208 protein-coding genes, 3 tRNA genes and 1 riboswitch (1 of these 212 running past the window's edge) are annotated in these 229,143 nt (G+C 65.1%); of the genes, 87 read left to right on the top strand and 124 right to left on the bottom strand.

The genetic code is table 11. From position 1 onward, the window contains the following. The 4 genes from ING15_RS01665 to ING15_RS01680 form a co-directional block, all read right to left on the bottom strand. A protein-coding gene (locus ING15_RS01665; RefSeq protein WP_206453024.1) for a hypothetical protein crosses the window boundary here: on the bottom strand, positions 1-373 show its 5' portion. It extends 47 nt beyond the left edge of the window; only the first 373 of its 420 coding nucleotides appear in the window; its start codon is at positions 371-373; its stop codon lies off the left edge, out of view. Between the two features lie 22 nt (positions 374-395). Then, on the bottom strand, positions 396-710 hold the full coding sequence (locus ING15_RS01670; RefSeq protein ID WP_206453025.1) for an HU family DNA-binding protein: 315 nt from the start codon (positions 708-710) through the stop codon (positions 396-398). A gap of 1,179 nt (positions 711-1,889) precedes the next feature. Then, the gene (locus ING15_RS01675; protein WP_206453026.1) at positions 1,890-2,078 is read right to left on the bottom strand and encodes a twin transmembrane helix small protein; all 189 of its coding nucleotides are present in this window, start codon (positions 2,076-2,078) and stop codon (positions 1,890-1,892) included. 106 nt (positions 2,079-2,184) lie between these two features. Further along, positions 2,185-3,030, bottom strand: coding sequence for a DMT family transporter (locus ING15_RS01680; RefSeq protein WP_206453235.1), 846 nt, complete (start codon positions 3,028-3,030; stop codon positions 2,185-2,187). Positions 3,031-3,257: 227 nt separating this feature from the next. On the opposite strand from ING15_RS01680, the gene ING15_RS01685 reads away from it, so the two are divergent. Beyond that, positions 3,258-4,217 (top strand): AEC family transporter, encoded by a 960-nt coding sequence (locus tag ING15_RS01685; protein WP_206453027.1) that lies wholly within the window; start codon positions 3,258-3,260, stop codon positions 4,215-4,217. On the opposite strand, the gene gluQRS is transcribed toward ING15_RS01685, so the two are convergent. Further along, positions 4,189-5,121: a tRNA glutamyl-Q(34) synthetase GluQRS gene (gene gluQRS, locus ING15_RS01690; protein WP_206453028.1), complete on the bottom strand. Its 933-nt coding sequence runs from the start codon at positions 5,119-5,121 to the stop codon at positions 4,189-4,191. The genes ING15_RS01685 and gluQRS overlap by 29 nt on opposite strands. Positions 5,122-5,210: 89 nt before the next feature. Here gluQRS and ING15_RS01695 point away from each other — a divergent pair, with 89 nt between their 5' ends. From ING15_RS01695 to ING15_RS01705, 3 genes are all read left to right on the top strand, one after another. Further along, a complete protein-coding gene (locus ING15_RS01695) occupies positions 5,211-5,858 on the top strand; it encodes a DNA-3-methyladenine glycosylase family protein (RefSeq protein ID WP_206453029.1) in 648 nt (215 codons plus the stop codon). A gap of 171 nt (positions 5,859-6,029) precedes the next feature. Continuing rightward, positions 6,030-6,590 (top strand): HNH endonuclease, encoded by a 561-nt coding sequence (locus ING15_RS01700; protein ID WP_206453030.1) that lies wholly within the window; start codon positions 6,030-6,032, stop codon positions 6,588-6,590. 158 nt (positions 6,591-6,748) lie between these two features. Beyond that, positions 6,749-7,954, top strand: coding sequence for a DUF3095 domain-containing protein (locus ING15_RS01705; protein ID WP_206453031.1), 1,206 nt, complete (start codon positions 6,749-6,751; stop codon positions 7,952-7,954). Here ING15_RS01705 and ING15_RS01710 read toward each other — a convergent pair whose 3' ends face one another. Genes ING15_RS01710 through ING15_RS01720 form a run of 3 tightly spaced genes read right to left on the bottom strand, consistent with a single transcriptional unit; the run spans position 7,955 to position 10,031 of the window. Then, positions 7,955-8,860 (bottom strand): AEC family transporter, encoded by a 906-nt coding sequence (locus tag ING15_RS01710; RefSeq protein WP_206453032.1) that lies wholly within the window; start codon positions 8,858-8,860, stop codon positions 7,955-7,957. Positions 8,861-8,903: 43 nt separating this feature from the next. Beyond that, positions 8,904-9,437: a disulfide bond formation protein B gene (locus ING15_RS01715; RefSeq protein ID WP_206453033.1), complete on the bottom strand. Its 534-nt coding sequence runs from the start codon at positions 9,435-9,437 to the stop codon at positions 8,904-8,906. A 12-nt stretch (positions 9,438-9,449) separates the two neighbouring features. Then, complete coding sequence (locus ING15_RS01720; protein WP_206453034.1) at positions 9,450-10,031, bottom strand: YqaA family protein; 582 nt, start codon at positions 10,029-10,031, stop codon at positions 9,450-9,452. Between the two features lie 171 nt (positions 10,032-10,202). Between ING15_RS01720 and ING15_RS01725 the strand changes: the two genes are divergently transcribed. Next, positions 10,203-10,287 (top strand) — tRNA-Leu (locus ING15_RS01725). Positions 10,288-10,312: 25 nt separating this feature from the next. Further along, complete coding sequence (locus tag ING15_RS01730) at positions 10,313-11,977, top strand: AMP-binding protein (RefSeq protein WP_206453035.1); 1,665 nt, start codon at positions 10,313-10,315, stop codon at positions 11,975-11,977. 16 nt (positions 11,978-11,993) lie between these two features. Here ING15_RS01730 and ING15_RS01735 read toward each other — a convergent pair whose 3' ends face one another. The 4 genes from ING15_RS01735 to ING15_RS01750 all read right to left on the bottom strand — a co-directional run bounded on the left by ING15_RS01735 (position 11,994) and on the right by ING15_RS01750 (position 16,580). Continuing rightward, positions 11,994-13,277 carry a GNAT family N-acetyltransferase gene (locus tag ING15_RS01735; RefSeq protein ID WP_206453036.1) on the bottom strand — a complete coding sequence of 428 codons (1,284 nt, stop codon included), beginning with the start codon at positions 13,275-13,277 and terminating at the stop codon, positions 11,994-11,996. A gap of 127 nt (positions 13,278-13,404) precedes the next feature. Then, positions 13,405-13,956: a DUF924 family protein gene (locus tag ING15_RS01740; RefSeq protein ID WP_206453037.1), complete on the bottom strand. Its 552-nt coding sequence runs from the start codon at positions 13,954-13,956 to the stop codon at positions 13,405-13,407. A gap of 55 nt (positions 13,957-14,011) precedes the next feature. Beyond that, positions 14,012-15,169 carry a CobW family GTP-binding protein gene (locus ING15_RS01745; RefSeq protein ID WP_206453236.1) on the bottom strand — a complete coding sequence of 386 codons (1,158 nt, stop codon included), beginning with the start codon at positions 15,167-15,169 and terminating at the stop codon, positions 14,012-14,014. A 10-nt stretch (positions 15,170-15,179) separates the two neighbouring features. Continuing rightward, the gene (locus ING15_RS01750; RefSeq protein WP_332873745.1) at positions 15,180-16,580 is read right to left on the bottom strand and encodes a D-alanyl-D-alanine carboxypeptidase family protein; all 1,401 of its coding nucleotides are present in this window, start codon (positions 16,578-16,580) and stop codon (positions 15,180-15,182) included. A gap of 164 nt (positions 16,581-16,744) precedes the next feature. Between ING15_RS01750 and ING15_RS01755 the strand changes: the two genes are divergently transcribed. From ING15_RS01755 to edd, 9 genes are all read left to right on the top strand, one after another. After that, entirely contained in the window at positions 16,745-17,914 is a 1,170-nt protein-coding gene (locus ING15_RS01755) for a M20 aminoacylase family protein (RefSeq protein ID WP_206453038.1), read from the top strand. Between the two features lie 140 nt (positions 17,915-18,054). Continuing rightward, positions 18,055-18,813, top strand: coding sequence for a Crp/Fnr family transcriptional regulator (locus tag ING15_RS01760; RefSeq protein ID WP_232845486.1), 759 nt, complete (start codon positions 18,055-18,057; stop codon positions 18,811-18,813). Between the two features lie 477 nt (positions 18,814-19,290). Continuing rightward, positions 19,291-19,914, top strand: a complete 624-nt coding sequence (locus ING15_RS01765) for a CarD family transcriptional regulator (protein ID WP_206453040.1) — start codon at positions 19,291-19,293, stop codon at positions 19,912-19,914. Between the two features lie 421 nt (positions 19,915-20,335). After that, positions 20,336-21,202, top strand: a complete 867-nt coding sequence (locus ING15_RS01770; RefSeq protein ID WP_206453041.1) for an RNA polymerase factor sigma-32 — start codon at positions 20,336-20,338, stop codon at positions 21,200-21,202. A gap of 21 nt (positions 21,203-21,223) precedes the next feature. Next, the gene (locus tag ING15_RS19350; RefSeq protein WP_232845487.1) at positions 21,224-22,135 is read left to right on the top strand and encodes a biliverdin-producing heme oxygenase; all 912 of its coding nucleotides are present in this window, start codon (positions 21,224-21,226) and stop codon (positions 22,133-22,135) included. After that, complete coding sequence (locus tag ING15_RS01775) at positions 22,132-24,735, top strand: HWE histidine kinase domain-containing protein (protein ID WP_332873746.1); 2,604 nt, start codon at positions 22,132-22,134, stop codon at positions 24,733-24,735. The genes ING15_RS19350 and ING15_RS01775 overlap by 4 nt, the downstream gene beginning before the upstream one ends. A gap of 117 nt (positions 24,736-24,852) precedes the next feature. Beyond that, positions 24,853-26,331 (top strand): glucose-6-phosphate dehydrogenase, encoded by a 1,479-nt coding sequence (gene zwf, locus ING15_RS01780; protein WP_206453043.1) that lies wholly within the window; start codon positions 24,853-24,855, stop codon positions 26,329-26,331. Next, complete coding sequence (gene pgl / locus ING15_RS01785) at positions 26,331-27,047, top strand: 6-phosphogluconolactonase (RefSeq protein ID WP_206453044.1); 717 nt, start codon at positions 26,331-26,333, stop codon at positions 27,045-27,047. The genes zwf and pgl overlap by 1 nt, the downstream gene beginning before the upstream one ends. 27 nt (positions 27,048-27,074) lie before the next feature. Continuing rightward, entirely contained in the window at positions 27,075-28,889 is a 1,815-nt protein-coding gene (edd, locus tag ING15_RS01790; protein ID WP_206453045.1) for a phosphogluconate dehydratase, read from the top strand. Between the two features lie 33 nt (positions 28,890-28,922). On the opposite strand, the gene ING15_RS01795 is transcribed toward edd, so the two are convergent. The 7 genes from ING15_RS01795 to ING15_RS01825 all read right to left on the bottom strand — a co-directional run bounded on the left by ING15_RS01795 (position 28,923) and on the right by ING15_RS01825 (position 38,361). Continuing rightward, positions 28,923-30,035, bottom strand: coding sequence for an ABC transporter ATP-binding protein (locus tag ING15_RS01795; RefSeq protein WP_206453046.1), 1,113 nt, complete (start codon positions 30,033-30,035; stop codon positions 28,923-28,925). Between the two features lie 34 nt (positions 30,036-30,069). Continuing rightward, positions 30,070-31,734 carry a beta-galactosidase BglA gene (bglA, locus tag ING15_RS01800; RefSeq protein ID WP_206453047.1) on the bottom strand — a complete coding sequence of 555 codons (1,665 nt, stop codon included), beginning with the start codon at positions 31,732-31,734 and terminating at the stop codon, positions 30,070-30,072. A gap of 34 nt (positions 31,735-31,768) precedes the next feature. Further along, positions 31,769-32,596, bottom strand: a complete 828-nt coding sequence (locus ING15_RS01805; RefSeq protein WP_206453048.1) for a carbohydrate ABC transporter permease — start codon at positions 32,594-32,596, stop codon at positions 31,769-31,771. A gap of 1 nt (position 32,597) precedes the next feature. Continuing rightward, complete coding sequence (locus ING15_RS01810) at positions 32,598-33,596, bottom strand: carbohydrate ABC transporter permease (RefSeq protein WP_408628660.1); 999 nt, start codon at positions 33,594-33,596, stop codon at positions 32,598-32,600. A 125-nt stretch (positions 33,597-33,721) separates the two neighbouring features. Continuing rightward, positions 33,722-34,984, bottom strand: coding sequence for an ABC transporter substrate-binding protein (locus tag ING15_RS01815; protein WP_206453049.1), 1,263 nt, complete (start codon positions 34,982-34,984; stop codon positions 33,722-33,724). A gap of 236 nt (positions 34,985-35,220) precedes the next feature. Continuing rightward, positions 35,221-37,281: a GumC family protein gene (locus tag ING15_RS01820; RefSeq protein WP_206453050.1), complete on the bottom strand. Its 2,061-nt coding sequence runs from the start codon at positions 37,279-37,281 to the stop codon at positions 35,221-35,223. A gap of 117 nt (positions 37,282-37,398) precedes the next feature. After that, positions 37,399-38,361 (bottom strand): endo-1,4-beta-xylanase, encoded by a 963-nt coding sequence (locus tag ING15_RS01825; RefSeq protein WP_332873747.1) that lies wholly within the window; start codon positions 38,359-38,361, stop codon positions 37,399-37,401. A 239-nt stretch (positions 38,362-38,600) separates the two neighbouring features. On the opposite strand from ING15_RS01825, the gene ING15_RS01830 reads away from it, so the two are divergent. Then, entirely contained in the window at positions 38,601-39,914 is a 1,314-nt protein-coding gene (locus ING15_RS01830) for a lipopolysaccharide biosynthesis protein (RefSeq protein ID WP_206453052.1), read from the top strand. Here the strand turns inward: ING15_RS01830 and ING15_RS01835 are convergent. From ING15_RS01835 to ING15_RS01845, 3 genes are read right to left on the bottom strand one after another with little or no spacing between them, the layout of a single operon-like run. Beyond that, entirely contained in the window at positions 39,886-40,809 is a 924-nt protein-coding gene (locus tag ING15_RS01835) for a DUF6492 family protein (protein WP_332873748.1), read from the bottom strand. The genes ING15_RS01830 and ING15_RS01835 overlap by 29 nt on opposite strands. Then, positions 40,802-41,599 carry a WecB/TagA/CpsF family glycosyltransferase gene (locus tag ING15_RS01840; RefSeq protein ID WP_232845489.1) on the bottom strand — a complete coding sequence of 266 codons (798 nt, stop codon included), beginning with the start codon at positions 41,597-41,599 and terminating at the stop codon, positions 40,802-40,804. The genes ING15_RS01835 and ING15_RS01840 overlap by 8 nt, the downstream gene beginning before the upstream one ends. Then, on the bottom strand, positions 41,596-42,837 hold the full coding sequence (locus ING15_RS01845) for a glycosyltransferase family 4 protein (protein WP_206453054.1): 1,242 nt from the start codon (positions 42,835-42,837) through the stop codon (positions 41,596-41,598). Before ING15_RS01845 ends, ING15_RS01840 begins: the two co-directional genes overlap by 4 nt. A gap of 313 nt (positions 42,838-43,150) precedes the next feature. On the opposite strand from ING15_RS01845, the gene ING15_RS01850 reads away from it, so the two are divergent. From ING15_RS01850 to ING15_RS01875, 6 genes are all read left to right on the top strand, one after another. Beyond that, positions 43,151-44,131, top strand: a complete 981-nt coding sequence (locus tag ING15_RS01850) for a glycosyltransferase family 2 protein (RefSeq protein WP_206453055.1) — start codon at positions 43,151-43,153, stop codon at positions 44,129-44,131. Continuing rightward, the gene (locus tag ING15_RS01855; RefSeq protein ID WP_206453056.1) at positions 44,100-45,392 is read left to right on the top strand and encodes an O-antigen ligase family protein; all 1,293 of its coding nucleotides are present in this window, start codon (positions 44,100-44,102) and stop codon (positions 45,390-45,392) included. Before ING15_RS01850 ends, ING15_RS01855 begins: the two co-directional genes overlap by 32 nt. A 139-nt stretch (positions 45,393-45,531) precedes the next feature. Further along, positions 45,532-45,999 (top strand): DUF2948 family protein, encoded by a 468-nt coding sequence (locus ING15_RS01860; protein WP_206453057.1) that lies wholly within the window; start codon positions 45,532-45,534, stop codon positions 45,997-45,999. A gap of 63 nt (positions 46,000-46,062) precedes the next feature. Further along, positions 46,063-47,355 (top strand): histidinol dehydrogenase, encoded by a 1,293-nt coding sequence (hisD, locus tag ING15_RS01865; protein WP_206453058.1) that lies wholly within the window; start codon positions 46,063-46,065, stop codon positions 47,353-47,355. Between the two features lie 7 nt (positions 47,356-47,362). Then, positions 47,363-47,851 (top strand): UPF0262 family protein, encoded by a 489-nt coding sequence (locus ING15_RS01870; RefSeq protein ID WP_206453059.1) that lies wholly within the window; start codon positions 47,363-47,365, stop codon positions 47,849-47,851. 108 nt (positions 47,852-47,959) lie between these two features. Beyond that, positions 47,960-48,415, top strand: a complete 456-nt coding sequence (locus ING15_RS01875) for an arsenate-mycothiol transferase ArsC (protein WP_206453060.1) — start codon at positions 47,960-47,962, stop codon at positions 48,413-48,415. Between the two features lie 13 nt (positions 48,416-48,428). Here ING15_RS01875 and yihA read toward each other — a convergent pair whose 3' ends face one another. From yihA to thiB, 9 genes are all read right to left on the bottom strand, one after another. Beyond that, positions 48,429-49,100, bottom strand: a complete 672-nt coding sequence (yihA, locus tag ING15_RS01880) for a ribosome biogenesis GTP-binding protein YihA/YsxC (RefSeq protein ID WP_408628661.1) — start codon at positions 49,098-49,100, stop codon at positions 48,429-48,431. A gap of 2 nt (positions 49,101-49,102) precedes the next feature. Continuing rightward, positions 49,103-49,741, bottom strand: a complete 639-nt coding sequence (locus ING15_RS01885) for a CatB-related O-acetyltransferase (RefSeq protein ID WP_206453062.1) — start codon at positions 49,739-49,741, stop codon at positions 49,103-49,105. 34 nt (positions 49,742-49,775) lie between these two features. After that, positions 49,776-51,590, bottom strand: coding sequence for a membrane protein insertase YidC (yidC, locus tag ING15_RS01890; RefSeq protein WP_206453063.1), 1,815 nt, complete (start codon positions 51,588-51,590; stop codon positions 49,776-49,778). Next, a complete protein-coding gene (gene rnpA / locus ING15_RS01895) occupies positions 51,590-51,964 on the bottom strand; it encodes a ribonuclease P protein component (protein WP_408628662.1) in 375 nt (124 codons plus the stop codon). Before rnpA ends, yidC begins: the two co-directional genes overlap by 1 nt. 145 nt (positions 51,965-52,109) lie before the next feature. Continuing rightward, positions 52,110-52,244 (bottom strand): 50S ribosomal protein L34, encoded by a 135-nt coding sequence (gene rpmH / locus ING15_RS01900; RefSeq protein ID WP_206453065.1) that lies wholly within the window; start codon positions 52,242-52,244, stop codon positions 52,110-52,112. A 334-nt stretch (positions 52,245-52,578) separates the two neighbouring features. Then, a complete protein-coding gene (locus ING15_RS01905; protein ID WP_206453066.1) occupies positions 52,579-54,102 on the bottom strand; it encodes a M48 family metalloprotease in 1,524 nt (507 codons plus the stop codon). 194 nt (positions 54,103-54,296) lie between these two features. Beyond that, the gene (locus ING15_RS01910) at positions 54,297-55,034 is read right to left on the bottom strand and encodes a thiamine ABC transporter ATP-binding protein (RefSeq protein WP_206453067.1); all 738 of its coding nucleotides are present in this window, start codon (positions 55,032-55,034) and stop codon (positions 54,297-54,299) included. Beyond that, positions 55,031-56,656 carry a thiamine/thiamine pyrophosphate ABC transporter permease gene (gene thiP / locus ING15_RS01915; protein WP_206453068.1) on the bottom strand — a complete coding sequence of 542 codons (1,626 nt, stop codon included), beginning with the start codon at positions 56,654-56,656 and terminating at the stop codon, positions 55,031-55,033. The genes ING15_RS01910 and thiP overlap by 4 nt, the downstream gene beginning before the upstream one ends. A gap of 55 nt (positions 56,657-56,711) precedes the next feature. Continuing rightward, a complete protein-coding gene (thiB, locus tag ING15_RS01920) occupies positions 56,712-57,734 on the bottom strand; it encodes a thiamine ABC transporter substrate binding subunit (RefSeq protein ID WP_206453069.1) in 1,023 nt (340 codons plus the stop codon). A gap of 48 nt (positions 57,735-57,782) precedes the next feature. Continuing rightward, positions 57,783-57,881: riboswitch (TPP riboswitch) on the bottom strand. 126 nt (positions 57,882-58,007) lie between these two features. On the opposite strand from thiB, the gene ING15_RS01925 reads away from it, so the two are divergent. After that, positions 58,008-58,646 (top strand): thiamine diphosphokinase, encoded by a 639-nt coding sequence (locus tag ING15_RS01925; RefSeq protein ID WP_206453070.1) that lies wholly within the window; start codon positions 58,008-58,010, stop codon positions 58,644-58,646. Positions 58,647-58,662: 16 nt separating this feature from the next. Here the strand turns inward: ING15_RS01925 and ING15_RS01930 are convergent, their stop codons facing one another. Both ING15_RS01930 and ING15_RS01935 read right to left on the bottom strand, forming a co-directional pair. After that, positions 58,663-59,982: an HlyD family type I secretion periplasmic adaptor subunit gene (locus ING15_RS01930; RefSeq protein WP_206453071.1), complete on the bottom strand. Its 1,320-nt coding sequence runs from the start codon at positions 59,980-59,982 to the stop codon at positions 58,663-58,665. 44 nt (positions 59,983-60,026) lie between these two features. Beyond that, positions 60,027-61,829: a type I secretion system permease/ATPase gene (locus tag ING15_RS01935; protein ID WP_232845490.1), complete on the bottom strand. Its 1,803-nt coding sequence runs from the start codon at positions 61,827-61,829 to the stop codon at positions 60,027-60,029. A 292-nt stretch (positions 61,830-62,121) separates the two neighbouring features. On the opposite strand from ING15_RS01935, the gene ING15_RS01940 reads away from it, so the two are divergent. Together ING15_RS01940 and ING15_RS01945 are read left to right on the top strand one after the other, a co-directional pair. Next, positions 62,122-62,198, top strand: a tRNA-Arg gene (locus ING15_RS01940). Between the two features lie 386 nt (positions 62,199-62,584). Then, positions 62,585-62,956, top strand: a complete 372-nt coding sequence (locus ING15_RS01945; RefSeq protein WP_206453072.1) for a hypothetical protein — start codon at positions 62,585-62,587, stop codon at positions 62,954-62,956. A 236-nt stretch (positions 62,957-63,192) separates the two neighbouring features. Here ING15_RS01945 and ING15_RS01950 read toward each other — a convergent pair whose 3' ends face one another. Continuing rightward, positions 63,193-64,590 carry a TrkH family potassium uptake protein gene (locus tag ING15_RS01950; RefSeq protein WP_206453241.1) on the bottom strand — a complete coding sequence of 466 codons (1,398 nt, stop codon included), beginning with the start codon at positions 64,588-64,590 and terminating at the stop codon, positions 63,193-63,195. Between the two features lie 363 nt (positions 64,591-64,953). Between ING15_RS01950 and fdxA the strand changes: the two genes are divergently transcribed. Then, positions 64,954-65,292, top strand: a complete 339-nt coding sequence (gene fdxA, locus ING15_RS01955; RefSeq protein ID WP_206453073.1) for a ferredoxin FdxA — start codon at positions 64,954-64,956, stop codon at positions 65,290-65,292. A 42-nt stretch (positions 65,293-65,334) separates the two neighbouring features. Here the strand turns inward: fdxA and ING15_RS01960 are convergent, their stop codons facing one another. Then, positions 65,335-65,721 carry an RNA-binding S4 domain-containing protein gene (locus ING15_RS01960; RefSeq protein ID WP_206453074.1) on the bottom strand — a complete coding sequence of 129 codons (387 nt, stop codon included), beginning with the start codon at positions 65,719-65,721 and terminating at the stop codon, positions 65,335-65,337. 17 nt (positions 65,722-65,738) lie between these two features. Then, positions 65,739-69,017, bottom strand: a complete 3,279-nt coding sequence (locus ING15_RS01965; protein ID WP_206453075.1) for a helicase-related protein — start codon at positions 69,015-69,017, stop codon at positions 65,739-65,741. A gap of 370 nt (positions 69,018-69,387) precedes the next feature. Between ING15_RS01965 and ING15_RS01970 the strand changes: the two genes are divergently transcribed. Both ING15_RS01970 and pyc read left to right on the top strand, forming a co-directional pair. Continuing rightward, positions 69,388-70,272: a DMT family transporter gene (locus ING15_RS01970; RefSeq protein ID WP_206453076.1), complete on the top strand. Its 885-nt coding sequence runs from the start codon at positions 69,388-69,390 to the stop codon at positions 70,270-70,272. Between the two features lie 111 nt (positions 70,273-70,383). Beyond that, positions 70,384-73,845, top strand: coding sequence for a pyruvate carboxylase (gene pyc, locus ING15_RS01975; RefSeq protein ID WP_206453077.1), 3,462 nt, complete (start codon positions 70,384-70,386; stop codon positions 73,843-73,845). 2 nt (positions 73,846-73,847) lie between these two features. On the opposite strand, the gene ING15_RS01980 is transcribed toward pyc, so the two are convergent. Then, positions 73,848-74,720: an SDR family oxidoreductase gene (locus tag ING15_RS01980; RefSeq protein WP_206453078.1), complete on the bottom strand. Its 873-nt coding sequence runs from the start codon at positions 74,718-74,720 to the stop codon at positions 73,848-73,850. A 436-nt stretch (positions 74,721-75,156) separates the two neighbouring features. On the opposite strand from ING15_RS01980, the gene ING15_RS01985 reads away from it, so the two are divergent. Then, positions 75,157-76,029 (top strand): formate/nitrite transporter family protein, encoded by an 873-nt coding sequence (locus ING15_RS01985; protein WP_206453079.1) that lies wholly within the window; start codon positions 75,157-75,159, stop codon positions 76,027-76,029. Positions 76,030-76,060: 31 nt separating this feature from the next. Continuing rightward, complete coding sequence (locus ING15_RS01990) at positions 76,061-77,296, top strand: MFS transporter (RefSeq protein ID WP_332873749.1); 1,236 nt, start codon at positions 76,061-76,063, stop codon at positions 77,294-77,296. Between the two features lie 52 nt (positions 77,297-77,348). Here ING15_RS01990 and ING15_RS01995 read toward each other — a convergent pair whose 3' ends face one another. Then, positions 77,349-77,507: a DUF3309 family protein gene (locus tag ING15_RS01995; RefSeq protein ID WP_206453081.1), complete on the bottom strand. Its 159-nt coding sequence runs from the start codon at positions 77,505-77,507 to the stop codon at positions 77,349-77,351. 95 nt (positions 77,508-77,602) lie between these two features. Continuing rightward, positions 77,603-77,776, bottom strand: coding sequence for a DUF3309 family protein (locus ING15_RS02000; RefSeq protein ID WP_206453082.1), 174 nt, complete (start codon positions 77,774-77,776; stop codon positions 77,603-77,605). A 177-nt stretch (positions 77,777-77,953) separates the two neighbouring features. On the opposite strand from ING15_RS02000, the gene ispG reads away from it, so the two are divergent. The 4 genes from ispG to ING15_RS02020 all read left to right on the top strand — a co-directional run bounded on the left by ispG (position 77,954) and on the right by ING15_RS02020 (position 80,971). After that, a complete protein-coding gene (ispG, locus tag ING15_RS02005) occupies positions 77,954-79,219 on the top strand; it encodes a flavodoxin-dependent (E)-4-hydroxy-3-methylbut-2-enyl-diphosphate synthase (RefSeq protein ID WP_206453083.1) in 1,266 nt (421 codons plus the stop codon). Positions 79,220-79,357: 138 nt separating this feature from the next. Further along, positions 79,358-80,344, top strand: a complete 987-nt coding sequence (locus tag ING15_RS02010) for a transglycosylase SLT domain-containing protein (protein WP_232845491.1) — start codon at positions 79,358-79,360, stop codon at positions 80,342-80,344. A gap of 61 nt (positions 80,345-80,405) precedes the next feature. Further along, positions 80,406-80,603: a type II toxin-antitoxin system VapB family antitoxin gene (locus tag ING15_RS02015; protein ID WP_206453084.1), complete on the top strand. Its 198-nt coding sequence runs from the start codon at positions 80,406-80,408 to the stop codon at positions 80,601-80,603. After that, positions 80,600-80,971, top strand: coding sequence for a type II toxin-antitoxin system VapC family toxin (locus ING15_RS02020; protein WP_206453085.1), 372 nt, complete (start codon positions 80,600-80,602; stop codon positions 80,969-80,971). The genes ING15_RS02015 and ING15_RS02020 overlap by 4 nt, the downstream gene beginning before the upstream one ends. 78 nt (positions 80,972-81,049) lie before the next feature. Here the strand turns inward: ING15_RS02020 and ING15_RS02025 are convergent, their stop codons facing one another. Continuing rightward, complete coding sequence (locus tag ING15_RS02025; protein ID WP_206453086.1) at positions 81,050-81,952, bottom strand: polyprenyl synthetase family protein; 903 nt, start codon at positions 81,950-81,952, stop codon at positions 81,050-81,052. Between the two features lie 172 nt (positions 81,953-82,124). Between ING15_RS02025 and ING15_RS02030 the strand changes: the two genes are divergently transcribed. Together ING15_RS02030 and rpmF are read left to right on the top strand one after the other, a co-directional pair. Beyond that, positions 82,125-82,811: a biosynthetic peptidoglycan transglycosylase gene (locus ING15_RS02030; RefSeq protein ID WP_206453087.1), complete on the top strand. Its 687-nt coding sequence runs from the start codon at positions 82,125-82,127 to the stop codon at positions 82,809-82,811. A 230-nt stretch (positions 82,812-83,041) separates the two neighbouring features. Then, the gene (gene rpmF, locus ING15_RS02035; RefSeq protein ID WP_206453088.1) at positions 83,042-83,227 is read left to right on the top strand and encodes a 50S ribosomal protein L32; all 186 of its coding nucleotides are present in this window, start codon (positions 83,042-83,044) and stop codon (positions 83,225-83,227) included. A 219-nt stretch (positions 83,228-83,446) separates the two neighbouring features. On the opposite strand, the gene phaR is transcribed toward rpmF, so the two are convergent. Continuing rightward, the gene (phaR, locus tag ING15_RS02040) at positions 83,447-84,055 is read right to left on the bottom strand and encodes a polyhydroxyalkanoate synthesis repressor PhaR (protein ID WP_206453089.1); all 609 of its coding nucleotides are present in this window, start codon (positions 84,053-84,055) and stop codon (positions 83,447-83,449) included. Between the two features lie 327 nt (positions 84,056-84,382). On the opposite strand from phaR, the gene ING15_RS02045 reads away from it, so the two are divergent. Further along, the gene (locus ING15_RS02045; RefSeq protein WP_206453090.1) at positions 84,383-85,567 is read left to right on the top strand and encodes an acetyl-CoA C-acetyltransferase; all 1,185 of its coding nucleotides are present in this window, start codon (positions 84,383-84,385) and stop codon (positions 85,565-85,567) included. An 80-nt stretch (positions 85,568-85,647) separates the two neighbouring features. Further along, positions 85,648-86,373, top strand: a complete 726-nt coding sequence (gene phbB, locus ING15_RS02050; protein ID WP_206453091.1) for an acetoacetyl-CoA reductase — start codon at positions 85,648-85,650, stop codon at positions 86,371-86,373. Positions 86,374-86,415: 42 nt separating this feature from the next. Here phbB and ING15_RS02055 read toward each other — a convergent pair whose 3' ends face one another. The 6 genes from ING15_RS02055 to ING15_RS02080 form a co-directional block, all read right to left on the bottom strand. Next, positions 86,416-87,507, bottom strand: coding sequence for a Gfo/Idh/MocA family protein (locus ING15_RS02055; RefSeq protein WP_206453092.1), 1,092 nt, complete (start codon positions 87,505-87,507; stop codon positions 86,416-86,418). Then, positions 87,504-88,289 (bottom strand): ThuA domain-containing protein, encoded by a 786-nt coding sequence (locus ING15_RS02060; RefSeq protein WP_206453093.1) that lies wholly within the window; start codon positions 88,287-88,289, stop codon positions 87,504-87,506. The genes ING15_RS02055 and ING15_RS02060 overlap by 4 nt, the downstream gene beginning before the upstream one ends. 70 nt (positions 88,290-88,359) lie before the next feature. Next, positions 88,360-91,065 (bottom strand): malto-oligosyltrehalose synthase, encoded by a 2,706-nt coding sequence (gene treY / locus ING15_RS02065; RefSeq protein ID WP_206453094.1) that lies wholly within the window; start codon positions 91,063-91,065, stop codon positions 88,360-88,362. Then, positions 91,062-92,921 carry a 4-alpha-glucanotransferase gene (malQ, locus tag ING15_RS02070; RefSeq protein ID WP_206453095.1) on the bottom strand — a complete coding sequence of 620 codons (1,860 nt, stop codon included), beginning with the start codon at positions 92,919-92,921 and terminating at the stop codon, positions 91,062-91,064. The genes treY and malQ overlap by 4 nt, the downstream gene beginning before the upstream one ends. Next, on the bottom strand, positions 92,918-94,798 hold the full coding sequence (treZ, locus tag ING15_RS02075) for a malto-oligosyltrehalose trehalohydrolase (RefSeq protein WP_206453096.1): 1,881 nt from the start codon (positions 94,796-94,798) through the stop codon (positions 92,918-92,920). Before treZ ends, malQ begins: the two co-directional genes overlap by 4 nt. A gap of 279 nt (positions 94,799-95,077) precedes the next feature. Then, positions 95,078-96,157 (bottom strand): zinc-binding metallopeptidase family protein, encoded by a 1,080-nt coding sequence (locus ING15_RS02080; protein ID WP_206453097.1) that lies wholly within the window; start codon positions 96,155-96,157, stop codon positions 95,078-95,080. 196 nt (positions 96,158-96,353) lie between these two features. On the opposite strand from ING15_RS02080, the gene ING15_RS02085 reads away from it, so the two are divergent. Both ING15_RS02085 and ING15_RS02090 read left to right on the top strand, forming a co-directional pair. Beyond that, entirely contained in the window at positions 96,354-99,737 is a 3,384-nt protein-coding gene (locus ING15_RS02085; protein ID WP_206453098.1) for a transglutaminase family protein, read from the top strand. 65 nt (positions 99,738-99,802) lie between these two features. Next, entirely contained in the window at positions 99,803-100,336 is a 534-nt protein-coding gene (locus tag ING15_RS02090; RefSeq protein ID WP_206453099.1) for a DUF421 domain-containing protein, read from the top strand. A 28-nt stretch (positions 100,337-100,364) separates the two neighbouring features. Here the strand turns inward: ING15_RS02090 and glgB are convergent, their stop codons facing one another. The 18 genes from glgB to ING15_RS02180 form a co-directional block, all read right to left on the bottom strand. Next, on the bottom strand, positions 100,365-102,590 hold the full coding sequence (gene glgB, locus ING15_RS02095) for a 1,4-alpha-glucan branching protein GlgB (RefSeq protein WP_206453100.1): 2,226 nt from the start codon (positions 102,588-102,590) through the stop codon (positions 100,365-100,367). Continuing rightward, positions 102,587-105,913 (bottom strand): maltose alpha-D-glucosyltransferase, encoded by a 3,327-nt coding sequence (gene treS / locus ING15_RS02100; protein WP_206453101.1) that lies wholly within the window; start codon positions 105,911-105,913, stop codon positions 102,587-102,589. The genes glgB and treS overlap by 4 nt, the downstream gene beginning before the upstream one ends. Positions 105,914-105,940: 27 nt before the next feature. Beyond that, positions 105,941-107,977, bottom strand: coding sequence for an alpha-1,4-glucan--maltose-1-phosphate maltosyltransferase (locus tag ING15_RS02105; RefSeq protein WP_206453102.1), 2,037 nt, complete (start codon positions 107,975-107,977; stop codon positions 105,941-105,943). Between the two features lie 211 nt (positions 107,978-108,188). Next, positions 108,189-109,037, bottom strand: coding sequence for a fumarylacetoacetate hydrolase family protein (locus ING15_RS02110; RefSeq protein WP_206453103.1), 849 nt, complete (start codon positions 109,035-109,037; stop codon positions 108,189-108,191). Positions 109,038-109,162: 125 nt separating this feature from the next. Further along, positions 109,163-110,557 (bottom strand): guanine deaminase, encoded by a 1,395-nt coding sequence (guaD, locus tag ING15_RS02115; protein ID WP_206453104.1) that lies wholly within the window; start codon positions 110,555-110,557, stop codon positions 109,163-109,165. Next, on the bottom strand, positions 110,554-111,822 hold the full coding sequence (locus ING15_RS02120; RefSeq protein ID WP_206453105.1) for a urate hydroxylase PuuD: 1,269 nt from the start codon (positions 111,820-111,822) through the stop codon (positions 110,554-110,556). Before ING15_RS02120 ends, guaD begins: the two co-directional genes overlap by 4 nt. A 180-nt stretch (positions 111,823-112,002) precedes the next feature. Next, positions 112,003-113,049: a BMP family ABC transporter substrate-binding protein gene (locus tag ING15_RS02125; protein WP_206453243.1), complete on the bottom strand. Its 1,047-nt coding sequence runs from the start codon at positions 113,047-113,049 to the stop codon at positions 112,003-112,005. Positions 113,050-113,133: 84 nt separating this feature from the next. After that, on the bottom strand, positions 113,134-114,060 hold the full coding sequence (locus ING15_RS02130; protein WP_206453106.1) for an ABC transporter permease: 927 nt from the start codon (positions 114,058-114,060) through the stop codon (positions 113,134-113,136). Then, the gene (locus ING15_RS02135) at positions 114,057-115,208 is read right to left on the bottom strand and encodes an ABC transporter permease (RefSeq protein ID WP_206453107.1); all 1,152 of its coding nucleotides are present in this window, start codon (positions 115,206-115,208) and stop codon (positions 114,057-114,059) included. The genes ING15_RS02130 and ING15_RS02135 overlap by 4 nt, the downstream gene beginning before the upstream one ends. Then, positions 115,208-116,764 carry an ABC transporter ATP-binding protein gene (locus tag ING15_RS02140; protein WP_232845492.1) on the bottom strand — a complete coding sequence of 519 codons (1,557 nt, stop codon included), beginning with the start codon at positions 116,762-116,764 and terminating at the stop codon, positions 115,208-115,210. The genes ING15_RS02135 and ING15_RS02140 overlap by 1 nt, the downstream gene beginning before the upstream one ends. After that, entirely contained in the window at positions 116,761-117,636 is an 876-nt protein-coding gene (gene xdhC / locus ING15_RS02145; RefSeq protein ID WP_206453108.1) for a xanthine dehydrogenase accessory protein XdhC, read from the bottom strand. Before xdhC ends, ING15_RS02140 begins: the two co-directional genes overlap by 4 nt. After that, positions 117,633-120,029, bottom strand: coding sequence for a xanthine dehydrogenase molybdopterin binding subunit (gene xdhB / locus ING15_RS02150; RefSeq protein ID WP_206453109.1), 2,397 nt, complete (start codon positions 120,027-120,029; stop codon positions 117,633-117,635). The genes xdhC and xdhB overlap by 4 nt, the downstream gene beginning before the upstream one ends. Further along, complete coding sequence (gene xdhA, locus ING15_RS02155) at positions 120,029-121,516, bottom strand: xanthine dehydrogenase small subunit (RefSeq protein WP_206453110.1); 1,488 nt, start codon at positions 121,514-121,516, stop codon at positions 120,029-120,031. Before xdhA ends, xdhB begins: the two co-directional genes overlap by 1 nt. After that, positions 121,516-121,884: a hydroxyisourate hydrolase gene (gene uraH / locus ING15_RS02160; RefSeq protein ID WP_206453111.1), complete on the bottom strand. Its 369-nt coding sequence runs from the start codon at positions 121,882-121,884 to the stop codon at positions 121,516-121,518. Before uraH ends, xdhA begins: the two co-directional genes overlap by 1 nt. A 181-nt stretch (positions 121,885-122,065) precedes the next feature. Continuing rightward, positions 122,066-123,403 carry an 8-oxoguanine deaminase gene (locus tag ING15_RS02165; RefSeq protein WP_206453112.1) on the bottom strand — a complete coding sequence of 446 codons (1,338 nt, stop codon included), beginning with the start codon at positions 123,401-123,403 and terminating at the stop codon, positions 122,066-122,068. Then, positions 123,400-124,032, bottom strand: a complete 633-nt coding sequence (gene ureG, locus ING15_RS02170; protein ID WP_206453113.1) for an urease accessory protein UreG — start codon at positions 124,030-124,032, stop codon at positions 123,400-123,402. Before ureG ends, ING15_RS02165 begins: the two co-directional genes overlap by 4 nt. Further along, the gene (locus ING15_RS02175) at positions 124,029-124,772 is read right to left on the bottom strand and encodes an urease accessory UreF family protein (RefSeq protein ID WP_206453114.1); all 744 of its coding nucleotides are present in this window, start codon (positions 124,770-124,772) and stop codon (positions 124,029-124,031) included. Before ING15_RS02175 ends, ureG begins: the two co-directional genes overlap by 4 nt. After that, positions 124,769-125,245 (bottom strand): urease accessory protein UreE, encoded by a 477-nt coding sequence (locus tag ING15_RS02180; protein ID WP_206453115.1) that lies wholly within the window; start codon positions 125,243-125,245, stop codon positions 124,769-124,771. Before ING15_RS02180 ends, ING15_RS02175 begins: the two co-directional genes overlap by 4 nt. Before the next feature lie 114 nt (positions 125,246-125,359). Between ING15_RS02180 and ING15_RS02185 the strand changes: the two genes are divergently transcribed. Beyond that, a complete protein-coding gene (locus ING15_RS02185; protein WP_206453116.1) occupies positions 125,360-125,992 on the top strand; it encodes a hypothetical protein in 633 nt (210 codons plus the stop codon). Positions 125,993-126,095: 103 nt separating this feature from the next. On the opposite strand, the gene ureC is transcribed toward ING15_RS02185, so the two are convergent. Beyond that, on the bottom strand, positions 126,096-127,808 hold the full coding sequence (ureC, locus tag ING15_RS02190; RefSeq protein ID WP_206453117.1) for an urease subunit alpha: 1,713 nt from the start codon (positions 127,806-127,808) through the stop codon (positions 126,096-126,098). Between the two features lie 221 nt (positions 127,809-128,029). On the opposite strand from ureC, the gene ING15_RS02195 reads away from it, so the two are divergent. Then, positions 128,030-128,461, top strand: a complete 432-nt coding sequence (locus tag ING15_RS02195; protein ID WP_206453118.1) for a hypothetical protein — start codon at positions 128,030-128,032, stop codon at positions 128,459-128,461. On the opposite strand, the gene ING15_RS02200 is transcribed toward ING15_RS02195, so the two are convergent. The 15 genes from ING15_RS02200 to ING15_RS02265 all read right to left on the bottom strand — a co-directional run bounded on the left by ING15_RS02200 (position 128,458) and on the right by ING15_RS02265 (position 142,198). Next, positions 128,458-128,763, bottom strand: coding sequence for an urease subunit beta (locus ING15_RS02200; RefSeq protein ID WP_206453119.1), 306 nt, complete (start codon positions 128,761-128,763; stop codon positions 128,458-128,460). The genes ING15_RS02195 and ING15_RS02200 overlap by 4 nt on opposite strands. After that, positions 128,760-128,882, bottom strand: a complete 123-nt coding sequence (locus tag ING15_RS19675; protein ID WP_269812718.1) for a hypothetical protein — start codon at positions 128,880-128,882, stop codon at positions 128,760-128,762. Before ING15_RS19675 ends, ING15_RS02200 begins: the two co-directional genes overlap by 4 nt. A 43-nt stretch (positions 128,883-128,925) precedes the next feature. Further along, on the bottom strand, positions 128,926-129,501 hold the full coding sequence (locus ING15_RS02205; protein WP_206453120.1) for a HupE/UreJ family protein: 576 nt from the start codon (positions 129,499-129,501) through the stop codon (positions 128,926-128,928). Positions 129,502-129,691: 190 nt separating this feature from the next. Continuing rightward, positions 129,692-129,994, bottom strand: coding sequence for an urease subunit gamma (locus tag ING15_RS02210; RefSeq protein ID WP_206453121.1), 303 nt, complete (start codon positions 129,992-129,994; stop codon positions 129,692-129,694). Positions 129,995-130,016: 22 nt separating this feature from the next. After that, positions 130,017-130,805 carry an urease accessory protein UreD gene (locus tag ING15_RS02215; RefSeq protein WP_232845493.1) on the bottom strand — a complete coding sequence of 263 codons (789 nt, stop codon included), beginning with the start codon at positions 130,803-130,805 and terminating at the stop codon, positions 130,017-130,019. Positions 130,806-130,926: 121 nt separating this feature from the next. Continuing rightward, positions 130,927-131,622 (bottom strand): urea ABC transporter ATP-binding subunit UrtE, encoded by a 696-nt coding sequence (gene urtE, locus ING15_RS02220; protein ID WP_206453122.1) that lies wholly within the window; start codon positions 131,620-131,622, stop codon positions 130,927-130,929. A gap of 265 nt (positions 131,623-131,887) precedes the next feature. Next, positions 131,888-132,574: an urea ABC transporter ATP-binding protein UrtD gene (urtD, locus tag ING15_RS02225; RefSeq protein ID WP_232845526.1), complete on the bottom strand. Its 687-nt coding sequence runs from the start codon at positions 132,572-132,574 to the stop codon at positions 131,888-131,890. 175 nt (positions 132,575-132,749) lie between these two features. After that, complete coding sequence (gene urtC / locus ING15_RS02230; protein WP_206453124.1) at positions 132,750-133,916, bottom strand: urea ABC transporter permease subunit UrtC; 1,167 nt, start codon at positions 133,914-133,916, stop codon at positions 132,750-132,752. After that, entirely contained in the window at positions 133,913-135,541 is a 1,629-nt protein-coding gene (gene urtB, locus ING15_RS02235) for an urea ABC transporter permease subunit UrtB (RefSeq protein WP_206453125.1), read from the bottom strand. The genes urtC and urtB overlap by 4 nt, the downstream gene beginning before the upstream one ends. 102 nt (positions 135,542-135,643) lie before the next feature. Further along, positions 135,644-136,957: an urea ABC transporter substrate-binding protein gene (urtA, locus tag ING15_RS02240; protein ID WP_206453126.1), complete on the bottom strand. Its 1,314-nt coding sequence runs from the start codon at positions 136,955-136,957 to the stop codon at positions 135,644-135,646. Between the two features lie 335 nt (positions 136,958-137,292). After that, on the bottom strand, positions 137,293-138,105 hold the full coding sequence (locus ING15_RS02245; RefSeq protein ID WP_206453127.1) for a formylmethanofuran dehydrogenase subunit C: 813 nt from the start codon (positions 138,103-138,105) through the stop codon (positions 137,293-137,295). After that, positions 138,102-139,001 carry a formylmethanofuran--tetrahydromethanopterin N-formyltransferase gene (fhcD, locus tag ING15_RS02250; RefSeq protein WP_206453246.1) on the bottom strand — a complete coding sequence of 300 codons (900 nt, stop codon included), beginning with the start codon at positions 138,999-139,001 and terminating at the stop codon, positions 138,102-138,104. Before fhcD ends, ING15_RS02245 begins: the two co-directional genes overlap by 4 nt. Further along, positions 138,998-140,638 carry a formylmethanofuran dehydrogenase subunit A gene (locus ING15_RS02255; RefSeq protein WP_206453128.1) on the bottom strand — a complete coding sequence of 547 codons (1,641 nt, stop codon included), beginning with the start codon at positions 140,636-140,638 and terminating at the stop codon, positions 138,998-139,000. The genes fhcD and ING15_RS02255 overlap by 4 nt, the downstream gene beginning before the upstream one ends. Further along, positions 140,632-141,750 (bottom strand): hypothetical protein, encoded by a 1,119-nt coding sequence (locus tag ING15_RS02260; RefSeq protein WP_206453129.1) that lies wholly within the window; start codon positions 141,748-141,750, stop codon positions 140,632-140,634. The genes ING15_RS02255 and ING15_RS02260 overlap by 7 nt, the downstream gene beginning before the upstream one ends. A 76-nt stretch (positions 141,751-141,826) precedes the next feature. After that, entirely contained in the window at positions 141,827-142,198 is a 372-nt protein-coding gene (locus ING15_RS02265; protein ID WP_206453130.1) for a 4a-hydroxytetrahydrobiopterin dehydratase, read from the bottom strand. A gap of 82 nt (positions 142,199-142,280) precedes the next feature. On the opposite strand from ING15_RS02265, the gene ING15_RS02270 reads away from it, so the two are divergent. From ING15_RS02270 to fae, 7 genes are all read left to right on the top strand, one after another. Then, positions 142,281-143,261 carry a beta-ribofuranosylaminobenzene 5'-phosphate synthase family protein gene (locus ING15_RS02270; protein ID WP_206453131.1) on the top strand — a complete coding sequence of 327 codons (981 nt, stop codon included), beginning with the start codon at positions 142,281-142,283 and terminating at the stop codon, positions 143,259-143,261. Between the two features lie 73 nt (positions 143,262-143,334). Continuing rightward, entirely contained in the window at positions 143,335-144,231 is an 897-nt protein-coding gene (locus tag ING15_RS02275; protein WP_206453132.1) for an NAD(P)-dependent methylenetetrahydromethanopterin dehydrogenase, read from the top strand. Positions 144,232-144,236: 5 nt separating this feature from the next. Next, a complete protein-coding gene (locus ING15_RS02280) occupies positions 144,237-145,352 on the top strand; it encodes an ATP-grasp domain-containing protein (protein WP_206453133.1) in 1,116 nt (371 codons plus the stop codon). Then, positions 145,349-146,320 carry a methenyltetrahydromethanopterin cyclohydrolase gene (gene mch / locus ING15_RS02285; RefSeq protein ID WP_206453134.1) on the top strand — a complete coding sequence of 324 codons (972 nt, stop codon included), beginning with the start codon at positions 145,349-145,351 and terminating at the stop codon, positions 146,318-146,320. The genes ING15_RS02280 and mch overlap by 4 nt, the downstream gene beginning before the upstream one ends. After that, on the top strand, positions 146,313-147,260 hold the full coding sequence (locus tag ING15_RS02290; protein ID WP_232845494.1) for a RimK family alpha-L-glutamate ligase: 948 nt from the start codon (positions 146,313-146,315) through the stop codon (positions 147,258-147,260). Before mch ends, ING15_RS02290 begins: the two co-directional genes overlap by 8 nt. Then, positions 147,257-148,141: a triphosphoribosyl-dephospho-CoA synthase gene (locus tag ING15_RS02295; RefSeq protein WP_206453135.1), complete on the top strand. Its 885-nt coding sequence runs from the start codon at positions 147,257-147,259 to the stop codon at positions 148,139-148,141. Before ING15_RS02290 ends, ING15_RS02295 begins: the two co-directional genes overlap by 4 nt. A 244-nt stretch (positions 148,142-148,385) precedes the next feature. Further along, positions 148,386-148,895 carry a formaldehyde-activating enzyme gene (fae, locus tag ING15_RS02300; protein ID WP_206453136.1) on the top strand — a complete coding sequence of 170 codons (510 nt, stop codon included), beginning with the start codon at positions 148,386-148,388 and terminating at the stop codon, positions 148,893-148,895. A gap of 151 nt (positions 148,896-149,046) precedes the next feature. Here fae and ING15_RS02305 read toward each other — a convergent pair whose 3' ends face one another. After that, the gene (locus ING15_RS02305; protein ID WP_206453137.1) at positions 149,047-149,745 is read right to left on the bottom strand and encodes a HisA/HisF-related TIM barrel protein; all 699 of its coding nucleotides are present in this window, start codon (positions 149,743-149,745) and stop codon (positions 149,047-149,049) included. A gap of 73 nt (positions 149,746-149,818) precedes the next feature. Here ING15_RS02305 and ING15_RS02310 point away from each other — a divergent pair, with 73 nt between their 5' ends. Then, a complete protein-coding gene (locus tag ING15_RS02310) occupies positions 149,819-150,847 on the top strand; it encodes a hydantoinase/oxoprolinase family protein (protein ID WP_232845495.1) in 1,029 nt (342 codons plus the stop codon). A 62-nt stretch (positions 150,848-150,909) separates the two neighbouring features. On the opposite strand, the gene ING15_RS02315 is transcribed toward ING15_RS02310, so the two are convergent. The 5 genes from ING15_RS02315 to ING15_RS02335 all read right to left on the bottom strand — a co-directional run bounded on the left by ING15_RS02315 (position 150,910) and on the right by ING15_RS02335 (position 155,442). Beyond that, positions 150,910-151,485 carry a DUF447 domain-containing protein gene (locus ING15_RS02315; RefSeq protein ID WP_206453139.1) on the bottom strand — a complete coding sequence of 192 codons (576 nt, stop codon included), beginning with the start codon at positions 151,483-151,485 and terminating at the stop codon, positions 150,910-150,912. 37 nt (positions 151,486-151,522) lie between these two features. Next, positions 151,523-152,926, bottom strand: a complete 1,404-nt coding sequence (locus tag ING15_RS02320) for a DUF6513 domain-containing protein (RefSeq protein WP_206453140.1) — start codon at positions 152,924-152,926, stop codon at positions 151,523-151,525. A gap of 83 nt (positions 152,927-153,009) precedes the next feature. Continuing rightward, positions 153,010-153,651, bottom strand: a complete 642-nt coding sequence (locus ING15_RS02325; RefSeq protein ID WP_206453141.1) for an amino acid kinase family protein — start codon at positions 153,649-153,651, stop codon at positions 153,010-153,012. A 196-nt stretch (positions 153,652-153,847) separates the two neighbouring features. Then, positions 153,848-154,915: a (5-formylfuran-3-yl)methyl phosphate synthase gene (locus tag ING15_RS02330; protein ID WP_206453142.1), complete on the bottom strand. Its 1,068-nt coding sequence runs from the start codon at positions 154,913-154,915 to the stop codon at positions 153,848-153,850. After that, positions 154,912-155,442, bottom strand: a complete 531-nt coding sequence (locus ING15_RS02335; protein ID WP_206453143.1) for a DUF3280 domain-containing protein — start codon at positions 155,440-155,442, stop codon at positions 154,912-154,914. Before ING15_RS02335 ends, ING15_RS02330 begins: the two co-directional genes overlap by 4 nt. Positions 155,443-155,623: 181 nt before the next feature. Between ING15_RS02335 and ING15_RS02340 the strand changes: the two genes are divergently transcribed. The 9 genes from ING15_RS02340 to ING15_RS02380 all read left to right on the top strand — a co-directional run bounded on the left by ING15_RS02340 (position 155,624) and on the right by ING15_RS02380 (position 164,071). Then, positions 155,624-156,841, top strand: a complete 1,218-nt coding sequence (locus ING15_RS02340) for an ABC transporter substrate-binding protein (protein ID WP_232845496.1) — start codon at positions 155,624-155,626, stop codon at positions 156,839-156,841. Next, positions 156,838-157,506 carry a class I SAM-dependent methyltransferase gene (locus ING15_RS02345; protein ID WP_206453144.1) on the top strand — a complete coding sequence of 223 codons (669 nt, stop codon included), beginning with the start codon at positions 156,838-156,840 and terminating at the stop codon, positions 157,504-157,506. Before ING15_RS02340 ends, ING15_RS02345 begins: the two co-directional genes overlap by 4 nt. Before the next feature lie 136 nt (positions 157,507-157,642). Continuing rightward, positions 157,643-159,004, top strand: coding sequence for a sensor histidine kinase (locus tag ING15_RS02350; protein ID WP_206453145.1), 1,362 nt, complete (start codon positions 157,643-157,645; stop codon positions 159,002-159,004). After that, the gene (locus tag ING15_RS02355; RefSeq protein WP_206453146.1) at positions 159,001-159,639 is read left to right on the top strand and encodes a response regulator transcription factor; all 639 of its coding nucleotides are present in this window, start codon (positions 159,001-159,003) and stop codon (positions 159,637-159,639) included. The genes ING15_RS02350 and ING15_RS02355 overlap by 4 nt, the downstream gene beginning before the upstream one ends. A 224-nt stretch (positions 159,640-159,863) precedes the next feature. Then, positions 159,864-160,838, top strand: coding sequence for a YVTN family beta-propeller repeat protein (locus tag ING15_RS02360; RefSeq protein WP_206453147.1), 975 nt, complete (start codon positions 159,864-159,866; stop codon positions 160,836-160,838). A gap of 53 nt (positions 160,839-160,891) precedes the next feature. Continuing rightward, on the top strand, positions 160,892-161,485 hold the full coding sequence (locus ING15_RS02365) for a hypothetical protein (protein WP_206453148.1): 594 nt from the start codon (positions 160,892-160,894) through the stop codon (positions 161,483-161,485). 117 nt (positions 161,486-161,602) lie between these two features. After that, on the top strand, positions 161,603-162,394 hold the full coding sequence (locus ING15_RS02370; protein WP_206453149.1) for an ABC transporter ATP-binding protein: 792 nt from the start codon (positions 161,603-161,605) through the stop codon (positions 162,392-162,394). A 20-nt stretch (positions 162,395-162,414) separates the two neighbouring features. Then, a complete protein-coding gene (locus ING15_RS02375; RefSeq protein WP_206453249.1) occupies positions 162,415-163,236 on the top strand; it encodes an ABC transporter permease in 822 nt (273 codons plus the stop codon). Positions 163,237-163,291: 55 nt separating this feature from the next. Continuing rightward, a complete protein-coding gene (locus tag ING15_RS02380; RefSeq protein WP_206453150.1) occupies positions 163,292-164,071 on the top strand; it encodes a hypothetical protein in 780 nt (259 codons plus the stop codon). 22 nt (positions 164,072-164,093) lie between these two features. On the opposite strand, the gene ING15_RS02385 is transcribed toward ING15_RS02380, so the two are convergent. The 4 genes from ING15_RS02385 to ING15_RS02400 all read right to left on the bottom strand — a co-directional run bounded on the left by ING15_RS02385 (position 164,094) and on the right by ING15_RS02400 (position 168,445). Beyond that, complete coding sequence (locus tag ING15_RS02385) at positions 164,094-164,720, bottom strand: PQQ-dependent catabolism-associated CXXCW motif protein (RefSeq protein ID WP_232845497.1); 627 nt, start codon at positions 164,718-164,720, stop codon at positions 164,094-164,096. Next, positions 164,717-165,604: a substrate-binding domain-containing protein gene (locus ING15_RS02390; protein WP_206453151.1), complete on the bottom strand. Its 888-nt coding sequence runs from the start codon at positions 165,602-165,604 to the stop codon at positions 164,717-164,719. The genes ING15_RS02385 and ING15_RS02390 overlap by 4 nt, the downstream gene beginning before the upstream one ends. 4 nt (positions 165,605-165,608) lie before the next feature. Beyond that, positions 165,609-166,355, bottom strand: coding sequence for a c-type cytochrome, methanol metabolism-related (locus ING15_RS02395; RefSeq protein WP_232845498.1), 747 nt, complete (start codon positions 166,353-166,355; stop codon positions 165,609-165,611). A 182-nt stretch (positions 166,356-166,537) separates the two neighbouring features. Beyond that, positions 166,538-168,445 carry a methanol/ethanol family PQQ-dependent dehydrogenase gene (locus ING15_RS02400; RefSeq protein ID WP_232845499.1) on the bottom strand — a complete coding sequence of 636 codons (1,908 nt, stop codon included), beginning with the start codon at positions 168,443-168,445 and terminating at the stop codon, positions 166,538-166,540. A 599-nt stretch (positions 168,446-169,044) separates the two neighbouring features. Here ING15_RS02400 and ING15_RS02405 point away from each other — a divergent pair. The 3 genes from ING15_RS02405 (at position 169,045) to ING15_RS02415 (ending at position 172,338) form a co-directional block, all read left to right on the top strand. Beyond that, complete coding sequence (locus ING15_RS02405; RefSeq protein ID WP_232845500.1) at positions 169,045-170,007, top strand: quinoprotein relay system zinc metallohydrolase 2; 963 nt, start codon at positions 169,045-169,047, stop codon at positions 170,005-170,007. Positions 170,008-170,192: 185 nt separating this feature from the next. Next, entirely contained in the window at positions 170,193-171,287 is a 1,095-nt protein-coding gene (locus ING15_RS02410; protein WP_206453152.1) for a RelA/SpoT domain-containing protein, read from the top strand. Positions 171,288-171,444: 157 nt separating this feature from the next. Beyond that, complete coding sequence (locus ING15_RS02415; protein ID WP_206453153.1) at positions 171,445-172,338, top strand: quinoprotein dehydrogenase-associated SoxYZ-like carrier; 894 nt, start codon at positions 171,445-171,447, stop codon at positions 172,336-172,338. Between the two features lie 66 nt (positions 172,339-172,404). Here ING15_RS02415 and ING15_RS02420 read toward each other — a convergent pair whose 3' ends face one another. Continuing rightward, the gene (locus ING15_RS02420) at positions 172,405-172,716 is read right to left on the bottom strand and encodes a hypothetical protein (protein WP_232845527.1); all 312 of its coding nucleotides are present in this window, start codon (positions 172,714-172,716) and stop codon (positions 172,405-172,407) included. A gap of 275 nt (positions 172,717-172,991) precedes the next feature. Beyond that, a complete protein-coding gene (locus ING15_RS02425) occupies positions 172,992-175,067 on the bottom strand; it encodes a 3-hydroxyacyl-CoA dehydrogenase NAD-binding domain-containing protein (RefSeq protein ID WP_206453154.1) in 2,076 nt (691 codons plus the stop codon). 192 nt (positions 175,068-175,259) lie between these two features. Here ING15_RS02425 and pimC point away from each other — a divergent pair, with 192 nt between their 5' ends. The 4 genes from pimC (at position 175,260) to ING15_RS02445 (ending at position 180,345) form a co-directional block, all read left to right on the top strand. Next, the gene (gene pimC, locus ING15_RS02430) at positions 175,260-176,462 is read left to right on the top strand and encodes a pimeloyl-CoA dehydrogenase large subunit (protein ID WP_206453155.1); all 1,203 of its coding nucleotides are present in this window, start codon (positions 175,260-175,262) and stop codon (positions 176,460-176,462) included. 48 nt (positions 176,463-176,510) lie between these two features. Next, positions 176,511-177,659, top strand: a complete 1,149-nt coding sequence (locus ING15_RS02435) for an acyl-CoA dehydrogenase family protein (protein ID WP_206453156.1) — start codon at positions 176,511-176,513, stop codon at positions 177,657-177,659. 193 nt (positions 177,660-177,852) lie between these two features. Continuing rightward, positions 177,853-179,355 (top strand): RNA-directed DNA polymerase, encoded by a 1,503-nt coding sequence (locus tag ING15_RS02440; RefSeq protein WP_206453157.1) that lies wholly within the window; start codon positions 177,853-177,855, stop codon positions 179,353-179,355. A 129-nt stretch (positions 179,356-179,484) separates the two neighbouring features. After that, positions 179,485-180,345 (top strand): DNA-methyltransferase, encoded by an 861-nt coding sequence (locus ING15_RS02445; RefSeq protein ID WP_206453158.1) that lies wholly within the window; start codon positions 179,485-179,487, stop codon positions 180,343-180,345. On the opposite strand, the gene ING15_RS02450 is transcribed toward ING15_RS02445, so the two are convergent. Continuing rightward, positions 180,342-180,899, bottom strand: coding sequence for a hypothetical protein (locus ING15_RS02450; RefSeq protein WP_206453159.1), 558 nt, complete (start codon positions 180,897-180,899; stop codon positions 180,342-180,344). The two genes, ING15_RS02445 and ING15_RS02450, sit on opposite strands and share 4 nt — an antisense overlap. Further along, complete coding sequence (locus ING15_RS02455; protein WP_206453254.1) at positions 180,896-181,780, bottom strand: IS1595 family transposase; 885 nt, start codon at positions 181,778-181,780, stop codon at positions 180,896-180,898. Before ING15_RS02455 ends, ING15_RS02450 begins: the two co-directional genes overlap by 4 nt. 1,503 nt (positions 181,781-183,283) lie before the next feature. Here ING15_RS02455 and ggt point away from each other — a divergent pair. Further along, a complete protein-coding gene (ggt, locus tag ING15_RS02460) occupies positions 183,284-185,047 on the top strand; it encodes a gamma-glutamyltransferase (protein ID WP_206453160.1) in 1,764 nt (587 codons plus the stop codon). A 12-nt stretch (positions 185,048-185,059) separates the two neighbouring features. On the opposite strand, the gene pncB is transcribed toward ggt, so the two are convergent. Further along, entirely contained in the window at positions 185,060-186,364 is a 1,305-nt protein-coding gene (pncB, locus tag ING15_RS02465; RefSeq protein ID WP_206453161.1) for a nicotinate phosphoribosyltransferase, read from the bottom strand. Positions 186,365-186,701: 337 nt separating this feature from the next. Between pncB and ING15_RS02470 the strand changes: the two genes are divergently transcribed. The 4 genes from ING15_RS02470 (at position 186,702) to ING15_RS02485 (ending at position 190,219) form a co-directional block, all read left to right on the top strand. Further along, positions 186,702-187,382, top strand: coding sequence for a glutathione S-transferase family protein (locus ING15_RS02470; protein ID WP_206453162.1), 681 nt, complete (start codon positions 186,702-186,704; stop codon positions 187,380-187,382). Positions 187,383-187,477: 95 nt separating this feature from the next. Further along, the gene (locus ING15_RS02475; protein WP_206453163.1) at positions 187,478-188,188 is read left to right on the top strand and encodes a class I SAM-dependent methyltransferase; all 711 of its coding nucleotides are present in this window, start codon (positions 187,478-187,480) and stop codon (positions 188,186-188,188) included. Between the two features lie 10 nt (positions 188,189-188,198). After that, complete coding sequence (locus tag ING15_RS02480; RefSeq protein WP_206453164.1) at positions 188,199-189,617, top strand: amidase; 1,419 nt, start codon at positions 188,199-188,201, stop codon at positions 189,615-189,617. A gap of 161 nt (positions 189,618-189,778) precedes the next feature. Next, the gene (locus ING15_RS02485) at positions 189,779-190,219 is read left to right on the top strand and encodes a MarR family winged helix-turn-helix transcriptional regulator (RefSeq protein WP_206453165.1); all 441 of its coding nucleotides are present in this window, start codon (positions 189,779-189,781) and stop codon (positions 190,217-190,219) included. Positions 190,220-190,252: 33 nt separating this feature from the next. Here the strand turns inward: ING15_RS02485 and ING15_RS02490 are convergent, their stop codons facing one another. Then, positions 190,253-191,569 (bottom strand): NAD(P)H-dependent oxidoreductase, encoded by a 1,317-nt coding sequence (locus ING15_RS02490; RefSeq protein WP_206453166.1) that lies wholly within the window; start codon positions 191,567-191,569, stop codon positions 190,253-190,255. Between the two features lie 251 nt (positions 191,570-191,820). Between ING15_RS02490 and ING15_RS02495 the strand changes: the two genes are divergently transcribed. From ING15_RS02495 to ING15_RS02505, 3 genes are all read left to right on the top strand, one after another. Then, positions 191,821-192,015 carry a hypothetical protein gene (locus ING15_RS02495; RefSeq protein WP_206453167.1) on the top strand — a complete coding sequence of 65 codons (195 nt, stop codon included), beginning with the start codon at positions 191,821-191,823 and terminating at the stop codon, positions 192,013-192,015. A 189-nt stretch (positions 192,016-192,204) separates the two neighbouring features. Then, positions 192,205-193,482, top strand: coding sequence for a 5-aminolevulinate synthase (gene hemA / locus ING15_RS02500; RefSeq protein ID WP_206453255.1), 1,278 nt, complete (start codon positions 192,205-192,207; stop codon positions 193,480-193,482). Positions 193,483-193,529: 47 nt separating this feature from the next. Continuing rightward, complete coding sequence (locus ING15_RS02505; RefSeq protein ID WP_206453168.1) at positions 193,530-193,907, top strand: cupin domain-containing protein; 378 nt, start codon at positions 193,530-193,532, stop codon at positions 193,905-193,907. Here the strand turns inward: ING15_RS02505 and ING15_RS02510 are convergent. The 3 genes from ING15_RS02510 to mscL form a co-directional block, all read right to left on the bottom strand. Further along, positions 193,875-194,987 (bottom strand): AbrB family transcriptional regulator, encoded by a 1,113-nt coding sequence (locus ING15_RS02510; RefSeq protein ID WP_206453169.1) that lies wholly within the window; start codon positions 194,985-194,987, stop codon positions 193,875-193,877. The two genes, ING15_RS02505 and ING15_RS02510, sit on opposite strands and share 33 nt — an antisense overlap. Further along, positions 194,984-196,153, bottom strand: coding sequence for a pyridoxal phosphate-dependent aminotransferase (locus tag ING15_RS02515; protein ID WP_206453170.1), 1,170 nt, complete (start codon positions 196,151-196,153; stop codon positions 194,984-194,986). The genes ING15_RS02510 and ING15_RS02515 overlap by 4 nt, the downstream gene beginning before the upstream one ends. Before the next feature lie 115 nt (positions 196,154-196,268). Then, a complete protein-coding gene (mscL, locus tag ING15_RS02520; protein WP_206453171.1) occupies positions 196,269-196,706 on the bottom strand; it encodes a large conductance mechanosensitive channel protein MscL in 438 nt (145 codons plus the stop codon). Positions 196,707-196,880: 174 nt separating this feature from the next. On the opposite strand from mscL, the gene ING15_RS02525 reads away from it, so the two are divergent. Next, positions 196,881-200,342 carry a hybrid sensor histidine kinase/response regulator gene (locus ING15_RS02525; protein ID WP_206453172.1) on the top strand — a complete coding sequence of 1,154 codons (3,462 nt, stop codon included), beginning with the start codon at positions 196,881-196,883 and terminating at the stop codon, positions 200,340-200,342. 30 nt (positions 200,343-200,372) lie between these two features. On the opposite strand, the gene ING15_RS02530 is transcribed toward ING15_RS02525, so the two are convergent. Both ING15_RS02530 and ING15_RS02535 read right to left on the bottom strand, forming a co-directional pair. Further along, positions 200,373-201,029: a response regulator transcription factor gene (locus ING15_RS02530; RefSeq protein WP_206453173.1), complete on the bottom strand. Its 657-nt coding sequence runs from the start codon at positions 201,027-201,029 to the stop codon at positions 200,373-200,375. A gap of 161 nt (positions 201,030-201,190) precedes the next feature. Then, a complete protein-coding gene (locus ING15_RS02535; RefSeq protein WP_206453174.1) occupies positions 201,191-201,625 on the bottom strand; it encodes a secondary thiamine-phosphate synthase enzyme YjbQ in 435 nt (144 codons plus the stop codon). A 106-nt stretch (positions 201,626-201,731) separates the two neighbouring features. Here ING15_RS02535 and ING15_RS02540 point away from each other — a divergent pair, with 106 nt between their 5' ends. Further along, positions 201,732-202,730 (top strand): alpha/beta hydrolase, encoded by a 999-nt coding sequence (locus tag ING15_RS02540; RefSeq protein ID WP_206453175.1) that lies wholly within the window; start codon positions 201,732-201,734, stop codon positions 202,728-202,730. A 12-nt stretch (positions 202,731-202,742) separates the two neighbouring features. On the opposite strand, the gene ING15_RS02545 is transcribed toward ING15_RS02540, so the two are convergent. After that, on the bottom strand, positions 202,743-203,183 hold the full coding sequence (locus tag ING15_RS02545; RefSeq protein WP_206453176.1) for a hypothetical protein: 441 nt from the start codon (positions 203,181-203,183) through the stop codon (positions 202,743-202,745). A gap of 136 nt (positions 203,184-203,319) precedes the next feature. On the opposite strand from ING15_RS02545, the gene ING15_RS02550 reads away from it, so the two are divergent. Together ING15_RS02550 and ING15_RS02555 are read left to right on the top strand one after the other, a co-directional pair. After that, positions 203,320-203,667 (top strand): DUF952 domain-containing protein, encoded by a 348-nt coding sequence (locus ING15_RS02550; RefSeq protein ID WP_206453177.1) that lies wholly within the window; start codon positions 203,320-203,322, stop codon positions 203,665-203,667. Continuing rightward, complete coding sequence (locus tag ING15_RS02555; RefSeq protein ID WP_206453178.1) at positions 203,664-204,764, top strand: quinone-dependent dihydroorotate dehydrogenase; 1,101 nt, start codon at positions 203,664-203,666, stop codon at positions 204,762-204,764. The genes ING15_RS02550 and ING15_RS02555 overlap by 4 nt, the downstream gene beginning before the upstream one ends. Positions 204,765-204,770: 6 nt before the next feature. On the opposite strand, the gene ING15_RS02560 is transcribed toward ING15_RS02555, so the two are convergent. After that, entirely contained in the window at positions 204,771-206,045 is a 1,275-nt protein-coding gene (locus ING15_RS02560) for an MATE family efflux transporter (RefSeq protein WP_232845501.1), read from the bottom strand. A 207-nt stretch (positions 206,046-206,252) separates the two neighbouring features. Here ING15_RS02560 and ING15_RS02565 point away from each other — a divergent pair, with 207 nt between their 5' ends. Continuing rightward, the gene (locus ING15_RS02565) at positions 206,253-207,155 is read left to right on the top strand and encodes a histone deacetylase family protein (RefSeq protein ID WP_206453256.1); all 903 of its coding nucleotides are present in this window, start codon (positions 206,253-206,255) and stop codon (positions 207,153-207,155) included. A 4-nt stretch (positions 207,156-207,159) separates the two neighbouring features. Here ING15_RS02565 and ING15_RS02570 read toward each other — a convergent pair whose 3' ends face one another. From ING15_RS02570 to ING15_RS02580, 3 genes are all read right to left on the bottom strand, one after another. Then, positions 207,160-207,429 carry a DUF6460 domain-containing protein gene (locus ING15_RS02570; RefSeq protein WP_206453180.1) on the bottom strand — a complete coding sequence of 90 codons (270 nt, stop codon included), beginning with the start codon at positions 207,427-207,429 and terminating at the stop codon, positions 207,160-207,162. Positions 207,430-207,532: 103 nt separating this feature from the next. Next, the gene (locus ING15_RS02575; RefSeq protein ID WP_206453181.1) at positions 207,533-209,212 is read right to left on the bottom strand and encodes a cisplatin damage response ATP-dependent DNA ligase; all 1,680 of its coding nucleotides are present in this window, start codon (positions 209,210-209,212) and stop codon (positions 207,533-207,535) included. Between the two features lie 87 nt (positions 209,213-209,299). Then, positions 209,300-210,103, bottom strand: a complete 804-nt coding sequence (locus ING15_RS02580) for an exonuclease domain-containing protein (RefSeq protein ID WP_206453182.1) — start codon at positions 210,101-210,103, stop codon at positions 209,300-209,302. Between the two features lie 143 nt (positions 210,104-210,246). Here ING15_RS02580 and ING15_RS02585 point away from each other — a divergent pair, with 143 nt between their 5' ends. The 5 genes from ING15_RS02585 (at position 210,247) to ING15_RS02605 (ending at position 213,509) form a co-directional block, all read left to right on the top strand. After that, positions 210,247-211,206: an NAD(P)H-dependent flavin oxidoreductase gene (locus tag ING15_RS02585; protein ID WP_206453183.1), complete on the top strand. Its 960-nt coding sequence runs from the start codon at positions 210,247-210,249 to the stop codon at positions 211,204-211,206. Positions 211,207-211,373: 167 nt separating this feature from the next. Next, positions 211,374-211,449 (top strand) — tRNA-Thr (locus ING15_RS02590). A 162-nt stretch (positions 211,450-211,611) separates the two neighbouring features. After that, a complete protein-coding gene (locus ING15_RS02595) occupies positions 211,612-212,541 on the top strand; it encodes a DUF5655 domain-containing protein (protein WP_206453184.1) in 930 nt (309 codons plus the stop codon). 165 nt (positions 212,542-212,706) lie between these two features. After that, positions 212,707-213,072 (top strand): DUF1622 domain-containing protein, encoded by a 366-nt coding sequence (locus ING15_RS02600; protein ID WP_206453185.1) that lies wholly within the window; start codon positions 212,707-212,709, stop codon positions 213,070-213,072. 101 nt (positions 213,073-213,173) lie between these two features. Further along, positions 213,174-213,509 carry a YkgJ family cysteine cluster protein gene (locus ING15_RS02605; RefSeq protein WP_206453186.1) on the top strand — a complete coding sequence of 112 codons (336 nt, stop codon included), beginning with the start codon at positions 213,174-213,176 and terminating at the stop codon, positions 213,507-213,509. A 51-nt stretch (positions 213,510-213,560) separates the two neighbouring features. Here ING15_RS02605 and ING15_RS02610 read toward each other — a convergent pair whose 3' ends face one another. The 10 genes from ING15_RS02610 to ING15_RS02655 form a co-directional block, all read right to left on the bottom strand. Beyond that, positions 213,561-213,989 carry a TIGR02588 family protein gene (locus ING15_RS02610; protein ID WP_206453187.1) on the bottom strand — a complete coding sequence of 143 codons (429 nt, stop codon included), beginning with the start codon at positions 213,987-213,989 and terminating at the stop codon, positions 213,561-213,563. 11 nt (positions 213,990-214,000) lie between these two features. Beyond that, a complete protein-coding gene (locus tag ING15_RS02615; RefSeq protein WP_206453188.1) occupies positions 214,001-214,867 on the bottom strand; it encodes a TIGR02587 family membrane protein in 867 nt (288 codons plus the stop codon). A 180-nt stretch (positions 214,868-215,047) separates the two neighbouring features. Then, a complete protein-coding gene (locus ING15_RS02620; RefSeq protein ID WP_206453189.1) occupies positions 215,048-215,410 on the bottom strand; it encodes a DUF2934 domain-containing protein in 363 nt (120 codons plus the stop codon). 426 nt (positions 215,411-215,836) lie between these two features. Then, positions 215,837-216,532 (bottom strand): phosphoglycolate phosphatase, encoded by a 696-nt coding sequence (gph, locus tag ING15_RS02625; protein ID WP_206453190.1) that lies wholly within the window; start codon positions 216,530-216,532, stop codon positions 215,837-215,839. Then, the gene (locus tag ING15_RS02630; protein WP_206453191.1) at positions 216,532-217,089 is read right to left on the bottom strand and encodes a thioredoxin family protein; all 558 of its coding nucleotides are present in this window, start codon (positions 217,087-217,089) and stop codon (positions 216,532-216,534) included. Before ING15_RS02630 ends, gph begins: the two co-directional genes overlap by 1 nt. Before the next feature lie 83 nt (positions 217,090-217,172). Further along, positions 217,173-217,943: an SDR family NAD(P)-dependent oxidoreductase gene (locus ING15_RS02635; RefSeq protein WP_206453192.1), complete on the bottom strand. Its 771-nt coding sequence runs from the start codon at positions 217,941-217,943 to the stop codon at positions 217,173-217,175. A gap of 4 nt (positions 217,944-217,947) precedes the next feature. Further along, positions 217,948-218,991 carry a phosphotransferase family protein gene (locus tag ING15_RS02640; protein WP_206453193.1) on the bottom strand — a complete coding sequence of 348 codons (1,044 nt, stop codon included), beginning with the start codon at positions 218,989-218,991 and terminating at the stop codon, positions 217,948-217,950. 10 nt (positions 218,992-219,001) lie between these two features. Continuing rightward, entirely contained in the window at positions 219,002-220,204 is a 1,203-nt protein-coding gene (locus tag ING15_RS02645; protein ID WP_206453194.1) for an acetyl-CoA C-acyltransferase, read from the bottom strand. A 51-nt stretch (positions 220,205-220,255) separates the two neighbouring features. Continuing rightward, entirely contained in the window at positions 220,256-220,768 is a 513-nt protein-coding gene (locus tag ING15_RS02650) for a MaoC family dehydratase (RefSeq protein ID WP_206453195.1), read from the bottom strand. Further along, entirely contained in the window at positions 220,768-221,586 is an 819-nt protein-coding gene (locus tag ING15_RS02655) for an SDR family oxidoreductase (RefSeq protein ID WP_206453257.1), read from the bottom strand. The genes ING15_RS02650 and ING15_RS02655 overlap by 1 nt, the downstream gene beginning before the upstream one ends. 109 nt (positions 221,587-221,695) lie before the next feature. On the opposite strand from ING15_RS02655, the gene ING15_RS02660 reads away from it, so the two are divergent. Both ING15_RS02660 and ING15_RS02665 read left to right on the top strand, forming a co-directional pair. After that, positions 221,696-222,457: a TetR/AcrR family transcriptional regulator gene (locus ING15_RS02660; RefSeq protein ID WP_206453196.1), complete on the top strand. Its 762-nt coding sequence runs from the start codon at positions 221,696-221,698 to the stop codon at positions 222,455-222,457. Continuing rightward, positions 222,454-223,692: an acyl-CoA dehydrogenase family protein gene (locus ING15_RS02665; RefSeq protein WP_206453197.1), complete on the top strand. Its 1,239-nt coding sequence runs from the start codon at positions 222,454-222,456 to the stop codon at positions 223,690-223,692. The genes ING15_RS02660 and ING15_RS02665 overlap by 4 nt, the downstream gene beginning before the upstream one ends. Positions 223,693-223,726: 34 nt before the next feature. Here ING15_RS02665 and ING15_RS02670 read toward each other — a convergent pair whose 3' ends face one another. Both ING15_RS02670 and ING15_RS19910 read right to left on the bottom strand, forming a co-directional pair. Further along, positions 223,727-223,921, bottom strand: coding sequence for a DUF2283 domain-containing protein (locus tag ING15_RS02670; protein ID WP_206453198.1), 195 nt, complete (start codon positions 223,919-223,921; stop codon positions 223,727-223,729). Beyond that, complete coding sequence (locus tag ING15_RS19910; protein ID WP_206453199.1) at positions 223,918-224,169, bottom strand: DUF4258 domain-containing protein; 252 nt, start codon at positions 224,167-224,169, stop codon at positions 223,918-223,920. Before ING15_RS19910 ends, ING15_RS02670 begins: the two co-directional genes overlap by 4 nt. Before the next feature lie 132 nt (positions 224,170-224,301). Here ING15_RS19910 and ING15_RS02680 point away from each other — a divergent pair, with 132 nt between their 5' ends. Continuing rightward, positions 224,302-225,270: an NADPH:quinone oxidoreductase family protein gene (locus ING15_RS02680; RefSeq protein WP_206453200.1), complete on the top strand. Its 969-nt coding sequence runs from the start codon at positions 224,302-224,304 to the stop codon at positions 225,268-225,270. An 8-nt stretch (positions 225,271-225,278) separates the two neighbouring features. Here ING15_RS02680 and ING15_RS02685 read toward each other — a convergent pair whose 3' ends face one another. The 5 genes from ING15_RS02685 to ING15_RS02705 form a co-directional block, all read right to left on the bottom strand. Continuing rightward, entirely contained in the window at positions 225,279-226,382 is a 1,104-nt protein-coding gene (locus ING15_RS02685; RefSeq protein ID WP_206453201.1) for a YeeE/YedE family protein, read from the bottom strand. A 249-nt stretch (positions 226,383-226,631) separates the two neighbouring features. Next, entirely contained in the window at positions 226,632-226,988 is a 357-nt protein-coding gene (locus tag ING15_RS02690; protein ID WP_206453202.1) for a hypothetical protein, read from the bottom strand. A gap of 74 nt (positions 226,989-227,062) precedes the next feature. After that, positions 227,063-227,602 (bottom strand): chemotaxis protein CheD, encoded by a 540-nt coding sequence (locus tag ING15_RS02695; protein WP_206453203.1) that lies wholly within the window; start codon positions 227,600-227,602, stop codon positions 227,063-227,065. After that, positions 227,602-227,991, bottom strand: coding sequence for a response regulator (locus tag ING15_RS02700; protein ID WP_206453204.1), 390 nt, complete (start codon positions 227,989-227,991; stop codon positions 227,602-227,604). The genes ING15_RS02695 and ING15_RS02700 overlap by 1 nt, the downstream gene beginning before the upstream one ends. Before the next feature lie 94 nt (positions 227,992-228,085). Beyond that, the gene (locus ING15_RS02705; RefSeq protein ID WP_206453258.1) at positions 228,086-229,114 is read right to left on the bottom strand and encodes a protein-glutamate methylesterase/protein-glutamine glutaminase; all 1,029 of its coding nucleotides are present in this window, start codon (positions 229,112-229,114) and stop codon (positions 228,086-228,088) included. Positions 229,115-229,143 lie beyond the last annotated feature (29 nt).

A 229,143-nucleotide genomic window follows, 5' to 3' on the forward strand; every position in this document is an offset into this window, starting at 1 on the left:
TTATCACCGCGCCCGACATAGCAAAAAATTGCTTCAAAAAAAACATTATTATCTGAATGATGCGGAATACCCAAGATCCTAGGGACATTCTGTACCCGAAATTGAAATTTCTCGCAGCCAGAGAAGCAGAACTCCATCCGAAAAACATCTGAACATAGTCACAAACAATTACAATACAACCACATATTGCGCTTAATACCAGCAAAAAATCAGTATCGTCGCTGAGATTTTTGGAATATTCCGTCGCTTTCGAAAGCAAACTAAATGCAGCCGCCACTAACCCGAACCCGATGTAGCGGCTCAGATCGCTGATTTTTTCCGAGAAATAATCCTGATTCGCTCGCTGGTTCTTGCGGCGTTCCGCCGGCTCCATCCCACGCTCCTAGTTAGAGTGATTAAGGCCGGTATCGCGGCCCACCCGATCCATCATCGTCACCTCGATTGACAGCATCCTTGAGGCTTTTCCCGGCAGAGAACTTCGGAACGTGGCGTGTTGGGATCGTAATCTCTGCGCCAGTGGACGGATTTCTCCCCTTCGATGCAGCACGGTGGGATACAGAGAATGTCCCAAAACCAGTAAGACGTATTTCGTCTCCTTTGATTAGAGCCAACTGAATGGCATCAAAAACTGCTTCAACGGCAGCCGCTGCATCAGCTTGTGTCAGACCAGCCTTGTCCGACACCGCAGCGATGAGATCCTGCTTGTTCACGCCATCTCCCAGTCAAATCTCCTGAAGATTACGTAACGTGACATAAAGGAAATTATGCGGCAAGCCCTACTGCTGCTGTTCGTATGACAACGTCGGCGGCTTCGCTTTAAGCTTCTGGGCCGTAAGCAGCACATCATCACCTACCCGCGACCTCCCCCCTATCGCGCCAGCAACAGCACGCCAGCCAGGATCGACACGGCGCTCCCTGCGAAAAGATGCTTGCGCGCATCCGATTCTTCGAAGTGCTCGCCTGGAGCCGGACCGGCAGCTTCCGCCCACCCCCCAAAAAATTTTCTCCCCACCCTTTCGACCCCCCGCATACTCTGATCACCGCTGGCCCACGGAACGGGCGCGAATGATCACCGGGATCGTTCGGGGGCCAGCGGGCGGCGTCCGCGACGGGGCTTCTTCCGGAGAAGCATCCGGCCCGGACGACCCTTTGCTCCGCCGGACCGTCCCCCACTAACGAGGGGTCTGCGGATCGGTCCGCTTGAGGCCCCGCAAGGGCCGAAGAGCCGGCAGCGCATGGGAGCCCACTCAAGGCAAGGGCGCCCGTGTCGAAGGGTTGGTCAAACGCCGCGCGGGATGCCGGAGGCGGACCGTATCGACTTAAAACAGTCGGAGGGTTCGCCTCCGGCGTCCCGCCGCCTCTCCCGAGCCACGCGAGGGAGGGCTGCGATCAGGGACCCGCCAGCGACGAGCTTCGCGAGGAGCTTAAGGGCGGGACAGAGAAACGGGCCCCTTAGCGAGCCGCAAGGCGAAGCTTAAGGAGGGGACAGATAATCGAAGCGAAAGGGGGAAGGATCAGTGTCGAGGAATGCATACGCCGGCCGTGAACGCGGTGCGGGCGATGACGCGCGCCTTCTCGCCCCTTGGAAGGAAAAGGGCAGCCCTCCCCGCTTCGTCATCCTCGCGCTTGCGCGGGGATCCATGCCTCCGCGTGCGTGACGTCCGCTGCGATGACGGAAGCGGCACGTGTTTCCGGGACCGATCTGGCGGCGGCAACGGCTTGGCATGGATCCCCGACCTGCGGCCGAGGATGACGAAGCGGGTCACTTGCGCGCCCTCTTCCCACTGGTGGGGGCGAGAGAGCGCCGAGACCCCGTAGCCCGCCGCCGCGCGCCCACTCTCCCACATCCGTGGAGCGAAGAAGCCTCGAAGGGCGAGGGAGAAAGCCCCCTACCGTGCCAGCAGCAGCACGGCGACCAGGACGAGCACCGCGATGCCCTGCAGGATGATGCGGGCGCGCATCAAATTCTGCGAGGTGCTGCTGGAGCCGCCCCGCATCAAATTGAGGAGCCCGGCGCCGAGCACGCCGGCGGTGGCGAGCATGAAGAACAAAGCGAGATAGGTGAGCGTATCGGACATGCCGGCCTTTTCGAAGGGTTTGCGGCGGGAGCACGCAATATAGGTCGTGACGGCGACGGCGCGAGTCCCGCGCTCGCGAGCGGGATCGCGGGAACGCGGCCGGGGCTCAAAGGCTCGCCGGCACGGGTTTTCGTCGGCGGGTCGCGGCGGCAACGCCGACCCCGGCAATGACGAGGCCGGCAAGCTGGATCGGCGACAGCGTCTCGCCGAACAGCAGCCAGGCGGTGATCGCGGTGACGCCCGGCACCAGATACATCAGCGAGGCGACCTGCGACACCGCGCCCTCGCGGATCAGATAAAGCATCAGGAACACCGCGCCGATCGACAGGACGAAGACCAGCCAGGTGAGCGCGAAGACCAGTTCGCCGGTCCAGTCGAGCACCATCGTCTCGGTGAGCCATGCCAGCGCCAGCGTCGGCACGAGGGCGCCAAGATATTGCAGCGCGGTGCCGGTGCGCAAATCGACGCCGCCGACGAAGCGCTTTTGCCAGACCGAGCCGGCCGAGATCGCCAGCGCCGAGAGAAACACCGGGCCGAGCGTCAGCAGGCGGTATTCGCCCGAACCGTCGAGCTTCGGCAGGATGACCAGGGCGACGCCGAAGAGTCCGAGGACGAGGCCGAGGAGATGGCGCGGCTGCACGCGCTCGCCGAGGAAGCTGGCGGCGAGGATGGTGGTGAGCACCGGTTGCAGCCCGACGATCAGCGCCGCGATGCCGGCGTTGAGGCCGTGGCGCACGGCGAAGAACACGCCGCCGAGATAGACGCCGTGGATCAGGCTGCCGGCGATCATCGCGTGGGCCGCCGGCCGCCAGCCCGGCCAGGGCGCCCGCATCAGGAGGACGACCGCGCCGAGGATCAAGAGCGCCAGCGCGTAGCGCAGCGACAGGAAGGTGAACGGCTCGGCATGGGGCATCGCATAGCGTGCGCCGATGAAGCCTGTCGACCAGAGCATGACGAAGATCGCCGGAAAGAAGGGCAGCAACCGGTTCACTTTGACGGCCTTTCGGGACGGACGAGTCGGCGGCGAGCGGGCGCCGCGATCGTTCCGCTCTAGCAGGGCGGCGCGCGTGCCGGAAGCCGGATATCGTCAGTCTGTCTGACGGAATCGCGCCGCGTGCGTTTGCCTTGCCACCCGGCGCGGTCTATCGCCGGGGCTCAAGCGAATGCCGGCCCCGTCTCATGCAAGACATCCTCAACGTCATCGTCCCGATCTTCAGCCTGATCGCCATCGGCTTTCTGGTGGCGAAGGCGAAGCTGTTGTCGGACGCGACCGGCGAGGCCCTCGCCCGTTTCGTCTTCGTCGTCGCGGTGCCGGTGCTGCTGTTTCGCACCCTCGCCACATCGGCCTTCGGCGACGCCAACCCGCTGTTTCTGTGGCTGACCTATTTCAGCGCCATCGCCATCGTCTGGACGATCGGCAGCGTCGTGGTCCGGCGCCTGACCGGTGCCGACCGGCGCACCGGCGTCATCGCCGGCATCTCGGCGAGCTTCGCCAACACCGTCTTCGTCGCCATTCCGACGATCCAGCGCGCCTATGGCGACGCCGGCCTGCAACCGCTGCTGCTGATTCTGGCCATCCATCTGCCGGTGATGATGATCGTCGCGACGCTGATCGTCGAGCGCGCGGCGCTCCTCGACGCGCGCGACGCCGGCACCGCGCCGCCGCGGGTCTCGACGGCCAAGACGCTGAAGCGGGTCCTGAAGAACCTGGCGACCAACGCCATTATCGTCGGCATCCTGTCGGGGCTCGTCTGGCGCGCCACCGGCCTGCCGCTGGAACCCCATGTCGACGAGATCACCCAACTGCTCGGCGGCACGGCCGGCCCGCTGGCGCTGTTTTCCCTCGGCATGTCGCTGACCCGCTACGGGTTGCGGGGCGACGTCCTGTCGTCGGCGATCGTCGCGACGCTGTCGCTCGTCGTCATGCCGGCGATCGTGTTCTTTCTCGGCACCTGGCTCGTCCTGCCGCCGCTCTGGCTGAAGGGGGCGGTGCTCACCGCCGCCGCGCCGGCCGGCGTCAACGCCTATCTGTTCGCGGCCTATTTCCAGTCCGGCGAGAAGCTGGCGGCGACGACGATCCTGGTCTCGACGGTGCTGTCGGTGGTCACCCTCAGCGTGTGGCTGACCGTGCTCGGGTAAAACATTCCGCCGCCGACCGGCCGGGAAAGCCGACCATGCGGCGAATGTCTTCCGCACAAAGACCGGCCTCGCGCAACGCCTTCAGCGCGGTGTCGCGGGCGCTCTTCGACAGCTTGCGGCCGTCGGCGCCCAAAATCAGGTCGTGATGATGGTAGCGCGGCGCCGGCAGGCCGAGCAGCGCCTGCAACAGCCGATGGACGCTGGTGGAATGAAACAGATCCCGCCCCCTGACGACGTCGGTCACGCCCTGCAGCGCGTCGTCGACGACGACGGCGAGATGATAGCTCGTCGGCATCTCCATGCGACCGAGCACCACGTCGCCCCAGTCGAGCGGCCGCGCGGCGATCTCGCCGCTGACACCCTCGTGCGAACGCCCGGTCTCGGTAAAGGTCAGCGCCGGCACCCGTTCGACCGCCGCCTCCGTGTCGAGCCGCCAGGCGAACCGTTCGCCGTCGCTCATCTTCCGCTCGCGCTCGCGCGTCGACAGCTTGCGGTCGAGACCGGGATAGAGCGGCGCCCCATCGGGATCATGCGGCCAGGGCTCGCCGGTTTCCTCGATGTGGCGCTCGGCATGGGCGCGGATGTCGCCGCGCGACATGAAGGCCGGATAGATCAGTTCCTCGTCGGCCAAGGCTTCTAGCGCTGCGGCGTAGTCGGAAAAATGCTCCGACTGCCGGCGCGGCGCCGCATCCCAGTCGACCCCGAGAAAGAACAGATCGTCCTCGAGCTGCTGCTCGTAGGCCTTGGTGCAGCGGGCCCGATCGATATCCTCGATGCGCAGGAGGAATGTCGCGCCGGCCTCGCGCGCCATCTTGTGGTTGAGCAGCGCCGAATAGGCATGGCCGAGATGCAGTTCCCCATTCGGGCTGGGCGCGAACCGGAACACGGCTGATGTCAAATCCATCGCATTGATTCCCCTCGTTTCCCGTCCGCCCTAGAATCGGAATGCGCAGGGAACGTGACAGAGTCGCGGCAATTGAGGAACCGGACGCCATGATCAGGACACAAGCCGACATTGCGGCGGCGCTGGATGCCCTTCGACTGGCGGACGGCCGCCTGCATCGGGTGATCGACGCGGCGGGCGAGGTACCGCTGCGCCGTAGTGCTGGCGGGCTGCAAGGCCTTGCCGGCATTATCGTCGCGCAGCAGGTCTCCAAGGCGAGCGCCGACGCGATCTTCTCCCGGTTCACACGGGAGGTCGAGACCGACGACGCCGCGGCGATCCTCGCTGCGCCCGACGAGGCCTTCCGCCGAGCCGGACTGTCGCGCCCCAAGCAACGCACGATGCTGGCGGTTGCCCAAGCTGTGCAAGACGGCGAACTCGACTTCACGCGTGTCGAGGCGGCGTCCGCCGACGACGCGATCGCCGAACTCGTCGCGGTGCGCGGCATCGGGATATGGACCGCTGAATGCTATCTCTTGTTCTGCGCCGGTCATCCCGACATCTTTCCCGCCGGGGATCTCGCCTTGCAAGCGGCGCTGGGCCACGCCTTCGACCACGAGGCGCGGCCGGCGGCGGCGGCCGTCGCCTTGATCGCCGAGCGCTGGTCGCCGCACCGTTCGGTCGCTGCGCGCCTGTTCTGGTCCTATTACGCGGCCGTGACGCGCCGCGACGCGGCCCCGGCGCCCGCCGCCGAATGACCCACGTGACATTTATCCACAGATCTTCTCCACAGGGCGACCAGACTGCTGGCAACCAAGGGAACCCGTTCGCCAAACTCGCTCACGCCCAGGCTTCACAAAGGCGACACGATAGAGCACGATAGTCACGCAGTCTTTGTTGAGATCGTTGGGAGTTAAGGAGAACGACCGGTGACGATCGCCGTGACTCAGGACTTATCCCCAGCACTCGTGCTGAATGCCGACTTCCGGCCGCTCAGCTATTATCCCCTGTCGCTCTGGTCGTGGCAGGACGCCGTCAAGGCGGTGTTCCTCGACCGCGTGACGATTCTGGCCGAATACGACCGGGCGGTGCGAAGTCCGACCTATTCGATGCGGCTTCCCTCGGTCGTCTGCCTCAAATCTTACGTCAAGCCGGCGCGCCATCCCGCCTTCACCCGTTTCAACGTCTTCCTGCGCGATCGCTTCCAGTGTCAGTATTGCGGCTCGCCGCAAGAACTGACCTTCGATCACGTCGTCCCTCGCTCGCGGGGTGGCCTGACCACCTGGGAGAATGTTGTCGCCGCCTGCTCGCCCTGCAATCTCAAGAAGGGCGGGCTGATGCCGAAGTCGGCCGGGATGTTCCCGCACCAAAAGCCCTATCAGCCGAGCGTCCACGATCTGCACAACAACGGCCGGCTGTTTCCGCCGAATTTCCTGCACGAAAGCTGGCTCGATTATCTCTACTGGGATTCCGAACTCGATCCCGAATAGGCGCATCGATCAGCAACGCGATTCTCCACCGGTCCGATCGAAACCCCTTCATCCCGTTCGTTCGAAGCTGCATCGACGACGCAACGATGTGCGCTGCCCGCCAAGGTCCTCGATGCTAGGATGCCCGGCGGAGTGCCTCGCCTGAACCGGAACCATCGATGGACGAACCGCCAGACAAAGCCCGCCCGAAGCCGACTAGCACCGGCCTCGACTTCTACGCCGCGTTGCCGACCTCCGCGGATTTCCGCCGTCTCGGCAATCCCGCCGCCTATGTCCCGCTTCCAGACGATTGGGTGGTCGGGGTGGCCGACATCGTGCGCTCCACCGCCGCCATCGAAGCGGGCGCCTATAAGCAGATCAACACGGTCGCCGCGGCAGTGATCGCCGCCATCGCCAACGGCCTTGCCGGGAAGGATTTTCCCTTCGCCTTCGGTGGCGACGGCGCTGGGTTCGCCCTGCCGGCCGCCGAGGCCGAGCTTGGCCGCACCGCAATGGCCGCCGTCGCCGGCTGGGCGCGCGAGGCCTTCGACCTGACGCTGCGCATTGCGATGATACCGGTCGCGACCATCCGCGAGAACGGCCACGAAGTGCGGGTGGCCCGCTTCTCACCCTCACCCGACGTCGCCTACGCCATGTTCGACGGCGGCGGTCTCGCCTGGGCCGAACGGCGCATGAAGGCTGGCGAATATCGGCTTGAACCGGCAACCGGCGATGCCGCCCACCCGGATCTCACCGGCCTCACTTGCCGATTCTCCGCGATTCCGGCAAGTCGCGGCCTGATCTTGTCGATCATCATGGTCCCAGCTCCCGAGGCCGCGCTAGAGCACTTCGCCGCCCTGGCACAAGAGATCCTGGCGCTGGGGGCCGACGGTATCGAAGCTGGCAGTCCTGTCCCGCCCGAAGGGCCGGAACAGCGATGGCCGTGTGCCGGTCTCCCGATCGAGGCGAAGGTCTGGGCGGCGAAAACCGGTCGAGCCCTGTGGTCGTCGCGGCTATCCGTTCTCCTGCGCTCTTTTCTCGCCCACCTGACATTCAAGACCGGAATCCACATCGGCGGATTCGACCCGAAGCGCTATCGCAAGGAACTCGTCCGCAACACCGACTTCCGCAAGTTCGACGACGGCCTGAGGATGACGCTCGACTGCACGCCCGCAGCAGCCGACCGGATCGAGGCGCGGCTCAGCGAGGCGGCGGCCGATGGGATCGCGCGCGTCGGCACCCACCGCCAGAATGCGGCACTGATGACCTGCTTCGTACCCTCGGCGAACCGCAGCGACCATGTGCATTTCATCGACGGAGCGGCGGGCGGCTATGCTGCGGCGGCGGCAATGCTTCCCGGGCGCGACGGCAAAGGATCGGCCTGATCAGCCGAACACGGCCAGAACCAGCGGCAGGCTTGCCGCCGCCAGCAGCGTCTGCAGCGTGACGAGCCCGGCCATCAGCGTCGCGTCGCCCTTGAGCTGGGCCGTCAGCACATAGGCGGTCGGGGCGGTCGGCAGCGCGAAGAAGATCACGATCAACGACGCATCGAGGGGTGACAGGCTGAACAGCCATGCAACCAGCGCGGCCAGGATCGGCATGACCAGAAGCCGGGCCGCGCTGTTGAGAAGAAGCGTCGTGGTCTCGGCCCGCGCGGCCGAAAGTTTCAACGCCGCCCCAACGCACAGGAGGCCGAGCGGCAGGCTGGCAGCGGCCAACAGGCCAAGGAATCGGTCCGTCCCGAACGGAAGGCCAACGCCCGTGAGGGCAAAGGCCGCCCCGGCGGCGCAGGCGAGGATCAGCGGGTTGCGAACCAGCGGCATCAGCAACTGGCGGGCACTGGTTTCGCGTTCGGCGGTTAGGGCGATGACCGACAGGACATTGACCGCCGGTACCAGCACGGCGAGGACGACAGCGGCCCGCGCCAGGCCCTCGGTGCCGTAGAGGCTTCCGACCAGTGCCAGCCCCAGATAGGTGTTGAAGCGGATCGTGCCCTGGACCAGCGGCCCGTAGCGCGCGGCCGGCCACCCTCGCCAGCGGCGCAGCAGCGCAAGGACGATGGCGGCGACGACCAGAACGACGAGGATCGCCGCAGCGAAACCAAGGAGCGTCGGATCGGCCAGCGGCGCGTTGGCAAGGCTTGCAAAGAGCAGCGCCGGGAAGAGAACGAAATAATTGAGCTTCTCCGCCGCCGGCCAGAAGCCCTCGCCTGGAAAGCCCGACCGCCGGAACACAAGACCCGCGAGGATCAGGGCAAACAGCGGCCAAAGGGTCAGGAAAATCGCCGGCATCGCCTCGTATCAACCCTTTTCGGGGAGAGCGCCTCGCTTGTCCTCAGGCGAACCGGTCGGCCTTGGCGACGGCGCTGCGCAGCGCCACGGCCGCGAAGAGGGCGGACGCGACGGCGTTCCAGCCGGCGAAGGACAGGCCCAGGAAGCGGCCGGCCGCCTCGTCGCAGGATGGCGGCCGGATGGCGTCGATGGTGGCGAGGAGATCGCCGCTCATCAGGTCGCTGCCGCCGACCTGCCCGCAATCTGCCGGTCCCGGCCAGAAGCCCCACTCGACCCCGGAATGGAAGACGCCGAGATAGAGCGAAAAGAGCATGATCAGGCCAATCGCGAGGAGCAGCCCGCGGGTGAGAACCGCCGGCGCCCGCCCCGCCGCCGCGACGAAGGCAACGAGCGCTATGGGAATCGACACGTAATAGGGGATGCGCTGCTGAAGACAGAGGGCGCAAGGGATGTAGCCGCCGACATGCTGGAACAGCAGTGCCGTGCCGACGGTCATCGCCGTTCCCACGGTGAGGAAGCCCGATGCCAATGTTTGGCGAAAGCCGGTCGGGCGCTTGAAGCGTTCAGTCAATCCCATCGAAATCATCCGTTACATCAAATACCGCAACACGACGAAGCCGCCGACGAGCAGAACCATGAAGAGGGTGAAGAGCATGCCGAGATTGTTCTCGATGAACCCTTTGATCGGCGCGCCGTAGCGATTGAGCAGCCAGGCGACGAGGAAGAACCTCACGCCCCGGCCAATGATCGAGACGACGGTGAAGGTCACCAGATTGAGCCCGGTGACGCCGGAGAAGATCGTCAGGACCTTGTAGGGAAACGGCGTCATCGCCGCGAACAGTACCGCCCAACCGCCCCAGGAATTGTAGCGGGCCGTCAGTTCGGCGAAAGCGTCCGCCTTGCCGTAGAGCTCCAGGATCGGCCGGCCGACGAGGTCGAAGAACAAGGCGCCGATGGCATAGCCGAGAAACGCACCGAACACCGAGGCGACCGTGCAGACCAAGGCGATTCGGAACCATTTCGCCCGATCCGCGATCACCATCGGGATCAACAGCACATCCGGCGGGATCGGAAAAACCGAGCTTTCGATGAAGGACACCGCGGCCAGCGCTCGTTCCGCATGGCGGGTCGCGGCCAGTGACATGACCCAATCATAGAGGCGGCGGAGCATGGCGGGTTCCAGACCTGGGGTGCGAGACGAGGCCCGCGCGCATGGCTGGCGCATAGGACGAACGCGGCGCAAACGCAATTGCCGTCACCGCATTGCACAGAAGCGGGACCGTCGGCATTGACCGAGGACCCGTTGCGGCTATAGTCCCGCGTCGAATGGCCGAGGCCGTTCGCCCCTGTGGCGGAATTGGTAGACGCGCGCGACTCAAAATCGCGTTCCGCAAGGAGTGCTGGTTCGATTCCGGCCAGGGGCACCAATGTTCCGGCGCTGTTCTGGACGACATGACCACATCATCATCCTATGCTGATCTTTATGCCAGCTTCCGCTGGAATCTGCCGGACCGCTTCAACATCGCGGCGGCCTGCTCCGATGTCTGGGCGGCGCGCGAGCCGGACCGGATCTGCCTGATCGAGGACCGGGGCGGTGACGCGGCGCAAACGCTGACCTATACTGAACTTTCGCGTCGCTCCGTGCGGCTGGCGGCCGGCTTCGCGGCGCGTGGCGTTGGGCCCGGCGACCGGGTCGCGATCGTGCTGCCGCAAAGCTTCGAGGCGGCGATCGCGCACCTGGCGGTCTATCGCCTCGGCGCCATCGCCGTGCCGCTGGCGCTGCGCTTCGGACCGGAGGCGCTCGGCTTTCGCCTGCAGGCATCGGGCGCGCGCATGGTGGTGATCGACGCCGCCGGACTTGCCACGCTTGCCGCAGTCGATGAGCCGCTACCGGATCTCGCCGAGATCGTCGCCGTCGGAGCCGAAAAGCCCGGCGTTCTCGACTTCGCAGAACTTGAGGCGCAAGCGAGCCCGAACGCCGGGACCGCCGACACGACGCCCGACGACCCGGCGATGATCATCTTCACCTCCGGCACCACCGGGCCGCCGAAGGGCGCGCTGCACGGCCATCGCGTTCTGCTCGGGCATCTGCCCGGCATGAAATTCCACCACGAAGACTTTCCCCAAGCGGGCGACCGTCTCTGGACGCCGTCGGATTGGGCCTGGGCTGGCGGCCTGCTCAACGCGCTTTTGCCCTCGCTTCTCCTCGGCGTGCCGGTCGTCTTCACCAAGGCGCGGTTCGAGGCCGGAGAGGCCTTCGCGCTGATGGCGCGGCAAAAAATCCGCAACGCCTTCCTGCCGGCGACGGCGCTACGCATGATGAAGGGCGCCGCCAGCCCCGACGCGGTCGCCGGCCTCGACCTTCGCACCATCGGCTCGGCTGGCGAGACGCTGCCGCGCGACACATTCCTGTGGGCTCGGGAGACGCTAGGACTGACCGTGAACGAGTTCTACGGCCAGACCGAATGCAACATGGTGCTCGGCTCGTCGGCGACTTATGGCGTGTCGCGCGCCGGCGCGATCGGCAAGCCGGTGCCCGGCCACCGCGTCGCCATCCTCGATCCGGACGGGCGCGAGGTCGCGCGCGGCGCGACCGGGACGATCGCGGTCAAGGCGCCCGATCCGGTGATGTTTCTCGGCTATTGGCAGAACCCGGCGGCGACCGCGGCAAAGTTTTCCGGCAACTGGCTGACGACCGGCGACCAGGGCGTCATGGACAAAGAGGGTTATGTCACCTTCTTCGGGCGCGACGACGACGTCATCACCTCGGCGGGCTATCGGATCGGCCCGGGCGAGATCGAGGATTGTGTGATGACCCATCCCGGTGTCGCCCTTGCTGCCGTCGTCGGCAAGCCGGACCCGATGCGCACCGAAATCGTCAAGGCCTATGTGGTGCCGGCGGACGGATTTGCGCCGGATGCCGCGCTAGCGACATCGATCCAGAAATTCGTGCGCGAGCGGCTGTCGGCCCACGAATATCCGCGCGAGGTCGCCTTCGTCGGCGAGATGCCGCTGACGACGAGCGGCAAGATCGTGCGTCGGGTGTTTCGCGAGAAGGCCGCGCGGGAAGCGGCATCGGACGCGCCGCCGACGACCGCCCTTGGTCGCGCTTCATAAGCGAGCGGCGACCCGGCTATCCGAGCCAGAGCATGGCCCGCAGCCGCTCGCGCATCAGGCGGGCGAAATTGCGCGAGCGGTGCATCGAAGACAGCCCTTTCGCCGCCGCTTCGACACGCCGCGCGCCATCCGGCTTCAGGCCGAGAACGATGGTCGCGATCTCGATCCGCTGCGGCCAGAACCGGTTCATGACGAAATGATCCGGCATGGCGCAGGAATCGGCGCGCTTGACGGTCGGATCGGCCAGCAAGGCGCGGGTTGCTTCCGCGATGACCTGCTGTCCTGGCGAAGCTGCGGCGAAGGCCTCGTCATAGGCGCTTTTCCAAGCGTAGGCTTCGCCGCGATCGACGAAGGCGACAAGGCTGGCCACCGCCCGCGCGTCCACCTTGAGCGTGAAAACGCGCACCCGTCCGTCGGCGGCGAGCGCGTTGACGGCTTCGCGGGCGAAGGCCGCGCGATAGCGGTCCGTGATCAGGGCGCTGCGCTGCCGGCCCTTCCAGCCGCTTGCTTCCAGAACGAAAAAATCCTCCAGCGCCAGCCGGACATCTTCCTTCGCACGGGCGACATCGAAACTGACCGCGCCGGCGGCTTCCAGAAGACGGCGCTGGCGCGCGAGCTCGCGCCGGCGCCGACCCGAAAGAGCCGGCAGATTCCGGGGCCCGCCGTCCGTGTCCTTGAGCAGTGCGGCACGCGTGAAACCGTTGACGCAGGTGGCCGGCAAGCCGCGTTCCTTCGCCACCGCCAGAAGGGTCGTCGCCATCGCGCCGTCGATGCGGACATCGGGCAGGATGAGGATATCGGGCAGGGCGAATCCAGGCCTTGCGATGGTTTCGAGAAAGCTCGCCAGCGTGTCGGCCGGATCGTCGCCATCGACGGGCAGCGTGCCCAGCGGACCAAACGGATGCGTCCAGGCGCGGATCGTCGCAGGTCCGCCGACGGCCGCCGACCGTTCCAGCGAAAACGGCATCAGGAGGCGCAACCGGCTGTGCGAGCCGGCCTCGTCGCGAACCACCATGAGCCGGACCTTGCGTTCGTCGAGGCGTGGCATGGCGGGCACGAGAAACTGCGGATCGAAGAACACGTTGGGCTCGATCGACCGGCGCGACAGATGCGACAGCTCATCGACCAGGCCGAAAGCGGCCATCGGGGCGTAGATGGAGAAGTGGCGAACAGTATCGCCACGCGAAACGGCGATGTCGCGCTCGGGATCGTGGACGATCTCCGCTCCGCCGGCCAGCGCGATCTCGGGAGCGGTCAAGGGCGGAACGAATAACTCGTCGAAAAGAGGCTTGGCTGCCATGTCTCGATTATCCAATGCAGTCCTTCGACGCGAATCGCCCATCTCGACGGGAATTCGGTCGGCTCCGCTGCAAGGATTATCGCCATAGCCTTAAGAATCGGTCGCCGACGCTGGCGTTCGTCGAGATTCACCCCGCAAAGCCGCCATCGGCCAGAAAATGCCGCTCGGCCTCGCTCGATTCCCGGCCGAGGATCACGTTCCGATGGGGGAAGCGTCCGAAGCGCGCGATGATGTCGCGATGCTCCCTGGCAAAGGAGACGTTGTCCGCGTCGCCGATCTCGCCCATCCACGCGACGCACGCATCCTGGTCCGCAAGGCTCTCCGAATGCATCATTGGCATGGCGAGAAACTGGTTCACATCCTCTCCGACCGTTCGATGATCGCCGCGGGCGAGCGCCTCCCGGGCGATTGCAAGTGCCTGCGCGTCCGTCGCGAAGGCTTTCGGCGTGTTCCGGAACATGTTGCGGGGGAATTGATCGAGGAGGATCACCAGCGCCAGTGCTCCTGTCGGATCCCTCCGCCATGCACCGCGTTCGCCGCGAACCGCCTGCTCGTAGATGTCGCCGAATCGTTGCAGGATGGTCTCGTCGAATTCGGCGTCCTTGCCGAACCACCGCTCCGGGCCGGCCTCGCGCCAGAAATCGACGATGGTCTGGGGATCGATCGAAACGGTACTCATGGACGACTCCATTGGGCAAGCAAGGCGGCGGGAGTGCTGGCGGTACGCCGTCCGGTCAGCCGAAGCGATGTCCCGGCACCACCAGCGGATTGGCTTCAAGAGCGGTCCGGTCGGGCGCATCGGTCCGAACCCCGCCGGTGAAGGCGGCGAAGAGATCGCGGACATAGGTTTCCGGAAGCGCCTCGCCGATCAGCACGATCCGCGTTTCCCGGCTCGCGCCGACCGGCCATTCGGGAAGCTGCGCCGGCGGGTGCAGATAGCCCTGCACGCCGTGCAGCACGACCGGCCGCTCCGGGTATTCGCGCGTATAGACGAGCGCTTTCATGCGTAGGATGCGCTGGCCCTGAGTCGAGCGCAGGAGATCGAGAAACCCGTCGATGGCGTCCCAGGCCACCGGTTCGCGACACACGATCGAGAACGAGCGCACCGCGCCATGGGGCGCGTGCGCATGATGATGTGGAAGCGCGCGATCACCGGCGCCGTGCGGATGATCGCGGGCTCCCGAAGCGCGATGGTCGGCGCCCGATTCCAGGCCCAGCCACCGGTACGGGTCGGCGGAGCCGGAAACCGGGTCGTAGACGCCGCAATTAAGTAGACGCGACGCCAGCGGGCGCCCATCGCCCGCGTCGATCACAGGCGCACGCGAGTTCAGCGCGGCGATGGCCGCGTCCAGAGGCTCGGCCGCGGTCTCCACCGCGAGATCGGCCTTGGTAATGACGATCCGGTCGGCCACCGCCACTTGCCGTTGTGCCTCTTCGCGCTCGGCGAGGTTGCGGGCGCCGGCCAGCCGGTCGACCACCGCGACGACCCCATCGAGCGCGTAGGTTTCCAAAAGCCCCGGATGGGTCATCAGCGAGGCGAGGATGGGAACCGGGTCGGCGAGACCGGTGGTTTCGATGATCACCCGCTCCAGAGCCGAGTCGCCGTTGGGGCGCGGGCGCGTCGCCAGCTTGACGAGGGTTTCGACGAGTTCGCCGCGCACGCTGCAGCACAGGCAGCCATCCGACAATTCGATGACCCCGTCGCTCGACGCCGTCTCGACGAGGAACTGGTCGATTCCGGCCTCGCCGAACTCGTTGACGACGACCGCCGTGTTGGTCACACTTGGCTCGCGCAGCAGGCGGTTGAGCAGCGTCGTCTTGCCGGACCCGAGGAACCCGGTGAGGATGGTCAGCCGGATCGGTCGCGCCTTGTCGAAAACCGAGGCGGTCAAGACGAATGCATCAACGGAGCGCCGCCGGCTGACGCGCCAGGCCGGTTGCCGGATCGTCACGGTAAATTCCGAACCGCGAGGTTTTGCCGCCCACCGGACCGGGATCGATCGACACGGTCATGTCCGCGGCTTCGGCGGGCGCCGCGTCCAGGGGCGGTGGTTCGTTCTCGTCACCGCCCACCACCTGATCGAAGACGCCGACATCGGCGGCCACGACGGGCGGCACAAGGGCGTTTACGGATTCGGGCAACGTTAAGGCGACATCCTCCGACCGACTGGGCCGTGGCGTGGGCAGCGGGATGCCATAGGCCGATATCAGGGAGATGCCCGGCGCGGCGATCGCGTTGCCGGCCGCGCCTCCCAGACCAACCTGTAGGACAACGGGTGCCCGGTCCATTTCCTTGAGATAAGGGGAACCGTAGACCTCTTCGCGCTCCTTTTCCTCGACCCGCTCGTTGGCGCGGGCCGAGCGGCCCTTGGACGAACAGATGTAGCCGCTGACATCGAGCGGTTCGCCACTCGCTGTCGGCAATTCGTCGATAGTGGTGTCGATTTTCGCGAGATCGGCCTTGAAACCGGCCTCCAGGATCTCGGCGGCGTTACGTTCACGCTCGATGGTGCCGTTGGCGCCGATGACGACGGCGACGAGCGTGCTAGCGCCGCGTGTCGCGGACGACACCAGATTGAACCCGGATGCGCAGATATAGCCGGTCTTCATGCCGTCGGCCCCGTCGAAGCGGCCGAGTAGCTTGTTGCCGTTGTTCATGACCCTCTTGCCGTTGGAAATCGCCTCGGTGTTGAAAAAGTCCGAGAACGCAGGGAACTCCCGGCGAATGGCGACGCCGAGAATGGCCAAGTCCTTGGCGCTGGAATATTGCCCGTCGCCGGGCAGTCCGTTGGGATTGATGAAACGCGTATCCAGCATCCCGAGCCGCTTCGCCGTGTCGTTCATCATGGCGACGAAATTTTCCATCGATCCGTCGCCGATCGTCTGCCCGATGGCGTAGGCGACGTCGTTTGCCGACTTGACCAGCATCATCCGCAAGGCGTTGTCGAGTCGGATAACCGAGCCGGGCTGATAGCCCATCTTGCTGGGCGGCTCGGCCGCCGCGCGGCGGGTCATGACCACCGGCGTGTCCAGCGCCGCGCGCTCCTCGTGCAACGCTTTCAGCGCGAGGTAGGCGGTCATCAGCTTGGTCGTGGAAGCCGGGTAACGGCGCTCCGTCGCGCGATCCTGTGACAGCACTTTCCCGGTCTCGACATCGACGACGATCGACGCCATCGGCTGCGCGGTATCTTCGGCGGCCATCGCGCGCGAATCGCGCCCCGCGATCGGCATCGCGCCGAGCGACGCCACAGCGAGGCAGGCCGCGGTCAAAAATTGAAAATGACGGGAGGCAAGCGTCTTCACGCTGGATTCCTTCATTGATTGCGGTCAGTCTGCGCACTTTGCTGAACCTGAACGATTCAACGGGGCGCTTAGCTCCAAGCTGTGACGCAAGCATGGCGTGTTACAGTTGCCGCCGATGAATGCGCCAGGATTCTAGCCTGCATCAGGAAAACCGGAAAGTATCGATGCCTGTCAATAACCGAATTGCCGAAACGCAGACCGAGATCGCGAGATGGCGCCAGCATCTCCATGCCCGTCCGGAGATCCTCTACGACGTGTTCGAAACGGCGAACTTCCTTGCCGGCAAGCTGCGCGCGTTCGGCTGCGACGAGGTCGTGACCGGCATCGGCCAGACTGGCGTCGTCGCACTGGTCCATGGTCGCGGCGGCGCCGGTGGCCCGATGATCGGACTGAGGGCCGACATGGACGCGCTGCCGATCGTGGAGGAAACCGGCCTCGAATACGCGTCCCGGACGCCGGGGGCCATGCACGCCTGCGGTCACGACGGCCACATGGCGATGCTTCTGGGCGCGACCCGCAGCCTCTGCGAGACGCGCGCCTTCGACGGGACGGTGGCGGTAATCTTCCAACCCGCCGAGGAAGGCGGGGCCGGCGGCAAGGCGATGCTCGATGACGGCCTGTTCCGGCGATTTCCGATCGCCAAGGTCTACGGCATGCACAATCTGCCGGGCATGCCGGTTGGCCAGTTCGGCATGCGGCATGGCGCGACCATGGCCTCGACCGACGAATTCGCCATCACGATCGAGGGACGCGGCGGGCATGCGGCCCTCCCCCATCGCACCATCGACCCGATTCTTATCGGCGCGGCACTTGTGCAGGCCCTTCAGGCGATCGCCGCCCGCAACGCCGACCCGCTGCAATCGGTGGTCGTGTCGGTGACGCAGTTTCACGCCGGCTTCGCCCACAACATCATACCGGACACGGCGGCCGTTTCCGGCACCGTGCGCGCCCTCGACAAAGACCTCAGAGATTTCGCCGAGCAGCGCATCCACGAGATCGCACGCGGCATTTGCGCCGCGCACGGCGCCACCGCCGCGATCGCCTATGATCGCAACTACCCGATCACGGTCAACGATCCGGCTGAGGCGGATTTCTGCGCCGATGTCGCCCGGGAGATCGTCGGCGCGGACAAGGTCGAAACCAATGCGGAACCGATGATGGCCGGCGAGGACTTTTCCTACATGCTGGAGGAGAAGCCGGGAGCCTATGTGTTCATCGGCAACGGCGACAGCGCCAGCCTCCACAATCCCACCTACGATTTTGCCGACGAGGCGATCGCATTCGGCGCAAGCTACTGGCAGCGCCTGGCCGAACGGGCGCTCGATCGACTGTAGGGCGGCCTCGCCGTCACGGCTAAGATGTTTGTCGGCACAGGGCCGGACCGACCGTGCTAGCTATGGCGCCGCTGGCTGCTAGCATGCGGATTCGCAGTCGGTTTAGATGCTTACAGGTTCCGAGGCAGGAGAGGCGGTCATTGGCAGACGAGGCACAAAGGGTCCTGATACGGCGCCTCGATCTGGTGGCCAATCTCAATGACGATGATCGGGAGGCGCTGCTGCGACTGCCGACGACCATCAAGGAAGTCGAGGCGGGTGTCGATATCGTCAGCGAGGGTGAGCGCGTCAAGCAATGCTGTGTGCTGATCGACGGTTTCACCCATCGCTATCGCCACACTTTCGAAGGCAAGCGGCAGATCATCGCCTTTCATGTACCGGGAGACATTCCCGACCTCCACAGCCTGCACATCAACGTCATGGACCACAGTTTCGCGGCGACGACGCGGTCGAAAATCGGCTTCGTTTCGCATGAGGCTGTCTGGTCGTTATGCATAGCCCGCCCGAACGTGGCGGCAGCCTTATGGCTTGAGACACTGATCGACGGGGCGATCTTCCGCGAGTGGATCGTCGGGCTCGGACGCCTTTCCGGCAAGAGCCGGACTGCCCATCTGCTTTGCGAACTGGCGATGCGTTTGCGGTCCGTGGGCATGGCACCCGATCACGTCTACCGCCTGCCGCTGACCCAGCACGAACTGGCCGACGCCCTTGGCCTGACTGTCGTCACCGTCAATCGCGTGCTGCAGGAGTTCAAACTGGAGGGGCTACTCGATCGGGACCGCTCGCGCATGACGATCAAGAACTGGTCGACACTGGTGCGAATCGGCGAGTTCGACCCCGACTACCTTCACTTTCGCGTCGATGTCGACATGAAGGCGACCCCGCCGACGGGTCACTGACCGCCCCGCGCGCGATCCTTTCCCCGGACGGCGAGCCAGGCCCCGGGTCTAAGAGCCAGGTCATTCGGCCCGTTCATCGACGCGTCGCCGCCCCTGTTCAAGGCTTGGCCGCACCGATTCATTATGAATCGAACGAGCCAGAAATGCTGCGTTGCATGAAGAACGGTTAAACGCCCAAAAATCTTGAATTTTTCACCAGAATGGTGTAACGTTGAAAAACAGTCGGGCGTTGTGGCCGCAAGGCCACGCCATCTTGCCCGTGGGTCTTTCCGAAAGGTCGTTTCCCTCATCCTCTGGAACATCACGGCTGCGCAACACCGGATGGTTTGCGTGGCACCCGTGAGGATGCGAACGGCTTGGCCCAACGACTGCGGTCCGATCGGTCTCCGAAGGACCCGTGCAATCGACGGCGCCAGCGTCGTCACCCGTGTCTAGCGGCTGTCGCAGCCAGGCACAACAGGGAGTTATAAAAAGCGTATGAGCAGTCAAAAGAAGACATCGACTCGTCAGGGATTCAAGACCGGCGAAAGCATCGTCTATCCGGCTCACGGTGTTGGCCAGATCGTCGCGATCGAGGAGCAGGAAGTCGCGGGCATGAAGCTCGAACTCTTCGTCATCGACTTCGAGAAGGACAAGATGCGCCTGAAGGTGCCGGTCGCCAAGGCCGAAGCTGTCGGCATGCGCAAACTCTCCGAAACCGATTTCGTCGAGCGTTCGCTGAAGGTCGTGCAGGGACGCGCCCGGGTCAAGAAGACCATGTGGAGCCGTCGCGCCCAGGAATACGACGCAAAGATCAATTCCGGCGACTTGATTCAGATCGCCGAGGTAGTTCGCGATCTTTACCGCGCCGAGAGCCAGCCGGAGCAGTCCTACTCCGAACGCCAGCTCTATGAGGCCGCGCTCGGCCGGATGGCGCGCGAACTCGCGGCTGTCAACGAAGTCTCCGAGACGGAAGCGGTTCGCCTGATCGAGACCAATCTCAACAAGGGTCCGAAGCGCCTTAGCAAGGCCGAAGCCGAAGCCGAAGCGGCCGAGGAGGTTTCCGATGCGACTGGGGAAGCCACGCCCACGAGCGAGACCGAGCAGGTAAAAGCCGCCTGACACGCGATCGACTCGCCTGACCTGCGCACGACGAAGTTTGTGCGGTCAGACTCTTTGTCCGACATCAAATGAGGTCGGCCGCTCGAACAGGGCGGCCGGCCTCAGTCGTTTGCGGGTTGGACCGTCTGCTTTCGAAAAATCCGGCGCGGAGGCCAGTTGCCGCCGTTGGAAAGATTTCGGGATGACGACTTGTCAGCGACTGCCCGATTGCGCATGATGGAACAAGGCTGATCACGATCTGCGACTCCAGAGCGCTCGTGAGCTTGTCCTCAGACCTTCCTCCTCTACTTTCCCCATAAAAAGTTTTCCCCTTTGGGAACGTTTGCGGGTGGTGTGCGTTTTCCACACACCAGGCGCGGATTTCCGAACAGTTTCGCGCGAAAGGCTCAAAGGCCTCGAAAGCTTGACTGGAGGGTTAACCATGAAGTCCCAATCCGCAGGCCGCACCCTGATCCGGGCCGCTATGTCCGCACCCTACCTCCAAAGGGAGGAAGAGTACGAACTCGCCGTCCGCTGGAAAGAGCAGAGCGATCAGGAAGCGCTACACAAGATCACCTCCGCTCATATGCGTCTCGTCATCTCGATGGCCTCGAAATTCCGCCACTTCGGACTCGCCATGAGCGACCTCATCCAGGAAGGCCATGTCGGCCTCCTGGAGGCGGCCGCGCGCTTCGAGCCGGAACGCGAAGTTCGGTTTTCCACCTATGCGACTTGGTGGATTCGCGCCTCGATCCAGGACTATATCCTGCGCAACTGGTCGATCGTCCGCGGCGGCACCTCGTCGGCGCAAAAGGCCCTCTTCTTCAACCTTCGCCGGCTGCGCGCACGGTTGAGCCAAGGCTCCGAAAGCCTGACGGGCGTTGCGATGTACCGCGAGATCGCGACGGCACTGAAAGTTTCGGAAGGCGACGTGGCGTTGATGGATTCCCGCCTCTCCGGCCCGGATTCCTCGCTCAACGCCCCGCTGATGGAAGACGAGTCCGGCAGCGCCGACCGTCAGGACTTCCTGGTCTCCAACGACCCTCTACCCGATGAAGTGGTTTCCGACTCGATCGACGACGAGCGTCGTGTCACGTGGCTGAACAGTGCCCTCGGCGTGCTATCGGACCGTGAGTTGAAGATCATCCGCGAGCGCCGGTTGCAAGACGACGGCGCCACACTGGAAGCGCTCGGATTGAAGCTTGGGATTTCCAAGGAGCGGGTGCGGCAGATCGAGACGCGGGCGCTCGAGAAGCTCCGGGCCGCGTTGCTCGAGACGAATGCGGATCGCGCCACCTATGTGAGCTGAGCCAGCGACGCCTGGCGAGATTTGCCGAAGGGCCGCCGCAAGGTGGCCTTTTGGTTTTTTCGGACGCAGTTCCGGCGTCGGCACGACTCTGGCCATGCCAATCGCAACCTGCGGCAAGCGAAAATTGTCAGACAGCCTCAGCGCGCGTACAGCGCCATACCGGGCGCGCAACAGGTGGCGATCACAAAGGAAGATTGCCGCGTCTTCGGGTTTACGTCTAGGGTTCACTCGTTACGCCGCCATAAACTCGATCCCAGCTGGACGATATCAAAGTGCAAAATGACTGATGCCGCTCTCTCAATCCACTTGGACGGACCATCCGACGGACGCTTGTCCACACCCTCATTGAGACAATTGCTGCGCTCCGGAACCACGGATCGCCATGCTGCCCTCGATCGGTTCTTCGAGGGCATGACCGCAGCCTCGGATCCCGGCCTCTATCAGCGTTTCATCGCCATGAATCAGGCGGCGCATTCGGCCCTGGAACCGCTTCTCGACGGACATGCGGGGCTCAACGCGACGATTGGCTCGAATTCGCGGACGATCCTTCTGCGAGCGCTGGCGTCGGACATGCGGCAAATGGGGTTGCGTCCGGTCGCCACCATCCCTTTCCCTGTCCACCCCGTCGGGCTCCCGGAAGCGGCCGGCATTACCTATGTGCTCGATGGATCGCGGCTGGGAGCCCGTTTCATCCATCGCGATTTCCTGGCACGCGGCCTTGCCACACAATGGCCAGGAATTTCGACCGCCTACCTGGAGGCGGCGGCGCTCGCCGACGGTTTCCGGGACCGAATGATCGACCTGTCGGCAGCGATCCGCGGCGCGCCCCAGCGCGCCCGCGCGCTCGCGGCCGCGAACGCCGCTTTCGCTCTTTTCGAGGCGGCCATTGCCGGCTTCTCGCCCACATCCGAAAAGGGGATCGCCCCCTCGTGACCACCGACGCCGCGCTTCCCTATCCGGTCGATCTGTCGAACTGCGACCACGAACCCATTCATCTGCTGGGTCGTATTCAGGAATTCGGTTTTCTGATCGCTGTCACCACCGACTGGATGATCCGGCACGTGTCGATCAATATCGGCGATTTCGTCGGCAGATCCGCGGACGAACTTCTCGGCGCGCCGATCGCCACCGTCTTACCGGCATCGACGGTGCATGCCGTCCGAGGACGCTTACAGGTGCTGTCGAACAATGACGGGTCGGAGCGGCTCTTCACAATCGATGTGTTTGAGAACGGCCAGTATTTCGATGTCGCTATCCACCAATCAGGTGAGGCGATCGTCCTGGAAATGGAGCCGGCCTCCGCGCGAGGCTCGGCCGATTCCGGCGCTCTCGTCAAGGCGATGATCTTGCGCATCCAGAAAGCGCCCGATCTGGAAACACTCTATCGCGAATGCGTGCGGCAATTGCGGGCCGTAACCGGTTTCGACCGGGTCATGCTCTATCGGTTTCATAGCGACGGGGCCGGTGCCGTCATCGCTGAATCCGTGCGCGGCGGCTATGAGACCTTTCTCGGCCTCAATTATCCGGCGAGCGATATTCCTCCGCAGGCGCGCGCTCTGTACATCCGCAACCAGATCCGGATCATCGCTAATGTCGACGCCGAACCGGTCCCGATCACACCCGCACTGAGCCCCGACGGGAAACCTCTGGATCTCTCGCTCTCGCTGCTGCGGGCGGTTTCGCCGATCCATGTCGAGTACCTCAAAAACATGGGGGTTACGGCCTCGTTGTCGATCTCTATCGTGATCGACGGCAAGCTCTGGGGCCTGTTTGCGCTGCATCACTACGCGGCACGGCATCTGCCCATGGAGTTGCGAAGCGCCATCGAGCTCTTTGGCCAGATGGCCTCGTTCGTCATCGAGGGCCGGATTCACAAGGAACGTCGTGAGGCCGACGAGACAGCGCGCGACCTGCATGATCGCTACATTGGCAAACTCGTCGCAACGACGTCTTCCGTCGCGGCGCTTGCCGACCACGCCGACGAGTTGCGCGACTTCATCGCCTGCGACGGGTTCGCGGTTTGGATGGACGACGATGCCAGAACCTTCGGTCAGTGTCCGAATCAGCAAGAGATCGCGCAACTCGCCCGGTTTCTCAACCGTGCCTCCGCCAGCAAGGTCTATGCGAGCGACAGGCTGAGCGAGGCCTATCCGGACGCCGCAGCTTTTCACGATCGGGCAGCCGGCATGCTGGCGATCCCGCTTTCTCGCATACCGCGGGATTACCTCATGTTCTTCCGCAAGGAGATCGTACAGACCGTCAGCTGGGCCGGCGATCCCACCAAAAAGCGGACCGTCACGGGACCGAACGGGCCAAGGCTGACGCCACGCGAGAGCTTCGAGGTCTGGAAGGAGACGGTGGTCGGCAGGAGTTATGGCTGGACCGACGCCGAGATGAAGAGGGCCGAGGCGTTGCGGGTTTCGCTTCTTGAAGTGCTGTTGCACTTCAACGAAGAGAACGAGCGCAACCGCGATCTTGCCGCCCAGCATCAGGAATTCGTCATCGCCGAACTCAACCACCGGGTTCGCAACATTCTCAGCCTGATCCGCGCCCTGGTCGGACAAAGCCAAGCGGGTGCCGCTTCGGTCGAAGAGTTCGGCGGCATCATCGGTGGACGCATCCAGGCGCTGGCCCGCGCGCACGACCAGCTCACCCGGCAGACCTGCGTCGTCCAAAGCCTCGGCGATATCATCCAGACCGAGCTGCAAGCCTATGTTGGCCGGAATGCAGGTCGGATTCGCCTCGGCGGGCCGGACATCTTCATCGAGGCAGGTGCCTTTTCGACACTGGTGCTGGTCTTCCACGAAATAGTGACCAACTCGGCGAAATATGGCGCCCTCTCCAACAAGGAGGGCGCGGTGCGGGTCGACTGGTCGATCGGCGCCGACGGTTCGTGCGAAATCCATTGGCGCGAAAGCGAAGGGCCACCGGTTAAGCCCCCCAATCGTCGCGGCTTCGGCTCGACGATCATCGAGCGCGCGATTCCGCACGATCTCGGCGGCGAAGCGAAGGTGGATTATCCACCGACCGGAATGATCGCGCGATTCGTCCTGCCGGCGTCGGCCTTCCGTTTGGACGGTGGCGATCAGAAGCGCACGAACGCACAGGTGCCGCCCGTCGACGCGGCAGCGACGAAAGATCCAGTGACATTAACGGATCTCAGAGGTCTCAGATGTCTCGTCGTCGAGGACAGCGTCATCATTGCGCTCGACACGGAGCAATTGCTGCTCGACAACGGCATGGAAAGGGTTTTCACAGCCGCCAACCTGGCCGAGGCTCGCCAGATCATCGAGAGTGAAACCTTCGACGTGGCGCTGCTCGACGTCAATCTCGGTACCGACACCAGCTTTTCGCTGGTTGGACCGCTGAACCGTAAGAACGTCCCCTTCGTCTTCGTCACCGGCTACAGCGAGAGACTGGAAATGCCTGAAGACAACCCACCCGATGTCGAGGCTATCCGTAAGCCATTCGCCGGACATGAGGTAGTGGAGGCGATCGCGCGGACCGCGGCGCGTCGCAAGGGCGAGCGATAAACATCTTCCGGTAGAAGGGGGATTGAATTTTTCCGGGGTATGGAAAAATTTAATCGATTAGACTAAGCAGATCGCGCGCGCGGCCGATGTCGGCCCTCCGCGACAGAAAGACGAGCGATGTCCAGCCAGATCATACCCGTCGATCCATTCGACTACGTCGTCTTCGGCGGCAATGGCGACCTTGCCGAGCGCAAGCTGCTGCCGGCCCTGTACCACCGCGATCACGACGGCCAGCTTCCCGAGAATTCGCGAATCATCGGCGCGTCGCGCAGTCAGATTTCCGATGAGGACTACCGGGCCTTCGCACGCCAGGCGATTGCCAAGCACGTCGATCCGGCGGACATGCACCAGGTTTCGGTCGACCGTTTTTTGTCGCGTTTGCATTACCGTCAGGTCGATGCGCGCGCCGACGGCGGCTGGGACGAATTACGCGCGCTGCTCGACCAGGCCGGGGAAGAGCGCATCCGCGCCTTCTATCTGGCAGTCGGTCCGTCGCTATTCGCTGATTTCGCGAGACAGATCGGCAATAAGGGTCTGTCGAGCCCGAATATGCGCCTCGTCGTCGAGAAGCCGGTCGGCCGCGACCTGCAATCGGCTTGCGAGCTTAACCAGGTCATCGCCGAGCATTTCACCGAGGAGCAGGTCTTCCGCATCGACCACTATCTGGGCAAGGAAACAGTGCAGAACCTGATGGTGCTGCGCTTCGCCAACGCTCTTTATGAGCCGATCTGGAATTCCGCGCATATCGACCACGTGCAGATCACCGTCGCCGAATCGGTCGGCCTGGAAGGCCGCGCCGGCTACTATGACAAGTCCGGCGCCCTGCGCGACATGGTGCAGAACCACATCGTCCAGTTGATGTGCCTTGTCGCGCTCGAGCCGCCCTCGGCCCTCGACGCCGATGCGCTCCGCGACGAAAAGCTGAAAGTGCTGCGCGCGCTTCGCCCGATCGACGGCTCGAATGTGGAAAGCCGGACGGTGCGCGGCCAGTACAAGGCGGGCGCCTCCGACGGAGGCGCGGTCAAGAGCTATCTCGACGATCTCGGCAATGGCGAGAGCAACACCGAGACCTTTGTCGCGATCAAGGCCGAGATCAACAATTGGCGCTGGGCCGGCGTGCCGTTCTATCTGCGCACCGGCAAACGGCTGTCCGAACGGATGTCGGAGATCGTCGTCACTTTCCGGCCGATTCCGCACTCGATCTTCGCCGGCGCTGCCGGCAATATCGCGCAGAACCAGCTGGTCATGCGCCTGCAGCCCAATGAGGGCGTCAAGCAGTGGCTGATGATCAAGGATCCGGGTCCCGGCGGCATGCGGCTTCGCCACGTCCCCCTCGACATGAGCTTTGCCGAATCGTTCCGCGTGCGCAATCCGGACGCCTACGAACGCCTTCTGATGGACGTCATCCGCGGTAACCAGACGCTGTTCATGCGGCGCGACGAGGTCGAGGCCGCGTGGAACTGGGTAGACCCGATCCTGGAAGCCTGGGAGGAGAAAGGCATGAAGCCGCAGGGCTACACCGCCGGCACATGGGGGCCGTCGTCCGGCATCGCGTTGATCGAGCGCGACGGCCGCACCTGGCACGAGCCCGATTGATGGATGCGATCGCACCCGCTCCCGTCCTCCATCGCTATCAAACGCGCGAGGCCCTCGCCGAGGCGCTGGCCACCGGCGTCGCCGCCGTGCTCGCCGGCGCCATCGCCACCCGCGGCTCGGCGACGCTTGCGGTCTCCGGTGGCTCGACGCCGAAGCGTTTCCTCGAGCGCCTGGCCGAGGCCGAGATCGATTGGCGCAATGTCCGCATCACCCTGGTCGACGAGCGCTGGGTTCCTGAAACCAGCGAGCGGTCGAACGCAGCGATGTTGCGTCGGCACCTGCTTCAGAACGGCGCGGCAGAGGCGCGCTTCGTGCCGCTCTACCTGGATGCCCCGACACCGGAAGACGCACTGATAGATCTCGGCGAGCGGTTCCAGCGGCTGGCGCGCCCGTTCGACGCAGCGGTCCTCGGCATGGGCGCGGATGGTCATACGGCCTCGTTCTTCCCCGGCGCGGACAATCTCGCCGCGGCAACCGATCCGACGACGAACAAGCCGGTCGTGGCGATCCGCGCGCCGGGCGCAGACGAACCGCGCGTGACCCTGACGCTGCCGCTGCTGGTCGACGCGCGCCTTCTCGCGCTCCATATCGAGGGTGAGGAAAAGCTGGCCGTCTACGAAACGGCGCTCGAGGACGGCGCGGCAACGGACCTCCCGGTTCGAGCGGTGCTGCGGGCGCCGCGGGATGAGCCGCTGAACGTATTCTGGGCACCCTGACTTCCTCATGCCAAGAAGGTCGACACCATGACCGCAGACCCTCGCATCGAAGCCATCACCGATCGCATCCGCGAGCGCTCGGCCCCGACCCGCGATGCCTATGTCGCGCGCATTACAGCCAAGGGAGCTGAAGGACCGAAGCGTTCGACGCTGTCCTGCGGCAACCTCGCACACGGCTTCGCCGCCTGCGGACCGACCGACAAGGACCGGTTGTCCAGCGGCCAGACACCCAATCTCGGCATCGTCACCGCCTATAATGACATGCTCTCGGCCCATCAGCCATTCGAGCGCTTTCCCGAACTCATCCGCGAGGCCGCGCGCCAGGTCGGGGCCACCGCGCAGGTCGCCTCGGGCGTGCCGGCAATGTGCGACGGCGTCACCCAGGGACAAAGCGGCATGGAATTGTCGCTGTTCTCGCGCGACGTGATCGCCATGGCCACAGCCGTGGGGCTGTCCCACGACATGTTCGACGCGGCCGTCTATCTCGGGGTCTGCGACAAGATCGTCCCAGGCCTGACCATCGCGGCGCTCACCTTCGGGCATCTGCCGGCGATCTTCGTTCCGGCCGGGCCGATGACCTCGGGCCTTCCGAACGACGAGAAAAGCCGCATCCGCCAGCTCTACGCGGAAGGCAAGGTCGGCCGCGACGAACTCCTCGAAGCCGAGTCCCGATCCTATCATGGCCCCGGCACCTGCACCTTCTACGGCACCGCGAACTCCAACCAGATGCTGATGGAGATCATGGGTTTGCACACGCCGGGCTCGTCCTTCGTCAACCCGAACACACCGCTGCGCGATGCGCTGACGAGGGAGGCGACGAAGCGGGCGCTGGCCATTACCGCACTCGGCAACGAATACACGCCGGCCGGACTGGTCGTCGACGAACGCGCCGTGGTCAACGGCGTCGTCGGCCTGCACGCCACCGGCGGCTCGACCAACCACACGATGCACCTCGTCGCGATGGCGGCGGCTGCCGGCATCAAGCTGACCTGGCAGGACATTTCCGATCTTTCCGACGCGACACCGCTGCTGGCCCGCGTCTATCCGAACGGCCTCGCCGACGTGAATCATTTCCAGGCCGCCGGGGGCATGGGTTTCCTGATCCGCGAGCTGCTCGATCAGGGCCTGCTGCACGAAGACGTGCGCACGGCCTGGGGCACCGGCCTTCGCGCCTATGCGATCGAGGCGCGACTGGGAGACGACGGAACTGTAGCGCGCGTGCCGGCGCCGGCGGAGAGCGGCGACCCGAAGGTGCTGACCACCGCCGACCAGCCATTTTCGTCAAATGGCGGCGTCCGGATGCTGACCGGCAACATGGGCAAGGCCGTGATCAAGGTCTCCGCGGTCAAGCCCGAGCGCCGCCTCGTCGAGGCGCCGGCCAAAATCTTCCACGACCAGAACGATCTGAAGGCGGCCTTCGACTCCGGCGAGCTCAATCAGGACTTTATCGCCATCGTCCGCTTTCAAGGGCCGCAGGCCAACGGCATGCCGGAACTGCACAAGCTGACGCCGCTTCTCGGCGTGCTTCTGGATCGCGGCCACAAGGTCGCGCTGGTCACCGACGGCCGCATGTCGGGCGCCTCGGGCAAGGTGCCGGCGGCGATCCATGTGACGCCCGAGGCCAAGGCCGGCGGCGCCATCGCCCGGATCCAAGAAGGCGACATGATCCGGCTCGACGGCGAGAACGGCACGCTTGAAATCCTGGTCGACGCGGCCGAATTCGATTCACGCGAGCCGGCCCAGCCGGATCTGACCGGTAACGAATACGGGCTGGGACGCGAGTTGTTCGGGGCCTTTCGGGCGGCGGTCGGCACCGCCGACAACGGCGCCAGCGTCTTTTGACGCCAAGTGCTATCGGCGTCCGATAGACGCTCGTCAGGCGGCGACGCGCTGAGATACGGTCCGCATCGCCTTGCCGTCTTCGCCGAACAGCCGCATGGCGTCAGGGTCGGCCGTCAACGCAACCGTGGTCCCACGCTCGATCGTCACCTCCCCCGGCAGCTTGACGACGAAGGGCTCCTCAGTGCGGCCGATATCGACATAGACCAATGTGACCTCGCCAAGCGACTCCGTCAGCAACACCTCGCCGCTGAACGGTGCGTCCGGACTGTCGGACAAAACGAGGTTTTCGGGCCGGATGCCAAGATGGCCCGCGCCGCCTTTCGCGTCCGGCGGCGAGGCAACCGGCAGCGTCACCGAGCGACCGCCCGTCGGCAGCACGCGGGTCTGCTGCCCGGTCTCCTCGATCGTGGCCGGCAGGATGTTCATCGAGGGCGAGCCGAGGAAGCGGGCGACGAAGAGGTTGTCCGGCCGGTTGTAAAGCTCCATCGGCGAGCCGACCTGCTCGACATGGCCCTTGTTGAGGACGACGATCTTGTCGGCGAGGGTCATCGCCTCGATCTGATCGTGGGTAACGTACACCATCGTGGTCCCTGCCATGCGCTCATGCAGCCGGGCGATCTCGATCCGGGTCTGGACGCGCAGCGCGGCGTCGAGATTGGACAGCGGCTCGTCGAACAGGAACACCTTCGGGTTGCGGGTAATCGCCCGTCCGATGGCGACCCGCTGGCGCTGGCCGCCCGAGAGCGCCTTCGGCAGCCGGTCAAGATAGGGCTCGATCTGCAGGATCTGCGCCGCCTCGCGAACCCGCCGGTCGACTTCGTCCTTGGAGTTGTTTTTCTCCAGCTTCAGGCCAAACGCCATGTTGTCGTAGACATTCATGTGCGGATAGAGCGCGTAGGACTGGAACACCATGGCGATTCCGCGCTCCTTCGGCGTCCGGCCGTTGACGACCTCGCCGTCGATCTCGAGCGTTCCGCCGGTGATGTCCTCGAGGCCTGCGATTACCCGGAGCAGAGTGGACTTTCCGCAACCCGAAGGGCCGACGAAGACGATGAATTCGCCGGGCAGGATGTCCAGGTCGATGCCGTGCAGCACCTGCACCTGTCCATAAGCCTTCCTGATGCCGGTCAGCTTGAGGTTCGCCATGGTCCTGTCTCCCTTCCAGCCGCGCGCGCTTGCCTCACAGCCCGCCGATAAAACCGTCGAAGCCGTCGAGGCGGATTTGCGCGCCCTCGGCCACACCTGAAAATCCATGTCCGAGCAGCGCGGTCGGAACGCTGTCCGCCGGCAGATCGAAATGCGTCGCGGCGGCGTCGAAATTGAATGCGCAGACGAGCCGCTCGCCGTCATGCTCGCGCGTGAAGGCCAGAACCGCTGGCGGCGACGGCAGAAATGTCATCTGACCCTTGGCAAGCGCCGGATGGGCCCGCCGGAAGCGCAGGAATGCGCGGTAGAAATCGAGCAGCGAGTCCGGTTCCGCCTCCATCACATCGACGGCGCGGCCCTTGTGTTCGGCGGCCACGGGCAGCCAGGGCCTGCCGGTCGAAAAGCCGGCATTGGCGGCGTCAGCCTCCCAAACCATCGGTGTGCGGCAGCCGTCGCGCCCTTTCACTTCCGGCCAGAAATTGATGCCATAGGGATCAACCAGATCCTCATAGGCAATGTCGGCCTCGACCAGCCCCAGCTCCTCGCCCTGGTAGAGACAGACCGAGCCGCGCAGCGTCAACAGAACACCGGCCGCGAGCCGCAGAACCTTGTCGGCCTCGTGGTGATCCTCGGCCCAGCGGGTCGCGTGCCGCTCGACATCGTGGTTGGAGAACGCCCAGCAGGCCCAACCGTCGGCCGCGGCCGCCTCGAAGCGCCGCAGCGTGCCGGTCAGATCGGCGACGGCCGGCATCCGGCCCGACAGGAAGTCGAAGGCGTAGCACATATGCAGCTTGTCGCCATCGGCGGTGTATTCGCCCATCAGTTCGGCGCCATGGATGCGCTCTCCGACTTCGCCGACCGAGGTCGCGGCCGGATATTCGTCGAGCAACGCCCGGAATTCACGCAGGAATGTGAGGTTTTCCGGCCGGTTCTTGTCGTGAATATGCGCCTGCCAATTGTAGGGCTGGTTGCGTGAGGCCATCACCTCGGACTGGAGCGCGGCCTCGAGCGGCGGATTGTCCCGCAAGTCCCGGTCGTGGAAATAGAAATTCGCCGTATCCAGCCGAAACCCGTCGACCCCGCGATCGAGCCAGTAGCGGACGTCAGAGAGCAGCGCCGCCCGCACATCCGGATTGTGGAAGTTGAGATCGGGCTGTGAGGCGAGGAAATTGTGCAGGTAGTATTGCCGGCGCTTGGAGTCCCATTCCCAGGACGAACCGCCGAACACCGACAGCCAGTTGGTCGGCGGGGTTCCGTCGGGCTTGGGATCGGCCCAGACATACCAATCCGCCTTGAAATTGTCGCGGCTCTGGCGGCTTTCGACGAACCAGGGGTGGCGGTCGGAGGTGTGCGACAGCACCTGATCGATCACCACCTTCAAACCCAGCCGGTGCGCCTCCGCGACGAGCGCGTCGAAATCCGCAAGCGTTCCGAACAGCGGATCGACGTCGCGATAGTCGGAAATGTCGTAGCCGAAATCCTTCATCGGCGAGGTCATGAAGGGCGACAGCCAGATGCCGTCGACGCCGAGCGAGGCGACATAGGCCAGCCGGCGGGTGATGCCGGGAAGGTCGCCGATGCCATCGCCGTCGGAATCCTGGAACGAGCGCGGATAGATCTGGTAGAGCACCGCGCCGCGCCACCAGTCGCGATCCGCCGTGGCGGCTTGCGGCGCGGCGTCCGCGCAATCGGTGGTCATGGAAACGTCCTCTGTCTGCCGCATCGTCCGCACGTCAGCCTTTCACGCCGCCGGCGGTCAGACCGGAAATGATCTTGCGCTGGAAGATCAGCACCAGGACGATCAGCGGCACTGTCACCACGACGGAGGCCGCCATGATCGTGCCCCAGGGGATTTCCTGCTCGGAAGCGCCCGATAAGAGCGCGATCGCCACCGGGACGGTCCGCGTGTCGTTGTTGGACACGAAGGTCAGCGCGAACAGGAATTCGTTCCACGCCGCGATGAAGGCGAGCAGGCCGGTGGTAACCAGCGCCGGCCACATCAGCGGCAGGAACACCCTGGTGACGATGGTGAAGGGGGAGGCGCCGTCGACGATCGCCGCCTCCTCGATCTCGATCGGCAGGTCCCGCATGAAGGTGGTCAGCACCCAGACCGTGAACGGCAGGGTGAAGATCATGTAAGCGAAGATCAGCGAGAACAGCGTGTTGTACAGGCCGGCGACTCGGACCATTTCGAACAGCCCGGCGAGCACCGCGATCTGCGGGAACATCGACACCGCGAGGATGGTCAACAGCAACAGCCCACGCCCGCGAAAATTGATCCGCGACAGCGCATAGGCGGCGGTCACCGCAAGGAACAGCGAGATCGCCACGACGACCGAGGCGACGATGACAGAATTGAGGATGTTGGTCGGAAACTCGCCGCTGGCGAAGATGCCGCGATAATTCACCAGCGAGAAATCCGTCGGGAAATAGTTCACCCTGAACAGGGCGGTGCCCGATTTGAAGCTGGTCAGGATCGCGTAATAAAAAGGGAAGATCGAGAACAGGACGATGGCGACGACGAGCGCGTAGAAGGCCGTCCGCTTGACCACAACCGGCATGTCAGCGCCCTCCCCCGAGGTCCAGTCTGGCGACCTTGATGTAGAACAGCGTGATGAAGGCGATCACCAGGAACAGAAGCGTCGAGGCCGCCGATCCGTAGGCGAACTTGTCGAACTGGAAGAGGTTTTCCTGGGCGAAGACCGACATCGTCTTGGTATCGGTGTTGTTCGGCGTCAGCACATAGATGAGGTCGAAGACGCGCAGCGCGTCCAGCGCTCGAAAGATAACGGCGACGAGGATGGCCGGCCGGATCAGCGGCAGCGTCACCTTCCAGAAGACCTTGACCGGGTGGACGCCGTCGATCTTCGCGGCCTCATAGATGTCGCCCGGCACCATCTGCAGCCCGGCGAGAATCAAGAGCGCCATGAATGGCGTCGTCTTCCACACATCGACGATGATCACCGCCCACATCGCCGTTTCCGGCGTCGCGGTCCAGGCGACGGGCGAGGACAGAATACCGATCGCCATCAGCATGTCGTTGAGGATGCCGAACTGGTCGTTCATCATCCAGGCCCACATTTTCGCCGAGACGATGGTCGGGATCGCCCAAGGGATCAGCACCGCCGCGCGTACCAGGGCACGCCCTTTGAACTCGGCATTGAGGACCAGCGCGAAGGCAAGACCCAGAACGGTCTCGATCGAGACCGAGATCACCGAGTAATAGACGGTGTTCCAGACCGAGTTCCACCATTGCGGATCGAACAGCAGGCCGAAATATTCGCCCTCCCCGTCGCCGTAATCGACATATTCCCAATAGTTCCGGAAGCCGACGAACTCGGCCCCCGCGATATTGTCGAGGCTGGCGTTGGTGAAAGAGAACCAGATCGTCTGAAGAAGCGGCCAGCCGGCGACAAGGGCCAGCACGACGAGCATCGGGGTCAGGAACAGCCAGGCCGATTTCAGCCGCTGGCGAGAGAGATCGGAGCGGCCCGCCACTCCCTGCTCCTCGGCCGCGATCGCCTTGCCCGTCGGTGGCGCGCCCAGCGAGACATTGGCCATCTTCGTCCTCCCGTCGGACCATTCACCTGGACGGCCGCAATGGCCAGGACCATACGTCTTTCAGACTGCGGCGGGATGCCTCCACTGCTTCCCGCCACTGTTCGCCGATCGGTTTCGGCTGGTTCTCACTCCCAGGCACTGCGCTTCAGGCGTCGTAGCCGCTTTTCCAGCTGATCGAGATTGTCCGCGGCCGAGCCACGTCCCGAGAGCGTCTCGTTGACCGCCGTCCAGAACTCCTTGGACACTTCGTTGTATTGGCGCTTGGTCGGTGCTGATGGCCGTGGCACCGCATTGGTGACGACTTCCTTCCATTCGGTGACGATTGGCTGCTTTTCGGCGATTTCGGCATCGTCGTAGAGCGCCGGGATCGTCGGCAGGCGCGACTGATTGACGGCCCGCTGCTTTTGCGCCTTTTCCGAACTCAGATATTTGACCAGTTCGATCGCCGCGTCCTGGTTCTGCGAGTATTTCGAGACCGCCAGGTTCCAGCCGCCGAGACAGGCGGCCGACGACCCGCCTTCGCCGGCTGGGAGCGGCATCACGTCGAACTTGCCGGCGACAGCCGAATCGTCGCCATTCGACAGGGCGTAGGCATAGGGCCAGTTGCGCATGAACACGGCGTTGCCGGTCTGCCAGACGCCGCGGGACTCTTCTTCCTTGTAGGCGAGGACGCCGTCGGGTGCGATCGTGCCGACCCAGCCTTTCGCCTTTTCCAGCGCGGCGGCGGCCTCGGGATTGTTGATCGTGATCTCGCCATCCGGCGAGACGATCTGGCCGCCGCCGTTGCTCGCCACCCATTCGAGACCGTCGCAGGTCAGTCCCTCATAGGGCGCCCCCTGGAAGACGAAGCCGTTCATCTGGGCGTTGCCGGCCTCGCGCTCCTTGTCCTGGATTTCCTTAGCGGTCGCCTCCAGCTCGGCCCAGGTCTTCGGAGGCTCCTTGCCGTACTTCTCCAGAAGGTCGGTACGGTAATAAAGCGCCGGCGCGTCGGTATACATCGGCAACGCGACGAGCTTGCCATCGACCGTCTGGGACTCGATCATCGAGGGGAAGTGCTGGCCGACGATGTCCTTGGCAGCCTCGGTCAGATCGACCAGACCGCCGGCGAGTTGTGGCGCCCAGATGACGTCGGTCCGGTAGACATCGATGTCGGCGTTACCGGCCGACAGCCACAACCGGTACTGCCCGAACTGGTCGGTGGTTGACGCCGGCATTTCGACGATCTTGACCGTGTGACCGGATTCCTTCTCGAAATCGTCAAGCTGCCCCCGCAATTCCTCGATGTCCTTGCCGACAGAGCCGGAGACGAGGGACAGCTCGGCGGCGAACGCGCTGCCGGTCAAAAGGGTCGAGGCGGCGAATGCCAGAGCCAGCCGCGAAAGCGTCATGAGAAATCCTCCCTGGTGTCCCGATCGAGCGTGCCGATCGTCGGTGCCCTGCATCCAGCCACTCCCACGGTCGGATGCCCTTCTTTCGAAGCTAGCTCGACTGAAGGGAAACGCAAGAGCCGCCATCGTGAGGCGGTACGCCGGCGACGGCGACCGAAGCCGCGATCGGACTTGAGGATGGATCAAATCGCATGCGTTCGCACCCGCGGCTTGCGGGTGCGAACCGGGCTGCTGTCTCAGTGGACCTGACGCCGCTCGCGGATATCGGCGATATGCCGCTTGACGGCCGCGATGTCGAGTTGGAGACGCTCGACCTCCGCATCATCCGTTTCGGCGAGATTATCCTGATCGCCGATTTGAGGATTCTGGGCGGCGAGCGCGCGGATGCCGTCGCGCAATTCTTCGCGGGTCTGCAATACATCGTCGGCGGACGCGGGTTCCGCTCCCGCATCGGGCGAATCCGGGGAGTCGCCTGACGGTTGCGAGTCCGCATCCTCTTCGCCGGCCAACCGCTCCTCTTCGACCGAGCTCATTTCGAACGGCTCGTCGGATTCTGGCTGGTCCCGGTTCAACTCACCCGCCTCGTCGCTCGAACGGTAGAGTTCCCCCGTCTCGGCGTAGGCCGCAGGACGGATTCCGTTCGCATTAGCCTGAGCCACATCGCCAACGGCGGCGGCTGCGTCATCGCCGCCAGTCTGTCGCCCGTCGCCCATGCCGACGGGAGCGGCGGAATAGAAGCCGGCGGATGGATAGAAGCCCGGCGAATAGAGCGAGCGAGCGCGATGACCGCCCGCGTCGAAACCGACGGTGACGGGGGCGCCATCCGAGGCGGCACGATGGAATGGCCGGACCTCCTGGAAGAACAGGACAGCGGCGCGGAGCACCGCGATGCCGATCCCGGCGAGAAAGCCGAGAATGGCACCGAGGAGGACCATCATCCGCCGGGACAGGCTCGACGGCTCCAGCGGCGGTGTCGCCTCGGAGATGACATGGACGTTGGCGGTATTCAGGCTTTCCTGCTCGCCAGTTTCGCGCGCGCGAAGCAGGAACGCCTCGTAGACCGCCCGTGACGCTTCGACCTCGCGCTCGAGTTCGCGGAGCTTGACGAAGGATTCGCTGGTCGCGAGCTGCTTGGTCTTCAACGCGGTGATCTGCTCGGTCAGGTCACGATCGGTCTGTTCGGCGCGGGTCAAATCGGTCTGCGCTGCGGCGACGATGCGGTTCAGTTCGGCGCGGATGGCGTTCCTGGCCGAGGCCAGCGCCTCCTGACTGGCAAGGCGCTGCGGATGCCGGGGGCCGAGTGTGGTGCTCAGCACGGCCGCTTGCTGGGCAAGTTCGGAATAGGTGTTGCGCAGCCGGGTCAGCGCCTCCGACGTCAACTCCTCGGGGAACGAGCCTTTGACGACATCGTCGATGCTCACATTCTTCATCTGCTCGGCACGAACCCGCAACGCCGCCATCTCGCCGCGCGACCGGGCAAGCTGGTCGTTGGTGCGCAGAATGTAATCGTCATCGACCAGCCGTCCGCCGACGCCGACGAGCCTGTTTTCGGTCTTGTATTCCTCGACGGCCCGCTCGGCTTCAGCGACAGTCTGGCGCAGTTCGGCCAGCCGCGACGACAGCGCGTCGCTGGCCCGGCGCGCTGTCTGGGACTGGACCCGCCCTAGTTGGTCGATGAAAGTCGCGCCGATCAGGCTTGACAATTCGGCGGATTTTTCCGGGTCTCTCGTCTCGACCGAAAGGTTGATGATGAAACTCTTGGCATCGCGTGTGACGGTCATCGCCTTGCGAAGGTTCTTCAGGGTCACGAGTCGTTGCCGCCCGCTTTGGACGTCGTCCTGGCGGAAGAAGGATGCCAGGTTTGGAAAGATCGAGCCGAACAAGGTTTCGCCCGTCCCGTTGAATTCCGGGTCGCTTTCAAGCCCGGCTTCGTCGATCACCCGGTTCAGGACGTTGTTCGAATAGACGACCGCGATCTGGCTTTCGATCAACGCCAGGGTTGCCTCGTTGGGCAGACCGTTCGGGGTGACTTCGTTCTGCACGACCTTGATGTCGCGCGGATCGACCAGGATCTGGGTGTCGGCGGTGTAGAGTTTCGGCGTCGAGAGAGCCAACAGAATGGCGAGGGCGATTCCCAGAAACGTGGTGAGGACGATCAGCGGTTTCGACGCCCAGACCTGGCGGAAAACGTAGACGGGGTCGACCAGCGAAGCCTGTCCGGACCGCTCGCCAACACTCACATTCGAGCCCAGTAGGGCGCTCGCCGTCTGATTTGTCGTGGAGGAAGTCGAGAACATGGGCGTCACCGAATTGCCGGAGCCGAACGTCTGTCGCGGACCCTGATCCGTCGAAAATGCTTATTTATGCTCAAGAAACGGTTAACGAGACAACGGTGGCGGCCTTTTTACGCCGCGTCAGATCGATCGCAAACGCTGTCGCAAGAGGGCCATCCAGCGCTTCGCGGCCATGTCCCGGTCGAGCGGCAACGGGCGGCTCGGATGTCCGTCCGGGCGGGGAAGCACGTCCGAAACCCAGCTGTAACGGTCGCTGACCCCCCAGACGATCACCGATTCCGGCGCCTTGAAAGCAAAGACTCCGTCAAGGAGATCGGTCACCAGACGGTGGGCCGTCGCATCCTGGGGTTCGGCACCGGGCACACTCTCCCAGTCGATGACATCCAGCTCGGTCACCAGCAGGCCGACACCCAAGCCGTCGAGCGTGCGGTGGAACTGCTCCAGTGCATCCTTGTCGATCGTCCGGTCGGCGTAAAGATGTCCCTGGATGCCGACGCCGGTGACGGCCACGTTGCGATCCTGGAGCTGGCGCACGATCGTCAGCATCACCTCGCGGCGGGCATCGTAGCGAGGCCCGGTGAATTCGAGATCGTAGTCGTTGATCACCAGCCGCGCGCCCGGATCGGCCCGCGCCGTCGCGGCGAAGGCAATGGGGATATGCTGCGGCCCAAGCTTCTTGAGCCAGGCCGTTCGGCGCAGCGGACCCTCGCTGATGGGGTTGTGTGCAATCACCTCGTTGACGACGTCCCAGCCCGTCAGCTTGCCCTTGTAGCGATCGCCAACCCGTTCGATGTGCTCGACAAGTGCCGCTTCCGCTTCCGCCGCCGTCTCGATCCGCTCCACCCAGTCGGGCGTCGAGTTCCACCAGATGTGGCAGGTCCCGCGCGTCGAGCGGCCGTGCGAGAGGGCAAACTCCACCAGCCGGTCCGCTGGCTCGAAATTCCAGCTGTCACGCGTCGGCCGGATCTGCCCGAATTTCAATTCGTTCATGGGCATGATCAGGTCGAAATAATCGACGGCGGCGTTTCTGTAGGCCGGATCGGCGTCGAAAAACTCGGCCTGGATCGCGCAACCGAGGGGCACCGGACCGAAACGGGTTGCCCCATGACGCTCGGCCCGGGCGGGCGCGACCGCCCCCGGAGCCAGCGCCAGTCCCGCGCCGGCGGCCAGCAGGGAACGGCGCGTTAAGTTTCTCCCGCTATTTGAGGTGTCGGATAAAGACCCATCTTCCGCGATCCGGTCGGGGCAGGCCGACGCGGATCGTGCGGCTCGACGGCTGTGAAATATCGTCATCTGCCCCTCGCGCTCCAGGGTTCTCGATCATGCCATTTTTCGCAGTCTGGATCGAAAGGCTTAAGGGCAACCTAAACGTCGTTCGGGACTACGCCTCGTTGGTCGGCGGATCGGCCGGGCGCCTCGTCCTGTCGCTCGCCTATTTCGTCTCCGTCGCCAATGGGCTGTCGGTCGGCGATTTCGGCCTCTTCGCCACGGCGTCCGCAACCGGAATCGTTCTGTCGCGCATCGCCGGCTTTGGCTTCGTCTCGCCGCTCTATCGCGTCGCGACGGTGCGCCGGCGCCTGGTGGGAACCTACACCGCCGGGCTGATCGCCGCCTTTATCCTGTCGCTGCCGCTGGTCGCGATCGCCGCGGCCGGTTTCTACATCGCATTCTTCACCGGCGAGATGAACATCGGCGCCTTCGCAGCCGTGGTCCTGGCGGAGGTCGTGTTCTGGCGGGCGCTCGAGGTCGTCATCATCGTCAACAACGGCCTCGGACGCTTTATGCGCGGGGCGATCATCGTCATCGCCGGCTCGGCGATCCGGGCCGTGGCCGCCGTCGGTTTCGTGATGGTCGGCGACGGCTCGCTGGCCCAATGGACGCTCGCCTATGCCTGCGCCAACGCCATCGCGGCGGGCTTTGCGATCATCGCCTATTATCCCCGTCAGCGTCTGCGCCTGCGTCCGACCCTCTATCTCGCCAGGTGGCGGGACAGCGTGTCCGTCGCCGGCGCCGAGATCATCTTCTATCTCCAGTCAGAGCTCGACAAGCTGCTGGTCCTGTCGCTCGGCGGACCGCAGATGGCCGGCATCTACGCTATCTTGATGCGACTCATCGATCTCACCGCCCTGCCGATCCGGTCGTTCAACACGATGATCGTCCAGAAACTGATGCGGGCGCCCGAATGGCTGACACAATGGCGGATCCGTTGGGGCATCGAGGCCGCCGTCGCGGCAGTTTCCATCGCCGGCCTCGCCTTTCTCGGCGGTGTCTTGCATTTCTTCCCGGCGGCACTCGGCAAGAATGTCGCCGAGGCCGCGCCCTTGGTGCTGCTCGCGCTATTCGTGCCGGCCTTCCGCAATCTGGTCGAATATGAGAGCGAGCTTCTTTATGCGCGTGGCAAGACCGGGATACGCGCCCTGATCTTGGCGGTCGTCGGCCTCATCAAGGCGGGACTTTTGGTCGTTCTATTGCGAGCCGCGCCGCAGCCGGAGACCTGGATTTTCGGCCTGAATGGGCTGTTCCTGACGCTTTGGATCGTGTCCGCCGCCGCGACCTACGCGGCATTCGACTGGACCGGCCCACGTGCTGCGCGCTCGGCGCGGCGTCTTATGCCAGCCCAGCAGCCCGGCGAATGAGGTCAGGACCGGTGCCGGTGAAGGACTGGATGCCGGCAGCCACCTGATGGGGCTCCAGTCCGGTGGCGAAATCCTCCAGCTCGCGCGAGCCGAGGGCCCCGCCGTTCCAGTAGACCTGGCATAATTCCAGATCGCTTGGCGCATGGCGATCGGGCCGATCTTCGCACTCATCGACAAAGCGCCCGTAGATCGTGCATTCCGACAGGCGGCGCGAAGCCGCAAGCGCCACAAGCCACGATTTGTCGGTGCGCGCCTCGATTCGACGCTTGAGGTCGTGCACGGTGTCCGTTCGCCAGGCCAGAAGCGTCGTAATGTAGGCCGTGTCGGTCCACGGCGGCGCGGCGATGCCGAGCAGGTCGCCGGCCCGTCGCGACCATTCGCGGTGTTCGTCACGCGCGACGGGATCGATGGTCGCGACCGCGCCCTTGCGACGGAAGAAACGAACCTTGCCGTCGCTCGACAGGCTGCCGACGTCAAACTCCCGCAGAAAGACCACGTCCGAATCCACGGAGAGCATCACCTCTTCCTCGATCGTCGCGGCGATCGCCAGCCGCCGCAATTGCTGGACATGCCAGCCGCGAAGCGGTGGACCGTAAGCCGACAACCAGAGCCGCCGACGGCCGAAGGACAAGGGGTCCGGGAACGGGCGCAACCAACGCGGCAGCAGCTCGCGCTCGTCGACGATCTCGCGCTGCGACCCGGCCAGTTGGCGAAACAGCGCGAGGTCGCCGGCCTCGACCAGGATCAGGTGGCGCGTAAAGCCGGTGACGCGCCGATCGATGCTTTCGCAGAGCAACCGGCATCGCTCTAAATCGCCGCGATAACTGGCTGTCACGATCGCCGAGCGCATCGATCGACCTCTTGAAGCGCCCAGCCGTGGCCCAACGTCAGACATTGGTTCGCCTCCGATGCGATCGATCGCGCAGAATGCCGAGGAGGAAAAGCGGATTGCCGAGAATATAACGGCGCCACATCCTGCCGGGCTCCAAGGCCAGACGCCAGGCCCATTCCATGCGCAGGCGTCGAATAGCGAGCGGCGCCCGCGCGACATTGCCAGCGAGAAAGTCGAACAGCGCGCCGACGCCGACGAAGAGCCGGCCCTGACGCTCGCCCAGATGATCGGCGATGAAGAGTTCCTGGGCCGGAACCCCCATGGCGACGAGGACGATGTCGGCCTTGGCCGCGGCGAGGTCGTCCAGGACGCGGGCACAGCCTTCATGGTCGAAGAACCCGTCCGACACCACCAGATAATCATGCGCCGGAATATCGGCTGCGAGCCGGGTCGCCGCGCGCTCGGCGATGCCCGGCGCGCCTCCAATCAGGGCGACGCGCAGGCGGCCGTCGAGCGAGGCGAGAAGGCGGGGCAGAAAATCGGTGCCGTTGAGGTTCTCGCTGAACGGTTTTCCGTAGAGCATCCGCGCCGCGATATCGACGCCGATACCGTCGGGGATCACCAGAAAGCGCCCCAGAGCGCGTTTATAGGCCGCGTCCCGGCGGGCGAGGTTGACGCAATGGGCGTTGAGGAAGGCGAGCCGCGTGGTCCGGCCGGCCGCCAGTGCGCCGGCAAGCGTCGCGATGACCTTCGCGCCCGACAGATCGATGACCGCGATACCGGCGATGTCATGGCTCGCGACGGCTTCGTCTGGCGAGGAAGCGGCCGACCAATGGGCGCTCGCCTCCATCATCGTATGGCGGTCCCAACGAGTTGCGACGGGCTAGCTGCATCGGTTCTGGCGGACGCGGCCGACTCCCAAGGGGGATCGATGGTTGCCGTGAAACGTTCCAGACCGGCGGCAATGCCCGCGTCGAGCGCGGTCGCCTGGGAGCGCGCGAAGGCGGCGCCGTCGAGGCGAAGCGAGTGGCCGGCCCGTTCGGCGGCGACGAGTTCGACGATCCGGTCGGCGAAGTCCCGCGGCGTATCCGCGACCCGCACATTGGCGGGAACACGGTCGACACCGCGCAACGCCTGCGACGTCGCGACCGCAGGCATCCCCTCCTCGAAGGTCTCGATCGTCTTCAACTGGACGCCGGTGCCGCCCTTGGTCGCCAGGGCAAGCACGCGCGAGGCGCCGACGAACCGCTGGGCGTCCTCGACACGGCCGAGGAAAGTGACATTGGCGGGAACGGCGGGTGGCGGGCCGTCGAAGCGTCCGGCCACAGCGATGGAAATATCGGAAGGAAGCAGCGGGACGACCCGATCCACGAACCAGTCGAGACCGACCCGGTTCGGCGCCCAGCTCCAGGTGCCGATGAGCCCGACATCGTGGGTGCGCTCACCCGTGTCGGCAGCAATCGGACGGCCGACGGTCAGCGCCAGCGGCACGCATTTGTCGGATTCGGCAAGGCCGAGACCGTCCCGGTCGTCTTCGCTCAGCGTATGGACAACGGCCGCATCCCGGCAGATGTCGGCTTCCGCCCGTTCGAGCAGCGCCGCCTCGCGGTCGTAGAGCAGGCGTGTGTGGATGCTGCCCGCGTTTTGGGCGTTTTCGCGCGCGGAGCGATGCTCGACATTGTGGGCGATGAAGATCGAAGGTTTTTCACGCGCCAGGAACGGATAGGCTGCCGGCATCTGCACGGAACTGAGCACATATCCGTCCATCGGCCCAGCCTCGGCCAGCCGGTCGAGAAGTTCGGCGCGGCCAAGACCGGCGACTTTCGCCACCGCGACCGGCAGGTTGCGGGCTAGCGCCGCGCCGACCCAGGCAGCCTTGCGAAGCATCGACGCGCCGGAATTTTCGATCGCCAGTTCGCCGAGGCAGATTTCGTCCGCCCTGACGGGCCGCGATCCCGGCCGGCGGAAGCCGACAAAGGTCAGTCGTACCCCATGGTGGCGGTACGCCGCGACGATGGCGCGGTTCGCGATCTCGAAGCCGGTCGATGGATCGTCGTCGGGCAGGAGTGAGGAGACGAACAGAAGATGCATTCCGACCGGATCACTCCGCGCATTGCAGGAAAAAACCGATTGTCGCAGCCGGGCGTTGACATTGCCCTAATGTCCGACGGCAGCTCTCGGCAATGTGATCGCTGCGCAATGTCGTGGAGTGCGCCGAAGGCGCCATGACGGTGGACCGGAAAGCGCCTTGCGGGAGGCCGCCCTCCGGTCGACACGCCAAGCGCGCGATCGAATTTCGGGATTTGCCGCCGCCGCGTCGAGACTTCGTTCATCTTCTTCTGATTTTGTTCTGATAGCTGCTCCGATCCATCTTCCGTCACGCGATCCGATCGAACGACACCTTATGACCGACGCCATCACCATCGAGCGTATCTCGCCGGACCTCGATTTCGGGCGGTACGAGGTCGTCGTCACCCTGCCGACCTTCCGGCGGCCGGAGCATCTCCTGAAGACGCTCGAATCGCTCGCCGCCCAGCAAACCGAACGGCGGTTCGCGGTCATCGTCATGGAGAACGATGCGCAAGGCCGCGAGGGATTGGCCGCTGCCGCGGCGTTGTTCGAAACCAGCCGAATTCCGGGCTTGATCCTGGTCGCCCATGAGCGCGGCAACTGCGCGGCCTATAATGCGGGATGGCAGACGGCCCTCGAGCGCTTCCCGGCGATGCGGTATCTTCTGGTCATCGACGACGACGAGATTGCCAGCGAAACCTGGATCAAGCGGCTGGTGGAGACAGCCGAAACACTCGCCGTCGACCTCGTCGGCGCGCCGCAGATCCCGGTTTTCGAGGGCGACGGACAGTCCCGCTACGCCCGCCACCCGGTTTTCACGCCGCATTATGCGCGAACCGGTCCCGTGCCGATCCTCTATTCCTCCGGCAACGTCCTGATCCGGCGTTCCGTCCTTGAGGCGGTCGGCGCCCCCTATCTCGATACCGCCTTCAACTTCATCGGCGGCGGCGACAGCGACTTCTATTCGCGCTGCCGCGAGAAAGGCTTCACCTTCGGCTGGTGCGCGGAGGCTCCCGTCCATGAAACGACGCCGGCTCGCCGCACCGAATTCTCGTGGCTGAACGCCCGGGGACTGCGCAATGGCGCGATCTCCTCGATCATCGAACGCCGTCGGCGCGGCGAGCCTGCCGACAGGTTCCGCCGCCTCGCCAAGAGCGCCGCCTTGCTGGCCGTCTCGCCATTCCGATCGGCACGGCTGGCCTTCGACACCAAGTCGCCTGTCATCGGGCTTTATCACATGCAGGTCGCCGTCGGCCGCCTGCTTGCCGAATTCGGCTTCGTCAATGAACAATATCGTCGTCCCGAACAGAACTGACGCCGTCGGCGTCCATGACCCGATCAGGGCGCTCCGGATCATTTTCGCGGCGACGATCCTGACGTTTCTGCTCGTCTCCTTCACGCCCTTCGTGCTGGAATACGGAACCGACGTTCAGGGCAATATCGTCAATCAACTCGGCTACAGCGCGCTCGCTCTCGTCGCGATCGTCGGCCACTTCCTGTTTACGGACCGCGCGGTCGCGCTCTCGCTGCTGCGCCCGGTCTGGCTATTGACGATCGCCTTGCTAGGCTTTTCCGTCCTGCAATCAGAGGCGCCAGGCGCGGCCATCCGGGCGATCCTGTTCACCCTGGCCGCAATGCTCGCCATGACCGGTGCGCTCAGCCTGCCGCCCTCGATCCGCGACTTCCGGCTGGCGCTGGCCTTTGCCGCGCTCGTCGTTCTCGGGCTCTCCTATCTGGGGATCGTCGCCTATCCCGGAGTTGCGATCCACGGATCGGACGGGTTCGAGCCGCAGCATGCCGGGTTGTGGCGCGGCATCTACAGCCACAAGAACGTCGCCGGTCCGGTCATGGCGATGCTGTTTTTCGCTGGGCTCTACCTCATGCGCTGCGGCGAGCGGTGGACCGGCTTCGTCATCGCGTTGCTGGCGGCGGTCTTCATCTACAAGACGGGCTCCAAGACCACCCTGGCTCTGGTTCCGCTCGTCGCCCTCTTCGTCACCGGCGGCCGGATATTCGGCGGCCGTCTCCTGCCGATCGCGATTCTCCTCCTTGCCATCATCGTGACCGCGCTGTTGACGCTGGGCGCGGCGATTTCGCCCGCCCTCGACATCGTGCTTCAGGCGGTCCTGCCCGGCACGACCTTCACCGGCCGCCTCGATCTATGGCGCTTCACCCTCGACTTGATGGGCCATCACCAATGGACGGGGTTCGGCTTCGAGACCTTCTGGAATACCGGCATCGTCTACAAGGCCGAGGCACCGTTCGAGTTGTCCTGGGATCCGCGCCGGATCGTCAATGCCCATAACGGCTATCTGGAAATCGCTATCTGGGGCGGATGGCCGACCCTGGGTGTCGCGGCCGTGATGCTGGTGCTGCTGCCGTTCAAGGATTATCTGACGACCCAGCCCACCTTGGCGAATCGTCGCCTGTCGGATTTCCTCCTGATGATCCTCGCATTTGCCTTGTTGAATTCCTTCTTCGAGAGCTATTTCTTCAGTCGCGGCAACCCGGTCTGGCTGCTGACCTGGCTGGCCATTGTCGGCCTCTGGCTCTGCAGCCGTTTTCGGCTGGAGTGACAGGGGCGCGGCGCCACGGCGCCGGACGTCGTCGAACCTGTGGGCGGTACAACCATTCCAATTGTGATCCATCGGCCTAGTTTGCGGTGCAGTAACCCGTTCAGTCCGCCCATTCAGACAGAAGGCAACGCTCATCACGATGGACCGTCTGCGCCTCCTTGCCGTCGATACCGACGATCTCGCCATCCTGTCGGCCTATTGCCAGGATGCCGTCGTGAAATTGCGGGACTGTCGCTACCGGGCCGGTGAGCAGCAGTTCGTCGTCGAGATGAACCGCTTCGTCTGGGAAACCGCCGAGGGGATTTCGCGCTTTCGCCTGTTCCGCAAGGCCGAGTACGAGCGGCGGCGCGCTATCCTGCATTTCGACCGGGTACGGAGCGTCAAGCGGACGGGCCTCGACGCCGCCGACGGCGATCAGGTGCTCGTGCTGCTGGCCATCCGCTTCATCCCCTCCGAAGCCCCATCGGGAATCGTCGAACTTGTCTTCGCCGGCGGCTCCGCGATAAGGCTGGACGTCGAGGTGATCGAGGCGCAGCTGGCCGATGTCGGCGGCGCCTGGAGCACCTGGGCGCGGCCGGATCACGAGCGTTCCGATCCGTCGGCCTGATCGAGGCCATTCGGCACGCCGCCGATCGCCACACCGCCGCAGTTCAAGAGGGGAATCGTCACAGTGCCGTCGAGGCTTACCAGCACGGACGCCGATTTCGAGGCGAAGTTCCGGGCGTTGCTCGGCGCCAAACGCGAATCCGCCGCCGACGTCGATGACGCGGTGCGCGCGATCGTCGGACGTGTACGCGCCGAGGGCGACGCCGCGCTGATCGATCTGACCCGGCGCTTCGACGGCCTCGAGCTGACGGCGAAGACGCTGCGGGTCGGCCAAGACGAGATCGACGCTGCCTTCGCGGCAACCGCCCCGGAGACGCTTCAGGCGCTGCGGACCGCACATGAGCGCATTACCAGCCACCATGAACGTCAGCGCCCCAAGGACGACCGCTATGTCGACGCGCTCGGCGTCGAACTCGGCAGCCGCTGGACCGCCGTCGAATCGGTCGGTCTCTACGTTCCGGGCGGTCAGGCGAGCTACCCCTCTTCGGTCTTGATGAACGCGGTGCCCGCCAAGGTCGCCGGCGTCGAGCGCATCGCCATGACCGTACCGGCGATGCGCGGCGCGCTGAATCCGCTGGTGCTCGCGGCCGCGAAAATCTGCGGCATCGACGAGATCTACCGCCTCGGCGGCGCCCAGGCGGTCGCGGCTTTCGCCTACGGCACCGAGACGATCCCGCCGGTCGCCAAGATCGTCGGCCCCGGCAATGCCTATGTCGCCGCCGCCAAGCGCCAGGTGTTCGGCACGGTCGGCATCGACATGATCGCCGGGCCGTCCGAGATCCTGGTAATCGCCGACGGCGCCAACGATCCGGACTGGATCGCCGCCGACCTTCTGAGCCAGGCCGAGCACGACGCGGCGGCGCAGTCGATCCTGCTCACCGACGACGGCGATTTCGCCGATGCGGTCGAAGCCGCTGTTGAGCGGCAACTGCGGCGGCTGTCGCGCGGCGAGACCGCTGCCGCCAGCTGGCGCGACCATGGCGCCATCATCCGCGTGGCCTGTCTCGATGAGGCCCCCGCCCTGTCGGACCGCATCGCGCCCGAACATCTGGAACTCGCGGTCGAGGATCCCGAGGAGCTGTTCGCCAAAATACGCAACGCCGGCGCGGTCTTTCTCGGCCGCCATACGCCGGAGGTCATCGGCGACTATGTCGGCGGCTCGAACCACGTCTTGCCAACCGCCCGCTCGGCCCGTTTCTCGTCGGGGCTGTCGGTTCTCGACTTCGTCAAGCGCACGTCGATCCTCAAGCTCGGGCCGGAACAGTTGCGGGCGCTCGGCCCCGCGGCCATCGAACTCGCCCGTGTCGAGGGACTCGACGCCCACGGCCGGTCCGTGGCGATCCGACTGAACCTTTGATCTTGCGATGACCGACGGCGGCGACCAGAAGAGCGGCAAGCTCATCGACATCGAGCTCGACGAGAGCATCGGTCGGGCAACACCGGACGTCGAACACGAACGCGCGGTGGCGATCTTCGATCTCATCGAGGAAAACGTCTTCAACCCGGCCGGCGCGCCCGAGGGCGGCCACTTCAAGCTCAGGCTCTCGCTCGCCGACAAGCGCCTCGTCTTCGACATTCGGGACGAGGCCGGCGAGCCGATCGTCGCCCATATCCTCTCGCTCACGCCCTTTCGCCGTGTGATCAAGGATTATTTCCTGATCTGCGACAGCTATTACGAGGCGATCCGCAGCGCGACGCCGCAGCAGATCGAGGCGATCGACATGGGCCGGCGGGGTATCCACAATGACGGATCGCAGACGCTGATGGACCGCCTGAAGGGCAAGATCGCCGTCGATCTCGATACGGCGCGTCGGCTGTTCACGCTGATCTGCGTTCTGCACTGGCGGAACTAAGCCCACGATGACGCCGCGGATGAAACCGGCAATCGGCACAAGATCCGGCGTAGCGTGCGACGACCGCCGCGGCGGTTTCCGTTTTGTTGGCGCATTGGGGGCGGGCCGATGATCAAGGCGGCCAACCCCACCGGCAACGCCGCGGTTTCGTCACTCTTGTTCGTCTGCGGCATGAACGCGATCCGCTCGCCGATCGCCGAGGCGATCGCCCGCTCGATCCTTCCCGCCTCGGTCTACATCGCCTCGGCCGGTGTCCGCAGCGGCCAACGTGATCCCTTCGTCGACATCGTGCTGGCCGAGCGGGGCCTCAGTCTCGGCGACTACAGGCCCAAGCGCTTCGAGGAACTGCAGGACGGCTATTTCGACCTGATCGTCACCATGGCTCCGGAGGCGCACCACGCTGCTCTCGACGCCACGGGAACGGCCTCGGTCGACGTCGAGTTCTGGCCGATGCCGGACCCGTCCGTGGCGGACGGCAGTCGCGAACAGATTCTCGACGCCTATCGCGACGTCTGCGACCGGATCGAGGCGCATATCCGCAAGCGGCTGCTGGAGAAGAAATAAACCGTCGTCGCGCTCAGTCCGCCAGCGACTGGATCTCGGCCTTAAGATCGTCCAGCCCGACGCTCTTTTCCGACGATGTCGACAGAATCCGCGGAAACGCCGCCGGACGTTTGGCGATCGCTGCCGCGGTCGCCTCGATCAGCTTTGGAACAGCCGGCGCCTTGATCTTGTCGATCTTGGTCAGAACGATCTGATAGGAGACGGCCGCCTTGTCCAGAAGGCTCATCACTTCGGCATCGTTGGTCTTGATCCCGTGGCGGGCGTCGATCAGCAGGAAGACGCGCTTGAGGCTGACCCGTCCGCGCAGATAGGAAAACACCAGCCGCGTCCAGGCGTCCACCTGGTCCTTCGGCGCCTTGGCGTAGCCATAGCCGGGCATGTCGACTAGAGCGATCGGTGGCAATTCCGTCGTCTCGCCGCCATAGCCGTCCGGCACGAAGAAATTCAGTTCCTGCGTGCGCCCCGGCGTGTTCGAGGTCCGCGCCAGTCCCTTGCGACCGAGCAGCGCGTTGATCAGCGAGGACTTGCCGACGTTGGAACGTCCGGCGAAGGCGATCTCGGGCGGGCCTTCCGGCGGCAGGAACTTCATGGCCGGCGCGCCGCGCACGAAGATCCACGGACGCGCGAAAAAGCGCGGGTCCGCCGCTTCCGGGAGCGTCTCGGCCTGTACGGTTTCGTCAGCCATGGTCATTGCGCCTTCTCAAGCATGTCGATGTCGGCGCCCCGGATTGCTCCGAGATTGCGGCTGACCTTGTCTATTGGCCAATCCCACCATCCGATCGCAAGCAGCCGGGCAACGGACGACTGGCAAAACCGGTGCCGGATCAGCCGAGCAGGATTACCCCCGACAACGCCATAGGCGGGCACGTCTCCGGTGACAACAGACCGTGCGGCCACGATCGCACCGTCGCCGATCGTCACACCCGGCATGAGCGTCGCGCCGTCGCCGATCCACACATCGTTGCCGACGATCGTGTCGCCCTTCATGCCCGCGAGGATGGTCGCGAAATCGAACCCCTCCTCCCAGCCATGGCCGAAGATATTGAAGGGATAGGTCGAGATCCCGGTCATCGCGTGGTTGGCGCCGTTCATGACGAAAGAAACGCCGGCGGCGATGGCACAGAAGCGGCCGATGACGAGGCGGTCACCCAGAAAGGGATAGAGATGGCCGACGCAGCGCTCGACGAAGTGTTCCGGTCCCGCCGGGTCGTCGTAATAGGTGTAGGCACCGATTTCGATCTGCGGATGGTCGACGATCGGCTTGAGGAAACCGACCCGGGGATGCTTGCTTACCGGGTGGGGATCGTCGGGATCGGGTCCATGCATCGTCGGCCCCTCGCCTCTATCCGATGATTTCGGCTCAGCTCTCTGACGGCTTTTCCCGTCGCCGGAACATGCCGCGCAGATTGTCCCACAGTTCGATCTTGGTGCCGTTGCGCTTCATGATCACGGTCTGCTGGATGATCGAGAGGGTGTTGTTCCACGTCCAGTAGATGACGAGGCCCGCCGGGAACGAGGCCAGCATGAAGGTGAAGATCACCGGCATCCAGGTGAAGATCATCTGCTGGGTGGGGTCCGGCGGGGTCGGATTGAGCCGCATCTGGATGAACATCGTGATGCCCATCATGATCGGCCACACGCCGACCAGCAAGAAGCTCGGCAGATCGACCGGGATCAGGCCGAAGAGATTGAAGATGCTTGTCGGATCGGGCGCAGCGAGATCCTGGATCCAGCCGAAGAACGGCGCATGCCGCATTTCGATGGTGACATAGAGGACCTTATAGAGGGCGAAGAACACCGGAATCTGGATCAGGATCGGCCAACAACCGGCCGCCGGATTGATCTTCTCCTCCTTGTAGATCCGCATCATCTCCTGCTGTTGCTTCTGCTTGTCGTCCTTGAAGCGTTCGCGCAGCTCGGTGATCTTGGGCTGCATGTTCTTCATGCGCGCCATGGATTTGTACGACTTGTTGGCCAGCGGGAAGAAGATCAGCTTGAGGACGACGGTGACCGCCAGAATAGCCAGACCGAAATTGCCGATAAAGCGATAGAGCCAGTCGAGCGCGTGGAACATCGGGCGGGTGATGAAATAGAACCAGCCCCAGTCGATCAACTGGCCGAACTGGCGGATGTTCAGCGTGTCCTCGTAGCCGTCGATGACGTCGACCACCTTGGCTCCGGCGAAGGTGCGATTCGTCGCGGTCACCGTAGTGCCGGGGGCAAGCGTCACCGGGTCGGCGACATATTCGGTCTGGTAGCGCGGCCGGTTGCCGGTCAGATAGAGGAAGCGCGACTGGAACGGCTGGCCGGCCTGCGGGATCAGCGTCGTCGCCCAGTATTTGTCGGTAATGCCGAGCCAGCCGCTGGCAACCTTCGGCGGCGTGAAGCGCTCGTCGGATTCGATCGCGGAATATTTGACCTCGGAGAGCCCGTCCTCGCCGAACACTCCGATCAGCCCCTCGAACAGGACATAGACGGAAGCCACTTCCGGCTTGGAGTAGCGGGTGACACGTCCGTAGGACGACAGGGTGACCGGCTGCGCGCCGCCGTTGCGCACCGCGTCTTCCACCGTGAACATGAAATTGTCGTCGACCGAAATCTGCCGCGAGAAGGTCACGCCGGCACCGTTCGTCGTGGTCAGCGTCACCGGCGTCGTTGGCGTCAGGGTCTGGTTGCCCTCGGCCTGCCACTTCGTCGCGGGACCGGGCAGATCGCCGGCATTCTGTCCAATATAACCGAACTCGGCGAAATATCCGGTCGGCAAATTCTCGGGGGACAGAAGCACGATGGTCGGCGAGGTATCCTTGACGGTCTCATGATAATTCTTGAGCCGCAGGTCATCGAGCCTGGCGCCGGTCAGGTTGATCGAGCCCGACAGCGCAGGTGTGTCGATCGGGATGCGCGCACCGGAAGCGACAGCTTCCTCGCGGGTTGCCGGAACTGCGGTCACGGTCCCCTCACTCGGCACGACGCTCTCGCGCCCCGCCGGTGCGGCGACATTTTCCTGGGGAGTGCCCGCCGGCGTCTGCGGGGTTTGCAACGAACCGTCGTTTTGAACCGTCTCTGTCGATTGCCGCTGCGCGTCCATGCGCGGGCTGACAACCAGAAACTGCCAGCCCACGAGGACCGCGATGGACAGCGCCATGGCGATCAGAAAGTTGCGGTTGTTTTCCATCAATCAGACCCCGATGGACGCCCCGGCGGACGCCGCTTCACTATGGTCGGCTCGCGATCCGGCCGCTTCGCACGTGCAAACCGTCGGGACAGCTCGTCCTTCAGGGCGGCGAAGGGCATGGCCAGCACCTCGCGCCGTGCGACGATCACATAATCGATGCCGAGCGCCATGTCAGCCTCGGCGTCGAGGCGGATCGCCTCGCGCAGCCGGCGGCGGATGCGATTGCGCACCACGGCGTTACCGACCTTCTTGGTCACGGTCAGACCGACGCGGGGATCCTCGCCATCACCCCGATCGAGGGCTTCGACAAAGAAAAACGGGCCGTTCAGGCGACGGCCCTTGCGCGCGGCCAGAAACTCCGCGCGTTTCGTCATTCTGCCGACGGCCATCGGAAACGTCTGGCGGCCGCGACGCGACTAGAGCGCCGTGCGTCCATTCGGACGCACAAAGGACGCTCTAGCACTTCGATTGAGCATCGGAATGATCCAAAAACCGGATTCCACTTTTTGGTCCGATGCTCTACGCCGAGAGCCGCTTGCGGCCCTTGGCGCGGCGCGCCGCGATGACCTTCTGGCCACCGTTGGTCGCCATGCGCGAGCGGAAGCCATGACGGCGTTTGCGGACGAGCCGGGACGGCTGATAGGTACGTTTCATCGTATCAATCCCGCGCTCGGGTGCGCGGACCCTTCATATGTTCCGAAGTCTGGGTACGGATGCGGGAGCAAAGCGCGCAACAACCCGTCGCGCGGAACACTGCCCACTCGTGTGGGCGCTTATAGGAAGGGTGGGAGGCAAAAGTCAATCGGTCGGGGGACGATCGAAGAGAGATCCTACCGCGCGGACCACAGTGCGGCCGCAAGCCGGATTTCACCATTGCCCCGACCGGTGGGCTCGCTATCGCGGGGCGGCGGGGCGACTGTTTCCTGCGTCCGGGCCAGGATATCCCCAGAAGCAGAATTCACGCTCGGCCGATGCCTGGGTCCGCGCGCTACTCGGTGATCAGCTTGTAGCGTTGCCCGGCGCGAACCTCGCCGCCGCCGGCGAGGCCGTTCAAAAGCCGGAACATCTGCGATTTGCGGTCGACGCCGACCATGCGGGCAGCAAGCCGTTCGGCCGTGTCTCCGGCTGCTGCCGTCACGATCCGGATCCGCAGGGGCTTGAGCGCGGCCTTTTCCGAGGTACTGAGCAGACGGAAGGAGCCAGCGACACGATCGGCGACGGTGCTGACGGAAGCCGCCGACGCGGCCTGGACCGCGGTCAGGAACCGGTAGACCTGACCACCCACCCGGATGACCGTCACGTCGAAGGCGTAATCGCCCCCGCGCGCCCGCGCCGAGACCGCGTCCAGATTGCCGACCCGTCGCCGCCGGATGGTCGATGGATCGAGGCCGCCGATCCAGCCGCTGTTGACGTAGTCGACGAGGCTGGTGGTGACAGGCAGGGCCACACCGTCGAACCGGATCGCGGTATCGCCCGGCCCCGTCGCCAGAACGGCTTCGGCGGTGTTGTCGATGAGAAAGCCCTCGGGCACCTCGAAGGTGATGCCAAGGCCGGGATGATAGAATCGCCGCTCGCGCACGTAGCCTTCCGCGGCGGAGTCGCCGAACAGCATGCCGTCGATGCCCGACAGATACCGGTCTCGGTCGGTCGCGCCGGACCCGGACGGGCCATATTGCCGGGCATGGCGCTCGGCTAGGTCGATGCGCTGCGGCGCCGAGGGGTGCGAGGCGAGAAAGTCGAGATTGGGATCGTTGGCTTGAAAGGCGTTGCGTATCCTGGAATAGGAATCCATCGCGCTCAAGAAGCGCGAGGCCGCAAACGGGTCGTAGCCGGCACGGGCAACATGGCGGATGCCGAGCACATCGGCCTGCAATTCCTGCTTGCGAGAGAACTGGGCGAGATTCAAACGGCCGCGGGCGAGCGCGATTTCCCCGGCCGGCTCGCTCGCCAGAACCTCGCTGACGACGCGACTGGCGATCTCTGCGGCCTGCTCGCGCTGCTGACGCTCAATGCCGTGATTAGCAGTCACATGCCCCATCTCGTGACCGATCACCGCGGCCACTTCGGCGGAATCGTTCGCAAGCGCAAGCAGGCCGCGGGTCACATAGACGTAGCCGCCCGGCAGCGCGAAAGCGTTGACATTTGGAGAGTTCAGGATGGTGATCCGGTAGGCGCGGTTCGGATCCTCCGTTTCCGCCTGAAGCTTGCCGACGACCGCCGCCAGCGTTCGCTCGAGTTTCGGATCGGAATAGGCCCCACCATAGGCCGCCAGAATCTTCGGATGTTGCGCCCGCCCGATGACCGACTGCGGATCGCTTCGCTGGATATTTTCGAAGGTAATCGGCTGGCGCGTCGCCGCATAGCCCGACTTGACATCGCCGCCGACGTCGCCGGCCAAGCTGTCCAGGCTCGCCTCCAATGACGTACACGCGCCGGCCGCCATAAGCGCGGCCAGCGCCGCGCCGCGAAGCGCCGCGCGTGTGACACGCCTTGCGGACCGGACACTGGACATGATTTCCATCGGTGCGATCACCGCCCCCGCCAATATGCCGCAGAAATTCAGCTCTGCCCTCTACGGACAAGACCCTTAACCGAAATGCCGCGCTCTGCGGAAGGATCGATCCGCAACACGACCTCGCAAAACTGCAGTGCACCCCCTCATCTCGGATAATCTCCCGGCTAACAAGCAAATTCGCCGGAAATGCGTCACGAAGCAGAATCCTGTGTGCCGAGATAGCGGGCGACACGCGGATCGCTCTGGCCCGACAGGATCGCCCGGGTCGGCCCGACGGCAAGCACCACGCCCTGATCGAGGAACGCGACGCGATCGGCGTGATCGGCCGCGTCGTCCGGATGATGGGTCACCATCACCACACTCATGGGACGCTCTGCGCGTTCCGCGCGAAGCGCCTTCAGCATCCCCAGCATCTCCTTGCGCAGCGCCGGCCCCAGCGCCGCAAAGGGCTCGTCGAGGAGCAGCAGCGGTCGATCGCGCAGGAAGGCGCGCGCCAAGGCGACACGCTGGCGCTCGCCGCCGGACATCGTGGCGGAACGACGGGCCTCGAAACCAGAGAGGCCCACGGCCTCCAGCGCCGCCAAGACGCGGCGCCGGTCGCCGCCGGACAGGCGAAGATTCGGGGCGATGCCGAGCGCGACGTTGCGAAACACATCGAGATGGGGAAACAGATTGTTTTCCTGGAAGACGATGCTGAGCGGCCGTTCGGCGGGGGCGACCCCGGTCATGTCGGCGCCGGCGATGGCGACCCGCCCCGAATCGGGCGTCGCGAAACCGGCCGCCAGATCGAGGAGCGTCGACTTGCCGGCGCCGCTCGGCCCGATCACCGCCAGCCATTCGCCCTCGCTCACGTCGAGATCGAATCGCATGTCGCTGCCCTCATAGGCGAGCCGAACGTCTTCGAAGGACAAGGCCGGCACACCGCTCATCGCTTTTCTCCCGCGCCTGCCAGCCCGCGCTCGGCCAGCGCCATCAGGCCGAGGCACAGGACACCGAGGATCAACGCCAGACCGGCCGCGTCGCTGGTGCGATAGCTGCCCATCCGTTGCAACAGCAGATAGGGCAGCGTGAGGAGGTCCTGGTTGCCGAACAAAGCGATCGCTCCGAGATCGCCCAACGAGATCGCCAGGGCGAAGGCGAAGGCGAGGCCGAGCGCTGGGCGCATGGCCGGCCAATCGACGACGCGCAGCCGCGACAGGCCGGCGAGTCCCAGACTGTCCGCCAGTCGCCCGGTCGCCTGATTGGCAGCGGCGAGCGCCGGCCCGACGATCCGCACGATGAACGGCACGGCCATGGCCGCGTTGGTGGCGACGACGACATAGGGCGCGGCGGCAAAGACGTCGGTGACCTGGCGTAGCGCCAGGAACCAGCCGGCCCCGACAACGATCGGCGGAACCACGAGGACGAGGCTGGCCGCCGTCTCCAGTCCCTTGCGCGCGGTATCGCGGCCACGTGGCGCACCGAATGGCGCGCTGCGCAAGGCTTCGAGGGCGAGGATCACCAGAATCGAGACGAGAAGCGCCAGCGATGCCGCGGCAAGGGCGATGACCAGGCTGGTCAGCGCCGCGCGACGGACCGCTGGATCGACGGCGAGCGAGACGAGGTCGGCCTGCAACCCGCGCACCAGAACCGCGACGAATGGCGACAGGACGAAGGCGATTCCGAGCGACAGGATCGCGGCGTCCATCGCCGCCCTCGCCCGGCTCGGCCGGTCATAGCGCAGAGCCCGGCCGCCGAGACCGAAGCCGGCCGCGACATCGCCGCCAAGTCGGGTTGCCAGCCACAGGATGATGGCGGTCAGGGCGATCTGCAGAAGCGACAGGGCGATCGCCCGACCGGGGTCGAACTCATAGCGTAGCGCCTGGTAGATCGCGACTTCCAGCGTTGTCGCGCCGGGCCCGCCGCCGAGGACGAGGACAAGCGTGAAACTCGTCACGCAGAGCATGAAGACGAGGCTCGCCGCTCCCGGCAGGCTGGCGCGGATCGCCGGCCATTCGAGCAGGCGGAAGGTGGCGAGCGGCGTCAGCGACAATTGCCCGGCGAGCTTCCAGCTTTCGGCCGGCACGCGATCCAGCGCCGCCACCATCAGCCGGGCGGCGAGCGGCAGGTTGAAGAAGACATGGGCGATCAGAATGCCGGCCAGCCCATAGACGTCGAGCCGCGGCAACCCGATCGCGGCGAAGGCTCCGGAGAGCACCCCGTTGCGGCCCCAGATGGTGATGATCGCGAGCGCGCCGACGAGGACCGGCAAGGCCTGCGGCAAGAGAAACAACCGCAGCACCGCCCGGCGTCCGAGAAAGCGGGCACGGTGGAGCGCGACGGCCAGCGGCACCGCACCGGCAAGCGACAAGAGCGTCGACAGCGCCGCCTGCTCCAGGGTGAAGACCACGACGCCCCGAATATAGCGGTCGGCGAAGAGCGCCGGCAGATCCGGCGCGGCACCCGTTGCCGCGAACAGGAACACAAACGCGCCGCCGAGAAAGGCGATCAGGATTGCAGCGGCTGCAAAGCCGAGGCCGATGCGCAGGGTCCGGTCGGTGGCGCCCGTCATGACCGCGCGGGCAGCCGAGCCCCGCCGCGCCATCCAACGCAAACGACGAGGCGCATCAGCGGCCGATCGCCTCGAGCCATTCCTGCGTCCAGGCCTTGCGGTTTGCGGCGACCGTCTCAGGATCGATGAACAGCGGCGTATCCACCTTGACCAACCGGTCGAACGCCTCCGGCAGTTCGATGCCGTCGATCACCGGCAGCGTCCAGTTGGTGGTCGGGATGATCGACTGGAACTCGGGGGTCAGCATGAATGCGAGGAATTGCCGCGCCAGCTCCGGCTGATCGGCGTTCTTGAGCAGGCCCGCGACCTCGATCTGGAGAAACTGGCCTTCCGAGAAGGCGGCGGCCTGATAGCGCTCGGAGCCTTCCTCGACCATGTGATAGGCCGGCGACGTCGTATAGCTCAGCACCAACGGAACCTCGCCATTGGTGAACAGGCCATAGGCCTCGCTCCAGCCGGGCGTCACGGTGAGGATGCGGTCGGAGAGCTCCGACCATTTGGCCTTCGCTTCCTCGCCATAGACCGCCTTCATCCATAAGAGCAGACCCAGCCCCGGCGTCGAGGTGCGCGCGTCCTCGATGGCGATCTTCTGCTCGGGATCGCCGGAGACCAGTTCCTCGAGGCTTTTCGGCGGGTTTTCGACCCGCTCGGTGTCGTAGACGACGGCGAGGTAGGAGTAATCGTAGGGCACGAAGACCGGATCGGAAAAGCCAGTCGGCACCGTCAGCTTGGACAGATCGACGCCGCTTTCGGCGAACAGGCCTGTCGCCTTGGCTTCCGGAATGAGGTCGGAGGTCAGGCCCAGCGCGATGTCGGCGTCGCTCGTTTCGCCCTCCAGCTTGAGCCGGTTGAGGATCGCGACCCCATCCCCAAGACCGACGAATTTCAAGTCGCAACCGCAGACCGTCTCGAACGCCGCCTCGATCTTCGGTCCCGGACCCCATTCAGGGATGAAGCTCTCATAGGTGTAGATGGTGAGCGTCGGCTTGCCCTCCTTTGCTGAAGCGGGCGCGGCGAAGGCAAACAGTGCGGCGAGGACAGCCACACTGGACAAGAGCTGCGGAGGGATGGGGATCATGGGCTTGCCTCTCAATGCAGCGACGTCGGAAGCGCCGCGCCGCGAGGATCCCGCGAACGCCCGCAATCCCTCCGCCGGTACGATCCGGATCAGGTTCGACGGGTTGGCAAGACGCCTCTCAGCCCGAAGGCACCCCGTGTGAGCTGCGGAAAGATTTAGCGACAAGCACCGCCACCGGCAAGAGCAGGACACCCCTGTTCCGGTGACGTAACGAGGGGGACGCGCGTGGTTTTCCCTCCCCTTCGAAGCTGCGGTGCGCTAGATCAGAGCGCCATGCGCTTCACGATCCTTCTTGCCGGCCGCGTCGATCCGACCCCCGCCCTGATCGCCACCGTATCCGGCACGCGGGTGATCGCCGCCGACGACGGAATTCGCCATGCCACGGCGCTGGGGCTCACGCCGGAACTGTGGGTCGGCGATTTCGATTCCAGCCCGGCGGTCCCGGCCGTCCAGTCCTCAGGCATTCCCCGCGAAACCTTTCCCAGCGACAAGGACCAGACCGATGGGGAACTCGCTATCGAGGCAGCGGTCGCCCGCGGCGCGACCCGGCTGCTGCTCGTCGGCGCGCTCGGCGGACCGCGCAGCGACCATGCCTTCGCCCATCTCATCCTGGCACTGCGCTTTGCCGCGCGCGGCCTCGACGTCGCGCTGTTCGACGGCCGCGAGCATGGCTGGCCGCTTTCACCTCGGTCGCGTCGATTCGACCTGGCCCCCGGCGCGCAATTCTCGATCCTGAAATTCTCCGACCTCTCCGGGCTGACGGTGGCAAACGCGAAATGGCCGCTCGCCGATGTCGACGTCCCGTTCCATTCGATCCTGACTCAGTCGAACGAGGCACTCGGCGAGGTCGTGGTCCAGCTACGCGAGGGCGCCGCCATACTGATCGCCCAAGCCGACCCGGCGGTGCGCTGAGGCGACGCCGAGCGGTTCAATCCTCCCGGAAGGCCCTTGAGAAACTGTCGGTGATGGGCTTGGCGAGATATTCCAGGAAGGTGCGCTCGCCGGTCGCGATATAGGCCTCCACCGGCATGCCCGGATAGATCTGGTCGCGGCTGATCTCGGGTGGCAGATCGTCGATCATGCTGAGCCGGGCAGTGTAATAGGGCTGCTGGGTCGTCTGATCGATCAGCCGGTCGGCGGAAAGATAGGTGACCTTCGCCTCGACGGTCGGCGTGGTGCGCGTATTGAGCGCGCTGAACCGCAGCCGGGCCCTTTGTCCGATGGAGATGACGTCGACATCCTGTGGCGAGACGCGGGCCTCGATCAGGAGGTCTTCGCCGGTCGGCAGAAGTTCGAGGAGCTGATCGCCGGGCCGAACCACACTACCGGAGGCATTCACACTCATCTTGATGATGATTCCATCGCTCGGCGAACGAACGACGATGCGATCGAGCACATCCTCGGCCGCCCGCAGCTGCTCTTCGGTATCGGAGACCTGCGCCCGGATTTCGTTGAGCTGCGTCACGGCGGTCTCGACGCGCTGGGTGTCGAGACGCGCCAGTTGCGCCTGCGCTTCGGCGATCTGGGTCTTCGCCGCCAGGATGCTGGAAACGCTCTGCCCGACCTGACCGACCAGATCCGCCTCGCTGCGAAGCAGCGCTGTGTATTCCGAGCGATTGGTCAGGCCCTTGTCCAAGAGCGTGCGCTTGCGCGTCACTTCCTCCCGAACGACTTCCAGCTGGCGCTCGAGAGCTGTCTGCTGCGCGGACATCCCCTCGATCTGCTCGCGGAGGGCCTGAACGCGCTGGCCCATGATCACCTGCTCCTGGCGGTGGCGGTCCAGACGGGCGGTGAACTCGCGTTCCTGCTCGTTGAGAAGATTGCCGATGCCTTCTGTCGCGGCCAGTTCATGCAACACCGGGGGAAACGACAACTCCTCCAGGCCGTCGCGCTCGGAGGTCAGCCGCTCGGTCCGCGCCTTCAGGCCGACCATCTGTTTCTGCAGTCGATTGCGCTGCGCCTCGGGCCCTGTCGGATCGAGGGCGAACAGCGCTTGGCCCGCCTTGATGCGCTCGCCCTCGCGCACGAGGATGGTCCGCACGATCCCGCCCTCCAGATGCTGGACTCCTTGGTTCTGACCGGCCGCCGCAACGACACCCGGCGCGACCGCAGCGCTCGCCAGCGGCGCCAGTGCGGCCCAGGCGCCGAAGCCCAAAAGAAAGCTCGCCGAGAGAGCGGCACCCGTCATGGTGATCAGCCGTATGCCGGTCTTGACGTCGCGAGCCCAGCCGTCGTCGTTTTTCGTCATCGATGTCCGCTCCATTGTCGGCAACCGGGCCATCGAGCCGCCGCTCAGCTGTCAGCCGTTTCGTAGTTCCGCCCGCCGGTGACGACAGCCGGAAAACGCCCAGTGACGATCGGGAACGGCGCCGGCGAAGCTTCCGCCCGATCGTCGGAAGCCGCGCGCGCGGCCTCCTGGGCCGCCTTGGCCTTCTGGACCTGGCGCGCGAACACCTCCTGCCGTGGCCCGAAATCCTGCACGGCTCCCTCGCGCAGGATCATGATCTTGTCGGCCCGTTCGGCAATCGGCCGGCGCTGTGTCACCAGAAGCACCGTCACCTTCGCCTCGCGGGCCGATGCCAGCGCCTTGTCCAGCGCCATCTCGCCTTCGGTGTCCAGATTGGCGTTCGGCTCGTCGAGAACGAGCAGCTTCGGCGATCCATAAAATGCCCGGGCCAGACCGACGCGCTGGCGCTGCCCGCCGGACAATTGCTGGCCGGCTGGCCCGATGATCGTATCATAGCCCTTCGGCAATCGCTGGATGAGGTCGTGGACCTCGGCTTTCTTTGCCGCGTCGATGATGGCCGCATCGCGCGCGTCGGGATCGAACCGGGCGATATTCTGCGCGATCGTCCCCGGCAGAAGTTCGACGTCCTGGGCCAGATAGCCGACATGGCGACCCAGACTCTCCCGGTCCCAGTTGCGGATATCGGCCCCATCGACACGAATCGCGCCCGAACGGATGTCGAAACCGCCGACGATGGCGCGCATGAGCGTCGATTTCCCGGCGCCGGAAGGACCGACCACCACGACGCAGTCGCCGGCCGGAATCTCGGCCGAGATCCGTTTGAGCAGCGGGTCGGCGTTCGCTGCAGTGGGCGGAAACACGACGACATTCTCAAGCGACAGGCGCCCGACAGGATCGGGCAGATCGGTCGCGGCCGGCTTGGTCCCAAGCGGAGCGAGCAACACGCTCAGCCGTCCCCAGGCCTTGCGGGCATCGACGGCGGGCTTCCACCCCGCGATGACCTGGTCGATCGGCTGGAGTCCGCGACCGGAAATCAGCGAGGAAGCGAAGATCATCCCGGCGGTCATCTCACCGGCCAGCACCAGATAGCCGCCATAGCCGAGGATGGCGATCTGCAACCCGATTCGAAGCGTGCGGGAGACGCCGGCATAGATCGCATTGATGCGGTTCAGCCGGTCCTGCGCCTCCAGCGAACGCGCTTCCTGGCCGCCCCATGCTCCTACGACATTGCCCACCATGCCCATCGCTGCGATACTTTCGGCGCCGCGGGCGAAGGACTGCGCTGCGAGCATCGCGGCCATCGCCCGCTCGCCGGCTTCGCCGACCGGGCGCTGCATCGCCTGCTGATTGGCCCAGGCGAGCAGGGCCAGGATGGTCGCGCCACCCAGCGTCAGCCAGAAAAGATGCGGGTGGATGAAATAGAGAATGCCGATGAAGAGCGGGACGAAGGGTAGGTCGAAGTAGGCCAGCAGGGAACGGCCGGATATGAATGCGCGCACCGTGGCGAGATCGCGCAGCGGCTGGACGTCGCCCAGCGACGCCCGCGGACCGCGCATCGCGCCGACGAGCGTCCGGGCGCCCGTCCCTGCCTCCAGCCGCGCGGCGATCCGACCGCAGATCATCGACCGGATCGCGTCGACCGCGCCGAGCAGGACCAGCGCGGCCACCGCGATGACGGAAATGAACGCCAGCGTCTCGACGGAGGCCGAGGACAGCACGCGGTCATAGATCTGCAGCAAATAGATCGGCTGAATCAGAAGCAGAATGTTGATGACGAAGCTGAAGACGATCAGCGCGACGAAGCCGCCGGTCAGGTCAAAGCCGAAACGTTGGTCATTTCCAGTCAATGCGATCCCGCCCCCTCCGGTTTTCCTCAAAGATGTCACTCGCCATAGCCCGCGGCCCTCGAAACCCCGACCCCCATCGTCGATCATTCGACAGTGATAAGAAGCCGACACCAGGGAACTTTCCTTAGGTCATTCAAACCTATTCATCGTGCAACGACAAGATGATCTTCGGCGGGCGCGTCAGGCGGCTTGGCGAGCATGACGGCCGCGATGGTCAGCGGGGCTCGCAAAACCCGGCTCGTCGAACAAGGCTTGGCGCCGGCGGCCGGATTCGATTATGGTGCGCCCTCGTGGTCCCGTAGCTCAGCAGGATAGAGCATCAGATTCCTAATCTGAGGGTCACTGGTTCGAATCCAGTCGGGATCACCATAGAAATGAAATACTTAATTTCAGGCAGGCCCGGTTTCATGTTGCATCCATGTTGCGACCAGTTCCCTTGAATTGCAGGCGTTTGCAGGTACTCTCAGCAACTCCACGCGACTCGACGGATTCCGTCAAAGGTCGGCTTCGGACGGAAAGTGTAGGGAGTCGAGGCGTTCCCGACCTTGAGCGGGTGCCATTGAGGGTGCGCATACGGTGCATATCCCGCTGGGCAGGCCATGATAAACGTACCTGTCGGCCGGGGCGTCTGCCGACAAGTCATAGGACCAACCGTCATCGGGCGATCGATTTCGACCGACGAACGACATGGGCAGTGACATGGCCTCGTTCTTTTTTGGCATTCTCGGGGAATTCTGGCGTGGCTCACGTCACAGATGATCGCGGAGCCGATACGCTGGCTGTGGACACTTCGGAGGGAAGCGCGCGTTGAGTTGAAAGAGTTGGCGCGCTCTTGGCCGATAAAGAGCAGCGGAGATTTGCATCCCGAATATCCTATGCTTCACTACCAAAAAGCCGAAAAGGATCGCTCCCGACTGGCCAACCTCGGGCAGCAGCTTGCCGCATTCACCGAAATTCATCTGAGGCTATCGTCCACATATGCTAAGTGGTGGAAGGGGTATGACTTGAAGGAGGCCGCTGACGGCTTCACTAGTATGGCGGGTCATCTCCACACGTCCAACATGCATGAGCGGCGTGAAGCCGAGCGCAACATCAAAAGGGGTCTTGGCTTCAAGGACATGCATTAGGGTCGCTGGGGATCACCATGCAGTTCGATAGCTGCACGAGCCTGTTTTACAGGTGTGCGCGTCATGCTTATCTACTCTGCCGCCCGAGCGTCGAGATAGCTTCTCAGACGCTCAAAGATCATTCCGCAAGATATTCACCTCACCGGCCACTGCCTCAGCGCAACGGCCGTCTTACATATTTCCGCCGCCCGGTTGATGATGTCGGATTTCGCGGCGAGCGGGAAGCATGGCGGCGCTCAGTCGAGCCAGGTCGCTGGGAACAAGAGAACGAGCACCGTCACGATCTCGAGCCGCCCGAGCAGCATGATCGCGGAAAGAACCCAGAGCGTCGGATCGGAGAATTTGCCGAAATTGCCGGCGGGGCCGATGATCTGGCCAAATCCCGGACCGACATTTGCGAGCGCGGTGAGCGATCCGGAAAAGGCCGTCATGAAATCGAGCCCGAGCAAGGTCAAGACGACGGTGCCGATCAGCAAGACACCGAAAAACAACAAGACGAACAGCGTCACGGTCTGCAGCAATTCCGGCGTAACCTCCTGATTGCCGTAGCGCAGGCGCCGGATCGCATGCGGACGGAACAGTCCCCGGGCGCTGGCTTTCACGAGGAGGAAGAGGATGACCAGCCGGTTGGCCTTGATCCCGCCGGCGGTAGACCCGGCGCAGCCGCCCAGGAACATGGCGAGAAAGAAGACACCCGTCGCAGCGTTCGACCAGAGCGTATAGTCCTCCGAAGCATAGCCCGTCGTCGTGATCACCGAAATGAGGTTGAACGCCGAACTGGCGAACGCCTCGTTGAAGGGCGTCGCGTTGAGAGCATGGCGGGTAGCAGCCAGAGCGACGCTGAGCACGGCGCAGGTCACCAGGAAAACCAGGATCTGCGGATCGTTCCAGCGCTGGAATCGGAACGGCAGGAGCACCCGGATGTAGATCACGAAGGGAAGCGAGGCGAGCACCATGAACAGGCTCGAGACGACAAGCAGCCGGTTGTCGTCGAAATAGCCCATCGAGGAGTCGTGGGTCGAGAACCCGCCGGTCGCCAACGTCGTCATCGCGTGGTTCACGGCATCGAAGACGCTCATGCCAAGGGCCGAATAGGCCATGATGCAGAGGACGGTCAGCACCGCATAGGCAGCCATCAGGCCGGCCGCCAACTGGTTGACGCGCGGCAGGATTTTCTCGGATTTGTCCGAACTCTCCATGTGGAACAGGGAAAGACCGCCGCCGCGGATCGACGGCAGGATCAGGATCGCCATGCCGATGATGCCGATGCCGCCGAGCCATTGCAGCAGCGAGCGCCACAAAAGAAGGCCCGGCGGGAGCGCATCGAGGCCGGAAATCACTGTCGAGCCTGTTGTCGTCAGTCCGGACATCGATTCGAAGAAGGCGCCGGCGAAGCTGAGGTGGACCGAGCCGAAATACAGCGGCAGGGCGCCGATGCCGGCGGTGACCAACCAAACCGACGTCACCAGCAGGAAGCCGAGGCGCGGCGTGAACGGCACGCGTTCGCCGCGGGTGGCCGCGGCGACAAGACTGCAGACGATCGCAACGTCGACAGCGGAAAACACGAAGATTCGCCAGTCGTCATTGGCGTTGGAAAAATCCGTCAACGCGGGAATCAGCATGGCTCCGGCCAGGGCCAGTCCGAAGATCGACGCCGTATGGAAGGTTGTCCGGAGAATGGGAAGCTCCCGCGAGGATCACGGCGATCCGGACAGCCGGATGGCGTAAACGCGCTTTTATACCCGCGCCGCGGCGTCGACAACGGGGCGCCGCCACCGTCACGGGCGGCCCTTGCCTGCCGACCGAGCCCCAAGCTCGCCGCGTAGAAATCCATTCCGCCGAAGTGCCCATGCCGCGACATGCTTTGCCCTTGTCAGCCTTCGAGGGAGCGGCTACGTCCGGGCGAAACGAGGACAGGTCGGAATCCGAGCCGGCACTGTCGCTCGCGCAAGAACCGACCCTCTCCGAATGGGGTCCGACAAGACCGAGGTTCCGTCATGACCTATCTGGTGACCGACAACTGCATCAAGTGCAAATACATGGACTGTGTGGAGGTCTGTCCGGTCGACTGTTTCTACGAGGGCGACAACATGCTCGTCATCCATCCCGACGAGTGCATCGACTGCGGCGTGTGCGAGCCGGAATGCCCGGCCGAGGCGATCAAGCCGGACACCGAGCCGGGCCTCGACAAATGGCTGACGGTCAACACCGAATACGCCGAGAAATGGCCGAACATCACGATCAAGCGTGAGCCGCCGGCCGACGCCGAGAAATTCGACGGCGAGGAAGGCAAGTTCGAGAAGTACTTTTCGCCCGAACCCGGCGAAGGCGACTGAACCGTCAGTGTTCGCAGCAAAGGCCCGATAGGCTAGCCGGATTTATCCCCAGCGCAGGCGCTCATGGGCGCGGCGCTCTTTCTTGTTCGGCGGCCGTTTTGGCGGGGTATAGCCGCCCTTGGGCGGCTCGGCATCCTTGCGCTTGGTTGTCTCATCTGGCGGCGGCGACAGATCCTCGTACAACTCCGCCGCTTCGCTAGCCGGCCCGCGGCGGGTGCCGCAGTCGCGAATCTTCAAAATGCGAACCGTGTCGTGGATCGACACGGTCAGCGTGTCGTCGGCACGCACCAGACGCGCGGCATTGGTGGTCTTGTCGCGGTTTATCCGCACGCCGCCCGATTGGACAAGCTTCTGGGCAAGGCTGCGCGACTTCACGACCCTCGCGAAGAAGAGCCATTTGTCGATGCGCTGACCCGTTCCGTCAGCCATCGGAACCGTTTTCGGGCTTATTTGCCAAGCTTGTCCTTGAGCGCCGCGAGCTTGGCAAAAGGCGAATCGGGGTCGACGCGCTGCGGCCTTGCCTGCACCGGCTTGTTGTACGCGGTCTGCGGCTTGTCGAAGCGGCGGCCGCCGCCACCCTCCTTGCGCTCGCCGCGCTCCTTCCAGTCGCGATTCGGCCGGCCCTTTGCCTGGCGCTCGTTCTCGGTTCGACCGTCGGCCTTCTGGCCCCCCTTGCCGAAGCGCTGGCCGCGCTCCGGAGTTGCCGTCCCGCCGCCGGCCTCGCGGCCCTTGCCCCGCTGAGCGTGACCGTGACGCTGGCCCGCGCGCCCACCGGCGCGTTGCGGCCGCCAGACCTGCACGAGCTTCGGAGCAACCGGCTCGCCATCGGGCTCGGAAGCGGCGGCCTGTTCGCCTTCCGCTTCTTCCGGCGCCGATCCGGTGGGAGACGGCTCCGGCGTCGTCTCCGCCCCGGACACGGCCGCGTCGCCGACGGGTGCGACCGCCTCGGCCGTGCTGGCGGCGGCCTCGCCATCCGTTGCACTCCCGACGGCGTCCGGTGCGGCAGCCTCCGCCTCGCCCGCTTTCGCGGACGGCTCCGCCACCGCTTCGTTGCCAGCCCCCGCCGGCGCGACTGTATCTGCGGCTGCGATCCCGGCTTCCGTCACAACAGTCGCTTCCGGCGTGGCGCCTGCCTCCGGCTGTGGCTGGGGCGTCTCGAGCGTGGCGACGGCCTCCGCCGCCTTGCGCTCGGCCTCGGCCCGAGTGGCAGCTTCGGCGGCCTTGGTCTCGGCGTCGAGACGCTGAATCTCGGCTTCGACCGCCCCCGCCTCGACGCCTTCAGGGCGGTATCCGAGGCCCTTCAGCACCTCTTCCATATCCTCGGCGGTGGCACCGAGAATCGACATCATCGCCGGCGTTACCAGGAATTGCGCGCCGTTGTAGCCACCCTCGGGGCGCTTGCCCGTCCCCGGCTTCCAGGCCAGGGCCGGCCGGATCAGATCGGCGAGACGCTCCAGAATGTCGACCCGGACCGCCCGGCGGCCGAGCAGCCGATAGCCGGCGAGGCCGAAGAACACCGGGTCGATGGCCGGGTCGGCGACCGCAGACGTGCGGCCGGTGGCCAGAAGATTCGTAACCTCCCCATATCCTGGCCGGTCGCGCCCATCCTTGTTCACCGCCCACAGCAGCGTCAGCAGGGCCGCCGGCGCCGGCTTGATCAGCGCCGGGATGAAGATGTGATAGGCGCCGAAGCGCACACCACAGCGCCGCAGTGCCGCGCGCGCATCCTGGTCGAGCGAGCGGACTTCCTCGGCGACGTCGCGGCGTTGCACCATGCCGAGATTCTCGGACAGGCGATAGGCGAGCCCCTTCGCGGTCCCCTCCAGACCCTCAGCCGACTTCAGGTCGACGAGCGGCTTCAGCACCGTTGAGACCTGATAGGTGACGGAGCGCTCGGCCCGTGCCGCGACCTTGTCGCGCTCGGGGCCGGCCAGTTGTTCATCGGCTAGGAGGACGATTTTCGGCTTCAGCGGGTCGTCGCTCGCAGCAAGGCTGGCCACCGGCGCGCCGAGCCAGCGGATCAAGCCGTCGGAGCCGAGGGCGATGTCGCCGTTCGGTGCGTTGGCGAAGCGCTCGGCCCGCTTTTCAAACTCCCCGGTCAACGCTTTCTGCGAGGCCGCGCGCACCGCCTTGCCGTCCTGGCCTTCGGCCTTGCCATCAAGGGTGAATCTGAACCCCTGCAGCTCCCCGACAGTGTGGCCCTCGACCACGACCGTGCCGTCGCCGCTGATCTCAGCTTCCATGAACGCGTTCTCTCTCAGCCGCTTCATCAAGACGCTTGTCCTGCGGTCTACGAAGCGTTTCGTCAACCTATCGTGAAGCGCGTCGGAAAGCCGGTCTTCGATGGCCCGTGTCTTTTCCTGCCAGTGTGTCGGATCGGCCAACCATTCGGGGCGGTGGGAAATATAGGTCCATGTCCGGATTTCGGCGATGCGCTGGGACAGGGTGTCGATGTCGCCGTCGGTGCGATCGGCACGACGCACCTGCGCCGCCATGTAATCCTCCGCGACATGGCCGCGGACGGCAAGATCGACATAGATCGCAGCGATGATCTCGGCGTGCTGCGCCGGAGCGATCCGGCGGTAGTCGGGAAGCTTGCAGGCCTCCCAGAGCAATTCGACGCGCTTGGCGCCAAGCGCGAGATCGGCCACGTTCGGATCGCGCGACAGGTATTCCAGCGCCCTTTGGTCAACCGCCGGCAGGGATTTCGTCAGTTCCGGACAGGGCGGCGGCCGCTCGAGACTGTCCTTCAACGCCGCGATGGATGCGAAATCGAAGTCGCGGCTGCGCCACTGCAGCACCCGCACCGGCTGAAACACGTGGGCCTCCAGCGCCTCGACGAGTTCGCCCGGCAGCGGGTCGACCTTGCCGGTGACCCCGAAGGTTCCGTCGCGCAGATGCCGGCCCGCCCGCCCGGCGATCTGGCCGTATTCGGCGGCGGTCAGCTGGCGGTACTGAAACCCGTCGAACTTCCAGTCCTGTGCGAAAGCGACATGGTCGACGTCGAGATTGAGCCCCATGCCGATCGCGTCGGTCGCGACCAGAAAATCGACGTCGCCCGACTGATAGAGCGCGACCTGCGCGTTGCGGGTGCGTGGGCTGAGCGCGCCGAGGACCACCGCCGCGCCGCCGCGCTGGCGGCGGATCAGTTCGGCAATGGCATAGACCTCGTCGGCGGAGAAGGCGACGATGGCGGTGCGGCGCGGCAGGCGGGTGATCTTCCTGGAACCGGCGTAGACGAGGTTCGACAGGCGCGGCCGCGTGACCGTCTGGGCGCCCTTCAACAGGCGCTGCAAGACGCCCTGCATCGTCGAAGCGCCGAGCAGCAGGGTCTCCTCGCGTCCCCGCGCATGCAGAATGCGGTCGGTAAAGACGTGGCCGCGTTCGAGGTCGGCGGCCAACTGCACCTCGTCGATCGCAACGAACGCGGTGTTCGGCGCGCGCGGCATCGCCTCGACGGTGCAGACGGAATAGCGCGCGTTCGGCGGCTTGATCTTCTCCTCGCCGGTAATCAGCGAGACCGCCGCCGGCCCCACCCGGTCGCAGACCTTCTGATAGACCTCGCGCGCCAGCAGCCGCAGCGGCAGGCCGATCGTTCCGGACGAATGAGCCACCATCCGCTCGATCGCCAGGAACGTCTTGCCGGTGTTGGTGGGTCCGAGAACGGCGGTGACATTTGTCCCGTCGAAGCGGAGGGTCTCTTGGACGGGGGGAAACTCAGCCATGCGTATCGCTATGTGGGATCACAGGTCGTTTGGAAAAGGTTCCGCCTTGATTCGCAATGGCTTCGAACGCCCGAGAACCGGCGCGGATTTCAAGCGAACCACGGCGCGACAAAAAAAATCGATCGACTCGAACTTTTTTTGGAACCACTGGCGCGCCCCCGCATTATTCAGGCACCCCCAAGCGATCATCCCCCTCGATCGCGATATGCAGACGGAAAAAGGCAGCTCCCCCTCGCTGCCTTTTTTCGCGTCTGGAGGTGGGGTCCTTGCCACACCGGGGCGAAAAACTCGGCCCTTATCGCAAATTCGGTTGCACAATAAGATGGGGTTAACGTAGCGACGAGTTCCCGCCGCCGTCCCGGATCACTCCATGCAAGCCGGAATTCTCCTGGCCTTCGCCGCCTATTTTTCCTTCGCGGGCGCCGATGCCAGCCTGAAGTGGATCGGCCCCGACCTTCCCATCTTCGAGATCGGCTTCTTCGTCTCGCTGTTCGCCCTTTTGCCGGCGCTGTTCACCAAGCGCCCGGAAGACAACTGGGGCAACGTCTTCGTGCCCAAGCGTCCCGGCCTGCTGGCGCTGCGGATGCTGAGCGGCACGCTCGGCGGCATCGGTGGGGTGATTGCCTTCACCACCCTGCCGCTGGCCGAGGCCTACGCCCTCATTTTTCTCCTGCCGATCTTCGTGACGGTGTTTTCCCGGGTGGTGCTGAAGGAGCCGGTCGGCTGGCGGCGTTGGCTCGCCGTCTTCGGCGGCCTCATCGGGGTTCTGTTCGTCGTCAGGCCCGGTTTCCGGGAAATCCTGCCGGGCCACTTCGCCGCCATTCTCGTCGCCATCTGCGGCGCGGCGACCGTCCTCATCCTGCGCGTCCTCGGCCCCTCCGAACGCCGGATCACGCTGATTGGTGCCGTTCTCGTCGCCGGGATTGTTGTCAACGGGGTGTTGATGGTCCCGAATTTCGAAGCGCCCGGCCCCGCCCTCTGGCCGGTTCTCCTGCTCGGCGGCGTATTCGCCGGCATGGGCCATCTGTTGATCGTCTTCGCCACAAGGCTCGCGCCCGCCGCTCGGGTGGCCCCCACCCAATACAGCCAGATCGTCTGGGCCGCGGTCATCGGCGCCACCTTCTTCGGCGAATATCCGGACGGTCTCGCGATGGTCGGCATGGCGTTGGTCGGAGTCTCCGGCCTCTTCACCCTGGTGCGCGAGGAGCAGCGATTCGGCTGGCCGAGCCGGATTCCGCTGATTCGCAATCGCTGACGAGAGGGCATTGTGGCGCTTCGCACCTGCGAAAAGCACTGCGGCGCCGCAATCTTGAGCGATCGCCGAAAGCGACTATAAGTCGTGCGACCTGAGTAGGGGGAACAGTCCTTGGCCATCCGCAAGATCCTTGTCGCCAACCGATCCGAAATCGCCATCCGCGTCTTCCGCGCCGCCAATGAACTCGGCCTGAGGACCGTGGCGATCTGGGCGGAGGAGGACAAGCTGGCGCTCCACCGCTTCAAGGCGGACGAGAGCTATCAGGTCGGCCGTGGCCCGCATCTGACCAAGGACCTCGGACCGATCGAGAGCTATCTGTCGATCGAGGAGGTGATTCGCGTCGCCAAGCTGTCCGGCGCCGACGCCATTCATCCGGGCTACGGGCTCTTGTCGGAAAGCCCGGAATTCGTCGACGCCTGCCGCGAGGCCGGCATCGTTTTCATCGGCCCCACCGCCGACACCATGCGCCGGCTCGGCAACAAGGTCGCCGCGCGCAATCTGGCCGTCGAGGTGGGCGTGCCCGTCGTGCCGGCGACCCAGCCGCTGCCCGACGACATGACCAAGGTCCGCGAGATGGCCGCCGAGATCGGCTATCCGGTGATGCTCAAGGCCTCCTGGGGCGGCGGCGGGCGCGGCATGCGCGCAATCCGCGCCGAAAAGGACCTCGAGCGCGAGGTGATCGAGGGCAAGCGCGAGGCGATGGCGGCGTTCGGCAAGGATGAGGTCTATCTCGAAAAACTGGTCGAGCGCGCCCGTCATGTCGAGGTGCAGATTCTCGGCGACACCCACGGCAACATCGTCGACCTGTTCGAGCGCGACTGCTCGATCCAGCGCCGCAACCAGAAGGTCGTCGAGCGCGCGCCCGCGCCGTATCTGAACGACGCCCAGCGCCGCGAAATCGCCGGATATGCTCGCCAGCTCGCCGACGCGACCGATTATGTCGGCGCCGGTACGGTCGAGTTCCTGATGGATGCCGACACCGACGCCTTCTACTTCATCGAGGTCAATCCGCGCGTCCAGGTCGAGCACACCGTCACCGAGGAGGTGACCGGCATCGACATCGTCAAGGCGCAGATCCACATACTCGACGGCGCCGCGATCGGCACGCCGGAATCGGGCGTGCCGCGCCAGGAGGACATCAAGCTCAACGGCCATGCCCTGCAGTGCCGCATCACCACCGAGGATCCGGAGCAGAACTTCATCCCCGACTATGGCCGGATCACGGCCTATCGTGGCGCCACAGGTTTTGGCATCCGCCTCGATGGCGGCACCGCCTATTCGGGCGCCGTTATCACGCGCTTTTACGATCCGCTCCTGGAAAAGGTGACGGCCTGGGCGCCGACGCCGCAGGAGGCGATCGCCCGCATGGACCGGGCGCTGCGCGAGTTCCGCATCCGCGGCGTGGCAACGAACCTGACCTTTCTCGAGGCGATCATCGGCCACGATAAGTTCCGCGACAACACCTACACGACCAAATTCATCGACGACACGCCGGCGCTGTTCAGCCAGGTCAAGCGCCGCGACCGCGCCACCAAGCTCTTGACCTATCTCGCCGACGTCTCGGTCAACGGCCATCCGGAGACGAAACACCGGCCCCGTCCGACTGAAGGCCAGATCGCCCCGGTGCCGCCGCTGTTCAAGGCACCGATCGTCGACGGCACCCGCCAGAAGTTCGACGCCCTCGGCCCGAAGGCTTTCGCCGAATGGATGCGCGCCGAGCCGCAGGTCCTGATCACCGACACGACCATGCGCGACGGGCCGCAATCGCTGCTGGCGACCCGCGTCAGAACCCATGACATCGTCGCCATCGCCGACGCCTATGCGCGCGCCCTGCCACAGCTTCTCAGCCTCGAATGCTGGGGGGGCGCGACCTTCGACGTCGCCATGCGCTTCCTCACCGAGGACCCATGGGAGCGGCTGGCGCTGATTCGCGAGAAGGCACCGAACATCCTTCTCCAGATGCTGCTGCGCGGCTCGAACGGCGTCGGCTACACCAATTATCCGGACAATGTCGTCAGGCGCTTCGTCGCCGAGGCGGCCAAGGGCGGCGTCGATCTCTTCCGGGTGTTCGACTGCCTCAACTGGGTGGAGAACATGCGGGTCTCGATGGACGCCGTGTGCGAGGCCGGCAAGCTCTGCGAGGGGGCGATCTGCTATACCGGCGACCTGTTCGATCCGGATCGGTCGAAATACGACCTCAAATATTACGTGTCGCTGGCCAAGGAGATGGAAGCGGCCGGCGCCCATATTCTCGGCATCAAGGACATGGCGGGGCTGCTCAAGCCGGCCGCGGCGCGCGTCCTGTTCCGGACGCTGCGTCAGGAGACCGATCTGCCGATCCACTTCCACACCCACGACACGTCCGGCATTTCGGCGGCCACGGTGCTCGCCGCGATCGATGCCGGCGTCGATGCCGTCGATGCGGCGATGGATGCCCTTTCCGGCAACACCTCGCAGCCCTGCCTCGGCTCCATCGTCGAGGCGCTGAAGGGCACCGAACGTGATCCCGGCCTGTCGGCCGAGGCGATCCGGCGCATCTCGTTTTACTGGGAGGCGGTGCGGGCGCAGTACGCCGCCTTCGAGAGTGACCTCAAGGGTCCGGCTTCCGAGGTCTATCTGCATGAAATGCCGGGCGGACAGTTCACCAATTTGAAGGAGCAGGCGCGCTCGCTCGGCCTGGAGGCGCGCTGGCACCAGGTCGCCCAGACCTATGCCGACGTGAACAGGATGTTCGGCGACATCGTCAAGGTGACGCCCTCGTCCAAGGTCGTCGGCGACATGGCGCTGATGATGGTCAGTCAGGATCTCACCGTCGCCGACGTGCTCGACCCGGCCAAGGACCTCGCCTTTCCCGAGTCGGTGGTGGCGATGATGCATGGCGATCTGGGCCAGCCGCCGGCTGGATGGCCGGCGGACATCCAGACGAAGGTGCTGAAGGGCGAGACGTCGATCACCGTGCGGCCCGGCTCGCTGCTCGGCGAGGCCGATCTCGACGCCGAGCGCGCCGCCATCGAGGCGAAACTCGAACGCCCGGTGAGCGACCCGGAATTCGCTTCCTATCTGATGTACCCCAAGGTCTTCGCCGATTTCGCCGCCGTGCAGGAACTCTACGGTCCGGTCTCGATGCTGCCGACACCGTCCTATTTCTACGGGATGGACCAGGAGGACGAGGTTCTCGTCGATATCGAGCGCGGCAAGACCCTGGTCATTCGCTGCCTTGGCTTCGGCGAAACCGATGAAAAGGGCATGCGTACGGTCTTCTTCGAACTGAACGGCCAGCCTCGGCGGGTCAAGGTTCCCGACCGGGCCCATGGCGCGTCGGGCGCCGCGGTCCGGCCGAAAGCCGAAGCCGGCAACGCCAGCCATGTCGGTGCGCCGATGCCGGGCGTCGTCTCGACGCTGGCGGTCGCGCCCGGCCAGGCGGTCAAGGCCGGCGATGTCCTGTTGTCGATCGAGGCGATGAAGATGGAAACCGCCCTGCACGCCGAGCGCGACGGCACGGTCGAGGCGGTGCATGTGACCGCCGGCGCGCAGATCGACGCCAAGGATCTGCTCGTGGTCTACGCGGCCTGATCCTAAAGCATCAGCCGCCCGCCAGTCACCGCCAGGACCTCTCCCGTAACGTAGGTGGAATCGTCCGAGGCAAGATAGACATAGGCCGGCGCGAGTTCCGCCGGCTGCCCGGCCCGGCCGAGAGGCGTCGAGGAGCCGAAGTTCTCGACCTTCTCCTTCGGCATGGTCGAGGGAATGAGCGGCGTCCAGATCGGACCCGGAGCGACCGCGTTAACGCGAATTCCCTTGTCGGCGACCAGTTGGGCAAGACCGCCGGTAAAATTGGCGATCGCGCCCTTCGTGGTGGCATAGGCCAGCAATCCGGGCGACGGATCGGTCGCGTTGATCGAGGTGGTGTTCACGATCGCTCCGCCCGGCTGCATGTTCCGGATGGCGGCCTTGCAGAGATAGAACATCGAATGGATGTTGGTGCGGAAGGTCACGTCCCATTCCTCGGCACTGATCTCCTCGATGCTGTCGAACGTCGCCTGGTGAGCGGCGTTATTGACCAAGATGTCCAGCCGGCCGAAGGTATCCATCGCCTTCTTGACCAGCGCCTCGCAGTGATCCTCCTGCTTGATGTCGCCTGGCATCAGGATCGCCTGGCGACCGGCCTTTTCCACCAGACGCGCGGTCTCCCGGGCGTCCTCCTCCTCGTTGTAATAGGAGATGAGAACGTCAGCGCCTTCGCGCGCAAAGGCTATCGCGACGGCCCGTCCTATGCCGGAATCGCCGCCGGTGATGATCGCCGCGCGATCCGTCAGCTTTCCTGACCCCTTGTAGCTTTCCTCGCCGTGATCGGGCCTCGGAGACATCGCCTCCGTTTCACCTGGCATATCCTGATCTTGGTTCGGCTGCTTCGGGCGCGGATAGGCGTTTCGAGGATCGAGGGCCATGACGTTATCCCTTTCATCTGCAATGGGCGGACAACCAATTCGGATTGGTGCCGAACCGGCACGTGGTCGCCTCACGGATTGAAATCTCTTGGGAAACGCGCGAACTAGCTCCGGTTTCGGCTGGAGCACGGAATAATTTCGTCAGTCGACGAACCGTTGGTCAGGGAATGTCGGCCTTTCGCGCTTGGCGATTGCGCCAGGTCAAGCGGTCAGAGCCGGTGATATGCTCTTATCGCTCCAGCCGATGAAAATGGAGACGGCCCTGCCATCGAACCGGACGTCACCATCGAGGCGGTGCATGTTACCCCCGGCGCGCAGATGGGCGTCAAGGACCTGCAGTGGTTTCGGACAACAGGGGCCGATCTCGCCCATCATTGTTGCCCCGCGAACCGCGGTATTCATGCTGACGCTGATACGGTCCAAGGAGACGACAACGATGGTCGCGACGCCGGGTCCCTCGACCGAAACCAGATCGACGTTTCCTGGCGTGAACGACCGCTCGCCTGAAGAAACCGCGGCCAACGCGGTCGTTTACCTGTCGGGAAAGGTGAAGAAGCCGGCGGTCGACGTCGCCGTCCTATCGATACTGGCGGGCTTCTACATCGCCTTCGGCTCGATCTTCTACCTTGTCACTGGCGCGGGCAACGATGGCCTGTTCGGGCTCTCGCGTCTGTTCAGCGGCGTCGCCTTTTCCGTCGGCCTGGTACTCGTGGTCGTCGCCGGGGCGGAGCTTTTCACCGGCGACACGATGCTGGTGATTCAACGGGTGCGCCACACGCTCGACCGGGCCACGATGTGGCGGTTCTGGGGCATGGTCTATGCCGGGAATTTCGTCGGATCGCTGATCATCGCGATTCTATTCGTCATCGCCGGTGGGTACATGATCGGCGATGGTGCCGTGGGGCTCAACGCACTCAAGGTCTCTGCGGGAAAGACCGGCGACGCCTTCTACGCCAATTTCGCCGCGGGAATTCTTGCCAACATGCTAGTCTGTCTGGCCATCTGGCTGGCGCTCGCGGCACGAACCGTGCCGGGCAAGATCCTTGCGATTGTCGGTCCGATCGCGACCTTCGTCGCTGCGGGTTTCGAGCATTCTATCGCCAACATGTCGATCATACCGATCGGCCTGATGACGAAGTGGTTCGCCGGGGAACAGTTCTGGACGATAACCGCGTCCACACCTGATGCGTTTGATGGGCTTACCGTCGGCTGGTTCCTGTGGAACCTTCTGTTCGTGACGATCGGCAATATGATCGGCGGCGGCCTCATCGGTTTGTCTTATTGGTATGCATATCTGCGCGAGAAATAGGCGTCGTGCAGGCTTTGCTAGGATTGTCACTTTGAGTAATGGGCAGCGGATCGCGGCCGGCTGGAGCACTCGGCTGTCGTTCAGGACGCCGGGCGCGCGCCTTGCGGCCGCCATCGCCTTTTTCGTCAACGGCTTCGTGCTCGGCAGCTGGGCGCCGCAGGTGCCGGTGCTGGCCGACCGGCTCGCCATCACCCAGTCGACCCTCGGCCTGTTCGTTCTGGTGCTCGGGCTCGGCGCCATGACCGCCATGCCGCTGATCGGCGCCACGATCGCCCAGGGCGGGTCGCGGCGGCCCGTGCTGATAACGCAGATGCTGCTGGCTCTCGCCCTACCGCTGCTGGCGGTGGCGCCTACCGTGCCCCTCGCCGCTCTGGCGATCTTCTTCTACGGCATGACGCTGGGCGGCATGGATGTGGCGATGAACGCCAACGCCGTCGCGGTCGAGCGTAGTGCCGGCAAGGCGATCATGTCGTCCTTTCACGGCTTTTGGTCGATCGGCGGATTCGTCGGAGCCGGCGCCGGCGGGGCCGTCATCGCGGCGATCGGGTCGGTCGGACACACGCTCCTCGTCGGCGGCTTTACCCTCGCGATGCTGTGGCCGGTATGGCGGCACATGCTGGAAGACAGGCAAGCCGCCCCGGTCGACGACGACCCCCGGTCGGTTGGGCTGACCGGCCTGATCGCGGCCGCGAAACGTGATCGCGCCGCCCTCCTCACGGCGCTCGCCATCGGTATCTTTTCGCTGTTCGCGATGGTGCCGGAGGGCGCGGCGATCGACTGGAGCGCGATCTATCTGCGTCAGGATCTGAACGTCGACATCGCCGCATCAGGGTTCGGCTTCGCCGCTTTTTCGGCGGCGATGGCCCTGTTCCGCTTCGTCGGCGACAGGATCCGGGACCGAATCGGCGCGGTCGGCACCGTGCGCCTGTCCCTCCTCGTCGCAGTAGCGGGCCTGACGCTGATCGGTCTGGCGGGGAATCTCCCCGCGGTCCTGGCCGGATTCGCCCTGCTGGGCGTCGGCCTGTCCAATATCGTGCCGATCGCCTTTTCGGCCGCCGGCAACGTCGAGGACCTGAAGCCGGGCATCGGCATCGCCATCGCCACGACCTTCGGCTACTCCGGCATCTTAATCGCCCCCGCTGCGATCGGCGTCTTGGCGGAGCGCTTCGGCTTTCCGGCCGTATTCCTCGGAATGTCCACGCTCTTGTTGGTCATCCTCGCAATGTCGGCACTGATGGCCGGCGCCGACCGCCGAAAACACCGGTGATCTCAGGAGACCGGCACAAAGCCGGTCTCCTTTGTGACGGGCAGGCCGCGTTTTAGATCCGGCCGAGCAGAAGCAGGATCAGGATCACGACGACGATCAGGCCGAGAATACCGGACGGACCATAGCCCCAACCGCGCGAGTAACCCCACGACGGCAGCGCGCCGATCAGCAGGAGAATGAGGATGACGAGAAGGATGGTACCGATGCTCATGGTGAGGTCCGATCGTTTTTTTGACAACAGTCACCATCACAAACCGTTGAACGCCGTTTGGGTTCCCGCCTGAGGACGCAAATGATCCTGTCGGTTTAAGCCGGACCAAATCCTCCGATCGCGACAAATACGGCGAGCAGGGTGAAGATGATTGCCAGCGCCAGTGTCGGACGATACCCCCATCCCCGGGAATAGGGCCAAGTGGGCATGACCGCGATCAGGAGAAGAAACGCGACGACGACAACAATGGGTCCGTATTGGAAGGGCATCGGAAACTCCAGGGTGCATTGATCTTTGCCTCGGTACGCACCCCCTCGGCCGGGATCAAGATCGGTTCGGATCGCGATCTGAGGTTTTCGCTTGCCGGGCCGAGCGTCAATCGAATTGACAAGCCGGCGCCAAGACGCCACCTCGCAGGTCGACAGCGCATATCCTCAAGGTTCGCCATGACCGTTCAGACTTCGATCGACACCGTCGACGCCGATCCGGCACCGCGCCGCCCCACTGTCGGGGTCGATGTCGGCGGTATCGTCGTCGGTGGCGACGCGCCGGTCGTGGTGCAGTCGATGACCAACACCGATACCGCCGACATCGACGCGACGGTGGCACAGGTCGCTGCCCTTGCCGAGGCTGGGTCGGAAATCGTGCGGATCACCGTCGATCGCGACGAATCCGCCGCGGCGGTGCCAAGGGTGCGCGAACGGCTGGACCGGTTGGGTGTCACCGTGCCGCTCGTCGGCGACTTCCACTATATCGGCCACAAGCTTCTGGCCGACCATCCGGCCTGCGCCGAAGCGCTGGCCAAATACCGCATCAACCCGGGCAATGTCGGCTTCAAGGACAAGAAGGACCGGCAGTTCGTCGCCATCGTCGAAACGGCGATCCGCTACGACAAACCAGTGCGAATCGGCGTCAATTGGGGCTCGCTCGACCAGGAGCTCTTGACCCGGCTGATGGACGCCAACAACGACTTGCCTCAGCCACGCTCGGCCCGCGCCGTAACCCGCGAGGCGATCATCCAGTCGGCGCTCCTGTCGGCCGCGCTGGCCGAGGAAACCGGGCTTTCACGCAAGCGTATCATCCTCTCGGCCAAGGTCAGCCAGGTGCAGGATCTGATCGCCGTCTACCGTGATCTCTCGCGCCGTACGGACCACGCGCTGCATCTCGGCCTGACCGAGGCCGGCATGGGCTCGAAGGGCATTGTCGCCTCGTCCGCGGCGATGGGCATCCTTCTTCAGGAGGGCATTGGCGACACGATCCGTGTGTCGCTGACGCCGGAGCCGGGCGGCGACCGCACGCGTGAAGTGCAGGTCGCCCAGGAACTCCTGCAGACGATGGGGTTTCGCCAGTTCGTGCCGGTGGTCGCGGCCTGTCCCGGGTGTGGCCGCACGACCTCGACCGTCTTTCAGGAGCTCGCCGAAAAAATTCAGACGGACCTGCGTGTCAACATGCCGGTCTGGCGGGAGAAATATCCCGGTGTCGAGGCACTCAACGTCGCGGTGATGGGCTGTATCGTCAACGGGCCGGGCGAATCCAAGCACGCCGATATCGGCATTTCGCTGCCGGGGACCGGCGAGACGCCCGCCGCGCCGGTCTTCGTCGACGGCAAGAAGACGGTGACGCTGCGCGGGCCGAACATCGCGACCGAGTTCCAGGCCATGGTCGCCGCCTATATCGAGCGCCGCTTCGGAGAAAAGCAGGCTGCGGAATAGGCGGTTCCGGTCTGCCGGCTGGTGAGGGTCCCGTGGCGTTTGTCCGTCGGCCTTTCCGTCGGGCTGCCGCTTCGTCATAGTGAGAGCCGGCCGGGTGAGTTGGTCCATTCACCGGCCGACCCGATGCGGATCAGTGCGATGCGAGACGACTTCTTCCCCGTTCGGCATGCCTGCCTCTGCGTGGCCATGGGAGTTTTTGCTCTCGCCGCCATCACGCCGACGCGGGCCACTCCGACTGGTGCCGGCTCATCCCTGACCCTGCCCGCCCTCGCCTATCCGACCACCCCGCCCGCGATCGTCGCCGACCCGAGCGGCCCGCGCGACCCAAGCCCCGCCAAGGCGGCGACTTTACAGACGTCGAAACCAACGGCCGCCGACATTTGCGCGTTGATCGCCGCGAACGCCGACGCCGTCGGCATGTCCAGGGACTTCTTCGCCCGGCTGATCTGGAAGGAAAGCCGTTTCGACAGCGGCGCGATCTCTCCCGTCGGGGCCCAGGGCATCGCCCAGTTCATGCCCTATACCGCCGACGAACGCGGCCTCGCCGATCCGTACAATGTTGCGTCAGCCATCCGTCACTCGGCGCTCTATCTCGGCGACCTGAAGGCCGAATTGGGCAATTGGGGACTGGCCGCGGCCGCCTACAATGGCGGCATCAACCGGGTGAAGCGCTGGATCGCCAATGGCGGCTCTCTCCCCTATGAAACCGAGGAATACGTCAACGCCATCACCTTCCGCCCGGCCGACTGGTTCAAGGAAGACGGCAACGAACTGGAGGAGCGGCGGCTCGACTCCAAGCTCGATTTTATCGAAAGCTGCGCTCGGTTGCCCATCATGAAGACGCGGGCGATCTTCGCCACTGTCGAGAGTGCGCCGATGCGGCCGTGGGGCGTGCAGGTCGCCGGGCATGTGAAGCAGTCGGTCGCGATGAAGATGTTTCGCCGCGTCCAGTCTGCCTATTCCGGGATCCTCGGCGGCAAGACGCCGATCGTCCTGCGCGACCGTACCGGAGGGCGCGCCAGGATCTATGCCGTCAGGATCGGCGCCGAGACCCGAGGCGAGGCCGACCAGCTCTGCCAGCGCCTGCGCGGCGCCGGCGGTTCCTGCGTGGTGATGAAGAACTGAAGCTTTCAGCTTGCGGACATTGCCGGATGGGCTACGCTGCTTATGCGAACTGGAGATGCCGATGCGTACGACGATCGCCCTCGACGATGACTTGGTTGCAAAGGCACAGGATTTTACGGGGCTTAAAGAAAAAAGTGCGCTCGTACGCGAAGCGCTGAAAGCCCTGATCGAGCGAGAGAGCGCGAGACAGCTGGCGCGCTTGGGCGGCAGCGAGCCGGACTTGACCATCGCCCCGCGTAGGCGCATTCCGCCGGAATGATCCTTGTCGACACCTCGATCTGGATCGATCATCTCCGCCTCGCAGATGCGGAATTGTCGGAGTACCTTCTCCAGGCGCAGGTCTTGACGCATCCTTTCGTCATTGGGGAACTGGCCCTTGGAAATCTGCGTCAGCGCCAGACCATTCTCCAAGCCTTGGATGACCGTCCGCGAGCCATTATTGCCTCTGATGCGGAGGTGCAGCGCTTTATCGAAGACGAAAAGCTGTTCGGTGCCGGTATAGGATATGTCGACGCACACCTGCTCACCTCGGCCCGGATTACGCCAGGAGCCACCTTATGGACCGGGGACAGGCGCCTCCGCGCGGCGGCCGAGCGGCTGTCGCTCGCCGGCAATGGCAGTGAGTAGACGACGCCCCTGTCGGATATATGAGGCAGGAACGATCGACATGGCCTCAGCTGCTCCGATACCGCTCGGTCCTGTCGCTCAACTGCGTCTATCCGCCACGAACCGCGCCGTCTCGACCAACGTCGTCGCTCGGTCGCCATAGGGCGCCAGTTCCGCTTCGGCCTGCGCCACGAGTTCGGCGAGGCGGTCTTGCGTCCAGGCGATGCCGTTGAGCGCCGGCAGCGTCTTCTTGCCCCGCACGCGATCCTTGCCCGCCGCCTTGCCGAGCGTCGCGGCGTCCGCCGTCTCGTCGAGGAGATCGTCGGCGAGCTGGAAGGCGAGCCCGACGATCTCACCGAAACGCCGCAGCCGGGCGCGATCGTGCGCCGCCGCCTCGGCGATCACCGGCCCGGCCTCGCAGGCGCAGGCGATCAGCGCCCCGGTCTTCATCGCCTGCATCGTAGCGATCTCATCCTCCGACAGGGCGCGCCCCTCGGCCTCCAGATCGAGCGCCTGTCCCCCGGCCATGCCCGCCGCCCCCGCCTCGCGCGAAAGCAGCGCGACCAGCCCGAGACGCGCCGAAGCCGACAGTCCGTCCTCATCCGCGATCAGACCGAAGGCGAGCGTCAGCAGGCTGTCACCGGCGAGAATCGCCGTCGCCTCATCGAACGCCTTGTGAACGGTCGGCTTGCCGCGCCGCATGGCGTCGTCGTCCATGGCCGGCAAATCGTCATGGACCAACGAATAGCAGTGGACGCATTCCAGCGCGATCGCCGCACCGAGCGTCTTAGCCGGATCGGCGCCGAACAGGCAGGCGCTCTCCACAAGCAGAAACGGCCGCAGCCGCTTGCCGCCGTCGAGCGCGCCATGACGCATCGCCCCAAGAAGCCGCTCGGGGGCCGCCGCCAGCAGCGGGTCCGAGCCGCCAAGGCGGCGCGTCAGAGAAGCCTCGACCGCCTTTGCCGACGCGGCCAGCCGCGTTTCGAATTCACTCGCGCTCATTCGCGTATCCCTGCTCCCCAACGTCGCGTCCGGCTTTGCCCATGTGGCGCCGCCGGTCAAGCAAAGCGGCATTGCGACGCCGCAGCGACCCGGCTAGAACGCATTTCATGAGCCTTCGCCGTCGCCTCCGCATCTTGGAAAGTCCGGGCGCCCGTCGCGACGGACCGCTCTGATGCGCCGCATTTTTGCCGGCGCTTTCCTTCTTGTTCTGGTGCTCGTGGCGATTCCGTTCGTCCTGACACCGCTCTATGGCATCCGCGCGGTGCATCCCGTCTCGACGCTCATGCTGGCCGATCATTTCAGCTTCCGCCCGTTACTGCGCGAATGGGTCCCGATCGACGACGTTGCGCCGGTCATGGTCTATTCGGTGATGATGTCGGAGGACGGGCAGTTCTGCCGACATGACGGCATCGACTGGGGCGAAATGCGCGCCGTCGTCGAAGAGGCGTTGGCCGGCGAGGAGACGCGCGGCGCCTCGACCATCCCGATGCAGATGGTGAAGAACCTGTTTCTGTGGAACGGCCGGTCCTATCTGCGCAAGGGACTGGAAGCACCGCTGGCGCTTTACGCCGATGCCGTCCTGTCGAAGCGACGCATCATGGAAATCTACCTGAACATCGTCGAGTGGGACACCGGCGTCTATGGCATCGGCGCGGCGAGCCAGCACTATTTCGGCCGCCCCGCCGCCCAACTCAATGCCCGCCAGGCCGCTCTCCTCGCCGTCACGCTGCCTGCTCCCGGCACCCGCAACCCCGCCAATCCGAGCAAGAGCCTCGATCGCCTGGCCCGCCGCGTCGAACGGCTGGCGAGCCGGTCCGGCGACTATATCGGTTGTCTGAAACCGGCGAAGGCGAGCTGACGGATTTCGCCTCGCCCCCTTTCCAAAGGCGCCGGGCTTTGCTATGGGCACCCTCGAATTCCCGTCATGGTGAAGCCTTGCCGCGATCGCAGCGTGATCGCAGTGGCTTTGGACGTGAAAGCGCGGCGCCAGAAACTGGGACGTTTTCTCGCGTTGGCGCGCAACAGATCAGACTGACGTCGCCGATGCGCCTCGCGGGCCATCGCCCGACAGCCCGAACGGAGCAGAACATGGCCGTACCCAAACGCAAAACATCCCCGTCGAAGCGCGGCATGCGCCGCTCCATGGATGCGCTGAAGGCGCCGACCTATATCGAGGACAAGGATTCGGGCGAACTGCGCCGGCCGCACCACGTCGATCTGAAGACCGGCATGTATCGCGGTCGTCAGATTCTGACGGTCAAGGAAAAAGCCTGACACCAAAGCTGGCGCCATGCGTCATCGCGCGCACGCGGCAGACTCGGTGTCTGGGCGTGATGGCGGCCGCGATCCGTTGCGGATGTCTGCTCCCGCGCCACAATAGCGCAGCCAAATTCTGAATTAGAATCGAGAGTGGCCGGTTTCCGCAACCGGCCTTTTTCGCGTTGTGGGTCAAGGATCTGGCGTGACGCGTTTCCGACCTCGGAACGTGAGACCTCAATCCTTCTTCTTGCCGTCGAGGGCCTCGATGCGCTTTTGCATCTCGGCGAGTTGCTGGCGCATCGCTTTCAGGTCGTCCTGGCCGGACGCCACGTCGCTCTCCGAGCCGGGCGCGGGCTCACTCCCGCCTTTACCGGCCTCGTTCATTGCCCCCGCGACGAACGGGTTGAACACCGCCATGGCCTTCCGGAACATCTCGGTGTTGCGGACGACCTGCGCCTCCATCATCTTGATCGGCGATTGGGCCATGGGCCCGGCCATCTTGTCGCGAAACCCCTCCTGTTCGCGGGTGAAGGCGCTCATCGTCTGTTCCAGATAGCCGGGGATAACCATCTGCATCTGGTCGCCATAGAACCGGATGAGCTGGCGTAGGAAGGCGATCGGCATCAAGTTCTGCCCGCCCTTGTTCTCCTGCTCGAAGATGATCTGCGTCAGCACCGAATGCGTGATGTCCTCGCCGGACTTGGCGTCCTGGACGACGAACTCCTCGTTGCTCTTGACCATCGCGGCCAGGTTTTCCAGCGTCACATAGGTGCTGGTCCCGGTATTGTAGAGCCGACGGTTGGCGTATTTCTTGATGACCGTAACGTCCGAATTCTTGGCCATGCCTCACCCCTTGTCCACAACACCGTCAGCGCGGCGGCGTCGCTTTGTGCGACTGCTTCGTTGCGCCGCATAAATGATAGGCACAAAACCGGGCGCTTTCCAAACCTTTCGGCCACAAGCAGCTGGGAGCGACCGGTTTTCGGTCACCAAAGGTAAAGCAGGGCGTTGATTCCTCCGCAGGCGGCATCCGGCGGCCAGACCCGCGTTTGACAGTGGCAAACCGCCTCTGCGACAAACGTGAGACAAGCCATGACGGGTGCCCTATCTGCCATTTCAGCCAAAGGCACCGGACTCGGCACGGCGCTCATCTCCAGGGAAGGACATGTCATGAATAACGGACAATCGGTCGTCATCGCCGGGGCCGCGCGCACGCCGGTCGGCTCCTTCAACGGCGCCTTCGCGACCGTGCCGGCCCATGAGTTGGGCGCCGCCGCGATTCGCGAGGCGCTGGCGCGCGCCAAGGTCGAGGCGGGCGAGGTCGACGAGGTGATCCTCGGTCAGGTGCTGACCGCCGGCGAGGGGCAGAATCCGGCGCGGCAGGCGGCGATGCTGGCGGGTTGCCCGAAGGAAACCACCGCCTGGGCATTGAACCAGCTCTGCGGCTCCGGTCTGCGCACCGTCGCCATCGGCATGCAGCAGATCGCTTGTGGCGACGCCAAGGTGATCGTCGCCGGCGGCCAGGAATCGATGTCGATGGCGCCACACGCCGCGCATCTGCGCTCCGGCCAGAAGATGGGAGATCTCAAGCTGATCGACACCATGCTGAAGGACGGGCTACTCGACGCCTTCAACGGCTATCACATGGGCAACACCGCCGAGAACGTCTCGCGCCAGTGGCAGATCACCCGCGAGATGCAGGATGAATTCGCGGTCAAATCGCAGAACAAGGCCGAGGCCGCGCAGAAGGCCGGCCGCTTCAAGGACGAGATCGCGCCCTTCACGGTCAAGGGCCGCAAGGGCGACACCATCGTCGAGGACGACGAATACATCAAGCACGGCACCACGCTCGACAAGGTGCAGAAGCTGCGTCCCGCCTTCGACAAGGAGGGCTCGGTCACGGCGGCCAACGCCTCCGGCATCAATGACGGCGCGGCGGCAACGGTGCTGATGAGCGAGGCCGAGGCCGAGCGGCGCGGCCTGACCCCGCTGGTGCGGATCGTCTCCTGGGCCACCGCCGGCGTCGACCCGGCGATCATGGGCACCGGCCCGATCCCGGCCTCGCGCAGGGCACTGGAAAAGGCCGGCTGGAGCGTCGAGGATCTCGACCTCGTCGAGGCCAACGAGGCCTTCGCGGCGCAGGCCTGCGCGGTCAACAAGGATCTCGGCTGGAACCCGGACATCGTCAACGTCAATGGCGGGGCGATCGCCATCGGCCATCCGATCGGAGCGTCAGGCAACCGGGTCCTCAACACGCTGATCCACGAGATGATCCGCCGCGACGCCAAGAAGGGCCTCGCGACGCTGTGCATCGGCGGCGGCATGGGCGTCGCCATGTGCTTCGAGCGAATGTAGGACGACGACACCAACAACCGGCGGGCGGATGGAGGTCCGCCCGTTTGATGCCGGCATGGACACGCAACGGGAGGAAACACATGGGCAAGGTAGCGATCGTGACAGGAGGCTCGCGCGGCATCGGCGCGGCGATCTCCAAGGCATTGAAGGCGGCGGGGCATACGGTCGTTGCGACCTATGCCGGCAATGACGAGAAGGCGAACGCCTTCAAGGACGACACCGGCATCCCGGTCCATAAATGGGACGTGTCGTCCTTCGAGGCGTGCTCCGAGGGGATCGCCAAGGTCGAGGCCGAACACGGCCCGGTCGAGATCCTGGTCAACAATGCCGGGATCACCAAGGATGCCATGTTCCACAAGATGACGCCGGAGCACTGGCAGGCGGTCATCGGCACCAATCTGTCCGGCCTGTTCAACATGACCCGCCCGGTCTGGGAGGGCATGCGCGAGCGCAATTTCGGCCGGATCATCAACATCTCGTCGATCAACGGCCAGAAGGGCCAGGCCGGCCAGGCCAACTATTCCGCCGCCAAGGCCGGCGACCTCGGCTTCACCAAGGCGCTGGCGCTGGAGGGCGCCAAGAAGGGCATCACGGTCAACGCGATCTGTCCCGGCTACATCAACACCGACATGATGGCGACGATCTCCGACGACGTCATGCAAAAGCACATCCTGCCGCAGATCCCTGTCGGCCGGCTCGGCGAGGCCGACGAAATCGCCCGCTGCGTGGTGTTCCTCGCCTCCGACGACGCCGGCTTCATCACCGGCTCGACGCTGTCGGCCAATGGCGGCCAGTATATGGACTGAGTTCGGTTCGGGGCGGCTGACAATCCGCCGCCCCACTTTCCGTCAGCCGACCGGCAGCATCCGCCGCTCAGCATCCGAGACGAAGCAGAGATCGAGCAGCTTCTGCACCTCGGCGGCATGACGAAAATCCGGCTCGCCATTGACCCCCGACAAGAGCGCGATGACGAACCGGTCGGCGTTGCGCGGCGTCGGCGGGCATTCGAGCGGCTTCCAGGTCTGGGTCTCGATATCCGACCCGAGACAGACCCGCAGCATCGAATCGGTCTGGTTCGCCCAGATCTTCAGGGCGCCCTTGTCGCCGTGGATGGTCAGATCGAGATCGTTGGCGCGGCCGGTGGCGTAGCGACTCATATGGACGACACCGAGCGCGCCGTTCGAAAACTCCACCGTCATCGCGCAGGAATCATTGGCATCGAGCTTGTAGGCGCCGATGGCCCCACCCTCGGCCTTGTCGAAGGTCTTCAGCCGTGCTTGCAGCGCGACAATGTCGAGGCCGGTGCCATAGGTGGCGAAGTCGAGGATGTGGATGCCGATATCGCCGAGCACGCCCTTGGAGCCATGCGCCGTCGACAGGCGCCACAGCCATCGCTCGTCGATGCGCCAGTCACCCCAATGCTGGCCGGTCAGCCAGCTCTGCAGATAACTCGCCTCGACGTGGCGCACCGTGCCGATTTCGCCCGCCTCGATCATCCGCCGCGCCATCTGAATTCCGTGGGCGTTGCGGTAGGTGAGGTTGACCATGTTGATCAGCCCCGCCCGCTCGGCCGCCTCGGCCATCTCGAAGGCGTCGGCGGCGTCGACGGCGAGCGGCTTTTCGCAGAACACCGCCTTGCCCGCCGCCAGGATCTCCAGCGTCGTCGGCTTGTGGACATTGTCCGGCGTCGAATTGACGACGGCATCGAACTCGCCCCATTGGAGAGCGGCGCCAAGGCTGTCGAAGGATTTCGGGATGGCGTGCATGTCGGCGAAGGCGCGGGCCCGTTCGCCATTGGTGTCGCAAGCCGCGACGATCCGGCAACCGGGAATCGACAGGAAATGCTCGGCATGGCGATGCGAGATACCGCCGGTGCCGAGGATCATGATGCGCTTTTCGCCAGCGGCGGCCCCGGTCTCGCCGTCTCCCCCGCTGCTCATCGGTAGCCGGCCTCCCCGGCCTTGTGCAGTCTCGGCCCCTTGACCTCGATCTGCTCCGGCGCCTTGTCGGCCGGCACGTTCGGCGCCGCCGCGACATCCTTCCAGGCGGGCACCGGATTGTAGGCCCAGCGCACCGCATTCTGGATAACCGTCTGGATCTCCGCATTGTGGTAGATCGGGTAGGTCTCGTGGCCGGGCCGGAAATAGAAGATCTTGCCCGCCCCGCGCTGATAGGTCAGGCCGGAGCGAAATACCTCGCCGCCCTCGAACCAGGAGATGAATACCGTCTCCATCGGCTCGGGCACCAGAAACGGCTCGCCGTACATTTCCGCGTTCGGCAGTTCGATCGCCGGGCCCACCCCTTGCACGATCGGGTGCGAGCGATTCACCGCCCACAGTCGCTCCCGTTCGCCCGCCTCGCGCCAGCGCAGCGAACAGGGCGTGCCCATCAGCCGCTTGAACACCTTGGCGAAATGGCCCGAATGCAGGACGATCAGGCCCATACCCTCGTGGACTCGGGCGGCAACGCGGTCCGCGATCTCATCCGAAACCTGGCCGTGCGCCTTGTGCCCCCACCAGACGAGCACGTCGGTTTCATCGAGGCGCGCCTGCGACAGACCATGTTCGGGCTCGTCGAGCGTCGCGGTCGAGACCGCAAAATCCTGCTCGGTCGACAGGAATGCGGCGATCGTGCCGTGGATCCCGTCCGGATAAATCTCCTTGACGACCGGGTTCTCCCGTTCGTGGATGAACTCGTTCCACACGACGGTCCGGATGGTCATGGCTTCCTCCGCTCAGATATCGATCCGCCCCCTTAAAACGCGTCCATCTAGGCAGGCGGCCCCCCTCTCGTCAGCTCGCCTCGAGAAGTGCGAAGGGCAGCTTGGCCAAAATCGCGTCGAGCGCAAGTTCGCCGGAGGCCTCGACGGTCTCGTCGGAGAGGATGTTGCGCCAGGATCGAGCGGCCAGCGTCTCCGGCAGGCTGATCCGCGTGTCGCCCCAGCGCTCGGCCCGAACGTCGATGGCTTCGCGCCCATCGAGAAGCGTCAGGCAAAGCCGCGGCGCCACGACAATCGCCGCGCCGCCGGTCTCGTTGGTCCGCGCGAAGGCGACGACGTGCCGCGCCATGTCGCCCTCAACCGCCAGCGGCACATAGCTGCCGGTGGTGAACAGCGCCGGCGTCCGGCCCCGCATCGCCAACCCTGCGGCCGTAAGCATCGCCTTGATGCGGCCGGTGCGCCAATCGGCCAGAGCCTCCTCGAACGTCACGCCGCCGGCAATCGCCTCGCTGCGTGCCGAAAAATCGACGTCCCGCCGGTTGTCAGGATCGACGAGTGAGACATCGTAGAATTCCGTGCCCTGGTAGATATCGGGAACACCGGGGGCAGCGAGCTTGATCACCGTCTGCGATAGCGATGTCAGGGCTCCGGCTGCGACGAAGGGCTGCGCCGCCGCCCAGAAGTCGGCAAGGAACGTGCCCGACTTCTCCGGATCGAGCGCCGCGCCGACGAAGCCGCGCAGCGCGCGCTCGTAAGGCTCGGCCGGCGAAGTCCAGCTGGTCCAGCGCTTGGCCTCGCGCACGGCCTTTTCCGCATAGGCTGCCAGACGGCCGGCGATCGCTTCCCTCTGCGCCCCGTCGGCGGGGTCGAAATCGGCCGGCAATACGCCGAGCAGCGATTGGTAGAGCCCCCATTCGGTGGCCGGTTCCGGCGCCTCGAAACCAGCGCCGATGTCCTTGCGCCACGGTGCCATCCGTTCGGCAAACTCGGTGATGAGATCGCGCCAGTGCTCCGGCGCCTCGGACAGGGTATAGAGCCGGGCGCGGGCATCCTCGCCGCGCTTGGTGTCGTGGGTCGAGGTGGCGAGCAGGCCTTCGGGCTGGTCCTCGACCCGAATTTGCATCGCCGCGTGGAACGCATCCAGGTCGGCGCCGTAATGATCGGGTTCGCCGCCCACCTCGTTGAGGGCGATCAGCCGGTTGTAGCGGTAGAACGCGGTATCCTCGACGGCCTTGGCCATGACCGCGCCGGTGGTCTGCTGAAACCGCCGGGTGAAGTCCAGCGAAGCGGCGACGTCCGCGCCGTCCTCGAAATCCAGCTTGAGCAGGCGGCCGATGAACTGGATCGGCTCGTCGGCTTCGACCTCGCGCCAGGTCATGGCGAGATCGACGGCATCGTCGATGATTGCGATATCGCGCTGCGGCACGCCGTCGACCGAGACATAGGTGCGATAGACCGGCAGTGCGGTCGCGACCTCGACGATCGCCCGTGCGATGGTGTCCTGTCCCAGATCGCGCGTGGCAAGGCCCCGTCCCGCCACGGCCAGGGCGAGACCGGTCAAGTGAGCCAGTTCGCCGGCGAGGTTGCGCTGGAAGATCGAGCGCTTCTGGCGGGTGATCATGCCCCGCAAATCCTCGTCCTCGCCGAGGAAATCGTGATAGGCCGCCGTCATCGCCTCTTCCTGCCCGGCATCGACGAAGAGGCCGGACAGGGCGGTGATAAATTCGTAGCCGGTGGTCCCCTCGATCTCCCAGGAGGTACGCAGGCGCTCGGGACCGGTCAGGATCTTCTCGACATGGATCGTCGGCGAGCGGCGAACCGAGTGGAACGCCTGCTTCAACTGTTCGAGGTAGCCCTTCGGGTCGGCCAGACCATCGACGTGATCGATCCGGATTCCGTCCAGCCGGCGCTCGCGGGCCAGCCGGATGACCAATTGATGGGACTCGCGGAAGACCCGCCGCGATTCCTGCCGGACGCCGATCAGGTCGGCGATCTCGAAAAACCGCCGATAGGTCAGCTTCTCACGGGCCGTCCGCCACCAGGCCAGTCGCCAGGCCTGCGCTTCGTGGAGTTCGTGCAGGGCGTGTTGATCGCCATTGATCGTCTCGAGCGCTCGGTCGAGGGCGTTGCTGAACTCCTTCTCGGTCAGATGTTCCGAAAAGCGTTCCGCCAGTTCCTCCGCCTCGGCCGGGGTCGAGACGGAAAAGCGCCGCACCATCCGGTCCTTTTCCGGATGATCCATCAAGCCGAAGACATGGCCGTAGGTTCTGGGATCGATCGGCAGTCCATAGCCGGAGGCATCGAAGCGCAACTGAGCGTTCTCCGCGTCGAGCTCGACCGACAGATCGCCCTCGGCCAGCGCCTCGCCATAGGGCTTGCCGAGCACCGGGACGAGGATCTTTTCCGCTTCCCAGGAAATGTCGAAGGTCTGGGCGTAGCGGCTTTCGGCGCCCCAGCGCAAAACATCTTCCCACCAATGGTTCCTCGGCGAAACGCCCATGTGGTTGGGAACGAAGTCGGCGATCAGCGCGAGATCCGAAGCGACCAGGGCATCGCTCATGGCGGTGAAGCCGCTCAGCCCGCCGAGATCGTCCTCGAAGGCGTTGTAATCGGTGACGTCGTAGCCGTGCGTCGAACCGGGAGAAGCCGCGAAAATCGGCGAGGCATAGAGATGGCTGACGCCAAGCCGCGCCATGTAGGGCGCGAGCTGCCCGGCCGTCTCGAACGTCGTGCCCTCGCGAAACTGCAGGCGGTAGGTGGCAACGAGAGGGCGGCTCATGAGGCGATGGGTCTTTCTTCACGCATGGCGGCGGCAAGCGCGCGGAAACGCTCGTTCCCCGGCAGGTCCTCGATCGGGATATCCGACCGGATACGCCAGTTCGGATATTGGTCGGTCGTGCCGGGAAGATTGGGCTGGCGCTCGGCTCCGACCATGTCGTCGAGTTGCACCGTCACTAGCACGGATGGCGTGCGGGCGACGAAGCGGTGGATCGCGACGGCCAATTCGGCGGGCAATTCCGCCGGCAGGTCGTCCGTTCCGGCCACCGCCGGGCGCAGATCGTCGGGGAGTATCCCCTCCTCCGCCAATGCCACGGCCAGCGCACGGCGATCATGCCGGCGGCTGTCGCGGTCGCGCTCGGTGGCGGCGGCGTCCTGGGTGCCCATCGCGGCCCGCAACGCAATGTCGGCACCCTGCCACCATCCCGCAAGGGTGGCGAGATCATGGGTCGAGACGCAGGCGAGCGCGAGCTTCGGATAGGCGCTTGGCGGCAGGAACTCCGTCTCGCGGTGGCGCTCGAAATACAGCACCCGGTAGGACAGGATTCGTGCCGCTTCCATATTGTGCCGGAAGCCCGGCGGCACGGTGCCGAGGTCCTCGCCGATGACGAGGCAGGCATTCGCCTCGGACGCCGCCGCGACCGCATCGACCATCGCGCCAAGCGGATAGCGGACATAGCCCCCGCCCGACGACGCAACGCCGTCGGGAATCCACCACAAGCGGGCAAGCCCCATCACATGGTCGATCCGAATCGCCCCGGCATTGCGGGTGAGCGCCTCGAAGGAATCGCGCAGCGGCTTGTAGTTCCGTTCGGCGAGTGCTTTGGGCGACAGCGGTGCCAGCCCCCAGTCCTGTCCCTGGCTGTTGAACATGTCCGGCGGCGAGCCGACACGCGCCGCGCCGACCGTCAGCGACGGATCCGCCCAGGTCTCCGCTCCGTCGGGCGCCACGCCCACCGCGAGATCGAGATAGAGGCCGATCGACATTCCCGCGGCGAGCGCGCGCGCCTGAGCTTCGGCCAACTGCTCCTCGGCCTCATGTTGCAGCCAGTGGTGAAACAGGACGAGGTCGGCGTTGTCTTCGGCAAAGCGGGCCACCTCCGCACTGTCCCGGTCCTGGAGCGCCGCCGGCCATGAGTGCCAGCCCGCATGGGCTCCGGCCTCGACCTGCTGTTGGGAGATCGCCTCGAACAGGGCGAACCCCGCCAAGGACTCCCCTCCTCCGGCGCAAAAACGGTCGAACGCCTGATCGGCGCGGATCTCGTCGATCCGCCCAACGAAAATACGCTTCAGCAGAGCGCGTTTCACCTGGCCCACTGCGAGGTATTCGACGAGGTCGCCATCGAGGTCGTCAAAGAGCCCCGGCTCCTCGCTCCTCAGCCGCGCGATCGCCTCCGGTCCGCCCGCCAGTTGGTCGATGGCGATGTACATTGGATTGAGGAAGCGGCGGCTCGAAGGCGAATAGGGACTGTAGCGGCCGGGATCGGCCATGAACAGCGCATGCAGCGGATTGACGCCGACGAAGCTCGCGCCTTCGTCGGCCGCCAGTTGCGCCAGCTTTGCCAGATCCTCGAAATCGCCGATGCCCAGATTGCGGTTCGAGCGCAGGCTGTAAAGCTGGCATGCCGCGCCCCAGGCGCGGTTCGACGCGATCGCCTCAGGCAGGGAGCAGCGCCGCGTCGGCACATCTTGCGCTTCATCGAAACTGCCCAACGTGCCGTGATCTGGATCCACGCCGAGCGCCGCAAGCAAACCGCGCTTGGCCTCATCCGAGATCAGCTGGCGCTCTCCGAGCTCGGAAACATAGGCGAGTTGGATGCCGTGGCTTTCGGCGAGTCTGTCGAGGGACACGCTCACGCCGGGGAATCCGCGATCGAGCGCTGCTCTTCCAGGCGGAAGACGACGGACGGCCCGGGCAGCGTACGCGTCATGAGATCCGCGTCGGCGCCCTTCGGATGCGCATGAACCAGCGCTCCGCAGCTCAGGTCGCCCTTCATGACATCCGCGGGAATCGCCCAAGGCTCGTCGTCCAGATTGGCGAAGAGATGCAGGACCGCGCCGCCCTTCAAGACCCACGCCACGACAAACGCCCGGGAATTATCCGAGACGTGATAGCTGCCACAATAGGCCGGAATGTCTTGTAGCAGCGGAACGATCGTTTGCTGGCGCTTGGCGAGAAGCGCCTTGGTCATGGCCAGCCGTCGAGCATAGGTGGGGCGGCGCATCATCGACCAGTCCAGCCGCGAATCGCGGAACGTCGTCGCGGCGTTCGGGTCGGGGATCAACTGGCGCGCCTCTTCATCGCGGAAGGCGCCAAACTTCCTAAATTCGTTGCGCCTGCCCTCCCGCACGGCGTCGCCAAGTTCGCCATCGAAATCCGTGAAAAAGCTGAATGGATGGGTGTCGCCATACTCTTCGCCCATAAACATCAGCGGAATCTGCGGCGACAGGAGGAGGATGGCCTGAAGACATTCGTTCACCCGACGCGACGCGAGATCCGTCAGCCGGTCGCCGAACGCGCGATTGCCGATCTGGTCGTGGTTCTGCAGGAAATTGACGAAGGCCGTCGGCGGCAGATGGCCGGACGGCTGACCCACCTTACGGTCCCGCGTTTGCGAATGCTGACCCTGGTACACGAAGCCGGTAGCGAGACACTTGGCCATCTGCTCGACACTGTGGCGCACATAATCGGCGTAGTAGCTCTCCTCTTCATGGGTGGCGAGCACATGAGCGCAATGATGAAAATCGTCGTTCCACTCGCCGGAGATAAGCTTGGGCTCGCCCGATGCCCCGCGTTCGATATGCCAGGTGATGTTGCGGTCGTCCTCGCTGGTGAGATGGACGTGCCGGTCCGGGAACGCCGCCCGTACCCGCGTCGCCAGTTCCTCTACCAACGGCGTCTCCGTCGTGTCCTCGATTGAGTCGATGGCGTCGAGGCGAAGCCCGTCGATGCGGTATTCATCCAGCCAATACAGGGCGTTCTCGATCATGAATGCGCGCACCGGCGCCTCGTCATAGGCGATCGCCGCCCCCCAAGGCGTATGGATTTCCTCGTGGAAGAACTCGGGGGCATACGAATTGATGAAATTCCCATCCGGACCGAAGTGATTGTAGACGACGTCGAGGAAGACCATCAGCCCGCGCGCATGCGCGGCGTCGACGAGCCGCTTCAGTCCATCGACCCCGCCATATGCCTCATGCGGACAATAGAGCAGTACGCCGTCGTAGCCCCAGCCCCGCCGGCCGCCGAACTGGGCGACGGGCAGAAGTTCGATCGCGGTCACCCCGACCTCGCGCAGATAGTCGAGCTTGTCGATGACGGCGTCGAAGGTACCCTCGGGCGTGAACGTGCCGGTATGGAGTTCGTAGAACACCGCTTCCCGCCAGGGCCGTCCGGCCCAGTCGGCCGATTTCCACGCGAAGTCTGCGGGATCGACCAACTGCGACAGGCCGTGCACGTCGCCTACCTGCGCCCGCGCCGCCGGATCCGGCACCACATTGTCGCCATTCACGCGAAAACCATAGCCGCCGCCGACCGCGACACGATCCGTGGTGACGCGCCACCAGCCTTCCGCGTCCTTGTCCATGGTGAGAAATTTAAGCGAACCGTCTCCCGTGGCGGCGGCCAGTTCGATCGACTGCGCGCTGGGCGCCCATAGCCGGAACTCGGTATGATCACCGTGCCGGGCAGTACCCCAGGAGGTTTCGAAGGAAGATCTGTCGCTGCTCGCCATGTCCACGGGCCTGCTACCTGTCTCGTTTCGAGTCCCGGACCGCACGCGGGCCGCGATCTGAGGGTCGATCAAAATTCGCGGGAAAAAGTCAGCGGCGCGCGTCAACTCATCGGCCGTCGCGCGGACCCGCTTCAATCACCCGTCCCATCAAGGCTAATTGGAGCGGCAACGGTTCGTTCCACCCTCAGGCGCCGTCTATTTTTTCAATGACCAGCGAAATCCAACGTCTCAGGGCCGCCTGATCGCGCCCGCCTCAAGTGGGGAGCGTCATTCCGCCCGTCACGTCCGCTTGCCGTGACCGATCCGGCCGTGAACCAGATCGTGGATGAAGCCCAGCTTGCCAATGACGACCTCGTTGAGGACGAACGGATAGAGGTCGGAATGACCCATCGAGCGATTGAAGGAATTCAGCGCCGCTGAGAGCGCCAGCCAAGCCTCCGCGACTTCCTGGATGGTGATCTGATGGGCGAAGACGTCGAAATTGATCGTCGTCGTCAGAAGACCTTGGCCGTCAACCCGCGGATCGACCGTCACCCCCCAGCTATTGCCGGTCTCCAGCGTATCGACGATGTGGAAATAATGCGCCCAGGTCTCGGCAAAATCCTCCCATGGGTGGGAACCGGCATAGGATGAGACGAAGAAATCCTGCCAGTCGGGTCTCGGCCCGTTGGCGTAGTGCGTCTGCAACGCTTGGCCATAGTCCTGTTCATCGTCGCCGAAGACCGCGCGGCAGGCCTCCAGCGCGCCGCCGTCGCGCACCAGTCGGTCCCAGTACCAATGCCCGACCTCATGCCGGAAGTGACCGAGCAGCGTGCGATAGGGTTCGCCCATGGCGGTGCGCCGCTTCTCCCGTTCGGCGTCGTCGGCCTCGGCCAGGGCGATGGTGATCAGACCATCGTCGTGGCCAGTCATCACAGCTTCGCCGGTTGCGGTATCGCTGGATAGAAACTCGAAGCCGAGCCCTTCGGGATGCTCCTCGCGGGTTTGCAGCGGCAGGCCGAGCCGCATCGCGGTGTAGATCATCCGGTGCTTGGCCGCCTCCATCCGGCGCCAAAGCTCGATGTTTTCGGGGTCGGCGAGGTCGGGTACGGTGATATTGTGCCGACAGGCACCGCACAGCCCGTCGTCCCTGTCCGCGCCGATGAGCCAGTTGCAGACCCCGTACTGATGGTTCTGGCAATATTTCCAGCGCCGTCCCTGGGAATGGCGTCCCACCTCCACCCACAGTCCGTCGGCAGGCTCCAGAGCGAGCATCCGGTTTTCCCGCGGCTCGTAGCCGAGCGCGTGGTTGCAGCGTTCGCAGACGACGTTCTCAAAGAACACCACTTGGGAGCAGGACGGGCAGGAAAAAAGCTGCATGATGTCAAATCCTAAAATCCATCTTGCGCCAGCCACGCAGCGCCTGCGAATGCGCCAATCCGTCGGCGGTTCCGTCCGCGCGAAGGCGATCAAGACCCCTTCCCGCCCGTTTGGCCGGCCAGGCGGTTTGCCGGGCGGCGCCAAAGCCCTATTGTCCAACGGCCGCCCCGCCGGAACCGGTCCAACGAAAGCCCCGATGTCGATCCTTGCAGCCCTCCACCACCTCACCCATTACCGCTACGACCGGCCGGTGCGGCTCGGCCCGCAGGTGGTGCGGTTGCGGCCGGCACCCCATTCGCGGACGAAGGTCCCGTCCTATTCGCTGAAGGTCCTGCCCGAGCCTCACTTCGTGAACTGGCAGCAGGACCCATTCGGCAACTATCTGGCGCGGTTCGTGTTCCCTGAGCCGGCGACGGAATTCCGCATCGAGGTCGACCTCGTCGCGGACATGACCGTCTACAACCCCTTCGACTTCTTCGTCGAGGAGGTCGCCGAGGCGTGGCCCTTCGTCTATGAAGAGCCGCTAAAAACCGATCTGGCCGCTTATCTCGACGCCGAGCCCGCGGGGGCATTGCTGACCCGGTATCTGGAAGAACTCGACCGCAGCGAGACCCACACGGTCGATTTTCTGGTCGGGCTCAACCGCTCGCTCGAACAGAAGATCGCCTATCTCGTGCGGATGGAGCCGGGCGTCCAGACGCCCGAGGAGACGCTGGAACGGGGCTCCGGCTCCTGCCGGGACACCTCCTGGCTGCTGGTGCAGATCATGCGCCATCTCGGCTTCGCGGCCAGGTTCGTTTCCGGCTACCTGATCCAGTTGAAGCCCGACACGGTGGCGCTCGACGGCCCCACTGGCACGGACGTCGATTTCACCGATCTGCACGCCTGGGCGGAGGTGTATCTGCCGGGCGCCGGCTGGATCGGGCTCGACCCGACATCCGGACTGATGACCGGCGAAAGCCACGTTCCGCTCGCCGCGACCCCGCATTTTCGCTCGGCCGCCCCGATTACCGGCGCCGTCAGCTTCGCCGAGGTCGAATTCGACTTCGAAATGACGGTGGACCGCATCGCCGAGCGGCCGCGCGTCTCCCATCCGTTTTCCGAGGAGAGCTGGCAGGCGCTCGACGCGCTCGGCGAGCGCGTCGATGCCGATCTCGTCGCCGGCGACGTCCGGCTCACCATGGGCGGCGAACCGACTTTCGTGTCGATCGACGAGTTCGAGTCGCCCGAATGGAACGCCGACGCGACGGGGCCGATGAAGCGCGGCCTTGCCGACGACCTGATCCGGCGCCTACGCGACCGTTTCGCCCCCGGCGGGTTCCTGCATTACGGCCAGGGCAAATGGTATCCCGGCGAAACGCTGCCGCGCTGGACGTTCTCGCTCTACTGGCGCAAGGACGGCGTGCCGATCTGGAAAAACGTCGACCTCGTCGCCCGCGAGACCGACGCGCAGCCGGTCGGCGCCAAGGAGGCCGAACGCCTCTCGCGCAAGGTCGCCGAAGTTCTCGGCATCGATCCGGATTATGCCGCCCCGGCCTTCGAGGATTCGGCCTATTGGCTCGCCCGCGAGGCGCAGCTTCCCGAAAATGTCGAGCCCACCGACGCCAAGCTGGAAGACCGCGAGGAGCGCGCGCGTCTAGCCAAGGTCTTCGATCGCGGCCTGTCGCAGCCGGCAGGCTACGTGTTGCCGGTCCAGGCCTGGCAAGCGAGAGGCAATATCCGCTGGCAGTCCGAACGCTGGACGACGCGGCGCGGACATCTGTTCCTCGCACCCGGCGACAGCGCTCTCGGCTATCGCCTGCCGCTCGGCGCCATCCCGCATCTGGATGAGGAGGATTATCCCTACACTCACCCGGCCGACCCGATGCAGCCGTTCCCACCATTGCCGCCGCAGAACCGCACCCAATACGGACGCGTCGAAATGCAGCCACGGCGTGGCGGCGGCGGCGAGCGCCGGACGATGACCGAGCCCGTCACCAGCAACGATCCGCCTCCAACCGGTCGCGCGTCAGCTGGCGCCGGCGTCCGCGCGCCCGACGCGTCGCCGATCGAGATCGAAGGCTCCGTGCGGACCGCGCTTGCGATCGAACCGCGCGACGGCAAGCTCTGCGTCTTCATGCCACCGCTGGAAACGGTCGAATCCTATCTCGACCTGCTCGGCGCAGTCGAGGACGTAGCCCAAGTCGAAGGATTGCCGCTGCAGATCGAAGGCTACCCGCCGCCGGAAGATCCTCGCCTCAACGTCATTCGCGTCGCGCCGGACCCCGGCGTCATCGAGGTGAACGTCCACCCGTCGGCCTCCTGGCGGGACAGCGTCGACATCACCACGGCGGTCTACGAGGAAGCGCGGCTATCACGCCTCGGCACCAACAAGTTCATGATCGACGGCAAGCATGCCGGCACGGGCGGCGGCAACCATGTGGTCGTCGGCGGCGCGACGCCGCTGGATTCGCCATTCCTGCGCCGGCCCGACCTGTTGAAGTCGCTGGTCCTTTATTGGCAGCGCCACCCGTCCCTGTCCTATCTGTTCTCCGGCCTGTTCATCGGACCGACCAGCCAGGCGCCGCGCATCGACGAGGCGCGGCACGACCAGCTCTACGAGCTGGAAATCGCCATGGCGCAAATCCCGACCGAGTCATCACTCGTGCCGCCGTGGATGACCGACCGGCTGTTTCGCAACCTCTTGATCGACGTCACGGGGAACACCCACCGCGCCGAGATCTGTATCGACAAGCTGTTTTCGCCGGATGGTCCGACCGGCCGCCTCGGGCTCGTCGAGTTTCGCGGCTTCGAGATGCCGCCGGACGCCCGCATGAGCCTTGCCCAGCAACTGCTGATCCGGGCGCTGATCGCCAAGTTCTGGAAGGCGCCGCAGACCGGGAAATTCGTCCGCTGGGGAACCACGCTGCACGATCGCTTCATGCTGCCGGAATTCGTCTGGCAGGACTTTCTGGACGTCCTCGCCGATCTCGGCGACGTTGGCTATCCGATGCGGCCCGAATGGTTCGAGGCGCAGGCCGAGTTCCGCTTTCCGTTCTGCGGCAAGATCGAGCGTGGCGGCGTCACGCTCGAACTGCGTCAGGCGCTGGAGCCGTGGCATGTCATGGGCGAGACCGGCGCGATCGGCGGCACGGTGCGCTTCGTCGACTCCTCGGTGGAGCGGCTGCAGGCCAAGATGACGAATTTCGATCCGGCGCGGCACATGGTGACCTGCAACGGTCGCGAAGTGCCGATGACCGCCACGGGCAGCGGCAAGGACGCCGTCGCCGGCGTCCGCTACAAGGCGTGGCAACCGGCCTCGGGCCTCCACCCGACGATCCCCATCGACGCACCATTGACCTTCGACATCTACGATCGCTGGTCGAAGCGCTCTCTGGGGGGATGCATCTACCATGTCGCGCATCCAGGCGGGCTCAACTACGACGTCTTCCCGGTCAATTCCTACGAGGCCGAGGCGCGCCGGCTGGCCCGCTTCGAGGACATTGGCCATACGCCCGGCAGCTTCGTGCCGGTCGCCGAGGCGCCGAACCCGACATTCCCGATGACGCTGGATTTGCGGCGTCCCCAAGGACTGGCTTGATGATGTCAGCCGTGCGCTGAGAGCCGTTCTGCCTCCTCTTTGAAACAGACCGACCGGAGTCGCTCGTGATATTCGATAGCTGGTACGACTTGTGGCAAATCCTGGTGACCGGCATTCTCGCTTACGCCGGGCTGGTTTTGCTCCTGCGAACCACCGGCAAGCGCACACTGTCGAAGATGAACGCCTTCGACCTTGTCGTCACCGTCGCGTTGGGCTCGATCCTGGCGTCGGTGATTTTGAACGAGGACACCTCGCTGTCTGAGGGCCTTTTCGCCTTCGTCCTCCTTTGCGGCCTGCAATACGCAGTCGCATGGACGTCGCTGCGATGGAAGCCGGTTCAAAACCTCGTCAAGGCGGAGCCGACACTGCTGTTCTTCGACGGCCGCTTTCTATCGGCCATGCTCTCGAAGGAGCGGGTCACCGAGCAGGAGGTCCTGGCGGCGATCCGTTCGCAAGGGACCGCCGACCTCGCCAATGTACGGGCCGTCGTGCTGGAGACGGACGGCTCGTTCAGCGTGGTGGAGGCGTCGGCGGGATCGCCCGATGATACACTCCACAACGTGCGCGGGTACCCGGGCCGGGATTCCGCCGCCTCCTAAAGGCTAAGACTGGACCAGCGCCACAGCGTCAGCCCTCCTGGACGAGCACGATGGTCGCCAGAGGCGGCAGGGTCAGCGACACCGAATAGGGCCGGCCATGGACCGAGTGTTCCTCGGCTTCCTTGCCGCCGAGATTACCGACATTCGAACCGCCGTAGATCTCGGCGTCGGTGTTCAGCCGCTCCACCCACTTGCCGCCGGACGGAACGCCAATCCGGTAGTCGTGTCGTGGCATCGGCGTGAAGTTGGAGACGACGAGCACCGGCTTGTCGTCGCGGTCCTTGCGCAGAAAGGCAATCACGCTCTGCTCGACATTCGACGTGTCGACCCACTCGAAACCGGCGGGATCGCAGTCGAGTTGGTGGAGCGCGGGGATCTCCCGGTACATGGTGTTGAGGTCGCGCACCAGGCGCTGCACGCCCTTGTGCTCGGAACTGTCGAGGAGATGCCAGTCGAGCGAGCGGTCGTGGTTCCACTCCCCGGCCTGGGCAAATTCACCGCCCATGAAGATGAGTTTCTTGCCCGGATGCGTCCACATGAAGCCGAAATAGGCTCTGAGATTGGCGAATTTCTGCCATTGGTCGCCGGGCATCTTGCCGAGTAAGGAGCCCTTTCCGTAGACCACTTCATCGTGGCTGAGCGGCAGGATGAAATTCTCCGAATAGGCGTAGACCATGCCGAAGGTCATCTGGTGATGGTGATAGCGCCGATGCACCGGCTCCTTCGACATGAATTCGAGCGTGTCGTGCATCCAGCCCATGTTCCATTTGAAGTGGAAACCGAGGCCGCCGGCGAAGGTCGGCTTGGAGACATCGGGGAAGGCAGTCGACTCCTCGGCATGGGTCGTTGCCTTCGGATAATACTCGCCGACGCGCTCGTTGGTGTCCTTCAGGAACGCCATCGCCTCGAGGTTCTCGCGCCCGCCATGGATGTTCGGCTCCCACTCGCCATGCTCGCGCGAATAGTCGAGATAGAGCATCGAGGCGACGGCATCGACGCGCAGCCCGTCGATATGGAAGCGGTCGAGCCAGTAGAGCCCGTTGGCGACCAGGTAGTTGTCGATCTCCGGCCGTCCGTAATTGTAGATCAGCGTGTCCCAGTCCTTGTGGAAGCCGCGGCGCGGATCAGGATGCTCGTAGAGCGCCGTCCCGTCGAACTGGCCGAGGCCGTGAATGTCGGTCGGGAAATGCCCCGGTACCCAGTCGAGAAGGACGCCGATGCCGGCCTGATGTAGCGCGTCGACGAGGCGGGCGAACGCCTCGGGCGAGCCATAGCGGGAGGTCGGAGCAAAAAGACCGATCGGCTGATAGCCCCATGAGCCATAGAAGGGATGCTCGGAGACCGGCAGGAACTCCACATGGGTAAAGCCCATGTCCTTGACATAGGGGACCAGTTGCTCGGCCAGCGCATCGTAATCGAGAAAGCTGTTTTCGTCGCCGCGTCGCCATGAACCGAGATGGATCTCGTAGATGGAGATGGGCTTTTCGCGATCCTGCCAGTCGGCGCCATGCTTCTGGAATTCGCCATCCTGCCAGTCGTGCTCGACCAGCCCTTCCACGATCGATGCGGTCGAGGGCGCTGCTTCCTGCAGAAAGCCGACCGGATCGGCCTTCAGCGGCATGATGTTGCCGTCCGGCCCGGTCAGTTCGTATTTATAAACCTCGCCCTTGCCGATACCGGGAATGAACAATTCCCAGACACCGCATTCATGACGCTTGCGCATCACGTGGCGGCGGCCATCCCAGGAATTGAAGTTGCCGACCACCGACACACGGCGCGCGCTCGGCGCGAGGACGGCAAAGGCCGTTCCCTCAATCCCGTCCATCATGGTTGGATGGGCGCCGAGCTTTTCGTAGAGACGGTAGTGGTTGCCTTCGTTAAGAAGATAGACGTCCTGCTCGCCGAGCAACGTCCCGAAGCGGTAGACGTCCTCTTCCTCCCAATGGTCGCCGCCATGGCTGTATCGCAACCGATAGGCGCTTCCCTGTTTGAGGCCGGGGAGGGCGCCGGAATGAAAGCCGGCGGGGCCGAAGCGCTCGAGTTCACCCAGAACCTTGCCCTTGGCATCGATCACCGTCGCCTTCTCGGCCCCCGGGCGAAAGACGCGGACGATGGAACCGCCCTCAACCGGCCGCGGCCCGAGCACCGCGAAGGGGTCGCCATGCACACCGCGACCGATCTCATGCGCTTCGTGCTCATTCGGTCGATGGTCAACCGTGGCCGCTCCAGCGCTCTTCTGTGCCGTCTTGTTCATTTCAAAACCTGTCGTTTTTCGAGAAGCGCGATGATTCCGCGCAGCGGGATCGACAGCCAGGCCGGCCGCATCGCCGCTTCGTAGCGAAGTTCGTAGAAAGCCTTCTGAAGCACGAAGAGATCGAGCAGTTGCGCCGTGGCCGGATCATCCAGCGCGATGCCGGATGCGGCACTCCAATGGGCAAGGAAGCTCTCCGCGGTCTCGTCGCGCCAGCTTTCGGCCATTTCGCGCAGACGCTCGACCGTCGCTTCGTCCGCCGGACCCGCCTTATCACGGGCCGAGAAGGCCGCGTAGTCGAACGATCGCAGCATGCCGGCGACGTCCCTGAGCGGCGAGGATTTGTGCCTCCGCTCCTCGAGCGGCCGGCCCGGCTCGCCCTCGAAGTCGAGGATGACCACGTCGTTCTTGGCAACTAGCACTTGGCCGAGATGGTAATCGCCATGGATACGCGTGCGATGAGTCGTTTCCGCAAGGCGCGAAAAACCGTCGAACCAGGTGAGGATGTCCTTTTCCGCGCCGAGCAGCCGTTCGACCCCGTCGGTTGCCGGCTCGCTGGCTCCCTGCTGTATCCGCGACAGGGCCGTCAGCGCGTCGTTTGCCTCGCGCTTGGCTTCTGCGACGATCTCGGCCAGCGCCGCCGCGTCGATCGGCTCCGGATCAAAGGCCGGGTCGCCGGTTCTGATCGCCAGCGCGGCGTGCATCTCGCCGGTGCGCGTACCGATGACCTCGCCGGGATCGATTTGGATCGCCAGCTGCGGTTCGCCGCCGGGGGCGCCGACTTCGGCGCTTTCATCGCCGGTCGGCTGCTGGCTATAGGCGTTATCGCGCAGATACCGGGCCAGCGCATCGGTGACCACCGTCCAGGCGTCGCCCTGATTCTGCACTTGTTCGAACAGCGCCGCGACGGCCGTTCGGCTGCCGTCATGACGAATCAAATCGATCGAACCGAGCAGCGCGGGGGCGGCTTCGAAGCTGGTCTTTTCAGTCAGGAAGCGCGTGACCTCCAGCTCCGGCTGAATGCCGTCCCGCAAGCGGCGGTAGAATTTCAGGATCGCCTCCTGGCCGATCTGCAGGGAGGTGTTCGACTGCTCGCCGGTCAGCGCATGAATGGCATCGGCCTCGACCTCAGCGGCCCGCGTCAGGGCCTCGCGCGCCGATTGCGATGCCGTGATCTCTAACGCGGCGCCAGGGAGATCGATCGTCTTGCCCTGGGCAATCATGGCGACCACCAGCTTGGCGAGATCGGGATCGCGAGCACCGTCGATGACCGCGCCAATCCGCGGCCCCTGACGGATCTTCATCAGCGTGTAGGGCAGCATCGGCGCCTGATGGTGGAGATTGCCCTCGCCCCATTTGGCACTGAGCGGCATCAGATACCGCTGTTCGCCATCCGCCGTTTCGACGACCAGCTCAGTAAGCAAATGGCGCCGGGATTCAGATGTCGGAGGACCAAGCACCTCCACCTTAACCCTGCGCGGCCGCTCGGACTTTCCGGCAAACCAGCGTTGACCGACGATGAAGTCCGGCAGCACGGATTCCATCTCGCGCTGATTGCGGGCGTTGATCGTACCCTGGAGGTCACCGGCTGCGACGATCGTCGAAAACGCGGGCAGCGGCGTCGGTTCGGCGGAGTCGCGGCTGGACGCGGCCAAGTCGAACCAGAAGAATCCGTAGGCGGGTAGCGTGAGGACGTAGGTACCCTGCCCCACCGTCGGAAACACCGAGAGCCCGAGCATCTCGACCGGCGTCGCGCCCGCGTAATCGGAGAGGTCCAGTTCCACCGCCTGGGCCGAACTCGACAAATTGGCGACGCACAATACGCGCTCGCCGCCATACTCGCGCAGATAGGCAAGGATCTTCCGGTTCGACGGATAAAGGAAGGTGATCTCGCCTCGGCCGAAGGCCTCCTTGGTCCGCCGCACCTGGATCAACCGCCGCATCCAGTTGAGCTGCGAGGACGGATGGTTCGACTGGGCTTCGACATTGATCGCCTGATAGCCGTAGATCGGGTCCTGAATCACCGGCAGATACAGCCGTTGCGGGTCGGCACGGGAAAAGCCGCCATTGCGATCGGCCGACCATTGCATCGGCGTGCGCACACCGTCGCGGTCGCCGAGATAGTAATTGTCGCCCATGCCGATCTCGTCGCCGTAATAAACGGTCGGTGTTCCCGGCATCGACATCAACAGAGCGTTGAGGAGTTCTACCTTGCGCCGGTCGTTGCCCATCAGCGGCGCCAGTCGCCGACGGATGCCCAGATTGATGCGCGCACGCGTATCCGTTGCGTAGGTCGACCAGAGGTAGTCGCGTTCTTCCTCGGTCACCATTTCCAGCGTCAGCTCATCATGGTTGCGCAGGAAGATCGCCCATTGGCAGTTTTCGGGGATTTCGGGGGTCTGCCGCATGATGTCGGTGACCGGATGCCGGTCTTCCTGCGCCAACGCCATGTACATGCGTGGCATCAGCGGGAAGTGGAACGCCATGTGGCACTCGTCGCCGTCGCCGAAATAGGGCTGCGTGTCCTCCGGCCACTGATTGGCCTCGGCCAGAAGCATCCGATCGGGGTAGTGCTTGTCGAGGTCGGCGCGGATCGCCTTCAGAACGTCGTGGGTCTCCGGCAGGTTCTCATTGTTGGTGCCCTCCCGCTCGACCAGATAGGGGATCGCGTCAAGCCGCAGCCCGTCGACGCCCTTGTCCAACCAGAAGTGCATGACCGACAGCACTTCCTCCAGCACCTTCGGATTGTCGAAGTTCAGATCCGGCTGGTGCGAATAGAAGCGGTGCCAGAAATACTGCCCCGCCACCGAGTCCCAGGTCCAGTTCGAGGTCTCCGTGTCCAGAAAAATGATACGGGTCTGGTCGTAGCCCTCGTCGTCGTCGGCCCAGACATAGAAATCGCGCTCGGGCGAGCCCTTCGGCGCGTTGCGCGCCGCCTTAAACCAGGGATGCTGGTCGGAGGTGTGGTTGATGACCAGCTCGGTGATCACCCGCAGGCCGCGCTTATGGGCTTCTTCGATCAGTCGCTCGACATCCTCCAGTTCGCCGTAGGATGGATTGACGGAGCGATAGTCGGCGATGTCGTAACCATCGTCGCGCAGCGGCGAGGGATAGAACGGCAACAGCCAGATCGCCGTGACACCGAGTTCCTGAACGTAGTCGAGGCGATCCAGCAAACCCGGAAAGTCGCCGATCCCGTCACCATTGGAATCGGCAAAGGTCTTGACGTGCAGCTGGTAGATGATCGCGTCCTTGTACCAGTCCGCGGCCTCGGGATCGGGGCCTTGGGACGGCTCGCTAGGAGCGATGGAGACTTGCTCGTTCATGTTGGTGCAGCTTCCGGCGTTGGGGTGTCAGCGGGATATCTTGAAGACGGCGTAGGGCCGGTCGCGCGGGTTCATCCACCAATGCTGAACCTTGCCGTTCCAGGCGAAGCTCTGCTCAGTCACCATGTCCTCGACCATGACGGACCCGTCGTCAGGCAGCCCGAACTCCCAGAGGGGCACCTCGAAATGGCCGCCCTGGGGGGCGTGCGGATCGAGGGTGACGGCAAAGAGCAGAAAGGAGGAAAGGTCGGCCGTCCGCTTCCCGTAGTACAGGATGTTGTCGTTGTGGAAATTGTAGAAGGCGAGGTTGCGGAAATCCTGCATCGCCTTCTCGGAGCGGCGCAGCCGATTGAAGAAGGCGATGTCGTCACGAATGTTGCCCTCGGCCTTCCAATCAAAGGCGCGAATCTCGTATTTCTCCGAATTGAGATATTCCTCCTTCCCGGGAACGGGGAGGAATTCGCACAGCTCGAAACCCGAGTAGATGCCATAATTGCCCGCGAGCGTCGCGGCGAGCGCAAGACGCGTGCGAAAGCCCGGCCGGCCGCTGACCTGAAGATAGAGCGGGTTGATGTCCGGCGTGTTCACGAAGAAGTTCGGCCGCATGTATTCGGCGGCTTCCGTCCGCGTCAGCTCGGTCAGATATTCGATTAGCTCCCACTTGGCGTTGCGCCAAGTGAAGTAGGAATAGGACTGGTTGTAGCCGACTTTGCCAAGGCGCTTCATCACCTTCGGCCGGGTAAAGGCCTCGGCGAGGAACACGACGCCCGGATCGACCTTGCGAACCTCGGCGATCATCCATTCCCAGAAGGGAAACGGCTTGGTGTGGGGATTGTCGACGCGGAAGATCCTGACGCCCTTGTCCAGCCAGAACAGGACGATGTCGCGCAGCTCGTACCAGATCGACGGCAGCGCGCCGCGATAGAAATGGACGTTGACGATGTCCTCGTACTTCTTCGGCGGGTTCTCGGCGAATTTGATCGTTCCGTCCGGCCGCCAGTCGAACCATTCCGGGTGCTGCTTGATCCAGGGGTGGTCCGGCGAGCACTGGATGGCGAAATCGATCGCGATCTCCAGCCCGTGCTGCTTCGCCGCCTCCACCAGACGCGCGAAATCCTCGAACGTCCCGAGCTCGGGGTGGATGGCGTCGTGCCCACCTTCCTGCGAACCGATGGCGTAGGGACTGCCGGGATCGTCAGGCCCCGGCGTCAGCGTGTTGTTCTTGCCCTTGCGGTTGGTGCTTCCGATCGGATGGATCGGCGGGAAATAGAGAACGTCAAAGCCCATCTCCTGAATGTCGGGCAGACGCTTGATGACGTCGTCGAAGGTTCCGTGCCGATCCACGTCGCCGGATTGCGAGCGCGGCATCAACTCGTACCAGGCCGAGAATGCCGCCGCGGTCCTGTCGACCCACACCGGTACATCGATGTGATAGCGCGACAGATGGGTGCGGTGGCCGGCGGCCTCGAGCAGCGCGATCGTCGCCTCTGCCTGCATCAGCTCGTACTGTCCGTCGGCGTCGCCCTTGACGCTGAGCTTTTCCAGCTTGTCGTGAAGCTTCGCCACCGCCTTCTGGTCGGCCTTGGACCCGCGCCCGGAGGTCGCGGCGTTTTTAACGAGTTCACGCGCTTCGGTCAGTTCCAGGTCGGTGAGCTTGCCGGCGTCGCGCTTCTTCGTCGCCTCGTCGCGCCATGTCGCATAGAGGTCGCGCCAGGCGATGATCGAATAACGATAGGGGCCGGGGATGTCGAAGACGATCTCCGCCGACCAGCGATCGTTCTCGATGAAGGCGAGCGCCATCTCTTTCCAGGTTTCAGCCCCCGCCGGCCCGTAGACGACCGCCGCGGCGATTTCGTCGTGACCGTCGGAAAAGATATCGGCGGAAATAACCAGCGGCTCGCGCTCGGCCCGCTTTACCGCGAAGCGTCCGCCGTCGATTTCCGGCGCGACGCCCTCGATGGCGATGCGGTTTCCGGCCAGCGCCATGAGCCTGGCTTCGCTCCCAAGATCCTTGGATTTCGAGGCTCTCTTCGGCTTGCGGATTGCGGCGACGGGTCTGTCCATGGACGGCCTTCAGGTTCAATAGTCAGGAAAGACGATGCGCGGCGAACGCTCCGGCGAGACACCTCTCGCACTTTAAGGGATAGGAAACCTTTGCCCCATGTCCAGCCTCGGCCACCGATACGGAATGCGAAACGCCCGTTCGGTAGATTAAAGGCCGGAACGGGAAGGTTGTTCCCGTGAACCCGGCGAGCGCGACCGATCCGGGCACGGCTTACCCCGCGAAAGCCCGTACCGTCTGGCGTTGCTCCCCCAAGCCCTGGCCGCCCAGCGTGATGATGTCGCCGGGCTTCAGGTAGCGCTCCGGCTTCATGCCCATGCCGACGCCGGGCGGCGTCCCGGTGATGATCACGTCGCCCGGCATCAGGCGCATGAATTGCGAGATGTAGGAAACGAGCGTCTTGATCGGAAAAATCATGGTCGCGGTCGAACCGGTCTGCATGCGCTCGCCATTGACGTCGAGCCAAAGATCGACCGTCTGCGGGTCGCCGAGCGCATCGGGCGTGACCAGCCAGGGGCCGAGCGGACCGAAGCTGGGCGCGCTCTTGCCCTTCATCCACTGGCCGCCGCGCTGCGTCTGGAAGGTGCGCTCGGAGATGTCGTTGCACAGGCAAAAGCCGGCGACGTGGTCCATCGCCTCATCTTCCGACACATAGAGCGCCTCCTCGCCGATCACGATGGCGATCTCGACCTCCCAGTCGAGCCGGTCCGAGCCCTTGGGAACGATCACGTCGTCATGCGGCCCGACGATCGAGGACGGCGCCTTATTGAACAGGATCGGCTCCGCCGGGATCTCCATCCCGGACTCCTTGGCGTGGTCGGCATAGTTGAGCCCCACGGCGATGAAGTTCCCGACCCGTCCGACCGGTGGGCCGATGCGATGTGACGGGTCCACTTTGGCCAAGCCCTTGGGATTGAGCGCGCGCAGCCGCTCCAGCCCGGCCCGGGAGAGTGCCTCGCCGGCAATGTCGGCGATCTCCTCCGACAAATCGCGCAGGACATTCTCGTTATCGATGAGACCCGGTTTTTCCGCGCCGCTCTCGCCATATCGTACCAGTCGCATTCGCCTCTCCATCGCTTGTCGGCGTCGGACTGCGTCGTTGAACGCAGCCGCCCTTGTCCGCAAGGCAGATAGCCGCCGAGATGCGTTTGTCGCGGTGGGCGGGCGATTTTCACGGAATTCAGCGGCTATTGCGCCGCTTCGCCCGCCTGCCTTGAGCCTGTCAGAGGCGCATGGTCGGCGCGCGACGGCAACGGCTTGGTCCGCGCCGCCGCGCGGTCATGGACGCGGAGGCCATGCGCATAGGTCGCGACGGTGGCGCGCTCGTCGCCGAGGATCATCAGCGCGAACAGCTCTTCCTCCAGCGTCTCGACCCGCGCCATGCGCCGGCGCATGGCCGATGTCGACCCGGTGTCGAGGACGACGAGATCGGCCTCGAGTCCCGGCGCCATCCGTCCGATCCGGTTGTCGAGCCCCATCGCAGCGGCATTGCCGGCGGTCAGCATATGGAAGGCGTCGAAGGCGGGCAGTTTCTGCCCCTGCAGCGCCAGCACCTTGTAGGCCTCGGCCGCCGTCCGCAGCATCGAATAGCTGGTGCCGCCGCCGATGTCGGTCGCAAGCCCCACCTTGATGCCGGCGGCACGCGCGGCGGCAAGGTCGAACAGTCCCGAGCCCAAAAATAGGTTCGAGGTCGGACAGAACACGGCCGTCGCGCCCTTTTTGGCGAGCGCCGCGCGCTCACGCTGCGACAAATGGATGCAGTGGCCGAACAGCGCCTTGGGCCGGACGAGGCCGAAGCGCTCGTAGACTTCCGTATAGTCCTTCGACCAGGGGAATGCCTCCCGGACGAAGGCGATCTCGGCCGCGTTCTCGGAAAGATGGGTCTGGATGTGGAGGTCGGGATGCTCGACCGCCAGCGCCTCGCAGGCCTCCAGTTGCGCGTCGCTCGAGGTCGGCGCGAAACGCGGCGTGATGGCGTAGTCGAGCCGGCCCTTGCCATGCCATTTGCGGATCAGCGTCTTGGACTGATGATAGCCGGTCTCGGCGGTGTCGAGCAGTGCCGGCGGCGCGCCCCGGTCCATCATCATCTTGCCGGCGACCATGCGCAGGCTTCGCCACGCGGACTCGGTGAAGAACGCGTCGACGCTTTCCGGATGCGTGGTGCAATAGACGCCGGCCGTCGTCGTGCCGCTCGCCAGAAGCTCGTCGAGGAGGAACCGCGCACTGTCGGCCGCCACCGCCGGGTCACCGTAGCGGCTCTCCTCGGGAAAAGTGTATTTCGCCAGCCATTCCATCAGCTCGGTGCCGTAGGAGGCGATCACCTGGGTCTGCGGCATGTGCAGATGCGGGTCGATGAAGCCCGGCATCACCAGATGCGGGCGATGATCGACGACCGGCGTTTCGGGTCGCAAGCGGGCGAGCAGCGTGGACGCTTCGCCGACTTGGCGGATGATGCCCTTGTCGACGACGACGAGCCCGTCCGCGATGTAACGGACCGCCGCCCCCTCGCCTTCCTCCGCCGGATCGGCGTCGAACCAGAGCAACCGTCCCCGGATCGCGAGGCAGCCGCCGGCGCGAGTCACGGTCGCCCGCCTTCGGCGACATAGCGGCCGGAGCCGGACGCGATCCACGCCGCCAGGATCTCGCGTTCGGCGGGTTCCAGGCCGGTGATGTTGCCGGGCGGCATGGCGTCGCTGCGCACGGCCTGGCGCTCGATCAGCGAGGCGTAATGGATGATGTCGTCGCCGCTTTCCAGGCGGATATCCTTCGGCGCCGTCGCGAGGCCCGGCCACAGCGGCTCGCTGGCGTGGCACATCGAGCAGCGCGACAGGATGATCGATTCCGCGTCGGCGAAGTGCGGCGAGGCGGCGAGCGCGACGGCCGGATCACCCTCCCACTGGCGCGATGTTTCCGCGCCCTCACCGGGCGTTGCCTCGGCCCGCCAGCCCGGCACTCCCGACAGGGTGATCACGGCGGCGAAGAGCACACCGGCAACCGCCCAGCACCACCAGAGCTGCCGGCCGGTCGCGTGCATCGTGTTGAAGAAGTGCCGGATGACCGCGCCGATCAAAAGCACCAGCCCGGCGATCACCCAGTTCCACTCCGTCGCGAAGGCCAGCGGATAATGGTTCGACAGCATCAGGAAGATGACCGGCAATGTCAGGTAGTTGTTGTGCAGCGAGCGCTGCTTGGCCTCCTGGCCGAGCCGTGGCTCGGGCGTGCGGCCCGCCTTGAGGTCGGCGACGACGATCGTCTGGTTGGGGATGATGATGAAGAACACGTTGGCGGTCATTAGCGTCGCGATCATCGCGCCGGTGTGGAGCATCGCACCGCGGCCCGAGAAAACCTCCGAGAACAGGAAACTCGCCGCGACCACATAGACGAACAGGACGGCGAGCAAGGCCGTGTCGTTCTTCTTCAGCGGCGATTTGCACAGCGCGTCATAGACCAGCCAGCCGAGCGCCAGCCCGCCAATGCCGATCGCGGTTGCACCCCACACCGGCAGGTCGGCCTTCTCGGGATCGATCAGATAGAGGTTGGCGCCGAGGTAATAGACCAGGACAAGCAGGGCGAAACCGGACAACCAGGTGGAATAGCTCTCCCATTTGAACCAGGTCAGATCTTCCGGCATCGCCGGCGGCGCGACTGTGTATTTCCGCAGATGGTAGAAGCCACCGCCATGCACCTGCCAGGCTTCACCGCCGACACCCTCCGGGAGCGTTCGCGGTTTGCGCAAGCCGAGATCCAACGCGATGAAATAGAAGGACGAGCCGACCCAGGCGATGGCGGTGACGACGTGCAGCCAGCGCACGGCGAAGCTCAGCCATTCGGAGAAATAGGTCCACATTCGCCAGTTGCCTCGAAGCGCAGCCCCCTTGTCGCGGCGCCTCCTGATGGGTCTCGATCAAGGCTGTCTTGCGCCCGCCGTTCAGGAGACGGGGAAGGCGCGAGCCTGTTGGGTTCGTTGTCGGCAAGGGGCGCCGAAGCGCCCCTTACAATGTCGTCCGCCGCTTGAGAACGCCGTGCCTCAGCTCTTCACGCCCTCGACATACCAGTCCATCTTCAGAAGGTCTTCATCCGGCATTGTCTCGCCTTCCTGGACCTTGACCTCGCCCGACTGGTCCTTGATCGGCCCGGTGAAGACCTCATAGGTGCCGGCCTTGGTCTCATCGACGATCTTCTGGGCGGCTTCCTTCACGTCGGCGGGCATCTTGTCGTTGAAGGGCGCCATCTCGACCTCGCCGTCCTTCATGCCGAGCCAGACATTGTCGGCCTTCCAGGTGCCGTCGAGCATCGCCTGTACCCGGTTGACGTAATAGGGCCCCCACTGGTCGACGATCGCGGTCATGTGGGCGTTGGGCGCGAAGCTGGTCATGTCCCAGGCCTGGCCGAAGGCGATCGCGCCTCCCTGCTCGGCGGCCTGCAGCGGTGCCGGCGAATCCGTGTGCTGGGTGATGACGTCGGCGCCCTGACTGAGCAGCGCCTTGGTGGCGTCGGCCTCCTTGGCGGGATCATACCAGGAGTTGACCCAGACCACCTGAGTCTCGAAATCCGGATTCACCGCCCGCGCCGCCAGCGTGAAGGCGTTGATGCCCATCACCACTTCGGGGATCGGGAAGGAGGCGATGTAGCCGGCCTTGCCGCTCTTTGACATCATGCCCGCGATCGTGCCGAGCACCGCGCGGCCCTCGTAGAAGCGCGAATTGTAGAGGCCCATATTGTCGGAGCCGGTCTGGTAGCCGGTCGCGTGCTCGAACTTCACGTCCGGGAACTGCTTGGCGACCTTGATGGTCGGGTTCATGAAGCCGAAGGAGGTGGTGAAGACGATATCGTTGCCGTCCTGGGCGAGCTGGCGGATGACCCGCTCGGCGTCCGGCCCCTCGGCGACGTTTTCGACATAGGTCGTCTCGACCTTGTCGCCGAGCTGCTCCTCCAGATATTTGCGGCCCTGATCGTGGGCAAAGGTCCAGCCGAAATCGCCGACCGGGCCGACATAGACGAACGCGGCCTTCACCTTGTCCATCTTCTCGCCGTCCTGTGCGGCAACGGGGAAGCTGAACGCGGCCAGCCCCATCAGGGCAACGGCGCCCGCCATCAATCGGCGTCGGGTGGTGTTGAACATCGCGGGACTCCTTGGGGTGGTTGGGGTTGTGGTTGATCAGGCGCTCGCCCGGAACGGCTGGCCAAGGCAGGCCGGCGCAGCGGTTCGGACGTTTCCCTTGCCGGCCGAAATGATGGCCAGGACGAGGATGGTTGCCAGATAGGGCAGGCTGGCAAGAAATTCCGGCGCGAACAGATTGAAGCCGGCGGCCTTGGCCTGCAACTCCAGCGTGATGACCGCGCCGAACAGATAGGCGCCGAGCACCAGCCGCCCCGGCCGCCATGAGGCGAAGACGACGAGCGCGATGGCGATCCAGCCGCGGCCGGCGGTCAGCCGCTCCGCCCACATCGGCGTCAACACCAGCGAATAATAGGAGCCGGCAAGTCCGGCCATGGCGCCGCCGAACAGGACAGCGAGATAGCGCACCTTGAGGACGGGATAGCCGATCGCGTGGGCGGCGCTGTCGCTCTCGCCCACTGCGCGCAGGATCAGCCCCGCCCGGCTGTGCTTCAGGAACCACCAGATCGCAAGGGCCAGCACGAGCCCGAGATAGACCAGCGGCGAATGGCCGAAGATCACCCGTCCAATGGGATCGCTCGCGAGCGCGGCGGGAAAGATCGGTCCGAGCGTCGCCGTGGTGATGCCCACATAGGGCGCGCCCAGGAGCGCCGAGACGCCCGTCCCGAAGATGGTCAGGGCGAGGCCGGTCGCCACCTGATTGGCCATCAGGCTGAGCGTCAAGGCCGCGAAGATCAGCGACGCCGTGGCGCCTGCGGCCATCGCCGCCAACGCGCCAAGCGTGGGAATTCCGGTCGTGTACGCGATGGCGAAGCCGGTGACCGCGCCGATCAGCATCATGCCCTCGACGCCGAGATTGAGGACGCCGGATTTCTCGACCACCAGTTCACCGAGAGCGGCGATCAAGAGCGGCGTCGCTGCGGCGGCGATGGTCATCAGGATGGAGATGAACAGCGCCGTGGTCATGTCGCCGCCTCCGCCTCGATGCGTCGCGTCTCCGGCAACGGACTCGCGTTGTTTGCCGTGACCGGAGCGGCTGGCGGCGTCCCGCCGGCCTTGCGTCGCATGACGAACCGGTAGCGCACCAGCAAATCGGTCGCGAGCAGGAAGAACAGCATCATCGCCTGGAACACGCTGGCGGCCGCGGACGGCAGGCCGATCGTCGTCTGGGCGCTCTCGCCGCCGACATAGGTCAATGCGAGCACCAGCGCGGCGATGAGGATGCCGAGCGGATTGAGCCGTCCCAAAAAGGCGACGATGATCGCCGTATAGCCGTAGCCGGTCGGAAACTGCGGCACCATCTGGCCAAACGGGCCGGAGGCTTCCAGGACGCCGGCAAGCCCGGCGAGACCGCCCCCGACCAGCAGCGCCAGCCAGACGGTCGAGGATTGGCTGAAACCGCCATAGCGGGCCGCGTTCGGCGCCAGCCCGACCACGCGGAGCTGGAAACCGGTGATCGATCGGGCCATCAGGAACCAGGCGGTCAGCGCCAGCGCCGCCGCGATCGGTATGCCAAGGTGGATCAACGTGCCGGGCACGGCGATCGGCAGCGTCTGCGCGGGCGAGAACATCGCTGTCTGCGGAAAGTTGAAGCCCATCGGGTCCTTCCAGGGGCCGCGCATCAGATAATAGAGCAACTGGATGGCGACGTAGTTGAGCATCAGGCTCGACAGGATCTCGTTGACGTTGAGCCGCGTCTTGAGCAGCGCCGGCACCCCCGCCCAGACCATGCCGCCGAGAACGCCTGCCGCGATCATGATGGGCAGCACCCAGACGCCGCCCTGATCGAGCGTCATCAGCGCGATGCCGGTTCCCGCGAGCCCGCCGAAGATGTACTGGCCCTCGGCACCGATGTTCCAGATGTTGGCGCGAAAGCCGATGGCGAGGCCCGTCGCGATGATCGCCAACGGCGCCGCCTTCACCAGAAGATCCTGCCAGCGATAGGGATTGAACAGCGGCACGACGAAAATCTGGTAGACCGCCTTGAGGCCGTCATGGCCGAGCAGCGTAAAGACGATCGCGCCCACAACCAGGGTCGCGACGACGGCGATGACCGGGGCCGCCAGCATCATGGCGTGGCTCGGCTCCCGGCGGGGCTCGAAGGAGAGGGCCATCAGGCGGCCCTCTCGGCGCCGGCGTGGTCGTCCCCGTGAGCACCGTGGATGCCGCCCATCAAGAGGCCGACCCGCTCGATGGAAATCCCCTGTACGTCCATCGGCTCCGACAGCCGCCCCTCGTTGATGACGGCGATCCGGTCGCAGAGTTCGAGAAGCTCGTCGAGATCCTGGCTGACGACGACGATCGCCGCGCCCTTGGCGGCGAGGTCGATCATCGCCTGGCGGATGAACGAGGCCGCGCCCGCGTCGACGCCCCAGGTCGGCTGCGAGACGACGAGCACGGCGGGGTCCTGCATGATCTCGCGGCCCATCACGAATTTCTGCAGATTGCCGCCGGACAGACTTCCCGCCAAGGCGCCCGGTCCGGTCGCCTTGACCGAGAAGGCATCGATGACGGAGGCGGCATAGGCGCGCGCGGCGCCGGCCTTGATGATGCCGCCGGCGGCAAGCCCCATGCGCCGCCGCGCCGACAGGACCGCGTTCTCGGTGAGCGACAGGCCCGGCACGGCGGCGTGGCCATTACGCTCTTCGGGTACGGTCGCCAATCCGAGGGCCCGCCGACCGCCGACCGAACGGTTCGAGATCGTGCCGCCGTCGATCATGATCTTGCCGCTCACGCCCGCCATCCGCTCGCCGGACAGAACCTGAAGCAGTTCGTTCTGGCCGTTGCCGGCGACGCCCGCGATGCCGAGCAGTTCGCCGGAGCGCACACGGAAAGAGATGTCCTTGAGGCTGGTGCCGAAGGGCGGCTTGCCCGGCGCCGACAGATCGCTCACGGCAAAGCGGACCTCGCCCGTGACACTGCCGTCCTTGCCGGACAGATCCTTCAGATCGCCGCCGATCATCAGTTCGGCCATCGAGCGTGCCGATTCCTCGCGCGGGTCGCAGGTGGCCACCACCTTGCCGCCTCTAAGAATCGTCGCCGTCTCGCAGAGTTCCTTGATCTCGTGCAGCTTGTGGGAAATATAGAGGATCGAGCAGCCCTCGCGGGCGAGGCGGCGCAGCGTCTCGAACAGCTGCCCGACTTCCTGCGGAGTCAGGACCGAGGTCGGCTCATCCATGATCAGAAGCTTCGGCCGCTGCAACAGCGCCCTGACGATCTCGATCCGCTGCCGTTCGCCGACCGACAGCGTGTGGACGACGCGATGCGGATCGAGTGTCAGGTCGTAGGAGGCCAGCACCTCCCGGATCGCCGCTTCCAGTTCCCGGCGCGGCGGCGGATTGTCCATCCCGAGTGCGATATTCTCCAATACTGTCATCGCCTCGAACAGCGAGAAATGCTGGAACACCATGCCGATGCCGAGCGCGCGCGCCTCGCGCGGCGAGGCGATCGCGACCGGCGCCCCGTCAAAGGCGATCGCACCGACGTCGGCCTTCTGCACACCGTAGATGATCTTCACCAGCGTCGACTTGCCGGCGCCGTTCTCGCCCAGCAGCGCGTGAATCTCGCCGGGCGCCACTGAGAACGACACCTGATCGTTCGCGACGACGCCGGGGAAGCGCTTGGTGATGCCGGAGAGCTGCAGGCGCGGCGCCATGTCGATGTGGGTCATCCCGTTGATCTCACCTCGGCACTATGGCATCGCCCGTTCCGCCCTGCAAAGCGATCAATCAGCTTTTCCTGTTGATCGGAAAGCAGGCAGACGGCCAGCTCCGCCGCCGTCAGGGCGGCGATCACCGCGGGGCGCTTGTCATGCAGCGCGGCCCCGCCGATCGGCAGCGTCAGGCGGGCGATGTCGGCATCCCGCCCGTCCTCCGCCAGATAGCGGCGGAACCGCTCGCGCTTTGTCGCCGAGCCGATCAGGCCGACATAGGCGGCGTCGCCCCGCGCCAGAGCGGCGGCGGCAATCAGGAAATCCAGCGAATGCGCGTGGGTCATCACCACAAACGCCGTACCGGCGGGAGCGGCGGCGACCTCGGCTTCCGGCAGCGCGGCGGCAACCGTCTCGACCGCCTCGGGCAGGCCAGCCAGCGTCTCGGGCCGGCTGTCGACGAGGCGCACGCGCAGCGGCAGTGGCGCCAGGGCGGCGGCGAGCGCCCGTCCGGTGTGACCCGCGCCGAAGATCAGCACCAGCGGCCGCGCCGCCTCCTCGCGCGCCTCGAGCGTCTTCAGTTCCGACAGCAGCACTTCGTCCGCCAAGCGCAGCGACAGCTCCACCCGCCCGCCGCAGCACTGGCCGATCGCGGGTCCGAGTGGGACGTCCATCGCCGCCTCGGTCTCGCCGGAAACCAGCATCGCCCGCGCCCGCTCGATGGCATCGAATTCGAGCCGCCCGCCGCCGATTGTCCCCGCCAAGGCCGATGGCGTCACCAGCATCACGGCCCCCGTCTCGCGGGGCGTCGAGCCGAGCGCGCGGGTGATCGTGACGAACACCGATGGCTCTTCGGCGGCGAATGCGGTGCTAAGGGCGGCGACGATGCTCATCCGGTGCCTCGCACCTGTTCGACCGCGGCAAGCACCCGCTCCGGCGTCGCTGGCGCGTCGAAATCGGGAAAGACCTTGCCGTCTCCCGCCGCGATAACCGCGTCGGTCAACGCCGAGAACACCGAAATCGCTAGCATCAGGGGCGGCTCGCCGACCGCCTTGGAGCGGTAGACCGTCGGCGCGCGGTTCTCGCCCTTGTCCCAGATCGCCACGCGAAAATCGTCCGGGCGGTCGTTGGCGGTCGGAATCTTGTAGGTCGACGGCGCGTGGGTCTTGAGCCGCCCCGCATCGTCCCACCACAGCTCTTCCATGGTCAGCCAGCCCATGCCCTGGATGAAGCCGCCCTCGATCTGGCCGAGGTCGATCGCCGGATTCAGCGACTGGCCGACGTCGTGCAGAATGTCAGCGCGCAGCAGGCGGTATTCGCCGGTCAGCGTGTCGATGACGACCTCGGAACAGGCTGCTCCATAAGCGAAATAGTAGAACGGCGTGCCGCGCGCGCTTTCGCGGTCGTAAGCGATGCCGGGCGTTGCATAGAAACCGGTCGAGGACAGCGAAATGCGGGCGAGATAGGCTTCGCCGACGAGATCGGAAAAGCGCTTTTCGTCATTGCCGATCCGTACCCGGTTGGCCTCGAAGACGACCTGGTCCTTCGGTACCTTGTACCGCTCGGCGGCATAGTCGATCAGCCGGTCCTTGATCGTCCGGGCGGCGGCCTGCGCCGCCATGCCGTTGAGGTCCGAGCCGGAGGAGGCGGCGGTCGCCGACGTGTTCGGCACCTTGGCCGTGGTCGTGCCGGTGATCTTCACCCGGTCGATATCGATCTGGAATTCCTCGGCGACCACCTGCGCGACCTTGGTGAACAGTCCCTGCCCCATCTCCGTGCCGCCGTGATTGAGATGTACCGAGCCGTCCTTGTAGACATGGACGAGCGCGCCGGCCTGGTTGAGATGGGCGGTGGTGAAGGAGATGCCGAATTTGACCGGCGTCAGCGCCAAGCCCTTTTTGAGGACCGGGTTGTCGGTATTGAAGGCCGTCACCCGCTCGCGCCTTGCGCGGTAATCCGAGGAGGCTTCCAGTTCCGCGACGATCTCGCCGATCACCGAGTCGGTCACCGGCATATGATAGGGCGTCAGAGCCGGCTCCTCGGCAGGGTAGAAGTTGCGCTTCCTGACGTCGAGCGGGTCGAGCCCCGTCTCGAAGGCGATGTGGTCGACGGCGCGCTCGATTCCGGCCATGCCCTGCGGCCCGCCGAAACCGCGAAACGCGGTATTCGATACCGTGTGGGTCTTCAGCCGCCGCGAACGGATGCGGGCGGCGGGCAGTGCATAGGCGTTGTCGGCGTGAAACATCGCCCGGTCGGCGATCGCCGCCGACAGATCCTTCGAATAGCCGCAGCGCACGAAATGCTGGAAGTCGACGGCGGCGATCCGCCCGTCCGCGTCGAAACCGAAATCGTAGTCGATCCGCATTTCGTGGCGCTTGCCGGTCATCACCATGTCATCGTCGCGGTCGAGCCGGCACTTCGCGGGGCGGCCGGTCTTGATCGCCGCCAGCGCGGCGACCGAGGCAAACAGCGCCGGCTGGCTTTCCTTGCCTCCAAAGCCGCCGCCCATCCGCCGCACCTCGACGGTCACGGCGTGGTCAGGCACGCCCAGCATCTTGGCGACATTGTGCTGGACCTCGGAGGGGTGCTGGGTCGACGAGCGCACCAGAACGTCGCCGTCCTCCTGCGGGATCGCATAGGCGATCTGGCCTTCCAGATAGAAATGGTCCTGGCCGCCGACCTCGACACGGCCCTTGACCCGGCGTGGCGCAACGTCGAGCGCCGCCTTCACGTTGCCGAGATTCATCTCGTGGACGGGAAGCAGGTCTTCACCGGCCGCGTCGGCGAAGGCGATCGCCGCATCAATGCCGATCGCCGCCGGCAAATCCTCGTAGGTGATCCTCGCGTGTTTGACCGCTGCCCGCGCGGCCGCTTCCGTCTCGGCGGCGACCGCAAACAGCGGCTGCCCCACATAGTCGACCGTGTCGACCGGGAAGATCGGATCGTCGCCGAACACCGGCGAATAGTCGTTCTGGCCGGGAATGTCCGCGGCCGTCAAAACGGCCACAACGCCCGGCGCCGACCGCACGGCGTCGAGATTCATGCTGGCGATGCGGGCATGGGCCCGCTCGGACATGGCGATATAGATTTGTAGCGTTCCCGGCAGTTCCGGATCGTCGTCGACATAGCGCGCGGCGCCGCAGACGTGCTTGCCGCCGCTGTCATGGGCGAGCGCCGTCCGAACACCGCCCTGGATCGCGCGCTCCTCCGTCGGCGGCCGTACGCCGAGCGTTTCGAGCGCGGGTTCACCGGCGGCGCCGCGATCCTGGATGCGGGTTTCATCCATCACGCAACCTCGCCGAGAGCGGTCGCATTTGCCGCAACATCCTCGATCCGAGTTCGCACGCCGCCCCGCTGGTCGAGATAAAACCGCCGCAACAGGTTCCGCGCCATCTTCAGCCGGTAGGCGGCCGAGGCGCGCATGTCGGTCAGCGGAGTGAAGTCCTCGGCCAGCGCGACGACCGCAGCTTCGACCGCCGCCTCGTCCAATGGCTGGCCAACAAGCGCGGCCTCGGCCTTCGCCGCGCGCTTGGGCGTTTCAGCCATGCCGCCAAAGGCCAGCCGCGCCTCCGCGATCATATCGCCGTCGAAGGTCAGGCGGAACGCCGCCATGACGGCGGAAATGTCGGAATCGAAGCGTTTGGATATCTTGTGCGCGAAGAAACGCTGGTTCGGCTCCAGCCGGGGCACCTCGACCGCGGCGACGAACTCGCCCTTCGCCCGGTCCTGGCGACCATAGGCGATGAAAAAATCCTCAAGGTCGATCGCGCGGGCCGTCTCGCCATGGCGCACATGCAGCCGCGAGTCGAGGGCGATCAGGCAGGGCGGCAGGTCGCCGATCGGCGAGCCGTTGGCGATATTGCCGCCGACCGTGCCGGCGTTGCGGATCTGGCAGCCGGCGAAGCGGCGCAGCATCTCGCCGAGATCGGCGTGCATACCCGCCAGTATGTCGAAGGCCCGGCGATGGGTGACGCCGGCCCCGATAAAGACCCGGCCGGCCGCTTCCTCGATCACCTGGAGGTCGCGGACGTGGCTGACGTCGATGATCGTCGGCAACTCGCGATGCTGTTTCGTCACCCACAGCCCGACATCGGTTGCTCCCGCGACCAGCACCGCATCCGGATGCGCGGCATAGGTATCGGCGAGGTCATCGACATTGGTCGGCGCAAACCAGCGATGGCCGTCGGCCTGATAGGCGAAGACGTCGCCGCCTTCCATCTCGGTCAGGCGAGCGGCGAGCGCCGCATCCTCCCTCGCCGTATCGGGCAGCGGCACCGCGCAGAGTTCCAACCCCGCTTCAACGATCGGCCCATAGCCGGTACAGCGGCAGAGATTGCCGGCGATCAGATCCTTGACCGACTGGCGGTCCGAGATCGCGCCGGTGAGCCAGCCGGCATAAAGCTGCATGACGAAGCCGGGCGTGCAGAAGCCGCATTGGCTGCCGTGCTTTTCCACCATCGCCGTCTGGATCGGGTGGGCTCCGTCGCGGCCGATATGTTCCACCGTTTCGATCGCCCGGCCATTCAGCGAGGGAAGGAACTGGATACAGGCATTGACCGCCCGACGCGAAAGCCCGCCGTCGCCGTCCGACTCGGCGATCAAGACGGTGCAGGCGCCGCAGTCGCCCTCCGCGCAGCCCTCCTTGGTGCCGGTCAGCCGTTCTGTCCGGCGCAGATAATCGAGGATCGTCGTCGTCGGTCTGACGCCCGCGACACTGCGCTCCTCGCCATTGAGGATGAAGCGGATCGGCCGTGGGGCGTCATGAGCGGTCATCAGCTGCCCCGGTAGGTCGAATAGCCGAAGGGCGAAATGAGCAGCGGCACATGATAATGCGTCCTGTCGGCGATGCCGAAGCGGATAACAACGTCGCTGAGGAATTTCGGCTCCGGCAGGTCCCGGCCCGTCGTGTCGAAATAGGCGCCGGCCGCGAAGACGAGTTCGTATTCGCCGACCGCGAAATCATCGCCAGCCATCAGCGGCGCGTCGCAGCGCCCGTCCGAATTGGTGACGGCGTCCGCCACCTTCTGCCGTCCGCCATCGGACCCGAGCCGCCACAGCGTCACCGCGATACCAGCGGCCGGCCGGCCGAGACTGGTGTCGAGCACATGGGTCGTCAGCCGGGCGTCGGTCGGTTCGGACATTCGGGCTCTTTCCGTCGTTTTTGACCATTCGGTCAAGCATTCTGCAACGCCGGAAGCGGCGGCGTAAAGCGGAAAGCATCCGGCTGCTTCCAGCACATGCCCCCAGCCGATGAAAAGCGTGACGCGGTCCTCGCCCTACGCACCTCGCTTCGCCGCGCACCCGGATACCCGATACGCGACATCAGCCGAAACGCCGGGCCGCCTCGCCATGTTCGGCCCTGAGCCGGGCCAGGTCGACACCGACCGGACGGCCGTCGAGGACGCGCCATTCGCCCTTCACCATCACCCGGTCGGCCCGCGTGGCGCCGCACAGGACCAGCGCCGCGATCGGATCATGCGCGCCGGAAAAGCGCAATTCGTCGAGGGTGAACAGCGCAAGATCGGCCTGCCGTCCCACGTCGAGACGGCCGATGTCGGTGCGGCCGAGACAGGCCGCCGAGCCTTCGGTTGCCATGGCCAAGACATCGCGGGCGGTCATCGCCTCCGCCGAGCGATAGTTCAGGCGACCGACCATCAGCGCGTGGCGCGCCGCCTCGATCAGGTTCGAGGCGTCGTTCGAGGCCGAACCATCGACGCCCAGCCCGACCGGCGCGCCGGCAGCCAGCAATTCGTTGACCGGACAAGAGCCCGAGGCCAGCACCGCGTTCGAGGTCGGGCAATGGCAGACGCCGACCTTGTGCGCGCCGAGGCGCCGGCATTCCTCGGTGGTGAAATGTATGCCGTGGGCGAGCCAGGTGCGCGGCCCGAGCCAGCCGACGTCTTCCAGATAGTCGAGCGGCCGGCAACCGAAGGTCGCTTCGCAAAAGGCGTTCTCGTCCTCGGTTTCGCCGAGATGGGTGTGCAGTCGGCAATCATGCGCGTCGGCCAGCGCCGCGCTCTCCATCATCAGGCTCTTGGTCGCCGAGAAGGGCGAACAGGGCGCCAGCGCGATCTGCGTCATCGCGCCATCTGACGGGTCATGATAGCGGCCGATCAGCCGTTCGCTGTCGGCGAGGATGTCGTCCTTGTCCTGAACGACGCTATCGGGCGGCAGGCCGCCATCCTTTTTCGACAGGTCCATCGAGCCGCGACTCAATGTGACGCGAATGCCAAGTCCCGCCGCCTCCTCGGCCTCGATGTCGATGGCACTCTCCAGCCCGTCCGGAAACAGGTAGTGATGGTCCGCGGCGGTCGTGCAGCCCGACAGCAGCAGCTCGGTCAGCGCCAGCCGCACCGACAGGCGGAAGCTCTCCGGATCGAGACGCGCCCAGATCGGGTAGAGGCTGGTCAGCCACGGAAACAGTTCCTTGTCGATCGCCGCCGGATGCGCCCGCGTCAGCGTCTGGTAGAAATGGTGGTGGGTGTTGATCAGCCCCGGCAGAACGACATGCCGCGAGGCGTCGAAGACCGCGTCGACCGGCCCGGAGGGCGCGCCGCCCGAAGGCACGAGTTCGACGATCCGCCCGTCCGCGATAACGACCCCGCCGGCCGCGCCGTCGGCAAGGACCGCGAGCGGCTGCTTCAGCCAAAGCCTTGTCACGCGGCGGACTCGACCGCCGGCAGCCCGCCCTTAGCGGCGAGAAAGGCGAGAATGTCGCCGACGCCCTTGGCGCGCGACAGGTCGGCGAACAGCGTCGCCCGCTCGCCGCGCGCGCTGGCCGCGTCGGTCCGCATCCGCTCCAGATCGGCCCCGACATGAGGCGCCAGATCGGTCTTGTTGATGACGAGCAGGTCCGAGCGGCTGATCGCCGGCCCGCCTTTCCTCGGGATATCGTCGCCCTGACAGACCGAGATGACGTAGATCGACAGATCGACGAGGTCCGGCGAAAAGGTCGCGGCGAGATTGTCGCCGCCCGATTCCACCAGCACCAGATCGAGGTCCGGATGCCGCGCCCGCAAATCGCGGATCGCGGCGATGTTGATCGAGGCATCCTCACGGATTGCGGTGTGCGGGCAGCCGCCGGTCTCGACCCCGATGATGCGGTCGGAGGCGAGCGCCTGCAGCCGCACCAGCGCCTCGGCGTCCTCGCGCGTGTAGATGTCGTTGGTGACGACCCCGATCGACCATGTCTCGCGCGCCGCCTTGCAGAGCTTCTCGACCAGCGTCGTCTTGCCGGAGCCGACCGGGCCGCCGATGCCGACCCTGAGCGGGCCGTTTGTGTGGATCATGACCGAAAGAGCCTCGTTCGGAGCGTTTCATGCCGCAGTGCGGCGATGTCGGACCCTAGCGCCGCCGAACCCAGATCGTCCAGCGTCGATCGCGCGGCGCGTTCGCCCGTCGCCTGAAGGACCGGTTCCAGCCGCCGCAGGACCCGAACCGCGTCGCTCTGGGCCAGCGGAACCAGACGCACGGCAGCCGAGACGAGCGAGGCCGCGAAACCGTGCGAGTAGCCGAGCAGCGTGTCAGCCAAGGGCAGTCCGGCGCTGGCTGCGAGATGCCCCGCCGCGACGGGGTAAGGTGCGGCCGCGCTATCATCCTGACGTCCCCCGACCTCCCAACCCTGCCTGGACGCATCGAGCCACGGCCGCGATGCCTCCGCGAAAGCGGTTCCGAGCGCCAGTGTCTCGGCGCGCCGTTCGGCGCTTCCGGCCAGCGCCAGCGCCAGTTCGGCCACGGCGGCAAGCCGGGCGGCGTCATCGTCCCTGGCGGCCCGCCACGCCTCGGTAAGCAACAGACAATCGTTCCAGCCGCTGCCCCGGTCGAGCAGCACCGCGATCCAGTCGGCCACGCCATCAGCGTCGGCGAGCAGCCCTTCCGCGACCGCCGTCTCCAATCCGTGCGACCATGCGAAACCACCGATCGGAAACGCCGGCGAAAACAACGTCAATAATTGCGGAAGGTGCGCGGTGGCGGCTTCGCCCGCCACACCCGCCGCCTGCGGCGTCGTCGAGGACGCGATTTTATTCACCGGATTGCCGTCTCGGCCGAAGGCTCATGGGCGTGATCATGGCCGTGCGCCTCGTAGGCTCCGCCTTCGGGGTCGAACCCGGCCTCGATGTCGGTGATTGTAGCGCCAAGGCCGGACAGCATCTCGCGGATAACCGGGTCCCGGCGGATCAGGATGGAATCGCCGAGAAGCTGTGCCGGCAGATGGCGGTTGCCGATCTGCCAGGCGAGCGCAAGCAGATGCCGGGCGTCCTTGCCGCGAATCTCGTAGAGGTCTTCGGGCTTGGCCCGCACCGCGACCGACCGGCCGTCGTCGAGCAAGATCGCGTCGCCGTCCCTGAGCAGGGTCGCCTCGGGCAGATCGAGCAGGAAGACGAGGCCGTCGTCGGAGACCATCGCCATGCGCCGGCGATGCCGCGCCGTCTCATCGAGGGTGATGGTGTCGGCGGCGTCCGTCCATTCGCCCGCGCGCTTGACCGAGGTGCCAACGATCATTCTATCTTCCTGCTTCCACACGCTTACGCGCGCCCTGTCGCCTTCGCGGCAAGGATACGGCCGCGACGAGCAAGCTGCCAGCCCTCTACCACGGGCAAACCATGAGGAGCGACCATGCCGCTGCAAAACCGCGTGACGCCGCTGGGCGAGATCATCGCCGACCCGGCGCGGGGCACGCTGATGGGCAATCGCGGCATCCTCCATGATGGCAACCGAGAACTCGGCCGGAGCCGCTGGAAGCACAAGGCCTGGATCGCCTGCACACTCGCCTTTCGCGGTCGAAAGCGCACGCCGATGACGCCGGGCCGCTATACCGAATTGTTCTTTCTCGACGAAGCGACGGCGCTGGCGGGCGGCCATCGCCCTTGCGCGGAGTGCCGCCGCGCGGATTTCAACGCCTACCGCACCGCTTGGGCGACGGCCCATTGTCTCGACGCACCGCCCACGGCCAACGCCATGGATGAAGCGCTCCACGCCCATCGGATAAAACCGCGGCTGCGCAAGCAGGTGCATCATACGAAGGCGGCCGCGGACATCCCGGACGGCGCCTTCGTGCTGATCGACGGCGCGCCATGGCTGATTTGGAAGCGCCGCCTGCTGCGCTGGAGCCCCGGAGGCTACGACCACGTCGGCGAACTCTCCGGCGGCCTGCTCACGGTGGTCACGCCGAAACCCAGCGTCGACGCCCTTGCCGCCGGCTATCGCGTCGCCGTCCATGACAGCGCCAGCGGCCTTTTCGGGGACTGAGCCGACAGGTGTATCAGTCGGTCTCGGGGTAGAAAGCCTCGTCGAAGATCGGGTCGGCGTCGGGTGTCGGGTGTCGGGTGTCGGTTCGGCCATGGACCCGATTCTAAAACAGAAAATACCGCTGCGCCATTGGCAGCACGATGGCGGGCTCGCAGGTCAAGAGCGCGCCGTCCGCCCGCACCTCGTAGGTCTCCGGATCGACCTCCATCGCAGGCGTTGCATCATTGAGGATCATCGATGCCTTGGAGATGCCGCCACGGGTGTTCTCGACCGCCAGAAACGTCTTGTCGCAGCCGAGCCGCTCGCGCAGCCCCTCGTCCATCGCGGCCTTCGACACGAAGCTGACGCCGCTCGCCCCGACCGCCTTGCCGAAGGCGCCGAACATCGGCCGGTAGTGGACCGGCTGCGGCGTCGGGATCGAGGCGTTGGGATCGCCCATCGGGGCCGCCACGATCGTCCCGCCGAGCAGCACCATCATCGGCTTGACGCCGAAGAACGCCGGGTCCCACAGCACCAGATCGGCGCGCTTGCCCACTTCGAGCGAGCCGATCTCGCGGCTCATGCCCTGGGCGATCGCCGGGTTGATCGTATATTTCGCCACGTAGCGGCGGGCGCGGTAATTGTCGTTGTCGCCGCTCTCGCCGGCAAGACGCCCGCGCTGGCGCTTCATCTTGTCGGCGGTCTGCCAGGTGCGGATGATCACCTCGCCGACGCGACCCATCGCCTGTGAATCCGACGCGATGATCGAAAAGGCGCCGAGGTCGTGGAGAATGTCCTCGGCCGCGATGGTCTCCTTGCGGATGCGGCTTTCGGCAAAGGCGATGTCCTCGGGGATCGACGCGTCGAGATGGTGGCAGACCATCAGCATGTCGAGATGTTCTTCCAGCGTGTTCACCGTGTAGGGCCGGGTCGGATTGGTCGAGGACGGCAGCACGTTCGGCAGGCCGCAGATCTTGATGATGTCCGGCGCATGGCCGCCGCCGGCGCCCTCGGTGTGGAAGGCGTGGATCGTGCGGCCCTTGAAGGCGTCGACGGTGTTCTCGACGAAGCCCGATTCGTTCAGCGTGTCGGTGTGGATCATCACCTGCACGTCGCAAGCGTCGGCGACGGACAGGCAGCAGTCGATGGCCGCCGGCGTCGTGCCCCAGTCCTCGTGCAGCTTCAGGGCGCAGGCACCACCCTTGACCATTTCCTCCAGCGCTGCCGGTAAGGAGGCATTGCCCTTGCCGGAAAAGCCGAGATTCATCGGAAAGGCGTCCGCCGCCTGCAGCATCCGCGCCATATGCCAGGGGCCGGGCGTGCAGGTGGTGGCGAGCGTGCCATGCGCCGGGCCGGTGCCGCCCCCGAGCATCGTCGTAACGCCGGAAAACAATGCCTCCTCGATCTGCTGCGGGCAGATGAAGTGGATGTGGCTGTCGAAGCCGCCGGCGGTGACGATCTTGCCTTCGGCGGCGATCGCCTCGGTGCCGGGCCCGACGATGATGGTGACGTTCGGCTGGGTATCGGGATTGCCGGCCTTGCCGATGGCGGCGATCCGCCCGTCCTTCAGGCCGATGTCCGCTTTGTAGATGCCGGTGTGATCGAGGATCAGCGCGTTGGTGATCACCGTGTCGACCGCCCCATCGGCGCGCGAATGCTGGCTTTGCCCCATGCCGTCGCGGATCACCTTGCCACCGCCGAACTTCACCTCCTCGCCATAGGTAGTGAGGTCCCTTTCGACCTCGATGATGAGCTCTGTGTCGGCCAAGCGCACCTTGTCGCCGACGGTCGGGCCGAACATCGCGGCATAGGAGGAGCGGGGGATCGTGGCGGGCATGGGCGATCTCGTGTCGAGGGGCCGGACAGGAGCGGCGCTGCGCATCGTCCGTCGCTGCGTCGCACCATTTAAGACCATAAGGCGGTCGCGAAAGCTTGTCTTCCCAGATTTGTGCGGATCGCGCAGAGTGTTTCCGCGTTGCTGGATGGACCCACCGCCAACAGCGATCGCGCGCGCCTGTCGCCGATCACCATCGGCCGTTGGCCGGAAAGGAGTTTCCCGTGTTTCGTTTCGCGCTGCTCGCAGCATTTCTTCTGCCCGGCTCCGCCTTCGCCCAGGCGTTCGATCCCGGCCCGATGGGAGACGTGCCGGGCAAGTCGATGTCCGGTCTGCCGATCGTCGGCGCGCCGCGCCCGCCGGCGGGGCCGCGCGTTCCCGGCGCAGGGGTCTTCGGCGACACGGTCGAGGAGCGCGCCTATGGCCGCGACTACGACGACAGCTATCTGCGGCCGGTCGTGCCCCGCTTCCGCCAAGGCGCTAACGTGCCGAACGAACTGAGGGCGATGGAGGGCCGCTCCGACCTCAACAGCGTCAATGCGGGCGCTTTTGCCCGTAGCGGTCCAAGCGCGATCGGCGGCAGCGCTATCACACGCGGACGCTCGCCGGGCTCGCACCGGGCGATCATCCGACGATCGCCGAAACCGGCGCGTTAGAGCGCTCCCATCACCTTGCCGTTGAAGCCATAGACCTTGCGCGCGCCGCCGAGCGGCACCAGCGTGACCTCGCGCGTCTGCCCCGGCTCGAAGCGCACGGCCGTGCCGGCGGCGATGTCGAGGCGCATGCCGTGCGCCGCCGCCCGGTCGAAGGCCAGCACCGGATTGGTCTCGGCGAAGTGATAGTGGCTGCCGATCTGGATCGGTCTGTCGCCCGTGTTGGCGACCTCCAGAGTCACCGTCGTCGCGCCCTCGTTGAGGAGGATGTCGCCCGCCGCCGTGATGATTTCGCCGGGGATCATGACCAATGGCTCCAGAGCTTGCGCAGCCCCAGGATGACGAGCACGGCAAGAAGCACCGGGCCGATCGCCATCAGATCATATTCTCCGAGCGGCTGCGGGGCGCGCAGGAATTCCGGCATGACATCTCCCCGCCGCCCGGCGCGGCTCGATGGTCGCGGACGATCAGCCGGCCATCAGATAGAGACCGGCACCGGCGGACAGCGCACCGATCGCCCGTAGGACGATAGGATTCGCCGTCCGGACCAGAGCGTTGCCGAGCAGCAATCCGCCGCCATGCAGCAGCGCTGTCGCGCCGGCAAAGCCGAGGCCGAAGACCACGGCCCCGGACGTGCCGAGTTCGGCGCCATGGGCGGCTCCGTGAAACAGCGCGAAGCCACCGACGATCGTCGCGGCCAGCGACACCGGAAGCTTTACCGCCATGGCGATCAAAAGGCCGAGAGCGACGACCGAGGCGAGCACCACCGGCTCGACGAAGGGCAGCGCGATTCCGGTGATCGCCAGGGCGAAGCCGGCGCTCATCACCGTGACGAAGGCGAGTGGCACCGCCCACAAGGCGCGACCGCCGATCATCGCCGCCCAGATGCCGACGGCGACCATGACCAACACGTGGTCCCAGCCCAGCAGCGGATGGACGAAGCCGGTCAGCAGCGAGCCGTGCTCCGCCGGATTGATATGGGCGAAGGCGGGCGCCGTTGCGGCGACAAGCGTTGCGACGGTGAGTGAAAGGCGCTTGAGCATGAGTGTCCCTCGTTTGGTCGACAGGCGCCCCGGATTGGGTCGCGTCCCGCCCGGCCTGCGGCCGGATGCGAGGTTGATCATGGAAGGCCGAAGCCCCGGTGTCAAAAGCTTTCTCAACCATCCAGCGGCGGAGCGGTCAGTGGGATCACGTAGCGTATTTCCCCTTTCCCGACCACGCTCGCGCAGGGATTTATCTGATCGGTTCGTGGACCGTCACCAGCTTGGTGCCGTCCGGGAAAGTCGCCTCGACCTGCACGTCGTGGATCATCTCGGCAATGCCCTCCATCACCTGATCGCGGGTGATCACGTGGGCGCCCGCCTCCATCAGATCCGCCACGGAGCGACCGTCGCGCGCGCCCTCGACCACGAAATCGCTGATCAGCGCGATCGCCTCCGGATGGTTCAGCCTGACACCCCGCTCCAGCCGCCGCCGCGCCACGATGGCGGCCATGGAGATGAGGAGCTTGTCCTTTTCGCGCGGGGTCAGTTGCATGCCGGGTTCCTTCGTCGGTTCGTCAGAGCGACCATACAAGCGGCAGCGGCCCGTTCGCCAGAGCAGACAGCAGCGGAACCAGCCGCTTGCGCAACAGAAAACCCGAAGGCGCCATGATGCGGGCGACGAGCAAGCCGCCGACAAGGCTCGCGCCTCCTGCCTCCCCGATGATGGCGCGAAGGTCGTTAAGATCGCGTTCGACGTCGGCCCCCTGCGCGACCAACGTCGCGAAGGCCCGGTTGCCGGCCAGGCTGGCGGCCCGGGCCGCCCGCTCGGCGATCGCGCCGTCGAGCCGAAGATCGTCGGCGAACACCAGCCGGCCGCCGACGCGCACGCGCCAGCGGTCGCGGAACAGGCCAACCTCGACAGTCTCGCCCATGCGCTCGCGTCCAAGGATGACGCTCTCGCACAACAGGAAGCGGGAGGATTCGGCGGCCTCGAGTTCCAACGCGCGCCGAACCGCGCCGCCATCGAACAGGATCGTTTCCTGCGGCAGCCAACAAAAACGCGCCTCCGGCCCGACGGCGATGCGACTCGCGACGGCGGCATGGCCTTCCGCCGCCCGGTAGACGCGCTCGCAGGCCTGGGTCGTCACCGTCAGGCCGGCGCCGTCCGCAACGGCGAAGGCCTGGTCGATACGGTCGCCGCCGGTCAACCCCCCGGATGTGTTGATCAGGATCGCTTCGGACTCCGGCCGTGGCAGGCGGGGAAACCGCAGTTTCAGGCATCCGGACTGGTGCAAGCGCTTCAGACGGGTGCGGCCCGTGACGAGCTGGAATTCCGCTGTCGCCGAACCGGCCGCGCGCTGCATCGGAACGACACGCCCGGCTGCGGCCGGAAGCGGCGGCGGGTCGGATGGCCGATTCACAGGCGGTGGAGAGATGTGGGTCTGCATATCCCGTGCTTGCCGCATCCTTGCGGCTTCCGCCAGTTCAAACCGTCAGGTGCTTGCGCACAGCGGGATCGTCGAGACCCTCGGCGGGGCCGTCGAAGACGATCTCGCCGCGATCCATGATGTAGACCTGGTCGGCAAGCTCGCGGCAGAAATCGAGATATTGCTCGACCAGCAGGATCGCGAGGCCGGACTGGTCGCGCAGATAGCGGATCGCCCGGCCGATATCCTTGATGATCGACGGCTGGATGCCCTCGGTCGGCTCGTCGAGCACCAGCAGCCGAGGCCGGGTCACCAGCGCCCTGCCGATCGCGAGTTGCTGCTGCTGGCCGCCGGAGAGATCCCCGCCGCGCCGACCGAGCATGTCGGCGAGAACCGGGAACAGCTCGAACACGTGCTCGGGGATCGACCGGTCGGCGGGTTTCAGCGGCGCGAAGCCGGTCTGGAGATTCTCCTTCACCGTCAGCAGCGGAAAGATCTCGCGGCCCTGCGGCACGAAGCCGATGCCTTTTCGCGCCCGGGCATAGGGAGCGGACCGGCCGAGATCGTCGCCATCAAGGGCGATCTGGCCAGCGCGGATCGGCTGCTGGCCGACGATGGCGCGCAACAGCGAGGTCTTGCCGACGCCGTTGCGGCCGAGAACGCAGGTGATCGCACCGGGCTTCGCGGTGAGCGAGACACCGCGCAACGCCTGGGCGGCACCGTAATAGAGATCGACATCGGAGACGGTCAGCATGGCACGCACCATAAAGAACCACTGCCCAAGCGGAGGGCAAGTGACCGGCGTGTTTGTGGTCGCGCCCCCCCCTCACCCGGCTGCTCGCTCCCGCTCGCATCCACCCTCTCCCCAGCGGGGCGAGGAATGGTGCCCTTTTCGTCGCCGCCCGCCGAAGAGACGCCAGTCGGCGCAGACCTGTTCTTCTCCCCGACGGGGAGAAGGTGCCCCGGAGGGGCGGATGAGGGGGGAACGAAACCCGCGAATGCGATCATTTCCATCCTCCTCATCGCCCCAAATACACCTCGACCACGCGCGGGTCGGCGGAGACATGATCGAGCGAGCCTTCCGACAGCACCGAGCCCTCGTGCAGGCAGGTCACCTTGACCCCGAGCGCGCGGACGAAATGCATGTCGTGCTCGACGACGACGACCGAGCGCGTCCGGGCGATTTCCTTGAGCAGCCGGGCGGTCTCCTCGGTCTCGGCGTCGGTCATGCCGGCCACCGGTTCGTCGACCAGCAGGAGCTCCGGGTCCTGGGCTAGTAGCATGCCGATCTCCAGCCACTGTTTCTGGCCGTGGCTGAGGTCGGCGGCGGGCGTCCGCCGCTTCTCGCCAAGGCGGGTGGTTGCGAGGATTCCGTCGATCTTCGACTGCTCGGCGGCGTCCTTGCGATGCAGCAGCGCCCCGAAGATCGAGCGCGAGCCGGCGAGCGACAGGCGGATGTTGTCCTCGACCGAGTGCCCCTCGAAGACCGTCGGCTTCTGGAACTTGCGGCCGATCCCCATGTTGGCGATCGCCGCCTCATCCTCCTGGGTCAGATCGACATCGCCGGCGAAATAGACCTCGCCCTCATCCGGCCGGGTCTTGCCGGTGACGATATCCATCATCGTCGTCTTGCCGGCGCCGTTCGGTCCGATGATCGCCCGCATCTCGCCTTTGGCGACGACCAGCGAGAGGTTGTTGATCGCCATGAAGCCGTCGAAGCTCTTGGTGACGCCGTTAAGATAGAGCAGCGTGTCCCGGCGTTTGCTCCCCGCCGCCTGTTCGGCGAGCAGGGCCGCGCGTTGCGTCGCGTAAGGGTGCGGCGAAACCACCGACTGGGCGGGCCGGATCGTTTCGCTGGCGGGGTTCCTATCGCTCATCGTCCTACTCCGCCGGGTTCGGGACGGCCTGCGCGTCGTCCGTCGGCGCCGCCTCCCCCTTCTCGGCCTCGGCCGAAGCGCGGCGATCGCGCAAGGCGCGCCAGCCATGATCGAAGGTACCGACGATGCCCTTCGGCAGAAACAGCGTCACAAAGACGAACAAGCCGCCGAGAACGAACAGCCAGGATTCCGGCGCGATCGCGGTAAACGTGCTCTTGCCGAAATTGACCAGCAACGCGCCAATGACGGGACCCAGCAGCGTGCCGCGCCCGCCGACCGCCGCCCAGACGACGATCTCGATTGAATTGACCGGTGCGAACTCGCCCGGATTGATGATGCCGACCTGCGGCACGTAGAGCGCGCCCGCGATGCCGGCCATCACCGCCGAAACGGTGAAAGCGAACAGCTTCACATGCTCCGGCCGCCAGCCGATGAAGCGGGTGCGGCTTTCCGCGTCGCGCACCGCGACCATCAGCTTGCCGAGCTGCGAGCGGGTGATCCAGCCGACGAGGAGGACGCCGAGCGCCAGCGCAACGCAACTCGCCGCGAACAGCCCAGCCCGGGTCGAGGCGGCCTGCAGCGGGAAGCCGAGCAACTCCTTGAAGTCGGTCAGCCCGTTATTGCCGCCGAACCCCATGTCGTTGCGAAAAAAGGCGAGCAGCAGCGCATAGGTCATCGCCTGGGTGATGATCGAGAGATAGACGCCGGTGACGCGGCTGCGGAAGGCGAAATAGCCGAACACGAAGGCAAGCAGGCCGGGCGCGACGACGATCATGATCGCCGCGAACCAGAACTGGTCGAAGCCGGTCCAGTACCAGGGCAGTTCCTGCCAGTTGAGGAACACCATGAAGTCGGGCAGCACCGGATCGCCATAGACGCCGCGGGTGCCGATCTGGCGCATCAGATACATGCCCATGGCGTAGCCGCCGAGGGCGAAGAACGCGCCGTGGCCGAGCGACAGGATGCCGACATAGCCCCAGACCAGATCGAGGGCGAGCGCGAGCAGCGCATAGCAGACATATTTGCCGAACAGCGGCACCAGATAGGCTGGCACATGCAGCGGATGGCTCGCTGGCAGCCACAGGCTCGCCATCGGCACGAGGATAGCGGCGGCCAGAAGCGCCGCGACGAGGATGAAGACCCTTGGGCCGAGGAAACGAGAAAGGATCATGCGTCGACGAACCTTCCCTTTTGGGCGAACAGGCCGCGCGGCCGCTTCTGGATGAACAGGATGATCAGCACCAGAACGACGATCTTGCCGAGCACCGCCCCGGCATAGGGCTCGAGGAACTTGTTGAGGACGCCGAGGCTCATCGCACCGACCAAGGTGCCCCACAGATTGCCGACCCCGCCGAAGACGACGACCATGAAACTGTCGATGATGTAGCCCTGGCCGAGACTGGGCGAGACGTTGTCGATCTGTGAGAGCGCGACGCCGGCGATCCCGGCGACGCCCGAGCCGAGCGCGAAGGTCATCGCGTCGACCCACGGCGTGCGGATGCCCATGGCGGAAGCCATCTTGCGGTTCTGGGTGACGGCCCGCATCTGCAGACCAAGCGCGGTGCGGTTGAGCACCATCAGCAGCCCGGCGAAGACGACCAGCGAAAAGACGATGATCCACAGCCGGTTCCAGGTGACCGACATCAGGCCGATGTCGAAGGCGCCGGACATCCAGTCAGGATTGCCGACCTGGCGGTTGGTCGGGCCGAAGATCGTGCGGACCGCCTGTTGCAGCATCAGCGACACGCCGAAGGTCGCAAGCAGCGTTTCCAGCGGCCGGCCGTAGAGAAACCGGATGATGCCGCGTTCCATGACCAGGCCGACGCAGCCCGAGACGAGGAAGGCCAGCGGCAGGGCGATCGCCAGCGACCAGGGAAACAGCCAGGGCGCGTCGGCCCGGATCACCTCCTGCACGACGAAGGTCGTGTAGGCGCCGAGCATCACCATTTCGCCATGGGCCATGTTGATCACCCCCATCACCCCGAAGGTGATGGCGAGGCCGATCGCCGCGAGCAACAGGACAGAGCCGAGCGACAGCCCGTACCAGATGTTCTGCATCTGGTTCCAGAAGGCGATGTTGCTCTCGATCCCCGCGACCGCCGCTTCGGCCGCTTGCCGCGCCACCGGATCGTCGGTCGCGGCGGCAAAACGGCTGAGCATCGTCAGGGATTCGCGGTCGCCCCGCGCTTCGAGGACGGCGGCGGCCTCGGCCTTGTCGGCAGCGGGCCGGTCGGAGGCGAGGATGGCCGACGCACGGGCCTCTTCCATCCGGGCCCGGACCCCCGGATCGGTTTCCTCGGCCAGCGCCGCCTCGATCGGCTCCAGCATGTCGGGGTCGGCGTCGGAAAACAGCGTCGAGGCCGCGCGCAGCCGCACATTCGGGTCGGCGGCGCGCAAGGTCAGGCTGCCGAGTGCGCCGGTGACGGCGTTGCGGATCGAATTCTTGATGCGGACCTTCTTGAGATCGCCGGATGAAGCAGTGCCCGCCTCGGCGCCGGTCAGGGGGTCGCGCAATGTGACCTCATCGCCCTTGCCGGTCACGATGAACACCTGCTCGTCGGATTCGCGCCAGTAGAGGTCACCGGCGGACAGCGCCCGCAATGCCCGGGCCACCTCAGGTTCGCCGGTGGCGGCGAGCTCGGCGATGACCGCTTCGGTGTCGTCGAAACCCTGCTTACCGCCGAATTTCTGGATGATCGCCGCCGGATCGCCGTCCTGGGCCATGGCGGCAGCCGGGAGGAGCGCGCCACTGAAGGCCAGGAGGCCGACAAGGCACCAGCGCAGAAGATCGTTCATGACGCGTCCTGATCGGATCAAGGGGCACGGGGACGGCACGCATGGCCGCCCCCGCGCGGTTGCGCCTTGGGAGGAAGGCGCACCATTACGGGGCCGGGGGCCTCACTGGGCGGCCGCAGCCTCCTTGCTGCCGCAGCTCTTGGTTTCGGTGTTGTAGTTGCCGCAGTTGATCGGATCGGTCCAATCGGCTTTCAGCATCTTGGAATCCGGCAGGAAGTCCGACCAGGCATCGCCCTCGACGAGGTCGGTCTCCTCGACGATGTCGAACTGGCCGTCCTCGTTGATCTCACCGATCAGCACCGGCTTGGTGATGTGGTGGTTGGGCAGCATCCTGGCGGTGCCGCCGGTCAGGTTCGGCACCTCGACGCCTGGCAGCGCGGCGATGACGGCGTCGGCCTCGGTGGTACCGGCCTTTTCGACCGCTTTCACCCACATGTTGAAGCCGATGTAATGGGCTTCCATCGGGTCGTTGGTCACGCGCTTGTCGTCACCGATATAGGTCTTCCATTTCTCGATGAATTCGGCGTTTTCCGGCGTGTCGACCGACTGGAAGTAGTTCCAGGCGGCGAGATGGCCGACCAGCGGTCCGGTGTCGATGCCGGCGAGTTCTTCCTCACCCACCGAGAAGGCGACGACGGGAATGTCGGTCGCTTCGATGCCCTGATTGGCGAGTTCCTTGTAGAACGGGACGTTGGCGTCGCCATTCACCGTCGAGACAACCGCCGTCTTCTTGCCGGTCGCGCCGAATTCCTTGATCGACGACACCTCGGTCTGCCAGTCGGAAAAGCCGAACGGGGTGTAATTGACCTTGATGTCCTCGGCCGCGACGCCCTTGTCCTTCAGATACTGCTCGAGGATCTTGTTGGTGGTGCGCGGATAGACGTAGTCGGTACCTTCCAGCACCCAGCGCTCGACGCCTTCCTCCATCAGATAGTCGACGGCCGGGATCGCCTGCTGGTTCGGCGCAGCGCCGGTGTAGAAGATATTGTGCGAGGATTCCTCGCCCTCGTACTGCACCGGGTAGAACACCACCGTGTTCAGTTCCTCGGCGACCGGCAGGATCGATTTGCGTGACACCGACGTCCAGCAGCAGAATACCGCCGCGACCTCTTCGGCCGAGACGAGGTCGCGCATCTTTTCGGCGAACAGCGGCCAGTCCGAGGCGGGGTCGACGACGACCGCCTCCAGCGGCCGGCCAAGCAGACCGCCCTTGGCGTTCTGTTCCTCGATCAGCATCTCCATGACGTCCTTGAGGGTCGTCTCGGAGATTGCCATCGTGCCCGACAGCGAATGCAGGACGCCGACCTTGATCGGCTCGCCGGTCGGCTTTTCCTGAGCGGTCGCGCCGGTCAGGGCGACGCTTGTCATGGTGGCGGCGGCCACGGCGCCGCGAAGCCATGTGATGGGGGATGTCATACGCGCTCTCCAGTTGTTTCGCCCCCGTTGTCATCGGGGATCACGACTGGATGGTTTGCAAAGCGCGTGCCAAATTCTGATTTTACCCGCTCGAAAGCCGCAAGCCGCCTGAGGATCACCGTATCGGCGAGAGTCGGCGGACAAGCCACGCGATCAGAATAGATTATTTTTTAGGCATAACAACAAAGGATGGCCGGTAAAGATTATAAATTAGGCATCATCGCACATGTCGCGCAGATCAGCTGTCGACGATTGTCGGGCGAGCCGCGGCGCCAGCTCTTGATGACCCGTTCGGGGGCGATCGCTAGCCCAGGCGGCGACCACCCCCGCCGGCCTCAACCCAGCGGCAGGAAGATCTCGCCCTTGCCGAGAACGGCCGTGTCGCCGCCGATACGCCGCATCGGCGCGCCGTCGAAGGGTACAGGTCCCAGCTCGCCGGCTGCGAATTCCTGCGCCATCAGCTTGAGGATCAACAGATCGGCCGGGCCATTGTCGAGAAAGGTCGGGGCCAGCCGTTCGGCGCCGCCGCACAGGATCAGCGTGCCGCGCTTCATCAAGCGCCCCGGCGCGCCGCGCGCCAGACCGCCGACGACGAGGGTTCCGGCGATCATCCGGCTGCCGGCATTGTCGCCCACCGCGCCGTCGACGACGATGGTGCCGCGCCGCATCCGGTCGGCCGCCCGCGCCCCGGCGCTGCCGCCGACCCGGATCGCGCCGCCGCGCATGCCGGCCATTTCGCCCGCCATCGGACCGCCAAGAAAATCGCCCGCGTCGCCGCCGACCGTCAGCAAGCCGCCGCTCATGCCGGAACCGGCGAGGCCGCCGACTAAACCTGTGACAGTCAGCCGGCCGCCACTCATCAGCCGGCCGACCCGCCAGCCGGCATCGCCCTCGACACGGATCGAACCATCGTCCATCGCCTCGCCGATCCGGTCGAAGCGCTCGGACCCACCCTCGAAGCGGATCGCCGCCGCGTCGTCGCCGGACAGCGCGAAGATATCGCCGACGGTCACAAGCTGCTTGGTCGTGCCGATCGGCAGCGCGGTGATTTCGGACAGGCTGAGATTCGCCAGATGGGCGGGCGTCAGGATCGACAGATCGAGGCGCTGGTCCGGTTCCGCTGTCTTGCGGAAGGTCAGGCCGCTCATGGCACGAGATCCTTGAGGTGGAAATGATGCGGGCCCAGATTGCCGCCGTAATTGCCGGCGCCGATCCTGAGCGCACCCTCATCCGGCCCGAGATCGATCGCCGCTTTCAGCCCAGCCCGCATCGCGTCCGCCACCGCCGCGGCCGACAGGCCGTCGATGACGATTTCCAGCACCGAGCCGATCTCCGGACCGAGAGCGGATGGGACCACGCCCTTCAGCGTCGGGCAATAGGCCTCGTTGGTCGAGGCCATCATGCCCTTGTACTTGCCGCCGACCTTGGAGCCGGAGCGCACTATCCCGCCGGGGAACGGCATGATCACGTCGGGCACCGTCCGCATCGCCGCGACGGCCGCTTCCGCGACGGCGAGCGCCTGAGCACTTCCGCGCGCCATGAACAGGAGGTTGCCGCCGCCGACGCCCTCCTTGGTGACGCCGGTCTTCGCCTCGCAGACAAATTCGCCCTCCATCACCGGCATGCGCCAGAAGTGCTTGTCGCCGAATTTCTTGGAGATTTGCCAGCCGTCGGCGAAATAGCGGATCGCCGAGCCGAGATCGATCTGCGTCTCGCCTTTCAGATCGGCGTAGCAAGCCGAGGTCGGGCTCGTGAGAATGCATTGGCCCAGCCGGGTGCCGAGCTGCTTGGCCAAGCCTTTCGTATCCATCGCGAAGATCAGGATACGCACGCCCGGCCGCCCGTCGCGGGTCTCCTGCGGCGTCAGCACCCGGTCGATCCCCGCCTCGCAGCCGCAGGCGATGACCGAGGTGGCAAAGCCGGTGAACGAGCGGGCGGCTTCCAGCGCCCATTTTTCGCTGTCGGCGGTTACCTGGATCGCCGTGCCGCGCATCGGGAAGGCTTCGGCGAAGCTGTCGTCGATCGCGACGCCGTTGAAGATCATCTCCGGCATGGCACCACCTTGAACGGATCCTCCCGTCCGATCGCGTAATCCGGCACTTCGAACCACCGCGCAGGCAGACCGTAGCGCTTGTCGAAATAGGCATCGATACGCTTCGCCATCGCCTTGTCGGCCTCCGGCCGCAGCGACAGGGTCCGCCCGGAGACACGATTGACCCCCCGTCCGTCCTGCACGACGAGGGTCCCATCCTTGAAGACATAGGCGGCCCTGCCGAACATCGCCGCCTTGTCGTCGCCGGGTCGGTAGACGGCGATATCGGCGATAGCGCCTTTGCCGAGATGGCCGCGATCGGCGGTGCCGAGCAGCCGCGCCGGCGCCGCGCGCGTCATCGTCGCGATTTCCTTCAGCGTATATTCGCGGGTGATCTCCGGCAGAATCGTCATTTCCAGCACGGATTTCGGCAGGGCTTCCAGCCAGCGCTGGCGCACGCCCCGGTCCATCAGCAGCGCGAAGATGTCCGGATAGGCGGTGAACGGGGCGCCGTTCGGGTGGTCGGTGGTGAAGAACACCCGGCTCGGATCCTTGATCAGGAGAAACAATTCCAGCCCGATCGCCCATTGCAGCGCGTTGAAATAGCTCGATTGCTTGTAGTCCATCGGCACGACACCGCCGCCATTCGCCTCATGATCGAAAATCACCGATTTGCGCGGACGCGCCTGGCCGCGACCGGCGAACTGTCGCAATTCGTCGGCGGACACCGTCACCGTCTGTCCGAACATCACCTGGCCGATATCGACGGTGATTTCCTCGGTCGCGTTGACCAGCTCGGCGAGCCGCTGGCCCTCGGAGGAGAACTGGCGCTTGCCCTCGGCGCCGTAGCCGTAGAATTGCAGATGCGCCAGATGCAGCGGCAGGCCCTCCGCCGCCGCGATCGTCGCCTCGGCCGCCGCCGCCGAATCTCCCGGAACCCCGAGATTGTTGCAATGGACGTGCAGCGGGTGCGGAATGCCGAGACCGGTGACCGCCGTCTGCAGCGTCTTGACGATCTTGCGCGAGGAGACCCCGTAGTCGGGCACCTCATCGTCGAAGCTGAACTGGCGGACATTCTCCTTGAAAGCGGCCGATCCGCCGGCATTGATGCATTTGACGCCAAGCGCGCGGGACGCCGAGACGGTCCAGGCGACATAGTCCGCGATGGCGCTCTCGCTCTCGCCGTCTCGAATCATCCCCATCAGGAAATCGTCGTTACCGAGGACGACGAGGGTGGCTTTGTCGATGATCGGGATGTCGGCGAGTTCGAGATGGGCATGCAGAGCCGACGACGGCGCCATCGCCGGCTCGACCACCGTGGTGAAACCCATTTCGGCGTAGCGCAGGCCGGTTTCCTCGGTCGTCCAGCCGACCTTCGACAGCGCCGTCGCACCCGGCCGCGACTGGAACGCACGGTGAAATTCCGGCAGCAGCAGCCGCGCCGTGTTCACATGCCCGCCGGCGATGTGGGAGTGGATGTCGATCGCCCCGGCCATGACGATCAGGCCCTTGCAGTCGATGATTTCGCCGGGCGCCCTGCCGTCGGCGGGCGGATCGACGATATGGCCGTCCTCGATGAAGAGATCGGCGACCACATCACGGCCGTTCGCCGGATCGACGATATGTCCGCCCTTCAGCCGCGTCAGCATGGCGCCGCCTCGCCGAGCGCCGCCGCGATCGCCGACAGGATCTCGGCCGAGGGAGGGGCATCGCTTTCCGCGCTTGCAGGAACCGGTACGAAGCCGCCGAACGTTCCGTCGAAAAGAGCGCCATCATGATCGCGGCCGGCCAGGGCGACCTCGAAACCGATCTCGGGCGTATGGGTCCAGGCATCGCCGGGCGCGGTGACCGCGACAACCGGCACCCGCCCCGCCCATTCCGGCTCGGCGATGTTCGCGCCGGCCAGAGCCGCGACATGGATGGCGAGATCCGCCTCGCCCGAGGCAACCAGCCGTCCGGCCTCAAACATCTGCGGATCGTGATCGGGAAACCCGCGCGCGAAGCTCGTGCGCAGCGGAAAGCCCATCGACCAGGTCGTGGCGAGCGCCGCCGCACAGGCCTGGTCGGGGCCGAACACCGGCAGGCTGGTGAACCGCGTCTCGGCGTTGAGGTCGAAGACGAGGCCGGCGAGCATCTCGACACTGAGACCGTCCATCGCGGCGGGTGAGAAGATGGCGCAGCCGAAGCCCGCGCCCTTCAGCCATGCCGCGATTTCACCTACCCGTTTCTCGGGCAGCGGTCCGTCGCCGAACCGATGACCGGCCAGTGCCGCCCGGATCATCGCGAGAACGTCGATGATCCGGTCCGGCGGACAGTCGATCGGCTCGACCGTGACCGCGTTCGGCAGGGTGGGGGAATTGGACGAGGCACCGAGCCAAAGCGCCTGCCGCCCGCCGCCCTTCGTTCGCCCGCCGAGATCGGGTCCGTTCGAAAACAGGAATTGCGGCAGGTCCGGCGCCCGGTCGAAAGCGTTCGGTCCGACGATCAGCACCCGGTCGGCGCGGCGCCGGATTTCCGCCGGTGCGCCGAGCATCATACCGCCATCACGAAGCGCCGAAATCAGCGAATAGATCTCACCCGAGCCAGCGTGATCAATCGCGCCGCCGGCGACCCGGCAGAGCGCGATCGCCGCGTGGATGCCGGCGAGGTCGGTCGTCAGTCCGGTGATGACGGGAAGCCGGCTCCGGCCGATGCGATCGGCCGTCGCCCGGACCGCCTCCTCCATGGACACCGGCCGTCCCTCGATCCATGCCTTGCGCAAGACGCTTCGCTTTCTGTGCCCGTTCCTCAAACCTACAGCCTCGGTCGCCAAGGTCAAAGACAGAAGGCGCAACCGTCTATTTCTTGTCGTATTTGATGTAGGCGAAGCGCGGATCGTCGGGCGTGCCCTGCAGCGGGCCGTCCTCCTTGCCCGGCTGCCACATCACCACCTCCTCGATCTTTTTGGCCAGGGCGAAATCCGACTGGGTAATGCCCTTGGCGGCGTGATTCTTCAGCCGCACCTCCACCCAGGCATAGGATGCGGTCAGGTCGGGATGATGGAACGCTGCCTCGGCCAGATGGCCGACGGTGTTGATCACCATCAGCGTGCCCTTCCAGCCGGCGGTCTTGTAGGTGCGGCGAATCCAGCCGTCCTCCAGGCGCCAGGTCGGCAGTTCCGCCTTGAGCCATTCCTCGACTTCGGCGTCCGAATAGGTCCTGGCTGCCATCGATTTTCTCCCTCGCTCTCACTTGCCCGATGCGTTTCCGTCGCAATAATAGGGTGCGGGCACCTCGAAAGCAGGGGACATCGTGACAGAAGACGTCGTCAACGTCTCAGCGCCCGCACGCCTGCATCTGGGTTTTCTTGATCCCGGCGGCCGGTCCGGCCGTCGGTTCGGCGGCATCGGCCTTGCCGTCGACGCCCCGTCGACGTGCCTGTCGATCCGCCGCGCCGGGCACGATCGCGTCGAAGGCGCGGACGCCGAACGGGCGGAGGAGCACCTCGCCGCCATGCGTCGTCATCTTGGCCTCGACCAGACCTATGAGATGACAATCGAGGAGACCATCCCCGCCCATGCCGGGCTCGGCTCCGGCACGCAGCTGGCGCTCGCCGTCGCCGCCGGCGTCAGGGCTCTCGAAGGCGTTCCGACAGACTACGCCGGCGATGCCGCCCGGTTGGGACGCGGCAATCGCTCCGGCCTCGGGGCGGCATTTTTCAGCCAGGGAGGCCTTGCCGTCGATGGTGGCAAGGGCACACAGGATCGGCCGCCGCCGATCGTTTCGCGCTTTGCCTTCCCGAAGGCCTGGCGGGTCATCCTCGTTCTCGATCCAAGCAACGTCGGCCTCCACGGGCCGGATGAAATCGCCGCCTTCGACGCCCTGCCGCCATTTCCGGAACGCGAAACGGCGGAAATCTGCCGGCTCGTGCTGATGCAAATGCTGCCGGGCCTCGCCGAAAAGGACATCGCGGCCTTCGGTGCATCCATCGCGATAATCCAGGGAATGGTCAGCGGTCACTTCGCACCCGCCCAGGGCGGCGTCTTCACCAGCCCGCGCGTCGCCCGCGCCTGCACCTTTTTGGCCGACGCCGGCGCGCAAGGGATAGGCCAGAGTTCATGGGGGCCGACCGGTTTCGCCTTCGCCGAGTCGGCGCAAGACGCCGAGCGGCTCGTCGAGGCGACGCGGGCCGAGGGTGCAGCGCAAGACCTCGACATCCGCATCGTCGCGGGACGCAATCAAGGCGCCAGCATCGAACGCGCTTCGCGCCGCGAACTGGCGGGCACCGGCTAGGCCGCGGCCAAGCGGCGAAACCGCCCCGGTCATCGGACCTGGCGGGCGACTACGAATTTCTGGAGGAACGGGAATGACCGAGAAGAACATTCTTCACATGCTCACCCCGCACAAGCATGTCAGCCCCTTCGACGTGAACATGGCGCTCGATGCCGGCTATGACGCGGTTGTGCCCTACGAAAATGTCGAACTCGCCGAGATCGCCGATCTCGTCCAGGACGTCATCTTTTCGCGCCCGCCGAAATGGGGGACGGCGTCGGGCCTTTTCTTCGGCGGCAACGACGCGATCCTCGCCCTCGACATGATCGAGGCTGCCAGGAAGGCGCTGGTACCGCCCTTCGGCGCCAACCTCTTCGCCGATCCGGCCGGCTCCTTCACCACGGCGGCGGCGATGGTCGCCTGCGTCGAAAAGCTCTTGAAGGACAAGAAGGACCGGTCGTTGAAGGACACCGCGATCGCCGTCTTCGGCGCCACCGGCGTCGTCGGCTACTCGGCCGCCGTCATCGCCGCCCTCGAAGGCGCCAGGGTGACGATCGTCGGCTATAGCGGCCTCAAACGCGTCGAGGATCGCGCCCAGGAGATGAAGGATCGCTTCGGCGTCACGGTGAATGCCGCCGACGGCTCCGACGCGGCGAAGCAGAACGCCATCGTCAAAGACGTCGAAATGGTCCTCTCCGCCGCCAAGGCTGGCATTCGCGTTCTCGATGCCGCCCAGTTGAAACAGGCGTCCGGGCTCCTCGTCGCCGCCGATGTCAACGCCGTTCCGCCGTCAGGCATCGAGGGGATCGGCGTGATGGACAACGGCAAGGCGATCGGTGACACGACGGCGCTCGGCGTTGGGGCGCTGGCGATCGGCAACGTCAAATATCAGACCGAATCCGGCCTTTTCAAACGCATGATCGAGGCGGACGAGCCGCAAATCCTCGATTTCCGCGACGCCTTCGCGCTTGCCCGAACGCTGGTGAAGTAATCGCCATGACCCGCCCGACCGTCCTCGTCGCCGCCTTCTCGGCCCGTCAGATCGCCGTGAGCGCGCGGCGCGCCGGCTACGACGCGTTGGCGGTCGACTTCTTCGGCGATCTCGACCTGAAGGAGAGCGCCCGTCGCGGCGAGGTTCTGCGTGGCCATTATCCGGACGGCTTCGACGGCGGCGATCTGCTGGACGCGCTGGAGCGGCTGGCGCAAGGCCAGTCGCCGGTCGGCTTCGTCTACGGTGCCGGTTTCGAGGATAGGCCTGAGCTGATCGAGATGATCGCGGCGCGCTGGCCGCTGCTCGGTAACGACGCCGCTACCGTGCGGGCACTCAAGAACCCCGAGCGCTTCGCCGCGCTCTGCGCCGAGGTTGACGTCCCCCATCCCGAGATCCGGCGGGAAGCACCGGCCGATCCGTCGGGCTGGCTGTCGAAGCAGGTCGGCGGCGCCGGCGGCAGCCATGTGCGACCGGCGGCAAGCGAGCCGCCGGCGCCGGACCGCTATTTTCAGCGCTTCGTTGCCGGCGAGCGGTGGTCGGCCGGCATCGTCGCGGCCGGCGGCAAACTCGCGCTGCTCGGGTTCACCCGGCAATGGGCGGCGCCGTCGGCCGCCGAGCCCTACCGCTATGGCGGCGCGGTCGGCCCCCTGCAGCCACCCGAAACGGCAGGTCGCGACATTCTGGCGCAGATCGGACGCCTCATCGCGCGCACCCCTCTTACCGGCCTTTGCAGCGTCGATTTCGTGCTCGCGCCCGGCGGCCCAGTGATGCTCGAGATCAATCCGCGTGCCGGCGCCACCATCGACGTCTTCGACACCGACGCGGAGCCGCTGTTCGCCCTGCATCTCGCTGCCTGTCAGGGGCGGTTGCCGGACCGCTTCGCCGGCCCGCGCCAGATGCGCGCGACCGGCCTTGCCTGGGTGGACGCGGATGTGACGCTGCCGGAGCACTTCGTCTGGCCGGACTGGACGCGCGACCGGTCAGCCCCGCCGGTCGCATTCCATGCCGGTCAGCCGCTGTGCACGATCGTCGCCAAGGCGGCGAATCCGGCCGCCGCCCAGGCGCTGTTCGACAGCCGCGTCGCCGCCATGCAAGAACGGCTGGGGAGGAAAGCCGCATGAGCGGGGCGCAGAGACTTTCGGTGAACCAGGGCGTCATTCCGCTGGTCGCGGCGATGAAGACGCGAGCGGCCGAACTCCGGCTCGCCATCGCGACCGGCGCGGCCGGCGAGACCGTGATCGACGCGGGCGCATCGGTGGCCGGAAGCCTCGAAGCCGGCCGGCTGATCACCGAGATATGTCTCGGCGGCCTCGGTACAGTCAGCCTCGAAGCCTCGCCCCATCTGCGACGCTGGCCGTTCACCCTGACCGTCCGATCCTCGCAGCCGGTCGTGGCCTGTCTCGCCAGCCAGTATGCCGGCTGGCAGCTGAAAAGCGGCGACGGCGAGAATTCCTATTTCTCGATGGGATCGGGTCCGGCGCGAGCGCTCGCCGGCAAGGAGGAATTGTTCAAGCACATCGCCTATGCCGACCGCGGTGACGTCGCGACATTGGTGCTCGAAGCGGCCAGTCCACCGCCTGAGAAGCTGGTCCGCCAGATCGCCGCCGATTGCGACGTCGCACCGGACAATCTCGTCATCATCTTCGCGCCGACCCAGAGTCTGGCCGGCTCGGTGCAGATCGTCGGCCGCGTCGTCGAAGTCGCGCTGCACAAGGCGCATGAGCTGAAATTCGACCTGTCGCAAATCGTCGAGGGCATGGGCACCGCCCCGCTCAGCCCCCCGCATCCGGATTTCGTGACAGCGATGGGCCGCACCAACGACGCAGTGATCTATGGCGGCCGCATCCTCCTTCACGTCAACGGTCCCGCCGCCGACGCCAAGGCGCTCGCCGAGCAGCTTCCGAGCAGCACCTCGAAGGACTACGGCACGCCCTTCGCCGAGATTTTTCGTCAGTACGAAGGCGACTTCTACAAGATCGACCCGATGCTGTTCTCACCGGCCGAGGTCGCGGTCGTGGCCTTGGAGACCGGGGAGACATTCAGAGGCGGCGCGGTCGATCCGAAGCTCGTCGACCTATCCTTTGATTGATGCATGCCCCCTGGGTCCGGCGCGAATTCTGCTCATCACCGGGCGGATCGACCGGCACGCCCGCGAACTGATCAAGGCATTCGGCAACGTCGGCGCGGAGGTTCATACTGCGGGCCTTGCCGAGATCGGTTTCGACACCGGCTCGGCCAGCGGCCTCGCCATCCCGCATTTCGGCGGAAGCCTTCCCGACGCGGTCTGTGTGCGCACCATGGATGCCGGCAGCTTCGAGCAGGTGACGCGTCGGCTTGGGGTGCTGCACGCCCTCACCCGGCTCGCAGTCCTCGTATCGAACGACGCGCGGGCGATCGAGAACTGTGTCGACAAGTCGATGACCAGCTTCCTGCTCGCACGCGCCGGGCTGCCGAGCCCGCGCAGCTACGCCGTCGAATCGCGCACCGAGGCCGCACGGATTCTAGCGGGGGAAGACGGACCGATGGTGCTGAAGCCGCTGTTCGGGGCACAGGGCAAGGGACTGAAGCTGCTCGGCACCGCCGACGATCTGCCGGCGGCCGAGGAAATAGCCGGCGGCGTCTACTACCTGCAACGCTTCGCGGGGGTCGAAACGGCCGGGCGCTGGAGCGACGTGCGCATCCTCGTCTCGGCCGGCCGGGCGGTCGCATCGATGCGCCGCCAAGCCGCCAGCTGGATCACCAACGTCAAGCAGGGCGCCGAACCGCTGCCGATGCCGCCCGAGGGCGACCTCGAAGCCCTCGCGGTCGCCGCGACAGAGGCCGTCGGCGGCGATTTCTGCGGCGTCGATCTCCTGCGCGACGCGGCGGGACGCGCCCAGATCATCGAGGTCAATTCGATGCCCGCCTGGACCGGGCTGAAAAAGGCCACTGGCTGCGACCTCGCCGCGATCCGCGCGCGCGATCTGCTGGCCCGGGTGGAGTCGCGGCGCGCGGCCGGCGCCTCTCGGCCTCTGTCGGCAGCCGAATGAGCATCGAACCGGCCATGATCGAGGCGGCCTTCCTCGCCGCCTGCCGGGCCGAGCTCGACGCCGTCAAGCCCGGGAATGTCCACCGTTTCGCCCCCGGCCACGGCATGAGCGCGGCGACATTCGAGGCCGCAGCACTCGCGGCGGCCCCTTTCATTGCCGTGCCGTGCGCCCGCGTCGGCGCCCGCATTCTCGACGCCACAGAGGCAAGCTGGGCGGCGACCGGCATGAACACCAATCTCGGCATCGTGCTCCTCGCCGCGCCGCTCGCGGCGGCCGCGGAGGTCGCCGGCGACTTCTTCGCAAAGCCGGGCCCTCCCATTGACGCACTACGCCGGGCGCTGGAAGCCGTCCTCGCCGATCTCGGGCCGAAGGACGCGCGCGACGTCTTCGCCGCGATCGCGCTCGCCTCCCCCGGCGGTCTCGGCGAAAGGACGACGCACGACGTCCGCTCGCCGCCGTCGATCGGGCTGGTCGAGGCGATGCGCCTCGCCGAGGCGGACGATCTCGTCGCCCGGCAATATGCCAACGGATTTCGCGAGATCTTCGCGATCGGCGTCGCCGCGATCGCAGCGGACGATTCGGCCGGAAAACCGTTGCCGGGACTGGGTCCCGCCCTAGACTGTTTTCTCGCCTTCTCCAGCCGCTTTCCCGACAGCCACATCCTGCGCAAATTCGGTCCAGGCCGCGCTGAATCCGTCCGCAAGCGGATGCGCGAATTCGCCAAGCGTTTGAAGCAAGAGCCAAATCCGGACGCGGCCCTCGCACTCGCCCTCAGCTTCGACGCCGAACTCAAAGGCGAAGGCCTCAACCCCGGCACGTCGGCCGATCTGGCCGTCGCCAGCCTTTTCGCGATGAACCTTGCGGAAGCAGTTCGGTGGTGATTGACTGTCGTTCATAGGGGGCCATTTGACCCTTTTGCTATCTGGCTAACCGGTCCCGTGCGGGACGCCGCCAACAAGGATAGCCGTATGCCGGACCTCTCGGGTCCGGCGACCGGGAGGAGGAACGGTCGTGCGGCCTAATCCAGGCGCGTGGATATGTTTGCCTTTCGGGAATCGGAAGTTCTTTAACCGGGCCGGCGGAGACGCCGGACCAGTTAGCAGACTATTTGTGGAGGAATAGCTCATGGCAACCGTCAACAAGGTCATGGTCGGCGAGTCACTCGTCGGCGAAGGCAACGAAGTCGCCCATATCGACCTCATCATCGGACCGCGCGGCAGCGCGGCGGAGTCGGCGTTCTGCAACTCGCTGACCAACAACAAGGACGGCTTCACCACGCTGCTCGCGGTGGTGGCCCCGAACCTTCCGTGCAAGCCGAACACGGTGATGTTCAACAAGGTCACCATCAAGGGCGCCAAGCAGGCCGTCCAGATGTTCGGCCCGGCCCAGACCGCCGTCGCGCGCGCCGTCGCCGACTCGGTCGAAAAAGGCATCATCCCGGCGGCCGAGGCCGACGATCTGTTCATCTGCGTCGGCGTCTTCATCCACTGGGAAGCCGAGGACGACGCCAAGATCCGCGACTACAACTACCAGGCCACGATGGAATCCATTGAGCGCGCCATCAAGGGCACGCCGACGGCGCAGGAAGTCGTCGCCAAGAAGGGCACGGCATCGCATCCCTTCGCCGGGACTTAGACAAGAGACCATCCCGGAAAAGACGACAAGCCGGCGATGCCCGCCGGCCTTCTCCGGCGATTGGCCGCCAAATTCGGTTTCCAGTAGAGACCGACCTTTCCAAGGAAGCGAACCACAGGAAAAGGGGCCCCAGCGGCCCCTTTTTGCTGCCTCAGCGGCCAAAGCGTCGCAGCGCCTCAGACGACAGCCGCCCGTTATGCAGCGCGGTCGACACGAGCGCGCCGGCGATCCCGGCTTGTTCCAGCACTTCGAGGTCCCCAGGTCCCCTCACGCCGCCAGCCGCGTAGATCGCCCGTCCCTCAGCGCGCGCGACGATGGCGCCGAGTCGGTCGAGATCCGGCCCGGCGCCGCTGCCGACCCGCGCCAGCGTCATGACGATCACCCGATCCGGCCAGAGCGTCGTGTCCTGGAGAATCTCCGGCGGCCCCAGAAACGCCTCGCCCTTGAAATCCAGCGACAGGATGGCCCGCTCCGGGTGAGGGAGCGCCGCAAGGACCGCGGCGTCCGCGATCGATTCGGTGCCCATCACCGCGTGCTGGCGCGGCGCCCGTTGCAGGCGTTCGGCCTCGGCCGCCGTCTCCAGCCCGGCATCGACCCAGAACGCCGTCTTCGGAAAGGCCTCGTTCAGCGCGCCGAGCGCGGCCGCGTTCGGTGGCCGCCCTTCGATCGCGTCGAGGTCGGCGACATAGAAGGCGGAAAAATCTCCCAGTCCCGCCAGGCCCCTGGCCACCGCGACCGGATCGGCGCTGCCCGCCAGCGGGGTCTTGATCGGCCGGTAGCCCCGCCTCTCGCCCATGACGCCGCGCACGACGCGACCGCCCATGATGTCGAGCACCGGAATGATCCGCATAAAACCTCCGGGTCGCGTCACGCGAACATTCGATGGTATAGGATGGCGCGTATCAGAAGCGGACAGGAATAGCATGACGAGAACGCTGGGGTGGGATGTCGGCGGCGCGCATCTGAAGGCGGCGCTGGCCGAGGGGGACCGCGTCCTGAAAGTCTGGCAGGAGCCCAGCCCGATCTGGCAGGGCCTTGCGCATCTCGATCGGGCTCTCGCGACCATTCTCGACGAGGTCTCCGGCGTCGAGCGCCACGCGATCACCATGACCGGGGAACTGTCCGATATCTTCGCCTCGCGCCGGGAGGGCGTCGAGCAGCTGACCCGAGTCTTCACCGAGCGTTTGTCCGGCGACATCTCGCTCTATGCCGGCGCCGCGGGCTTCGTCTCGACAGGCGATGCCGCCGCCCATGCGACCGAGATCGCCTCGGCGAACTGGCATGCCAGCGCGGCGCTCGCCGCCGCCTCGATCGAGGAAGCGCTGTTTCTCGACATGGGCTCGACCACGACGGACATCGTGCCGGTCAGCGACGGCCACGTCCGCGCCCGAGGATTCACCGACCGTGACCGGCTCGTTCACGGCGAACTGGTCTACCAAGGCTATACCCGCACACCCCTGATGGCGGTGGAAAAGCGTGTCCCATTCGCCGGTCGCTCGATCCCGGTGATGAACGAGTCCTTTGCCACGATGGCCGACGTTCAGCGCGTCATCGGCATACTCGACGAGGCCGACGATCTGCATCCGGCCGCCGACAATCAGGAAAAGACGGTCGATGCCTCACGCCGGCGCCTTGCCCGCATGGTGGGCATGGATGCCGCGGATGCCGGCGACGGCGCCTGGGAATGGCTCGCCCATGCCTTCGCCGAGGCGCAGATGCGGCACATCCACGACGCGGCGCTGCAGGTTCTGTCGCGCGAAGATCTGAGCGACGACGCGCCTGTCGTTGTCGCCGGCGCCGGTCGGCCCGTGCTGCGCCGTCTCGCGGCCCGCCTCGACCGCGGCGTCGTCGACTTCTCCGATCTGTTCGATTGCCCGGGCGACATGCGCGACGACATCTGCCGCGCCGCGCCGGCGGCGGCCTTGGCGCTGTTAGCCGAAAGCCGCGGCTGAACCAGTCCAGCCATCGTCGCCTGATCAATTCCCGACCGGCGGGAGCGCCGGGCGCCCGCCGGTCACTTCTCCTTCTCGACCTCCGCGAGATGGTCGATCACCTTCTCCAGCAGCCAGTACCAGGCCTGTTCCTCGTCGGGGCCGGCGGTCTTGTCGATGGCGATCTTCAGATAGGCGATCTCGTCCTCGATCTTCTCGGCCGGCAGCATCGTGAGCCGGCTGACCAGGATCGCCGCCTCCAGCACCGCGGCTTTCGCCCTATTCATGCCCTGGAACGGCCGGTGCTGGCCGGAGGCCGCGACCCGGCAGGTGAAGCGCGGCCGTTGCGCGTCCGGTGTGACGGAGACGACGTCCAGAACGTCATGGGCGAGCGCGGCCTCGAGCCGCGGCACCTTGCAGCCGTCGATCGGCGTCAGCGGCCAGTCCTTGCGCCCGGTCAGGCAGCCGGCGAAGATCTTCACCTCGTCGGTGTAGTTGACGACGGCAACGCCGGTCGCCTCCAGATTGGCCAGCGTCGTCGAGGGGCGGAACGGCGCCACGACCCAGCCCTCGCCCTCCTGGATAATCCCGAGCGGCGCGATGTGGACCGCGCCCGAAGCGGAGCAGGTGGTCAGGATGGTCTCGCGGATATAGGGCATCGCTCTCTCTTGATGGAAACCGCACGGCGGTCGGCCGCTACGATGATGGCGTTTTTTTCGCCTTTAACGTATGCCCCGCCGCTTCGAGCTTCGTCCTGTCCTCTGCGCGCGGCGGCGCGGCGACGCCGAAATCGATCGCCCCGTCCTGGGCGTAGCGCTTGCCGAGCCGCCAGGCGATCTCCGCCTTCTGCAATTCGGCGCCGAGATAGAAGGCGTGGCCGGTGTCGCCCTCGACCGCGATCTTGGGGAAGAGCTCAAACGCGTCGGTTGCGATGAAATGCCCGTCGCGGTTGTAGAAGTGGATACCGTCCTCGGCGGTCTCGATCCGGTAATTGCGATCCTTGATCGCCGCCGCCTGCTCGGCAAGCTCGTCCGGCGTCGACGCGAAGGGCTTGACGTCATGCACCTGCAGCAGCGCCCTCGAATAGCCGCGCGGCAGCGCGCCATCCTCGCGGGCGGCATGGAGCATCCGCCTTGCCGCATCGTGCTCGGCGATCGTCGCTCGCGTGTGCGGACTGACATGGACGACGAGGAGATTGCGGATCGTCAACTCCGAACAGATGCCGAGCAGCGTCGCCGTGATCCCCGACGTGTCGGCGTCGGTGAGCTCGGTGAGGTTGCCGGTGCCCATCAGGATGTCGACGTCCGGATAGTCCTCCCGCAGGCGATGGTAGCGCGCTAGCGAATCGGCGAAGCCAAAATGGATGGGATCGAGGATCGGGTCGGCGATGAAGGCGGTGCCCATCTTCCGCGCGCCGGCGATCGCCCGTTCCAGCGAGGCAAAATCCTGGGGCCGGGCCGGCACCAGGATCGGCACGGCTTCGCCTTCGCTGGCGATCGCCAGCGTCGCCTCGGTCAGCGACAGGAGGAAGTCCGCCCCCGCCCGGTTGCCGCGCGCCAGTTCGTCCGGATCGGCGGAATCGACGCTGACACGGTGGCCCTTGTCCTTCAGCGCCCGCACCGCGTCTTCCAGGTGCGCGAAGGGCGTGTCGGGCAGGCAGCCGAGGTCGATAACGTCGGCGCCGGCCGCCCGCATCGCCTCCGCCCGCCGGAGGATCTCGTCGACGGACAGCGCCGAGGCGTCGACGATCTCGGCGAAGATGCGCATGTCGTGCCGCGACAGATCCGGCGGCGCACCCTTGCGGCCGAGGAACGCGGGCAAATCCGCGATTTCGTCCGGTCCGCGCACGAAGGGGATGCCGAAGTGATGGGAGAGGCGGTCGAGATCTGCGCGGCAGCGGCCGGGCAGGATGACGCGATCCGCCACCACCGGCTGTTGCAGCCGCCGCGCGATGATTTCGCCGGTGGCGAGCGCGGCCACCTTCACACCGATATCGGCGATCGCCCAGTCGAATTGGGTCGCACCGAGTCCTTGCAGCACGCGTTCGAGCCGGAGCCGCGCCAGATGTCCGGTCACAAAGAGCAGTTTTTCCCGCGCCATGACCGGCTATGTCGACCATTCTGGCGCGGCTGCAAAGCCGCCTGTCAGGCGGAGCGCCGAAATCGACCTCCCTGCGCTTCGCCTCACCCGGCGTTCGCCGCGGCAAGGACGCGGCGCCGCATGACCGGATGGCCGGGAACCTCCCCCTCGGCCAGGCGTGGACCGGCGAGCGGCAGGTCGGCGGGTCCCGCGACATAGACGTCGGTCGCCGGGTCAAGCAATTCGGTGAAACACTCGTCAACGATCTGCGCGCCCGCCAACGCATCGATGGAGGCATTTTCCGGAAGATCGATTTGCTTGCAAAGGCAAAGCCGCGCCCCGGGCAGCCGTCCCGCCAGCCAGGCGGCCAAACTGTCGGAGGTCACGCTCCAATTCCTGGGTATTTCGGGCGCCGCCAGCACCAGTTGGCGGGGCATCCAGACCGGAATATCGCCGCGTTCGAGCGCCGCCATGATCGCGGCTTCGTCCGCCGCCTTCACCATCCGCTTGCCGAGAGAGACGAGCGCGCAGGCGAACTGCTCCATGGCGAGAATCGCCATCTCGTGCGCCGCCTCGTCGTCAAAGCCCATGCGCGGCTGGTAACGCCGCACCGCATTGGCGAACGGCCCGCCGCCCGGCACGACGACGATCGGCAATTGCGCCTGCTCGATCGCCGCGACCCAGCGAGAAAGGTCGGAAGACGCTGCGCAACTCCCGCCAAACTTGACGACCAGAATGTCCCTCATGCTTTGCCCACCTGCCCTTCGGATGCGTCTCTCCCCGAGATGCAAGCCCGGCCGACCTGGCATCTCATTCTCACCGGCAGCCTTGTTCGGCGGCTCGAATGCCCGTGGGAGCCAGGTGGCGCCCAGCGGTTGAAGATTAGAGAACGACGCTTCGCGGCCGCTGTAAAGCGCTGATTTTGCATGGCCGCTTCCCACCCTACGGGGCGGAGGCCGCGCGCCGTCGCGTCACCGCGATCCCGACCGCCGCGGGACCGAGCTCCAGCTTCTCGACCCGCACCGTCACTTCGCGGACGCGGACGTCGGCGAGCACCGTATGGGCGAGGTCCAGCGCCAGCGTCTCGACGAGGTCCGTATGCCCTCGCGCGGCAAGGCTGCGGATCGCGTCGATGATCACGTCGTAGGAGTAGATCTCGGCCATCGTCCGGGCGCCCGTAGCGATCGGCTCGATCTCGGCTTCGACGGAAAACCGCACCTCTTGCGTGCGGCCGCGCTCGTGGCCATAGGCACCGATCTCCATCGGCAGGGTGAAGTCGCGCACGAAAATCCGGTCGCCCGCCGCCGAGGGCGATGCAGCGCTCTTCGAAGGGACTCCACCTGCCGGGATCAGCGCGCGGATCGCCCGCACCGCCTGAAGATCGACCGGCCCGTCGCGCGGCCCCGCCGTCAGCGCGCCGCGAAAGCCGAGATAGTCGGGCTTCAGCACCGCCAGCCGCGGCACGTCCGGTGGCTCCAGCGAGCCCGCCAGCCCCGTCATCAGCTCGAGCCGCCTCGCCGTGGCGACGAAATCCGATAGCTCGACCAACGACAGATGCTTGAGCAGCCGGCCGCTGGATTTGCCGATCGTGTCGATCATCGCACCCGCGAACCCAGCCTCGGCCAGCACCGGCAACAGCGTGAAATCCGGGTCGCCATCGGCGAAGAACACCGCGATCAGCCGCGCGCGGGAGGCCGGCTCGCGCAGCGCCGCGATGACGGCCAAGCGCGCCTCGCGGCTCGCCGGAAACAGGCCGATCTTCACATAATCGGCAGCCGCGCGGGCTTCGACCTCCCGCCTGACCACCGCCGGCTCCATCGGCAGGTCGCCGGCCACCGCCGAGACCGGCCGCCGGCCGGCGACGGCGCGCAGCGTCGCGTCGAGCACCGCCGGCGGCACCGCCCCAAGCGCGCCCTTCGCCGGGTCCTTCAGATCGACGAGATCGGCACCGCCTTCGATGACGATCTCGGCCTCCTCGGGTCCGGTGACGCTGGCCAGCAGGCGGATCAAGGCGCCGCCTCGAACTGCTTTTTCAGGACGTTCTTCCACAGATAGGCGATCCCCCTGCGCCAGCTTTCGTCGGTGTTGGAGCGGATGTCGGCACTGCCGCGCGCGATCGGCCGGCCGTTCTCAACCTCAAAGGCATAGGCGTTGATGTTGAGGATCAGGTTCGACACTTTCTGGACGGTGCCGGTGACGGCGATGTCGGCGCCGAGCGTTTTGGCGAAGCTCAGCGCGCATTGGCCGCAGCTTTCCAGATTCTGCGCCAGCGCCTTGTCGCGCACCGGCGCGATGTCGACGCTGGCGAAGCCCCCGAGCGTGTCGATATCCGCGGCCAGCGCTGGCGCCATGGTCTCAAGCCGGGTCTGCTCGTCCGGGTTCTTTCCGATCATCGAGCCTTCGAGGCTGGAATCGATCAGCTCGAAATCGAAGACGGCAACAGTCTTTTCTGCCGCGAAGGCGGGAGCGGCCAGGAACAGCGCCAGGACAACGGGAAAAAGTCGTGCTTGTCTCGGAATGCGGGGTCCGTAACACATGGAAGCTCTCTTCTTGTCTGGTTCGGCGCCCAGCCTTGGCAGTGAGTCATAAGCTTTGAAGGTCGCGCGGCAAGACGCTAATTGCGAAAGTCCGCCGGCCGGGCCGGCAGCGGAATGGGAGGAACGGGCCTTGTCGAAAGGAATGGGAGACCGCTTGCGGCGGGTCCTTTGCGGAATCGCGATGTTCCTCCTCCTGACTGGCGGCTCCCAGGCGCAGGACGCCGCCCCCGCCGCGCCACCGGCCGCCGACGCCACGGCACCGGCCGAAGCGCCCACGACGCAGACGGTCAAGATCGGCTTTCTCAGAACCTATGAGCGCACCCTGGCGCTGTCCGCCCTCGACATTCCGCCGGAGGACATCGGCTTGGCCGGCGCGACGGTGGCGATCGCTGACAACAACACCACCGGCTCCTTCATGGGCCAGAATTTCACCCTCGACGTCACCACGCTCGCCCCCGGCGACGACGTGACCCAGCCGGCGCAAGACATGCTCGCGAGCGGCATCCACTACATCGTCACCGATCTGTCGCCGGAGGATACGCTGACAGTGGCCGATCTCGCCAAACCCCAAAACGCCCTCATCCTCAACGCCGGCGCAACAGACGACCGGCTGCGCGGCGAGGGCTGCCGCGCCAATATGCTGCACACCGCCCCGTCGCGGGCGATGCTGACCGACGGTCTGGCGCAGTATCTCATGTGGAAACAGTGGCGGAACTGGGCGCTGGTCGAGGGCGACCACGAAAACGACCAGCTCTTCGCCGAGGCGCTGAAGCGCTCCGCCAAGAAGTTCGGCGGCAAGATCGTCGCGGAGAAGATCTTCGCCGACAAGGGCGGCGCCCGCGCCACCGATTCCGGCCAGGCGCTGGTGCAGCGCCAGATCCCTGTGTTCCTGCAGGATCTGCCCGAGCACGACGTCCTGCTGGTCGCCGACGAGAGCGAGGTCTTCGGTACCTATGTGCCTTGGCGCACCTGGATTCCGCGCCCCGTCGCCGGCACCGCCGGGCTGACGCCGGGCTCTTGGCACCCGGCCAGCGAGCAATGGGGTGGAGCGCAGATTCAGAACCGCTTCGAGGATGTCGCTGGCCGCCGCATGGAATCGAAGGACATGCAGGTCTGGACCGCGATAAGGGTGATCGGCGAGGCCGCCTCGCGCACGCAATCCGTTGCCCCCGCGACGATCGACGCCTTCATCAAGGGACCGGATTTCACCGTCGCCGCCTTCAAGGGCCAGCGGCTGACGTTTCGCGACTGGGACTGGCAGCTGCGCCAGCCGGTGCTGCTCGGCACCGAAGCCTCGGTGGTCTCCGCCTCGCCCCAGGAGGGCTTTTTGCACCGGGTCTCCGAACTCGACACGCTGGGGGTCGATCGACCGGAAACAGCGTGTAAGATGGGGGGATGACCGAAGCCGACGACCGCACAGCAACCAGCCAAACGCGATCTTCCGCCCGCTTCTGGGACAGGATGGCGGCGCGCTATGCGAAGCGCCCGATCACCGATCAAGCCGCCTATGAGACCAAGCTGAGGATCACGCGCGACCATCTGCGCCACGACATGCAGGTTCTGGAGCTTGGCTGCGGCACCGGCTCGACGGCGATCGCCCACGCGCCTTACGTCGCGCACATCCGAGCCACCGACATCTCGCCCATGATGATCGAGATCGCCCGCGCCAAGGCCGCAGAGAGCGGCATCGCGAATGTCGCGTTCGAATGCGTGGCGGTGGAGGACATCGCCGTCCCCGATGAAAGCTTCGACGCGGTCCTCGCCCTCAACCTCCTGCATCTTGTGGAGGACAGGGACGCCGCCATCGCCAGGGTCGCGGCCCTCCTGAAGCCGGGTGGCGCCTTCGTCACCAGTACCGCATGCCTGGCCGACGGGATGAAATGGTTCAGACTGGTAGCGCCGATCGGGCGGTTTTTCGGTGTCATTCCCCTCGTCCGAATCTTCGGCAAGGCCGATCTCGAGGGCAGCCTGACCCGAGGTGGCTTTACGATCGTCCAGGAATGGCAGCCGAAAAACAACGCTGCAGTCTTTATCGTCGCGGTGAAGGATACGGGAGCGGACTGAAGCGGTCCGCGCCTTCCGGCCGCAGAGACGCTTTCGGAACCGGGTCGGGCATCAACGCCCCTTCCCCCCGCCCCCCTTCCCGCATAGCCTCCGCCGGGCAATCCCCGCCGCTCATCCAACCCGGTCCCGCCCGCCCGTGTCCCTGAAAACCCGCCTCGCCGCCACCTTGAGCGCCGCGTTCCTGGCGATCCTGATCATCGGCGCCTTCTTGACCTACGATCAGGCGCGCGAAAACGTCGCGGCCGAGCTCTCCGCCGCCCGCAGCGTCGCCGCCAACCGGGTTGCCCAGCTCGTCGCCAAGCTGCCCGCCTCGCGCGACACGGCGGCGGAACTTGCCAGCTTCGTGCGTGCCTTCAACGGCGACCGGCACGTGCAGGTACTCTTGATCGATTCCACCGGCGCGGTGCGCGATTTTTCCACGCCCGCCAAGAATTACGGCGCCCTGCCGGACTGGTTCGTCCGCCTGCTCGCGCCGGACACCGCGACCACGGTCATGCCCTTGTCCGGCGCCGCCTTGCCGATGACCGCCGTCGCGGTCTCGATCGACCCGCGCAACGAGATCGCCACCACCTGGACCGATCTCGCCGTCGGCCTCGCCATTCTCGTCCTGTTCGTGCTGGTCGCCTTTGCCGCCATCTGGGTGGTCGCCGACCGTGCGCTGCGGCCGCTCGGGGCGATCCAGGCGGCCTTCACCCGCATCGGCGGCGGTGATTATACGACCTGCGTCGCGCCGTCCGGGCCGCCGGAAATGCGGGCGCTCGCCACCCGTTGCAACGAGATGGCCGCGCGGCTCGAAGAGATTTCCGCCCGCAACCGCCGCCTGTCGGAACAGCTGTCGCGGCTGCAGGACGAGGAGCGGGCGGAGCTGGCGCGCGACCTCCACGACGACATCGGGCCGCTGCTGTTTGCCATCGACGTCGATGCCTCGGCCATCGCCCGCCTCGCCGGCGCCAAACAGCCGGTGACGGGCCGCGCCGAAGCGATCAAGACCGCCGCCCACCGCGCAAGGCAGGAGGTGCGGCGCATCCTCACTGATCTCAGGCCCGGCCTCACCCCCGGCCTTGGCCTGAAGGCCGCGATCGAGGAACTGGTCGCCGAGCTGTCCCGCCGCCATCCCGATATCGCCTTTTCGGCGGAGCTGGCCGAAGGCGACTGGGGCGGGCCGCTGGAGATGCTGGTTCACCGGGCGGTGCGCGAGGGGCTCGACAATGCACTGCGCCACGGCGCGCCGACGCGCATCGCCGTCCGGCTGGCGGAGACCGACCGCGACCTCGCCTTCAGCGTCACCGACGATGGCGGCGGCCTTCGGGAGACCGGCACCGCCGGCGGATTCGGGCTGATCGGCATGCGCGAGCGGGTGGAGGCGGCCGGCGGCGAATTGACGGTGTCGCAGGTGCCGTTGCCGCCCGGCGTGCGGCTGCAAGGCCGGGTGCCGCTTTCCCGTGACAGCATTACTCCCGGCGCGGTAGTCTCCGACGAGAGTGGAGACGCGGCATGAAGATCCTGATCGTCGACGATCACACGGTTGTGCGCGACGGCGTCAGGCGGTTGGTCGAGGCTTTGCCGGCGACGGCGATCGCCGAGGCCGAAACCCCCTCCGAGGCGCTGGCCGAGTTTCGCAAATTCCGGCCGGACGTCACCGTACTCGACATCAATTTGAAGAATGGCAGCGGCCTCGACACCCTGCGCCGCTTGCGCGCCGACGACCCGAAGGCGAAAGTCGTCGTCTTCTCCATGTATTCCGACCTCGTCTATGCCGCCTCGGCCCGGCGCGACGGCGCGCTCGGCTATGTCTCGAAGAGCGCGCCGACCGACGAGCTCCTGGTGGCGATCGAAAAGGCGCTTGTTGGCGAAAGCTATGTCGACAGCGAGACGACGGCGCTGATGGCCCGCCACGAGACCGCGGAAGGCGGAACGAAGGAGCTGTCGCGGCGCGAATTGCAGATCCTGCACATGCTCGGCGAGGGCAAGAGCCTCACCGACATCGCGCAAGGGCTCGGCGTCGCCTACAAGACCATCGCCAACACCTCCTCGCGCATGAAGGAGAAGCTCGGCGTCGACCGCACCTCCGACCTCGTGCGCTTTGCGCTGGAGACGAAGGGCGGCCGGATGCTCGATCGCGAGCGGCCATGAGTTTCAGGGTTTCGCCGGCTTTCGGGAAGACGGGAAGTTGTCCCGTTGTGGCGCCGGAAATCCTCTGCTTAGCTTTCACCATCGAGGTTGCTTCCCGCCCTGCTGCTCCCAAAGCCGGGACGATCGGGGCGACCTCGTTCCACCGCGGCAGGATCGGCGGGATGGCGCTACGTGGTTTGATGGACGGTGGGCACCGGCAATCGAACAGAAGGAACGAGCGGGTCATGAGACGACTGATGAGCGTGGCTCTCGCCGCGACGCTGGCGCTGTCGGCCAGCCCCGCTTTTGCCTACAAGATCTTCGTCTCAAACGAGAAGGGCAACGACATCACCGTCCTCGATTCGGAGGATTTCTCGGTCATCGACACCTTCGAGGTCGGCCAGCGGCCGCGCGGGATCGCCGTCAGCGCCGACGGCAGCCAGATTTTCGTCTGCGCCAGCGACGACGACACCATCCAGGTCTATGACACGGCGACCTACAAGTTTCTCAAGACCCTCCCCTCCGGCCCCGACCCGGAACTGCTGATCCTGTCGCCGGATGGCAAGCGGCTCTATGTCGCCAATGAGGACGACAATCTCGTCACCGCGATCGATCTCGAAACCGGCGCGCGCCTCGCCGAAATCCCGGTCGGGGTCGAGCCGGAGGGCATGGCGGTCTCGCCGGACGGAACCACCATCGTCAACACGTCGGAAACGACGAACATGGCGCACTTCATCGACCGCGAGAGCCACCGGATCACCGCCAACGTCCTGGTCGATTCCCGGCCCCGCTTCGCCGAGTACAAGCAGGACGGCTCCGAGGTCTGGGTGTCGGCCGAGATCGGCGGCACGGTCAGCGTGATCGACGCGGCCACGAAGGAGATCAAGGCGAAGATCACCTTCGAAATTCAAGGCATTCGCTCCGAGGCGATCCAGCCGGTCGGCGTCAGGATCACCAAGGACGGCAAGAAGGCCTATGTTGCGCTCGGGCCGGCCAACCGCGTCGCGGTGATCGATGCCAAGACCTATGAGGTCGTCGACTATCTGCTCGTCGGCCAGCGGGTCTGGCAGCTGGCCTTCTCGCCGGGCGAAACGCACCTCTTCACCACCAACGGCGTCTCCAACGACATCTCGATTATCGACGTCGAAGATGACGAGGTGATCAAGTCTGTCCAGGTCGGGCAACAGCCCTGGGGCATCGCCGTCACCCCCGGCGAATAAGCTGGCGGACGGAGCGAGGCGCACAACGCGGACTTTTGGGAGAGAACCGAGCAATGAAACGAATCTGGCTCTTGCTGATGGCGGCGATCCTCGCCTTCGCGCCGATTACGGTCGTTGCCGCGCAGGACGCGGGGGCAGCGGGAGAGGCGGCAGCTAATAACGACGACGACGATGATGCGACCGGCGCCGCGATGGTGCCAACGGCTGCGGATCTGACCATCCCGAAGGGCTCCGAGCTGATGCCGGCGAGCGCCCTCAATGGCGACCAGATCGGCCTTCCGCCCGTCTCGCTGTCCAGCCAGATCGTCACGCCGCTGGTCCTCGGCGCCCCGGACAGCGCGTTCGCCGTCAGTCACACCGACATCTATCTTCGGGCCAACCAGGCCTATCGCTGGGACATCGCCTCCGAGGGTGGGCTCGAATACAAGTTCCACGCGCCCGGCTTTTTCCGCAATGTCTGGATGAACCAGATCGTCATCTCCGATCTTGAAGTTCACATGGCCGGCCCGCCCGCCTGGCTGGAATTCGACGCGGCCGGCGTAATCACCGTGCAGTTTCAGACCACCCGGCCCGGCCGCTACGACTGGTATGTCGAGGGACTCGACGAAGAACAGGGCATGAAAGGCACGATCACCATCGTTCCCTAGCGCGGATGGGCGCCGCCACGAACCCCACTTCCGACCTGTTTTCCCGACCGGCCCCGCGATAGGCTGCCGGCGGGTTCCACCGACCGCAACGGAGCACGATGCTTAGATGCCGCGACAATGACACCCGATCTTAGCGCCGGGACGCCGGACGCTCCTCCCGCGCTCGATGTTCGTCGTGTCAGCCATTCCTATGGCGCCCGCAAGGCCCTCGACGACGTCTCCTTCGCCGTCCCGCAGGGCTCGTTCACCGCACTCCTTGGCCCCAACGGTGCTGGCAAATCGACGCTGTTCTCGCTGGTGACCCGGCTGTTCAACGTCCGTGATGGCGAAATCCGCATTCTCGGCCGCCGCCTGAACGAGGAGCCGGGCGAGGCGCTGCGCCGCCTGGGCGTCGTCTTCCAGGCCCGCACGCTCGATCTCGACCTGTCGATCCGCCAGAACCTCAAATACCACGCCGCCCTGCACGGAATGACCGGTGCGGACGCCAAACTGCGGATCACGGAGATCCTCCACGGCTCCGAACTCATCGACCGGATGGGCGAGAAGGCGCGCAACCTCTCCGGCGGTCAGCTTCGGCGCATCGAGATCGTCCGGGCCTTCATGCACCGGCCCCGCCTGATCCTGCTCGACGAGCCGACCGTCGGCCTCGACATCCGCTCGCGCGCCGAGATCGTCTCGGAGGTGCGGCGGCTGGTGAAGGAGGAAGGCGTCAGCGTCCTGTGGGCCACCCATCTCATCGACGAGATCGACGAGACCGACCGGGTCGTGGTGCTCCACAATGGCAAGGTTCTGGCCGAAGGCGACGTCCCCGATATCGTCGCGGCGGAAAGCGCCGGCTCGATCCGCGAGGCCTTCACCCGCCTCACCGGATTGGCCAGGAGCACCGTCGAACCGGAGATGGCCTCGTGAGCACCCCGGCAAGCGTTCCGGTGGACGCAACCCCCGGCGGCTTTCCGCTGTCTGCCTATCTCATCTGCTTTCGCGGCATCGTCTGGCGCGAGGCACTGCGCTTCCTGCATCAGCGCGAGCGCTTCGTCTCGGCGCTGGTGCGCCCGCTGCTCTGGCTGTTCATCTTCGCCGCCGGCTTTCGCCAGGTGCTCGGCGTCTCGATCACGCCGCCCTACCAGACCTACATTCTCTATGAGGTCTACATCACGCCCGGCCTCGTCGGCATGATCCTGTTGTTCAACGGCATGCAGTCGTCGCTGTCGATGGTCTACGACCGCGAGACCGGCGCCATGAAGACGCTGCTCGTCTCGCCGCTGCCGCGCTGGTTCCTGCTCGTCTCCAAGCTCGCCGCCGGCGTCGCGGTCGGCATCGTCCAGGTCTATGTGTTCTTCGCCATCGCCTGGTTCTGGGAAGTTCAGCCGCATTGGACCGGTTATCCCTATGTGTTGCCGGCGCTGATCCTCACCGGGCTGATGCTCGGCTCGCTCGGCATGCTCCTGTCCTCGCTGGTCAAGCAGCTGGAGAATTTCGCCGGAGTCATGAACTTCGTGATCTTCCCGATGTATTTCGCCTCCTCCGCCCTCTATCCGCTGTGGCGGGTGCAGGAATCGAGCCCACTGCTCTACACGATCACCCTGTTCAACCCGTTCACCCACGCGGTGGAACTGGTGCGGTTCGCGCTTTACGGCGAGATCAACTGGCAAGCGCTCGCCGTCGTCGTCGGCTGCACCATCGTCTTCCTCGGCGGCGCCATCCTCGCCTACGATCCGGCGCGCGGCCTGATCAGCCGCAAGCGCCAATGAGCCGCCATCGCCAGGACCTCGCAACCCGGCCCAAGCGCGATCGAGGGAGGTCGTGATGACCGCGTACCGCAAGTTCACGAGGATTCGGATTGCCTGCTTGTTTCTGGGCGGGAGCGTCGCATTGTTGTGGCCGACGATGGCGACCGCCCAGAATGGCGCGGCGCCGCGCGACATTCCCGAAGGCTTCGTCCTTCCCGGTCCGCCGCCCGTCAACGCGCCGGAAGCCGGGGCATCTAGGCCCGCCGCCCCGTCCGAAGCCCCGGCCGACCCGATGGCCTTCGCCCGCACGCCGGAAAAGGCGACGACCGATTGGCCCTGCGTCCAGCGCCGCGTCGAGACGATCTCGCCGGCCCAGATCTGGAACGGCCCCGACCTCTCACGCGCCGAAGATGTCGAGCGGACCGAGGCGATGCGGGCGCTGGTCGACCGGGTCGTCGCGCGCCGGCATTCTCTCGACGAGGCGGAGACCATGGTCAGGGCGTCCGTCCATGAACTCCCACCAGCCGAGCGTCAGGCAACGGCAACGGCGCTGTTTATCGACATCCTCGACCGGCTGAATGCAGAACGCGGCGAGGTGATGGCCGGCATCGAGCGCTACGGCGCCAAGCAGAAGGCGCTGGCGCAAAGATTGCGCGAGGAGAGCGCGGAATTCGCCAGGCTGCGGCAGCGGCCGGACGCCTCGCCGACCAAGATCGAGGAAGCGCGTCAGGCGCTGGTCTGGGACACCCGCATCTTCGACGAGCGCCGCCAATCCCTCACCTATGTCTGCGAGGTGCCGGTGCTGATTGAGCAACGCGCCTTCGGCCTCGGCCGGGCGATCGCCAGCGCACTGTGATCGGACAGCTCGAAACGCGCGTCTATTCGTCCGGCCGCGGCTCCGGCTCGGACGGCGCCAGCGCATAGCCGGCTTCCGCCCAGCCATCGGTACCGTCCGGATACCAATGGACGGCCGTATAGCCGGTTCGGATCGCCCGCTTGGCGGCGTTGTAGCTCATCCAGCAATCGCGCAGGCAGTAGATGACGATGGGTCGGCTCTTGTCGCCTTGCGTGACTTCGGCGAGCCCCTCGAGGAGATAGCGCTCCATTGCCGGCGCCAGCTCGCCATAGCCGGTATCCACCAGCCAGATCGAGCCGGGAATATTGCTGCGCGGCTTCGGCCGCCAGATCGTATCGGCGGGAAGGCCCTTCGGACGCGGCGCGCGCGGCAGGACGTCGACGAAGGCAGCGCCCCTGTCATGCAGCGTCTTGGCGGCCGCCGTGTCGACGACGGTGCCGCCCGCAAGACTGGCCGGGACCGGCGCGCGATAGGCCTCGGTCCGGTAGTCCGCGGGCTCGGGGAGGATTGCGGTCGCGGCCGCCTCGGCCGCCGCATCCTCCTTAGCGGACACTGGAAGCGGCGCGAGGACGAACGCCAGGATGATCCACATAAGGGCGCTCGCGCGAACCAGGCCGAACAGGGCGGCCGGCGGGCGGGCCGCTCTCATCCCTTCGGCTCCAGCGATTCCGGTGCCGGCTTGCCAGCCTTCGACACGATCGGCTGGTCCTGCTCGTCGAGTAGCGGCACGCCGTAGGACAACAAAATCTCGTCGATCTCGTCCTGGTATTCCTGGATCGCGCGGTTGAGCGTGCGCTTCCACTGCTGGTCGGATGCGCGGACGCCCATGGTGATCCGGAAGCTCGTCGCCGGCCCCTTGCCTTCATGGGTGAGCGGCACGACGGCGTAATCCTTGCCCGATTCCTTGGCGTAATAGCCGGCCATCGGCCCCCAGAGGATCGCCGCGTCGATCTCGCCACTGTCGAGGTCGTCGATCATCGCCTTGGCGGAATTGTCGAACCGCGTGTCGATCATCAGCTGGTACGGTTTGGCCTTGCCGATCAGACCGGCGCGGGCGAGGTAGGTGGCCGGCGGCGTGCCGGCGACGATCCCGATGCGCTTGTCCTTCAGCTTCGGGTCCGCGATCGTCTCGACGCCGGCGAGGTCGCCGTCCTTCGGATAGACCAGCGCATAGGCCGTCCGGTAATAGGCGTTGGTGTTCTGAACCAGCTCGTCGCCCTGCGGATAGCTCATGATGACGTCGCACAGATTGGAACCGAGCGTCATCCGCACGAAGCCGGTCGCCTGCGGAAAATAGGTGTAGGACACCGATTGCCGCCCCAGCCTGTCAGCCAGGAACCGGGCGACTTCCTGCTCAAAGCCCGCTTCGACCTCGTTGGAAAACGGCATGTTGTTGGGGTCCGCGCACACGCGCAGCACATTAGGATCGACCAGCTCGATCTCACCGCCGAATTCCCGGTCCTGGGCCGGCGCCGGCGCCGCAAGCACCAGGGCGCTGGCCATTCCGACGATAACTGCGGCGTAGCGGATCATCGCATCAGAACCCCAGACAGTCGTATTCGGCCTTCTGTCCGGCCTCATTCTTCGCCGGCCGTTTCGGCTCGCCCCGTCCGACGACGCCGTCGGTACGCGCGCGCAGATAGACGTAGATCGCGTCGAGGGAGCACATCACATTGGGATCTTCACCCCAGGCCGGCATGATCGAATTGCCCGACGAGTTCCACTGGTTCTGCTGGCCGCTCACGACAATGCCGACGAAGTCGTAGTAGCTGAGGTTCTGCAAGGACTCGGTCAGATTTGGAGCGAAGGACGACCCCATCCCGTCCGGGCCGTGGCACTGCAGGCAGTTGGCGCCGTATTTCTTGAAGCCGCGCCAAGTGTACCAGTCCGCCGTACCATCTTCGGCGAGGCTATAGGTGGGATTGCCTGCCGGATCGACGAATTTACCCATCTCGCCTTGGCTCGGCGCGTTGCCTTCGGTTGCCGTATCCTTTGACGGATGCGCGTCCACCTTCATGGTGTCGCCGGTCGCCATCGCCTTGTCGCCACTCGCGGCGGCGGCCTTGGCAGGCTTGGCGGCATCGGCCGCAGCAGCATTGGAGGGGGCAGGATCAGCCGCGGCTGCGGGGGCTGCGGCCGCATCTCCGGCCGGTGCCGTTGGGGCCGTCGCCGCTGGCGCCATTTGTCCAGCAGGCACGATGGTCGTGCCGCTGTCCTGCGCCGCGACCAGCGTACCGGCCGACAGGAACAAGGCGCCGGCGACCGCGATCAAACTGCTTTTCATACAAACCTCACGAGTTCACACAAAGGCTGCCCTGGCGGCCCGAACCTGGGAAGAAACACGTCGGCTGCGCATCCGCCCTCTTAACAGCGAGGGTCCGGCGTCGAGGTCGATGCCCGACAACGGACCCTCCGGTCGTGCCAAGGGCCTCGCCGTGGATGAAGGCGAGGCCCTTGCTGCTGTCTTTATTTGGTGGGCGTTGAGGCAGCGTCCGCAGGAGCTGCGGCCGCCGTACCAGCCGCTGGTGCGGCGGAAGCCGTCTGGTCCGGGACCGTGAAGACCGTCAGCGCGCCGCCGAGGGCGGTGTATTTCGACAGTGCCGCGTAGCCACCGACCGCGCCGAGACCGGCGTTCGGATCGGTGAGGCCCGCCGCGAGGCCAATGCCGGCCCAGCCGCCGATGCCGGAGAGAATGCCGACATACTGCTTGCCTTCATTCTCGTAGGTCATCACGTTGCCGATGATGCCCGACGGGGTCTTGTATTTGTAGAGCTCCTCGCCCGTGTCGGCGTCGACCGCCTTCAGATAGCCCTCGAGCGTGCCGTAGAAGACGATGCCGCCCTTGGTGGCGAGAGCACCGGACCACACCGAGAACTGCTCCGGCAGTGACCAGACGATCTCGCCCTTGCCGGCGTCCCAGGCGATGAAGTTGCCCATGCCGCCATGGCTGTCGGGCGCCGGGTACATCGACAAGGTCGCGCCGACATAGGGCTGTCCGGCCGTATAGGCGACGCGGAATGGCTCGTAGTCCATGCAGACGTGGTTGGTCGGCACGTAGAACAGCTTGGTCTCCGGCGAATACGCCGCCGGCTGCTGATCCTTGGTGCCGAGCGCCGCCGGGCAGATGCCGGTCGAGTTGGTGTCCTCGCCGTTCTGCTCGGTCGAATACTCCGCCACGACCTGCGGACGCCCGTACTGATCCGAGTTCGGATCCATGACGACTTCCGTCGCCCAGTTGACCGCCGGATCGTACTTCTTGGCGACCAGCAATTCGCCGGTCTCACGGTTCAGCGTGTAGGCGAAACCGTTGCGGTCGAAGTGGACGAGCGCCTTGGTCGCGGTGCCGCCGACGTCGATGTCGGCGAGAATCATCTCGTTGACGCCGTCAAAGTCCCACTCGTCATGCGGGGTCATCTGATAGACCCATTTCGCCATGCCGGTGTCGGCATCGCGGGCCATGATCGTCATCGACCATTTATTGTCGCCCGGGCGCTGCGCCGGGTTCCAGGTCGACGGGTTGCCGGTGCCGTAATAGATCATGTTCAGCTCGGGATCGTAGGCATACCAACCCCAGGTTGTGCCGCCGCCGATCTGCCACTGGTCGCCTTCCCAGCTGTTGAGCGAGGAATCCGCGCCGACCGGTTTGCCGAGTTCCATGGTGGTTTCGGGGTCGAACAGCATCTCGTCGTCCGGGCCGGTCGAATAGGCCCGCCAGGCCTGCGAGCCGTCGGCAACGTTGTAGGCGGTGATGGAACCGCGCACGCCGAACTCGCCGCCGGAGATGCCGATCAGCACCTTGTCCTTGAACACCATCGGCGCCGCGGTACCGGTCTCGCCCTTCGACGGATCGCCATTCTGGATCGACCAGACCTGTTCGCCGGTCGCGGCGTCGAGCGCGACGACCGTCGTGTCGGCCTGATGCAGGATCACCAGATCCTTGCCGCCTTCGCCTGCCGCCGGCGCATAGGCGACGCCGCGGTTGACGGTGTCGCAGCACATCACCGGAATGACGTTCGGATCCTGCTTCGGCTCGTATTTCCACTTGATCTCGCCGTCATTCTTGATGTCGAGCGCATAGACCATGTTCGGGAACGGCGTGTGGACGAACATCGTGTCGCCGACAACGAGCGGGTTGCCCTCATGGCCGCGCAGAACGCCGGTCGAAAAACCCCAGGCCGGGACCATGTCGCCGACATTGTCCTTGTTGATCTTGTCCAGCGTCGAATAGCGCTGGTTGAAATAGTCGCCGGTGGGCATCACCCACTGCGCGGCGTCGCCCTGCATCTCCTGCAGCTTCTCGTTCGCCGAGGCTCCCGCCCCGATCGAGATGAGCAGGCTGGACGCCAGCGCGGCCTTCGTGATTGTCTTGAACATCTGTGTCCTCCCAAGGAACTGTAGCGGTGACGCGTGGCGGCAGGATTGCCGACGAACGTTGAGTCAACGATAGTCTGGGGGAAGGTTTCCGGCAGCGTGTCACGACCGCCAATAGGGGTCTTGGTGGGCACCGTTGATCGACACCTACCGTGGCCTTCGAGGATTCGCAGCGCTCCCAACACTGCGACCTTGAAGCCGGAAACCATGAAGCGATGCTAGTGCGGGAATTTTTCCTGTGCAAGCTCCGAGTAGCACTTTTCCTATATGCGTCGCAGCATTTTCAGTGTGCATCGCAATACATTGTGGTTCTATAGAGCGGATTCGACTCAGGTACGGGCCGGGAACCTCCTTAATACTTCGCGACTTGCAGGCGTTTCGCTTGCCCGCGGCGGTTGCCGCAGCGCGCACCCCAAGCCGGGCCAGGGTCAGGAAAACAATCCATCGCCTTCCCAGGCCCTGGCGCCGCGTCAGCAAGCCGCATCCCCGTCGCCGGTCTTTGGCGTCTTCGGGCGAAACCGGATCGCCGGTGATGGTGTCGAATTGGGGCGGGCGGGCGCGCGTCGTGGAACGCCGGTGATCTTGCACCGGAGCGCGTGGGCATGTCTGATGGAGCCATGTCGATCCGCCTGAAATTCCTCCAGTGCTGCACGGCGTCGACCCTGGTCGCCATCACCGCCTTCGTTGGTGCCGCCGGCGCTTGGGCCGCGCCGCTGGTGTTGGAGGAGATCGTGCCCGGCGTCTATGTCCACGCCGGCCTGGTCGAGGAGACCAACCCACAAAACCAGGGCGACATCGCCAATATCGGTGTCATCGTCGGCGACGAGGCGGTGGCTGTGATCGACAGCGGCGGCAGCGCCGCGGTCGGCCGGTCGGTGTTGCGGGCGATCCGCGCGGTCACCGACAAACAGATTCGCTACCTCGTCACCACCCACATGCATCCCGACCACGTGTTCGGGAACCAGGTGTTCAAGGCAGCCGGCGCCACGCTGATCGGCCATCACAAGCTGCCGGCCGCCCTCGCCGCGCGGGCGGATTTCTACAAGCAGTCGATGCGCGAACAGCTCGGCCCGGAGCTCGCCGACGAGGTTACCGTCACGCTTCCGGACGAAACCGTCGAGGGCGAGCGCGTCATCGATCTCGGCAACCGCAAGCTGACGCTGAAGGCTTGGGGCACCGCCCATACGGACAACGATCTGACCGTCCTCGACGCGGCGACCGGCACCTTGTTTGCCGGCGATCTGGTCTTCATGGAGCATGTGCCGGTGATCGACGGCAGCCTCAAGGGCTGGCTCGCTCAGACGCCGGAGCTCGAGGCGCTTCCGGCAAGCCGCGTCGTGCCGGGCCATGGTCCTGCCAGTGCGCCATGGCCGGCGGCGATCGCGCCGCAGACCGCCTATCTTGAACGGCTCGCATCCGATCTCCGCCAGACGATCGCCGATGGCGTGCCCCTAGCCGACGCGGTCGAGACGGCGGGCCGCAGCGAAGCCGGAAATTGGCAGGTGTTCGACGCCTTCAACGCCCGCAACGCCACGGCGGCCTTCGCCGAGCTGGAGTGGGAATGACCCCGCGCAAGGCGCGGCTTTTGTCCGGCAATTATATACCTGACGTGCCGAAAGTGAGTCGTGGGTGATTATCTGTTTGATCTAGCCCCTTTGCCGTTGACTCATCCGGCGCGAGAGGCTGAACCTGCACCAGATATTGAGACGTCGGGTTTTGGCAGTCGGATGGTGCGGTTTGGGATCGGTGCATGGCCACTGCGGCAGCGAAGACTCTATTTCCTGGCGGCTCAAAGGAACGCGTGAGTCGCGCGGGAGAAGCTGTGCGCACCCGCACTCAGACCATCGAAGATTTGGCGGTCATCGATGTATGGCGGGCAGCCCATCGTTCTGTCCTCAATACCTTTCAGGCAATCTTGCGGAACCGGACAAAGGGAACCGATATCGTTGTCGCTCAGCGGCATAAGCGGCGCAGCACGATATTTGGCAAATTGCGCCGATACCCGACGATGCAGCTTGCGCGGATGGATGATGTCGCAGGTTGCCGCCTTATCTTCCCAAACGCCGAGGAACTATACGCTTTCCGGCACCATCTCCATTGCGCCCATTTCAACCACAGCCTGAAAAATCAGCCAGACAAATACGATTATATCAAGCGGCCCAAGGCTACCGGCTATCGCGGCATCCACGACGTTTACGCGTATGATGTGAATTCGGTCCACGGCAAGCCCTACAAGGGCCTCCTGATCGAACTCCAGTATCGAACCTTCTACCAGCACGCGTGGGCTACCGCCGTGGAGGTGGTGGGCTTCATTACGGAGAGTCAGCCTAAATTTCAGGAAGGCGATAAACGGTATGAGGAAGCCCTGTCGCTAGCGAGCGAGATAATCGCTCGGACTTGCGAGGATGCCAATTCTTGTCGTCCTGATTTGTCGGACGCCGAACTCACGGAACAGTTTCTCGCGCTCGACAATGAGCTGGGGCTCATGCGGATGCTTCGTGCGCTGAACTCGGCGAACAATGAGGTGACGGAAAAAAAGAACATCATCTTGATCTTTGGCGAACCGGAGGAGGGCAAGCCGCCTCCCTTGGAGATGAAATCTTATCGCGATGCCACCGACGCACTTCGTGCCTTATTTGAGTTGGAAAAACAGCACGTTGGCAAAGACATCGTTCTAGTCCGCGCGGACACGTCCGACGAGGTGCGGATCGCGTTTAGGAACTACTTTTCTGACGCTACGGAGTTTATCAATCTCATCGACAACGGCTGTCAGACCCTAATGAAAGGCAAGGTGCTGCATGGGCCAAACCTCCAGCGACCGAGACGGACAAAAGCGCAAGGCTGACCCTGTTCGACCCCCGTCACCTAAGTAATTGCACCTACCGGGCCTTGAGGGTCCGATCAAGGCGAGTTGAGACGGCCCTCCCTTGTCCTCGCCTGGCAATGCCGTCACATTAGCTTAGGAGCGAACGGGCACTCGCGACGAAAACTGGGAGATTTTCATGCTGGACGCTCATGCCGGGCCGCACCGCCAGGCGACGCACGGGTCCCCTCGGCGGACCTCGCTGGCCAGCGTTCTTTCGCTCGCCGTTCTCGCCGTTTCCGCTTTGACGCTCTCAGCCCCCGCCGCGTTCGCCCAATCGACGCTCTCGCCCGCCGAAGCGGCGGCCGCCGCCATGGAATCCGCCTGGCCCGGCCTCAAGGGCGACCTGTTCGGTGACCGGCCATTGGTCGAGGGCACCGATGCGATCGCTCTGGAAGCGCCGGCCCGGGCGACCGATCCGGCCATCGTGCCCGTCAAGCTGACGCTCGATCCCGCCAAGAACATCCGCAAGGTGACGCTGGTCATCGACGAGAACCCGGCGCCAGTGGCCGCGACCTTCGACATTGCCGAAGGCTCCGGCCTCACCGAACTGTCGACGCGCGTCAGGGTCAACGCCTATACCGACATCCACGCGGTGGCTGAATCCGCCGACGGCACGCTTTACGTCACCAAGCAATACGTCAAGGCGGCCGGCGGCTGCGCCGCCCCGGCGGCGAAGGACGCCGAGGTCGCGGCCAAGCAGATGGGCCAGATGAAGCTGCGGGCCTTTGCCGCGGCGGATATCGGCGGCGCGGCGACCCACGAGGCGCAGCTGATGATCCGGCATCCGAACAACTCCGGGTTGCAGAAGGATCAGGTAACGCTTCTCTATATCCCGGCGCATTTCATCACCGATCTCGAAGTCGACCGAGGCGGCGAGCGGCTGTTCTCGATGACCGGCGGGATTTCGATCTCCGAGGATCCGAGCTTCCGCTTCAACTATCGCGGCGACCCGTCGGTGCCGTTCCACGCCAAGGCGACCGACACCGACGGCAATGTCTTCGAAAAGACGTTTGCCCCCGAGCAGTCCTGACGATCCGGGCAGCTATGGTTTTTACAGCTTTTGATTAAAACGGCGACTGGACGAGCGTCGGCGCTCTCAGTCGAAACAGCGGATTTCCGCCTCGGCCTGCGCGCGCTTGAGATCGCCGATCGCCGCCTTGGCCTCGGCGCTGGTACGGAACAGCACGCCTTTCTCCCCCGTCACTTGCCCCATCGACAGGAAGGTCGAGGCCTCGACATAGCGCTCGTAAGGCAGCAGCGAGGCGACCACATCGAAGGAGCAGGAGCATTGCTCCAGCGCGGTGCGCGTGTTGCCGTTGCTGGCCATGCAGCCGAACACGTAGTCGGCCGTCACGTCGGTCGGATAGTCGGCGGTGGCAGCGTTCGGCACGCTGCCGGTCGTCGGCATCTTGATGGCGCCGGCGGGGCCGGCCATTCTGTCCTGCGGAAGCGCCGATTGCGCGCTGGCGGTTCCGTTCGCCGCGAACAGCATCGCCCCCGCCAACGCGGCGATCCACCTGATGCCTGAGCGGCTGTTGGCCATCATGTCCTCCCTCCGGCCATCCTCGCCGTTTCCAACGAGTATGACGGCATACTGACGCAGGTGAAGGGGGACGATGGACTTTCGGCTCCCTGCCAAACGGATACGGGAAAAAGTCCCGCGATCGAAAGACCGTGAGCCGTTCAGACCGCGCCGGTAAAACTCCGCCCCTCTTCGACGATCCGCTCCAGCAGCGGCGCGGGCTTGAAATCCTCGCCCATCCGCTCTTCCAGTTCGCGCATCTTCGCCAGCACCACCTCCGGCCCGATCGTGTCGGCGAAGAACATCGGTCCGCCGCGATAGACCGGCCAGCCATAGCCGTTGATCCACACCACATCGATGTCCGATGCCCTGAGCGCGATGCCCTCGTCGAGGATCTTGGCGCCCTCGTTGATCATCGGATAGACGAGCCGTTCGAGGATTTCGTCGTCGGAAATCGTCCGGCGCTTGAGACCCTCCTCCTGCGACTTGGCGCGGATCATTTTCTCCACCAGCCTGGATGGCGAGCCCTTGCGCTTGTCGTCGTAGTCGTAAAAGCCCGCGCCGGTCTTCTGGCCGCGCCGGTCCGCCTCGCACAGCCGCTCGCGAATGGTCTCGCCCTTCGAGGTCTCGCGATTCCAGCCGAGGTCCAGCCCGGCCAGATCGGCCATCTGGAACGGCCCCATCGGCAGGCCGAAATCGGTCAGCACCCGGTCGACATCCCAGGGCATCGCGCCTTCCAGGATCAGCTTGTTCGCCTCGCGCTGGCGGGCGTTGAGCATGCGGTTGCCGACGAAGCCGTGGCAGACGCCGACCAGCACCGCCGTCTTGCCGATGTTGCGGCCGAGCTTCATCGCGGTGGCGACCACGTCCGTCGCGGTCTTTTCGCCGCGCACCACCTCCAGCAGCTTCATGATATTGGCCGGCGAGAAGAAATGCAGACCGATGACGTCCTCGGGCCGCCTGGTGCTCGACGCGATTGCGTCGATATCGAGATAGGAGGTGTTGGAGGCGAGGATCGCCCCGGCCTTGGCGATCCCGTCGAGCCTGGCGAAGATCTCCTTCTTCACCGCCATCTCCTCGAACGCCGCCTCGATGATCAGGTCGCAGTGGGCGAGATCGGCCATGTCGAGCGACGGCGAGAGCAGGCCCATCGCCTTGTCGACGTCCTCCGGGCGAATCCGGCCCCTTTTCGCGGAGGCCTCGTAGTTTGTCCGCATGATGCCCGTGCCGCGCTCCAGCGCCTCTTCCCTTGCCTCGACGATCGTCACCGGAATACCAGCCGAAAGGAAGTTCATGGCGATGCCGCCGCCCATCGTCCCGGCGCCGATGATGCCGACCTTGCGGATCGGCCGGGTCGGCGTATCGGCAGCAATGTCGGGGATCTTGGCGGCCGCCCGGGTTGCGCCGAAGACATAGCGCTGCGCCTTCGACTGGATGCCCCCGAGCAGCTCGGCGAAGATGTCGCCCTCGCGCGCCATTCCCTCGGCGAAGGAGAGGCGCGCCGCGTTGGCGACCGCCTCCAGCGCCTTGTCGAAGCTGTCGAAGCCCTTCATCTTGCGGCCGTGGGCGGCGCGCGCTTCCGCGATGGCCGTCTCGATGTCCTCGCGCGCCAGCCTGTCGTCTTCCTCGCTGACCTTGCGCAGCGGCCGTTCCTCGCGGAGGATGTCGTTCACGAACCGCACCGCCTCGACGCGAAGGTCGCCGACGGCCAGTTCGTCGACGATGCCGAGTGTCTGCGCCGTCGCCGCGCCGACCGGCGTGCCGGTGAGGATCATGTCGAGCCCGCGTTTCAGGCCGATCATCCGCGGCAACCGCTGGGTGCCGCCCGCGCCGGGAATGATGCCGAGCTTGATCTCCGGCAGGCCGAGTTTCGCCGAAGGGAGCGCGATGCGGTAGTGGCAGGCGAGCGCCAGTTCCAGCCCGCCGCCGAGCGCCGTGCCGTGCAGCGCCGCGATCACCGGCTTGGGACAGTTCTCGACCATATCCTCCAGTTCGCGCAGCGACGGGCCTTCCATCGGCTTGCCGAACTCCTTGATGTCGGCGCCGGCGATAAAGGTCCGGCCCTCGCAGATCAGCACGATGGCCTTGACCGCATCGTCGGCGGCCGCCGCTTCGATGCCCGCCGCGATGCCCTCGCGCAGCACTTGCGACAACGCGTTCACCGGCGGGTTGTGCAGCATCAGAAGGGCGATGGCGCCGTCATTGTCCAGCGTCGCCGCGTCGTTGATGAGGAGCATGTGAAACGTGTCCATTCGCAATTGAAGCTATCCCGGCGCAGAAAAGGCCGGCGCCTCCGGCCAGCATGGGCGGGCGGATCGCGTTGACACCACGCTAGGGCGGCGTCACATCTGAGGCAAATGGCGGCCCGTGGTTTTCGCGATCCGCGCACTGCCCGCACGCCGTTGCGGCCGGAACGAAGGATCAAGCCCATGGACCTGCGATTCACCGAGGAAGAGACGGCGTTCCGCGACGAGGTCCGCGCCTTCATCCGCGATCATGTGCCCGACGACGTTACCGCCACCCTGCGCGACGGGCGCTCGGTCGGCAAGGACGCGATGGTGCGCTGGACCCGCATTCTCAACGACAAGGGCTGGTCGGTGCCGCACTGGCCGGAAGCGTTCGGCGGCACTGGCTGGTCGCCGGTCCAGCAGTACATCTTCCAGGACGAACTGCAGCAGGCGCCCGCCCCGCAGATGCTGCCCTTCGGCCACAACATGGTCGGACCGGTCATCTACACCTTCGGCAACGACGCGCAGAAGGCCAAATTCCTGCCGCGCATCGCCAATCTCGACGACTGGTGGTGCCAGGGCTTTTCCGAGCCGGGCGCCGGCTCCGATCTCGCCGGCCTGACCACGAAAGCCGAGAAGGATGGCGATCATTACGTCGTCAACGGCCAGAAGACCTGGACGACGCTCGGCCAATATGCCGACTGGATCTTCTGCCTGGTGCGCACCGACCCGGCCGCGCCAAAGAAGCAGATGGGCATCTCCTTCCTGTTGATCGACATGACGACGCCGGGCGTCACCGTCCGCCCGATCCAGACCATCGACGGCGGCCACGAGGTCAACGAGGTGTTCTTCGATGATGTGCGCGTGCCGATCGCAAATCTGGTCGGCGAGGAAAACAGGGGCTGGGACTACGCGAAATTCCTGCTCGGCCACGAACGGGTCGGCATCGCCCGCGTCGGCGCCTCCAAGGAGCGCATCCGCCGCCTCAAGGAGATCGCCAGGATGGAGTTCGCCGGCGCCGTACCGGTCTGGGAGAACCGCCGCTTCCGGGAGAAGGTCGCCGCGGTGGAGATCGAGTTGAAGGCGCTGGAGATGACCCAGCTGCGGGTGCTTTCGGCCGAGGCGAAACGCGCCCACGGCAAGCCCGATCCCGCCTCCTCGATCCTCAAGATCAAGGGCTCGGAGCTGCAACAGGCGACCACCGAACTCCTGATGGAGGCGATCGGCCCCTACGCCCTGCCCTACGAGCCCGCGCGCGAGGAGGGCTCCAACGAGCCGCCGGTCGGGCCGGACTACGCCGCGCCGCTGGCGCCCGGCTATTTCAACTACCGCAAGGTGTCGATCTACGGCGGCTCCAACGAGATCCAGAAGAACATCATCGCCAAGGCGATCCTCGGGCTCTGAGCCCGCCCCAGCACGACCGGCCGCGCCCTTCACGCAGGACACAAACCCATGGATTTCGACCTTTCCGGCGAACAGGCCATGATCAAGGACTCGGTCGAGCGGCTGGTCTTTGATCGCTACGGCTTCGAGCAGCGCAACACATACCGCGCCGAGGAGCCCGGTTTCAGCCGCGCCATGTGGACAGCCTTCGCCGAACTCGGCCTGACGGCGGTCCCCTTTGCCGAGGACGACGGCGGCTTCGGTGGCGGCCCGGTCGAGACGATGATCGTCATGGAGGCCTTCGGCCGCGGCCTCGTCGTCGAGCCCTATCTGGCCTCGATCGTCATGGCCGGCGGCGCTATCCGCCATGCCGCCAGTGCCGAACAGCGGGCCGAGTGGGTGCCAGGCCTTGCCGATGGCTCGACCCGCCTCGCCTTCGCATGGGCCGAGCGCCATTCGCGCTACGATCCCGCCTTCGTCGCGCTGAAGGCCGAGCCGGACGGCGGCGGCTTCAGGCTCACCGGCGAAAAGACGCTGGTGCTCTCAGGCGACAGCGCCGACGGCTTCATCGTCACCGCCCGCACCAGCGGCGCGCCGGGCGAGGAGGCCGGCATCGGCCTGTTCTTCGTGCCGGCCGGCGCTAAGGGACTGTCGCGCCGGGGTTATCCGACCCAGGACGGCATGCGCGCGGCGGAACTGAGCTTCGAGGCCGTGTCGGTCCCGGCCTCCCATGTCCTTGGCGATCCGGCGGGCGCCTTTCCGGCGATCGCGCGGGTCGTCGACGAGACCATCGCCGCGCTCTCAGCCGAAGCGGTCGGCTCGATGGCGCGGATGCACGAACTGACCATCGCCTATCTGAAGGAACGCAAGCAGTTCGGCGTGCCGATCGGCGATTTCCAGGTGCTCCAGCATCGCGGCGCCGAGATGTACATGGCGCTCGAACAGGCCCGTTCGATGATGCTCTACGCCACCATGAACGCCGCCGAGCCGGACGCGCAAACGCGGCGCGAAGCCATGTCAGCAGCGAAGGTGCAGATCGGCCGTTCGGCGACGTTTATCGGCCGGAACGCCGTGCAGCTCCACGGCGGCGTCGGCGTGACGATGGAATACGAGGTCGCCCACCACTTCAAGCGCACCGCGATGATCGATTTGGCATTCGGGGATGCCGACCATCATTTGGAGATGCTGGCGGAACAGGGCGGGTTACAGGGGCTGTAGGAAGCGAGCCAAGCATCCTGCTGTCTGTTGACGGACACGGCGCCGGATCGGCCGAACGCCCAACAAGAGCGTCTTCCTGGGGCCTGACCCGAGAACCGGGCCAAGCCACATAGGCCCTCGCGGAACTATCTACGATTGAAAAACAGTACCATTTTGGGAAAATGCAATACGAGATATTCCGAGCGATCGATTCATGTCGGCCTCTCACCCACCGATTAGTATGCGGGTCAAAATGGAACACTCTCCAAAGTATTTTTTGCGCGCAAGAAATATATGCGCATATATAACTGTGAAACGCTTGGAAGAAAAGTGGAGAAAGAAAACACGTCACGATATGAAAAGACAGTTTTATCCCGATCCAGTACAACATTTGGATATACATGTAAACATAGATACAGTCACCTCACAAATTCGGTCTTCCATTCGCAACGGAACTTATACAGTCCGCAGCCCGAGTCGATACTATGTCGAAAAATCTAAAGGCTTGTGTCGATTGATGGTGCAACCACGAGCGGAGGACGCAATAGTACTACAGTGCCTCTCCGACAAATTATATAGTCAAATAAAAAATCAAGCTCCGTCTAAAAACGCCTTCTTTGAGCCGAAAGATCACAGTTTTAATCAAAATCAAGAACCAGAATACGGAACATTCAAGTCTTGGAAGGATTTCCAATCAGAGATACTTAAATTTACCAAGGAAAATAGCTTTGTAGTTATAAGCGATATTTCAAATTATTATGACTTCATCGATTTCACACAATTACGAAATGTCGTTACATCTTTGGTAAGACTTAATGAGACATTGTTTGATTTTCTAATACATATTTTAACCGCGCTCGCTTGGCAGCCCGATTTTATGCCCCCTCGGCAGATTGGTTTGCCTCAAATGGATTTTGATGGCCCCCGTCTTCTTGCACACTCTTACTTGTTCGAGCTGGACAGATTTATGGAGAACAGATCTCAGAAAAATTATGCTCGTTTTATGGACGATATTGACGCCGGGGTCGATACTATAAAAGATGCAAAGCATTTACTTAGGGATACAGACCTCGTTCTACAATCAAGAAGTCTTCGCTTGAACGCAGGAAAGACAAAAATATTAACAGCAAAAGAGGCTTTAAGGCATTTCCGGGTGCGCGAGAACAATTTTCTGGATCGCTTCGAGGCGTCGATAAAATCGGCGGACGAGAAGGGGTTGCCGGTCATCAAAATATTGACGAAGTTCGAGAAAATATTTCGGACAGCATATAATAATGGATATTTTATAGAGGGAAATGGTGAAAAAATTATAAAGCGATGTGTTAATATCTGTACGCGCCATGGCATTTTAATCGATTCTAACTTATACGCATCCCTTATTAGATTACACCCAAATATAAGAGAAAGCGCGCTACGCAATCGAAGCCGATGCGGATTTAATTCAGAAGATATAAATTTGATTTCAAATATTTATAAGACTGGTATAGTTTGTGATGATGCATTCACTATGAATGTCGCTCGCGCTATCGTCGATGGAAAAATCGATATCGCATCAGAAGAAGCAGATGTTTTCCGAGAGCTTTTGAAATCTATGACCGGGTCACCCGGTTCATTGCATTATGCAAAGCTGTGGATTTTGTCCAGAATTGGAAAATATTCCACCATATTACTATACATTAATAAGGGACCTATATACGTGTGTGACCCAGCTAACTAGTTGATATTTAAGCCGTTGATATGACTTAAAAAATTAGATTCTGAGCCGCCATTAACCATTTTACAGGGACCTCTGATTCACCTTAGACCGGACGCTGAAACGGTAGTCGCGTCACGGGGATCGGGGCCAATGAACAACTTTAACGCACTCTTAATCGAGGACGATTGCTTGGCCGCCATGGCGGCTATCCCAGATAGGTCCGTGAATTTAATTCTCTGCGATTTGCCATACGGCACGACACAGAACGCTTGGGATAGCGTCATTCCGCTCGAAAAGCTCTGGAAGCAGTACCGCCGCATTCTGGTGCCCAAAGGCGTCGTTGCCCTTATGAGCCAAGGACCGTTTACCGCCCGCGTCATAATGAGTCAGGAATCGATTTTCAAATACAAGATCACTTGGGTGAAATCGAAGCCAACCAACTTTCTCAACGCCAAAAAACAGCCGTTGCGCAAGCACGAGGACATCTGCATGTTCTATGCCCGGCAGCCAAATTACACACCCCAGATGCAGCCTGGCGAGGCCTACGACAAGGGCGTCCGAAAGAACCAGCTCACAGGCTCCTATGGCGATTTCCGACCGGCTCACATCAAGTCGTCGGGCGGTCGCTACCCTACGGACGTTGTGTACTTCAAAACGTCGGAATCAGAGGGCCGTGTCTGGCATCCGACCCAAAAGCCAGTCGAACTAGGGCGCTACCTCATTCGCACATACACGAAGCATGGTGACGTTGTGCTCGACAACACGTTCGGGTCAGGCAGCTTCTTGGTTGCCGCCGCGATGGAAAAGCGGCGCTGCATCGGCATCGAAATGAATGACGATATTGTCGAGTTCAAAAAAGAGAAAATGGATTTGATCAGGGTCGCACAGCAGCGCCTAACATGCGTGATGCCTTCAAACACATGCGTCACCGTTCGGGCAAACCAGCTTGGCTCACTGCGAGGCCACATGAGATCGTTCTTCGCGCAAGAACCAGCCGAAATCGCAGCCTAAGTGATCATGAACGAATAAACGCTGGCATCACTCTTGGAAACTCGCACGATGCGATGCGCCAAGTTCTGCGCGTGGAAATCTGCCAACGTCCCTTCGTCGTAATGCAGCCAAGTGTTGGGTGTGTTGTTGTTGTCCTGCCGGGTGTCGTCGTGAGTGACCCGCATCGTCCGAACGCCCTTGCTCTGGCCTAGTATCGTTACCTCGAAATCGATATCGACCTGCTCAACGGCATGTCTGCCAAAATGTCCGTTCACCCAAGGCTCCCCCGCGAAAAAGACGTGCCGAAACCACGTCTGATTGTCCTGCGGGTTCTTGGCTTTGGTGAGCCTCAAATAGGGGACCAAACGTCCGGTAGTTGGCCGCTGTGCATCTGTAACTGAAAGCTTTTTCCACCACGTAAGCGGCATGGCTTCTCCCCCCTTTGGCGCTTCGCGCTTAGTCTGGGAGAGAAGATCATCGACCTCGCTCTTACGAGTCAAGGAAAACCGCTGCAGCGCCTCGTCGAAGTCCATGTCGAGATGGAGTGAGGGCTCGTATTTCTTGCCACGGGTCATACGATCAACTCCCTGTAGCGAAGACGACCGGCAACATTCGACAAGAGCGCGTTCATACGGTCGCCTTCGCCCTGTTCGCGGCGATTGAAACGCCACGTCATTTCCGAGAGATAGCGGCCAAGGTGTTTGTCTGAAATCCAGTGGTGAATGCCGTAGATCTGACGCTTGATGTGCGACCATGCGCCTTCGATCGAATTAACGTGTATCCAGACCGCCCGGACGTACTCGCCACCGGAGTGGTTCACCGTGCGGTGATAGTAGTCGGTGCCAAGGCCCTGATAGCCGCGATACTCGTCTGTCAGAACGATCGAACCCTTGGCGACATGACTTTCGACAGCGCACTTCACGTCCTTCAAGGACGTCAGATGAAACGCCCGGAACTCACCGTTCCGCTCCATCGCACCCCACACAACCGCCTTACCGGACGGGCCACGCTGGCCGCCGCGCTGGTGAGCGTGCTTGTTCTTGTCCTTGCCGCCGATGAACGTCTCGTCGGTCTCGACGGTGCCCTTGAGCGGCGCGTTGAAGGATTTCGTGCGAGCCGCGACACGAAGGCGATGAAGCATGAACCATGCGGTTTTCTGCGTCACCTTGATATCGCGGGCAAGCGTCGTGCTGGCGACGCCCTTTTTGTGCGACGTGATCAGCCAGACGGCCATGAACCATTTGCGGAGCGAGATTTTGCTGTCCTCGAAGATCGTTCCAACCTTGATGCTGAAGCGCATCCGGCATTCGCCACACTTGTGGTTCCGACGGTCTGCGAAGTGATAGAGCCGAGTGCCGCCACAATGCGGGCAGTGGGCGTTCTCATCTTTCGCGCCCCAGCGCATGACACGAAGGTGGTCGATCGCGGACTGCTCGTCCGGGAAGGCTTCCATCATGTCGAAGAGGCTGTCGAACTGTTTCACGGCTATCGCTCCATTCCGATAGCCTGAATTTAGGTGTTTATCGGACCCATGTCAATGGGTCACACACGTATATAGGTCCCATTAATAAAAATAAAAATGCAATTTCAAATGACCCGTTACTCGCCCGATTAGCTGCGGGAATGTACCCCCGCTTTCGCCATTCTGGACCCGATATGCATTCCTTTCGCAATTTTATCTACGATTTATCTGCTCCTTCGGCGACTGATTTGCTCGAGTTTCACGCGGAATTACACCGGGTAGGGAGCAAATTTAAGAGGATTAAGGGAATTCTTTCGGCAATCAACCATAGCCATCCGCTGGGGTGTGATTACTCTAAATTTCTCGTCGTGCTGACGGCCCTGGAAAGCCCAGGAGTTTCTACATCCGAAAAGGCGAAGATTCGAAAAGCGCATGACCGGGCGTTTTCGGATCCCACATACGTTTCTGGCGGTTGGATATAGCCGGTGGATGTTTGGTACGTTTACCGAGTTCGTCGTTGTAGGCGGAAATCCCGAAGGACCTGAAAGGGAAATTGTCAATGTATGGCCCTTCTCAAGGCTCCAGGAGCGAGGAGAAGCATCGCGGCATGGGCGCATCTGCACGCGCAAGGCTGGGATGACCGGCGCGAAGGCCGGCGCCCGACACCCTTGATGGTGAACGACAGGTCCGCGCGCTCCCAAAAAGCCGCGCCCACCCAAAAAATTTCTCCCCACCTTTTCCACCTCCCGCATACTGCCCTCACCGTCGGCCCACGGAACGGGCGCGAATGATCACCGGGATCGTTTGGGGGCTGGCGGGCGGTGTCCGCGACGGGGCTTCTTCCGGAGAAGACCCGGCCCGGACGGCCCCGAGCGCCCGCCGGACCGTCCCCCACTAGGAGGGGTCTGTGGATCGGTCCACTTGAACGTCCCGCAAGGGGTGTGAAGATCCGGCAGCGGCCCCCTTCGGGGGCTTCAAGGGGTTGGGCAAACGCCGCGCGGGATGCCGGAGGCGGACCGTATTGACTTAAAACAGTCGGAGGGTTCGCCTCCGGCGTTCCGCCGCTCGTCTCGTCAGAGACGAGACGGTCATCCGCCCCGCCCTTAAGTGGCAAGCCACTGGCGGGGACCCCGCTCCCGAGTGAGCCGCAAGGCGACGCTTAAGGAGGGGAGAGGGAATCGAAGCGCAGCGAAAGGAGGGGACGCGAGCTTTGGAGATCGAGCGACCGGCCGCGTCAGCGGCGCGGGCGATGTGGCGCGCCTTCTGCCCCGTGGAAGGAAAAGGGCAGCCCTCCCCGCTTCGTCATCCTCGGCCGCAGGCCGGGGATCCTGTGTGTTGGTGATGGTATAAGAAGGTTGCGGGAAGCGGAGCCTCGAAGGGCGAGGGAGAGCGCAAGAATGGCTTGCCACCCCTCGCGACCGAAGCGCCGAACGGGCCTTTTCGCCGCCGCGCGACTGTCCTAGGCTCGGCCCCGATCAGCCAGGAGAGGATGCGCCGATGTCCAGGATAATTCTTGCCGCCCTGCTCTCGCTCAACCTCTTTTTCCCGCCATTCGCCTTTGCCCAGGAGCAGGCGACCGACGCGATCCAGCCGGAAGTCGCGTCAGAGGCCAGCGCAAGGGTGCTGGTCGCGGCCGACCGCCAAATGGTGGCGGCCGCCAATCCGCTCGCCGCCGAGACGGGCCTCGCCATCCTGCGCCAGGGCGGCGGCGCCGTCGACGCCATGGTCGCCGTCCAGCTCGTCCTCGGCCTGGTCGAGCCGCAATCCTCGGGCCTCGGCGGCGGCGCGTTTCTCGTCTATTTCGACGCCAGCGCCGGCAATCTCACGAGTTTCGACGGCCGCGAGACCGCGCCCGCCGCCGCAACGCCGAAGCTGTTTCTCGACGATTCCGGCCAGCCGCTGGAATTTTACGACGCGGTCGTCGGCGGCCGCTCGGTCGGCACGCCGGGAACGGTGAAGCTGATCGTCAAGACCCACGAGCGCTACGGCAAGCTGCCGTGGAAGGATGTCGTCCGGCCGGCGATCGATCTCGCCCGCGACGGCTTTGCGGTCTCGCAACGCCTCAACGAACTCGTCGCCGAGGACAAGGAACGCCTCGGCCGCTATGCGGCGACCCGCGACTACTTCTTCGGCACTGACGGCGAGCCGCTGCCGGTCGGCACGCTTTTGAAGAACGAGGCCTATACCAAGACGCTCGAGACGATCGCCGAACAAGGCGCCGAAGGCTTCTACGAGGGGCCGATCGCGCAGGCCATCGTCGAGACCGTGCAGAACGCGACGGACAATCCCGGCCGGCTGGCTCTATCGGATCTGGCCGCCTATCGGGTGGTCGAGCGCGCGCCGGTCTGCGTCGACTATCGCCAATTCGAGGTCTGCGGCATGGGCCCGCCCTCCTCTGGCGCGCTGACGGTCGGACAGATCCTCGGCCTGATCGAACCGTTCGACATCGCCGCGCTCGGCCCGACGAGCCCCGAGGCCTGGCGCGTCATCGGCGACGCCTCGCGTCTCGCCTTCGCCGATCGCGGCCGCTACATGGCCGATAGCGACTACGTGCCGATGCCGCTCAAGGGACTTCTGGACGAGGCCTATCTGAACGACCGGTCGAGGCGTCTGGCCGGCGAAAGCGCACTGTCCAAGGACGCCGTCGAACCAGGCTTACCGCCCTGGGATCACGCGATGCTGATGGGCGACGACGTGGCGATCGAACTGCCCTCGACGAGTCACTTTTCCATCGTCGACGCCGCCGGCAACGTGGTCTCGATGACGACGACGATCGAGAACGGCTTCGGCTCGCGGCTGATGACCGGCGGGTTTCTGCTCAACAACGAACTCACCGACTTTTCCTTCAAGACCCATGATGAGGAGGGCCGGCCGATCGCCAATGCCGTGGCGCCCGGCAAGCGGCCGCGCTCGTCGATGGCGCCGACCATCGTCCTCAAGGACGGCAAGCCTGTCATCGCCATCGGCTCGCCCGGCGGCAGCCGCATCATCGGCTATGTCGCGCAGGCTCTGATCGGCCTGATCGACTGGAAGATGGATGTTCAGGAAGCGATTGCGATGCCGCATCTGGTCAACCGCTTCGGCACCTTCGACGTCGAGGAAGGAACCGAGGCCGAGGCGTTCGCCCAGCCACTGCGCGATCTCGGCTTCGAGGTCGAGGCGCGCGAACTCACCTCCGGCCTGCACGGCATCGTCATCGGTCCGGACGGTCTGACGGGCGGCGCCGACCCGCGCCGCGAGGGCGTCGCTATCGGCGATTGACCGGCAGGGCCCTCACACGGCCAACGCGCGCTCGGCATAGGCGGCTTCGCCGAACACCCGGCGATAGCGGGCGATTTCCGAAGGTTCGCCGCTGGCCTTGGCGGGGTTGTCGGACAGCTTCACCGCCGGCCGGCCGTTCGCCGAGACCACCTTGCAGACCAGCGAGATCGGGTCGAGGCCGCTCATCGGCTCGGGCGCGGTACCGCGGAAGTCGTTGGTCAGGTTGGTGCCCCAGCCGAAGCTCATGCGCACCCGCCCCTCGAAATGCCGATAGGTCCGCTCGATCGTGTCGGAGTCCATGCCATCGGAGAACACCAGCAGCTTCTCGCGCGGGTCCTCGCCCATCTTCTTCCACCAGGCGATGATCTCCTCGCCGCCCTCGATCGGTGGCGCCGAGTCGGGTCGGAAGCCGGTCCAGCGGGCAAGCCATGCCGGCGCGTTTTTCAGGAACGCCGGGGTGCCGAAGGTGTCGGGCAGAACGATCAGGAGGTTGCCGCCATAATAGCTCTGCCACTGCTTGAGAACGTCGTAGGGCGCCCGGCGCAGCGCCTCGTCGCCGTCGGCGAGCGCGGCCAGCACCATCGGCAGTTCGTGGGCGTTGGTGCCGATCGCTTCCAGATCGGTCTCCATGGCCAAAAGCACGTTGGACGAGCCGATCAACCGGTCGCCCAGCCCTTCCTTCAGCGCTTCCACGCACCAGCGCTGCCACAGGAACGAATGTCGCCGGCGGGTGCCGAAATCGGAAATGCGCAGATCAGGGAGCGCCTGCAATTGCTCGACCTTCTGCCACATCTTGGCTTTGGCGCGAGCATAGAGAACGTCGAGCTCGAAGCGCTTGAAATTCTTCATCGCAGCGCGCGAACGCAGCTCGTTGATGATCGCCAGCGCCGGGATTTCCCACATCATGGTGTGGGTCCAGGGACCGTGAAAATAAAGCTCGAACTGCCCTTCGACCCGGCGCAGTTCGTATTCCGGCAGCCGGAAATTCTCCAGCCATTCGAGGAAGTCCGGGCGAAAGATCTGCCGCGTGCCGTAGAAGGTGTTACCGGCCAGCCAGATCATCTCGCGCTTGGTGAAGGAGAGCGACCGGGTATGATCGAGATGCTCGCGCAGTTCCCCCTCGTCGATCACCTCGGCAAGCCGCACATGCCTCGAGCGGTTGTTCAGTGCGAAGGTGGCTTCGACGTCCGGATGCAGCCCGCGGATCATCTGCAGCATCAAAAGCTTGTAAAAATCCGTATCGAGCAGGCTGCGAACGATCGTATCGAGCTTGAAGGTGTGGTTCCAGACGCGTGTCGCGATGTCGGTCGCAATCATCTTCGGCTCCTCTCATTCGCGCCGCGTCGAGGCGGATACGCTGCCCTGCGCCCTCGAAGGGTCTGCCGTTGCGAATGACAACATTCCAGCCGTTACAGGAGAACGCGGCGCGGATAAAGCGACCCCGGCCGCGGCGGCGCGTTCATCGTGATCGGATCGTCCTTGTCGCGGGGCTCCGCCAACCCATCCCGGCAGGGGCTGAACATGGCGCCGCGCCGTCGTCAAACCGTTCAGCGGTCTCCGGGATCTTGGCCGATCCACTTGCCTCACCGCCCCGGATGGTGTCGAAACGCCGTGACGTCATGATATTCGCTCAGATCGCGACACAGGAGATCCAATGCTGGAATTCTACTTCCACCCGACGCCGAACTCGATGAAAATCGCGCTGTTCCTGAAAGAGGCCGGCCTCGATTACAAGCTGGAGCCCGTCGACACGCTGAAGGGCGAACAGCACCGGCCGGCCTTCCGCGCGATCAACCCGAACGGCAAGCTGCCGGCAATTCAGGACGACGGCAAGCGGGTGTTCGATTCCAACGCCATTCTGCTCTATCTCGCCGACAAGCATGGTCAGTTCGGCGGCAAGCCAGAGGACCGGGGCGAGTTGTTGTCCTGGCTGATGTTCGTCGCCACCGGCCTCGGTCCGTATTCGGGTCAGTCGGTGCATTTCCGCACGGCGGCCAAGGGCAAGTCGGATTACGCCGAAAACCGCTACACACGTGAAGCCCAGCGTCACTACAAGGTTCTGGACGATCACCTCGCCGGCCGCGAGTTTTTCGTCGGCGACAGCTATACCATTGTCGACATCGCCGCCTGGGGCTGGATCGATCGCGTGGCCAATGTGCTCGGCGAAGACGCACTCGACACCTATCCGAACCTGAAGCGCTGGTTCGACAGCGTCAATGCACGGCCGGCCGTCGCCGAAGCGCGCCAGATCGCCAAGGACATGACCTTCAAATCGGAGCGCGACGAAGCCGCCCTGCGCGCGCTATTTCCGTCGAATTACGCCGAAACCGCCTGACCTGACATCCGCCGCCCTCGCCCTGCCGGGGGCGGCGGTCCATCCAAGCGGCCGGGAGACGGCCAGCGCTCTCAGCCACGATGAGGGGATTCGCCATGCAACCACCCACCGCACTCAACGCGGCCTTCGCGGCCGGTGATACCGCCGCCGTCATCGCCGAAACGCTGGCCATGGACGGCGCGACAACCGTCATCGACATCGGCTGCGGCCATGGCGGCCTTGCGAAAGCTCTGACGGCGCGCGGCTTCCAGATCACCGGAGTCGACCCCGGCGAAGCGGCGATCGACGCCGCCCGCGCCGCTGCGCCGGAAGCCACCTTCACGGTGGCCCCCGGTGAAAAACTGCCCTTCGCCGACCACAGTTTCGACGCGGCGGTGTTTCTCAATTCCCTGCACCATGTGCCGGAAGCCCACATGCTCGACGCGCTCGGCGAGGCCGCGCGGGTGACGCGGACAGGCGGCACCGTTCTCGTCATCGAGCCGCTCGCCGAAGGTCCGTTCTTCGAGATCGTGCGCCCGATCCATGACGAAACCGACATTCGCGGGGCCGCCGCCCGGGCGGTTGCGGATGCCTGCCGGGACGGACGGTTCGCGCTGCGCGGCAACGTGGTCTATGAGCGCAAGGAACGTTTCGCCGACGTGGATGCGCTCATCCGCCGGGTGGTGTCCGTCGATCCTGCCCGCGCGGCGACGGTCGAAGCCAAGCGTGCGGAGGTCGAACGCCTGTTCGAGGCCAATGCCGCGAAAGATGAGGGCGCCAACATCTTCGCCCAACCGCTGAGGGTCTACTGGCTGCGCAAACTGTGAGCCTTTGCCGGTGACGGATCTCAACGACCTTCCGGCCCGCGACCTTCTGGCCATTTTCCGCAGCCGCGAGGCGTCACCGACAGAGGTCTGGGCCGACGTCGAACGCCGCATCGCGACCTGGGAGCCGTCGATCGCCGCGCTCTGGGTCTACGATCCGCAGAGCGCCCGGGAGGAGGCCGCGGAAGCGACGGAACGCTGGGCCAAGAGCGCACCGAAGGGTCCGCTCGACGGCGTGCCGGTGACGATCAAGGAACTGATCGCGACGAAAGGCACGCCGATCCCCAACGGCACCGCCGCGACGACGCTTGTCGCCGCTTCGCAGGACGCGCCGCCGGCCGCGCGGCTGCGCGAGGACGGCGCGATCATCTTCGCCAAGACCACCTGCCCCGATTACGGAATGCTGTCGTCGGGACTGTCGAGCTTCCACAAATTGTCACGCAATCCCTGGGATGTCCGGCTCAATCCCGGCGGCTCCAGCGCCGGCGCCTCCGCAGCGGCGGCGGCCGGCTTCGGGCCGCTGCATCTGGGCACCGACATCGGCGGCTCGATCCGCATTCCCGCCGGCCTCACCGGAACGGTGGGCTTCAAGCCGAGCTATGGCCGCGTTCCGATCGATCCGACCTATATCGGCCGCGTCGCCGGACCGATGACCCGGACCGTCGCCGACGCGGCGCTGATGATGGCGACGCTGTCGCGGCCCGATGTCCGCGATCCGACCCGCCTGCCGCCGTCGGCGATCGACTGGAACGACCTGTCTCTCGACCCAAAGAGACTGCGCATCGGCGTCATGGCGGAGGCCGGTTGCGGCCTGCCGGTCGATCCGGACGTCGCGGCGGCGCTGGCCGATTGCGCGCACGCCCTGAAAGACGCGGGAGCCATTGTCGAGCCGACGCCGGGAATTCTCACCCGCGCCATGCTGGACGGTTTCGACCGCTTCTTTCGGGCGCGGTTCTGGGCGACGATGTCGGCCCTGCCGGACGACAAGAGCGCGATGGTACTGCCCTATATCCGCGAATGGGCGGCCGGCGCGGCGGCCCTTTCCGGCACCGATGTCGCCGAGGCCTTCGACCAGATCCAAGCGATCAAGGCCGCGGCGGCGGCGCCCTTCGCCCGGTTCGATGCCATCCTCTCGCCGGTCAACCCGCAGGCATCCTGGCCGGCCGAATGGGCCTCCCCGCTCGACGACCCCGCCCGGCCGTTCGAGCATATCGCCTTCACTCTGCCGTGGAATGTCTGCGAGCAGCCGGCGATCAGCGTCAATGGCGGGTTTACCGGAAACGGTCTGCCGATCGGCGTGCAGATCGTCGGACCGCGCTATGCCGACGCATTTGTTCTCAAGCTCGCCGCGTTGCTGACGAAGATTGTCGACGCCGAGCCGCGATGGGGGAACCTGCATCCGTCGGGCGCTGGACCTGTGTCAAAAGCCTAAAACTGTCCCGATTAGGGGATCGTTTATCACCTCGGAGGGTTCTTGCGGCCTTTACGGCAAGATCGCGTCGGCGCCCGCCCATTCCGAAGGGCATCAGATTGAACATCCCCGCGCTTCCGCGATATGACATCGGAGTGATGCAACGATGATGGCGCGAATTTTTGGATACGGACCCGGTTTCCACGGCCGATCTGTCTGGACTGCTCGAACAGATCGCGCGCCGGCTGCACTCGCAGGGCTATGCCTCGCAGCTGTTTCCGGCCCAATGGGCGGCGCTACGCTATGTCCAATCAGCGCCGCCGCACTTGCGCACGGCGATCGACCTTGCGCGCTTCCAGGGTCTGGCGTCGGGCGCCGTCGCACGCACCGTCCGCACGCTGATCACCAAGGGCTATCTCGCCAAGCTGGGCACGATCGGACGCGGCCGCGCCGAACAGCTGGAACTGACCGATCGGGGCGTCGCCCTTTTGAAGAAGGACCCGCTGCAGTCCATCGCCGTCGCGCTCGCGCCCCTCAGCGAGAACGAGCGCCAGATCCTGGCAAAGGGCCTCGATATGGCGATCCGCTCGACGATGGCGGGGGACAGGCCGGACGCCTCGTGACCCGAATCGGACAGCCCGGCGCGATCAGGATAGTCAGTCGGCGAAACGACCGTCGGCCGCGTCGAGTTCGGCCCGCATCCTTGTGACGAGCAGGCTGTCATCGGGCGCGCAATTGTCGTGGGTGACGAGCTCTCCCGCTTTGACCGGCCGCACCACCTTCGCCTTCTCGACCAGGCCGAGCGGCAAGGCCCGCCTGGCGCGCGCGTCGTCCCAGGTCATCGCGTAGCCGCGATAGTCGGCCTCGCCGATCCGCCCCAGCATCTCGCCTGGTTTCAGATCGCGCTTGGCGATGGCGCCGCATTCGGCCACCGGCCGATCCACGGGCACCATGTCCGGACGTCGATACATCACGGCGCGGGCCGCCGACAGCGGCGTCTCCAGGCTGGTCAGATGGAACGGCCGGATCAATGCAAAGCACGGACCGGGACCGACCTTTAGATCCGCCATCCGCTCGATCGCGCGGGGGTGGCGCGGCTTGACGACGCAGAAGACGCCCGGCGCGACCCCCTTGCCGATCGTGTAGTCGACGCAGCCGGTCTTCGACAGGATGCCGCCGTCCTCGGCCGTACACAGCACCTGGCCTAGATTGTCGCCGGTCGCTTCCGGGCCGTGCATGCCTGGCACGTCCGGCCTGAGACCGGTGCAATTGGCGATGGCGGTCATCTCCACCATTGTTTTCGAGCCATCGATGAACTCGACCAGCATGCGAGCGTTCATGTCCCGCTGCCGCGCCTCCGCCTCGTACTCCTCGGGAATGGCGGAATGGCGCAGCGGATTGTTCTTGCCCTTGCCGGCCGCGACCACCTCCATGCCGAGACTCTGGGCAAACGAAATCAGCTCCAGCGTCGAGGCGGGTTCGTCGCCGGCCGATCCGGTGTAGACCACCCCGGCCTCTTGCGCCTTGCGGGCAAGCAGGCGGCCGACCGTGATGTCGGCCTCGACGTTCAGCATCACGATGTGCTTGCCGTTGCGGATCGCCTCCAGGGCAAGGAAGGTCCCGATCTCCGGACTGCCCGTCGCATCGACGACGACATCGATGCGGCCGGCCGCGCACAGCGCGCCGAGATCGTCGGTCACCGCGATACGGCCGGCCTTGATCGTGCGATCGATGTCGGAGGCATTGGCGGCGGCGACGCCATGATCGTCGTCGTAGCCCGCCATGGCGATCGCCTGCATCGGCCGCCGGGGGCCGTTCGCCGCGACGGCGCCGACGCGGATGCCGGTCATCAGCGCGATCTGGACGACGATGTCCGTTCCCATCTGCCCGGCCCCGGCCAGGCCGATCGTCACCGGTCCATGCCGGTCGGTGTAGGCGGCAAGCTCGGCGGCAAAGCCGATGCGTTCGATCATGGATCTGACGGTCCTAGGATGGCGGAAGCGAGAGGCCGGCGAAGCGGACTTGCGCCTTGTAGAACAACGTACGCTCCAATGGAATGATTTGTCGCGGCGTGTACACAACAGCGCCAAAGCCGACGCGTTTCCTCAGAGGGCAACCCCGTCGCCGGTCATGCCAAGGCCGCCGGACAGCCAGGCCTTGGCGGAGGAGTTTGACGCGGACCCACTCGCGACACTATCGAGCGGGGGGGGGCGAGAGGTGGATCATGAGCGACGGCGGTACGGCGGGCGACAAGCAAAAAGCAAGGCGGCTACAGCGGCTGGAGGCGCAATTGCGGGAAAATCTGCGCCGTCGCAAGGAGCAGGCGCGCGCGCGCCGTGACGAGAACGCGGGGCGTCGCCCGGACGATGCAGCGGAAACCGGCCCCTCCTCCACTCCGGAGAACGAGCCGGACGCGTGACGGCTCGCGGCGATCCGCCGTCGGCTCCATCTTCGCTCGGCCTCCCGCACGCCGACGCCCCGGGCAGCCTCCGCCGGGTCGCTTGACCTTGGTCAATGTCACGTTCCGCGGACTCCCGCATCATGCGGGCGGGACGTGGACTTTGCGCCATGCCGCATTTAGAACGGTTCTGACAAGGAGTTCGCGATGATCGATTACCAGAGCCAGTTCGAGTCGGCGATCGAAGCGTTGCATGCCGAAAAGCGCTATCGGGTGTTTGCCGATCTCGAACGGATCGCCGGGCAATTCCCGAAGGCGCTCTGGCGGCATGACGGCAAGGTTCGCGAGATCACCGTCTGGTGTTCCAACGACTATCTCGGGATGGGCCAACATGGCGATGTGATCGCGGCGATGACCGCGACCGTCTCGGCGATGGGCTCCGGCGCCGGCGGCACCCGCAACATCTCCGGCACCAACCATCCGCTGGTCGAACTGGAGCGCGAACTGGCGGATCTGCACGGCAAGGAGGCGGCGCTCGTCTTCACCTCCGGCTTCGTCTCCAACGAAGCCTCGATCTCGACCATCGCCAAGCTGTTGCCGAACTGCCTGATCTTATCCGACGAGTTGAACCACGCCTCGATGATCGAGGGGGTCCGCAAGGCCGGAACCAAGAAGCAGGTCTTCCGTCACAATGATCTGGAGCATCTGGAAGAGCTTCTGAAGGCCGCCGACCCGGCACAGCCGAAGCTGATCGTCTTCGAGAGCGTCTATTCGATGGACGGAGACGTCGCGCCGGTCGAGAAAATCGTCGAACTCGCCGAATACTACAACGCCATGACCTACATCGACGAAGTCCATGCCGTCGGCATGTATGGCCCGCGCGGCGGCGGCATCTCCGAGCGCGATGCCATCGCCCAGCGCATCGATGTGATCGAGGGAACCCTGGCCAAGGCCTTCGGCGTCCTCGGTGGCTACATTGCCGGCACGAAGGCGGTCATCGACGCCGTGCGTTCCTACGCGCCGGGTTTCATTTTCACCACCGCGCTGCCGCCGGCGCTGGCGGCTGCAGCGACCGCCTCGATTCGCCATCTCAAGACATCGCAGACCGAGCGCGACGCCCAGCAACGTCAGGCTGCTCAGGCCAAGAGCGTGCTACGCGGCGCCGACCTGCCGGTCATGACGTCCGACACGCATATCGTTCCGCTGGCGGTCGGCGATCCCGACCTGTGCAAGAAGGCCAGCGATCATCTGCTGCAGCGGCATGGCATCTACATCCAGCCCATCAATTACCCGACAGTGCCGCGCGGTACCGAGCGCCTGCGGATCACCCCGACGCCCCTGCATTCCGACGCTCTGATCGAGACGCTGAAGGACGCCCTCGTCGAGACCTGGAATACCGTCGGCATTCCCTTCGCGACCGAGCGGCCGGCCCATGCCGAACGCTCCCGCAAGGTCACCCCCCTGGTCGTCTCGCAAGCCGGCGGCTGAGCCCCGGCGAAAAAAGCTTCGTCCCACCATCGTTGCGGGGTATCTCGATGAAAGTCTCGCTCGATCATTTCCAGGCCATGCTACCGCGCCCGGCGACCGCCGAATGGCCGGACGGCGTCTTTCATGTCGAGGCGCTGTCCCACGGCACCATGACGCTGGAGATCTTCGCGCCGCGCGGCGAGGATCGACAACGGCCGCACGGACAGGATGAACTCTACATCGTCGCATCCGGCCAGTCGGATGTCGTCAGGGACGGTAAGCGCGAGCATGTCAGAGCCGGCGACGCGCTGTTCGTGCGGGCCGGGACGGAGCATCGCTTCGAGGGCATGTCCGACAACTTCGTCACATGGGTGGTCTTCTGGGGTCCTGAAGGCGGTGAGGAGCCCGCGCCCTCACCCTCGGTCTTTGCTTCCATCGACGCCTGACAAGCGGTCTTTTTCGTCGATCGGCGGCGCGACCGTGTCGCCCGGTCGCGCGCGGCGCTTTGCGAGCAGGGGAACCATCATCGCGATGCTGACGAATCGCACGACATGATGGGCCGCAACGTAGGCGGGATCGACGTCGAACTGGAATGCCAGCACGGTCAGCGCCTCCAGAGCGCCAGGCGCATAGGCGAGCGCGACCTTCCCAAAGCCGATTCCAAGCGCCACCACGGCCACGGCCGCCGCGGCGGCCGATACGATAAGGCCGATTGCGAAGGAGCCGATCGCGGCCGGAAGCAGCCGCGAAAACGCCGTGATATTGATCCCCTTGAGCCGGGAACCGATCAGCGTGCCAAGAAGAACGAGGCTCGGGATCGCGAGCACCGGTGGAATCGCCACCGTCGAGACGCCGCCGACGTGCAACGCCCCGCTACCGATCAGGGCGCCCAGCATCATCCCGCCGGGCAGCCGGATCAGATGACCGGCGAACGCGACCAGTGCGCATAGGCCGAAGAGCAAGGCGTAGTCGGCGAGAGTTCCGTCCGTTCCGCGCGTCATTGCGACCACGTCGGTGCCGCCTTCCAGCCAGGCGAGAATCGGCGTCAGGGCACCGATCAGAAAGAGCAGCCGGACGCTCTGGACGATGGTGATCCGGGTTAGATCGGCCCGGGTTTCGGACGCGGCGGCCAGCACGAAGGACAGCGCGCCGGGAAGCGAGGCGAACAGCGCGGTGTCCTTATCCCAGCGCAGCATGCGATGCAGGAAGGCGTGGGTCAGCACGATGACGACCCCGACGCCGAGCATCTGCACGGCGAAGGACAGCGGCCAGATGGCGATCTGCTCCAGCACGTCCGGCGTCACCCCGGAACCGGCCTGGACGCCGAGAACGAAGAACGCCAGTGTGCGCAATAACTGCGGCAGTTCCGTATCGAGCCCGGCGATGCTCGCCGCCGACACCGCGAGCACCGGTCCCAGCAGCCAGGCGACCGGCAGACCGAGCGCCGAGGCGGCAAGGCCGCCGAGCCCGGCGAGGGCGAGCGTTGCGAAGCGATGTGAGAGGGTGCGACCGTCGACGGCTCTCACGCCGCCCGGCCGATCCAGTCGACGAGACGATCGGCGGCGGCTTCCACCTCGTCCAGCCGGCGATGGAAGCAGGCTCTGAGAAACCGATGGCCGGATTGGCCGAAGGCGGTGCCGGGCGCGAGTACCACCCCGGCCTCGTCGACGATGCGAAAGGCCGCGGCCTTGGTGTCGTCGACACCGTCGATGGCGAAAAACTGGTAGAACGCGCCGTCGGGCGGTGTCAGCGCCACGCGGTTGGTCGCCTGGAGCCGTGAAGCAAAGATCTCCCGCGCTTCCCCGGCACGCGCGATCTGGCTTTCCACGAACGCCTCACCTCGTTCCAGCGCCGCGATCGCCCCCCGCTGCATGAAGGCCGCGACGCCCGAGGTCGAATATTGAATGAGGTTTTCGATGATGTCGCCAAAGGCGGCGTTGGTCTCGATCCAGCCGACCCGCCAGCCGGTCATCGCCCAGTTCTTTGAGAAGGAATTGACGAAGACGATCCGATCGTCCTCCTCCATCACATCGTGAAACGATGGCGCCCGTCCGCCGGAATAGTAGAAGCGGCTATAGATCTCGTCGGCGATGATGAAGATTCCGGCATCACGGGCGATTTCCAGGATGGCGCGCAATGTCGCCTCGTCGGCCGTCCAGCCGGTCGGGTTGGCCGGCGTATTGACGAACACTGCCCGGGTCTTTGGGCCGATCGCATCCTTGAATTTCTGCAGATCCAAGTGCCAGCCCGTCTCGCTCCAGTCGAGCGCGACCTCGCGTGCGACCGCGCCTTGAAGTTCGGCGGCCGCCGCAAAATTCGGCCAGGCCGGACCGATGAAGACGACCTCGTCGCCGGCGCCGGCGAGCGCCGCCAGCGTGATCTGGATCGCCTGCATACCCGAGCCGGTCACGAAGAAGCGCTCCGGCGAGGACGGCCGTCCGTAGAGCCGCGCCGTGTAGTCGGCGAGCGCCTGGCGCAATTCCGGCAACCCGCGCTGCCAGGTATAGAAGGTCTCGCCAGCCATCAGGCTCGCCGACGCGGCCGCGCAGATGAAATCCGGCGTCGCGAGATCGCCCTCGCCGGCCCACATCGGGATCAGCCCCTCACGCTCCCGCGCATAGTTGATCACGGCAACGATGCCGCTTTCGGGTGCCGTGACCGCTTCGCGGCGCAATTGCGTGAGATCGATCATACCTGGGCCTTCCAGCAAGGGGGATCGCGGCTCGAAAAGCCCGCGGATTTCGCCATCGCCCCTCACGCGCGCCGCGTCAATCCCTTCGCACCGCTTATGGATGTTTGTACCGGTCTCAGGCGCGCGGCGCCCTGTCGGTAGCGACCGCCATCAGGTCGCGGATCTCCTCGAGCAGCTTTTCCTGGCGCGGCACCTTGGAGACTTCGACAGGCTTGGCCTCTTCCTTGCGCTGCATCCGGTTCATGCCCTTGACCACGAGAAACAGGATGAAGGCGACGATCAGGAAGTTGATCGTCAGCGTCACGAACTTGCCATAGGCGAAGACCGGACCCTGTTCGCGGGCGGCCTCAAGGCTTGTCGCGGTCACGACCGAGGACAGCGCGACGAACTTGTTGGTGAAATCGACGCCGCCCGTGATGACCGCGACAAGCGGCATGAACAGGTCGCTGACAAGCGAGTTGACAAGGCCGGAGAACGCCGCCCCGATGATGATGCCGATCGCCAGATCGACCATGTTGCCCTTGAGGGCGAATTCCTTGAATTCCTGAAGCATTATCTGTCCTGATATCGAACGCGCCGGATTCGCGTAAAGGCGCGCGATCATACAAAGTCGTCGGCGCGACACAATCGGGCTGGCTTGCGGCGATCTCGCCGCGAACTGGACTTGCGGCGGTGCCGGTGGTTCTGTTTCCCGACCGACGCATTGGCGTGTCGCGGGAGGTCCGATTTGAACAGCGGCATCATCGTCGTTACGGCGATCGCCTATCTGCTATTGCTGTTCGCCGTCGCCTGGTGGGGCGACCGGCGTGCCGCGGACGGCCAAGCAAGCGCAAGCCGGCCAGGCGTCTATGCGCTGAGTCTCGCCGTCTATTGCACCTCCTGGACATTTTTCGGATCGGTCGGTGTCGCCGCACGGGACGGCTTGTCCTTCCTGGCGATCTATCTCGGACCGATCCTTGTGTTTCTGCTCGCGCCGACCTTCATTGAGCGGCTGATCCGTCACGCCAAGGCCGAACGGATCACCACCGTCGCCGACTTCATCGGCTCGCGCTACGGCAAGAGCCCGTCGGTCGCGGCCTTGGCGACGCTGATCGCCATCATTGGCACGGTCCCCTATATTGCGCTGCAGCTCAAGGCGATCTCGACCAGCGTCGCCGCTCTGGTCGCCCACTACCGCGCGACCCCGGAGATGCCACCGCTGTTCAGCGATCTTGCGCTACTGGTCGCGACCGTTCTCGGTGTCTTCGCGATCCTCTTCGGCACCCGCCATGCCGATGCCACCGAGCATCAGGACGGCCTTGTGCTCGCCGTCGCGATGGAATCGATCGTCAAGCTCGCGGCGTTTCTGGCGATCGGAATCTGGGCCACCTTCGTGCTGTTCGAGCCGGGGGAACTCTGGCGCGCCGCACTGGCCAATCCGGCCGTAACCAGCGCCTTCAGCTCCGAATTCGGCGGACGCTTCCTCGCCTCGCTGGGCCTCAGCGCATTGGCCATCCTGCTCCTGCCACGCCAGTTCCATATGACGGTGGTGGAAAACCGCACGCGCGACGAAATCCGCCGCGCCCGGTGGCTGTTTCCGCTCTACCTCGTTCTGATCAACATTTTCGTCGCACCGATCGCCGCCGCCGGTCTGATCAAGCTCGGCGGCACGGTCGACGCCGATCTCTACGTCCTCTCGCTGCCCCTGTCGCAGGGGCAGGACGGACTGTCGCTCGTCGCCTTCATCGGCGGGCTTTCAGCGGCGACGGCCATGGTCATCGTCGCCAGTGTCGCGCTTTCCATCATGATTTCGAACGATCTCGTTCTACCTTGGCTGCTCAAGCGTCGCGGCCCCGGCATCGACACTCGCCAGGACGAAACCCGGCTGATCCTCAACGTGCGCCGCTCGGCGATTCTGGTCGTGGTGTTTCTGGGATACGGCTATTACCGCTTTGCCGGCACCGGAAGCGGCCTCGCCTCGATCGGGCTCCTGTCCTTCGCCGCCATCGCGCAGCTCGCACCAGCCTTCCTGGCTGGCCTGTTCTGGAAGGGCGCGAACGCCCGCGGCGCGATGGCCGGGCTGACTGCCGGCATCCTGGTCTGGGCCTATACGCTGCTCCTGCCGGCGATCCAGGGGCCGACGGTGACCGGGTCTCTGGCGGCGGCGACCGCAGCCACGCCGGACATCGATCCTCTGCTCTTCGGTGTTCTCGCCAGCCTGCTCGCCAACACCGCCTGCCTTGTTCTCGGCTCGCTCAGTCGCCGGGCAACACCGCTGGAGCGCATCCAGGCTGCGACCTTCGCGGCGCAGGACGGCGGACCGGCCGCCGGCCTGCGCCGCACCCGCGCCGGCGTGACAGTCGGCGAACTGACGGCGACCATCGCCCGCTATCTCGGCGCCGAGCGCACCGAACGATCGCTGGCGCGCTTCGCCGAAGAAGAAGGGCGGACCCTCGACGCCGACGCGACCGCCGACAGCGCAACGGTCCGTTTTTCCGAACAGCTTCTCGCCTCGGCGATCGGTTCGGCATCGTCCCGCCTCGTCCTTTCGCTGCTGTTCCAGCGGCACGCCGATTCGAGCCGTTCGGCGCTTCGGCTGCTCGACGATGCCTCCGAGGCGCTGCAATACAATCGCGATCTCCTGCGGATCGCGCTCGATCAGGTCGATCAGGGGCTGGCAATCTTCGATACCGATTACCGGCTCACTTTCTGGAACCGCCAGTTCCGCGATCTTGTCGGCCTGTCGCCGGAATTCGGTCAGATCGGCACCCCCCTCACCGTCGTTCTCGACGAACTGCTCGGCGCCGGTGAGATTGACGAGGAGGAATACCAAAGGAGCTTCGAGAGCCTCACCCACCCGCCCGCGCTTCGCCAGATCGGCCTGCAGCGCTCGGGCCGGGTTCTGGAATTTCGCGCCAACAGGATGCCGGAGGGCGGCCTGGTGGCCACCGTCTCCGACATGACGGAGCGGGTAAGGCGTGCTGCGGCATTGCGTGAGATGAACGAGAACCTCGAGGAGCGGGTCCGTGTGCGCACCGGCGAACTCGTCACCGCCAACGAGGAACTCGCCAAGGCGCGCCAAGCGGCCGACGCGGCCAATCTCGGCAAGACGCGGTTTCTCGCCGCCGCCGGCCATGACATTCTGCAGCCGCTCAACGCCGCTCGGCTTTACGCGGCCGCTCTGCAGGAACGCCAGCGCAGCAGCACCGGTCGGGAAATCACGACCAATATCAGCTCCTCGCTGGAGGCCGTCGAGGCGATCATCGGCGCTGTTCTCGACATTTCGCGCCTTGAGGCCGGCGGAATGCAGGCCAAGGTCGAGGACTTCCCGCTGGACCGGCTGCTGCGCCAGATCGAGACCGACATGCGGCCGCTCGTCGATGAAAAAGCCATTGTACTGCGCTTCGTGCGCACCAGCGCCGCCGTCCGTTCGGACCGCAACCTGCTCCGAAGGCTGATCCAGAACCTCGTCTCGAACGCCATCAAATACACACGGGCGGGCAAGGTCGTCGTCGGGGTTCGGCATCGGGTCGGCGGCAGCATCGATATCGAGATCGCCGACAGCGGCATCGGGATCCCGGCCGACAAGCTGGAAACGATCTATCAAGAGTTCGTGCGGCTGGATGAAGGAAGCCGGACCGCACGCGGACTCGGCCTCGGCCTGTCCATCGTCGACCGCATCGCGCGGGTGCTCGACCATCCGGTCGAGGCGACCTCGGAACATGGACGGGGAACCCGCTTCCGCATCACCCTGCCGGTCGCCGAGGCCAAGCCCGTGCTGCTGACGGAAACGCCGTTGCTGCCGGCGCGGTCCGGTTTGGCACTCACCGGCACGCGGGTGCTGTGTATCGACAACGAGGTCGCTATCCGGGAAGGAATGCGGGTCCTCCTCACCGGTTGGGGTTGCGAGGTCGAAGCCTTCGGCTCGGCGGATGAGGCTGTCGACATGCTTGCGAAGAGCTGCATCCTCCCGGATATCGCCCTCGTCGACTACCATCTCGATGACGGCAATGGGCTCGACGCCATCGGCCTGCTGCGCGCGACGCTCGATCCTCAGCTTCCGGTGATCCTCGTCACCGCGGACCGGTCGCCGGACTTGCGCGAACAGGCCCTCGCCATGGACGTCGATGTGCTGACGAAGCCGCTAAAGCCTGCCTCCCTGCGGGCCGCGATGGGCCGCAAGAGCAGCCGCCGCGAGGCGGCCGAATAGGCCAAGCCCATCGCCGGGCCCCCCGTGCTCTCAGGCCGCGAAGCCGCTCTCCAGATCGATGCCGAGCTTGGAGAGGCGGATCACCGCCTGCGTACGGCTGTCGACGCCGAGCTTCAAGAGCACGGCCGAGACATGCGCCTTGATCGTCGCCTCCGAGATTCCGAGTTCATAGGCGATCTGCTTGTTGAGGAGGCCCCGACCGAGCATGGTCAGCACCCGCGTCTGCTGCGGCGTCAGCGTCCGGATGCGCCGGATCAACTGCGTCACCTCCGGGTCGCGCTCGGCGTCCAGTGAAACGTCCGGCGGCAAAAAGACCTCTCCGGCGAGAAGCGAAAGGATCGCCTGACGGATCGTGTCCAAGCTCGACGATTTCGGGATGAACCCCGATGCGCCGAGATCGAGGGCCCGCGCCACGATTGGCGCGTCTTCGCTGCCGGAGACGATCGCGATCGGAACCGAGGGATGATCGGCCCTGAGCAGTGCCAGACCGGACAGCCCGCTAGTGCCTGGCATGTTGAGATCGAGCAGCATGAGATCGGCGTCCGTGTTGGCCGCGAGCGCCGCCGCAGCCTGGTCGAAATCCGCCGCTTCGACGATCTCCGCCGGCTCGGGCAGCGACGTCAGGATTGCCCGCAGGGCGCCGCGAAACAGGGGATGGTCGTCGGCCACGATGAAGACATGGCTCATATCCGTTGTTCCTCCCATCGTATCCCGGTGCCGCCGCGACCATGCGGCGGCCGGTCCTCCCGGCCGTTGAGGCAACATGCGCCACACTCCACACGGTGACGGCTGCATGTCGTTCCGACGTTCTTGACCGCCTTACGGTCCAGGATCAAGGCCAACCGCGATCAGGAGCCGATTCGATCCAGACTTCCGGCGAAATGGAGGACGATTTCGCGCGAGTGCGGCCGCGCGCGATGTTCGACGACGTAGATGCCCTGCCAGGTCCCGAGCATCATGCGTCCCGCCGAGACAGGCACCGCGAGGCTGGTCGCCGTCAGTGCCGATTTGATGTGGGCGGGCATGTCGTCGGGCCCTTCCATCGTGTGCGCATAGGGCGCGTCCTCGGGCGCCAGTCGATCGAGCGCGCCGAGGAGATCGTGCTGGACGTCGGGATCGGCATTCTCCTGGATCGTCAGAGACGCGGAGGTATGCCGGATGAACAGCGTGAGGAGGCCGTCGCGGACTCCCGCCGCGGCGAGACGCTCGGCGATCTGGTGACTGATCTCGACCATCGACCGGCCGGGCGTCGCAATACTCAAGGTTTCGATATGTTGGCGCATAGCGGGTTCCCTGCATTCCACGTCGGTTCGATCGCACCGGCCATCTCGACCCTACAACCCTCCGTCCCGCGTCCTACCTTCTTTCCCCGGCAACAGGGAAACGGCAATGACACAAGCACGCGTGACGATCGATCCAACGGTTTTCGACCCGGACGAGATGGATCCGGAGCTCGTCGAATTGAACGACAGAATCATCGCTGAACAGAAGATCCTGCCCAGTCCCTGGTCGATGCCGATCGAGCGGGTTCGGGAGCTGCGCAAGGAAGGGCGCGGCGTGTTCCCTTCTGCCCCGAAAGATAAAGCCGCCGAGACGATCATCCATATCGGCGGCGCCGGACGCGAGATTGCGGTTCGGGTGCTCAGGCCAGCGGACGGTGCGACGCGCGGCACTTTTCTGCACATTCACGGCGGCGGCTGGGTCTTCGGCGGATCGGAGGAGGCCGACCCACGGCTGCGGCGACTCGCCGACAACACCGGGCTCACCGTTGCTTCGGTCGAATACCGGCTGGCGCCGGAAGATCCCTTCCCGGCCGCATTGCATGACTGCGCCGATATCGCGCTGGCGCTGGCGAACGGACATCTGGCCGATCTGCCGCGCGGCTTCCTGGCGATCGGTGGTGAATCGGCTGGCGCGCACCTCTCGGTGCTGACGCTGCTCCGGTTGCGCGACGAATACCAGATGACGCCGTTCAAGGCGGTCAATCTCGTCGCCGGCTGCTACGATCTGTCGCTGACGCCGAGCGTGCGCAATTTCGGCGATGAGCGCCTCATCCTCAACACCGACGACGTGAAGGAGTTCGTCCTTCGTTTCGTGCCGGAAAGCTACTCCCTCAAGGACCCGGCGGTCTCGCCGCTCTACGCCGATTTGAAAGGCTTGCCGCCCGCTCTGTTCAGTTGCGGAACCCGCGATCTCCTCATCGACGACACGCTGTTCATGGCGGCGCGCTGGATTTCTAGCGGCATCGAGGCAGAACTGGCGCTGACCAATGGCGGAGCGCATGTATTCCAGGCCTTTCCGACCAAGGCGACAGAGCGCTCGCTCGACGAGATGGAGGACTTTCTCAAGCGGCGGATGGAATTTCCGGTCTTCGACATCCCGACCTAATCTGAAGGGCGATCAGGTCCGGTCCGGTTCGGCTTCGGCGTTCGCCTTGTCCGGATCAGCGCCCAGATCGCGCTCCAGCTCCCGGACGATGTCGGCGAAGCCGCGGAAGACCTGCCGCATCGTCTTGATCGCCTGATCGGCGGCGTCCACGTCATCGACGGCGCCTTTGTCGCCTTCGAGCGCCTCGACCCGCGCTTCGAGATCGGCGATCCGGCTGGCGTCGTCCCGCCGGCCGTCGCCTTTCTGGGCCTCGCGTGAGCCCTTGCAGACGACGGCATCGCCCTCGGCCCGGCAGAGATCGACCGCTCCGGTCTGGGTATCGAGCCGGGCGATACCGCCCTCGACCGGCTGCATCTGATAGCGGCCGCCGGTGGTGTCGAGGATCGACTGGGCGGATGCTGGCACGGCGGCGACCATGCCGGCCGCCAAGAGGGCTGAGACGATTCGGGGCATTGACGCTGGCTCCATGAATTCAACCCTGCCACACTTGAGCGACGCGACAGGCAACCGGAAGCGTAGACCTGCGGCATGACCGTCTCAAGGCAGCGGGGCGATTGACCTTGCGGCGTCGCTCTGGCACCGATCTGTCATGCACCAGCCCATCTACAAGATCGCACCCCGACCGCTCTGGGAAGCCGCCAAGGCGAAAGGTCAGTTCGATGGCGCGCCCATCGACGAAGCGGACGGCTTCATCCACTTTTCGACCGGCGAACAGGTCCGCGAAACCGCTGCCCGGCATTTCACCGGTCAGAGCGATCTGATGTTGATCGCGGTCGACCCAGCCAAGCTCGGCGACGGGCTGCGCTTTGAGACATCGCGCGGCGGCGCGCTGTTTCCGCATCTTTACGGCCCGCTTCCCCTCGACGCGGTAGTCTGGGTCGAGGATCTGCCGCTGGGAATCGACGGCGGCCACCAGTTTCCCGGCTCGGTCAGATGAATCGCCTCTACCGGCTGGCCCGTCCGGCCCTGTTTCGCCTCGACCCCGAACGCGCCCACGCCCTGTCGGTCGCGGCCTTGAAGCGCGGGCTGATGCCGCGGGTCAACACGCCCGTCGACAACCGGCTGCGGACCGAGGTCGCCGGCATCGCCTTTCCCAATCCGCTCGGCCTCGCCGCCGGCTACGACAAGAACGCCGAGGTTCCAGACGCAGCATTGCGGCTCGGCTTCGGCTTCGTCGAAGTCGGAACGGTGACGCCGCAGCCGCAGGAGGGCAACCCGAAGCCCCGCATCTTCCGCCTCGAAAAGGCGCACGCGATCATCAACCGGCTCGGCTTCAACAATGACGGCCACGCCGAGGCGTTCGAGCGACTGGAAGCGCGCATCCGCAAAGCCGGGATCGTCGGCGTCAACATCGGCGCCAACAAGGATTCCAAGGATCGGGTCGCCGACTATGTGGAAGGCGTCAACCGCTTCGAGGCCGTGGCGAGCTATCTGACGGTCAACATCTCCTCGCCGAACACGCCGGGGCTGCGGGCCTTTCAAACCGGCTCGGACCTCGATCGGCTGCTCAAGTCGGTGGTGGCCGCCCGCGATGGCTATGCTGCGCTGTCGGGCGGTGGAGCCAAGCCGCTCTTCCTCAAGCTCGCGCCGGATTTGGCCTCCGAGCAGATCGACGAGATCGTCACCGCCGTCCGCAAGCGGCGCATCGACGGGTTGATCGTGTCGAATACGACGCTGTCGCGGGCGGGCGTCGCCGGCCAACCGCACGGGCTCGAAGCCGGCGGCCTGTCGGGCCGGCCGCTGATGGACCGCTCGACCTATGTACTGGCGCAATTCAGGCGGGCGCTCGGGCCGAAATTTCCGCTGATCGGCGTCGGCGGCGTGGAAAACGCCCGCACGGCGCTGCGCAAGATCGAGGCCGGCGCCAATCTGGTGCAGCTCTACACGGGCCTCGTCTATGAGGGCCCGGAGCTTCCGGTGCGGATCCTGAAGGAGATGGTCCGCTATCTCGACAGGGCCGGCCTGGATCATATCGCGCAGATACGCGGGAGCCGAACCGACGAGATCCTGGCCGCGCCGCCGCCGCCGAACTGAACTGGTTCAGGAGGCGTTCGGTCCAAATGTCTCGGCCCGCCGTCTTGGCAGCAGCGCCATGAGGCTGATCCCGCGAAAGCCGAGGAAGACCAGCAGCGCGGCCCACAGCCCGTCATTGCCGAAGACCGGCGATAGCGCGTAGGCGCCAATGGCGAAGATGACGAAGGACGCGATCATCATGTCGCGCATCGTCCGCGACCAGGTTGCGCCGATGAAGATGCCGTCCATGATGAAGGCGAGCGCCCCGGCCAGCGGCGTCAGCGCCGCCCAGACCAGATAGTCGCCGGCCGCGACCCGCACCGCCGGGTCCGTCGTCAGAAAAGCGATCAACGCCTCGCCCGACACGAGGAAAAGCGCCGACAGCGCCAGCGAGAGCCCGAGCCCCCAGACGAGCGTCAGCTTGACGGCCCGGTCGAAGGCAGGCCGGAACCGCGCGCCGACCGAGCGACCGACGAGTTGTTCGGACGCTGTCGCCATGCCGTCGAGAAAATAGCCGCCGACGAGGAAAAAGTTCATCAGGATGCCGTTGGCGGCCAGCGTCAACGCGCCGGTGCGGGCGCCGAGGCGGGTAAACAGCACGAAGGCGCCGAGCAGGCAGAAGGTGCGGATCATGATATCGCGATTGACCGCGATCATCCGCGCGATGCCCCGCCGCTCGAAGACGCGGGCCGGCGACGGTCGCTCGGCACGATCGAAACCGCGCACGACCACCGCGAAGCCGACCAACGCCCCGACCGCCTCGCCGCAGACCGTCCCGATTGCGACGCCGGCGATACCGTATTCCATGACGAGGCCGAACAGGATCGACAGGCCGATATTGGTGCCGTTGACGACGATCTGGAGCACGAGCCCCAGCCCGCCGCGCCCTCGCCCCAGCACATGGCCGAGGATCGCGTAGTTGACGAGCGCGAAGGGCGCCGAGAACATCCGCAGGACGACGTAATGCCGGGTCACCTCCGCAACGCCCGATCCCGGCGCGATCGCCAGCAGCCCGAGCAATGTCACCAGCGGCTCGGCGAGGATCAGCAGAAGACCGATGCCGAGCGCGAGAACCATGGCACGCCAGAAAACCGCCTGCGCCTCGCTGCCATTCGCCTCACCCATCGCCTGCGCGGTCAGACCGGTCGTGCCCGAGCGCAGGAAATTGCAGGTGGCAAAGGCGAAATCGAAGATCAGCGCGCCGACCACGAGCCCGCCGAGCGCCGTCGCGTCGCCGATGCGTCCGACCACGGCGGTGTCGGTCAGACCGATCAGCGGCGTCGTCAGGAACGCCAGCGTCATCGGCAGGGTGATAGCCCAGACCTCGCGATGGCTGACCGTAAAGGGTCGCGAGTGCCCTGGCCCCGCTACCGGGCCGGACGCTATCGCACGCTCGATCTGTTCGTCACCGTCACGTCGCATCGACGCGAATTCGCATTCCGCTCGAACTCGGGCAAGCGAAACCTTGTCGCGGTGTCCCGAGCCAGAACCGCCCTATCTTGCCGGATCATGCCGGTTCCGATGATCCACCACCCCGCCTTCGACGCCGAATTCGACGCTCATCATCGCTTCCCGATGTCGAAATTCACGCGGCTGGCCCAGATTCTCGTCGAAGACGGCATCGTCGCGCCGGACGGCTTCCACATTCCGGCGCCGGCGCTGCCCGGCTGGCTGCGGCTCGCCCATGATCCGCTCTATGTCGATCAGGTGCTGTTTACCGCCGTGCCGCCGGCGATCGAGAGGGCAATCGGCTTCAAGGTGGACGAGCGGGTGGCCATGCGCTCACGCTGCGCCACCGGCGGAACGGTGCTCGCCGCCAAGCTGGCGCTCGCCGAGGGCCTTGCTTGCAACACCGCCGGCGGCAGCCACCATGCCGGTCGGGCCGGCGGCGCGGGTTTCTCCGTGTTCAACGACGTCGCCGTCGCCGCCTCGGTGCTCTTGGCCGACGGCGACGTCGGCCGGGTGCTGGTCGTCGACTGCGACGTGCATCAGGGTGACGGCACGGCACGGATCTTCGCCGAGAACCCGCGCGTCTTCACCCTGTCGATCCACGCGGCGAGGAACTACCCGACCGACAAGGTGCAATCCGACCTCGACGTGCCGCTCGCCGATGGCACCGGCGACGCCGCGTATCTCGAAGCGCTCGCGGCGGCGCTGGCCGAGGCGACGCGGCAGAGTTGGCCGGAGATCGTGTTCTACAATGCCGGCGTCGACCCGCACGCCGAGGACCGGCTTGGACGGCTGGCGCTGTCGGATGCGGGGCTCGCCGAGCGCGACCGCACGGTTATCGGCTTTTTCCGCGACCGGGACCTTCCGGTCGCCTGCGTCGTCGGGGGCGGCTATTCGCGCGATATCGAGGCGCTCTCGCGCCGTCACACCATCCTGCACCGCGTGGCACGGGAATTCGAATGACGGTTCAGCGCCGCCCGATCGTCAACAGGCGCGAGATGATGAAGATCGGCACGACGATCGCCGCGCCGAGGATGAAATAGTCGACCGCCCGCTCCAGCGAGCCGAAGACGCTGACCCACAGCCAGTCGACCAGGCTCACCACCCAGTCGACGATGTCCGCCGGGCTCCAGGACAGCCAGGAGAGGATGACGCCGACGACAATCGACAGAAGCACGAGCTTGACGATGACGCCCAGCGGCGAGCCGCCGAGGAATCTGTTCACCCGTTCCGACATGATTGGTCTCTCCAGCCCGCGTCCTTCGCGCCGGAGGTAGGCCGAGCATCGCGGCGGTGCAAGGTCGAGCGGCGGACGAAGCCCTGATCCGGCCGCGCAGCCATCATTCCTTCGACCCGTCCGGCAACATCGCCTGCAACGTCTCCAGCCGGTCGGCCTCGAAGGCCGGTTTGTCCCAGCGAAGCCGCGAAACGCGCGGAAACCGCATCGCGACGCCGGATTTGTGCCGGCTGGACCGGGCCAGCCCCTCGAACGCCACCTCGATGACCAGGCCGTGGTCGGGCTCGGCCCGCACCGAGCGCACCGGCCCGAAGCGCTCGACCGTGTTATCGCGGACGTATTTGTCGAGCTGCTTCAGCTCCGCGTCGGTGAAGCCGAAATAGGCCTTGCCGACCGGCACCAGTTCGGGCGCGTCCATCGGCCCGGTCCAGACGCCGAATGTGTAGTCCGAATAAAAACTCGACCGCTTGCCGTGACCGCGCTGGGCGTACATCAACACGGCATCGACCAGGTAGGGGTCCTGCTTCCATTTGAACCAGGGCCCCTTCGGCCGGCCCGGCACATAGGGCGAATCCCAGCGCTTCAGCATCAGCCCCTCGATGACCGGATGCGGCGGCGTGGCGCGCAGTCCTTCGAGGTCTTCGAAGCGTTGAAACGGCACGAAGGGTGAGAGGTCGAAGCGCGACGGTTCCAGCCGGGCGAGAAAGGGCTCCAGCCGTTCGCGGCGCTCGGCAAAGGCGAGGCCGCGCAGATCGGTCGAGCCGTCATGGAGGAGATCGTAGGCGCGCAGAAACACCGGATAACGCTTCAGAACGGCGGCCGAGACGGTCTTGCGGTTCAGCCGCTGCTGCAGGTCGGAGAAGGTGCCGACGACGATGTTGTCGTGGGGTGGACCGCGAGGCTCCGCAACGTCCGGCGGGCCGGAGCGGCCGTCCTTCGGCGTCGCCACCAGCAATTCGCCGTCGAGCGAGCCCTCATAGGTCATGAAGTCGAGGAGATCGGGAAATGCGCTGGAAATGTCGTCGCCGGTGCGCGAGTAAAGCCGCCGGATACCCCGCTCGGCCGTCGCCTGGACGCGGATGCCGTCCCATTTCCACTCGGCCGCGTAACTTTGCGGGTCGATGCGCTCGTAGTCCGGCTCCGCCAGAGCCTGCGACAGCATCACCGGGCGGAATGGCGCCGCGGCGGCCGAGACCGGCTTCTCCGCCCGGCCTTCCAGCCACCCGAACAGCGGCTCATAGGGCGGCCCCAGCCCGTGCCAGAGTTCCTCGATCTCGGCGATGGCCTTGCCGCCGAAATCGGCCAGCGCCTGCTTGGCGAGACGCGACGACACGCCGACCCGCAGCCCGCCGGTGGCGAGCTTGAGCAAGGCGTAGCGGCCGGAGGAATCCAGCCGGTCGAGCCACGCCTCGACCAAGGCGGGTCCTTCCTTGCGCGAGGCACGATCGAGCGCTGCGACCACGTCGGTGAGCGTCGGCGGTGGGGCTGCCGAGCGGTGCTCGCCGTCATGGGGCGAGGGCCAGACCAGCGCGATGGTTTCGGCAAGGTCGCCGACATAGTCGTAGGAATAGCGAAACAGCACCGAATCCATGCGGCTCGCCATCAACTCACGCAGCATCGCAGGTTTGACGCTTTTGATGTCGAGGTCGCCGGTGATCGCGGCCAGCGCGTAGCCGCGCTCGGGGTCGGGTTCGGCGCCGAAGAAATCCACCATCAGCTTGAGCTTGCCGTTGCGCGACGGCGTCAGCACCAGGCGGTCGAGAAGTTCGGCGAATCGCTGCATCGTATTCCGGCGTGATTGATCACGATGCCAATAGATAGGGCGCCGGCTCGGCCGCTTCACGGGCAAAATGGCCGGCCGGCAACCTGTCTATACGGTGCTGACCGGCAGCGGCCGGGCGCCGCGGACGCCGCGCAGCCGCAGATAATGGCGCGCGCTGAACACCGCGTCGGCGTCCATGCCGGGTTCCCGGATCAGCCATTCCAGATAGTCGTCCGGCACCTGGGCGATCGCGATGCCCTTGTGCCGGCCGAAGCGGAAGCGCGCCAGCAGCGCCGGTTCGTTCGAGACCTTCTCCGCCCGCTCGAGAAAATCGGCGAGATCGGCGCAGCGCGGCAGCAGCGCCGCAGTGATCTGGCGCAACAGCACTGCGGTGCAGACGGCGTCGTAGAGCGCCCGATGCGGGTGCAAATCCTTCAGCAGCGGCGCGACCGGCGACAGGTCGAGCGGCACGTATTTGATGAGGCTCTGCAGGCCGTGCGCCTTCACATGCGGGAATGCCCTCAGCGCCAGTTTGTGCGTGCACAGCCATCGCCCGGTCAGGCGAAGGCGCGGCTGGTCGAAGCTGGCGCGCTGGGCGGCGAAATAGGGCGCGCCGGCGAACGGCTTCACCGCTTCGGCGAAGGACGGCGCCCCTTCGAGCATTTCATCGGAGATCTGATGGACTCGGCGGGCATGCGGGTTGATCACCACGCCGGCCGGGTCGCAGAAACTCTGCATCGGGTTGCCGATGTCACCGGTCTTAAGATCCAGGTCGACCGAGCCGATTTCGATCACCGCGTCCTCTTCCAGCCGCTGGCCCGCCGTCTCCGTGTCGATCACCCGAACGAGCGGCACGAGCGGATCGGCGAACAGCGAGGGCGTCGAAGCGACGGGCGGGAACAGGTCGGACATGGACCGATAAAATCGCCCGGCGCGACGCAGGATGCAAGCCGTCTCAGCCTGGCGTAGGGGTCGTCTGCCTTTGCGTCAGCCCGCGCGATCTGCTACCGGTCGCCCGGTCTTACGTTTACGTCAATAAACCGCGAGATGCGCTGATGGCACTTCCCCCGATCCTCGACGACCGGCTTAAGATTCCGGTGATCGCGGCGCCGCTGTTCATCATCTCGCATCCGCCGCTGGTGATCGCCCAGGCCAAGGCGGGCGTCGTCGGCTCGTTTCCAGCGCTCAACGCCCGGCCGGCCGAGCAGCTCGACGAATGGCTCTGCGAGATCGAGGAAGCGCTGGCCGCCCACGACAGGGACCACCCCGAGCGGCCGGCGGCGCCCTTCGCGGTCAACCAGATCGTCCACAAGTCCAATACAAGGCTGGAGCACGATCTGGCGGCTTGCGTGAAGCACAAGGTGCCGATCGTCATCACCTCGCTCGGGGCCCGGCCGGAACTCAACGACGCCGTCCATTCCTATGGCGGTATCGTGCTGCACGACGTCATCAACGACCGTTTCGCCCGCAAGGCGATCGAAAAGGGCGCCGACGGGCTGATCGCCGTCGCGGCGGGCGCCGGCGGCCATGCCGGCACGCTGTCGCCTTTCGCGCTGGTCCAGGAAATCCGCCAATGGTTCGACGGGCCGCTGTTCCTGTCCGGCGCCATCGCGACCGGCCAGGCGGTGCTGGCGGCCGAGGCGATGGGCGCCGACGGCGCCTATGTCGGCTCGGCCTTCATCGCCACCGACGAGGCGCGCGCGGCCGAGGATTACAAGAACGGGATCGTCGACGGCCGCGCCGGCGACATCGTCTACACCAACCTCTTCACCGGCGTTCACGGCAACTATCTGCGCGCCTCGATCGAAGCCTCGGGCCTCGATCCGGACAATTTGCCGGAGAGCGACGTGACGCTGATGGATTTCGGCGGCGCCAACGCCAAGCCAAAAGCCTGGAAGGAGATCTGGGGCTCCGGCCAGGGCATCGGCGCGGTGCGGTCCGTCGGCCCGGCCGGCGCGCTGGTCGACCGTCTGGCCGATGAATATGCGGCGGCCAAGCGCCAGATCTGCGGCTGAGACACAAAACGCCGTCCCCAGGCAGGCAACGCCGCATGCCAAGGTGTTCCCGAAAATGTCCCCGCGCGCAGCTCGCCCGACGCGCCCCTTGCGCATTGCGGCTTGAACCGGGCGCCGTTTGCGGGTATCAGGACGCCGTCCTCGGGTGTTCCGCCTGCCGGACCAAGGCCGCTTTAGCTCAGTTGGTAGAGCACATCATTCGTAATGATGGGGTCGCGTGTTCGAGTCACGCAAGCGGCACCATTCCCTCGAAATTTTTCGCGATCAGTGCTCCGTATCGCGTGGTGGAAACGGATCGTTACCCGGTGCACCGATTATGCACTTCCACTGACTGGAAATGCTCAGGTTGCTGGGCAACGGTGATTGGTCTGTTACAACGACGCTCATGGCTTCAACGAGGGCATCATGAGCGACATCAAACTCTTTCGCACGACAAGCTCATCGGTCATCGAACTTCGGGGCAGCGCGGTCGCGCTGGAAAAGTCGCTCCAGTTGCTCATCGAACGCAACATGGACGCGTTTCTCGGCGTCCGATTTCTCGCTTCGGAGTTCATGACGACAAATGGCGGGCGAATGGATTCCCTCGGCATCGACGAAAACGGTTCGCCGGTCATCATCGAGTACAAACGAGCCAGCAACGAGAACGTCATCAACCAGGGGCTGTTCTATCTCGATTGGTTGATGGACCACCAACGCGACTTCGAATGGCTGGTGCTGGAGCGTTACGGGCAGGATCAAGCGAAGGCGGTGGAGTGGGGCTCGCCTCGGTTGATCTGCATCGCCGGCGACTTCACCAAGTATGACGCGCATGCGGTCAACCAGATGAACCGCAACATCGAACTCGTCCGCTACCGCCGTTTCGGCGAGGAGCTTCTGCTGTTCGAGCTGCTAACATCGACGTCCGAACGCCCGGCGCGGGACTTTTCTGGCGAGGGTACTGGACTGGGTGAACCCGTTTTGAACCGTCCACGCTCGCGTCAGAAAACCGTCACCCAGTATCTGGCCGATGCCGACCAGGAGTTGCTCGATCTATATGAGGCGATCAAGGCGTATTTATTGGCGCTCGGCGACGACGTGCAATTGAAAACCCTCGACAACTACGTCGCCTTCCGCCGACTGAAGAATTTCGCATGTGTCGAGGTGAAACCGCAAATTCGACACATCAAGGTCTTCGTGAAGGTCGATCCCGATAGCGTGCAGCTTGAACCGGGTTTCACGCGCGACGTGCGCAATATCGGTCACTTCGGGACCGGCGACCTGGAAGTCATCATCACCGATAGCGCGTCGTTGGACAAAGCCAAGCCGTTGATGGATCGCAGCTACGACGGTGCCTGACTGGCGCAACCAACCGATCGACTCTCGTTTGCGAAGGGCTCTCTCAAACAGTGTCCTACCAATCCGATGAGAATGTCCAGTTATTGTGCCGCAAGAGGGGAGCCGCGGCGTGACGCCTGGTGGGGTTTCAACACTGAAAAACGGACTGATACCGAAGGACTATCGATGGAAGAAGAGCTTAAGCAGCTATTGCTCTGGACGACCCGGAGCATCGAAATCGTCGGGATCATCGTCATCGTGGTTGGCACGATTACGGCGACCGTGACGTTTCTGCGCGACCGCACCGCAGGCAATGTTTCCGCCAGCTTTCACCGTTTTCGGTCCGGGCTCGGCCGCGCGATCCTGCTGGGGCTGGAATTCCTCGTCGCGGCCGACATCATCAACACGGTCGCGATCGAGCCGACCCTGGAGAGCGTTGCGGTGTTGGCAGGCATCGTCCTGATCCGAACCTTCCTCAGCTTTTCGCTCGAAGTCGAGATCGAGGGCCGCTGGCCGTGGCGCCGCGCGCAAGAGCCCCGACATCAGAATTGAACGTGACACGCAGCCGGATGTCCGCAGTTGCCAGACCATCTGCGATGCGAAGCGGAAAAGTAGCTGCAGCCCCCTCCCCGCCATCCATGCTAGACAGCCGCATGATCGCACCGCCCTTCGACTGCCAGGCCTGCGGGGCCTGCTGCTCCTATTCGCCGACATGGCCGCGCTTTTCGACCGAGGCCGAGGCCGATCTGGACAGGATTCCGGAAAAATTCGTCGCCGCCGATCTCAGCGGCATGCGTTGCGACGGCGCGCGCTGCTCGGCGCTTGTCGGCCGCGTCGGAAGCGCAACCTCCTGCGCGATCTACGCCCTGCGCCCCCAGGTCTGTCGCGCCTGCGTTCCGGGCGGTGACGACTGTCTGATGGCGCGCCGAGCTTTCGGACTGGATGATACCGCGGTCACGCCGCAGGGCAACGCGGTCTGCGAGGCGTAGAGCCGAGCACGGCAACGGCGAGTGTCTGGCCGCCGACATCCGCCGCGATCGTCAAGGCTCCCGGTAGCTCTTCGCCTTCAATTCCAAGCGGTATTGGCCCGGATATTTGATGAACAGGAGGCCGCCGCGACGTTCGGAATGGCCGGGAACGTAGTCGAGCGTGACCTCGCTGGTCTCCACCATCTTGTCGCCGTCCATCAGGCTGCCTTCGACCGTCACCTCCGCCGCGGTGGTGTCACCGCCGTTGAAAGCGCGAAAGCCTATGCGAAACCCGTTCGCCATCGTCTCGATGCGGCCGGCCGTCACTGCCAGTCGCGGCGTCCGGCCCGTCGCGCTAAACGCCTCGAACAGGATGAAGCCGATCATGGACAGCACGACCACCGCGGATACCCCGCCGACGATCCACTCGATCGGGTGCGGCTTGCCCGCCGGAGTTCCGTTGTCCGCTTCGTCCGCATCCTCCCGCTGATCCCGGCCCATCGATATCTTCCTTACAAGATCAAGCGGGCGGCGGCGGCGCCGATCGCGGCGGGGAAGCCAAGCACGACCACGGCCCGCAGGATTTCCGGAGAGGCCACCCCGTCGGTCCGCCCAAAGGTCCACAGCACATAGAGGCTGATCAGCGCCGCGAGCACATAGCCGACCAGGGTGAAGCGCAGGAAGGCGCTCCACCAGGGCGTGCCGGGCGGCAGCGATTCCTCGCCGTGGAACTCCACCGCATAGACGAAACCTTGCATCAACAGGATCGACAGCACGATGAGCGCGACGGCATGCCACGCGGTCATTTTGTAGGAAATGAGCACCATCTCCTCGGTCGGCGCGACATTGAGGCCGAGGAACAGCGCGCCAATGCTCATCAGGAACAGTTCGCTGGCATAGTTCACTTCCTCCGGGCCTTCGGACGGCTGCGTCTTGCCGCCGCCGAGCTGGCTGCGCCCGAGGATGGCGCCGATGCTCGCCGGAACCGCCTGAATGGCGATCTTCCCCACAATCTCGTCGAGCGGCATATCGAAGCGGAGCAGGCCGAATGTCGCCAGCACGACGGCGCTCGCGAGGATGCCGATCCCGTAGGCGATCGCCGCGTCGCGCAGATCATCTTTCCAGTCGGAGGTTTTCTGAAAGCCGGCATGAGAGGACAACAGCGCCAGAACCGGGATGGTCAGGATCAACAGCAGCGCCAGGCGAAACCGGTCGATATAAAAGCCGAGCCACCACATCTCCATGGTCATGATCATGGGCAGCGCGAAGATCAGCGCACCGCCGAAAGCGCGCCCCAGCCCGACGACGATTTGTCGGGGCTCGGAGCGCGGCGCGTTGCTCGGCCACCGAGGCGACGGCGGATCCTCCGCGCCCTGCATCGCTCGTCTCCTTGCAATCGCCAGCTTCCGCGCTCGGCGGCGGCGCGATGCCGCGCGACAACCGTCCCCGCATACGCAATTCTATTCCTGACCTCGTCGCGACTTCACCGGCTGCGCCCTGCTTGCCGAGCGGCTGTTGCTGCACCGGTAACGGCGGGAGAGGACCCTGTCCGCTCGTCACTAAGACCGGACATCGCTCCTCGTCGCCGTTCGCATCGCGTTCGGCGTCTGCGGGAGCGGTCGCGCCCGCCGTCCTACCGCGCCCCGGCCGACGCGTGGCGGCTCGCGGCCGAACAGCTCCGCCGAAAACGGCTCCGGGGTCCACAGCGCCCGCCGCAAGGCTTCCGCCTCGTGCCGTTCGGCGTCGATGCGGTTCCAGCGCGGTTGCTCGTTCATTCGCAGGGGTTGCGGCGGATTGCGCCTGGCGAACTCCCGATTGGCCTCCGCCCAATGCTCGTGTTCGCGGCCGCTCGGACGGCCCTCCCGCTCCCAAATTTCATAGGCAAGTCTGCGGATCGCCTCAGCGTTGTCCACCTTCACCATCGCCTCGTCTCCCGATGTCAGTTGGATCGAAAATATAGTACGGCCTGAACCATCCGTAAGGACGCATGATGAAACAATATGCGCAGCCGGGAAAACGACTGCGGCAAGCCCGCCACTTGTGCTCGCGAGACTCAGCATCGGGCCAGTCGGCATCATCGCGCCGCGTTTGGCGCCGGGTCAATGGGTATTCTTGAAATGGCCCTGTCCGCGCTCAGCCGCTGAGGCGGGACGTCATCAAAGCCGCGACCACGAGGATCGACCACACCGCGATGGTCGCCCACAACATGCCCATTTCGGCACTTCTGTAACTCATACGCTTTGACCTTCATGCGCCGCGTCCAGGGCGCGGGCTGACTGCCGTATCTTCGCCTTATTTAGGGCGAGGCCAGGTCTTGTCGAAGGACGAACTCGGTGGGCGGTTAACGATCACCCCACCTTCGTCCGCGCGCGAAGCGTTTCCAGCACCGCCGGAACGGCGTCGACCCGGTCGACCAGCGCATCCGCGCCGAGCTCTTCCGGCATGATCGCCGTGTAGCCGCCGCGCACCGCCACAACGGCTATCCCGGCGGCCAGGGCCGCCTCGACATCGTTCTCGCTATCGCCGACGAAGACGACATCGCCAACGCCGAGGCCGAGCCGCTCGCAGGCCAGCAGCAACAGGCCCGGCGCCGGTTTCTTCTCGGGGCCGGCGTCACCGCCGACGACCGCATCAAGAAGGTCCAGCAGGCCGAAATGGGCGAGTATCTCGCGCGTCGCCGCTTCCGGCTTGTTGGTGACAACGCCGATCGGAACACCTGCGTCGCTGAAGGCCCGCGTCGCCTCGCTGGCGCCGGCCGTCAGCGTCGTCAGTTCGGTCGCGCGCGGCTCGTAGATCGCGAGGAACCGCTCGGCGACCTTGTCGCGGCTGGCCCGGTCGATCTGTTTGCCGAGCGCCGCATAGGCCCGCTCGATCAGCTTCGGCACGCCGCCGCCGATCATTCTTGTCACCGCTTCCAGGGTGAAGGGCGGTTCGCCGTAGCTTGCCAGCGTCTGGTTGAGCGATTCGTGAATGTCGGGCGCCGAATCGATGAGCGTTCCATCCAGATCGAACAGGACCGCTTTCGGCCATGACACACCGGCCATCAGGCGGCATCCTTCCATTTGATCGAACAGCCGATCGAAGGCACCTGTTCAGCGGGGCCCTCGCCGGTTTCGGCAACCTGCTTCATGGCATTGAAGAGATCGCGCCCGGTGTCGCCCGGCGTCGCCTGCTTGCGCGAGGCGTCGATACGGCCGCGATATTGCAGGCCGAGATCGCCGTTGAAGCCGAAGAAGTCCGGCGTGCAGACGGCGCCATAGGCCCGCGCCACGCTCTGGTCCTCGTCATGGAGATAGGGGAATGGGAAGCCGTGCTCTTCGGCAAAGCGCTTCATGTTCTCGAACGAATCCTCCGGATAGGCGGAGGCATCGTTCGACGAGATGGCGACCGTGCCGATGCCGAGCTCCGCGAGTTCCTTGGCATCGCGCACCAGCCGGTCGATCACCGCTTTCACATAGGGGCAGTGATTGCAGATGAAGGCGACCAGGAGGCCGTTCGGACCCTTGTGGTCGAAGATCCGGTGGGTATTGCCGTCGACGCCGGGCAGTTCCGCGTCCACTGCCTGCCAGCCGAAATCGCAGATCGGGGGTTGTGCCGCCATGGTGAGACTCCTCCTCGCTCAAGTACCGTCCTTCGATTAAGGGCAAACCGCGCGAAAATCGAGCTGGCGCGACGACGCCCCGCTCAGATCGCCGACAGCCCGCCGTCGACGGGCAGGACCGCCCCCGTCATGAAACCATTGGCCGGATCGGCGGCGAACAGCACCGCGGTGACCACCTCCTCGACCTCGGCGAGCCGGCGCATCGGGATGCCGCGCACGATCCGCTTCTCCTCCTCCGAATCGGCCTCCGCGTCGTCGCCGAGCACCATCGCCGTGCGGGCGAAGGACGGACAGACGGCGTTGACCCTGATGCCGCGCCGGGCGGTCTCGGCGGCGGCCGAGCGGGTCAGGCCGACGACGCCGTGCTTGGCGGCGGCATAGACCGACAGGAGCGGCGCGCCCTTCAGCCCGGCGACCGAGGCGACATTGACGATGGTGCCGCCCCTGCCCTCGCGTGCAAACCGGGCTTCCATCGCGGCCAATTGGTGCTTCATGGCGAAGAAGACGCCCATCAGGTCGATCGCGATCACCCGTTCCGCCTCGGCGGCATCGATGGTCGACAGACGCTTGTAGGCGTGGACGATGCCGGCATTGTTGATGGCGATGTCGAGGCCGCCGAAGCGCGCGATCGCGGTCTCGACCAGCGCTTGCGCCGTCGCCTCGCGCGAGACGTCGCCGGCAAGCGTCACGATCTCGGTATCGGGAATATCCTTGGCGGACGCCGCAAGCGCCGCGTCGTCGAGATCGGTGACGAGAAGCTTTGCCCCTTCGGCGGCAAAGGCCCTGGCGATCGAGCGGCCGAAACCACCGGCCGCGCCGGAGACAAGCACGCTCAGGCTATCGAATCGGCGCATCGGGTCAGCCCTCGTCCCGGATGAGCTCGACGGCGAGGCCTGCGATCACCGGAACGCTGCGGCCGTAGGACTTGGCCTTCTCCGGATTGGAGGCGTTGCCCTGGGTATAGCGCTTGAAGACGCCTTGCAGGATCGCAGCCAGACGGAAGAACGAGAAGGCGAGATAGAACGGCCAGTTGTCGATGCCCTTGAGCCCGCGCCGCTCGCAATAATGGGCGACATATTGCGCTTCGGTCGGGATGCCCAGCGACGACCGGTCGGCATCGCCGAGCCCCTTGAACGAGCCGACATGCGGCAACCGCCACTGCATGCACTGATAGGCCAGATCGGCAAGCGGATGGCCGAGGGTCGAGAGCTCCCAGTCGAGGATCGCCAGGATCTCCGGCTTGTCCTTACGAAACATGATGTTGTCGAGCCGGTAGTCGCCATGCACGAGGCTGGTCGCGCCGTCGTCCTCCGGCAAATTCTCCTCTAGCCAGTCGATCAGTGTGTCCATGTCATCGATCTCGTCAGTCTTGGACTGGCGATACTGCTCCGACCAACGCGACAATTGCCGATCGAAGTAATTGCCCGGCCGGCCGAAATCCGACAGCCCCACCGCCGCGACATCGACCGAATGCAATGCGGCGAGGGCCGCGTTCATCGCGTCGTAGATCGCGCCGCGCTCCTCCGCGTCGAGCTCCGGAAGCAAGGGGTCCCAAAAAATCCGACCGTCGAGATGCTCCATGACGAAGAAGGTGCGGCCGAGCGGCGAATCAGAGCCATTCGCCAGATGCAGCATCTTCGGCACCGGCACGTCGGTGCCGGCGAGCGCCTTCATCACCTTGAATTCCCGGTCCACCTGATGGGCGGATTTCAGCAGCTCTCCCGGCGGCTTGGCGCGCAGAACATAGGTACCGCTCGCCGCGTCGAGGCGAAAGGTCGGGTTCGACTGGCCGGCCTGGAACTTGACGACCTGCTCAAGGCCCGCGAATCCCTCGATATGAGATTCGAGATAGGCACCGAGCGCCGCTTCGTCGATGGTCTGGTCGTCCGTTTCCTCGCTCATGACCCGCCGCTCACAAGACTTCGAACAGGCCGGCGGCGCCCATGCCGCCGCCGACGCACATGGTCACGACGACCCAGCGCACGCCGCGACGCTTGCCTTCGATCAGCGCATGGCCGGTCATCCGGGCACCGGACATGCCGTAAGGATGGCCGATCGAGATCGCGCCACCGTCGACATTGAGGATGTCGTTCGGAATGCCGAGCTTGTCGCGGCAGTAGAGCGCCTGGCTGGCGAAGGCCTCGTTCAACTCCCAAAGGCCGATGTCGCCGACCTTGAGGCCGTTCTTCTCCAGGAGCTTCGGCACGGCGAAGACAGGTCCGATGCCCATCTCGTCCGGGTCGCAGCCGGCGACCGCTATGCCGGCATAGCGCCCGAGCGGCTGAAGCCCGCGCTTTTCGGCGTCCCTTGCCTCCATCAGCACTGCGGCCGAAGCGCCGTCGGACAGCTGCGAGGCATTGCCGGCGGTGATGAAGCGTCCTTCTTTCACCTCCTGCCCGTCCTTGAAGACGGGTTGCAGCTTTTCGAGATCGGCCAGGGTCGTCTGCGGGCGATTGCCCTCGTCGCGGTCAAGCGTCACCTCCCGGTCAGAGATTTCACCGGTTTCCCTGTCCTTGACCTTCATCGTCGCGGCCATCGGTACGATCTCGTCGTCGACGCGCCCGGCGACCTGGGCCTCGGCCGTCCGCTGCTGCGACTGCAGCGCATACGCATCCTGCGCCTCGCGTGAAATGCCGTAGCGGTCCGCGACGATCTCGGCGGTCTCCAGCATCGACATGTAAAGGTCCGGCCGGTGTTCCCGCAGCCAGGGGTCAACCCCGCGAAACAGGTTCATCTTGTCGTTCTGGACCAGCGAAACCGACTCCAGTCCGCCGCCGACGGCGACCGTCATGTTGTCGAGAACGATCTGCTTCGCCGCCACGGCGATCCCCATCAGGCCGGACGCGCATTGCCGGTCCAGCGTCATGCCGGCGACGCTTGTGGGCAGTCCGGCGCGGAGCGCGCATTGGCGCGCTATGTTGGTACCGGTTGAACCCTGCTGCAAAGCGGCGCCCATCACCACATCCTCGATCTCCCCCGGAGCGACGCCGGCCCGCTCGACCGCGTGGCGAATGGCATGTGCGCCGAGGGCCTGCGCCTGGGTGTCGTTGAAGGCGCCACGATAGGCTTTGCCGATCGGCGTGCGCGCCGTCGACACGATGACCGCTTCTCTCATGGCGGGGCTGCCCTTTCTTCTTTTCGACTATCGTTCGGTTGCGGGCTGAAATCAGTCCGACGGCGGCTCCAGCACGGCGAGCGTGATCCAGTGGGCCGTCAGCGCAGGCTTCGTCGCACCCTCGATCTCGACCGTCGCGTCCCACGCGGTCTGGAGGCTCACGGCGCGCTCGGTCAACCCGATCATCCTGAAGCGACCGCGCACGCGCTGTCCGGCCTTGACCGGATTGAGGAAGCGGACGCGCTCGAAGCCATAATTGATGCCCATCTTCGTGGTCTCGACGCCCGGCAGCGCATCGTAGGCGAGCGGCGACAACAGCGACAATGTCAGGAAGCCATGGGCGATCGTCCCGCCGAACGGCGTTTCGGCCTTGGCGCGCTCGGGATCGACATGGATGAACTGGTGATCGTGGGTCGCCGTCGCGAAAGTATCGATCATCGCCTGATCGACGGTCACCCAGTCGGAGACGAACGCCTCACCGTCGAGATGCGCGCGATAGACGTCGAGCGGCACGAGGCGCGCCCTGAGCGCCGCTTCGGTCGCGGCGACGGAATCCAGTCCCATCAGCCCTCCTGGAACAGTTCGTGTCCGGTTTCGACCCCGATGCCGCCATCGAGCGGCAGGATCGCGCCCGTGGTATATGCACCGCCGCGCCCGCAAAGAAACAGCGCGGCCCCCGCAATGTCGTCGGGCGAGCCGATCCGGCCCATGGGAACGCCGCGCCCGACCGCCGCAGCCTTTTCGTCGCTGCCGGTGGCGAAGGCCGTCATCTTCGACTGGAAAGGCCCGGGCGCGAGGGCATTGACGGTGATGTGACGGCCCGACAACTCCTTGGCGAGGCAGCGGGTCAGATGATGCACCGCCGCCTTCGAGGCCGCGTAGGAATAGACGTTCTCGCTGAGCGGCGCCGCGCCCATCACCGAGCCGAGATTGACGATTCGCGCTGGATCGTCGGCATGTGTGGATTTTTCCAGCAACGGCAAAAGCTGCTGGGTCACGGTGAACAAGCCAGCGACATTGACGCCGAGTACCCTCTGCCAGGCGTCGTAGGGAAATTGCTCCAGGGGCGAGCCCCAGGAGACGCCGGCATTGTTGAATAGAATCTCGAGCCGGTCGGTGCGATCCATCACTGCAGCCGCGAGCGCCTTCACGCCCGCCTCGCTCGACACGTCGCCGGCAAAACCCTCAACCGTGCCGGGATGCCCCTCTGCGTTGATCTCGGCGGCGGTCGCCTCGCAAGCCTCGGCCTTGCGCGAGGCGATCAGGACCCGCGCCCCGGCGCCGGCCAGCGCGGTCGCGATCATCCGCCCGATGCCGGTCGCACCGCCGGTGACCAGCGCGGTCTTGCCGTTCAACGCGAACAGGCGGTCCAGAATCGGCATCGTCATCGGCATTCCTCTCCTGTCGACCGGCCGCGCGCCGAGCCCCTGCAAGGGACTTTCAACGCCCGCAATTGACATCATACCCAAGAGTATGTCCAGTGGCGAGGCGATGGTCAGTGAAAAACACGACGCCGACGACGGCAAGCAGGAACAGGATGCGCGTAGGCCTCCCGGCCCTTCCTCGCGTTCGCGCCGCGACCGCGACTTTTCCGCCGCGCGCGGCAGTGCGGCGGAGTGCGACGGGACACTTGCGGCGCTTCTGGCCGCGGCCGCCCGCGCTTTCGGCGAAAAGGGGCTCGCGGCGACGTCGATCGACGATATCGCGCGGCGCATGGGAGCCACCAAGGGCCTTGTCTACCATTATTACCGCTCCAAGAACGACCTGTTCTTCGACGTCTGTCAGCATGGCATGGCGCTCGATTTCGCCGCGATCGAGCCCCACGCCGCTTCGCGGGACCGCGCCATCACTCGGCTGCGCGCCATGGCCGAGGCCCATGTGCTCACGATGATGGAGCGCATCGATTTCCAGCATGTCATCCTGCAGGGCGTCTCCCAGCATGTGAACGGCCCGTCGACCCCGGAGGATCGCGCGACGCTGGAGCGGCTCATCGCCGAGCGGGACCGCTACGAAATGCTGTTCCGCGGCGTCATCGCCGATGCCACGCGAGAGGGCGATCTCGGCGCCGTCCGCGATGCGTCGATCGCCGGCAAGGCGTTTCTTTCGGTGCTCAATTCACCGGTTTTCTGGTATCGCCAGCGCGACGGCGAGACCGCTGACGACCGGCGGGCCATCGCCCGTGATATCGCCTATTTCGCCCTGCGCGGCGCCGGTGCGGACAGCGCCATTCTTGAGGAGGAGTTCGACCAATGAGCAACATGGCCCTCGGCATGACCGACCGCTTGAAGCCGATCCATGCCGCCGTCCGCGACATGATCCGGGACGAGATCGCCCCGGCAAGCGAGGAGTTTCTCGCCGAAGTGTCGAAGGGCGAACGCTGGGTCTATACCGATCGCCAGCGGGACCTTCTCGAGGGTCTCAAGGCCAAGGCCAAAAGCCGCGGCCTGTGGAACTTCTGGCTGACCGATTCCGAACGCGGCTCCGGCCTGACGATCGTCGAATACGCCTATCTCGCCGAGGAGATGGGCAAGACGCATCTCGGCGCCGAAACCTTCAACTGTTCGGCGCCGGACACCGGCAACATGGAAGTGTTCGAGCGCTATTGCACGCCCGAGCAGCAGGAGCCCTGGCTGCAACCGCTGCTAGAGGGTGAAATCCGCTCCGCCTATCTGATGACCGAGCCGGACGTCGCGTCGTCGGACGCCACCAACATCGCCATGTCCTGCGTCGCCGACGGCGACGACTACGTGCTCAACGGCGAGAAATGGTGGGCGACGGGCGCCGGCGACCCCCGCTGCAAGATCTATATCGTGATGGTGAAGACCGGCGGCGACGACCAGCCCAAGCACCAGCGTCATTCGATGATCCTGGTGCCCGCCGACACATCGGGCGTCGAGGTCATGCGAGCGCTGACGGTCTATGGCGAGGACGACGCCCCGCACGGCCATATGCATATCCGATTCACCGACGTTCGGGTGCCGAAGGAAAACCTGATTCTTGGCGAGGGTCGCGGCTTCGAGATTGCCCAGGGGCGGCTCGGACCCGGCCGCATCCACCATTGCATGCGCGCGATCGGCCACGCCGAGGCGGCGCTGGAACTGATGTGCAAGCGAGCGATGCGGCGCGAGGCCTTCGGCAAGAAGCTGGCCCAGCTGGGCGCCAATTTCGACATCATCGCCGAATGCCGCATGGATATCGAGATGGCGCGGCTGCTGTGCCTCAAGGCGGCCTGGATGATGGATCAGGGCGACGCCAAGGCCGCCGCGCCGTGGATCAGCCAGATCAAGGTCGTGGCGCCGAACATGGCGCTGAAGGTCGTCGACGAGGCGGTGCAGATGCATGGCGGCGGCGGTATCAGCCAGGACGTGCCGCTGGCACGCATGTGGACGCATCTCAGAACGCTCAGGCTCGCCGACGGGCCGGACGCCGTGCATCGCCGTCAGGTCGCACGCTGGGAACTCAGGAAGCACACGCAGGAGAAGGTGTGAGCGGCTGCCTCTCGCGCGCTCCGTGGCGGCAGGCTTATGCCGCTTCGGTCAGAATTGTGGGAGAAAGGTGGCGGCTCGCCTCCATGACCTCCATGCCGACGATGCGGCCGTCGGTGTCGTAATCGAGAACGACGCCGTCCGAGACTTCCTCGCTCTCGATGACGGGCTCCGGCGAAAAGCGGATATAGGCGGCATCCGATTCGCGGTCGTAGTGGACAGTTGGTCTCATAGCCGGCGCGCCCTTCGATCGAAGAATGCGGTTAATATGCGGATTTTGTCTGGAGATTCCACCAGAGCGACGCGAAGTACACGATTCCCGTGCTCGGGAATCCGAAGAAAGCGCCGTTCGACGCCCTCCCGGCGCGGGTCAGGGATCGTCCACTCAGCTTCACGAATGGTCCGTTCGATCCAAGTGACGTCAAGTTCCCGTTCTCTGAGTGCTTCAACCGCGTGCCGTGAGTATTCGAGTCGCTTCATTGTTGCCGCTCCGATCGTACCCTTGCACCGGGGTTGAGACTGCCGGATCAGTATGGATACGGAAACATGCAGAATGCAGGGGCGACGGCATGTTTGTCGGTTGACCGAATAAGAAATGAAAGAGCCCGCTTCATGAAAGCCATCGTCTGCGAGAATTATGGTCCGCTCGACAAGCTGGCCTACAAGGAGGTTGACGACCCCTCACCCGCCGGCAGCCAAGTCGTAATCCGGCCCGACGCGATCGGAGTCAACTATCCGGACGGGCTATTGGTCCAGGGTCTCTATCAGGCAAAGCCGAACCTACCCTTCGTCCCGGGCATGGAGGCGGCGGGCGAGATAGTGGCACTCGGCCCGGACGCCGAGCGCTTCAGGCGCGGCGACCGTGTCGTCGCCTCCATGGAGAACGGCGCCTATGCCCAGCGCGTCCTGGTCGAGGAGGCAGCCTGCACGGCGCTTCCCGAGGACTTGGACGCCGGCGCAGCCTGCGCCCTCCTCTGCGGCTATGGCACGGCGCACCACGCGCTGAAGCAGCGCGCGACGTTGCAACCCGGCGAGACGCTGCTGGTTCTCGGCGCGGCCGGCGCCACCGGGCTCGCGGCGGTCCAGATCGGCCAGGCGATGGGGGCACGGGTCATCGCCGTCGCCTCCTCGGAGGACAAGCGGGCGCTCGCCGTCTCGGAGGGTGCCGAAGTCGCCATCGGCTATGACGACCTTCGCGGCGACATCAAGCGGCTGACCGATAGCAAGGGCGTCGACGTCGCCTTCGATCCGGTCGGCGGCGAAGCCTTCGAAGCGGTGTCGCGATCGATGGCGTGGAACGGCCGCCTCCTCGTCATCGGGTTTGCGTCGGGCACGATTCCGCAATTTCCGGTGAACCTTGCCCTCGTCAAAGGCTACAGCGTCGTCGGCGTGTTCTGGGGCGCCTTCACCCGCAAGGAGCCGGAGGTCTTTGCCGACAACATGCGCGAGCTGATGGAGTGGGCGACAACCGGACAAATCGAGCCACACGTATCGGAGCGCGCGCCGCTCGCCGACGCTGCCGACGTCCTCAAGCGCATCCACGCCCGGCAGACGACCGGCAAGATCGTCCTGGTTCCGTAGGCCGCTTTTTAGGACGCCTGGGCCGCGCCTGAAAGCGTCGGGCTGGAGACCGATCCCGTCTCCTCGCCAAGGCGAACGAAGACCCAGTCGGTCAGCATCGCGCCGATCCACATGCCGATCAGTGCCGTCCAGGCGGTCACCGCGAGGATGGAACCGCCGGTGACGCCGGCGCCCACCGCGCAACCGCCCGCCAGCATGGCGCCGAAACCCATCAGCACCGCGCCGAAGATATAGCGCGGCATGGTGTGCCCGCCGTCGAAGTTCTCGATCTTGAGCTCGCCGGCCAGCAACGCGGCGGTAAACGAGCCGAGGAAGACGCCCGGCATGATGCCGATAGCGAAATCGACCGCGTGGTCAGGCCAATTCAGGGTGAGCATGAGGAGGTCGGCGGATGGGCCCGAAAAGGTCAGCGATTCCGTCGGCACGATCCCGAATGCCGTCTGCGAGGCGGCGTAGGTGAACAGCCAGCCGGCCGGGATGGCGAGACCCACCCCGAGCGCGCCGATCCAGATTTGTGATCTGACCCGCTTGTGGAGCGCCACGGCGATGCCGGCGGCCAACCAGACGAGGCCGATGCCGAGGCCGACCTCGTGCCCGACGCCGAGCCAGGCGAGGATATCGCGATCCGGGCCACCGTCGATCAGCCACCAGCCTGACAATTCGCTGCGCAAGGGCGACAACAGACCGCGATAGGCGGCCTGGGCAGATACAGCGAAAACCAGGCCCGACAGCAGCGCCCGGAGATTGCCGGTGGCCGAGAGGACGAGTAGCCGGGTGGCACAGCCGCGCGACGCGATCATCCCGACACCGAACAGGAGACCGCCGATCGCCGCGCCGGACATGCTCCCGGTGACCGCCAGCATGCGGCTTTGCGAGACATCGAGCCAACCGGCCAGGATCGCGGCCTGCACGCCGACCAGCGCCGCCGAAAAACCCAGCAGCCAAACAACGAGTTTGGCGCCGGGTTCGCGGCGGCGGAATTCGATCACGGCCGAACGCAGGCAAAAACGACTGCGCTGGGCAAAGGCGCCGAACATGAAACCGATGATGACACCGCCGGCCACCAGAACATGGGTCTCGCCGAACCGGTCCATCAATGAGGCGAGATCCATCTCTCCACCCTCCATTCGTCATTCCAAACGATATATTTGGATATTTGAATGAATTCGGCGTCCGGCGCCTTGATCCATGTCAAGCGAGGAAGGACGGTACGCTGCGCGGCCAGCGGAGGGAAAATGCCAGAGCGTCATCGGGGACAGTCGAGAAGCCCTGAGGCGCCGTGCCAGGCGGCCGTGCTTGCCCGGCGCCGATCACGGGCGCGTGGTCGCCCAGTGGCCGGGGCTTGGTCGTTCAGAGGCGTGTTACGCGAACAGCTCGAAATCGCCGCCAAGTTCAACCGGCTGGGAAGCGCTGGTGATGGCCTGCCGCGACAGGGCGAGCCGGTTCTTCAGATCACCCAGGCGGACGGTTTCGAGCGCCGACTGCAGCGCGACCTCGTATTCGGCCGGCGCATGATCGCCAGCGACCGCAAGAAACGTCGCGAGATTTTCGAGCGTCTGCTGCGTGCGATCAATGCTCTGCACGGCGCGTACGTAAGGTGCATCCTGCCGCGGATGATCGGTGCAGATCAGATCGTGCATCGCTTCGGTCATCTCCGCCAAAGCGTTCAGCTCGTCGGAAAGGATTTTCAGCAGATCGGGCAGAGGGCTCGTGGTCATGACGCTACGCTTTGGTTGGTGGAATCGGCGCTCGGTGGATCGCGAAGGAATTGCCGCGCTGGCTCTTGGTCGTGTCAAAACAGTTCGACTTCTCCGATCGACTGCGGCTTTCTGATCGGAGGCGCAACCTTGATGGGCGGCATCACGGCTTTCTCGAAGAAGATCTGCCGGGCGCGCCCCGAATGAGGCCAGTATTCGATGCGCCGACCCGTGGCCCCGCCCAGACTGCCGCCCAGATAGGTGATGTTCTCCATCTGCAGGAAACGCTCTGCGAAGGCGGCATTCTTGGAGCCGACTTCGGACAGGCCATCCATCGCCCGCGCGCCGCCGAACAGCTTTGCCTCGAGATGTCCACGCCGCGCGCCACGCTGCAGCAGTCCGTTGATCAACAGCTCCATCAGATAAAGACCGAAGCTTTCCGCCCGCGCGCCCTCCTGACCGCTGCTTCCCGGCAGCAGAAAGTGATTCATCCCACCGACGCCGGCACCCGGATCCCGGATGCAGGCGGCGACACAAGAGCCCAGAAGCGTGGTCAGGATCGTGTCCGGACCTTCGTCAACCTTGGCTTCGCCTTGCATGACATGGACGCGTCGTCCTTCGCTTCGCCCCGTCATTACTGCAGACGCCCGACAACGGCTTCCATGGTCTTCTTGAGCACGGGCACAGTAATGGGCTTGGCCAGGAAATTGTTCACGCCGAGCTGCGCGGCCTTTTGCACCAGCTCCCGGTCGCCCGCGCCGGTAAGGATGATAAACGGCGTCTTCTTGGTCGGCGCGTAGGAACGCACGGCCTTCAAGAGCTGGATACCGTCGAGCTTGGGCATGTTGAAGTCCGAGATGATGATATGGCATGGGGCCGACATCATCGTTCGCAGCGCCTCTTCGCCATCGACTGCAAAGACGATGTTCTTGATGCCAAGTTGTTCTAGCGCATCACGAATGAGCATGCGGCTTGTTCTATGATCGTCGACGATCAGAACCTTCAATTGATCTACAATGCCCATGGCGTTGTTCCTTTCGACCGCATTACAAGCGAATTTGATGAATCTATCCTCAATTTCGCTGCGTTTTTTATAGAGGTTTCGCTTTGCGAGCGGTTCATACGAAGATCTCCCGCGCCACACGCGACAGCGGCAGTCGCTTTTGCGCGGCGCCGATCTCGTGGGCGACGCGCGGCATGCCGTAGACGAGCGAGGTTTCCTCGTCCTGAGCCAGGGTCCGGGACCCTCCCTTCCGCATTTGCAGAAGCCCCTGCGCGCCATCCCGGCCCATCCCGGTGAGAATCACGCCGGTCGATCGGTCCTTGAAATTCTTCGCGATCGACGCGAACAGCACATCGACCGACGGTCGGTGTCCGCAGACCGGCTCGTCTGCCACCAGCGCGATGGTCAACTGGGTTCCCTTTCGCAGCATCATGTGACGGCTGCCGCCCGGGGCGAGATAGACATGGCCCTGGCGAATCGCTTCGCCGTCCTTGGCCTCGCTGACATGGGCGGGACAGATCCGATCGAGCCGTGCCGCAAAGGAGGCGGTGAATGCGGCCGGGAGATGCTGAACGATGAGCGTCGGGGGGCAGTCGGCGGGGAACTCGGCGAGCACCTGCATCAACGCCTCGACGCCGCCCGTCGATGATCCGATGCCGATAAGGTCCGGGCCGGATTGCGACCGGGCCAGAACACTGTTCGCCGCGCCGTTACCGGCGTGTTCGACAGCGGCTGTCCGTCGCTTGACCAGGCCAGCCTTGGCGCGTTTGGCCTCCTTGATCAGGTCGGGCAGGATTTCAAAGGTGTTGCTGCTGGGACCCGGCTTGGCGATGCAATCGAATGCCCCGATCTCCAGCGCCTCGAGCGTAACGGCCGCTCCCGGTGCCGTCAGATTGGATACCATGATCACCGGCGTCGGGCGCAACGTCATGATCTTCTGCAGGAATTCGATGCCGTTCATGTTCGGCATCTCGACGTCCAGGGTGACGACGTCCGGATCGAGCGACTTCATTTTCTTGCGTGCTTCAAAGGGATCGGACGCTTCGCCGACCACCTCGATTCCCGGGTCGCCATTCAGCGCATGGCGAATAAGCGCGCGCATCGTCAATGAATCGTCGACCACGAGGACTCTGGCAGGAGACATACTCACGATTTCCTCTTGCTCGCGGCGCG

Origin of the sequence: Aurantimonas marina, from assembly GCF_017183135.1 — a bacterium.
GTDB classification, from domain to species: Bacteria; Pseudomonadota; Alphaproteobacteria; order Rhizobiales; family Rhizobiaceae; genus Aurantimonas; species Aurantimonas marina.

Excerpts from the sequence above, each read along its gene's own strand:
- ING15_RS01675 (WP_206453026.1), bottom strand. The coding sequence starts at position 2,078 with ATGTCCGATACGCTCACCTATCTCGCTTTGTTCTTCATGCTCGCCACC.
- ING15_RS01680 (WP_206453235.1), bottom strand. The coding sequence starts at position 3,030 with ATGCTCTGGTCGACAGGCTTCATCGGCGCACGCTATGCGATGCCCCAT.
- ING15_RS01685 (WP_206453027.1), top strand. The coding sequence starts at position 3,258 with ATGCAAGACATCCTCAACGTCATCGTCCCGATCTTCAGCCTGATCGCC.
- gluQRS (WP_206453028.1), bottom strand. The coding sequence starts at position 5,121 with ATGGATTTGACATCAGCCGTGTTCCGGTTCGCGCCCAGCCCGAATGGG.
- ING15_RS01695 (WP_206453029.1), top strand. The coding sequence starts at position 5,211 with ATGATCAGGACACAAGCCGACATTGCGGCGGCGCTGGATGCCCTTCGA.
- ING15_RS01705 (WP_206453031.1), top strand. The coding sequence starts at position 6,749 with ATGGACGAACCGCCAGACAAAGCCCGCCCGAAGCCGACTAGCACCGGC.
- ING15_RS01710 (WP_206453032.1), bottom strand. The coding sequence starts at position 8,860 with ATGCCGGCGATTTTCCTGACCCTTTGGCCGCTGTTTGCCCTGATCCTC.
- ING15_RS01715 (WP_206453033.1), bottom strand. The coding sequence starts at position 9,437 with ATGGGATTGACTGAACGCTTCAAGCGCCCGACCGGCTTTCGCCAAACA.
- ING15_RS01720 (WP_206453034.1), bottom strand. The coding sequence starts at position 10,031 with ATGCTCCGCCGCCTCTATGATTGGGTCATGTCACTGGCCGCGACCCGC.
- ING15_RS01730 (WP_206453035.1), top strand. The coding sequence starts at position 10,313 with ATGACCACATCATCATCCTATGCTGATCTTTATGCCAGCTTCCGCTGG.
- ING15_RS01735 (WP_206453036.1), bottom strand. The coding sequence starts at position 13,277 with ATGGCAGCCAAGCCTCTTTTCGACGAGTTATTCGTTCCGCCCTTGACC.
- ING15_RS01740 (WP_206453037.1), bottom strand. The coding sequence starts at position 13,956 with ATGAGTACCGTTTCGATCGATCCCCAGACCATCGTCGATTTCTGGCGC.
- ING15_RS01755 (WP_206453038.1), top strand. The coding sequence starts at position 16,745 with ATGCCTGTCAATAACCGAATTGCCGAAACGCAGACCGAGATCGCGAGA.
- ING15_RS01765 (WP_206453040.1), top strand. The coding sequence starts at position 19,291 with ATGAGCAGTCAAAAGAAGACATCGACTCGTCAGGGATTCAAGACCGGC.
- ING15_RS01770 (WP_206453041.1), top strand. The coding sequence starts at position 20,336 with ATGAAGTCCCAATCCGCAGGCCGCACCCTGATCCGGGCCGCTATGTCC.
- zwf (WP_206453043.1), top strand. The coding sequence starts at position 24,853 with ATGTCCAGCCAGATCATACCCGTCGATCCATTCGACTACGTCGTCTTC.
- pgl (WP_206453044.1), top strand. The coding sequence starts at position 26,331 with ATGGATGCGATCGCACCCGCTCCCGTCCTCCATCGCTATCAAACGCGC.
- edd (WP_206453045.1), top strand. The coding sequence starts at position 27,075 with ATGACCGCAGACCCTCGCATCGAAGCCATCACCGATCGCATCCGCGAG.
- ING15_RS01795 (WP_206453046.1), bottom strand. The coding sequence starts at position 30,035 with ATGGCGAACCTCAAGCTGACCGGCATCAGGAAGGCTTATGGACAGGTG.
- bglA (WP_206453047.1), bottom strand. The coding sequence starts at position 31,734 with ATGACCACCGATTGCGCGGACGCCGCGCCGCAAGCCGCCACGGCGGAT.
- ING15_RS01805 (WP_206453048.1), bottom strand. The coding sequence starts at position 32,596 with ATGCCGGTTGTGGTCAAGCGGACGGCCTTCTACGCGCTCGTCGTCGCC.
- ING15_RS01810 (WP_408628660.1), bottom strand. The coding sequence starts at position 33,596 with ATGGCCAATGTCTCGCTGGGCGCGCCACCGACGGGCAAGGCGATCGCG.
- ING15_RS01815 (WP_206453049.1), bottom strand. The coding sequence starts at position 34,984 with ATGACGCTTTCGCGGCTGGCTCTGGCATTCGCCGCCTCGACCCTTTTG.
- ING15_RS01820 (WP_206453050.1), bottom strand. The coding sequence starts at position 37,281 with ATGTTCTCGACTTCCTCCACGACAAATCAGACGGCGAGCGCCCTACTG.
- ING15_RS01830 (WP_206453052.1), top strand. The coding sequence starts at position 38,601 with ATGCCATTTTTCGCAGTCTGGATCGAAAGGCTTAAGGGCAACCTAAAC.
- ING15_RS01835 (WP_332873748.1), bottom strand. The coding sequence starts at position 40,809 with ATGTCTGACGTTGGGCCACGGCTGGGCGCTTCAAGAGGTCGATCGATG.
- ING15_RS01840 (WP_232845489.1), bottom strand. The coding sequence starts at position 41,599 with ATGATGGAGGCGAGCGCCCATTGGTCGGCCGCTTCCTCGCCAGACGAA.
- ING15_RS01845 (WP_206453054.1), bottom strand. The coding sequence starts at position 42,837 with ATGCATCTTCTGTTCGTCTCCTCACTCCTGCCCGACGACGATCCATCG.
- ING15_RS01850 (WP_206453055.1), top strand. The coding sequence starts at position 43,151 with ATGACCGACGCCATCACCATCGAGCGTATCTCGCCGGACCTCGATTTC.
- ING15_RS01855 (WP_206453056.1), top strand. The coding sequence starts at position 44,100 with ATGAACAATATCGTCGTCCCGAACAGAACTGACGCCGTCGGCGTCCAT.
- ING15_RS01860 (WP_206453057.1), top strand. The coding sequence starts at position 45,532 with ATGGACCGTCTGCGCCTCCTTGCCGTCGATACCGACGATCTCGCCATC.
- ING15_RS01870 (WP_206453059.1), top strand. The coding sequence starts at position 47,363 with ATGACCGACGGCGGCGACCAGAAGAGCGGCAAGCTCATCGACATCGAG.
- ING15_RS01875 (WP_206453060.1), top strand. The coding sequence starts at position 47,960 with ATGATCAAGGCGGCCAACCCCACCGGCAACGCCGCGGTTTCGTCACTC.
- yihA (WP_408628661.1), bottom strand. The coding sequence starts at position 49,100 with ATGGCTGACGAAACCGTACAGGCCGAGACGCTCCCGGAAGCGGCGGAC.
- ING15_RS01885 (WP_206453062.1), bottom strand. The coding sequence starts at position 49,741 with ATGCATGGACCCGATCCCGACGATCCCCACCCGGTAAGCAAGCATCCC.
- yidC (WP_206453063.1), bottom strand. The coding sequence starts at position 51,590 with ATGGAAAACAACCGCAACTTTCTGATCGCCATGGCGCTGTCCATCGCG.
- rnpA (WP_408628662.1), bottom strand. The coding sequence starts at position 51,964 with ATGACGAAACGCGCGGAGTTTCTGGCCGCGCGCAAGGGCCGTCGCCTG.
- rpmH (WP_206453065.1), bottom strand. The coding sequence starts at position 52,244 with ATGAAACGTACCTATCAGCCGTCCCGGCTCGTCCGCAAACGCCGTCAT.
- ING15_RS01905 (WP_206453066.1), bottom strand. The coding sequence starts at position 54,102 with ATGTCCAGTGTCCGGTCCGCAAGGCGTGTCACACGCGCGGCGCTTCGC.
- ING15_RS01910 (WP_206453067.1), bottom strand. The coding sequence starts at position 55,034 with ATGAGCGGTGTGCCGGCCTTGTCCTTCGAAGACGTTCGGCTCGCCTAT.
- thiP (WP_206453068.1), bottom strand. The coding sequence starts at position 56,656 with ATGACGGGCGCCACCGACCGGACCCTGCGCATCGGCCTCGGCTTTGCA.
- thiB (WP_206453069.1), bottom strand. The coding sequence starts at position 57,734 with ATGATCCCCATCCCTCCGCAGCTCTTGTCCAGTGTGGCTGTCCTCGCC.
- ING15_RS01925 (WP_206453070.1), top strand. The coding sequence starts at position 58,008 with ATGCGCTTCACGATCCTTCTTGCCGGCCGCGTCGATCCGACCCCCGCC.
- ING15_RS01930 (WP_206453071.1), bottom strand. The coding sequence starts at position 59,982 with ATGACGAAAAACGACGACGGCTGGGCTCGCGACGTCAAGACCGGCATA.
- ING15_RS01945 (WP_206453072.1), top strand. The coding sequence starts at position 62,585 with ATGATCGCGGAGCCGATACGCTGGCTGTGGACACTTCGGAGGGAAGCG.
- fdxA (WP_206453073.1), top strand. The coding sequence starts at position 64,954 with ATGACCTATCTGGTGACCGACAACTGCATCAAGTGCAAATACATGGAC.
- ING15_RS01960 (WP_206453074.1), bottom strand. The coding sequence starts at position 65,721 with ATGGCTGACGGAACGGGTCAGCGCATCGACAAATGGCTCTTCTTCGCG.
- ING15_RS01965 (WP_206453075.1), bottom strand. The coding sequence starts at position 69,017 with ATGGCTGAGTTTCCCCCCGTCCAAGAGACCCTCCGCTTCGACGGGACA.
- ING15_RS01970 (WP_206453076.1), top strand. The coding sequence starts at position 69,388 with ATGCAAGCCGGAATTCTCCTGGCCTTCGCCGCCTATTTTTCCTTCGCG.
- ING15_RS01980 (WP_206453078.1), bottom strand. The coding sequence starts at position 74,720 with ATGGCCCTCGATCCTCGAAACGCCTATCCGCGCCCGAAGCAGCCGAAC.
- ING15_RS01985 (WP_206453079.1), top strand. The coding sequence starts at position 75,157 with ATGGTCGCGACGCCGGGTCCCTCGACCGAAACCAGATCGACGTTTCCT.
- ING15_RS01995 (WP_206453081.1), bottom strand. The coding sequence starts at position 77,507 with ATGAGCATCGGTACCATCCTTCTCGTCATCCTCATTCTCCTGCTGATC.
- ING15_RS02000 (WP_206453082.1), bottom strand. The coding sequence starts at position 77,776 with ATGCCCTTCCAATACGGACCCATTGTTGTCGTCGTCGCGTTTCTTCTC.
- ispG (WP_206453083.1), top strand. The coding sequence starts at position 77,954 with ATGACCGTTCAGACTTCGATCGACACCGTCGACGCCGATCCGGCACCG.
- ING15_RS02010 (WP_232845491.1), top strand. The coding sequence starts at position 79,358 with ATGCGAGACGACTTCTTCCCCGTTCGGCATGCCTGCCTCTGCGTGGCC.
- ING15_RS02015 (WP_206453084.1), top strand. The coding sequence starts at position 80,406 with ATGCGTACGACGATCGCCCTCGACGATGACTTGGTTGCAAAGGCACAG.
- ING15_RS02020 (WP_206453085.1), top strand. The coding sequence starts at position 80,600 with ATGATCCTTGTCGACACCTCGATCTGGATCGATCATCTCCGCCTCGCA.
- ING15_RS02025 (WP_206453086.1), bottom strand. The coding sequence starts at position 81,952 with ATGAGCGCGAGTGAATTCGAAACGCGGCTGGCCGCGTCGGCAAAGGCG.
- ING15_RS02030 (WP_206453087.1), top strand. The coding sequence starts at position 82,125 with ATGCGCCGCATTTTTGCCGGCGCTTTCCTTCTTGTTCTGGTGCTCGTG.
- rpmF (WP_206453088.1), top strand. The coding sequence starts at position 83,042 with ATGGCCGTACCCAAACGCAAAACATCCCCGTCGAAGCGCGGCATGCGC.
- phaR (WP_206453089.1), bottom strand. The coding sequence starts at position 84,055 with ATGGCCAAGAATTCGGACGTTACGGTCATCAAGAAATACGCCAACCGT.
- ING15_RS02045 (WP_206453090.1), top strand. The coding sequence starts at position 84,383 with ATGAATAACGGACAATCGGTCGTCATCGCCGGGGCCGCGCGCACGCCG.
- phbB (WP_206453091.1), top strand. The coding sequence starts at position 85,648 with ATGGGCAAGGTAGCGATCGTGACAGGAGGCTCGCGCGGCATCGGCGCG.
- ING15_RS02055 (WP_206453092.1), bottom strand. The coding sequence starts at position 87,507 with ATGAGCAGCGGGGGAGACGGCGAGACCGGGGCCGCCGCTGGCGAAAAG.
- ING15_RS02060 (WP_206453093.1), bottom strand. The coding sequence starts at position 88,289 with ATGACCATCCGGACCGTCGTGTGGAACGAGTTCATCCACGAACGGGAG.
- treY (WP_206453094.1), bottom strand. The coding sequence starts at position 91,065 with ATGAGCCGCCCTCTCGTTGCCACCTACCGCCTGCAGTTTCGCGAGGGC.
- treZ (WP_206453096.1), bottom strand. The coding sequence starts at position 94,798 with ATGGCGAGCAGCGACAGATCTTCCTTCGAAACCTCCTGGGGTACTGCC.
- ING15_RS02080 (WP_206453097.1), bottom strand. The coding sequence starts at position 96,157 with ATGCAGCTTTTTTCCTGCCCGTCCTGCTCCCAAGTGGTGTTCTTTGAG.
- ING15_RS02085 (WP_206453098.1), top strand. The coding sequence starts at position 96,354 with ATGTCGATCCTTGCAGCCCTCCACCACCTCACCCATTACCGCTACGAC.
- glgB (WP_206453100.1), bottom strand. The coding sequence starts at position 102,590 with ATGAACAAGACGGCACAGAAGAGCGCTGGAGCGGCCACGGTTGACCAT.
- treS (WP_206453101.1), bottom strand. The coding sequence starts at position 105,913 with ATGAACGAGCAAGTCTCCATCGCTCCTAGCGAGCCGTCCCAAGGCCCC.
- ING15_RS02105 (WP_206453102.1), bottom strand. The coding sequence starts at position 107,977 with ATGGACAGACCCGTCGCCGCAATCCGCAAGCCGAAGAGAGCCTCGAAA.
- ING15_RS02110 (WP_206453103.1), bottom strand. The coding sequence starts at position 109,037 with ATGCGACTGGTACGATATGGCGAGAGCGGCGCGGAAAAACCGGGTCTC.
- ING15_RS02120 (WP_206453105.1), bottom strand. The coding sequence starts at position 111,822 with ATGTGGACCTATTTCTCCGAATGGCTGAGCTTCGCCGTGCGCTGGCTG.
- ING15_RS02125 (WP_206453243.1), bottom strand. The coding sequence starts at position 113,049 with ATGGGGCTGGCCGCGTTCAGCTTCCCCGTTGCCGCACAGGACGGCGAG.
- ING15_RS02130 (WP_206453106.1), bottom strand. The coding sequence starts at position 114,060 with ATGACCACGGCGCTGTTCATCTCCATCCTGATGACCATCGCCGCCGCA.
- ING15_RS02135 (WP_206453107.1), bottom strand. The coding sequence starts at position 115,208 with ATGGCCCTCTCCTTCGAGCCCCGCCGGGAGCCGAGCCACGCCATGATG.
- ING15_RS02140 (WP_232845492.1), bottom strand. The coding sequence starts at position 116,764 with ATGACCCACATCGACATGGCGCCGCGCCTGCAGCTCTCCGGCATCACC.
- xdhC (WP_206453108.1), bottom strand. The coding sequence starts at position 117,636 with ATGAGCATCGTCGCCGCCCTTAGCACCGCATTCGCCGCCGAAGAGCCA.
- xdhB (WP_206453109.1), bottom strand. The coding sequence starts at position 120,029 with ATGGATGAAACCCGCATCCAGGATCGCGGCGCCGCCGGTGAACCCGCG.
- xdhA (WP_206453110.1), bottom strand. The coding sequence starts at position 121,516 with ATGACCGCTCATGACGCCCCACGGCCGATCCGCTTCATCCTCAATGGC.
- uraH (WP_206453111.1), bottom strand. The coding sequence starts at position 121,884 with ATGTCCGAACCGACCGACGCCCGGCTGACGACCCATGTGCTCGACACC.
- ureG (WP_206453113.1), bottom strand. The coding sequence starts at position 124,032 with ATGATCCACACAAACGGCCCGCTCAGGGTCGGCATCGGCGGCCCGGTC.
- ING15_RS02180 (WP_206453115.1), bottom strand. The coding sequence starts at position 125,245 with ATGATCGTTGGCACCTCGGTCAAGCGCGCGGGCGAATGGACGGACGCC.
- ING15_RS02185 (WP_206453116.1), top strand. The coding sequence starts at position 125,360 with ATGCCGCTGCAAAACCGCGTGACGCCGCTGGGCGAGATCATCGCCGAC.
- ureC (WP_206453117.1), bottom strand. The coding sequence starts at position 127,808 with ATGCCCGCCACGATCCCCCGCTCCTCCTATGCCGCGATGTTCGGCCCG.
- ING15_RS02200 (WP_206453119.1), bottom strand. The coding sequence starts at position 128,763 with ATGATCCCCGGCGAAATCATCACGGCGGCGGGCGACATCCTCCTCAAC.
- ING15_RS19675 (WP_269812718.1), bottom strand. The coding sequence starts at position 128,882 with ATGCCGGAATTCCTGCGCGCCCCGCAGCCGCTCGGAGAATATGATCTG.
- ING15_RS02205 (WP_206453120.1), bottom strand. The coding sequence starts at position 129,501 with ATGCTCAAGCGCCTTTCACTCACCGTCGCAACGCTTGTCGCCGCAACG.
- ING15_RS02210 (WP_206453121.1), bottom strand. The coding sequence starts at position 129,994 with ATGCAACTGACCCCGCGCGAAAAGGACAAGCTCCTCATCTCCATGGCC.
- ING15_RS02215 (WP_232845493.1), bottom strand. The coding sequence starts at position 130,805 with ATGCAGCGCGCGGCCGGTTCGGCGACAGCGGAATTCCAGCTCGTCACG.
- urtE (WP_206453122.1), bottom strand. The coding sequence starts at position 131,622 with ATGCTGACCGTCTCCGATGTCGATCTCTATTACGGTGCCGCCCAGGCG.
- urtD (WP_232845526.1), bottom strand. The coding sequence starts at position 132,574 with ATGGCGATCAACAACCTCTCGCTGGTCGTCGCCAAAGGCGAGATGCGG.
- urtC (WP_206453124.1), bottom strand. The coding sequence starts at position 133,916 with ATGATCCTTTCTCGTTTCCTCGGCCCAAGGGTCTTCATCCTCGTCGCG.
- urtB (WP_206453125.1), bottom strand. The coding sequence starts at position 135,541 with ATGAACGATCTTCTGCGCTGGTGCCTTGTCGGCCTCCTGGCCTTCAGT.
- urtA (WP_206453126.1), bottom strand. The coding sequence starts at position 136,957 with ATGACATCCCCCATCACATGGCTTCGCGGCGCCGTGGCCGCCGCCACC.
- ING15_RS02245 (WP_206453127.1), bottom strand. The coding sequence starts at position 138,105 with ATGAGCGGCCTGACCTTCCGCAAGACAGCGGAACCGGACCAGCGCCTC.
- fhcD (WP_206453246.1), bottom strand. The coding sequence starts at position 139,001 with ATGATCTTCAACGGCGTCGCGATCGACGACAGCTTCGCCGAAGCCTTC.
- ING15_RS02255 (WP_206453128.1), bottom strand. The coding sequence starts at position 140,638 with ATGCTGACGCGGCTGAAGGGCGGACATATCGTCGATCCGGCGAACGGC.
- ING15_RS02265 (WP_206453130.1), bottom strand. The coding sequence starts at position 142,198 with ATGGCAGCCAGGACCTATTCGGACGCCGAAGTCGAGGAATGGCTCAAG.
- ING15_RS02275 (WP_206453132.1), top strand. The coding sequence starts at position 143,335 with ATGACCGAGAAGAACATTCTTCACATGCTCACCCCGCACAAGCATGTC.
- ING15_RS02280 (WP_206453133.1), top strand. The coding sequence starts at position 144,237 with ATGACCCGCCCGACCGTCCTCGTCGCCGCCTTCTCGGCCCGTCAGATC.
- mch (WP_206453134.1), top strand. The coding sequence starts at position 145,349 with ATGAGCGGGGCGCAGAGACTTTCGGTGAACCAGGGCGTCATTCCGCTG.
- ING15_RS02295 (WP_206453135.1), top strand. The coding sequence starts at position 147,257 with ATGAGCATCGAACCGGCCATGATCGAGGCGGCCTTCCTCGCCGCCTGC.
- fae (WP_206453136.1), top strand. The coding sequence starts at position 148,386 with ATGGCAACCGTCAACAAGGTCATGGTCGGCGAGTCACTCGTCGGCGAA.
- ING15_RS02305 (WP_206453137.1), bottom strand. The coding sequence starts at position 149,745 with ATGCGGATCATTCCGGTGCTCGACATCATGGGCGGTCGCGTCGTGCGC.
- ING15_RS02310 (WP_232845495.1), top strand. The coding sequence starts at position 149,819 with ATGACGAGAACGCTGGGGTGGGATGTCGGCGGCGCGCATCTGAAGGCG.
- ING15_RS02315 (WP_206453139.1), bottom strand. The coding sequence starts at position 151,485 with ATGCCCTATATCCGCGAGACCATCCTGACCACCTGCTCCGCTTCGGGC.
- ING15_RS02320 (WP_206453140.1), bottom strand. The coding sequence starts at position 152,926 with ATGGCGCGGGAAAAACTGCTCTTTGTGACCGGACATCTGGCGCGGCTC.
- ING15_RS02325 (WP_206453141.1), bottom strand. The coding sequence starts at position 153,651 with ATGAGGGACATTCTGGTCGTCAAGTTTGGCGGGAGTTGCGCAGCGTCT.
- ING15_RS02335 (WP_206453143.1), bottom strand. The coding sequence starts at position 155,442 with ATGTGTTACGGACCCCGCATTCCGAGACAAGCACGACTTTTTCCCGTT.
- ING15_RS02340 (WP_232845496.1), top strand. The coding sequence starts at position 155,624 with ATGTTCCTCCTCCTGACTGGCGGCTCCCAGGCGCAGGACGCCGCCCCC.
- ING15_RS02345 (WP_206453144.1), top strand. The coding sequence starts at position 156,838 with ATGACCGAAGCCGACGACCGCACAGCAACCAGCCAAACGCGATCTTCC.
- ING15_RS02355 (WP_206453146.1), top strand. The coding sequence starts at position 159,001 with ATGAAGATCCTGATCGTCGACGATCACACGGTTGTGCGCGACGGCGTC.
- ING15_RS02360 (WP_206453147.1), top strand. The coding sequence starts at position 159,864 with ATGAGACGACTGATGAGCGTGGCTCTCGCCGCGACGCTGGCGCTGTCG.
- ING15_RS02365 (WP_206453148.1), top strand. The coding sequence starts at position 160,892 with ATGAAACGAATCTGGCTCTTGCTGATGGCGGCGATCCTCGCCTTCGCG.
- ING15_RS02370 (WP_206453149.1), top strand. The coding sequence starts at position 161,603 with ATGACACCCGATCTTAGCGCCGGGACGCCGGACGCTCCTCCCGCGCTC.
- ING15_RS02380 (WP_206453150.1), top strand. The coding sequence starts at position 163,292 with ATGACCGCGTACCGCAAGTTCACGAGGATTCGGATTGCCTGCTTGTTT.
- ING15_RS02385 (WP_232845497.1), bottom strand. The coding sequence starts at position 164,720 with ATGAGAGCGGCCCGCCCGCCGGCCGCCCTGTTCGGCCTGGTTCGCGCG.
- ING15_RS02390 (WP_206453151.1), bottom strand. The coding sequence starts at position 165,604 with ATGATCCGCTACGCCGCAGTTATCGTCGGAATGGCCAGCGCCCTGGTG.
- ING15_RS02395 (WP_232845498.1), bottom strand. The coding sequence starts at position 166,355 with ATGAAAAGCAGTTTGATCGCGGTCGCCGGCGCCTTGTTCCTGTCGGCC.
- ING15_RS02400 (WP_232845499.1), bottom strand. The coding sequence starts at position 168,445 with ATGTTCAAGACAATCACGAAGGCCGCGCTGGCGTCCAGCCTGCTCATC.
- ING15_RS02405 (WP_232845500.1), top strand. The coding sequence starts at position 169,045 with ATGTCTGATGGAGCCATGTCGATCCGCCTGAAATTCCTCCAGTGCTGC.
- ING15_RS02410 (WP_206453152.1), top strand. The coding sequence starts at position 170,193 with ATGGCCACTGCGGCAGCGAAGACTCTATTTCCTGGCGGCTCAAAGGAA.
- ING15_RS02415 (WP_206453153.1), top strand. The coding sequence starts at position 171,445 with ATGCTGGACGCTCATGCCGGGCCGCACCGCCAGGCGACGCACGGGTCC.
- ING15_RS02420 (WP_232845527.1), bottom strand. The coding sequence starts at position 172,716 with ATGCCGACGACCGGCAGCGTGCCGAACGCTGCCACCGCCGACTATCCG.
- ING15_RS02425 (WP_206453154.1), bottom strand. The coding sequence starts at position 175,067 with ATGCTCCTCATCAACGACGCGGCGACGCTGGACAATGACGGCGCCATC.
- pimC (WP_206453155.1), top strand. The coding sequence starts at position 175,260 with ATGGACCTGCGATTCACCGAGGAAGAGACGGCGTTCCGCGACGAGGTC.
- ING15_RS02435 (WP_206453156.1), top strand. The coding sequence starts at position 176,511 with ATGGATTTCGACCTTTCCGGCGAACAGGCCATGATCAAGGACTCGGTC.
- ING15_RS02440 (WP_206453157.1), top strand. The coding sequence starts at position 177,853 with ATGTCGGCCTCTCACCCACCGATTAGTATGCGGGTCAAAATGGAACAC.
- ING15_RS02445 (WP_206453158.1), top strand. The coding sequence starts at position 179,485 with ATGAACAACTTTAACGCACTCTTAATCGAGGACGATTGCTTGGCCGCC.
- ING15_RS02450 (WP_206453159.1), bottom strand. The coding sequence starts at position 180,899 with ATGACCCGTGGCAAGAAATACGAGCCCTCACTCCATCTCGACATGGAC.
- ING15_RS02455 (WP_206453254.1), bottom strand. The coding sequence starts at position 181,780 with ATGATGGAAGCCTTCCCGGACGAGCAGTCCGCGATCGACCACCTTCGT.
- ggt (WP_206453160.1), top strand. The coding sequence starts at position 183,284 with ATGTCCAGGATAATTCTTGCCGCCCTGCTCTCGCTCAACCTCTTTTTC.
- pncB (WP_206453161.1), bottom strand. The coding sequence starts at position 186,364 with ATGATTGCGACCGACATCGCGACACGCGTCTGGAACCACACCTTCAAG.
- ING15_RS02470 (WP_206453162.1), top strand. The coding sequence starts at position 186,702 with ATGCTGGAATTCTACTTCCACCCGACGCCGAACTCGATGAAAATCGCG.
- ING15_RS02475 (WP_206453163.1), top strand. The coding sequence starts at position 187,478 with ATGCAACCACCCACCGCACTCAACGCGGCCTTCGCGGCCGGTGATACC.
- ING15_RS02490 (WP_206453166.1), bottom strand. The coding sequence starts at position 191,569 with ATGATCGAACGCATCGGCTTTGCCGCCGAGCTTGCCGCCTACACCGAC.
- ING15_RS02495 (WP_206453167.1), top strand. The coding sequence starts at position 191,821 with ATGAGCGACGGCGGTACGGCGGGCGACAAGCAAAAAGCAAGGCGGCTA.
- ING15_RS02505 (WP_206453168.1), top strand. The coding sequence starts at position 193,530 with ATGAAAGTCTCGCTCGATCATTTCCAGGCCATGCTACCGCGCCCGGCG.
- ING15_RS02515 (WP_206453170.1), bottom strand. The coding sequence starts at position 196,153 with ATGATCGATCTCACGCAATTGCGCCGCGAAGCGGTCACGGCACCCGAA.
- mscL (WP_206453171.1), bottom strand. The coding sequence starts at position 196,706 with ATGCTTCAGGAATTCAAGGAATTCGCCCTCAAGGGCAACATGGTCGAT.
- ING15_RS02530 (WP_206453173.1), bottom strand. The coding sequence starts at position 201,029 with ATGAGCCATGTCTTCATCGTGGCCGACGACCATCCCCTGTTTCGCGGC.
- ING15_RS02535 (WP_206453174.1), bottom strand. The coding sequence starts at position 201,625 with ATGCGCCAACATATCGAAACCTTGAGTATTGCGACGCCCGGCCGGTCG.
- ING15_RS02540 (WP_206453175.1), top strand. The coding sequence starts at position 201,732 with ATGACACAAGCACGCGTGACGATCGATCCAACGGTTTTCGACCCGGAC.
- ING15_RS02545 (WP_206453176.1), bottom strand. The coding sequence starts at position 203,183 with ATGCCCCGAATCGTCTCAGCCCTCTTGGCGGCCGGCATGGTCGCCGCC.
- ING15_RS02550 (WP_206453177.1), top strand. The coding sequence starts at position 203,320 with ATGCACCAGCCCATCTACAAGATCGCACCCCGACCGCTCTGGGAAGCC.
- ING15_RS02555 (WP_206453178.1), top strand. The coding sequence starts at position 203,664 with ATGAATCGCCTCTACCGGCTGGCCCGTCCGGCCCTGTTTCGCCTCGAC.
- ING15_RS02560 (WP_232845501.1), bottom strand. The coding sequence starts at position 206,045 with ATGACGCTGGCGTTCCTGACGACGCCGCTGATCGGTCTGACCGACACC.
- ING15_RS02565 (WP_206453256.1), top strand. The coding sequence starts at position 206,253 with ATGCCGGTTCCGATGATCCACCACCCCGCCTTCGACGCCGAATTCGAC.
- ING15_RS02570 (WP_206453180.1), bottom strand. The coding sequence starts at position 207,429 with ATGTCGGAACGGGTGAACAGATTCCTCGGCGGCTCGCCGCTGGGCGTC.
- ING15_RS02575 (WP_206453181.1), bottom strand. The coding sequence starts at position 209,212 with ATGCAGCGATTCGCCGAACTTCTCGACCGCCTGGTGCTGACGCCGTCG.
- ING15_RS02580 (WP_206453182.1), bottom strand. The coding sequence starts at position 210,103 with ATGTCCGACCTGTTCCCGCCCGTCGCTTCGACGCCCTCGCTGTTCGCC.
- ING15_RS02585 (WP_206453183.1), top strand. The coding sequence starts at position 210,247 with ATGGCACTTCCCCCGATCCTCGACGACCGGCTTAAGATTCCGGTGATC.
- ING15_RS02595 (WP_206453184.1), top strand. The coding sequence starts at position 211,612 with ATGAGCGACATCAAACTCTTTCGCACGACAAGCTCATCGGTCATCGAA.
- ING15_RS02600 (WP_206453185.1), top strand. The coding sequence starts at position 212,707 with ATGGAAGAAGAGCTTAAGCAGCTATTGCTCTGGACGACCCGGAGCATC.
- ING15_RS02605 (WP_206453186.1), top strand. The coding sequence starts at position 213,174 with ATGATCGCACCGCCCTTCGACTGCCAGGCCTGCGGGGCCTGCTGCTCC.
- ING15_RS02610 (WP_206453187.1), bottom strand. The coding sequence starts at position 213,989 with ATGGGCCGGGATCAGCGGGAGGATGCGGACGAAGCGGACAACGGAACT.
- ING15_RS02615 (WP_206453188.1), bottom strand. The coding sequence starts at position 214,867 with ATGCAGGGCGCGGAGGATCCGCCGTCGCCTCGGTGGCCGAGCAACGCG.
- ING15_RS02620 (WP_206453189.1), bottom strand. The coding sequence starts at position 215,410 with ATGGTGAAGGTGGACAACGCTGAGGCGATCCGCAGACTTGCCTATGAA.
- gph (WP_206453190.1), bottom strand. The coding sequence starts at position 216,532 with ATGGCCGGTGTGTCATGGCCGAAAGCGGTCCTGTTCGATCTGGATGGA.
- ING15_RS02630 (WP_206453191.1), bottom strand. The coding sequence starts at position 217,089 with ATGGCGGCACAACCCCCGATCTGCGATTTCGGCTGGCAGGCAGTGGAC.
- ING15_RS02635 (WP_206453192.1), bottom strand. The coding sequence starts at position 217,943 with ATGCGCCGATTCGATAGCCTGAGCGTGCTTGTCTCCGGCGCGGCCGGT.
- ING15_RS02640 (WP_206453193.1), bottom strand. The coding sequence starts at position 218,991 with ATGAGCGAGGAAACGGACGACCAGACCATCGACGAAGCGGCGCTCGGT.
- ING15_RS02645 (WP_206453194.1), bottom strand. The coding sequence starts at position 220,204 with ATGAGAGAAGCGGTCATCGTGTCGACGGCGCGCACGCCGATCGGCAAA.
- ING15_RS02650 (WP_206453195.1), bottom strand. The coding sequence starts at position 220,768 with ATGGGACTGGATTCCGTCGCCGCGACCGAAGCGGCGCTCAGGGCGCGC.
- ING15_RS02655 (WP_206453257.1), bottom strand. The coding sequence starts at position 221,586 with ATGCCGATTCTGGACCGCCTGTTCGCGTTGAACGGCAAGACCGCGCTG.
- ING15_RS02660 (WP_206453196.1), top strand. The coding sequence starts at position 221,696 with ATGGTCAGTGAAAAACACGACGCCGACGACGGCAAGCAGGAACAGGAT.
- ING15_RS02665 (WP_206453197.1), top strand. The coding sequence starts at position 222,454 with ATGAGCAACATGGCCCTCGGCATGACCGACCGCTTGAAGCCGATCCAT.
- ING15_RS02670 (WP_206453198.1), bottom strand. The coding sequence starts at position 223,921 with ATGAGACCAACTGTCCACTACGACCGCGAATCGGATGCCGCCTATATC.
- ING15_RS19910 (WP_206453199.1), bottom strand. The coding sequence starts at position 224,169 with ATGAAGCGACTCGAATACTCACGGCACGCGGTTGAAGCACTCAGAGAA.
- ING15_RS02680 (WP_206453200.1), top strand. The coding sequence starts at position 224,302 with ATGAAAGCCATCGTCTGCGAGAATTATGGTCCGCTCGACAAGCTGGCC.
- ING15_RS02685 (WP_206453201.1), bottom strand. The coding sequence starts at position 226,382 with ATGGATCTCGCCTCATTGATGGACCGGTTCGGCGAGACCCATGTTCTG.
- ING15_RS02690 (WP_206453202.1), bottom strand. The coding sequence starts at position 226,988 with ATGACCACGAGCCCTCTGCCCGATCTGCTGAAAATCCTTTCCGACGAG.
- ING15_RS02695 (WP_206453203.1), bottom strand. The coding sequence starts at position 227,602 with ATGACGGGGCGAAGCGAAGGACGACGCGTCCATGTCATGCAAGGCGAA.
- ING15_RS02700 (WP_206453204.1), bottom strand. The coding sequence starts at position 227,991 with ATGGGCATTGTAGATCAATTGAAGGTTCTGATCGTCGACGATCATAGA.
- ING15_RS02705 (WP_206453258.1), bottom strand. The coding sequence starts at position 229,114 with ATGTCTCCTGCCAGAGTCCTCGTGGTCGACGATTCATTGACGATGCGC.